Origin of the sequence: Pseudomonas koreensis (assembly GCF_025447595.1) — a bacterium.
Classification (GTDB): Bacteria; Pseudomonadota; Gammaproteobacteria; order Pseudomonadales; family Pseudomonadaceae; genus Aquipseudomonas; species Aquipseudomonas koreensis_H.
In genome coordinates this window covers 461,372-692,057 of the sequence record NZ_JAOEJU010000001.1, presented here as the reverse complement: position 1 = coordinate 692,057, position 230,686 = coordinate 461,372, and the positions used below count along the sequence as shown (strand labels likewise).

Below are 230,686 nucleotides of genomic sequence, written 5' to 3'. Positions count from 1 at the left end.
CCGGCATGGCCGCAGGCAATAGCGCCACGAGCAGGCCGATCCCCAGGGCCGGCATCGCCCAAAGCGCCAATGGCCGCAGCATTTGCAGGGCGTTGGCGATGATCCAGCCAAACAGCACGATGAAAGCCAGGGAGAGGCTGAACATCTCGGTGTTTTCGTAGATTTCCTTCGTCGCTTGCAGATAGAGCAGGGCTACCAGTGCGACGCTGGCAATCACAGTGTTGACCACGCCGTTCAGGCGCAGGACGCGGCCGTTACCCTGATCCCGCCATTTCACCACCGCGTGTCCCATCAACAGAGCGAGTGGCAGCAGGCACGGCATGATGTAAGTCGGCAGCTTGCCGCTGCTCAGGCTGAAAAACGCCAGTGGCAGGAGGAACCACAAGGCCAGGTAGGCGGTTTTTGCCTCGCGCCTCTCGCGCCAGGTGCGGATCAACGTGGAAGGCAGCAGAACCGCCCACGGCAGACTGGAGGCCACCAGCAACGGCAGGTAGAACCACCACGGGCGCGCATGTTGGGCATCATCACCGGCGGCAAATCGGCGAATGTGTTCGTGCCAGAAGAAAAACCGCCAGAAATCCGGTTCGCGGTAATGAATGGCCAGCGCCCACGGCAGACTCACAAGGGCGCAGACCGCCACGGCGACCGGCCCGTAACGCAACAACTCGCCGAAGCGCCGCTGCCAGATCATGTAGGGCAGGGCGATCAGCACCGGCAGCAGCAGCGCCAGAAACCCCTTGGTCATCAAGCCCATGCCGCAGGCCACGCCCAGCAGTGCCCAACTGCCCAACCGGGCGCGCGGGTTACGAGCGTCGATGGCAAACCACACGGCCACCAGACTCAGATTGACCCACAGGGTGAATTGCGGATCGAGATTGGCATACCCGGCCTGACCGGCAATCAGCCCGAAGCTCATGTACAGCAATGCGCAGGCGCTGCTGATTCGCGGGTTGTTCCACAGCCGGCGCGCCATCAAGTAAGTCAGCCAGACACTGGCGCCGGTGCTCAGCGCCGAAGCGATGCGAACGCCGAACAGGTTGTCGCCAAAAATCGCCTGACCGATCGCAATCATCCAGTACCCGGCGATCGGTTTTTCAAAGTAGCGAATGCCCATGAAATGCGGGGCCACCCAGTTGCCGCTCAGCAGCATTTCCTGGCTGATCTGGCCGTAGCGGGTTTCATCGGGGATCCACAGACCGTGGGTCATCAACGGCAGCAGATAAAACACTACAAAAGCCAGGACCAGGCCGGGGATGGCCCAGCGCTCTATCGCGGTGGCTGGCCGGGTTTGCTGGAAATGACCGGCAGCGTGTCGCAGCGGATTGTTTTCAGACGTCATGACAAAGCCTTGTGTCGTGCGAATGGAATAAATGTCTTATTAAAAATAAGCGAAGGCTGGTTCGGATTAGTTGATGTTGAAGTTTGTGCTCGTGATGTAAAAAGCCAGACAGACAATCAAGGGCGAACTGCAGGCCATGCGTCGGCATTCATGACGCCCAACACTTTCAATTGTCCCTTTTCATTGATGCGAACAAACAAGGTACTGCCATATTCAGCGCCGGCCGCGTGAGGGAAACCGGTCTGTTTTTCGAAGTCACTGATGCAACCACTGTGGGTGACCAGTACCAGATTGTGTTGTGCAACCTTGTGCGCGACCACGTCATCACGCAGCGTCGGACCACAGGTCGCCAGCCAGTCCTGGGTGCTCGCATCCTGGCCAAACATGAAATGCGCCGTTTGTGCGGTCCGGGTCAGCGGACTGCTCAACACTTGTGCCTGCTGCATGCCCAGATGCTCGAAACCCTTGCCAACCGCAGCCGCTGCCGTGCTGCCCACTCGGGTGATGCCGTCCGCCGGCCCAAGGCAAAGGTTGTCCGAGCGATCGCAACGTTCGGTGTGCCGTACCAATGCGACCACCTCACCGGCCTGCCAGGCCTTTGTCCATTCGGCGGTGATGGCTTTGTCGGCGTGTGCCAGATCGAGGGGAGACTTGGGCCACCAGACAAAGCCGCTGACCAGAGCCGCCGCCAGTACCGATCCCGTGATCGTCAACAGGGTGCGGGGGCGCCGCGCCCGGCGCTGTTTGTAAGTCGCTGCTAATTGCATGTGTCCTTCCACGGTCCGCCGATGAATATCGCCGGGATGAATGTCCGGCGATTTAATCAACTTCAAAAAATGCTTACTTGAATGCTGGCTGAACATTAAGTTTGAGCGCGTAGGGCGGCAGTGAAGAACTTGTGAAAAATTTGCCAGTCTGTGAAAAGTGCAACTAATCGGGTAATTGATAAATAAACTCAAATCCTCGTTTTGTTTCAAACGAGCCATACCCAATGTTGGCGTTTGCGGTGAAGCTTGAGGCGCCCGGCGCTGAAACAGTGAAAGCCTGAAGCTGTCCGGAACGTCTTGAACCCGTGGTGGAGTCGTCGAAACGAATGGATCTCAAGCAAAGCCTGACCAAACGGATCGTCATCGTGTTCGCCTTGATGAGTGCCTTCGTGGCCGGGGTGTTTGCGCTGGGAATCGTGGCCACTGTGCATGTGGTGGAACACCGTTTGACCACCACCACGTTGAGCGGCGGTCTGCACCGGTTGCTGGCGATGGATGACATCAGTCGCTGGAACCATCGGCCGGAGAAAAGTGAGCTGTTTTTCTTCGAGGGCGGGCCCGGTCCCATGGCGCTTGTCCCGTCGCTGGCGGCGCTGTCGCCGGGTTTTCAGGAAGTCATGTTCGACGGCGACGATTTCTTCGCCATGGTCGAGGTCGTGGGCGGCCGTAAGTATGTGTTGCTGCGCGACCAGGAAAGTCTCGAAAAGCGTGAGCGGTTGTTGTTCATTGTCGTGACCGTCGGGTTCACCCTCAGCATCCTGTTGGCAATCGTGCTCGGGCGGTTGCTTGCCCGGCGGGTCATGGCACCGGTCATTCGTCTGGCGCGCCAGGTCCGTCATCGCGATCAATTACTGGTGCTGGCGCCCCCATTGCACCCCGACTATGCGGCGGACGAGGTAGGGGAGCTGGCGCTTTCATTCGATCAGACACTGGGCCGTTTGCGTGAAACACTGAACCGCGAAAAGCTGTTCACCAGCGATGTCAGTCACGAATTGCGCACGCCGTTGATGGTGCTTGGCGGCTCGTGCGAATTACTGCTGGCCAATCCGTCGCTCGATGCCCGTTCTGCTGCACAGGTCAACCGCATCGCCCGGGCCAGCCATGAAATGCGCCAGTTGGTCGAGACGTTTCTCATGCTCGCCCGTGCGCAGGAAGACCGTGGCGGTGACATCTGCGTCACGCTCAACGATGTCGCGCAGGCGCAGAGCGAAATCTGGGGGCGGCTGGTGCGGGAAAAGGGGCTGGATTTTTTCTGTGACATCGAACCGGGTGGCGACGGGCGCTACAACCAGACTTTTCTGCAATCGGTGATGGGCAATCTGTTGCGTAACGCCTGGCATTACACCGATAGCGGTTTTGTCCGGTTGATCGTCAGGGAGGGCGGATTTGTCGTCGAAGACAGCGGCATCGGCATTCCCGAGGAGCGGCGCCAGGCGATGTTCCAGCCGTTCGTGCGCGGTGGTGAGCGTCGTGGCGAAGGGCTGGGTCTGGGGTTGTCCCTGGTGCAGCGAATTTGCACCCGCGAAGGCTGGCAGGTGGAACTCGTGACCCGAGAGCCCAACGGTTGTCGATTTACCGTTACGCTGAAACCTGCGAGTCAGGATGCCGGTGGGCAACCCCGCGAACTGCCGGCGGCCTGACTGATCATGGCGGCCAGGCGTCTGACGTTATTCTGCTGGGCTGTCACCAGATCATCGATGGTTGGCCCGGAGGGCGTCTGCAAGACGGACCGGCAGGCAACCAGACCCGTGTCGCCTGTGCCGGCCTGGCGCAAACGCCATTTGACGTCGATCAAGCCGTATTGGCCGGGAATGGAATCGAAACGTTGCACATCGATGCGTACCGAGGTTTTGTGCTGGCCGCCGGTATTGCTCAGCTGATCCGCCAGAGCACTGCGCAATTCATCGCCCAAGCTTGCGCCCCACCATTCTGTTTCAAGAATCGCCAGGCCGCTGTTGCCCTGGCGGATGACGATCTGCGGCCGGTCGACCTGCGGCGGTACGCTGATGCCTTCGATGGTGATCTCACCGGCAGACTTTCCGCCCGGCGGCTGCGCCGGGGTCAGCGTGTGGAAGCTGATCGGGTCGCTGCGGCAGGCACCCAACAGCAGGCATGCAGCGAGCACGGTGAACTTCAGCGGTAAAGCCATGGGACAGCTCCTGTGCTCAGTTGCGTGGCGGCCCTTTCAGATCCGACGGCGCGGCATTGTCGGGACGGCCACGAATCAGCGATTCAGGGTGGCGGCCCAGATAATCGGACAATTCACGTAAGGAACGTGACATGCGCCCGAGTTCGTCGAGGGTGCGGGTCAGTTGTTCGCGTTGCGGCGAATCTTCGGCCAGGGTCGAGCTGGCCGATTGCAGGGTCTTGCTCACGTCGGCGAGGGTGTTCTGTACGCCGGGCAGGGTCTTGGCGTTGAATTGGGTCAGGCCCTTGCGCAATTCCACGAGGTTGCTGTCGAGGTTGCCGGCGATACGTTCCACCGGCAACTTGTTGAGCTTGTCGATCATCGCTTCAAGCTTTTCCTGCAACTGTTCGAGACTGCCGGGGAGGGTCGGAATGGCAATCGGTCGGGCACTCGCATCGAACGGGACTTTCTCTGCCTTCGGAAAGAAATCCAGAGCGATGTACAACTGACCGGTCAACAGGTTGCCGCTGCGGGCCTGGGCGCGCAGGCCATTTTCAACGAAGGTGCCGATCAGGCGCACGGCCGCCGCTTCGTCCTCGGGATCATGCTTGAGCACCTTGAGCATTTTGATATGAGCCTGGCCCAGGCGCTGCGGATAAATCACGATCCCGACATTGACCGGGAAGCTGCGCTTTTTCTCGTCGAAATCCAGATTGACGCTGACCACACGACCGATTTCAACGCCGAGGAACTCCACCGGTGCATCGACCTTGAGGCCGCGCAAGGCCTGATCGAAGCGCAGGGCCAGGTATTGGGGTTTGCCGTTGGGCGGGGCGAGGGCGGCGACCTGATCGTCGAACAGATCGAAAGTCTTCTGCTCGGCGGCGGCCACGTCATTGGGGCTGTATTCCGGCGCACGGAAGGCGATGCCACCGACCAATAAGGTCGACAGCGACTCGGTCTTGACCGCAAAACCATTGGCGCCGACGTTGACATCGATCCCGCTGGCATTCCAGAACCGGGTGTTTTCGGTCACATAGGCATCATTGGGCGCATGGACGAAAATCTCGATGTCCACGCCTTTGCCGTCAGCATCCAGCGCATAGGCGACGACTTGTCCGACCGGAATCTTGCGGTAATAGACCGGGGAGCCGATGTCCAGTGACCCCAGATCCTGGGTGTGCAGTTTGAAGCGTTTGCCCGGTTCGCCGTAGGTGATCGGCGGAGGGTTTTCCAGGCCTGCGAAATGTTTGGAGCGGCTGTTGGACTGGCCGATGTCGGCGCCGACGTAGTCGCCGGAGAGCAGGGTGTCGATGCCTGACACGCCGCCGGCACCTATGCGCGGACGCACGACCCAGAATTGCGAATCCTTGCGGGTGAAGGTCTCGGCCTGTTTGGACAGTTTGATCGTGGCGTTGACGCTTTTCTGGTCGTCGCTCAACTCGACGTCCGTTACGTGGCCGATTACCACGTTGCGGTATTTGACTTCGGTCTTGTTGGCGGTCAGACCGCTGCCAGTCTTGAAGGTGACAACGATGGTCGGGCCTTCCTGCATCAGGTTGTGCACCACCAGCGAAATGCCCACCAGCACCGCGACGATCGGCACGATCCACACCAGCGAGATACTGAAACGCCGGGTCTTGATCGGCGCCTGGCCGGGTGTTCGCGGTTGATCGGCTGCTGACGACTCCATCCATGACCTCCAGGGTTTATTGGGCAACGAGCGTCAGGAACGCAAAAGCACCTCATCAATATAGAAGTGCTTCGCGATAGAGCAAATGTTGCGGCGTCAGCCGAGCATTTCCCGCAGGCGATACCAGAACATGCCCAGTGCCAGCAGCGGTGAGCGCAGCGCCGGGCCGCCGGGGAAGGTCATGTGCGGCACATTGCTGAACACGTCCATGCCTTGGCTGTGCCCGGCATGAATCGCTTCGCCCAGCAGTTTGGCGCACCAGTGGGTGACGTTCAGGCCGTGGCCGGAATAGCCTTGGGCGTAGAACACGTTCGGGTGTTGCTTGAGTCGACCGACCTGCGGGAAACGGTTGGCGGTGATGCCGATCTTGCCGCCCCACTGATAGTCGATGCGCACGTCCGCCAGTTGCGGGAAGACCTTGAGCATCTTCGGTCGCATATAAGCGGCGATGTCCGCCGGATCCCGTCCCGAATAATGGCAGGCGCCGCCGAACAGCAAGCGTCGGTCTGCCGAGAGCCGGTAATAATCGAGGCCGACTTTCTGGTCGCACAGCGCCAGATTCTGCGGAATCAGCTCGGCAGCGCGTTCCGCTGACAGCGGTTCGGTGGCGATGATGTAGCTGCCGGCGGGCAGTACTTTGCCACTCAGGCGTTGTTCGAGTTCGTCCAGGTGCGCATTGCAGCCGAGCACCAGGGTGCCGGCGCGTACGGTGCCGCTCTGGGTGCGCACTTGAACGGTCGGGCCGTGGATGATTTCCAGGACCGGGCTTTGTTCGAAAATTCTCACTCCGAGGGAGGCTGCCAGCCGCGCTTCGCCCTGGACCAGATCCAGCGGGTGCAGATGCCCCGAGCCCATGTCGATCAGGCCGCCCTTGTAGATGCCCGCGTTCACGACTTGCCGGCGCATATCTTCGGGTGCGACCAGCCGCGTTTCATGGCGGTAACCCAATTGCGCCAAACTGTCCTGCTCGGCTTTGAAGGCGTCGAACTGCGCTGGCGTGTTGGCCAGCTCGCAGAAGCCCCAGCGCAGGTCGCATTCGATAGCGTTGTCGGTGATGCGCTGGCGCACCAGCTCCACCGAGTCGATCCCGGCCCGGTGCAGGTAGCGCACGCCTTCGCTGCCGACATGTCGAGCGAAACCTTCCACGTCATGACCGATGCCGCGAATCAACTGACCGCCATTACGCCCGCTGGCGCCCCAGCCGATGCGACGGGCTTCGAGCAGGATCACCGAGAGCCCGCGCTGCGCCAGTTCAATGGCCGTGTTGACGCCGGTGAAGCCGCCGCCGATCACGCAGACATCGGCGATCAAGTCGCCATCCAGTTGCGGATACGGGCTGCTGGTCCGGGCCGAAGCCGCGTAGTAGGAGTGGGCGTGTTCCTGGGTGTACTGATTCATTTGTTCGACTTCACTTTGCTCCAGGAACGGGTCATCAGACGCATGATCGACTGGGGCGGGGTAGAGGAGATGTAGAGCTTGTCGAGGACTTCCTGGGACGGGTAGACCTCGGGGTTGTTGACCAACTCGGCATCCATGTATTGCTTGGCCGCCGGGTTCGGGTTGGCGTAACCGACCGAGGCGCTGACCTTGGCGATCACTTGCGGATCGAGCAGGTAATTGATGAAGGCGTGGGCTTCCTTGGTGTTGCCGGCGTCGGCGGGAATCGCCAGCAGGTCGAACCACAGGTTCGCGCCTTCCTTGGGAATCGAATAGGCGATGTTCACGCCGTTCTTGGCTTCCTTGGCGCGGTTGGCAGCCTGGAACACGTCGCCGGAATAACCAAAGGCCACGCAGATGTCGCCGTTGGCCAGGTCGGACACGTATTTCGAGGAATGGAAATAGGTGATGTATGGCCGGATGCTCAGCAGTTTCTCTTCGGCCTTCTTGTAGTCTTCGGGTTTCTCGCTGCGTGGGTCCATGCCCATGTAGTTGAGGATCGCCGGGAACACTTCGTCGGCCGAGTCCATCATCGACACACCGCATTGGGTGAGTTTCTTCAGGTTCTCCGGTTCGAACAGCACGGCCCAGGAATCGATGTGATCGATGCCCAGCACTTGCTTGACCTTGTCGACGTTGTAGCCGATGCCGTTGGTGCCCCACAGGTATGGCACCGAGTGCTCGTTGCCCGGATCGTTTTTCTCGAGCAGGGCGAGCAGTTTCGGGTCGAGGTTTTTCCAGTTCGGCAGTTGCGAGCGGTCCAGTTTGAGGAAAGCGCCGGCCTTTACCTGACGGGCGAGGAAGTGGTTGGACGGCACCACCACGTCATACCCGGTGCGGCCGGCGAGCAGTTTGCCTTCGAGGGTTTCGTTGGAGTCGAAGACGTCGTAGATCACCTTGATCCCGCTGGATGACTGGAAGTCGGCGAGGGTGGTTTCGCCGATGTAATCGGTCCAGTTGTAGACGCTGACCTGGGGTTGGGCGAGGGCACCGGCACTGCACGCCAGGGCCAAGGCTGCGGGGATCATGGATTTCAACAGACGCATATCGACACCTCTTCGAATTATTGGATTTCAGGTGATGGGTTGCTGCCCTTGTGGGAGCGAGCTTGCTCGCGAAAGCGGTGTGTCAGTCGCCATCTTCGATAACTGAACTGGCCCATTCGCGAGCAAGCTCGCTCCCACAGGGGGCAGTGAAGGTCTCAGACGCTCAGCAACAGGAACTCCCGCTCCCAGGAGCTGATCACGCGCTTGAAGTTTTCATGCTCGGCGCGTTTCACCGCGACGTAACCGCGCACGAACTTGCTGCCCAGGTATTGCGCGACGGTGTCGCACTCTTCCATTTGGGTCAGGGCTTCTTCGATGGTGATCGGCAGGCGCAGGTTGCGGCGCTCGTAGGCCCGGCCTTCGACGGCAGCGCTCGGTTCGATGCCTTCGACCATGCCGATGTAACCGCACAGCAGGCTCGCGGCGATGGCCAGATACGGGTTGGCGTCGGCGCCCGGCAGACGGTTCTCAACACGCATCGCCTCAGGCCCGGAGGTCGGCACCCGCAGGCCGACGGTGCGGTTTTCTTCGCCCCATTCGACGTTGACCGGTGCCGAAGTGTCCGGCAGGAAGCGGCGGAACGAGTTCACGTTCGGCGCGAACATCGGCAGCACTTTCGGAATGTATTTCTGCAGGCCGCCGATGTGATGGCGGAACAGATCGCTCATGCTGCCGTCGGCATTGGCGAAAATCGGCTGGCCGCTGGCGATCTCGACCACGCTCTGATGCAGGTGCATGGCGCTGCCGGGTTCGTCGCCGATCGGCTTGGCCATGAACGTCGCTGTCACGTTGTGCTTGAGCGCCGCTTCACGCAGGGTGCGCTTGAACACGGTGATCTGGTCGGCCAGATCGAGTGCGTCGCCGTGACGGAAGTTGATTTCCATCTGCGCCGGGCCGTCTTCGTGGATCAGCGTGTCCAGATCCAGACCTTGCAGTTCGCACCAGTCGTAGACGTCTTCGAACAGCGGATCGAACTCGTTGGCGGCGTCGATGGAGAACGACTGACGACCGCTTTCGGCACGACCGGAACGGCCCAGCGGTGCCTTCAATGGCAAGTCCGGGTCTTCGCAGCGCTGGGTCAGGTAGAACTCCATTTCCGGCGCCACGATCGGCTTCCAGCCTTTGTCGGTGTACAGCTGCAGGACTTTCTTCAGCACGTTGCGCGGCGACAGTTCGATCGGGTTGCCGAACTTGTCGAAAGTGTCGTGGATGACGATGGCGGTCGGCTCGATGGCCCACGGGATCACGTACACCGCGTCGCTCACCGGCTTGCAGACCATGTCGATGTCGGCCGGGTCGAGCAGGTCGTAGTAGATGTCGTCGTCGACAAAATCCCCGGTTACCGTTTGCAGCAGCACACTTTCCGGCAGGCGCATGCCTCGCTCATGCAGGAACTTGTTGGTCGGTGCGATCTTGCCGCGGGCGATGCCGGTCAGGTCGCTGACCACGCATTCCACTTCGGTAATCTTGTGATCTTTCAGCCATGTGAACAGCTGATCGAAAGGGGCATTCATAAAGACCTCGTCGTTGGTTTTGTTGACGCGGGGGAAGTGCGGTTTCATCTTGCGCAGGCTTCCCCTGTGGCGCGTTGACGACTATCTTGGGCGGGCCTTGTTGTTCCATCTATCCACTTTCAGCAGCACCAAAGCGCACCAAAAGAGTGCGCAAGGTCTCCCATGACGACGTGTAATCCGCTCCAGGTTCAAGCTTTCAACACCGCCGATGTCACTGAGCAAATCCGCGCCACACCGGGTTGGGTCCAGCATTACCAGCAGATGTCGCCGGGGCATTTCGCCGGGCAGATCCGCTATCTGGATTTGCAGGGCGTCGAGGTTTACGAAGAACAGATGAACACCCGGGTCGAACAGAATTTCAGCGCGCCATCGGGTGCTCTGGCGTTCTGTTTTGATCGCAGCGACAACGCGCTTTATCTGTTGAATGAAGAGAGCCGAAACATCTGGATCACTCCGGAGAACTACCAGGAAATTGCCGTGGTGTTCGGTCCGGATTTCGTCCAGCGCAACGGGCTGGACGTGGCCAGGCTGGAAGGTCTGTTCATGGCGCCGCTCAATGGCGCGCAGAACGGATTGTTCAGTCGCTGGTTAAGCTCGACTCTCACGAAGTTGTCGCAAACCCTTGATCAGCCAAGCAAAGAGGCGCTGACCCAGCAGTTGCTGGAGGACTGTTTGTTCATCCTCGACAACGCGAGCGTATGCCTGGATCGCGGTGGTCTGCAGCGCCGTGCCGAAGAGCGCACGACCCTCAAAAGAGTCGGGGAGTGGGCCGCGGATTCACCGGATGAAACCCTCAATTTGCTGGAGTTGTCGCGGGTTGCAGGCGTATCTCTGCGCCAGTTGCAGCAGACCTTCAAGGCGTACACGGGGATGTCACCGACCCATTGGCTGCGGTTGCGCAGGCTGAATAGTGCGCGGCGCGAATTGCTCAAACGTTCGCCTTCGGAGACTACAGTGGCGGAGGTCGCGATGAACTGGTCGTTCTGGCATTTGGGAAGGTTTTCAAGCAGTTATCGGGCGTTGTTCAAGGAGTTTCCGAGCGAAACCTTGAAGCGTTCGCGAAACTGAAGATGTGGGAGAAGAAGGGTTCGAGTGCATCTTCACGACGCGAATCTTGATGATGCTAAAAAGGTCTCAAGTCTGTCGAATTATGACTTGGACGGTCTTGGTAGGGGCGGCATAGGATTGCCGCCATCGGAGTTCATAACCAACTCCCCTTATCAGGAAAGCACTCAATGAACCTCAAATCCCTCATCGCCAATCCACTGGGCTTCGGCGCCGCACCACTGGGCAACATGTTCCGCAATGTGCCAGAGGCCGAGGTGCAAGCCACCGTCGACGCTGCCTGGGACAATGGTGTGCGTTACTTCGACACCGCGCCGTTCTACGGTGCCGGTCTCTCCGAATCGCGTCTGGGCAATGCTCTGGTCGGTCGTCCTCGCGACGAATACGTGCTTAGCACCAAGGTCGGCCGGATCATCCTCGACGAACTGGAAGACCCTGCCAGCCGTGAGCTGGGCGAGAAGAGCGGCCTGTTCGAGTACGGCAACCGTAACCGCATCGTCAACGACTACAGCGCCGACGCCACCCTGCGTTCCATCGAGGACAGCCTGCGCCGTCTGAAGACCGACCGCCTGGACATCGTCTGGATCCACGACATCGCCCAGGACTTTTACGGTGACGAGTGGCTGGAGCGTTTCGAAACCGCACGCAAAGGGGCGTTCCGTGTCCTCACCCGTCTGCGTGAAGAAGGCGTGATCAAGGCGTGGGGCCTGGGTGTGAACCGGGTCGAGCCGATCGAGCTGACCCTCGACCTGGACGAGCCGCGTCCCGATGGCTTCCTGCTCGCCGGCCGTTACTCGCTGCTGGATCACGACCGCGCTCTGCAACGTGTCATGCCGCAAGCGGTGGAGCAGGGCGTTGGCATCGTCGTCGGCGGACCTTACAGCTCTGGCGTCACTGCCGGTGGCGAGCACTTCGAGTACCAGAAAGCCACCCAGCCGGTACTGGAGAAGCTTGAGCGTATCCGCACGATCGCCCGTGCCCATGGTGTCGACGTCAAGGCTGCCGCCCTGCAATTCGCTCTGGCCCACCCGGCCGTGATTGCCGCAATCCCGGGCTCGACCCGTCCATTGCACGCCAACGAAGACCTTGCAGCGCTGAGCGCCGTCATCCCGGCCGCTTTCTGGAGCGACCTGCGTCAGCAAGGGCTGATCAACGCCCTGGCGCCTGTTCCTGCTGTTTGAAATGACTTGGCGGGGCCGCGTCGCGGCCCTGTCCTTAACGAATCATCGGGGTTGAACCCCAGGAGAAATATCATGGCAACTGCACAATCTTCCATCGACCTTCACATCGATGCCGACCGTGTCTGGCAACTGATTGGCGGCTTCGACGCGCTGCCTGACTGGCTGCCGTTCATTCCGCAAAGCGCCCTGAGCGAAGGTGGCCGCGTACGCACGCTCAAGAGCATCGACGGCGACACCATCATTGAACGTCTGCTGGACTTCAACGAAGCCGGGCGCAGCTACAGCTACACCATTCTTCAAGGTCCGGCGCCGGTTCGCGACTACCAGTCGACCCTGCGTGTGGTGTCGGTTGGCCAAGGGGCTCGCGTGGAATGGTCTGGCTCGTTTGTGCCGGTCGGTGTCAGCGATGCCGAAGCGACAGCGATGTTCACCACTATCTATCAGGATGGCCTGGCCGCCCTGAAGCAGGCACTGAAAGGTTGATCGATGACCTGGGGTCGCAGAGCGGCCCCAGGCCTCAACGCCAGCCTTGCATCCGAATCCGCCGTTAATCACGGCTTTTTTCATTTTCGAAGGCTTATACGCTGGACTTCAGACAACTCCGTTATTTCGTCGCCGTGGCTGAGTTCGAACACGTGGGCAAGGCGGCGGAACAACTGCACATCTCCCAGTCGCCGCTCAGTCGGCAGATTGCCCAGCTCGAAGAACGCCTGGGTCTGCAGCTGTTCGAACGCAGCCAGCAACGGCTGCGCATTACCTCTGACGGACGCACCTTCCTGCACGAGGCCAAGGCCCTGCTCAAACACGCCGAACGCCTGGAGTCACTCGGCCGCAGGCTGGGCAGGGGCGAGTCGGGCGGACTGTGCATCGGCTACGTCAACCACGCTATCCATGCCGGGGTGTTGCCCAAGGCATTGCGCTAGGTGCGGGAGGAACGACCGAACATTCATATCGCCCTGTACAACCTTTCGGCCCAGGAGCAATTCGAAGGCTTGCGTCAGCGCAGCCTCGATATCGCGCTGGTGTGCGAGCCGATACCGGAGGGTGATCCGGATCTGCTGGTCACGCCGGTATTCAAAGACCCGCTCTATCTCGCGCTACCTTCCGGGCACCCACTGGCGGACAAGGCGCAGATTAACCCCATCGACCTTCACGAGCAGGACTGGATCATGGTCGACGGACACGCGACGCCCAACCGACGTGAGCGTTTCATGGCCCGTTGCGTGGAAGCAGGATTTGCACCACGGATCCGGCTGGAGGCTGCCGAACCGTTAAGTGCGCTGGGACTGGTGTCCGCAGGCTTGGGGTTGGCGCTGATTCAGCAGAGCATTGGCGGCGACAGCACTCCAAACGTGGTGCTGCGCGAGTTGCCGTGGTTGCAGCAGAGCGTCGACCTTTGGGCGGCCTGGCACCGTGTCGATCTGCGTCCGATCGTGGGCGACTTTCGTCAGATCGTATTGGCGGGTGCGCAGGTTTAAGGACCGCAGTATTCAGACTTTTCGGGTCTGCTCAGCCAATGCCAGCACCTGTTCGCGGAAAATACCGACGATCGGGCGCAAGTCCACCTGGTGCCAGGCTGCCCACAACTGTACGCAGGGCCGGAACCAGTCAAGCTGACGCAAAACCACCGTCGCATCCGCACTGGCGGCCAGGCTGCTTTGGACCATGGCCAGCCCCAGTCCTGCGGACACCAGCCCCAGCACACTCAGCGGGTCGGTCGCTTCCAGCGACAGGCGCGGGGTGAAGCCGGCATCGGCGCAGCGCGCAATAAAATCATCGCGTTTGTTGATCTGGTCGGGTTGCCCACCGGTGATGATCCACTCCTGTTCATGCAGGTCGGCCGGCGTAAGTTCGGCCTTGGCTGCCAACGGATGTTCGGCGGGGATGGCCAGCAGCATGGGGTCGTCCAGCACGGGCAGGGCACGCAGCTCAGGATCGTTTTCGGGCGGGGGCTCACAGACCAGGGCGATGTCCAGGCTGCGCTGGCGCAGGCCTTCGAACTGCTCGCGCGGGGTCATGTTATAGAGGGCGATATGGATCTGCGGACGTTCGCCACGAATTGCCCGGACAGCGCCGGGCAGCACGCCGGCATGCACGGCGTGGTTGACGTAGCCGATGCACAGACCGCCTTCCTCACCACGGCCCAGGCGTTTGCCCAGCGACTCCAGTCGATCGGCATGCTTGAGCAGGGCGCGGGCTTCGGACAGGAAGGTGCGTCCGTCGACGGTCAGGAACAGCCGCTGGTTGCGCCGTTCGAACAGGGCCAGGCCGAGGTGATCCTCGAGTTGGGCGATCTGCCGGCTCAGGGGGGACTGGGAAATGTGTAGCTGCTCCGCCGCGCGGCCGACGTTTTCACATTCGGCGACGGCGACGAAGTAGCGCAATTGACGTAGATCTTGCATGGGACCTCCAGGGAACTGCTCCACGTTGTACTCGGGCGGTCCCGACTTGGCCAGTCTCGGTTCGAGCTTCTTTATTTTACGCAGCCATTCGCGGTGGGCATGGCGCACTCGCCAAACCATAAAAGCCCGCAGCGAGAGGGTTCGCTGCGGGCCGAGATCAGTCATAGAGCGGTCAGTGAATGGCAACCGGATTGATGTTGACTTGAGTCGAGCCAACATAAAGCGGCTGGCCGAGCACGAACAGGAACTCCCAGGCCTTGTCGTGCACCAGCGCACGGCTGTCGATCAGTTCCAGGTTGTAGATGCCGCGCTTGGCGAGCATGTACTGGTTGACCGGGAATTCGTCCTTGCCCTGTGGGTTCGGATAAACCTCGGAGGCCCAGGTGTCGCCGCCGAAAGCGACGATCCCCTGGTCTGCCAGCCACTGCGCTGCTTCCATGCCGATACCGGGTTCCACTTCCAGGAACTGCTGGTTGTCCTTGCCGATCAATTCCAGCCAGCCGGTGTTGAACAGCACCACATCACCCTTACGCAGCGTCAGGCCTTGCTTCTTCAACACTGCCTGGATATCGGCCACGCTGAACTCGGTGCCACCGGGCACGATGGCCTTGTTGTAATGGGCGGTCATGTCCAGCACCACGCCGCGGGTCACCATCGGCGGCACTTTCTCGACGCCGAGTCTGGTGACGCCATCAACCGTCACAAAGTCTGCCGCCTTGTTGCCGTTGTAGTACACGTTGTCGATGCCGATATGGCCGATCCCGTTGAGCTGGGTGCCAACGCCGGTCCAGGCGTTTACCAGTTCATCGTTGAAGGTGAATTTGTTCGGGCCCAGTGATTTTCCGGCCTGCTGCCCGACCTGCACGTTGTACAGACGGAAGCTGCGATGGCGGAATGCCGGAAGGTTCTTGTCCACGGGGACGGCCAGCGGATAAGTCTTGCCTGTCTTGACCAGGCCGACCGCCTGCTTGACGACATCCGGGGTCAACAGGTTGGCGGCGCCGATTTCATCGTTCGGACCATATGCGGACGGATACCAGTCCGCTGCGGAGGCGGCCTGTATGGCAAGTGGTAACAGGGCCGCGAGGGCAAGTTTTGAAAATGTCTTCATTGTGTATCTCCGGTATTTTTCAGCCGAGCAGATCTTGCGGTCGTGCGGGTTTAGCTCCGCGCGAGGGACGCAGACGTGCTGGCTAGAAAGGGTTTGTTGCGAGTGAGTGATCGACGTCGATCAGCTCTGACCACTTATCGGGGTATGGAAATGGGGCAATACGTATTCGGCGATCTCGCGAAGCGTCTCGTCGAGGGGGCGGCGGTTACGACGAAAATGCAGGCTTACATGATCGACACCAATGGCGCGCAACGCATGAAGTTCAGCGATAAGCGCATCGCGGCCTGAGCGAAAACCGAAGCGCCAGCGTTGCAAGGGAGCGTCGGGGCTTTCGTCCAGATCCACGTGGATGAAGGTGGCGTACGGTTTTGATCCCGCCACTGCGCGCCAGGCTGCTATGCGGCGCGCGTGGTCGCTGGGTGAGCCCGGATAGGCCAGACTTCCGTCCATGTGCTGGCCGATCCAGTCCGGACTCTGCTGAGCCAGGCCGGCCACGAGCAACGGCAGTGGCGATGAAAGCGCGGGCAGCACCGCCAGCCCGGAGGGCAGCCGCGACGTCGCGCCATTGCGCAGAAGCGCGACCTGCTCACGGAAGTTGTTGCCCCGGTTATCGAAATCGCGACCAAACAACGGGTATTCCACTGGCCGGTCACCACTGGCGACGCCGAGCAGCAAGCGGTTGCCACTTAAATGCTGCACGGTCGCTGCCGCTTTCAACGTCAGCAACGGTTCGCGGATCGGCAGCACCACCGCAGCGGTTCCGAGCAGGATGTCGCGGGTGATCCCGGCAAGGTAACCGAGATAGGAAAACACCTCGAACACCTGAGCGGCGTCACCGAAGGACGGGTCGTAGACCGGCACGTCGCGTATCCATAGGGCACGAAAGCCAAGATTGTCGGCGAGTCGTGCCAGATCGGCGTGACGCTGCAGATCCGGTTCGCCCGGAAGGCGACCGGATAGCTGGCGTGCGTGTTCTCCGGCTGGCGTCCAGTCGTTGTCGAGCGGAGCTTCGATGCCGATGCTGAATCCACCGGCGGTCAAACGGGCGAGTGCGGAGCACGAGGGCGAAGAAAGAGGCATGGTGCGATCCAGTGAGTGTTCAATGGTTCGCAGTCTGCGCAGTTTGGATGTGCAGATTAAGCCCTGTGTGAGCCAAATTAATTTGATTTAAAGTCAATAATGAAGACGAAATGCGGAGGAGGGGCGCCGCCGCTCTTTCCGCCGACAATTGGGGGGAGCATTGAGTAATTCACAGAATTATTTATAACTACGCTAAATGGTCGTTTAGTAGAGTTATTACAATAAGTATTGAAAATAGAGAGAAAATTCGATGATTAACCGCCCGTTACGCGCCCAGGATGTGATTTCAACACTGGACCTCGAACCTCACATTGAGGGTGGCTTTTTCCGCCGAACCTACCAGCCAGACCATCGGAACATGATTGAAACCGATGCAGGCCAACGTTATTTGATGACGTCCATTTATTACCTGCTGACTAAAGAGTCCCCAGTGGGCCAGTTTCATTTCAACCAGTCGGACATCCTGCATTATTTCCATCTGGGCGACGCCATCGAGTACAGCCTGATTCATGCCGACGGCTCGCAGCAGACATTCGTGATGGGTAACGACATTCTGGCTGGGCAACATTTGCAGTTGCACGTACCGGGCGGAATCTGGAAAGCGTCCAGGCTACGCGATGGTCCGAACGAATTCGGTTTGATCAGCGAAGCGGTTTCACCAGGATTTGATTTCGCAGATATGGAAATGGGGAATCGGCAGAAACTCACAGCGCAGTATCCGCAACATCGAGCGCTGATTGAAAAGCTGACGCGTGGCGAGGATTGAGAGCGGCACATTTCAAATAGAGAGATCTGTAGGCATCAAGGCTCAGACCATTTGAGAGCGACGCTGGAGATTGAAATGGTGTGCGCAATCCGGCTGGCTCCGTAATACTTTGTTACGTGTAATGTATATTATGTTAAATAATGTATCTGAGCGGAACTTCACCATCGGTCATCAGCCCCGAAAACCAGACTTTGCCTGAATTGACCGTTCGCCCTTGTGAACGTTGAAACAAAAACGGAATTCTGTCGCGTCACTGGAAACAGTCCCTTCCCAACGCCTTGCCCTAGACAGTTCATGTGCAACCTAAGCTACGTCCGGCCACTGTCGAATCCAGAACGGAATGCTAAGGGGCTTGGGGGGCATCTTTATCCTGTCTTGGCCTGTCGGAACCAAAACGGAAAAATGTTAAGACCTCCGTCTCTGCCGAACCTAACCTGCTGAAATATATGCCTTTCTTTAAAGCGCATTTTTACTCCAGCTAAGCGCTGTCAGAGCCAAATCGGATAAAAGATACGCTGCGCAATGCGTTTGTCTTCAAGGTTTCCCAAGCCTAGATGCTCAGCTACATTGGGCTGGTAGATGCTCCAATCGGTCTCATCAAGGACGTCATGGTGTTCCCAAGATCAATCCTCACCGACCACGGTGAAACCGCACACCGTACTGAAGCCAACGCTAACGACATCGAAGCCGATGGTCGTTTTGCAACCCAGTCGTCTCTGATATTCGGCTACCTAGACTCATTCCCGGCAAAGACACACGCAATCGAAACCTACGACCATTTTTGCCGGTACGTCGAAAGCCTTCCTCCCTACATGCGAAGCAAGCCTCGCATCGTGACCTTCCTGGAAAAGTTCGTCCTTTGGGCAATTTGCATTGCAAGGAAGCCACTGGCTGAATTCACGGCAGCAGATCTTAGGGCCTTCAGGGCGTTCTCCGCGCGGCCTCCCGAAACTTGGATGGGCATTCGGAGTGCGAGATTCGACATTAATGAAGGCACAGAGCGCCTTAACGAAGACTGGAAGCCATTCGTCCAACCAATAACAGACCCCGAATCTGGGTACGTCCTAAACCGATTTTTTAAGTTTTTGAGCTTGGACTTGGGTGTACAGCCCAAGCTGGCGAGCTGCGATTTGTATAGAGCTTCCCGAATGCCCTTCAGTGAGCAAGACGACTCCCAAACCCAGGCTTACCTTCAATACCTGGCCAACCTGACGCCGTCCAACAGTGTTTCTGAGCGTAGTTTGTTTGTATGCTCGGTCTGCTATCACCTGTCCCTCAGTTTCAAGGAGTGGCGCTCAGCGCGACTTCACTTTTCGATGTCGTGCTTCTCATCAATAGGCTCAGACGATCCACGCTTCATCATGCGAAGTCATCTGCGGGACTACAGCATCCCGATTCCCGAAGCCCTTGTAGACACGATAGCCAGATACAGGCACGGTCTGGGTATGAGCGCCATTCCATCAGCGGACGAAATCGATCCAATACTCACGGAGGCGTTGCTCAACAAGCTAATGTGGAAACTCCCCAAAATGCCAGGCATGCAGCGTTCGCCGAGTGAGTTGCTTGATCGAGCTGTGGGTTTCCGCGTCACTCGGCTCGATCAGCCAGCACCGATTCGCCCGTCACCCAGCGAAACGTCGCGCCAGTACCGGTTGGGATGGACGCGTAAGCAGCTATCGAAAGCACGCGGAGTCATTCATCATCAGGATACTGCGGATCTGAACACGGATTACCACAAACAGAATTGTCCGCCTCCATTATTTGGCATGCACAAGAGAGACGTACTAGTTTTTACGAAGCCACAGGCCCAAGCCTATGTGGAAAGCTTCTTTCCTAAAAAATGCTTCACCGTCGCGATAGACTCGCTTGAGGTAATTCGAGCGTATCGATCGTGCAGTGCGGATCGGTTAAAGCTAGTGGCTCTTGAAAAACTGCTTTTGTGGTCAATTTATGTTAAACAAAAAAGCCTTCATTCTTTGAGACCGCTTGATGGTCGGGAGTTTTACGAGTTTTGTCTTTCGCCGCCTGCTAGCTGGACGACTAGCTATGCCCAGGCAAGGCTGCATCTGGAAATTAAGAGCGTGATGCCAAATCCTAAGTGGGCTCCATTTGTCCGCATCTCCGGTGGCGATCACGACATGGTTGTCCGAGCAGCTCGCATCATAGACTGGTGCGATAACGTTTGTGATTCATTACTCAAGATCGAATCAATCAAGATAAACATTTTCTCTAGTTTGCTGGACTAGGGGGTTAGATGTTTAAACTACCCGAGTCTACTCAAGCACCGGAGCACGACCGCCCTCCTCAGCCCACCTGATTTCCTGATCCTTGAGTGCCCAAGAGCCGGCTGGCAAGGCCCATAAGATCAGAAGAGCTGTCTCTCCTGGCCACCCAGCCATGAGCCATAGGACGATAGGGCTCCGTCGCGGTACGACCTGATTGCGCAGGGGCAAATGCTCTGCGCCAAGCGATCGTCGAGCTGCCCCAGCTACTCTGCCTTGATCCGCTTACTCACCGAAGCCAACCTGCGCTTAACCCCAATTTTTGGATTCAAAGCCAGCGCTTCCTCATAGACCTGCAATGCTTTGGGGTACTGGCCCAACTGCTCGTATGCAAGCCCTTGGACTTTGAGCGCTGTGGGTTTCCAGGCAGGGTTTTCATCTGCGCCGAGCGAGCGGGCACGCTGCACCGCGATCAAGACTTCCAGGGTGCGCTCGTCCGTCAGGTCGCCCTCCCCCAAAATCTTTTCTGCAGCGAGGATGATGCGGTCGTAACGGGAAGAGCTGAGGTTGGCGTCGCCGAGCTGATCAGCATCCACGAATTGGCCATGAATGTCGTACCGGAAGCTGCCCATGTCCTTGAACAGCGCCACGAGTTCGCCCGTGCTCTCGTCCACTTCGTAGCTATCAGGCCATCCGGCCTTCGGGGTGGCACAGTACATTTCGACCCGATTGACCAGGTCAAACAGGAACACCTTATTGCCATGATCCGTCGGGCTGTTGGCGGTAGCGCAGAATGCGTATTTCCCATGCCTAGAAATGCCGCTGGTGAGAATATTGGCCGTGAGCTCTCTGGATAAGACCACAGAGCCACTGGGATCGTAAACGCTGAATGTCCCAGACAGGGTGCTGCCAAAATGCCAATCTTCCAGGCAAAACATGCCAGTGTCACTCACGTGTCCATTGTTTGGCCTGGGCATGCTCCCCTGGCATGAAACGGTACCGCTGTTCAGATCTGCAAGGACGTAGGCCCCTAATCCGGACTCCCTATGACCTCCGCGACCTGCTGATGGATCAGAATCTCGCCAGGCGATCGCCCACTTCTTGGATTTGGACAGTTGATAGACGCCTGAGAAATCCAGCGACTCGATTCGGAGAAAATGCTTGTCACGTCGGATCTGAGGGGTAGCCCGTAGCGCTGGCTGAGCGACTAGGGGTTGACGCTGAGCGGGCTGGTGCTTTGTTGCGGAATCGAATTTGACAGCCTTGGGCCTGTTGAACAGCCAGCTAAAAATGCCCATCTCCTACTCCTTTGGAAATTTGAGCGTGCTGGAATGCGGACGCACATTCCGAATAGTGTACTCGATGCTCAGCGCCTAGCCACACACGACCACAGCGGGAGCCATTACCCTGCCTCACCCAGCGTTGCTCAAAACCCCCTGTCCGAATGGCAGGGCAACATCAGCGCTACATCATCAAACGAGGTGGCCTCCAAACTGATCCGAACAACCCACACTTCCTTCTGGTGATTGTTGGTTTCGCGGGCTTTCGCCTCGATTAAACGCCCAGCAAAGCCCGGGCTTGTACTCTCCGGTGAGCTCACCATATGATCGAAAGAGCAGCTAACGGATGGGAGCAACCATTTTGCCAAACGTCTTTTTCTCTTACTGCCATGCCGACGAGGCGCTACGCGACCAACTGGAAAAGCAGCTGTCGATGCTCAAGCGCCAGCGGGTCATCGAGACTTGGCACGACCGCAGAATCGGCGCCGGTCAAGAAATCGATGCGGCCATTGACGATCACATCAACAGTGATGAAATCATTTTGTTGCTGGTTAGCCCCGACTTTATCGCCTCAGACTACTGCTACAACATCGAGATGGCCCGCGCGATGGAGCGCCATGCTGCTAAGGAAGCGATCGTCATTCCTGTAATTCTTCGCCCATGCGATTGGCACCATGCCCCGTTCGGCAAGCTGCTTGGCACGCCTCAAGACGGCAAGCCAGTGACGCTGTGGCCGAATCAGGACGAAGCATTCCTGCAAGTGGCAAAGGAGGTGCGTAAGGCCGCCGAGCGATGCAGCCTCAGCTCAACGGCGACATCCGTGCGATCTGACTGCGACGATTTTTCTATGGGTGCAGCGCCCTTCCCTTCGACACCGCCTGGCCCTAGATCAAGCAACCTGCGCATGGCTAAAAGCTATACCCAGCTGGACAAAGACCGCTTTCTGCTCGACAGCTTCGAGTACATCTCCCGTTATTTTGAGAATTCACTGACGGAGCTCCAGGCACGGAACGCAGGGTATGAAGGGGTCTTCCGTCGTGTAGATGCCAATCGCTTTGCTGCGAGTATCTACAAGGACGGTCACGACGTTGCGAAGGCAACTGTGTTCACCGGTGGCCAGCTAGGTGCGGGGATCTACTACAGCCATGGGGATTCGTTTGGCGGGGGCTCGTACAACGAGGCGCTAACGGTTGATACGGACGATCAATCTCTGTACCTGAAGACATTCGGTATGTCGTTTCATACTCGGCAAGACCAGAAGCTTTCTCAAGAAGGTGGTGCCGAAACTCTTTGGAGCCTGTTGATCGCACCGCTCCAACGCAATCGTTGAATCACTTATTCGCCAGGCCACAGTGCACTCTTCTCGCTTACCCCGCCACCAAAGCGTACGACCCACGTAGAAGGCCCATATCATGGAAGTAGTCCGGCTCGCTCACATCACATTTAACCGCCTCGGCTCAGCGAGTGGTGGCGGAGGTTTCCGTAGCCATCACCAGGTTAAGTTTTCTGCTGAGATGACAGAAACGGATCAATCGACTCTACGGCAATTGGTGATCGCGATAGCCGAAGCAAATGGTGAAGCGGCGGGAGCCTTGGAGAACCTGAACTATGAACGGGGCTACGCGGGAGAATGTGTATTCAACATCCAAGGCCCGAACACCTTTTACAGCACCGCTTATGCCGAATGTCACATCATCCATGCGTTGAAGGCCAATGGATGTTACTTCAAGCTTGAGGCGATCGATGACAGGGACATCATACCCTTTACCTATTCTGAGAAGCCAAGTTGAATCGCGTCACAGGCACAGTTACTCCGCAGAAGGATTCGGCGTCACCCTCGCCCACTCGGCCGAGGATTTCTTGGCCCGAGCTCTAGCCTGTTATTTATCAGCTGGCATACCCATGATCGATCTGCGTCAGCACTTCAATAACCCGATCTAAGCTTTCCTGATCTTTCACAAACTCCAGCGGAGTCATGCTATCGAAGAGGTTCGTGGGCGTCGACAGCCACACAGCTGCTCTGGCTTTGTCGCCGAACACCGTTTCAGCTTTTTGCCACACAAGATCGAAATTTTGCACAACCCCTCCGCACCATCGAATTCGCCATCACCGTGCGAGCCTGGCCAGACGTCAATCACGGTGGGGTTGCGCTCAGAACGAGCTCCGTGATTTCTGGCCTGGTCAACCTCATACCTGAGCGCTAATTTCATAAGAGTATCAATCCACTTTCCCCGAAGCGACCTCAATTAGACTGCAATGCTGTCGGTGTCGGTGCCGACCAAAATGATGGAGGTGGAATGACGCGCAAGCGTTGTCCAGGTCAGGTCGTCGTTCACAGCGGCTCCAACGACTGGAGCAGCTTTCTGATTTCCGAGTACTGATCCGCGCCCAAGATGTCATAGTCTCCGATGCTGCTGAGGCGGTAGACATCCCGCGCTTTCTTGATTCGGTCAAGCAGCGGCAAAATCTGGCTTGAGGCCAGTTCTAGGAAATCGTTTATGTCAGCCCGCGTGCGGGGGATCTTATAGCCCTTGGCAGCGCTGGCGATGATGACCTCAGCGTCGCGCAACTTCGCAATTCCACTGGATCTGATCTTCTGATCAGAAAGACCATGGAACCCCCTGTCCGCGAGGTGTTTGGCTATGTCACCCGTGGAGACATACTCATCGGCGACGAAATCACTCCTGAAGCGTAGGTAGTCCAGGATGCATACCTGAAGACGCTCATCCTCATCCAGGTGCTGTCCGACCTTGGATAGGAATTTATCGGCTTGCTTAAGGGCCTGTTGATGGACTCGGTGATCGGCCAGCGCTGATTCGTCCATAGGAGGCGGAATCAACGACTGGTAGCGCGGTGGCCATTCCAAAATGCCCAGCGTCCGGCTACGCAGGATGTTCCTGTAAGCCTCTACAACTTCGCCGCTAGCCTTACCTTCGTAGATGTGCGCGACACTACCCGCGAAGAAGTCCGCTACCTGGATCAAAACGTCGTCTTTACTGCTCTTGGTCTGAAACGCGGTGTCACGGAAAAGATCTCCCGAATAGCGTTCCGATACGTAGTCCCTCAGGCTGGCCTGAAACTCGGGGCCGCCATGCTCGTCCACGGTCATGTGCAGGTCGGGACAGTGATCAAAGAGCCGCGAGTACAGAAGGTTGTTCACGTGCTTGATGAAAGACTGCTTGAACTGCAGCCCCCCGTCCTGGTAGACCCGACGCTTGTCTACCACTGTGAAAAAGAGTTTGAGCGGTAGCTCCGCGAGATCAACGAGAATCCGCCGGCGCCGATCCGCGTCCTTGGCTCTGAGTTTGCTGGACTTGATCTCCCCTGACTGGAAGTGCCTCGCCCTGGCTAGGCCAGCAAGCTCGTAAGCTTTCGGCAAATCCGTTTCAGCGACGATGACGGAGCAGATTACAAAGAAGTCGGAGCTACCTGACTTCGAGGTATCGAGATCGTGATTACCCGACTCGTCTACAAATGCGAATGTCCTTCCCACGCACTCACTCCCACAGCCTGAGCGTATGGCGACGCCATAGCCGATTGCTGATTCTGGGCCAGCATCTGAAGGCGGCGCCCTCAACCCTGTCCTCTTTCAAGAGATAGCTTTATGCCACATGATGGGGCATGGTGCGAGAGCTGCTGGACTGCAGCTCCGGCCATTTTCCGCTCAGAACCCAACTCGGAGCCGATCACCGCTGTCCGCCTGGCTTGAGACTTCGCTGGGTACCAATGGTCTCGTACTCTTGGTCGGTGAGGGTATTGGCGACGGCGTCTTGCTTCATGGCAGCTCCGAACAATGATATAGGGAGTGGCTACATTTGATCCTACAGATGGCATTCACCCAGGTCTCTGGCATTTGGCGCAACCCTATGGGCCGCCTCCCCTGATAATCGAAAACCAGTCTGCGGTGCGGATACTGGGTCGATATGAGCGCAGACGTTCTCGATGCACAAATCGACTCTTGGGCCATCGAAGCGCTCAGCTCTTTCCTCAACATTGAACGTTTCCGCGCCGGCGGTACTCACGTACAACCTCGTGAGATCATCGACGCTGAGTGTATGGTGGTAGGTGGCCAATTGATGCCCTGATCAACTGATTCTCTGATGATCGCCTACAGCGAATCTCAATGCATCAGCCAGGGCTACGCCCGCACAAGCTTTTCTAGTTCGTCGCCCAACGGTACCCACACAGCAACCGCATCGTGTCCCATCGAAGACGAGGAGGCAGTCGCGGAGTTCGCCCGAGGCGGTATGGAAGACATGGATTTCGGAGCGCACAGCGGGATCGATGACGACGACCCGAGCTTGCAACCCCACGTGCATAAACTGCGGTGAGGGTGAAGACGATTGCCAGTGTGCGGAGTACGTGTTCGCTGGTGAAACAGGGGAATTTGAAGCCCGGTTTGCGACCAGTGCAGAGCTTGACACCCTCCTCTACGCAGTGTCCGGCGCTTACCGGCGCGACAGGTTAGTCTGAGCAAGTACCTCAGAGGAATTCAAGAGGGCGCGAATTCCTCCGCATTTTGGTTGCAAGCTACTACGAGATCGCTTCCGCAGCGTACTGATAGGAGCGGCAGCGTGCGACAGGGTCATAAATCCTGCAATCGATCATCACCTCATCGGCGCCCGTCTGCTTGATGAAGTCGGTGAGCAACTCCCCGATCGCTTCCTTGTCACCGATGGCTGACCATTCCAGCGTTCGCGCAAGGTCGCACCGGCGGATGTCGTTCAGACCAGCCAAGTACCCGTCGATCGGTTTGCTGAGCGGCCCAGGTCGGCCCATTTGCAACTGCGCAAACCAGTGCCTGTGCGACGCACTCGTCATCACTGCACGACAACACCATGAGATGCTAAATCACTGATCAAGGTCTTACGGCGCAGAATTTTCGGGAGTTTGAAAATATTCCTGTAGCTGTAAAAAAGGAACACAGGAATAAGCAGCAAACCAATACCGTACGTGGCTGTGCCAACAATCACACCTGCGGGTACTGCCGCCAACCCGTACACAATGCCCTTCAGGAAGGTCGATTTGGCAACGATTCGCATATGATCAAGGTCGTACTCAACCTTACCATTGCCCTTTTCAAATGCCACAAGCACGATTGATTTTTTTCCTAAATGCTTGAAGAACCAAGTTCGGGGGATATCAGTAGTCATCGCGCCATGTCTTTTGAGGTAGTTCAGCATCACAACCTCTTTGAAGTGGTGAGTATTTCCTTCCTCATCTTCGCATCGCACCATTGTAAAAAGCGCGTCAATATCTCCGCTCGCTTTCAGATTGAAATTCTTGACAATAACTGTAATTTTTTTGAGTTCCGACATGCCTTTCCTTAAATATTTGTGGAGCGTTATCTGCTGGAAGTTGGCTATATAAAAGTTTCGAGACAGGTAAGTGCGCCCTTAGTGCATGACATAGATTGCCAATCACCAAAGTTCAGATACTGATACAACTAGTCAGCCAGGCTGCCTCGTGGATCTCGCCCTCTGCCCCGCGCTGGTACTGCAGCACAGTGGCTTTAAGCGTCTCCAGCATCACGTTCCGGGAGCTCGGTGACGATGACATAGTGATCATCGCCGCTCCGGCTACGCACCAGCGTGAAGCCGCCGCGCTGCTCGACAGCGCGAACCGATGGAGTGACGACAGTCATGCCATCGCTAATCGTTCCTGACAGGTCTCCGTAGACAGTGGCCGCGTAGCGATCCCCCACCCGCGCTGCGTTTACTAAATAACCATCGACGGTCACGCCCCAACCTATGGCGCTCGCCCGTACAACCCCCGTTGGGAGTTCGATCAATTCACAGGCACTCACGCTGTTCTCCATACCTCATACAATTTCAATGATTTTGCCTGAGTCAAATCCGCAGACTTCACCTGGATAACCTCGTTGGTTCGACACCAGTCGGCACCCGCCCAATACGGTGTCGATGGAGTAATGGGTATGGCCGAACGCCCAGAAGTCGGCCTGCTCCACCAGAGAGTGCCATGTGTTGTAGTACGCGGCGCTGACATGCCCATCGTGCTCATCGCCCGCCACCTCAGCCAATGGGGCGTGGTGAGTGACAACGAATGTTTTCCCCGCGAATGGCCGGTTCAACTCCAGGCTAAGAAACTCCCGTGTCGCGTGGTTCTTGGCAATAAGGTCGGCCGGCCGGAGGCGCCGATAATTCGAGTCGGCTCTGATCATTTTGAAGTCGTTCATCACACGGCCGCAGGTCATGGATGCGGCGACCGTATCGCCCGTCGAAGAAAAATCCGTCCATGCGGTACCCACCAGGAATCTCACATTCCCGAAGACCCACGAGTCGTTTTCTAGCACGTGAACGTGAGGGGCCGCTGCCGCTCGCATCTTCTCGATTGTTCGATCGATATGCCCTTTGTAGCACTCATGATTTCCAGCGCAGTACACGACTGGAGCTTTGAAGGTCTCGTTTGCCCACAAAACCCCACGACTTTGGAGGCCGATATCACCAGCCAACACCACGAGGTCAGCCACCATCTCTGGTGGATGAAAAGGTGTGAACTCGACATGGAGGTCGGAGTAGAGAAGTATCTGCATGATGTTGATGCTCAGGGCCTTGCTGCCCGGCCACGGCTTGCCATGTCGAAATCTGGCTTGCTTTGCTTTAGGGCTGGATTTCGATTTGGACGTAAATTGAGGAAACCACTGGCTGGGCCGAAGGCTGGGTCTGGGCTCGCCGAGTGTAGAGCGTGGATGACTATAGGCATTTGTTTTATACAACGCAAATGCCGCATATCGTTCCGTTTACACAGGAACGCTTATGTCACTGCGCACCTCTTTCGCTGCTGCTCTGCAATTCCTTCGGATGCGCCAAGCTTCGTTGCAGCAGGAACTGGGCCAGGCTGCCGATCAATCGTATGTCAGTAGGCTGGAATCCGGCGCCCGATCGGTCACGCTCGAAGTGAGCGATGATCTTGCAAAAGCCCTCGGAGTAGACCCGCTTACGCTCCTCTTGCTGACCTACGCTTCAGAACGAGGCGAGACTCCCCAACAGGTTCTGGAGCACCTCAGAAAAGACCTAACCGTTTCGGGCTTGTTGACCAGCGAGATCCCTTCACAAGCCTCCAAAGCGCCTCATCCTATGGTTGCTGCGTCAGAAGAGCTGCGACCACAAATCAAAGCGCTCGCAGACCAAGGGCTGGGGCAGACGGAGATTGCCAAGCGACTGGGCATATCCAGGCATACGGTAATCAACCATCTGAAGAAGATGGGTTGATCGCTGAGAGAGCCGTAGCGCGAATCACCCGAGCGGACACGTTAAGGTCGCCAGGTCAGCAGCTCCTTGAACCCATCTCGGGGTTGCTGAGAGATAGCTCTACGTCTGCTGGAGATCTACGGTTTCTGGGTCGTGATGTGGGGTGACTGAGCCTGAGAATTGAAGAAACGGAGAAGCAGGGCCGGGTCGCACACTGTGACCGCGTTACCTATGCGCTTAGATATCTGTGCGAACGGCATCAACCATGTTTGGAGGACTGAGTGCAAGGTCAGGCATGCAAGGAGACCGGAGTTTCTCGCTGACGCGGGTCTTAAGCGGCGCCCCTTTTGGCGCCTACTGCATCCTGAGACTCAGTAGATATCATCCAGGGCTATTTGACGACTTACTATTGGACAGCAGCGATGGACACAAGATGATCCCTTGCATAGATGCGATGGTTGTTTCGGCTTGCTCAACGATTAAAGTGAAAGAGCTCTTGAAAATATCAGAACGGTTGCTACAGATACTTGCAGGCCACTGACAGAATCTGGATAAAAAAAGATCACAAAAATCACGGGCATGATTGAATTCCTTTCCCACTGGCCATGATGAGTATAATGTCGTACAGGAAAAATTGATTCGACGATGTTTTACGCTTGGCGGGCGCCCTCCCATCTGGCCTATACAAAGTGCTGATGTAGGAGCACATCGTTCTGTACTTTGACGTATCGAGTATTGGAGAACGCGTACGCGTGGCATGGCTACTAGGAAATTAACCCATATCCAGGTACCGCCATGTAAGCAGTCTAGGCAGATGGGGCCCAAAGGTAGCGAGATTTCGGTTAGCAAGCAAAACCTAGTATCCATGCAATCTGTCCTCCCCCATATCTCGATTCGCAAGCAGCAGGTCAACCGCACTTCACTTTTCAGTGGAGGCAATGAATCCCTCAATGAAGTGTTGAGTCCTAGTGGAGGCTATTAATGGATGCCTTTGCACAAGTCGGCGTGCGATGACTGCAGCATGGTCTGGCGAGAAGCCATTGCACGATGAGCCCAAGCTATAGGCATCAGCAAATCCAATCGCGCTGCCTATTGTGTCCAACAGAGCCTGAATCACGCTCAACTCATCCGGCGGCAAGACCTCGTAAAGCCAGCCGAGTATGAGTAGCGCGATCCTTCGGTGAGCGATACTGGCGATCAAAGGGCCGAGAGTGAACGTCTGTTGAAACACCGGAAGTTGAAGGTAAGCAGCGTCGTTACGCATGTAGCGATTTATGAGGCCGAACCTTGGATAGAGCATCAAGCAGATCAGAAATTTCGAGAATTCCCATTCCCCGGACTCGTGAGTGTTGTTGTTCAGCTCGCCCTGAATAGCCTTCAATTCAAAATTTTTGAGCATGTCCTGCACCAACTGCAAGGACTTGATAGAGCGTATTCCATCTTGAAACCGGGACGCTGAAAGATACCTCTCCTTGTGTACAACCTGCATCTGGAAAAATTTCATGGCCATGTTCAGTTTAGGCCCGAACACTTCTGCCGCATCGATTAACGGCAAATTATGACGGGTGCAAATCACTGTACCCACGGCGCACCAATAATTTAGCGAAGTAGGAATTTCGCACACACGAATTTGCTCAGTCAAACATTGATAGCAAAACGTGCGCCTGTAAAATCGCGGTATTAGCCAACTACTAGGCGGCTGAACAAGTTCTGCCCTGAGTTCACCACTCATGCGTACGGCCTCACACGCCGCATTCGCAAAGCTGGAGTTCGGCGAAAAATCCGGATCGAAATCAGCTGCCGGAGCCGAGGCCAACCACATTTTGCTGAGCTCCTCACGCCCAAGCGGCGTGTATATAGAAACCCTACTCTGCCTGTAAAGCCAGCATGATAGAAGTTCTCCGTCGATCGGTAAGCAATCGATGCAAACGGTCATCTACATTTTACCTTTGTAAAGGTACGCCGGGTGGAACAGCCGCAGTATTGTATCACCGAGATTTCCCTTGGTTTGGTGGTAGAGAGCTTCTAGGGATACATTTGCAAACTCCGCAAATGGGTGTCCAGTTAGTATCGATTCGAAAAAAACTTGGTATTCATTAAAATCTCGAAACCCCTTCAGGGTGAAAGTCTCAGCGAAGTGTAGCGAACAGCCCTGGAGATCAAGCAGGGCAGATGTGTCTGAATCCAGACCAGAAACAACTACATTGACTAATGGGAGCGCAATCAGAATGGATTTTACCTGTTGGATAGTACGACGCCTTGCGCTTTCATTGCCGAGAAATATGTCAATGTGATCGATAAAAATTGTCGAAATCTCTCTCAAGGTAAAAATCTCGATCACGAAATCAGGTATTTCATTTTTTCCTTGGAACTCCACATCAATATGTAGCTGATGGTAGAACTGACCAAGAATATCTAGCCCGGAAAGTTCAGGGTGATCTGCTATGGTAAATGTGGGCTTAGCCAGGCGTGACCTGATATATGCCATGCAGGTCGGTAAGCCGAAGCCTGGCTCGGATGAGACAAGGCAAAATGAACCCTCACGCGTCAACGCAGCCAAGACATCATTAGCGGTGGCATATTGTGACGGCGAGAGCATGATCATTTCTGCTTGGGCCTTCCGGGATTGTGGATTTTGAAGCCGTACTTCGCCGCTAGGGAATCGATGTTACTAAATTGATCTTGGTGAATGCGCTCAGCCCCCTGTTCGATAGCATCCATCGCGGTACACTTGAGGATCTTCACGATGTTATCCAGAATGCCATGTGAATTTGAGTATATAAGCGACCTCAGCTTAGGAGATGAGACATTAGATGCAAGTTTGAGCGGAAGATGAGTTTCATAAGTAGCAATGAAGTCTACAAAGTCTTGATCCTTTTTCCACTTTTGGAGTTCCCATTGCACAAACCGCCGATCCAGAACTCGATCAAGCGCGATGGCTTCGAGAGCTACAGAGTTGCCGAAAGCAATGACGCATAATTTGAGCTTTCCTTCTGCAAGGCTGCGCAGTAGCGATAAAATTACTTTCTTGTTGATGTTCCCTTCAAGCATCGCATCTGACAGCTCGTCGATAACGATCGCTCCAATTTCACCTGCTTCGATTTTCTTAAGGATGATGTCGATTCTGTTTGCAGCGGTTGTTCTCTTGCCGATGTGCACATGGAACTGCTCGCAAATCGCGTCGTGCAATTTGTACCTGTTAATATTTTCAGTCAGGGTAATGAAAACCATTTTTTTCCCTGACAGGTGACCCAGATCCTGAAGGCGGTGAAACAAGGCCGATTTCCCATCGCCGCCTTCGCCATAGATGAATATGCTTGACGCCTGTATCTGGTTTTCTGTATAGATCATGTGGTTCAAGCAGTTCATCAACGGCTTTAGACGAGGGGTATCGATCCAAATATCATGGCGGCAAATCTTGATCCGTTTTTCTGCTGGCAACTCGATTAGATGCCTTAAGTCTGCTTTCACATGACTGAGGTCGCTCATATCTCAAGTCTCCTTAGAGTCGATGATCAGCACTGGAACTAGCAGGTCTATCTCTTCGGGGTCTAAGATTATCCGTGGTTTGAAAATATCTTCTTCCTCCCAAGCATCTTCGCCGGTTTGAGCATAGACTTTACTTTCATCAATAGGGTATTCTTCGACGTCCTCTAGGTCGTCCGTCTCTAGGGAATGAGAGGCAGGAAGTGGTGGCGGTAGAGCTAAATGCTTCGGCGCACTCATGAAGGCCGTTTTCAGTGCCTCAGCCTCTTGAACAATTTCTTTCTGCCGATCCATCGCGCCGGGTGCGAAATCATCATCGATAGTCCCGCCTGCCTTGTTAATCAAAGCTGGCATACGCTTTGATAGTTGCTTGTGATTCGAGTAGGATTCCCAATGCGTAGACAGCCCGTCACGAGTGTATGAACAAGGAATTTTTAGGAATGCATGAGGAGTCTTCACCCAAATATAGTTAAGGTCGTGCTGCAAGTACTTCACATCCAGCTTTTGGCCAACATAGTCTTCCAAAGCATCACTTGCATACCTGCGGCCGGCGAAATTAATGCCATACGGGTGCACCTTATGGGAGAAAGAGGTTGGGCAAAAATCGATGAGAAACTTCTGTTCATCCTCCGTGGAAATAATTCTGGACAAGTCATACTTCCCTTGAGCTTTGTAGTGAGCGAAAGCTTGCCTTGGAGTACAACGAAGTGTGGCGTGAATTTTTCCATGGTAAACTGTAACTTCTTTCATCATCCACTCCGCACATTGTTTGAAGTCCATTGTGGCGTTTAACTCACTATCAAAACTTTGACGCTCCACCACGTTGCTCCCGGTCGAGCCCGGAAGGAAATGCACTCCAGTAGTCATGAACGAGCCAATTACACGCTCTATTATTCCGCCGTACCATTTTTTGCCGATGGGGCGATGATCCCACTCCATACCCCATTCTTTGCACTGCTGGATGAGGGCATCGCTCGTAAACTCTGCAGCATTGTCGGTAAAAATTACAAACGGGATGCCGTGAAACGGATACTCATCAGGATGAGTCAAAAAGCTAAACAAACTGCTTTGCTTTTTCATCACCGCAAACGCGAGGGCGGCGGCTACCGTACTTATACTCGGAGCTTCCATGCTTAGATAAAACCCCAGGATCACCCTCGACCTGTCACAAATGATCATGGTTATCCATGGTCGTCCGATGATGACGTCCCTGTTATACTCATCGACGAGTAATATATCCACTCGGGTATGATCCATTGACACACGACGCAACAAACCATCGATAATCAATTTTTTTGGCCTAAAGCCATACTTTTGATCGAACTGCTCCGCTGTAAGTTTCTTCCGGTCGCGGTCTTTCTCAGGTTTGTTAAGCAGGTATTTCCTTGCCGTATGACGACTCACCGGTTTTTCACCAGCAGTTTCACAATAATGGCGGGCCCACTTTAGCAATTCACTTATGGAAGCCTTTGCGCCTTTGTAGTGCTCTTCATAGGCCTTGCTGAGCGCTGCCACCTGTCCCGACGTCGCTCTACTCCCTCCTTTAGGTGTCCCCTTGTGTTGCCGAACTATATTTTTCCCGTTGCGATAATCTTCTAGCAACTTATAGAACTGAGATCTTTTCAACCCAAGGAGTTCCATGCCCCTCTTTACAGGCAGCCCTTGATCAATCTCCTCGAATACAGATATGCGCTCACTTGCGAGTTGCTCCTCCCGGTGATCAATCGTTCTGACCTGATACGGAATGGCTTCAGTGCTGGGTGGAACTCCAGACTCTTTCCAGTCTCTGGGGATTCCATCTTGAGAATTTTTTACTGGTGCCAACTGCACATTTTGTTCAAGCCTCCGGTTATCTTCCTCCAGATCATCATTACCCATATCCAATCCTAACTACTCTGTTGAACAACTGAATCACATGGCATTTGGGTGATCATAGCCGCCCAACTAATAGATGCAACCCCTACCCGGGAGACTGAAGAAAATGCGACTCGAAGGCAAAAATCGGTTTAGTTCAATATTGAACTTTCGAGACAGAACAATAAGCACACTAAGTTGACTATTGGAAACGTGTAAATTTCAATGAGTTAAACTCGCTCACGCCCTAGAACTGAGAACTTGGCTTTACAATATCTATATAAATCGAACTGGATTTTAATAACCGAAAAGCGATCAAGCCCACAAAATAATGTTATAAAAATATTTTCCGTGCGGGCTCCAATCGGGAATGGGTCGCCCGTACAGCCGGTATCATAAAGATGCGCGGCTGTGAGAATGCTGTATGAGCGTTAGCAAGGCAGGCCATGACCGCTTGAGGCAGAACACTTTGTGTCAACGGAGATATACCGGTCGATCGAGGCGAGTAGAAGTAGAAAGGAGAGCTATCCAGCCATACCGAAATCTGCCCGGACGGCCTGTACATTTCAATGACGGAAAAATGATAATATCCTTTTCATTGCCGGAAAAAAGATTTCTGTTTTCCGGTAATAGAGCGATATTTTCGCTAAGCACTTGAATTACTTAAGTATTTCTATTGTCCGTTTTATTTTCAACGTTCACAGCCCTTCCATTCGTTCTGCGCTCCATGTCGTGGATCTCGATGTCTGCCGGGACGCGTTTATTTCTGCATGGAGCGCAGGGTTTATGAGACTTCAGATCTGCGACAAGCCACCGTCAACCATCAGCTCCACGCCATTCACATATCTGGCGTCGTCCGAGGCCAGAAACAGTGCAGCGCTGGCGATTTCTTCCGGTTGTGCCATATAGCCCAATGGTGTGATTTTCTCGACGTGCTCGCGCAATGCGGCAATGTCGCGCTCACTCATCTTCAACCCGTTGTCCATCAGCGGTGTGCGGGTGAAGCCGGGGCTCAGCACGTTTGCGCGGATTTTGCGGTGCTTGAGTTCATTGGCCCACGTGCGTGCGAACGATCGCACCGCTGCCTTGGATGCGTTGTACAGGCTTAATCCCTCCATGCCGTTGCTGGAGCAGATCGAGGCGGTCAAGACGATGGACGAAGCGTCCCTCATCAAGGGAAGCAGCGTTTGAACAGTGAAAAAAACGCCTTTGACGTTCACATCGAACATTGCGTAGTAAGCCGCTTCGCTGGTCTCTCCGAGCGGATTTTTCACACAGATCCCGGCATTCGCGAACACGGCATCCAGTCGGTCGCCGCGCGTTTCGATGGTGGTTTTGAGCGCATCGAGATCGGCCTGACGGGAGACATCGGAAATCACCGCGACAGCCTTGTCGCCGAGTCGGGCAACTGCTGTCTCGAGTGAGTCCGCTGACCGACCCGTGATGTAAACGCGTTTGGCGCCCTCTGCGATCAAGGCTTTCGCGATGGAGAATCCGATACCCGTGGATCCGCCGGTCACGACGGCAACCTGATCGCTGAATTTACCTGACATATCTCACTCCTCGGTCGTAGTTGAAGGGTCGTCTGTAACGACCTCGCCCATGGTGAGCGTCATCGGAGCAGAGCGGCACTGACACGAATGAACATCGGCCGTGCAGTTTTGTAAGGCGAAAGCGTCAGCGTGAACCCCTAAATTGGATCTCGCGATGAGCCTCGCTTTTCTCTCGTCGTGAAACCTGATTTTTCACACAGGATGACTGTCATGTCTCGAATCGAAACCGAAGCGCCCTCGCCCCGGCGCTGGTTAATGTTTGCCATCTTGCTGGTCGGGGCGTTTCTGCCGCCGCTGGATTTTTTCATCGTCAATGTCGCGCTGCCCTCGATCCAGGAGGACCTGGGGACGGGGGCCTCTGCCGAGCAACTGGTGATTTCTTCCTATGCGACCCTCTATGCGGTGACGCTGATTACCGGCGGGCGACTCGGCGACCTGTACGGTCGCGGACGGATGTTCTTTCTTGGCCTGCTGGGTTTCGCGGCCGCGTCGCTGATGTGTGGCCTGGCGGTTTCGCCCTGGATCCTTATCCTCGGACGCGCTTTGCAGGGCGTGACCGCCGCCGTAATGGCTCCTCAGGCGCTCGCATCGGTACAGGCGATTTTTCCGGCGTCGGAAAGACCGTTGGCACTGAGTCTGTACGGGGCCGTGTTTGGACTGGCGTCGGTGATCGGTCAGGCGTTGGGCGGCGTTTTGATTGCGGTCGACGTGCTGGGCATGGGGTGGCGCGCGATATTCCTGGTCAATCTGCCGATCGCGTTGCTGGTCATTGTGTTTGGCATCCCTGTGCTCAAAGAAACCCGAGCGCTGCACGCGAGCAAGCTGGATCTGGTGGGCACGGCGTTGTCGATGCTCACGCTGACTGCCTTGGTCGTACCGTTGATTGAAGGCCGCGAAGCGGGATGGCCGCTATGGGCATGGCTATCGCTCGCCGCAAGCCCTGTGCTGGCAGTCCTGTTCTGGGGATACGAGAGCCGTTTGCACCGGGCCGGCGGGACTCCCATTCTCGCCCCGGCCGTACTCAAAGCCCCGGGCCTTGGCCGAGCGCTGCTGGTCGCGCTTTGCTTCTATGCAATCGGTGTGTTCTTTCTGATGTTTTCGATGTACCTGCAAGGCGCACTGCACATGACCGCACTGCATGCCGGGTTGATCTTCCTGCCGTTCGGCGCGGGATTTCTGGTCGGCCCGCTGTCGGTTCCTCTCCTCAGACGCGTGCTCGGGGGCTACGTGAATCCCGTGGGCATGGGGCTGGAGGTATTCGGATTGCTATGGCTGGGCTGGCTTGTGTCGGTGACACCGAGCACCCTCGCCCCGCCCTTCACTTCCCTGGCGGCCATCCTGTTTTTGATCGGTCTGGGGCAAGGGCTGGGCCTGCCGACATTGATGCGCATGGTCACGGGCCGGGTCGCGCCGGCGTATGCCGGGATGATCGCAGGCATCACCAGCGCAACGCTGCAAATCAGCACATCGTTGAGCGTCGCACTGATCGGCGGCGTCTTTTATACCTTGCTGGGAGATCAGGTAACGGCGGTCAGCATCACTCACGCCTTTGCCGTCTCGGTTCTGTGCATCGCCGTCTGCCTGGCCGTGGGGGCTGTGGTGAGCCTGACGTTAGCGCGTCAGCCTGTACAGGTACCGGAGGTGTCGGCTGTTCGCTCGACCTGAAGGCTTCATCTCTCTACCCCGAGCCGATCATGCTGGAGGCCAGGTCGGCCAGCGCGCGTAGCCGGTCCATCTGACGCATGTCCTGGTGATACCCCATCCAGATGTCCCGCCCTGGCGGTGGCTCGTCTTCATCCAGCAGGCGCAGTCCCGAAACGGAATCACCGAGGACGCGAGGCAATACCGCAACGCCGAGCCCCTTCGCGCACATCTGCGCCTGAACCGTACGGCTGCTGCTGGTGAACACGGTGCGGGCCAGCGGATAACGCTGCTGCAGCCATTGCACGTCCGGGTAATGAGCCTGAGCGATGTTCATGAGGATCAAGCCCAGGCCCTCACCGTTCGGGTGTGGTGCCGTGGCGTGCGAAGCGGCGTAGAGCCCGTACGACAGAGTGGTCAGTTTGCGGTGGACGATATCGGGTTCGGTAAAGGGCACGATCCGGAAGGCGATGTCGGCATCCCGACGGGCAAGGTCGAACAGCCGATGCCCGGCGATGACTTCGGGCACGATCAATGGATATCGCTGCACCAGTTCACTCAAGACCGGCGCCAGCACATGACAGGCGAACCAATCGGCTGAGGATATGCGCAACAGGCCTTCCGGTTGGTCGCCATGCCCCGCCAGTCGGCGCTCGATGGCCAGGGCGCTGTGCTCCATGTCTTGCGCCAGGCTGAGAATCCTCTCGCCACTGTCCGTGAGCACCAACCCTTGGGCGGTTCGCAGAAAAAAAGCTTGCCCACTGGTTTGTTCGAGCACCTGCAAACGCCGTCCGACCGTCGGGTGACTGACACCCAGCTGCCTGGCGGCACCGCCCAGCGAGCCGCTGCGGGCAATCGCCAGGAAGACCCGCATGTCACTCCAGTCCATGCATGACACCATCCGCCCGCGCCCCTGCCTTAACGGCAATGATCATCGAATTTGCCCGGACAATCTGCGCCCTCATTCGCCCGTCGCCACTATATCTGCCGGTTGTTCCGCGCAGCGACAGCAGTGGTGGTCGGCGATTCAGCCAGTGAAACGAACTGTCGAGTCGCACCATCAAGCGCATCAATGCACCCCGCCTCGATGTCGTAAACCCAGCCATGCAGGTTCAAGCGTCCCTGCTCCAACGCCAGTGCCACCGATGGGTGCGTACGCAGATTCGCCAGTTGCGCGATCACGTTTTCGCGAACGAGACCATCGAGCTTGTCGTCAGGCGTGTCGAACTCATGCGCCGCGTTGATCGCTTTCGCGGCGTCCGCGTGGCGTAGCCAGTTAGCGACCGCCGGCAGGTGATCCAGGCACGTGCAGCGCGAGATCGCGCCCATCGCGCCGCAGTCCGAGTGGCCGCAGATCACGATGTCCTGTACGCCGAGCACTGCAACCGCATATTCGACGGTAGCCGAAACGCCACCGGGTTCAGGGCCATACGACGGCACGATATTGCCGGCGTTACGAATTACGAACAGTTCACCCGGCTCGCGTTGCGTCAGGAGTTCTGGCACGACACGACTGTCCGAGCAGGTCACAAATAACGCTTTCGGATTTTGTGCCGTCGCCAACTGCTTGAAAAGCTCGACGCGTTGCGGATAAACCTCGCGCTGAAAGCGCAAAAAGCCGTCAATGATGTCACGCATGGAGTTCTCCAGACCCTGATGCTGAAAGATGACGCGAGCACTCGATAAACCCTCGCGCCGGTGTGGCCGTGATTATCGCAGACGTTGCTTGTCGTGGCTTCACTCGATCAATGATGCGCCTTTTGTTTCTCTACGCAGAGCGAACATCTGGGCTATCACGCCTACCACCAGCACGAGCGCTATCAGACCGAGAACGCCTTTAAGCAATGGCGAATTCGGATCAGTCACGATGGGGTGGCCATCCGGAACCCGGCGCAATGTTTCCGAGACGGCCGGAACCATCAGGAAAAAGGCGGTCAAGCTCAACAGAATCGTTTCAAGGTACACCCCTGCCCGCCCCAGCCACTGAACGAATCCAATTCCGTAACCGGCGAGAAGCAATACGAGGGTTATGCCACCGATCACCGGGCTGACCGGCTGATGAGCCACCAAAAACACCGTGCAACTGCCGATCAGCATAAAAATGAAATACGCAAGCCCCGCCCGCGACCGAGGTACGATGCGCCCGTCTTTGATGAACATGTAAGCGGCCAGCGGAATGGCTGGCAGGCTACCCAGTGTGTGTACCCAGCCAAGGGCAGAGATCCCGAACATGCTGTGGTTCCTTATGTTATCGGATGATGTGTTAAATACAGTCCGCGCTCCGGAAAGCTGATTGATCGCTTCGAAGCGTTTTGATTTACGGGCTCAGACTATTAAAGGAATGACCGTACCGACATGACCGATTCACTGGAATACTTGACCATTCTTCCGGAAATGAAATTGGAGGGGCTGGCCACGGGGGATCTGCTGTCGCAGGTATTGGCCAATATCCGCTTGACGGGGGATCGCTTCTACCCGGTAACACTTGCCCAGGGCGAACGCCTGAAACTGGATGCAAAAAGCTCACACATCTGCGTCCTGAAACTGGGCAAGGTCCACATCGAAGGTGCCGACAGCCAGACCGTCAACATCGAACAGGGAGACGTGCTTCTGCTACCCCACGCCCAGTCATCGATGGAGATCACGGCCGCCCAAGGACCCGTAACCGTCATCCTTTGCCGCTTCTGGTTCGATGCCAACAGTTTCCAGGCGATGCTGTTTGCCCTGCCATGGCTGATTCATATCAAGCGGATTGAAGCGGCGGCCTGGGCGGAAAACATTCTGCATTTCATGCAGATTGAATCCAATGACACACAGCCAGGCGGCGCCTTGATGATTTCGCGCCTGATTGACCTCATCGTCATTCGCATCCTCCGTACCTGGGTTCAACAGGGCATGGCCTCGGGTTGGCTCGGTGGCTTGTCTGACGAACGTATCGCCCGAACCCTGAGAGCCATACACGAAAAGCCGGGGAAGCAGTGGCGGATCGATGCACTTGCGACGGTCGCCGGGATGTCACGCTCCAGTTTCTGCGAGCGATTCAGCGCATTGGTCGGACGTTCCCCGCTGCGTTACCAGAACGAATGGCGACTGGGACTGGCAAAGTCGATGCTGGCAAAAAAGGACAGCCGCATAGGCGAAGTGGGGTTCGCAATAGGCTATGAGTCCGAGGCTGCTTTCAGTCGCGCCTACAAAAGTCATTTCGGCCGTTCGCCGCGAGACGATAAAAATCAGGACTGAGCATACGCTGGCGGTCCTTGTCAGGCTGTCACGTTCGACTCGACAAGATGAACTTCAGTGGCACTGCGACCCGCCAGCCAGGCAAGCACAGACGCGGCGACCAACACGGCGGCGCTAAGCTCGAATGTCGCTTTGTAACCGCTCTGATCAAATGCCAGACCGCCAATGATTGCGCCGCCTGCGATAGCCAGCTGGACGATGGCCACAAGCAAGCCACCACCGGCTTCAGCATCATCCGGGAGCGTGCGGGCCAGCCATGTCCACCATCCCACCGGGGCGGCAGTTGCCACGAGTCCCCATAGTCCGAGCAGCGCTGCGGTCAGCATCGCTGACTCACCGAAATTAACTAACGCCAGCGCGATGGCCGCCATGATCAGCGGGATGATGGTCAATGTGCGGTAAAGACCGCCACCGATAAATCTTTCAATCAGAAAGGTGCCGATAAAACCTGCAAGTCCGAGCCCCAGCAGCATGAAAGACAATGTTGAAACACTGACGCCGGTGACCCCTTCAAGAAACGGGCGCAGGTAAGTGAACAGCATGAACTGGCCCATGAAAAATACGCTGACGGCGACCATGCCCAGTGCCACTGGCCATTGCTTCATCAGCCGCAATACGTTGCCATTACCGGCCTGGCGCTCGGCCTTGAAGGTCGGAAGGCTGATCAGCAGCCACACGGCCGCAAGTACCGCCACCGGAACCACACAGAAAAATGCGCCACGCCAGCCGATCAACGAGCCCAGAAAACTGCCCGCCGGCGCCGCAATCACTGTTGCCAGAGCATTGCCACCGTTGACGATGGCCAGCGCGCGGGAAACCTGCTCAGGCGGCACCAGACGCATTGCAGTCGCCGCCGACAATGACCAGAAGCCCCCAATTGCAATCCCGATCAGCGCACGCCCAATCATGAATGACGGGTAGCCCGGCGCGATCGCGACGACCGTACCGGAGACGATCATCAGCAAGGTCAGGCCCAGCAGCAATGTCTTGCGTTCGATGCGAGCAGCGACCGATGCAATCAGCAGGCTGGTAATCAATGCAAAGGCACCGGACACGGAAATACCCTGCCCCGCCTGGCCTTCCGTGATGTGCAGGTCTGTCGCAATCGGTGTCAGCAAGCTGACGGGCATGAATTCTGATGCGACCAACGCGAATGCGGCCAAAGACATGGCCAGCACCGCGCTCCAGCCGCCTGTTCTTTTAGAGGGATCTGTAGACGGAAAAGTCATGGGAACTACCTGTGGTGCGAAAAAACGTGTGGGTGTGATGCGCAAGGGAAAGCTGTTTGTGGCCCGGGCGGGTACTTCCCCTGTAACAGATAGACACATTCTCCCGGTCAATCCGGTGCTTCCCTAGCGCATTCCTCTTGAATGCTTGCCTGATCCTCTGAGGATGCAGGGAGATGGATAGGAAACGTCTGGTCAGCGGATTAGAGTTTGGTCAACAGGAGCGACCATCAATGATCCCTACTCCCCTGCCCCATAAATTGGCATCGAATATCGACCCGCGCGTGAGCGCACCGGGCGACTTCGAGACAGCCATTCCCGGCCTGTCGCTGTTTCGTCGCGACCAGCCAGCGCCGCCCTCCGTGTGCATGGTCGAACCGAGCCTGATTCTCGTGGGCCGTGGGGAAAAGCGCCTGTGGGTCGGTGGTGAGGGCTACAGCTACGACCCCTCGCGATTTCTGGTCACGTCGCTGGATTTGCCCGCCAACTCCGAAGTGATGCTTGCCAGTCCCGAACAGCCCTGTGTCGGCCTCGTCCTGAAGCTGGATGTCAGCGTGCTTGCTGAAGTCATCACCAAGAGCGGCCTGCCCGCCAGGCGCCATCAAACAATGGGTACAGGCGCGGGCATTGGCAGCATGTCGTCCGCCCTGGAGGGAGCGCTCGATCGCCTGCTCGCATTGCTCGATGAGCCCGAGGCGATCCCGGTCCTGGCGCCGTTGATTCTGCGGGAGATCCACTATCGGCTGCTCCATACCGACCAAGGTTCCCGCCTGCGGCAGATCACTGCCGTCGATGGCCAGGGCTATCGCATCGCCAAAGCCATCGATTGGCTCAAGGTCAATTACACCGAAGCACTGCGCATCGACGATCTGGCAGCGCGGGTGCAGATGAGCGCTCCCACCTTTCACCATCATTTCCGCCAGCTCACCGGCATGAGCCCGTTGCAGTACCAGAAATGGTTGCGGCTCAACGAAGCACGGCGGCTGATGCTGGTCGAGCGCCTCGACGTATCGCGGGCGGCATTTGCCGTCGGCTATGAAAGTCCTTCGCAGTTCAGCCGCGAATATGGACGCCTGTTCGGCACCGCGCCGAGTCGTGACATCGCCCTTCTGCGCGGACATCCGTTCGAGGCAGAAGCGCTCGGCACCGTAGCCAATTGAACAAACAACAGCTTCACCGGTGATGCACCTCGCAGCGTGTCACCGCTCATAACAATGCACGTCAACCGATGATCAAGCGGGTGAACCATGGAACTACGAATCAACCAGAAGACCTATCAGGTCGATGCCGACGCCGATACGCCCTTGCTGTGGGTGATCCGCGATGACCTGGGCATGACCGGCACCAAGTACGGCTGCGGACTGGCGCAGTGCGGCGCCTGTTCGGTGCTGGTGGACGGCAATGTGGTGCGTTCGTGCGTCACGCCGGTAGCCGGCGTGGTTGGCCGTGAGGTCACCACCATTGAAGCCATCGAGACCGATGACGTGGGCAAACGGGTCGTAGAAACCTGGGTCGATCTGCAGGTCGCCCAGTGCGGTTATTGCCAGTCCGGGCAGGTCATGGCTGCGACGGCATTGCTCAAGCAGAACCCCAAACCGAGTGATGCGCAGATCGAGGCGGCGATGGTCAATCTGTGCCGCTGCGGCACTTACAACGCCATTCATGCCGCCGTGCATGAACTTGCCGGCAAGGGAGACGCCTGATGAACGTGCGTATCGACCCTTCTCTGGAGGCATCAGCGCTGGCTCTGCATGATCCGGTCAACCTCTCGCGCAGACGTTTTCTGACGGGGACTGCCGTCGGTGCGCTGGTCCTAGGCTTCGGTCTGCCGCTGGGTGCAACGCGCGTGCAGGCCGCCGCTGCGGCGACGGCCGAGCGTGGTACGCAGGTTCCGGCGTTTCTCGAGATCCGCCCGGACAACCGCGTGCGTCTGCTCTGCCCGTTCATGGAAGGCGGACAAGGGACGTTCACCGCGATGGCACAGATTGTCGGTGAGGAACTGGACGCCGACCCCGCGACCTTCCTGGTCGAAGCCGCGCCGCCCGGCGAGGCCTATGTGGTCATGGAGAACGGCATGCGCATCACCGGCGGCAGCATGTCGGTGCGCATGAGTTACCCGGTCATGCGCCGCCTCGGCGCCCTCGCCCGCGCCATGCTATTGCAGGCGGGCGCGCAGCAACTTGGCGTGCCGGTGGGCGAGTTGAGCACCGAGCCTGGCAAGGTCTTACATGCCAAGTCGGGCCGCTCACTGGCCTACGGTAAACTGGCCGAGCATGCGATGGACCTGCCGGTTCCCGATCCAGCCTCTGTGCAACTACGTGACCCGAGTCAGTTCCGCTGGATCGGCAAACCGGTGAAGCGCGTCGATGCTTATGACAAGTCCACGGGCAAGGCGCTCTACAGCATCGATCTGAAGGTCGACGGCATGCTCCATGCCGCCGTTCAACATGCCCCGCGCCTGGGGATGACGGTGGGCAACCTGCGCAACGAAGACCAGGTCAAGGCGATGAAAGGCGTGCATTCCGTGCATCGTCTGCTGGGTGCCGTGGCGGTGGTCGCCGAACGCTGGTGGCACGCCAAACGTGCAGTCGAGGCGGTTCAGGTCGACTGGCAAGAACCAACGGCCGACAGCAAAGTGCGGCCGATGCCCACCGACTTTTCCAGCGATGGTTGGCTCAAGCGCCTCGCTGAAGATAAAAGCCCCGCAAAAGATGATGAGCATGAAGGCGACGTGGCTTCGATTCTCAGGGCGAGCAAGACGCGGATCGACGCCACTTACCACAACCAATACCTGAACCACGGTCAGTTGGAACCCCCATCAGCACTGGCCCGATTCAACCCGGACGGCTCGCTGGAAGTCTGGTTGCCCAATCAGGCGCCGGACATGTTCCGTGCCGACATCGCCAGGCGCACCGGGCTGGATCCGTCGCGCATCACTTTGCATTCACCGCTGCTGGGTGGGTTCTTCGGCCGGCATTTCCTTTACGACTCGGCCAACCCCTATCCTCAAGCCATCGCTTTGGCGAAAGCGGTTGGCCGCCCGGTCAAACTGATCTGGAGTCGAGAGGAAGAATTCCTGCGCGACGTGCTCCGTCCGGTTGCGGCAGTCAATTTCCGCGCCGCACTGGACAGCGACGGCTGGCCGCTGGCAATCGAAGCAATCAGTGCCACCGAAGGTCCGACCGAGGCCCTCGCCGGCAAGCAGGGAGAAAAACTCGACCCCACCGCGCTTGAAGGGTTGTCCGGCAAATCCTACGCAATCCCCAACAAGCGGATTGCGCAGATCTATGTCAAAGGTCCGGCCATGCTCGGTTACTGGCGTTCGGTAGGCAATTCCCTCAACGACTTTTTCTATGAATCGTTCCTTGATGAACTGGCGGACAAGGGCGGCAAAGACCCGTTCGACCTGCGCCTGCATTTGCTGCGCGACAACAAACGTCTGACCACATTGCTGCAGGCCGTGGGTGAACTGTCGGGCGGCTGGAAGCGCGGGCCGTTTACCGCAGACGACGGCAGCCGGCGTGCGCGAGGCGTGGCGATGGCTTCGCCGTTCGGTACACAGACGGCCGTGATCGCCGAGGTGTCCATCGAGAATGGCCAGGTCAAGGTGCATGACATCTGGCAGGCGATTGACCCGGGCAGCATCGTCAACCCGGCGATCGTCGAAGCTCAGGTCAATGGCGCCGTGGCCTTGGGGTTGTCGCAGACTTTGGTGGAAGAAGCCGTGTGGATTGATGGCAAACCCCGGGCACGCAACTACGACCTGTATCCGATTCTGCCGCCTGCGCGGATGGCACGGGTCCACGTACGGGTCGTCGAGAGCGGGGAAAAAATGGGCGGCATCGGTGAACCGCCGTTGCCGGCCGTAGCGCCTGCGGTCGCCAATGCGGTGGCAGCGCTGACGGGCCAGCGGGTTCGCAGCCTGCCCATGAGCCGACACACCTTTACCTGATCAGCGCCGGAGCGTTCATGAATAACAGCCGATTCGCAAGAACCGCTGGCTGGCTGGCCGTGCCGTGCCTGGTCGCGGCAGGCCTGCTGGCCTGGTATGTCACACGCGAGCCCGCCTCGCCTTTTGAGAGCAATCCGGTTGCCGTGGCCGACATCGCCCCGGCGTTGGTCACCCGTGGCGAATACGTCGCCAGACTCAGCGATTGCGTGGCTTGTCACAGCGTGCCGGGCGGCGCGCCGTTCGCCGGTGGCCTGGAAATGGCCACACCGCTGGGCACGATCCACGCGACCAATATCACCCCGGACACGGAAACCGGCATCGGCCACTACAGTCTGGCGGACTTCGACCGGGCCGTGCGCCATGGCGTGGCACCCGACAGTCGCCGTTTATATCCGGCGATGCCCTACCCGTCCTACGCCAAGCTCAGTGACGATGATGTGCGTGCGCTGTATGCGTTCTTCATGAAAGGCGTGGCGCCGGTCAAACAGCCGAACATCCCGAGCGGGATTCCGTGGCCGCTGAACCTTCGCTGGCCGATTGCATTGTGGAACGGCGTATTCGTAGACGCGGAACCTTATGCAGCCAAACCGTCGCAGGATGAAGTGTGGAATCGTGGTGCGTACCTTGTTCAGGGTGCCGCGCACTGCGGCAGTTGCCATACCCCTCGCGGCCTGGCGTTCAACGAGAAAGCACTGGACGAGTCCGGTACACCGTTCCTCGCCGGTGCCTTGCTCGATGGCTGGTATGCACCGAGCCTGCGCGATGATCACAACACCGGGCTGGGCCGCTGGAGCGAGGCGGAAATCGTGCAGTTCCTCAAAACCGGTCGCAACCGACACGCGGTGGTCTACGGATCGATGACCGAAGCGTTCAACAACTCCACGCAGTTCATGAGCGATGACGATCTGACGGCCATTGCCCGTTACCTGAAGTCGCTGCCTGGCGATCGCCAACGCGACGGGCAGCCTTGGCAGTATCAAGCGGTTTCGGCGGCGGAACGTCTGGACTCGCCCGGTGCTCATACCTACGTGACGCGCTGTGCTTCGTGCCACGGTCTGGACGGCAAGGGCCAATCAGAATGGATGCCGCCGCTGGCGGGCGCGACGTCTGCGCTGGCCAAGGAAAGCGCCTCGGCAATCAACATCACCCTCAATGGTTCGCAGCGCGTCGTGGCGGCCGGTGTGCCCGATGCCTATCGCATGCCGGCATTCCGTGAACAGTTGTCGGATCAGGAAATAGCCGAAGTGCTGACTTTCATGCGCAGCACCTGGGGCAATCAGGGCACCGCTGTCGATGCGCAGGCAGTGAGCAAGCTGCGTGAACACACGGGGCCGGCCAGCAGCAGCCCGATCATCCTGCAGATGCGTTAAGAGGAAAGCCTGATGGAAAGCATCGACTTGCTGGTCCTGCGCACGGCGCGGGACTGGCTCGCTGCCGGAGAACGTGTGCTGATCGCCACAGTGGCTCGCACCTGGGGTTCTTCACCCCGCCCAACCGGATCGATGATGGCCTTGCGTAACGACGGTCGCGTGGTGGGCAGCGTTTCCGGCGGCTGCATCGAGGACGATCTGATCCATCGCTACACGACCGCCCATGGCGGAAGCGGTCTGCAGGACAGCGCGCCACAAGTGGTGCGCTACGGCGTCAGTGCCGATGAGGCGCATCGCTTTGGCTTGCCGTGCGGTGGCACGCTTGAGCTGATTCTCGAATTCAACCCGGACCGGGAATCGCTCGACGAGCTGCTGGTGCAACTGGACGCCGGGCAACTGGTTCGCCGTCGCCTCATGTTGGCGACCGGTCGGGTCACGCTCGAAGCCACCGCCACACCGGAGCAATTCAGTTTCGACGGCACGCAGATGCTCAACACCTTGGGGCCAGGTTATCGAATGCTCATGATCGGTGCCGGCGCGCTGGCCGAGTATCTGGCCACCATGGCGTTGTTCAATGGATTCAAGGTAGTGGTTTGCGATCCACGGCCCGAGTACATCGAGACCTGGGCGGTAGACGGTGTAGAGCGAATCGTCGGCATGCCCGATGATGTTGTGCGCGACTTCGCAGTCGATCTGCGCACTTGCATCGTGGCCCTGAGTCATGACCCCAAACTCGACGATCTGGCACTGCTCGAAGCCTTGCATGGCCCGGCGTTTTACATCGGTGCCATTGGCTCGCGCCGCAACAGCCAGCTGCGCCGCGAACGCCTGATCGAGCACTTTGGTGAGACCGAGGCGACGCTTGAGCGATTGCACGGTCCGATCGGCCTGTATATCGGCAGCAAGACGCCTGCGGAAATCGCGGTCAGCGTGATGGCCGAAATTCTTGCGGCCAAAAATGGCACCCGTCTACCTGAAGCGTTTTCCATCACCAAGGCCAAAGCGCTCGTGGATTGAGCGCTGCTTCTGCACCACTTTGCTGATCACACCTGTCAAAAATCCCATCCCTCCTGACAGAAAAGCGACTTCCCCGCCGTCTCACCAATCCCCGCCACTCCTCGGGCATGCGCTCGTCCCCGCTCATGCGCGCCATTGAGCAGCAAACTACACTTCATGCTGAATTAGTGATTTAACTAGGTAGTTACCTAACTATATAATGCCCTCCTCATTTCAACGGGACATTCAACGTGAAGCAGAGTCAACGCCTCTCGGGCATATCAAAATTCATTCTGGTGGGGTTGGGCGTGATCATCGCCCTCCTCGGCCTGGCGCTTGCTGCTGGCGGCGTGAAATTGGTCAGCCTGGGAGGCTCCTGGTACTTCCTGGTGGGTGGTCTGGTGATGGCCGTTTCCGGTCTGCTGATCGCTCGTATCAAGCCTGCCGGTGCGTGGTTGTTCGCAGCCTTTCTGGTAGGGACGGCGATCTGGGCGGTGAGCGATGCCGGGCTGGTGTTCTGGCCGGTCTTCTCGCGCCTGTTCATGTTCAGCGCCGTCGGCCTCGTGGTCGCGCTGGTCTACCCGATGCTCAAACGCGCCAATGGCGGCGTCGTGGGTCGTGGTGCCTACGGTGTTGCCGCTGTTATGGCGGTTGGACTGGCGGTGGCTGCCGGCAACATGTTCGTCGCGCACCCGACCGTCGCCCCTACCGGCACCGGACCAGGCCTGACGCCGGTCGAGCCGGAAAAGGCGCAGAAAGACTGGGCTCACTACGGTAATACCGAAGGCGGCAGCCGCTTCGCCGCGCTGGACCAGATCAATCGCACCAACGTCGACAAATTGAAAGTCGCCTGGACCTACCACACCGGCGACATCGCCGAGAGCGACGGCAACGGCGCCGAAGACCAGTTGACCCCGCTACAGATCGGCAACAAAGTCTTCATCTGCACCCCGCACAACAGCTTGATCGCACTGGATGCCGACACCGGTAAAGAACTCTGGAAAAACGCGATCAACGCCCAGTCCAAAGTCTGGCAGCGCTGCCGTGGCATGGCGTATTTCGACGCCAGCGCTGCTGTCGCCAAACCGGCCAGCTCGCCAGTGACCGAAACCCCGGCCGCTCCTGCTGTCAACTGCACGCGCCGCCTGCTGACCAACACCATCGACGCCCGCCTGATCGCAGTCGATGCCGACACCGGCGAGTTCTGCCAGGGTTTCGGCAACAACGGCCAGGTCGATCTGAAGGCCGGTCTGGGTGATGTCCCGGACAGCTACTATCAACTGTCCTCCGCGCCGCTGATGGCCGGCACCACCGTGGTGGTTGGCGGTCGTGTGGCCGACAACGTGCAGACCGACATGCCGGGCGGCGTGATCCGTGGTTTCGACGTAATGACCGGTGCGATGCGCTGGGCATTCGACCCGGGCAATCCGCAGGATAAACAGGCGCCGGCCGATGGCAAAACCTATGTTCGCAGCACGCCGAACAGTTGGGCACCGATGTCCTACGACCCGGCAACCAACACGATCTTCCTGCCGATGGGCAGTTCGTCCACCGACATCTATGGTGTCGAGCGCAGCAAACTGGACCACACCTACGGCGCTTCGATCCTGGCGTTGGACGCCAACAGCGGCGAAGAAAAGTGGGTCTACCAGACCGTGCACAACGACCTCTGGGACTTCGACCTGCCGATGCAGCCAAGCCTGATCGACTTCACCAAGGACGGTAAAACCGTTCCAGCCGTGGTCATCGGCACCAAGGCCGGGCAGATTTACGTGCTCGACCGCGCCACCGGCAAACCACTGACCGAGGTTAAAGAAGTACCGGTCAAGGCGTCGAACATTCCGAACGAACCCTACTCCCCTACCCAGCCGAAATCGGTCGGCATGCCGCAGATCGGTGCTCAGCACCTGACTGAATCCGACATGTGGGGCGCCACGCCGTATGACCAGTTGCTGTGCCGGATCGATTTCAAGTCGATGCGTTACGACGGTCTGTACACCGCGCCGGGTACTGACAAGTCCTTGAGCTTCCCGGGTTCGCTGGGCGGCATGAACTGGGGCAGCATCTCGACTGACCCGGTGCACGGTTTCATCTTCGTCAATGACATGCGCCTGGGCCTGTGGATTCAGATGATCCCGTCGCAGAACAAAGGCCAGGCAACTTCTGGCGGTGAAGCGTTGAACACCGGCATGGGCGCCGTTCCGCTGAAAGGCACGCCTTACGCGGTGAACAAGAACCGCTTCCTGTCGGTTGCCGGCATTCCGTGCCAGGCCCCACCGTTCGGTACGCTGACTGCCATCGACATGAAAACCCAGAAAGTCGCCTGGCAAGTTCCGGTCGGTACGGTTGAAGACACCGGCCCGTTGGGCATCCGCATGCACCTGCCGATCAAGATCGGTCTGCCGACCCTCGGCGGCACCTTGTCGACCCAGGGCGGCTTGATCTTCATCGCCGGCACCCAGGACTTCTATCTGCGCGCGTTCAACAGCGGCAACGGTGAGGAAGTCTGGAAAGCGCGTCTGCCAGTTGGCAGCCAGGGCGGTCCGATGACCTATGTGTCGCCGAAAACCGGCAAGCAATACGTGGTCATCACCGCCGGTGGCGCTCGTCAATCGACCGACCGTGGCGACTACGTGATGGCGTATGCCCTGCCGTAAACCGCAGCGCCCTCCTTCACTTCACTTGTGCGCGGCACCTTCGGGTGTCGCGTTGTTTCATGTCCTTCGCTCTGGATTTGCGCAATGTCATTGGCTGTTCGCTTTTCTCACGCCGGGGTCTTCACCGGCATGCTGTTCGGTCTCACCTGCGGCTCTGCTCTACCCGCTCTCGCCGATACCGATTCGAACGTATTCACCCGCAACACGCTGACCGGCGATTGGGGCGGACTGCGCCACCAACTCGATGAAGACGGCATCAAATTCACCGGCGATTACACCGGCGAAACCGCCTACAACGCCGACGGTGGCCTGCACCGCTCGGCCCGCTACTCGCAAAACATCAAACTCGGTGCGCAATTCGATCTGAGCAAAATCTATGGCGTGGACAATGCTGGCAAGATCCAGCTGAGCATCAACGACCGTCGTGGCAACAGCGCGTCCGAAGATCTGGTGGGCAACCGTCTACCAATCCAGGAAAACTACGGTGGCCTCTACACACGCCTGACTGAACTGAGTTACGAACGAACGCTGTTCACTCCGGCACTGAACGTCAAACTCGGCTACATGGCCATGGGCAACGACCTCGGCGGGCTGGACAGCGGTATTCTCTGCAACTTCATGAACGCCGGATTCTGCGGCCACCCGCTGAACATGTCCGGCGGTAGCGGCTGGACCAACTACCCCAACGCTCATTTGGGTGTGCGGGTGAAATATGACTTGTCGCCGGAATGGCAACTGCGCGTCGCCGCGTTCAATGTCGACCCTGAAAGCAACGGCAATTCCAGCCGCGCCTGGCACCTGGGCCCGAAACACACGACGGGCACCGTGGTGCCGGTCGAACTGGTCTACAAACGCGCAGGCACCCTGCCCGGCGAATACAAGCTCGGCTACTACTACGACAGCTCCGACGTGAAACGCATCGGCAGTGACAAAGAAGTGTCCGGGCGTGGCGGCCATTACCTGTTGATCGACCAGGCCGTATGGGCCTCGCCGTCTTCCGAAGGCCGCAGCTTGCATGCGTTCGGTCAATACTCGGCAGCCAGTGAAGCCGCTTCGCCGTTCAGCAAGTGGTACGGCACCGGCCTGGTTTTGTACAAACCATTCGAAGGTCGTCCTCGTGACACTGTCGCGCTGGGCTACGGTCGAGCGGTGCCGAACCCACGTAGTCGCGATGTGCAACAGGACGCCGCGCTGGCCAACGGTGCAGCGTTTCCGAATCTGGACAGCGCCGAGCAGCTGATCGAACTCGGTTATGGTTATCAGGCCACTCCTTGGCTGACGCTGCGACCCAACCTGCAATACATCATTGAGCCGGGAGCGTTTTCCGGTCAGGACATCGACAACGCCTTGGTGGTCGGGTTGCAGGTGAAGGCTGCGCTCTGACGTCAGCGTTTGCCGATCAGCGATCAAACAAATAAAGCACCCTCGGGTGCTTTTTTTGTTCTTCGCGGGTTATGTCAGACAAACTTCGTTAAGTATTGAATGCAAAAGAATTTTTATTAACTTTCCTGACCGGTCAGCCAATAGTTATCGCAAAAATTATCTGCATGGCTGCGGTTCAACTACTTCATTCGGCCATTACTTTCTTATATGCTCCGCGCCCCTAATAGCCCCTGGCCACTTATCTTGGGAATGCGGCGCTCTCTTGAATAGAAAAGCTTTGCGGCACCCTGCCGTGTCTCGTCCGGAGATCCTCCGGTACAGCTCCTGACACCGATTACTTTCAGCACGATCATGAACTGCCAGCCAGAGACTTTCCGGCTGAATACCTACCCTCGCCAACCCTTCCCCATCTGTCCGGGACAGAGGAGGATTTTTTGCTGCGCAAGTTTGCACCGCCTCACGGTTTGAGAACGATCCTGACAACAGCACTGGTCTTTCAGTGTGCAACATTAGTCCTCAGCTTCTGGTTAGCGACCAGCAACCAATCCAGCATCGGAAACCTTTCAAGTGTGGCCGTCGACCAGGTCGATGCGGTGGCGGAAACCGTTCAGCACTTGATGGAGGCCCGGCTCTCCCTGTCACGCGCCAACACCCGAATCGCTCTGTTCAATACCGTTCCGCAGGACATGGTGCAACATGCCCGCATGGAATTGATCCTGGCGAACGAGTCGTTCGACCGGTTTCTCACCCGCACCCGAGTGGACGAAGAAAACCATGTCCGGGTCCAGGCGTTAAAAGACGTTTATTCACGATACGTCAACGTGCTCAATCGATTGGTTCAGTACACCGGCGCCGGTGATGTGCAATGGGCACTTGCCCAGCCGGTACAGGAGATTCAAGAGCAACTTCTGCAGGAACAGAAGAACTTCATCAAGTACGGTCATAACATCAGCCAGACTTCGCTTCAGTCCATGGGTGACCGATTCAAGATATACATCGCGGCGGCGGCGATGATACTTCTGCTGGTGTTGGCCACGACGTTCTTCCTGCTGTACGTGATCAAGAAAGTAGAGAAAAGCCGACTGCTGAAAATTGCCGTCAACCGGACGGATAGCGCCATCATCGTCACGGATTCAAACAGCGTCATTACCTACGTCAACGAAGGTTTTGTGCGCATGCTGGGTTATGAAACAGCCGATCTGGTGGGCAAGAAGCCAGACCAGGTGTTTTACGGCCGTCATACGGATACGCAAACGGTTCTCTCGTTCAGAAGCAGTATCCAGAAGGGAGAAAGTCACACCACGGAGTTACTGGTCTACAACAAATCAAAACAACCGCTGTGGGTTCGCGTGGTCGCCAATCCGGTACTCGACCCTCAAGGTGTCCAGCAGGACGTCGTTGCCATCGTGACGGACATCACCGAAGCCAAGATGAATGACGAGTTGCAGTTCAAGGTGCTCAGTGCCATGGCCCGTGAAGAACCTCTGGGCGATGTCATGCAGTTGTTATGTCTGGAAATCGGCCGTATCGCGCCGGAAATCGGTGTTTCCATACGGCAATTTGATGAGCGCGGTTGCCTTCCGCTGATTGCCGAATTCAACTTGCCGGACGGTCTGCTTCAGTCGTTGGAAAGTCTTGCCGAGCGTTCCATCCTGCAAAAAATGGATGCCAAAGAAAGCATCATGCTTAACTTCACCGACCCTGGGTCTTACGACGGCGAATGCGTTGATCCGCATCTTTCGCAGTCGCTGGGTTTCACGGCTGGCTGGGTCAACACCATTCGCTCCAACAACGGGCGGACTCTCGGCACGTTCACTTTTTACTACCGCGAAAACCACCTTCCGGCCGCGCAACATCAACGGCTGCTGCAAACCAGTCTGAAGCTCTGCGCACTGGCGCTGGAGCGGGACAGTTTTATCCACGATATCGAACGGCTGGCCTATTACGACAGCCTGACCCTGCTGCCCAATCGACGGCTGTTGATGATGAAAGCCAACACGATGATCGCCAATGCCCAGCGTTCGCAATCATCCCTGGCTGTGTTGTTCATCGACATCAACAAGTTCAAACAGATCAATGATTCACTCGGGCATGCTGCCGGGGATCTGCTGTTGTCTGAAATCGCCAGAAGGCTTCAGTCTTCCGTGAGGGGCAATGATGTTGTCAGCCGTCTTTCGGGGGACGAGTTCGTCATTATTCTGTCCCCTTCCAGTGCCGAACAGGCGATTGCCTTTTCGGAACGCATGCTCAGCCAGCTCTCGGAGCCGATGATGTTGGCCGATGTCAGCGTGTCGCCTTCAGCCAGCATTGGCATCGGCATTTACCCGGACCACGGCAATGATATTCAGGCGTTGCTGTTGCACGCCGACCAGGCGATGTACAAGGCCAAGTCCGCAGGTCGCCAGTCTATCGAAGTGTTTGATCCGGTGGTGGTTGATTCAACCGACGACGAACTGACCCTGAGCATGGCCCTCAAGCAGGCCCTGGAGTCCGATCAGCTGACGCTGCATTACCAGCCCCAACTGATGCTCGACGGCAACCAGCTGTTTGGTGTCGAGGCGCTGGCCCGCTGGTCTCATCCGGAGTTGGGAAACATCCCGCCCAACCGTTTCATCCCGTTGGTGCGTGACACACGAATGATGCCCAGACTCAATCAATGGGTGCTCATCGAAGCGTGCCGGCAAATGGCGCAATGGCGCGACGCCGGGGTCGATGTGCCGCAGATTTCGGTCAACATTTTCCCCGTCGCCTTTCGCGACCGGGCCATTGTCGAACTCATCGAAACGCTGTTGGCACAGTACAGGCTCCCGCCCTCCTGCCTGACCCTGGAAGTCACCGAGGACTTCATTCTCGACGCCACCGACACGGTCATCTCGGTGATCAGCGAAGTCCGTCAATCCGGTGTCAGCCTGTCCATCGACGACTTTGGAACCGGCTATTCCAGCCTGAGTTATCTGCTGCGACTGCCCGTCAATGCCATCAAGCTCGACAAAAGCTTCATCGACGATCTGGAAACCAGCGAAAGTGCCCGGACACTGGCCCAATCAATTGCGGGGATCTGCAAGAGCCTGCAACTGAACATCGTCGCCGAAGGGGTTGAAAGCGCCGGGCAACGGGACATTCTTCGAGCGTTGGGTTACCCGATAGCCCAAGGCGATGTGTTCTCCCGTCCTTTGGCCCCGGAGGATCTGGCGCAATGGGTGAGTGAGCGATCACGCTGAAACGAACCAGGCCTGCAAACGAAAAAAGCACCCGAAGGTGCTTTTTTTGTGCGTGCCGCCAGCGGAATCAACCCGCGAAGTTGGCCCGCGCTGCGTGCAGTTTCTTGTAGCTCTCGATCAGGCGCAGGTGCCGATCCAGCCCTTCCAGCTTCATGCTGGTCGGCGTCAGACCGTAGAAGCGCACGCTGCCGTTGACCGAGCCGATCGCTGCATCCATGCGTTCGTCGCCGAACATGCGGCGGAAGTTGGCTTCGTAATCTTCCAGCTCCAGATCTTCGTCCAGTTCCATTTCCAGCACGACGTTGACCGCTTGATAGAACAAGCCGCGCTCGACGGTGTTGTCGTTGTATTGCAGGAAGGCTTCGACCAGATCCTTGGCCTGCTCGTACTTCTGCAAGGCGAGGTAGATCTGCAAGCGCAGTTCGAGAATGGTCAACTTGCCCCATGGGGTGTTGTCGTCGAACTCGATGCCGATCAGCGTGGTGATGTCGGTGTAATCGTCCAGCTCGCTGTGTTCCAGGCCTTTGGCGAGATTGCGCAGGCCGACTTTGCTCAGGTTGTGCAGATTGAGGATGTCGGCACGGAATTGCAGCGCTTTGTTGGTGTTGTCCCAGATCAGGTCTTCTACCGGGTAGATCTCCGAATAGTCCGGCACCAGAATGCGGCAAGCCTTGGCGCCGATGTGCTCGTAGACCGCCATGTAGACTTCCTTGCCCATGTCCTCAAGGATGCCGAACAGCGTCGCGGCCTCTTCGGCGTTGGAGTTTTCGCCATTGCCGGAGAAGTCCCACTCGACGAATTCGAAGTCGGCCCTGGCGCTGAAGAAACGCCACGACACCACGCCGCTGGAATCGATGAAGTGCTCGACGAAGTTGTTCGGCTCGGTGACGGCCTGACCCGAGAAGGTCGGTTGCGGCAGATCGTTGAGGCCTTCAAAGCTGCGGCCCTGCAGCAACTCGGTGAGGCTGCGTTCCAGCGCCACTTCGAAGCTCGGGTGCGCGCCGAACGAGGCGAACACGCCGCCGGTGCGCGGGTTCATCAGCGTCACGCACATCACCGGGAATTCACCGCCCAGCGACGCGTCCTTGACCAGCACCGGGAAGCCCTGCTCTTCCAGCGCCTTGATCCCGGCGAGGATGCCCGGGTATTTCGCCAGCACCTCTTGCGGCACATCCGGCAGAGCCATTTCGCCTTCGAGGATTTCGCGTTTGACCGCCCGCTCGAAGATTTCCGACAGGCACTGCACCTGCGCCTCGGCCAGAGTGTTGCCGGCGCTCATGCCGTTGCTGAGAAACAGGTTTTCGATCAGGTTGGACGGGAAATACACGACTTCGTTGTCCGACTGACGCACGAACGGCAGCGAGCAGATGCCACGCTGGGTGTTGCCGGAGTTGGTGTCGAACAGGTGCGAGCCGCGCAGTTCGCCGTCGCGGTTGTAAATGCCCAGGCAATATTCGTCGAGGATTTCTGTTGGCAATTCATCTTTGGCGCCGGGTTTGAACCAGCGCTCGTCCGGGTAATGCACGAACTCGGCATTGGCGATCTCTTCGCCCCAGAACTGATCGTTGTAGAAGAAGTTGCAGTTCAGTCGCTCGATGAACTCGCCCAGCGCCGAGGCCAGCGCGCCCTCTTTGGTCGCGCCCTTGCCGTTGGTGAAGCACATCGGCGACTGCGCATCGCGGATGTGCAGCGACCAGACGTTGGGCACGATATTGCGCCACGAAGCGATTTCGATCTTCATGCCCAGGTCGGCCAGAATCCCCGACATGTTGGCGATGGTCTGTTCCAGCGGCAGGTCTTTACCGGCAATGCAGGTGCCCGCGCCGGACGTGGAAGCCGGCATCAGCAAGGCCTGGGCATCGGCGTCGAGGTTCTCGACTTCCTCGATCACGAACTCTGGCCCGGCCTGCACCACCTTCTTCACCGTGCAACGGTCAATCGAGCGCAGGATGCCCTGGCGATCCTTCTCGGAGATGTCCGCCGGCAGCTCGACCTGGATCTTGAAGATCTGGTTGTAGCGGTTTTCCGGATCGACAATGTTGTTCTGCGACAGACGAATGTTTTCGGTCGGGATATTGCGGGTACTGCAGTACAACTTTACGAAGTAAGCCGCGCACAAGGCCGACGACGTCAGGAAATAGTCGAACGGACCCGGTGCAGAGCCATCGCCCTTGTAACGGATCGGTTGGTCGGCCACCACCGTGAAGTCATCGAACTTGGCTTCGAGTCGGAGGTTGTCGAGAAAATTGACCTTGATTTCCATGCGGGTTACCAGAATAGCGCTAAACGAATTGGCCGCCATTATCCGGCTTTTGCGCGTGAAGTCTTGTGGTTTCGAGCAAAGGGCGCTGACCGGTTCAAGGGGGTAATGGTGCCCGGACAGCGCAGTCCCCCCGCTCCTTGCCGGTCATCATTCGGCTGCATCAGCCACGTTTGAGCGCGGCTACATACGATTGGCTCAAATCGGTGGCCCAGCCATCGAGCACTTTCTTGACGTTATCCGCCGTCAGCACCTGCTTGTCGTTTTCCAGCGGTACTCCCCTGCCCTTGCGAACGACCTCTGCGACGACCTCACCGGTCGCGCCGTCTTCGAACGACACTTCAGTGGTGATCTCGCTGTCCTGGTCGCGAATGCCGGTGGTGGTACTCACCCCGGCCGCCACCAGTGTGACCGGCAGCCATTCGTAAAACCGCAAGCCCTGGGTACTGGTGGCGACCCGCGTGATGGCCGGCTTCACGATCAGCGTGTTCGGACCGGGTCTGGAGGCCAGCGTTACGACCTTGCCCAGTTCGAGTCTGAGCGCCGCGTCGTAGTATCCGGTCACGCCCGCCAGGGTGCTCTGGGGAATTCGTCCAGAGGGCTGCAGCTTCGGATAATACTGGCTCGGCTCAATGTAGACGCGGGTGTACCGGGCCCTGGCCAGGTTCGGGCTGATCCAGCTCGATACCGTCTGCCCCGAAGGCGTCTGCTGCTCCTTCAATAAGCTGTAATTCTTCAAGAAACCGGAATGCATCTCGGGAGAAACCTTTTTGCTGCTGCACGCCGACAGGCTGACGGTGGCGGCGAACAATAGCGCCAGTGAGCGATTGCGACTCATCAGTACGTTCCTTAGGCGCTGGATAGCGCCGATGTGCTCATGCACGTGCGCGGATAGACGGGGTATTTTCTGAACACTCGATACGCAACTGGCCGTGAGTGATGATCCAGTGGATGAGTTCGGTCGTTGGAATCGTGTTGATGTACTCGACCCAATGAGCGCCGCTGGGGCTGTAACGCTCGAAGTAGCGGCGCAGGACGAGCTGGCTCTGATCGAGCGCCAGCCCCAGGCACGTTTCCTGAAAAAGGATGGGTGTTTCCTTACCCGGTGCGGTCGTGCTTTGGGTCAGGATCAATGGGCGCACGGCGCCGTGGTCTCGAGTGGTATAGCTGCTGTACATGTCCTTCATGTGAGCCCCCTTGGATGGAATGTCCGCAGAGTGCCGCAGGTTTTTTGCCCGACGATGTCCGGCTGATGTCAGCCATGAACAAATGTTGCTTGATTGAAATAAATGACCCCGACGTCGAAATGGTTTTAGATGCGCCTTTTTTGGGTTCATGGATCCTGCAAACGTGAACAGACTGTTGGTCGTCGATGACGACGTGGAAATCCTTTCCCTGCTGAAGAAGTTCTTCGTTCAGCATGCCTATGAGGTCGAAGTGGCCGCCCATGGCGAGGCCATGTGGGCGGCCATTGCCCGGGTGCGCCCGGACACGATCATTCTCGACGTGATGTTGCCCGGCGAGAGTGGCCTGAGCCTGTGTCAGAAAATCAGGGCGCAGACAGGGATTCCGATCATCATGCTGACCGCGATGGCTGAACTGAGTGACCGCATCGTCGGCCTGGAACTCGGCGCGGACGACTACCTCACCAAGCCCTTCGCGCCTCAGGAATTGCTGGCCCGGGTGCGGGCCCTGCAACGTCGCGCAGGCCAGCAGAACAGTTCCGGTGGCGAGCACTCGCGGCCGATCCTGACCTTCGCCGGCTGGCACCTGGATATCACCTGCCGGGAGCTGCGCTCGCCCGACGGCGTGATGATCCCGATGTCCGGTGGGGAATTCGATCTCTTGGTGGTGTTTCTGGAACATCCCCAGCGCATTCTGACCCGCGAGCAATTGATCGACCTGACCCGTGGCCAGGGCCACGATGCGTTTGATCGCAGCATCGACGTGCAGGTCAGCCGCTTGCGGCGCAAGATCGAACCCGACAGCAAGCGCCCGGACCTGATTCGCACCGTGCGCAACGGGGGCTATATGTTCACGGCCAAGGTCGGTCGCTCATGATTGGCCGGATCCTGCGACGCGACACCCTCAGCCGGCGTATCGCCTTGACGATTCTCGCGGCCATGCTGGCGTCGCTGAGCCTCAATGCCTTGTTCGTGCAGGTGGCGGGGATCTGGGCCCGTCCGCCCATCGAGCGCACCGGTTTGCTGGAGCAGATCGCAGCCACCACGCGGGTGATCGAGGCCGCGCCCGCTGAACTGCGTGCGCAATTGGCGACGGCGGCCAGCAGCCCGGCGCTTGACGTGGTCTGGCACGCCCGGCGCATCGACTTCCATTTGCCCGGCGACGGCTCGCCGGTCGAGACCGCAAAGGTGCCCGCGCTCCGACAATTGCTCGGCGATGAGCGTGAAATCGAAGTGTTCAATCCTGACGACTGGCCGCAAGGCAATGCCAACGCCCATTACGTAGCCCTCGTACCGCTGATCGACGGCAGCTGGCTGTCGTTCACCCCGCCCGAACGTAGTTGGGGCTTGAGCATGAACGCCCGGATCGCGGTGATCGTTGCGCTGGGGCTGGTCGCTACGCTGCTGGTCGCCTGGATTGCCACCCGCCAACTGGCGCATCCATTGCAGCGGTTTGCCAGCGCCGCGCGGCGTTTTGGCGGCGATCTGAAGGCTCCACCCATCGAAATCGAAGGCCCGCATGAAATTCGTCAGGCGATCATCGCCTTCAACGCGATGCAGGCGCAGATCCAGCACTTCATCGGTGAGCGCACGCACATGCTGGCCTCCATCTCCCATGATTTGCGGGCGCCGCTGACCCGGATGCGCTTGCGTAGCGAGTTCATGGAAGATCTGGATCATCAGCACAAACTGATTCGCGACATCGAAGAGATGCAATCGATGATCAACGCTGCCCTGGCGTTTTTCCGCGAAGACACACAACCCGAGCCGTCAACCGCGTTCGATCTGTCGGAGTTGCTGCAGACCATCATCGATGACTACCGCGACCAGCACATCGAGATCGGCTTCACAGGGCCGGCGCACCTGGTCTATTACGGCCGTCCGCTGGGCATCAAACGCGTGATCGTCAATCTGCTGGAAAACGCCGTGAAGTATGGCCAGCGCCCCTGTACCACGCTGAGTAGCGACGCCCACTCGATCTGCATCGAAGTCAGCGACGAGGGACCGGGCATTCCCGAAGAGGCACTGGAGCGGGTATTCGATCCCTTCCTGCGCCTCGAAACCTCGCGAAATCGCGAGACCGGCGGTGTCGGGCTCGGTCTCTCGTCTGCACGTGCGATTACGCGTGAACAGGGTGGAGACCTGACGCTGAGCAATCGCAAAGGCTCAGGTTTGATCGCACGCATCGAACTGCCTCGGGACACGGACAGGAACTGACGCCGCAAATTTGCCGAATCCCTGCACGCTTCTATTCTCATCTGAATTCGAATCGTCCCGGAGTCGGCCTCATGCCTGTCACGAACGTTTGTCGTCTCGAATCAAAGCCTGTGGCGCGCTCGCCAGTGCGCGCCGGCATGACGCTCCTGGGCCTTGCCGGTCTGCTCACCACAAGCCTTTCGGCCCAGGCCGGCGGGATCATGATTTACGAGGCGGGACACGAAGGCACAGGGCTGGCGAACGCCGGGTCTGCGGTACTGGCCACCGATCCCAGCGTGCTGATGACCAACCCGGCGGGCATCAGCCAGTTGGCCGGGACACAGGTCAACTTCAATGCTCAGGTGATCCTCGGTGACCTGACGTTTTCGCGCGACAGCAACAACACCTTCGGTGGCAACGAGGGCGGCAACGCCCTGAAGTATCTGCCGGGCAGCAGCTTTTTCATCAGCCATCAACTCGACGAGCGCTCCTCGGTCGGCTTCGGCATGTACGGAAACTTCGGCCTGGCGCTGGATTATGACGATGACTGGGCCGGGCGTTACTTCACCCAGGAATCGGCGATCATCGGCGTTTCGTTCCAGCCCACCTATGCCTACCGGATTACCGATGATCTTTCGGTCGGCATCGGCCCGCGTTTCATGCTGGGTTATTTCCGCACCGAAGTGGCGGTCAACAACAATGTCCTCGGGCTGGGCAACGCCGAGGACGGTCAGTTGCGCTACAAGGACACCGACTGGGGCACCGGCGTCAACGTCGGTCTGCTCTACAACCTGAACGAGCGGACGAAGCTCGGGCTTGCCTACACCAGCCGCATCAAGCTTGAGTTCGAAGACAAACCGGACCTGAAGAACATCACCAACCCCCTGCTCCGCCTGGCGCTTAACCGTCTCGATGCCGATCAGTTGAGCATTGATATGAATGTGCCGCAGACCGTCACCGCCAGCCTGTCCTATCAGCTCGATCCGCAGTGGACATTGCTGGGCAGCCTCGGCTGGCAGGACTGGAGCGATTTCGGCAAGGTAGGCGTTGAAATCGACACTGATACCGCCTCCACTTCCAGAACCGCCGACCGCCAATACAAGGACACCTGGCATGTCTCGCTGGGTGCGCAAAATCAGATCAGCCCCAAACTGCGCTGGAATGTCGGTGTTGCGTATGACTCGTCCGCGGTCGATGACAAGGACCGCACCGTCGACAACCCGATGAACGAGTCATGGCGCCTGGCGACCGGTTTCAACTACGCCCTGCAGGAAGACCTCGACGTTCACATGAGTTACACCCTGATCTGGCTGGGCGACATGGAGGTGCAGCAGACCAAGGCGCGTTCCGGCGGTTCGGTCTCGGGCGAATACGCGAATGCTGCGCTGCATGTGATTGGTGGCGGTCTGGTCTGGCGTTTTTAGGGCCAGATGCCTGTCAGGGTTCCTTGGGCTCCTGCGCCGGCGCCTGAAACCATTTGTCCTTCGGTACACGCTTTTCTTCTTCGGGGTCGCCCAGATAATGCGGCGACATGATCTGTACGCCGTATTCGTTGAACACATCCTGAATATTGGCGTGCAACATGCTCAGCAGCACTGCGCGGGGGCGAGGCTGACTCGGAATGGCTTGCGCCACCAGACGATATTCGGGATAGAAATCCGACAGCGCAGTCTGGAACACCTGAGCGGGCGGGTCTTCGAGCACGCCGGGCGTGCGCCGTGCGGCTTCCAGCAACATCGCCTCGACCTGCCGCCAGGGCGTGTCGTAACCGATGGTCACCACCGTGTCGACCACGTAACCCGGCCCCTGCACTGTGCGTGAATAGTTCTTGGTGACGGTGCCGGTAATCATCGAATTGGGCAGTGTCAGCACCTCCCCCAATCCCGTGCGGATGCTGGTGGTGAACATGCCGAGTTCCGTCACTGTGCCTTCGTATTCGCCGATACGCACGAACTCGCCGGGGCGCAGGGTTCGGGTGTAGGTCAGGATCAGACCGGCGGCGGCCTGCCCGACTACGCTGGTGGCGCCCAGGGAAATCATCAGGCCGATCAGTACCGAAAGCCCTTTGAAGGCATCCGTACCGGCTCCCGGCAGATACGGATAAGCCATCGCCAGGGCAAACAGCCAGATGGCCAGCGACGTCAGGCGTTGGGTCGGTTGCAGGGTTTCCTGGTTCAGCCAGTTGAACGTGCCCGGTGTCGCCATGCGCCTGAGCATCCGGCGGCTGAACGCCGTGGCGCCTCGGGCAATGAAAAAGATCGCCAGCGCCACGCCCAGCCCCGGTATGGCGCCGATGATGGCTTGCAGCAGATAACCCGCTACCTCGAACAGGTAATTGTTGAGGCTTTCTCCCCACGGTCGCGTGTAGGGAAAACACGACAGGACAAAACCCAGCCACTCATACGTCAGCAACAGAATCACCAGCCAGCGCAACAACCAGAGCACCCGGATCACCAGCGGATACAGGTAGTTGGCGTCCATCACCGGAATCGGCCCGACTTTCAGCGCTCGGGTGTGCCGCTGCATCAACTCCGGCAGTCGTTTGAGCCAGCGACGCTGCAGCCAGGCAATACCCCACAGCAACACGACGTAAATGGCGGTTGCAATGGCTGCAGCGCCGAGCGCACGCAACATCAGATGCAGGCTTCGCGCTTCGCGGGTTTCCGCAACCACTTGCCGCAGCTTTTCCGCTGCGCCCTCTGCGGCCAGCGATACCGAGGCGTAATCGAGGCTGTCGACGTCATCGGGGGAAACGATAAAGGCGCGCTTGCTGCCCAGCAGGACAAGGTAGTTGTCTTGCATCGGGGCAACGGTTACGGCGGGATCGTTCGACTCGTCCAGCGCTTCGGCAATGACGGCTTTGGCCCGTTTGACCCGCGATGCGGGTGCTTCGCCCAACAGCGTGGCGCGGAACACCTGAATGGTGCGGTTGGCGACCTTCAGTTCGGCCGTCTCCCCCACCGGTCTGGCGTTGTCCTCGGCCCATGAAGCACTCGCCAAAAGCACACTGAAAACGATCATCAACCACGCAGGCAACCGGCTCCGCATGTGTCAGTTCCTTACGTCGGGGGGATACAGATCGCAGCGTAGTTCAGCGCCCAAGGGTTGTCAGATCTGGCCGTTCAGCCGATAGCCGCCGGATTCGTGACGCAAAACACACCGGCGCAGCGGACGAAACGGTTTTTGCCGCCTACGCTGGTTTGGGGACAAAAAGTTCCGGGGGCAGTGCGTCGGCGCCAGCCGGCCAAGGGGAAAAGATGCGTGCGCAGGCAACCGTTACGTTTGCAGTGGTGTCGCTGATCGGGTCGTCGCAAGCCACTTTGGCATGGGCCGACGACTCTGCCGAACTGGCAAAACAGGCGCTCAATCCCGTCGCCGCCATGTACAGCCTGCCCATCCAGTACAACTGGGATCAAAAAATGGGGCCCAGTGGCGAGGGCATGCACAGCGTCACCAATATTCAACCGGTGTTGCCGTTTACCCTGAACGAAGACTGGAACCTGATTTCCCGCACCATCCTGCCGGTGATCGACCAGCACGGACTGGCACCCGGTGGTGTTGCCGACAAGTCCGGTGTGGGCGATGTCACCCAGAGCTTTTTCTTTTCCCCCAAACAGCCGACACACAGCGGCTGGATTCTCGGTGCCGGCCCTGCCCTGTTGATTCCCACCGGCAGTGATGAATTGCTGAGCAGCGAGCAATGGGCGCTGGGACCAACGGTGGTGGCGCTCAAACAATCCAATGGCTGGACACGCGGCATCCTGGCCAATCATCTCTGGGGACTGGAAGGCAGTCCGGCGGATGACAAGGAAAAGGTCAACCAGACTTTCCTCCAGCCGTTCTTCTCGTACACCAACCACCAATTCACCACTTATGGCATCAACACCGAGTCGACCTACAACTGGCAATCACGGGAATGGTCGGTGCCGATCAACCTGACCGTCACCCAGTTGCTGAAAATCGACGGCCACCCGCTGACGGTTCAGGCCGGCCCGCGTTACTGGGCTGATACCGCGAAGGATGGCCCACAAGGCTGGGGCTTTCGTGTGGCGGTCACCTTTCTGTTCCCTCGATAACGGCGCGTCGCCCCAAGGAGCTGGCCAGTGCTGAGTCAATTGCCCATCCACAGTGAAACGGCACCGAGGCGAATTGTCATCGCCTGCTTTGTCGCGTTTTTTGTGGTGACCGTGGTCCTCGCCGCCCGGCAATACTGGGTGCTGTATGAGCGTGAACTGGAAACTCGTCAACACAGCCTTCAACTGCAAGCCATCGCCATCGATACTGCCATTTCGACCCACAAGAAACAGTTGCTGACGTTGCGCAATTCGGCCGAGCGCATCCTGCTAAACGAACACAATGACCCACCGGGGGCACACCCTCCCCCGGCTTTTCAAGCGATTGCGACAGAGCAAGGGCACTCCTTGCTGGGTTTGTCGGTTCCGCCCGACGATGCACCGGTCAGGGCGCTGGATGACGCCGGAGTGCTGTCGATTCCCGGCCTGATCCGCGAGCACCGTCAGTTTTCCGAAGACACCCGGATGGCGCTGATCATGAGTCAAATCCTGCCGGAGGTGCATCAGATCAACGTTGATCTGACGAACATCTTCTTCCTGTCCACCTCAGGGCTGGTCGTGGCCTATCCGGCGATCCGGGACGATCAGATCGAAACTGCACTGCAACAGTTCGCCGCCTCGAAAGTGATGAGTGAGGCCCCGAAACAGCCGGAGGATTTCGAGACCGCCGTGCGTGTCGTCAAGGAAGGCCTGGTCCCCGGCGGTACGCAATTGTCCCTGAGTACCCCGGTGGTGGTGAATGGCATTCTTCGTGGTGCCATCGTCTTTGTCGTGCCCCAGCAACGACTCCAGCAATACATGATCAAGACCACGCCCTCCGATGCCCTGCACGCATTGCTCGACGAACACGGGACGCTGATTGCCTCCAGCGAGCCAGACTTTACGGCGGCAGACGAGGATGGATTGCAGACCCTGACGGCAACCCCTGCTGCACTTTCCATGGCGACGTTGTTTCAGAAGCGTTCCGGGGTCATCACCACAGAGTCCGGCCTGTTGCTCTATCAACAGTTGCCGAACTCGCGCCTGATGCTGGTCAACCTGTTGTCCGGGGCGACCCTGCGTTGGTCCGTGATCGCCCAGTTCAGCACTGTGTTCTTCTTTGTGTGGGCGTTGCTCGGGATGTTGATGGTCATGACCCTGGTGATTGTCGACCGCCTGCTCAAGGGACAGATCGCGCTGAATGCCCAACTGCGAGATCTGGGACTTCGGGACCCGTTGACTCAACTGGCCAACCGCCGCCGCTTGACATCCGATGTCGGGGCGTTGATCGCTGGTTCTGATGCGACACAGCCGATTTCACTGCTGATGTTCGACATCGACAAATTCAAGAGCATCAATGATCGCTGGGGCCATTCGGCCGGCGACGAAGTGCTCAAGCATCTGGCAACCGTGTGTCGAGCGTCCGTGCGGGCGCAGGATCTGGTTTCGCGCTACGGCGGTGAAGAGTTCTGCATCCTGCTGCCCGGCATGAGCCTGGCCGAGGCCACCCGTCGCGCCGAATCATTGCGTCAGACCATTGCCGAGTCGGTGTGCGTTCTGGACGACAGCGTCTTGCTGGCCACGGCGCCTTCCAAAGAGGTGCGCCTGACGGTTTCGATCGGTGTGGCCGAGTTCCACGCCGATCACTGCACGGGCCTTGAGAGCCTGGTCGCCACCGCCGACCGACGCCTGTATGCCGCCAAGCACAATGGCAGGAATCAAGTGATCTGCACGGATAACACCCTGGCAGCCGCAGCTCCGGGGTAGCGAAGTCGTAAAGAACCAGCAGGCAATAACGGTGCTTCGGTCGAATGTGAAGACCGCAGCGTTTCCATTGAGTCGTAAGGAATCACGCCAATGAATCCAGCAATGAAACTGCTTTCGTCCGCCATGCTCATGGCATCCCTGACTTCGGTGCCGCTTGTGCAGGCCGCGCAGGAAACCTCATCCCCGTCGCCGGTCACGCTGCCAGCGTCGGGTGTGCTGATGCATCCCGAGTACGTCAAAGCCATTGCGCGCATGGCCTACCTGTGGGGTTGGCCGATGATCAACATGATCAATCGCAATGACACCATCACCAGGGCGCCTCATCCAGGACTGCTCGGCGGCATTCTGCCGGTGGCACCGCTCGGTCAGTTGGGCATGCTGCATGACTACATCACCCCCGACGAAACGTTTGTCACGTGCCCGAACCAGGACGTGGTCTACGGCCTTGGCTTTTTCTCTCTCGATGAGGAACCGGTGATCGCCCAGGTGCCTGATTTCGGCGACCGTTTCTGGGTTTACTCGATCTACGATCAGCGGACCGATCAAGTGGGTGAACTGGGCAAGGCCTATGCCAGCAAGCCTGGTTTCTATCTGTTGGTGGGGCCCAACTGGAAAGGCGAAAAACCCGAGGGTGTTGAGGCGATCATCCGCAGTCCGACGGCGCTGACGAATGCCATCCCGCGCATTTTCATGGATGACACCAAAGAAGACCGCGCAGCCATTCAGGAAAAACTCAATCAGGTCGCCTTCTACCCGCTCAAGGATTTCGACGGGAAGATGAAAACCATCGACTGGAAAAACACTCCGGACATTCCGAATCCCAACGCCGGCAAGGCCAGCGGCGGCGAAACCAAATGGGTGATTCCGGAGAAGTTCTTCGATCAATTCCCGAGGGTGCTGGAGACAGTTCCGCCACTGCCGGGCGAAGAGGCGCTTTATGGTCAGTTCCGCCTGTTGATGGAGGCCGCCGAAAAAGATCCCGCCATCAAGAAACTGCTGGTGCAGACCGCCATCGACAGCGAGAAAGAAATCATCAAGCCGTTTTTCGAGTGGAAGCACAATGGCCGGCCAGCCGGCAACGGCTGGAACCGCTCGACCAACAACGCACAGTTCGGCGTTGACTACTTCAACCGGACCGGCACCGCCAAGTCGAACATGTTCGACAACCGCCCGACCGAGACCCAGTACTTCTACACGGACTTCGACAATCAGGGCGCGCAACTCAACGGCAATCACAGCTACGAGGTGACGTTTGCCGCCGGCCAGGAACCTCCGGTGAATGGCTTCTGGTCGCTGACCCTGTACAACGAAAAACACCTTTTCAGTGCCAACAAGCTCAATCGCTACTCGTTGGGCACCAAGAACAAGGACCTCAAGCGCAATGCCGATGGTTCGCTGACGCTCTACGTCGGTCCCGTTTCGCCGGGCAAGGACAAGGAAACCAACTGGCTGCCGTCACCCAAGGAGTCGATCTCGCTGTACATCCGCGCCTATTGGGGCAAAGAGGCGATTCTGGACGGTAGCTGGCAGCCGCCGGTGATCAAGAAAATCAAGTAAAGCCCAGAGGTTCCAGCCGTCTGCGGACGGCTGGAATGAATGCCATTCACACCAGAATCGTCCGGTCTTTGAGGCAAACATCATGATCCTTCATCGCATACGCACGGCAACCGCCGCCTGTCTGATCGGCAGCACAACGCTGCTCGCCCTGCCCGCCTTCGCTGCCGAACCGGCTGCGCCTCCGCTGCTCAAACAAATCAACAACGGCAACTGGCTGCCAAATGACGAAGCGGAAAAACTGCGCGACGAGCTCTATTACCAGAACGCCATACACGCCTACATCGCCATGCTGCCGGCGCTGAACACCATCGGCCTGCGTGATGGTTCGCAAGCCGCCTTTGGTAAGGGGTACAACGTTCTTCCGATCTGGAAGGACCGCATGGACAGTCGCGCCTGGGTGCCGACGCCCAATGCCGACGTCATTTACTCAATGAGCTATCTGGATCTGAAAGAAACCGGCCCGCTTGTGGTGGCCGCACCACCCAACGTGATCGGGATGTTCACCGATTTCTTCCAGCGCACCCTCACCGACGTCGGCGCCATCGGCCCGGACAGGGCTCGTGGCGGCCTTTATCTGCTGCTGCCACCCGACTACGACGGTGAAATTCCCAAAGGCTACTTTGCGTTCAAGTCACCCACCTACAACGTGTTCCTGTTCTTTCGCACCATCATGAAACCCGGTGACAAAGGCCCGGATCCGAAGCCGGCAGTGCAGACCGCCGAGCGAACCCGCGTCTATCCGTTGTGGGCGATGGAGAAAGACGTCAAACCGATGGAATTCCCCAATGCCAGTGGCAAGCATCTCGACATGATGTATCCCGTCGACAACAGCTATTGGGACAAACTCAAGGCGTTCGTCGATTACGAACCGGTCTCGGCGATCGACCCTTCCGACCGCGGCGGGTTGGCGGCCATCGGCATCATCAAGGGGCAGCCGTTCAACCCAACGGACAAACAGAAAGCGTTGCTCAAGCAAGCGGTCGAGACCGCGCCGAAAATGATCCTCGCCCAGCGTCAGCTTGGTCGGCCGGATGAGCGCACTCGCTACTACAAGGATCGTCAGTACCTGAACACTTGGGCGGGCGGCACTGCCGACTGGCAACAGGAAAGTTATCGGGACGTCAGCCAGCGAGCGGCGTATTTCCAGATCGCTTACTCCTCGGCCCCGGCCATGGTGATGCGTACGCTTGATCAGGGCTCGAAATACCCGTTTGCCACTCGTGATGCCGACGGCGACTTCCTCGATGGCGGCAAACAATACAAATTGCACCTGCCGCCAAACCCGCCGGCCAAGCTGTTCTGGGCGGTTACGGCCTACAACATCACCGACGGCACCATGCCGGAAACACCGCAGTTGCTGCCGTCGATCAATGGCTTCAACAAGGTGAAAACCAATAGCGACGGATCCATCGACATCTACTTCGGGCCGAACAAGTCGGCCAATGTCGACGATTCCAATTTCATCCAGACAATCAGCGGCCGCAACTTCCTGGCGGCGGTGCGCCTGTATGGCACTGGCGTCGAGTTCTACGACCAGACCTGGAAACCGGATGATGTGGTGAAGGTGAAATAGGCCCGTGAACAAAGACCGCCCTGTGTCCTTATGGCGGTCTTTGTTTATTCCTCCTCGTAGAGCACCTTCACTCGACCGGCCCTGGCGGCTTTCAACAACACGTCATGATCGCGCACGGTCTGGTCGGCATACCGCAGGGCAAAGGTTCCCAGTGCTTCATCGAATGCCTCGCCCTTGCCCAGATAACCGGTAATGGTCGCCGCATCGCCTGATTTGGCGTGGGCGCGAGCCAGCGTCAGGCCGCAGAAGTCGGCGTAACGCTCCAGTTGGGTCGCGTTGATGTTTTCCAGCGGCACCGACAGTTTCATGTCGCGCAATTGCCTGACAAAGAAGTCGTAGCCGGCAGGTCCACGCGCCCAGCCCAGGAATATGTCGCTGGACGATTGCATCAGGCGCTGCCCCATCACTACACGCTGCCCCTGATTGTCGTAACGGCACCTGCCGGCGTAGGGTTCGAGCACGGATTGGCAGGACTCCTTGAACTGGAGAATCAGCGGGTGATTTTCCTCGGAGAACAGCAAGGCGATGTAGCAACGCGTTCCGACACTGCCGATACCCACGACTTTGAGTGCCGCATCCACCAGCCGATAACGATCGAGCAGCACCTTGCGTTCATCGGACAGGCTCTGACGGTAGGCCGCCAGTCCCTTGCGCACACGCTCCATGAAATGCGGCTCCGGCACATGCTGGATCACCGGCGGCTGGTCGACGATTCGCGGTTGCCCGGCCACTTGCTCGGCAATTTTCGGGAAGACGCTTTCCATCACCCGTTCGCGAGCCCGGTCGAACAATTGCTGGCGGAACTTGCGGGTTTTTTCATCGGGTGACTCGTCCAGCAACGTCTGTGCATCGAGCCGGGAGTACCAGACCTCCAGCGGGCTCATTTTCGAGTAGGCCCGCAGATGTTCGCGATACGCTCGAGTGCAGGCGACGGCGATTTCCCGGGCGCGGGCATCGGCAGCGCCGCCGTCTCGTGCAGCGACCGCAAAACTGGCCGCGAGCCGTTTGATGTCCCACTCCCAGGGCGCAGGCAGGGTTTCGTCAAAGTCGTTGAGGTCGAAGATCAGATTGCGCTCAGGCGTCGCGAACAGCCCGAAGTTGAGCAAATGGCAGTCGCCGCAAGCCTGCACCGACACGCCGATGTTCGGCCCTTTGGCCAAATCATGCGCCATCAGGGCAGCAGAACCGCGCAGAAAGGTGAACGGGCTGCGCAACATTCGGCCATAGCGGATAGGCACCAGCTCGCTCAACCGGTCACGGTTGGACTTGCCAAGAATGGCGATCACGTCCCGCTGTCGCCCCGGCGATTTCCATTCGGCATGGGATTCGCGGGGAATCTGTTTGCGAAGCTGCTTTCCGCGGGCCATACGCTCCTCCCGGGAACGGAACACCGGGCTGGACTCTGCGGTAGCGGCTTTCTTGCGCGACGGTTTCTTCTGGGAAGTCATGATGTGGTTGTCACCCCTGAGCGGGAAATGATCTGAACGCTGCTCCTACAATCTAGATCAACTCCCCCGATTCAACCTGTGCCGTAGCATGACTTTCAGAGGTCGTTCGGAACGGGCAACTCAGCACATCAGCTCAATCGTGAAGGGATCAATCTGCGCCAACATCCGGCTACTTTTCGCCATAGCCGGTCCATGACACATGAAAGGTTTTCCGCAGCCGCGATTTACGCTGGCTTTATTGCTGTGCGGCATGGCCGACGCGGCTCTCGCCAGTGGTTTTCTCGATGACGCCAAAGGCGAAGTGCTCAGCCGCAACTTCTACCTGAGCAACGACTATCGCTCGCCATCACCTGCGGGAAAGAACTACAAACAGGAGTGGGCTCAAGGGTTTATCGGTACTTTCGCATCCGGTTTCACGGAGGGAACAGTTGGATTCGGGCTTGATGCCCACGCGTTTTATGGCCTGAAACTCGACGGCGGCAAGGGCCATTCCGGCACGGGGCTGCTGCCGGTAGACAGCGATGGTCGCAGCGAGAGCAACTACTCCAGCGCCGGCGCAGCGCTGAAACTCAAGACGTCGAAAACCACCGTCGCCTTCGGTGAAATGACCGTGGAAACCCCGGTGTTCGATACCTCCGACAAGCGCCTGCAACCCGAATACGCCACCGGTTTTCTGCTCGACAGCCATGAAATCGACAACGCGCGCCTGGTGGCCGGGCGTTTCACCGCGTTCAAGAATCAGGACAGCTCATCCGGCAAAGGCGACTTTCAGGGTTACGGCGCCAGCACCGAAGGTGAAAACATCAGTTTCATCGGTACCGATCTGTTCAGTGACCGTCCCGTGGGTGGCGCACTCTACGCCTCCGACCTGAGCGACACCTGGCGCCAGTACTATGCGAACCTGCACTTCAAGCAGTCCGGACTGTTCCTCGACGCCAATGTCTATCACACCCGCGATACCGGCCAGGCACTGGCGGGCGAGATCGATAACACGGCGTTCAGCCTCTCGGGCAAATACACCTTCGGTGCCCACGCGGTGATGCTCGGCTGGCAGCGCATCAATGGCGACACACCTTTCGATTTCGTCGGGGGCGATTCGATCTACCTTGCCAACTCGATCAAATACGCGGACTTCAACGGCGCCCATGAGCGCTCATGGCAAGCGCGTTACGATCTGGATCTGGGCGCGTTCGGCATTCCTGGCCTGAATTTCATGACTCGCTACGTCGCCGGCAGCCACATCGATGGCACTCATGCGCCCAAGGGCGGAGCCTACAACCCGTTCGATGCCGACAGCGGTGACTATCAGCCGCAACAAGGCGACGGTGGCAAACATTGGGAACGCGATATCGATCTGCGTTACATCGTCCAGTCCGGTGCCGCCAAGGACCTTTCGGTGCAGTTGTCCCACGTCTCGCACCGGGCCAACAGCGCTCAGGCCGGTGATGACATCGACCGGATCTACGTGGTGATTCAGTACCCGCTGGGGTTTTGACCGTTCAACAGGGCGTCATCGGCATACAGCGTTTTGTGGAGAAAACACTACGCTGTCATGACTGACAGTCGTCTTGTCACTGCCTGGTGTTTCAGTCATCTGCCGGGAGTCTGAACAATGAACCCTCATTTTCGCCGTGAAGGTATTGAATATCCTCGACCATCCTTTCCGTTTGAGGTTTACGCCCGCTTCGATCATGTAGAAGCCAGCGCCAATTCACAGAATGTGATGCTGGCCTTCGATCTTGTCGACAAAGCCTGGTTGGACGGTCAGGGACAGAGCGACCCTTTGTTTCATCCCGACAGTGCCCGATCCAGAAAAGCCTGGGATGACTGGAAGCGAAAAGGATTGTGGAGCACGCGCAATCCTTTTGATTCGATGCCGATGTACAGGCTTGAACTTGAATTACCTGCCACTCAGGGCTTTTTCGGCGAGAGTGCCTTCAACACACAGAAAGCGTTCTCGATGCGCAGTGCTGCCGGTGAACTGGAGCGCAAGTGGTTTGAACTCTGTATCTCCAGCCATCATCAGCGAGATAGCGAGCCAGCCAGTCTGTATCCAGGTCTGTTTGCTGCTCCCCTCACGGTTTTTGTCCAGGGAAAAATGCCGTCGAGGCAAAGGGGTGAAGCACTGTCTGCCATTTTTTCCCTCGATCACTTGCCGTCGATATCCACCGCCGATCTGGAAGCCGAACTGGCGGGGAAATCTGCCGATCTGCTGGCGGTATACGACGTAGGCCAGGGCAATGCCAATGCACTCTTGTCGACGGTGAAATATGGTGCGCCAGGCGTACCGACGCTGTATTACGATCTTGGCGCCGGTGTATACCGAAACCGGCGTACCACTCCGAAGTCGCTGGTGTTCTGTTTCAGCGAAAAACCGACGATCCTGCTGTCCCATTGGGACGCCGATCACTGGGGAGGCGCTTACGCGTCCATGATCAAAAGCGCCTACCCCGCGTTGAAACGCAAGTGGATCGCACCCCATCAGCCTGTTGGCCCGGTACATATCGCTTTCGCCCACGACGTTCTGGCAAACGGTGGCACATTTTTTACTTATTCCATCAAGGCGGATGTAGGTTCTATTCCGTTAGCCCAGGGAAGGAACGCCAGATTCACCTTGGGCGACGGCCCCGACCGCAATGGCACCGGTCTTGTGTTGACAGTCGAGGAGCCGGATCATGCGCCCCGCAGGTGCTGGCTGCTGACCGGCGACTGCGATTACCTTTACTTCGACAGTAAACTGAATCCTTACCCTCCCGTGGGATTGGTCGCTCCTCATCATGGCGCGGATCTGGATCCTGCCTCTGTTGTCCCGAAGCCACCGGATAACGTCATTTACAAGCGACTGGCCTACTCCTTCGGTCGTGATAACCGACACGGCCAGAACAACGTTCAGCACCCGACTTCCAAAGGAATGTCCGCGCACAACAGCGCCGACTGGGATCATCAATACTGGGATCCGTTGAACCCGGGTGAGCCCTCCCCGGGGGGTGATGTTCTGGCGACTTGTGAACATACCCCGGGGAATTTCCGGGGCGGAGCCTTGATCGGGTGGGATGCACAACCTGCCATCGCCAACGCCCCGTGCCAAGGTAAAAACTGCGGCGTACCGCTGACCCAGAGCTAGTGGGCGAATCCCCGGCAGGGTCATCGCTCGAAGCAAAACTGGCGGAAGGCAGCCGGAGTCGAACCTGCCCGGGAACGGATGCCGTCCCCAACCGGGTTTGAAGCCCGGCCGCGCCACCGGGCGCGATTGCCTTCCTTGAACTCAATCTGCGCCGGGACTGGCCAGCGCATTGTCGAAACGGATCTGTCGGCTGTTGCCCACACGCCGGGTCAGGCCGAGACGGTCGAAGTATTCGAGGAACTGAATACTGCGTTTGCGTCCCAAGCCTAGCGCATCGCGGAACGCTGTCACTTCGATCTGCCGATTTTCTTCGGCCAGACGCAACAGCACGGCTGCCATTTGCCGCAGCGTGATGTCGGTGACAAACAAGTCACGCACCACCTGATGCATCACGCCCAGCCGCGCCAACTTGCGCAACAGCAGCCTGACGGTAGCGTCGTCCTGACCGACAACGCTTGCAACGTCGCGCACCCACGGCGGATCGAACCCCGCCTGTTCGAACAGCGGTTGCAGCGCTTGCCAGAGGATTTCGTCATCGGCATTCAGGCGCACCTGATGGTCGGGCAAATGCAGCCACGGGCCGCTGGCGATGAGTTGGCCGGCGCCGCGTAGTTCTTCCAGCAGACTGATGTACGTCGAGCGCTCGATGCTCAACCCGCTGAAACGCCGCAACCGGTCACGATCCGGGCCCATCTGGTCGGGTTCCAGCTCATGGAAACGCGCCAATTGCTCCAGCAGCGTGAACTTGAGCATGCCCCAGCGCTGGGCATTGAACAGCACCGGCCCCTGGCGGGTTTCGATCAGCCGAACGTTTTCCGGCAGTCGCCAGTCCTCACGCAGGCGATTGAACTGACGCTCAATACGCTGCGGATCGAGGCCGCTTTCACTGTGCTCGAGTAAGGTCGGCAAGGCCTGTTCGAGATCGGAGCTGATGGCCAGCGCCCGCAACTGCGCCAGCCGCTCCGGGCTGCGGCGATGACGCGCCGGGGCGAACGGGTCGAGTACGCGGCCACCACCGAGGGTCCGTTGGGCACTGGGATCGCGCAGAATCAGACAATCGCCCTTGACGCCATGCACCGGCATGTTTGTCAGCAATTGCGCGAGCATTCGCTCGCCGGGTGCCAGGCTGGGGCCTTCCAGCAAGGCGACGCGGGCGATGACATCCTGCGTCCCCAAGTGCAGATGCACGGGCTGGAAATGTCCGAACGTTCGCTCGCCCGGTAACAGCCGGAATTCGATGTCCAGTCGTTGGGTCGGTGCGTGCAGCCATTCGGCCAACAGCCATTGACCGCGATGGATCTGTTTGGGGTCCAGGCGTTCGGCGCTAATGTTCAACGCCACGCGCTGGCCGGCGAACGCCTGCTCGGCCGTCTGGTTTTGCGCATGCAGGCCTCTGACCCGTACGGACTTGCCCGAGGGTTCCAGGCTCAGCTTGTCCCCTACCCTGACCGAGCCGGACAACGCCGTGCCCGTCACCACAAGCCCGGCGCCGGCGACCGTGAATGCCCGGTCGATCGCCAGGCGAAAACCGCCTTCGCGACTGCGTGCCTGCACCTCGCCTTGCGCATGCAGCAAAGCCTGCCGCAGTGCGTCGATACCCTCGCCCGTCACGCTGGAAACCGCCATCAGTGGCGCGCCCGCGTAAGGTCCCGATGCCAGCAGAACTTCAACCTGCCGGTGAACCTCCTCCACCCTGCCCGGCTCGACCCGATCGCATTTGGTGATCGCCACCAGCGCCCGTGGGATGCCCAGCAGTTCGACTATCGCCAGATGCTCGCGGGTTTGCGGCATCACGCCGTCATCGGCCGCCACCACCAGCAACACCAGATCGATGCCATGCGCACCGGCAAGCATGTTGTGGGTGAACTTCTCGTGGCCCGGTACGTCGATGAAACCGGTAAGCCCCGCACCGGGCGCCAGTTCCGCGTATAGATAACCAAGGTCGATGGTCATGCCCCGTTCGCGCTCCTGCGGACGGCGATCGCCGGTTTGCCCGGTCAGGGCCTGGAGCAGCGAAGTCTTGCCGTGATCGATGTGCCCGGCCGTGCCGACAATCATGTCTGCAATTGCCCGAGCTGGGCGAGCCACGCGGACTCGTCGTCGAGTTGCCGCAGATCCAGCCACAGCGCGTCATCGTCGATGCGCCCAAGCACCGGAATCGGCAGTGCGCGCAAGGCACTTTCCAGATTGAGCAGGCAACGTCCACGCAGGCGTTTCGATACCTGCGGGCGCAGGCAAAGCGCTGCGCTCGGCAGGCGCGCTACAGGCTGGCTGCCGCTGCCGATCATGCCCAATGCCGGTACGGCGCTGACAACCCAGGCATCGCCCAACACCCTGGACAAGGCCGGTTGCAGGCGTTCGGCCTGGGCCAGAATATCGGCCTGCGGCCGGGTCAGCAGGCGCAGGCTCGGCAACCGTTCGGCCAGCCGGTCCGGATCGCGATACAGGCCAAGCACCGCTTCCAGCGCGGCCAGCGTCAACTTGTCGACCCGCAATGCCCGTTTCAGCGGGTTCTTCTTGATCTTCGCAATCAAGTCCTTGCGCCCGACAATCACCCCGGCCTGTGGCCCGCCGAGCAGCTTGTCGCCACTGAACGTGACGATGTCGGCGCCATCGAGCAGCGCCTGACGCACCGTCGGCTCCGCCGGCAACCCCCAGCGCGTCAGGTCGAGCAGACTGCCGCTGCCGAGGTCTTCGAGCAGCGGCAAGCCATGACGATGGGCGAGTTCGGCCAGTTCCGATGTCGGCACACGTGCAGTAAATCCTTCGATGCTGTAGTTGCTCGCATGCACGCGCATGATCAAACCGCTGCGCGGGCTGATTGCAGCCTCGTAATCGCGGGCATGGGTGCGGTTGGTGGTGCCGACTTCATGTAGGCGCACGCCAGCGCGGGCCATGATGTCGGGGATACGGAAGGCGCCGCCGATTTCGATCAGCTCGCCTCGGGAAATGATCCCTTCCTTGCGCGCACCGAGGCTGTTGAGGGTCAGCAGCACGGCAGCGGCATTGTTATTGACCACGGTCACGGCTTCAGCGCCGGTCAGTTCGCGGATCAAGCCTTGGATCAGGTCATCGCGGTCGCCGCGTTTGCCGCTGGCCAGGTCGAACTCCAGATTCAGCGGGTAACGTGCCGCGAGTTGCACGGCTTCGATGGCTTCATCGGGCAACAAGGCGCGACCGAGATTGGTGTGCAGCACGGTGCCGGTCAGGTTGAACACCCGGCGCACGTGGCTGCGCTGCTGCATTGCCAAACGCTCGCTGACCCGGCCGGCGAGCACATCAGGACTGATTTCAATGGCGCTGAATGGTCTTTCCAGCAGGTTCGCGCGCAACTCCTCCAGCAACTGGCGCAAGCACGCGAGCAGTGCTTCTCGCCCATAGCGTTCGGCGAGCGGCTGGCAGGCCGGGGCACGCAATAAGCTGTCGATGGAGGGTAACTGCCGGGCAACACTTACGGACATCAGGCACTCCAGAAAAACAGATGGTCACCGGCCCTCGATTCGAAGGCTCGCCCGTTGATGGTAGACCACAGGCCTGAAACCCTGATGCAGACGTTCGTTTACCCCCTCAATATTTGATGTCGCGGGCCGTACGTCGATTGTCTTGTTTGGTGCTGCGTTTGTCCTGGCGGCACTCGACGTTGCTTTTGTCGCTGCCGCGTCGGCACACATCCTTGGTCTGCCGCGCATCGGAGCGCCCCTCCTGACGGACATCCCGGGCTTCACGGCGACGTTCACCGCGTTCGGTCGAGTCAACGACCGGCGAAGCGAACTGCGCACCCGTCGCGATCAACAGCATGGCTAACATCATCAGGCTGCGTTTGCGGTTCATGAGCGTACTCCTCTGTCAGAAGTCGAACATGTGCGGATCGATACCTGCTGCTGCCCACTTATTCATCACCCGGCGCGAGCAGCAGATTTGGCGCCAGACGCTGATAACCGTCCTGAGCCAGTCGCATGTCCAGCAGCAGGCTGCTCAAATCCGCCGACAACGCCTCACCGTCCGCATCGTTTTCCAGGTAAAGCAATTTCAGATAGCTGTTACAGCTCGGGCAGACCTCCGCTCGCAACGGCGCCTGATTGGCGGCATGACGATCATCCTCAAGGCTCAGATACTCAAGTCCTTTGCTTTGCTCGCAGTACACGCACTTGACCCGCACCACATGCCATTCGCAGGCGCACAGCGAACACGCCAGATAACGCAGGCCGTTGTGCTTGCCGCGATGGCGGATCACCCCGGCCATGGCCGGCGAGCCACAGGCCGGGCACTGGCTGAGACTGTCGCCGGGTGTCAGTTGCAGGCTCGGTGCGCTGAGCAGCCAGTGACTCCACGCCGCTTGCAACGCCGCCCCGAGAAACGGCACCAGCGCCGCCGGCACCAGCGAGTACTGGCCGCTGACCAGCGCCACGGCCCAGGCCCGCAACTGGCCGGGGCTGGCGATGCGCAGTGTGGTCACGGCTTCGACCACCGCCGGTTGCTCGGGAGCGAGATAACGCTGGAGCAACGCCTCCAGATAAAGCTGCCAGGTGTCCTCGCGTATCAGGGTGTCGGCGGCGAACGGCGGCATGCCGTGTTGTCGGCAGACTTCCAGGCGCTGTTCATCAAGCGGCGCGGTCGAGGGCGGATCATCGAGAATCTGCTGCTGGACATGGCACAACCCGGCGATCAAATGCAGGTAATCGGCCAGCGGATGCCCGTCGGCCAAATGCTCCAGACGCTGGGCCCGCAGTGTGAACAGGTTATGCGGCGGCAGGTGCAGAAACGGCGGTGAACTGGCCGCCGCTTCGATTTCTCCGGGTTCAAGAATGGTTGGCAAATCTCAGCCCTTTTTCGTGACCGGTCGCTCTGGCGGATCTTTGCTCTCCACCTCGCGATACCAGAGTGCATGGTGTTTTCTGGCCCAGGCGCGGCTGACCCAGCCGTGCATCATCGCGTCCACCGAGCCCTTGATCCAGATCCCGGCGTAGATGTGCACGATGATGCTCAGGATCAGCACAAACCCCGCCAGTGCGTGCAGCAACATGGCCCAGCGGATCGTGGTGATGCCGAAGTAATGACTGAAATACGCGCGCCAGATCACCAGTCCCGTGAACAGCAATCCGAGCATGCACAGCAGTAAAGTCCAGAACAGCAGCTTTTGCCCGGCGTTGTATTTGCCCACCGCCGGCACGGTCTCCTCGTCGTTGACCAGCACCCGGTCGATGCGTCGCAGCCATTTCCAGTCGTTGTCGATAAAGAAGTTCGAGCGCCAGAAGCGAAACACCAGGCCAACGAAGAACACGAACATCAGCACGCCCATGAACGGGTGCAGGATTCGCGTCCACGGCCCGCCACCAAACAGGTTTGTCAGCCAGAACATCGACGGATGAAACAGCGCCAGTCCCGACAGCCCGGCCATGAAGAACAGAATCGCCACCAGCCAGTGATTGGTGCGCTGATTGGCGGTGTAGCGCAGGATCGTCTTGTTGCTCATGGCCGGCCCTCCCCGCGTGGGTCGAAGGTGTGCACCGCCGGATCGACGACGTGCACCGAGGTGTCGGGCGGTTCGGGATGTTCATCTTCCTCGACCCGGTTCGGGCCGATCCGCACGTAATGGAAGAACCCGGCCAACACTGCCGCGCCCATGGCCAGCAGGCCAAGCGGTTTGCTGATGCCTTTCCACAGACCCACCAGCGGGCTGATTGCCGGACTTTCCGGCAGGCCGGCGTAGATCTTCGGCGTGTCCGCGTGGTGCAGCACGTACATGACGTGGGTGCCGCCGACGCCTTCAGGGTCGTAGAGACCGGCGTTGTCGAAGCCACGGCTTTTCAGATCGACAATGCGTTCGGCGGCGTGGGTCTTCATGTCGTCCTTGGTGCCGAACACGATGGCCCCGGTCGGGCAGGTTTTCACACAGGCCGGCTCCAGCCCCACCGCCACCCGGTCCGAACACAGGGTGCATTTGTAGGCCTTGTGATCCTTCTGCGAAATGCGCGGAATGTTGAACGGGCAACCGGTGATGCAATAACCACAACCGATGCAGTGATCCTGATCAAAATCGACGATGCCGTTGGCGTGTTTGATGATCGCCCCCGGGCTCGGGCACGCCGCCAGGCAACCGGGCTCGGCGCAGTGCATGCAGCCATCCTTGCGGATCAGCCATTCGAGGTTGCCGGCGTCGGTTTCGTGCTCGGTGAAGCGCATCAGCGTCCACGAATCGGCGCTCAGGTCCTGCGGGTTGTCATAGGTGCCGTGGTTGTGGCCGACCTCGTCGCGCAATTCGTTCCATTCCGAGCACGCGACCTGGCAGGCCTTGCAGCCGATGCATTTGGTGGTGTCGATCAGCTTGGCGACTTCCTCCTGATTGCGCACCGAGGGTGCCGGGGTCGTGGTGGCCGAGCGGGCAATGATGTCTTGGCTGGCCATTTATAGTTTCTCCACGTTGACCAGGAATGACTTGGATTCCGGGGTCTGTGTATTGCCATCGCCGAGGAACGGCACCAGGGTGTTGGTCAGGTAACCGTGACGCGTCAGGCCGGTGAAACCCCAGTGCAACGGAATGCCGATCTGGTGCACCACCTGATTGTTGACCTGCAACGGCCGGATCCTTTTGGTCACCACCGCCACCGCTTCAATGAACCCGCGCTTGCTGCTGACCCGCACCCGGTCGCCGGCCACGATGCCCTTCTCTTTGGCCAGCACTTCGCCGATTTCCACGAACTGCTCGGGCTGGGCAATCGCGTTCAACTTGCAGTGCTTGCTCCAGAAGTGGAAATGCTCGGTCAGCCGGTAGCTGGTGGCGGCGTATGGGTAATCCTTGGCCACGCCGAGGCTGTCCCACACCGAATCGAAGATCCGCGCCGCCGGGTTGCTGGTGGCTTTCTTGTTGTCCGGGTGCAGCGGGTTGATGCCGATCGGCGTTTCGAACGGCTCGTAATGCTCGGGGAATGGCCCTTCGTTCATCTTGTCGACGGCGAAGAACCGCGCCACGCCTTCGGGGTTCATGATGAACGGGTTCATCCCGGCTTCCGGCGGCATGTCGGCCTTGTAGTCCGGCACATCGGTGCCGCCCCAGGCCTTGCCGTTCCACCACACCAGGCGTTTTTTCGGATCCCAGGGTTTGCCGGCGACGTCCGCCGAAGCACGGTTGTACAGAATGCGCCGGTTGGCCGGCCAGGCCCACGCCCAGCCCTGATGCTGGTGCATGCCGTAAGGGTCGTTGTTGTCGCGGCGGGCCATCTGGTTGCCGGCTTCGGTCCAGCTGCCACAGAAAATCCAGCAGCCGGACGCGGTGCTGCCGTCATCCTTGAGCTGAGCGAACCCGGCCAGTTGCGAATTGCCCTTGATCGCCGCGCCAGTGGCGTCGGTGAAATCGGTGGTGGCGTAGCCGTTGACCTCTTTGGCGATCTCTTCCGGCGAGGGTTCCTCGGCGATCTTGTACGGCCACGACAGTTTCAACAGCGGATCGGCGAATTTGCCGCCCTCGGCCTGATAGCGCTCACGCAGGCGCAGGAACAGTGCGCTCATGATCTGCACGTCGGTACGCGACTCGCCGGGGCCGTCGGCGCCTTTCCAGTGCCATTGCAGCCAGCGGCTGCTGTTGACCAGCGAGCCGTCCTCTTCGGCAAAGCACGTCGTTGGCAGACGAATCACTTCGGTCTGGATGTCGGCGCTCTTCACATCGTTGAACGGCCCGACATGTTCCCAGAACTGCGAGGTTTCGGTGGCCAGCGGGTCCATCACCACCAGCCATTTGAGCTTGGCCAGTGCCGCCATCACCCTGTTTTTGTCCGGTAGCGCGGCAATCGGGTTGAAGCCCTGGCACATGTAGCCGTTAACCTTGCCCTGCCCCATCAGATCGAACACCTTGAGGATGTCGTAGTTGGGGATGTCGAGTTTCGGCAGGTAGTTGTAGGCCCACTGGTTCTCGGCGGTGGCATTGGCGCCGTACCAGGCTTTCATCAGGCTGACGTGGAACTTGCTGTAGTTCTGCCAGTAGGACAATTGCCCCGGCCGCAGCGGAACCTGCGTGCGTTTCTTGATGTAGGCGTTGTAGTCCTGCTCCATGTCGGTGGGCAGGGTCAGGTAACCCGGCAGCGCGTTGGACAGCAGGCCGAGGTCGGTCAGGCCCTGAATGTTAGAGTGCCCGCGCAAGGCATTGACCCCGCCGCCGGGCATGCCGACGTTGCCCAACAACAGTTGCACCATCGCCGCGCTGCGAATGATCTGCGAGCCGATCGAGTGCTGGGTCCAGCCCAGCGCATAGAGAATGGTCATGGTCTTGCCCGGGGTCGAGCAAGTGGCGATCTCCTCCCAGATTTTCTGCATGGCATCGACCGGCATGCCGCAGATCTGGCTCGCCAGGTCGATGTTGTAGCGGCTGTAATGCTGCTTCATCAGCTGATAGACGCAACGCGGGTCCTGCAGGGTCGGGTCGACTTTGACGAAGCCGTCCTCGCCCAGTTCGTAACCCCAGGTGGATTTGTCGGTGTAGCTGCGCTTGGCCGCGTCGTAACCGGTGAACAATCCGTCCTCGAAGCCGAACCCGGCTTTGACGATGAACGACACGTCGGTGTAATTGCGCACGTATTCGTGCTGGATCTTGTCCTCGGTCAGCAGGTAATTGATCAGCCCGCCCATGAACGCGATGTCGCTGCCGGTGCGAATCGGCGCGTAGTAATCGGCCACGGACGCGGTCCGGGTAAACCTCGGATCGACCACAATCAGCCGCGCGGCATTGTGCGCCTTGGCTTCGGTCACCCATTTGAAGCCACAAGGGTGGGCTTCTGCTGCGTTGCCACCCATCACCAGGATCAGATTCGCGTTGGCGATATCGGTCCAGGTGTTGGTCATGGCTCCACGGCCGTACGTCGGGGCAAGACTTGCCACCGTCGGGCCGTGTCAGACACGCGCCTGGTTATCGAACCCCAGCATGCCCAGACTGCGAACCACCTTGTGGGTGATGTAGCCCGCTTCGTTGGACGCTGCCGACGCTGCGAGAAAACCGGTGGTCAGCCAGCGATTCACCGTCTGCCCTTGGGCGTTCTGCTCGACGAAATTGGCGTCGCGGTCGGCCTTCATCAGGTCGGCGACGCGGTCGAGTGCTTCGTCCCAGCTGATCCGGGTCCATTCGCTGCTGCCGGGTTTGCGCACCTGCGGGTACTGCAAGCGGCCGGGGCTGTGAATGAAGTCCAAAAGGCCCGCGCCTTTCGGGCACAAAGTGCCGCGGTTGACCGGGTGGTCGGCGTCGCCCTCGATATGAATGATGTTTTGCGCAACGTTCTTCGCGGCATCGCCCTGGCTGTACATGATCAAGCCGCAACCGACCGAGCAATACGGGCAGGTGTTGCGGGTTTCATGGGTGTGGGCAAGCTTGAAGTGGCGCACCTGCTCGGCGAAGGCCAGCGTCGGGGCCATGCCCAACGCGCCCAGGCTAGAGCCTGCAAGGCCGATACCGGCGACCTTGAAGAACTGACGACGGCTGAGATCCATCGTGCACTCCTGATCAGGTGGACCCGGTACTTGTGCCGGGTTTGTTCTGGACAATCACGGTTGCGGCAGACGAGTGCCGACCTTTTCACTGTAGACAACGCCCCCGCCGCCTGTGTGAAAACCGACCGTCGGCCGTTTGTCGGATCACCACCTCCCTGTGGGAGCGAGCTTGCTCGCGAAAAGCGGTGTGTCATTCAAGCCTGACCAGACGCATTCGCGAGCAAGCTCGCTCCCACAGGTTTTGTGTGCTCCTTAAAGGGCATCGGTTTATCATCGCGGGCACGACCCATCTCCGCCTTCAGAGACCACGCATGACTTTCGATTTTGATCAGGTATTCGACCGCCACGACACCGGCAGCACCAAGTGGAGCCGCTACCCGGCCGACGTGCTGCCAATGTGGGTCGCTGACATGGATTTCGCCGCGCCGCCGGTGGTCATCGAGGCACTGCAACAACGCCTGCTGCACCCGCTGGTGGGCTACAGCGTGGCCCAGGACAATCTGCGCGAGGCCATCGTCGCCGACCTCTGGAACAAGTTCGCCTGGCGGGTCAAACCGCAAGAGCTGATCTTCCTGCCGGGCGTGGAATCGGGTTTCAACATGGCGCTCAAAGCGCTGGTGCAACCGCAGCAGAACGTCGTGGTGCAGACCCCGAACTATCCGCCTCTGCGCCATGCGCCAGGCCATTGGGGCTTGAACAAGGTTGAGCTGGAATTCAACGCACAGGCCGACGGCACCTACGCCACCCCGCTGGACGCACTGCGTGAATCCCTGACCGGTGGTGGCGCCCTGCTCCTGAGCAACCCGCACAACCCGATCGGCAAGGTCTTCGGCCGTGAAGAACTGCAAGCGGTGGCGGACATCTGCGTGGCGCAGGACGCCTGGATCATCTCCGACGAGATCCACGCCGAGCTGTGCTACGACGGCCGCGTGCACATTCCGACCGCCTCCCTGAGCCCGGAAATCGCCCGCCGCACCATCACCCTGATGTCGGCGAGCAAGGCCTACAACATCGCCGGCCTCAAGACTTCGTTCATGATCATTCAGGACGCTGCCCTGCGCGAGCGCGTCAACCATGCCCGTTGCGGCATGGTTGACAGCGTGAACCCGCTGGGCATGGAAGCCACCCGCGTGGCTTACAGCGAGGCCGGTCCATGGCTTGAAGCGCTGAAGCAATATCTGCAAGCCAACCGTGACTGGCTGGTGGACGCGGTGCGCAGCCGCTTGCCCGGCGTGACCATCAATGTGCCGCAAGGCACGTACCTGGCCTGGCTCGACTGCTCGGCGCTGGATCTGGACGACCCGCAGAAATTCTTCCTGGACCACGCCCGCGTCGGCCTCAGCCCGGGTCTGGACTTCGGCGATCAGAGCCAACAGTTTGTACGCCTGAACTTCGGTTGCCCGCGTTCGCTGTTGGAAGAAGGCATTGCGCGGATGGAGCGCAGTCTGGCCGAACGCAAGGCCTGACCCCGCCGTGATCTGAATGCAGGGGCTGTTCCAGAGAGCGCCTGCAGGAAAAAGTGAACCGGCGCACCAGACACGTCTCAATACATTCAAGGCCCCAAACGGGTCGCGAGAGTGAGGACGGGCCGGCAACCATGACATTTATCATCTGGGTGGCAGTGCTCGGCGCCGTGCTGCTGACTCTCGCTCTCACGTCCTCGTACCTGCGCTGGATGCCGGTAACGACGTCGGCGGTCTGCCTGTTGCTGGGTATCGGCATCGGCCCGGTCGGGCTCGATCTGCTGGAATTGCCTCTGGATAAAGCCTCCAAGTGGATGGAACACCTGACCGAAGTCGCGGTGCTGTTTTCCCTGTTCGTCTGCGGTTTGAAACTGCGCTTGCCGATGCGCGACAAGCGCTGGCGGATCGCTTTCGGGCTGGCCGGCCCGGTGATGGTACTGACGATCATTGGCGTGTGCCTGTTCCTGCATTTTGGCTTGAATCTGAATTGGGGACCTTCGCTGCTGATCGGGGCGATTCTGGCGCCCACCGACCCGGTGCTCGCGGCACTGGTGCAAGTCAACGATGCGCGGGACGTCGACAGCGTGCGTTTCGGCCTGTCCGGCGAGGCCGGGCTCAATGACGGGATTGCCTTTCCTTTTGTGATCCTCGGCCTGTTGCTGCTGAACGGTGACGGCTTTGCCGCCGAGTGGCCCGACTGGGTGCTGCGCAGCCTGTTCTGGGCCGTGCCCGCCGGATTGCTCTGCGGTTACTGGATGGGCCGTGGCATCGGCCGCCTGACTCTGTCAATGCGCATCCGCAACGATGACAGCACCCTCAGCCCCAACGACTATCTGGCGCTGGCGTTGATCGCGCTGGCCTACGTGGTGGCCGAATCCATCGGTGGCTACGGGTTCCTGTCGGTTTTCGCCGCTGGCCTGGGTTTGCGGCAGGAGGAAGTGAAGTCCACCGGTGCCCATCAGCCACCCGCCGAGCATCTGGTGCAGCCGGTGGTCGGCCATCAGAACGTCGAGCCGCAGCACGCCGTGCATGGCAATACCGAACGGCTGGAAGACAGTCAGGTGGCTGCCGGCATCATGATGGGCGATATGCTCGCGTTCGGCAGTCTGGTCGAACGGGCGATGGAGGTGTTTCTGGTCACCTTGCTTGGCGTGGTGCTGGTCAGTCACTGGGACTGGCGGGCGCCGCTGGTCAGTGTGGTGCTGTTCTGCTGCATTCGCCCCGCCTGCGTGGCATTAATACCGTGGGGATCGCTGCTCTCGGGACGTCAACGAATACTGATCGGCTGGTTCGGCATTCGCGGCATCGGCAGCCTGTTCTACCTCTTCTACGCGTTGAACCATGGGCTGGCCGACAGCGTGGCCACGCTTTGCACGGACCTGACCTTGTCGGTAGTGGCGTTGAGTATCCTGCTGCACGGTGTCAGTACCCAGCCGATTCTTGCCCGCTATGAACGACGCAAGAAACCGCAAACCTGAATTCACTTCATCGCTTGGGCAATGATCTCCACCAGATGAGCCTGGGTGAACGGCTTCGACAATCGAGGCAGCCCCGCGGCAAATCCTTCGATACGTTCCGTATATCCGGTGGCGATGATGATCGGCAGATCCGGTTTGAGCAGGCGCACTGCCTGCGCCAACTGCGCGCCGCTCATCTGCGGCATGGCCATGTCGGTGATCATCAGGTCGACGACTTCCCCTTGATCGAACAGCGTCAGCGCCTGAGCGCCCGAAGTTGCGCTGATCACCCGGTGACCGAGGTCCTCCAGCAACAGGACGGTACTGGTGCGCACCAGATTGTCGTCATCCACCACCAGTACGCTGAGTCTCGGCACCTTCGCTGCGGTTTCGTTCGGGCTGAAGGATTTGGCGGCAGCACCCTCGACGGCGACCGGTAGCCAGAGTTCAGCCGTGGTGCCCTTGCCTTTGCCGCTTTTCAGAATGAATCGCCCACCCAGTTGCTCGACGAAACCATGCACCATCGACAAACCCAGGCCAGTACCTTTGCCCACGCCTTTGGTGGTGAAGAACGGATCGGTCGCCGACGCCAGCGTCGCATCATCCATGCCTTCGCCTGTATCGGTCACCCTGAGACGGACATAACGTCCGGCCGCCAGCCTTGCATCGCATTGTTCAAGTATGATCTCGGGTTCGGCACTGATGACGACACTGCCGCCATCCGGCATGGCATCACGTGCGTTGGTTGCCAGATTGAGCACTGCGAGCTCCAACTGGTTGCTGTCGGCCAGCACCGCCTCCAGCCCCTCGGGAAACTGCGTTTCGATGCGAATACCGGGCCCCAGTGAGCTGCGCAAAAGTCCGGTGATGCCTTGCACCAGTTTCGGGATGTCAACCGCTTCGGTCTTGAGTTCCTGACGCCGGGCGAAGGCCAGCATGCGCTGGGTCAGTGACACGCCTCTGAGGGCGCCCTGGGTAGCGTTTTCCAGCAGTCGGCTGACTTTCGGGTCGTCACCGATACGTTTTCGCACGATTTCCAGATTGCCGAGGATCACCGTCAGCAAGTTGTTGAAGTCGTGGGCGATCCCGCCGCTGAGTTGACCGATAGCCTGCATCTTCTGCGCCTGGAACAGCGCTTCACGGGTTTTCTCCAGTGCCTGTTGCGCCTCGGTCGCTTCGGTGACGTCCCGGGTGATCTTGGCGAAACCGAGCAAGGTGCCGGTGTCGCCGCGGATGGCGTCGACCACCACATGCGCCAGGAACCGCGTACCGTCCTTGCGCAGGCGCCAGCTCCTGTTTTCGAAGCGCCCTTCGCGCACAGCCGTTTCCAGTGACCGTTGCGGTTCGCCAGCTTCACGGTCTTCCGGGGTATAAAACATCGAGAAGTGCCGGCCGATTACTTCTTCCGGTGCATAACCCTTGATTCTCTGGGCGCCGGGGTTCCAGTTGGTCACCCGGCCTTCCGGGCTGAGCATGTAGATCGCATAGTCCGTGACGCCCTGCACCAGCAGGCGAAATTGTTGTTCGCTCTGCTTGAGGGTTTCTTCGGCCATCTTGCGATCGGTCAGGTCGCGGGTGATCTTGGCGAACCCGAGCAATTGCCCGTCGGGGCTGTGGATCGGGTCGATCACCACGTGACACCAGAAATGCGTGCCGTCCTTGCGCACCCGCCAGCCTTCACCTTCGAAGCGGCCCTCGCGGATTGCCGTATCCAGGGCGCGGCGTGGCATCCCGGCTGCACGGTCTTCGTCGGTGTAAAACCGGGAAAAGTGTTCGCCGATAATTTCCGCTTCTTCGTAACCTTTGAAGCGTTTGGCGCCGGAGTTCCAGCTGATGATGATGCCCTCGGGATCGATCATGTAGATCGCGTAATCGACCACCGCATCGACCAACAATCGAAAGCGCATGTCTTCTGTTGCAGCGGACTTCTTGTTCTCGCTCATCAGGCTTGGCTCAAAACAGGTTTTCAATGACTGGAGTATGCGTCAAACCGGCGGTTTGGAAAGCTGATCTGTGAGATCGGGTTGCCACCAGCGCGGCAACAATTGCCTGATACGGCTTTCGGCAAAGCGATCATCGATCAGCATCACCACGCCGCGATCCTGCTGCGTGCGGATCACTCGCCCGGCAGCCTGCACCACTTTCTGCACGCCGGGGAACAGGTAGGTGTAGTCGTAACCGGCACCGAAGATCGCGGCCATGCGCCGCTTCATCTGTTCATTGACCGGGTTGAGCTGGGCCAGCCCGAGGGTGGCGATAAACGCGCCGATCAGCCGTGCGCCCGGCAGGTCGATGCCTTCACCGAACGCGCCGCCGAGCACGGCAAAGCCGACGCCCTGGCTGTGGGCGGTAAATTGATCGAGAAAGTCCTGCCGCGCGCCTTCGGTCATGCCCCGGGATTGCTGCCAACGGGTGATGTGCGGGTGCCGCTCGGCCAGCAACTGCGCGACCTGTTGCAGGTAATCGAAACTGCTGAAGAACGCCAGATAATTGCCCGGCCGCTCGCTGAACTGGCGGGCGATCAGCTCGACAATCGGTTCCAGTGATGCCTGACGGTGCGTGAAACGGGTGGAAATCCGGCTGACGATCTGCACCTGCAATTGCTCGGCGCTGAACGGCGACTCGACATCGATCCACACTGTGTCAGCCGGCGTGCCAAGCAAATCCGCGTAATAGTGGCGCGGGCTGAGAGTTGCAGAAAACAGCACGCTGCTGCGCGCCGCCTTCAGACGCGGGCCGATGAACGCCGCCGGCACCACGTTGCGCAGGCACAGTTGCGATAGCGGGCGTTTGCGTTCGAGGTCACGTTTGCTGATGTCGAACAGGTAATGCGCGTCGAACAGTTCCGCCACCCGGCCGAATTGCAGCATCTCGAAGTAGAAATTCTGCAACGCGCTGTCGAGCCCTTGCGGGTGATCGTTGAGGTAGTCGCCGATGCTCGCCGTGCAGGAAGAGAGCGCCTGCAACAGTTTTTCCGGCGCCTTGTCGTAGGCCTGATACGGCGCCAACTGGTCATTGTGCAGGGCGTTCCATTCGCGGTTGACCCGCTGCAACGACTTCTTCAAGGCCTCGGGCGCGGTTTTGCGCACGCTGACTAGTGTCGCCTGATCGAGGGTGGCGCTGTACATCTGCCGACCGCGTTCGACCAGGTTATGCGACTCGTCCACCAACGCCACAACGTTCCATTGATTGAACTGGGCCAGACCGAACAGCAGCGCGCTGAAATCGAAGTAATAGTTGTAGTCCGCCACCACCACATCGGCCCAGCGGGCCATTTCCTGGCTCAGGTAATACGGACATACCCCGTGCTGCGCCGCGACGTCACGCAGTGCGGCTTGATCCAGCAGACGCAATCGGCTGGCAGCCTCACGGGCGGCGGGCAAGCGGTCGTAAAAACCTTGGGCCAGCGGGCAGGATTCGCCGTGGCAAGCCTTGTCCGGGTGTTCGCAGGCCTTGTCCCGGGCGACCATTTCCAATACCCGTAGCGGCAAGGTTTCGCTGTGATCGAACAGCACTTGCGCCGCATCCAGCGCCAGTTTGCGTCCGGGTGTCTTGGCGGTGAGGAAGTAGACCTTGTCCAGTTGCTGTGGCGCCAACGCCTTGAGCATCGGAAACAGTGTGCCGAGGGTCTTGCCGATCCCGGTCGGGGCCTGGGCCATCAGGCAGCGGCCGGTGCTGACGGCCTTGAACACCGATTCGGCGAGGTGACGCTGGCCGGGGCGAAAGGCAGCATGGGGAAAACCCAGCTGCTGCGCCGCCCGGTTGCGCGCTTCGCGGTGAGCCATTTCCTGTTCGGCCCACGCGAGGAACAAACCGCACTGTTGTTCGAAGAACTGCCGCAGCGCATCGGCGCTGAACGCTTCGACCAGACAGGTTTCCTTTTCCGTGACGATGTCGAAGTACACCAGCGCCAGATTGATCTGCTCAAGCTGCAATCGACAGCACATCAACCAGCCGTAGATTTTCGCCTGGGCCCAATGCAGTGATCGGTGATTGGCCGGTTGCTTGCTCAGGTCGCCACGGTAGGTTTTGACTTCTTCCAGGCAGTTCTGCGTCGGGTCGTAGCCGTCGGCCCTGCCCTTGACCTTCAATGGCCCGAATGCGCCCTCCAGCGCCACTTCGCTCTGGTACGCATCGTTGCGTCGGGATGCCACGGTGCGATGCCCGGCAATCCCCTCCAGCGCGGTCGGTGACGGGGTGAAGCGCAAGTCGAGGTCACCGGTTTTCGCGGTGAACTCGCACAGCGCCCGCACCGCGATGCTGTAGCTCAAGTGCCCTGCTCCGCCCATTGCACGTAACACACGGCGACCGGCATGCGGTGCGTGTGGCAGAACTCCAGCCAGCGCAATTGATTGTCCTGCAAGCGATCGCCGGGGCCTTTGACTTCGATCATCCGGTAGGTCTTGTGCTGCGGCCAGAACTGGATCAGGTCGGGCATGCCGGCGCGATTGGCCTTGATGTCCAGCAGCAGACGGCTGAACCAGTGCTTGAGGTGTTCGGCCGGCAGACAGGCCAGCGCCTGATCCAACAGCTCTTCATTGAGCGCGCCCCAGAACACGAACGGCGACTGCACGCCCCATTTGGCGGCGAACCGCGCGCGGATAGTGTCGGCATAACGACCATCGTCGAGTTCCGCCAGACAGGCCTGAAACAGTTCGGCGCGACGGGGCTGGAAGTCCTCGTTGAGCAGATCCACTGGTCCGCGCTGGAACGGGTGAAAGAATGCGCCCGGCAACGGCGCGAAGATCGCCGGCCAGCACAGCAGGCCGAACAATGAATTGATCAGGCTGTTTTCCACGTAATGCACCGGGCCCGTTTCTTCGTGCAGGTGCGCCTGAACGTGATATTCCACCGACAACGCCGGATCGAGACGCGGCAGGTGCAGATCCAGACGCTCCACCATCCCCGGCGCGGTGCGCTTGATCGGTGGCCCGCCGAGCTTGCGCCGCAAGCGCGGCAACATCCGTTGCAGGCCCTGCTGTTCGGTGGCAGTTTCCGGCGCCTGCTCGGCAATGACCGCCAGCTCCAGAGCCAACGCATATTCGGTGCTGCGCTCCAGCACACGGATCATCCGCAATCGCGCGCCGGGATAGGCGCAGTCGCGATAGATCTTCAGGGCCAGGGCGAATTCGCCGATGCGCTCGCAGTATTGGCCGATCTGGAACAACAGCTTGCCGCGCCGGCGTTGCAGCCACGGGTTATCGAACTGCAGCGCCGCGACCTGTTCGACAATTGGCTCCAGCGGCTCGCCGGCTTCGAAATACAGCTGGCAATCGTGCAGAAACAGGCAGGCATCGACGTCGGCGCGGCTGCGCAAGCCCCGGGAATCGGCGCTGAATTCGACTTTTTCGTAGGTGAATATGCCGAGGTCCGCGAGCACGAACTCCGACCAGTCCTGATAGAGGTTGCCGAAGAACATCAGGCGAAAACGGTCGCACAGGTCCTTCAGCGTCAGGCTGAACAGCCGATCCACCAGCGTTGGGCACCATTGCTGAAAACTGCGGGGCTCGGGGAATTGTTCGTGCAACAGCGGCAGCCAGTCGACTTTCCTGCCTTTGGGCTGGTCGATGGCCGGGCCGAAGGCTTGCAGGATCTCAGCCTTGAGCAACACCTCGAACAGATCCGTCATCGACAACGGCGCCTGTTCATCGAGCCAGCCATGCTCCAGCAGCGGTTGCGCCGCCTCGGCGATGTGGCCGATTTCCGGATAATTCAGCTTGCCGGCACGAAAATGCACGCCCTTGCGCATCACCATCCGCACCAGCAACCCCTGGGATCCGCGCGGCAGTGCCTTGAAGTCGCGGATGAAGGCGTGCTCCGCTTCGCTCATCACGTCGGCGTAGCGAAGCTCAAGCCAATCAAGCACCTGGCGAAAGTTGTTGAGGTAATAGAACGGATCGTCGAGGGGATTGGCAGTCACGGTGATTTCGGGGCCATGGCAAGCGAGTACTGGTTATGCGTACAGATACCAGCCTGCCCCGGCGGGCGCAAACGGAAAAAGATCAGTGGCACCGTCAATGCGGATTTTTTCAGGTGGCCATCGAACTTTTCCGGGCGTAATGGCACCAACCGCGATAGAGGCCGACAATGGTCGAAATGAACAGGAATGCTGCTTATGAAAATCAAGACTCTCGGGATCCCGTTGGCTGTTGCGGCCCTGCTGACCCTGGCCGGTTGCTCGACCCCGACGGTGGTCACCCTGCAGAACGGCACCCAGTACCTGACCGAAGACATGCCCGATACCAAAAACGAGGACGGCTTCTACGAGTTCAAGGATATTTCCGGCGCCAAGATCCGTGTACGTGCCGATGAAGTGGCCACGGTGCGTAAAGAAGACTGACGGTTACCCGATCAAAAAAGGCTGCGTTCCTGTTGGAGCGCAGCCTTTTTTGCTTTTGTCAGCGGGGTAATGCCATGCCCGGGAGTGAGCCGTCGCAACTGAAGGGACGCTCGCCCCGGCGAACCAGCTCTTCCTGCAATCGCTGGCACCGCTGGCGTTCCTGCTGCGCCATGCGGTCGATGCTCAGATTGCCGGTCATTTCCGGCTCATTGTTTTCGCCGATACGAACAGTCACGAACGGTTGTTCGGGCTGGATATGAAAGCGGCTTTTCTCTTCAACGGGTTTGACGTCATCACTTTCGGCCGGCTTTGGCAGTTCATCGGTGGTGACGCCATAACGGCTCAGAATCGAGCTGTGAGGCAGATCGGCCCAGGCTTTGGCCGACAGCAGCGCCAGTCCCGCGATACCGATAAACCTCTTGAAACCTTTCACGTGTGAATCTCCTGTACTCGTTGGCGACCCTTACATGACGAACGTTGCCGTCATGGCTTTAGGCCGCATTTCCTGTTGGTGCAGGGATTGGAGTCAGGGAGTGGCTGGTGAGTCACGTTCGATACTGCGTTATCGTTCAATCGCGAGCAGGCTCGCTCCCACAAAAGACCAGTACCAGGTCAAATGTGGGAGTGAGCCTGCTCGCGATGGTGCCCTTGAAGGCGCCCCAAGCATCAGGCGATCACGATCCCGTCGGCACTCAGGCTGTTCAACGAAACCCCGACCAGCGTTACCGAATCAGCGCCGAATTTCAGCACCGTATCCTGTCCCACCGCCGTGGCATGGGCGCGGAAGTCGTCGTTGGGCAATACGCCCTGCACGCCGAGGAACACCAGTTTGTCGTTCGCGGTGTAACCCACCACGCGATCCTGGCCGAATGCGCCGCTGAACAGGAAGGTATCCGCCCCGCCGCCCGACTCCATCAGATCATTGCCGGCACCGCCGACGAACACGTCGTTGCCAGCCCCACCGATCAGATGATCGTTGCCGTCCAGTCCGAACAACCAGTCACCGCTGGCCTTGGCCTTGAGGGTGTCGGCGCCGCCGGTGCCCTTCACGCTCGATTCGTATTGAGTGACGTTGTTGCCGACCTTCAGGCCGGTCGCGGTGACGCTGTGGGTCACGTCGTCCTTGAAAAGGCCCCAGAGAAAGCCCGGCTCCTTGGTGACGATGCTGCCGATGTCGCGGGTGATGCTGATCCCGCCGTTGGCATCGCGGATGTACAGGTTGCCGGCGCCGTCGTTGGCGAAGTCGAAGGTATTGACCGACTTCTGCAACTCCAGGGTGTTGTTGCCCGAGCCACCAAGCAGGATGTTGTAACCCCCGCCGTCGCGGAACGTGTCGTTGCCGGCGCGGCCCTCCAGATAATCGTTGCCGTTGCCGCCCTGGATCAGGTCATTGGCGTCACTGCCGATGATGAAGGTGCTGCCCTTATGGGTTTCAGCGTTGCGGTTCAGGTCCTGCACCCAGGTGTTGGCCCGCGCCGGATCCGACAGGTTGGCGACGATGATCGTCGAGTCCTTGCTGGTCAGGTCGTAGAACTTCGACTCGATCACCCGGTTCATGCCGTCGCCGTAGGCGGTCGGCAGGTGCGAGATCCAGGTCGGAATGTTGACGATCGAGAACGGCAGCACGTTCCACGCCGCCGAGGCGTAGTGGTCGTTGAAACTGACGATGTTGTCGGTCGCCGATTCCTTGGGCGCGTCGTGTACGCCGAGCGAGGCGCCGGTGAAGGTCGAGCCGTCGAGGGCGCGGAACACCGGATCGTTTTCGTAGCCGACGTTGAGCACCTTGTCGGTGCTGCTCTGGGTCGGCGAGGCGTAGGCGATGTAGTTGGAATCCTGGAAGAACCCGCCCCATTTGCTGGTGCTCAGGTCCGCCATGCTGTTGACCGCCAGCCCGCCGAGGCTGTGGCCGCTGAACAGCACGTCCTTGCCGGTGAGGCCGTTGGCCTTGGCGAACGCCACCACATCGTTCATCAGGTTGCCGAATGCCTCGCCGACGTAGTTCTTGGCGTAATCCTTGGGCCCGAACGCGGCGAGCAAGTCGTTGATCACATCACCGATGGAGTCGCCGATCAGGATTTCCCGCGGGCCGCTGGTGCCGCGAAAGGCGATACCGATTTCCGTGAGATGTCCCTGAGCGTCGTACTTGCCGAGGATTTCCACTTGGGCGCTGGTGTAGCCGGCCTTTTCACCGAAGAAGGTGCCGCGGGCATCGGTCTTGCCCTCGTAACCCAGTTGCGAGGCGGTGATCGGGGTCCAGCCAGCTTTTTTCACCGCGTCGAGTGCGGCTTTTTCCGAATCGGGGTTCCACGGAATGCCGGGGATCACCCCCTGGGAATCCGTACCGCCGATCAGCGCGGTCACCAGCGTGGCCGGCAAGCCGAGGCCGAAGCCGTTGTGCTGATAACCGACGGCAAAGCCGTTATCGAGGTTGTGGTAGGAATACAGCGTAATGGCCATGGCGTCGCTGAACAGCGCCTTGGAATCCGCCGTACCGAAATTCTTGTAGTCATACACACCCATTGCTGTTGCCTCTCTCTTTGTTGGAATTGTTCAGAGATAGCTCACAACCAGAACGCCCCTCCCGAGGCGCCCCGGAGCATTTACTACACAGTCACAATGTGGGAGCGACGGTGCGACGATTCGACTTGCTCGCGATAGCGGTCTTTCAGTTACCGGTCGGGCGACTGACACGCCCTCTTTCGCGAGCAAGCTCGCTCCCACAAGGTCTGTCAGGCGAAGACGAAACTCGAATCCGACAGGTTAGCCACACCCACCCCGACCAGCGTCACGGCAAAATCGCCAATCTTCAGCACGGTATCGCTTCCGGACTGCGACGCGTGTTGCTTGTAGTCGTAACCCTGCCCCGCGCCTTCGACGCCCATGAACACCAGTTTGTCGCTGCCCTGGTAGCCATTGATCGCGTCAAAACCAAAGGCGCCGCTGAACAGGAAGGTGTTGTTGCCGCCCACCGCGCTCATCACGTCGTTGCCGGCGCCACCGACGAAGGTCACGTGCGCCTTGTCGCTTTGCAGGTGATCGTTGCCGCCCAGGCCGAACAGCCAGTCACCGTCGGCGGTGGCTTTGAGGGTGTCGCCCATGGCGCCGCCGCTGAGCGAATGGTTGTACTGGGTCAGTTCGGCACCGTTGGCCAGGCCTTTGGCGGTAACGGACCAGGTGATTTCCTTGCTGCCCCACCACGAACCCGACTCCTTGCTCACCAGCGCGCCGATGTCGCGGGTTATGCTGATGCCGCCGTAGGCGTCACGCACGTACAGCGTGCCGTCGCCGTCATTGGCGAAACTGAAGTTCTGCAGCGGTTTTTGCAGCTCGAAGGTGTTGTGGCCCTGGCCACCGAGCAGGATGTTGTAGCCGCCGTCGTCACGGAAACGGTCATCGCCGCCCAGGCCTTCGAGGAAGTCGTTGCCCGCCCCGCCCTTGAGCCAGTCACCACTGTCGGTGCCGATGATGAACGTGCTGCCGGTGTGCGGTTCGCCGCTGCGGCCCAGATCCTCGACCCAGGTCTTGCCCCGCGACGCTTCCTCAAGGTTGGAGACGATGATCGTCGAGTCCTTGTGCGTCAGGCCGTAGAACTTCGACGCGATCACCCGATTCAGGCCGTCGGCATACCCCAGCGAGCTGTGGGCCGACCAGTTCAGCGGATTGGCGATGCTGAACGGCACCAGGTTCTGCGCAGTGGATGCGTAGTTGTCGTTGAAGTTGACGATGTTGTCGGTGGTCGAGTCGTGCGGCTTGTCGTGCTTGCCCATCGACGCGGTACTGAACGTGGTGCCGTCGAGCACGCGGAACACCGGGTCGTTCTCGTAACCGATGTTCAGCACGTTGGTGCCGGTGCTGCTCTGGGTCGGCGAGGCGAACGAAATGTAGTTGGCGTCTTTGAAGAACCCGCCCCAGTTGCTCGCGCTCAACTCCGCCACGCTGTTGACCCCGAGACCGCCGAGGCTGTGGCCGCTGACCAGCACGTCCTTGGCCGCGATGCCGTGGGCGACCGCGAAAGCCGCCACCGATTTGAGCAGGTTGTCGAAAGCGTTTTTCGCGTACTGGGTGGCGTAATCCGTCGGGCCGATGGCGGCCAGCAGATTATTTTTCATGTCGCCGAAGGTGTCGCTGTAACCCAGCCCGCCGGTGCCCCGGAAGGCCACGCCGATGCCGATCAGCTTGCCTGCGGCGTCGTACTTGCCGAGCACTTCGGCTTCGGCGCTGGTGAAACCGTCCTTCTCGCCGAAGAACGTGCCCTGGGCCCCGACCTTGCCCTGATAGCCCAGCGCCGTGGCGCCGATCGGCTTCCAGCCGGTGCCGGGCAAGGCCTGCCCGGTCGGCGTGTAGGCATACAGCGTCAGGGCGATGGCATCGCTGTACAGCGCTTTGCCGTCGGCATTTTTGTAATCGAACAATCCCATGTTGTGCTCTCTCTTCCTTTCAAAAACGGCAGTTCTCGAAAGAACTGCCGCTACCCCTTAGAACTGCCAGTCCAGCGTCAGGCCCACACCGTGGTCCTTTTCGTTGGAGCCGATCAGCCCGTTGTAGTCCAGGTTGACCCGGACATCGCGATTCAGCGCCAGCCCGGCGCGTACGCCGACCACCGCTGCATCTCGATCCATCGACACACTTTGCACCGTGAACGCACTGTTGCCATTGGCGAAGGCCAAGTGACTGTCGGCATCCACGCTACTCAGGTTGTGCTGCCAGCCCAGGCTTGCGCCCAGTTCCAGCTGGTGCTTCTCCGACAGGGCAAACGTGCGCTTGGCCCGCACACCGAGGGTCGACGACACCACGTCGCGGTTGTCTTCGCCGCCCTTCAGTGCGGCGGCATCACCCTTCTCGGTGAAGCTGTCGCTGTTGAGGTGCACGTAGGCCAGGTTGGCGAACGGCTCCAGGTTCATCGGTTGCAGGCCCAGGTCGTAGGCCGCTTCGGTGAACAGTTGCGCGGTGGTCGCATCGCGCTTGGTCTTCTGTTTGCCGCTGACGCCACCGAACTGCAAGTCGCGTTTGACGTCAATGCGATGCCAGCTGTAGGCCGCACCGGCGGTCAGACGCAGCGCATCGATCTGATGTCCCAGGTATGCACCCAAGTGATAGCTATCGACCGACGCGGACGAATGTGTACCCTCGCCCATGCTCAACGAACTGTCGCTATAACCGGTAACGAAACCCAGACGGGTATCTTCAGCGATCAAGCCGTCGACACCGGCCAGCAGACCACCGATGGAGCTGGTGGAATCGGCGTATTTGGACCCTCCATCGCTCTTGCCCCATGAACCCAGTACTTTGAGCCAGGCGTTGCTGCGGTCATCGGTCGGCGCGCCGGCATCGAACAGATCGCGTTCGCGCAGACGTTCGCCCACGGCATCGCGCAGGTAGCGGCTGTCGTTGATCAGCAGTGTGCCGATGGCCGGGTGAATCTCGCCGGACAGTTGCTGGAACGCGTCCTGCGCAGCGGCCGCCGACGGCGACAGCAACAGGGTTTCGAACAACGCATTGCCGGCGCCGAGGCGTTCGGCGGCAGCACCGACTGCGCGCTGGTTCGGCGTCAGGCCGACGCTGGCGAACGAAGCGCCATTACGGCCGACGTCCAGTTGCACACCGCTCGCCGAGTACGCCAGGGTGCCACCGAGGAACGCGTAGTCGGGCAACACTTGGCCGAACTGCCCTTCAATGCCGCCCGCTGCCTGCAAGATGTTGAACTGGGTGCCGAGCAGGCTCTTCACTTCGCCGGTGGTCAACAGCGTCGGGCTGTTTTCCAGGGACATGGTTACGGTTGCACCTTCGATCACCGCTTTGCCGCCGGCGACGATCCGGTCGCTGCTGGTCGGCGACACTTCTACCGCATAGGTCGAACCTGGCGCGAAGGTCACGTCACCCGCCACGTTCAAGGTGCCGATGGAATTGCCCGGCGCCACAGTACCGCCGCTGTTGGCGGTCAGCGCAGCGATCCGGCCGTTACCGCCGAGGATGCCGCCGTCATTGACCGTGACCGCCGATTGCAGTGAGCCGTTGATTGCCAGTCGCCCCTGATTCACCAAGGTCGGGCCGCTGTAGGTGTTGTTGCCGGTCAGCACCAGAGTGCCGATGCCTTGTTTGGTCAGACCACCATGGCCGGAAATATCGTTGCGCCAGGTGTCGAGCCCGCAGGTGATGTCGTTGCACACACGCTCCGTGGGCTTGCCCGCATCGATGATCGCGCCGATGCCCGGCAGATCGGCCACGAACTGGCCGGAACCGTAGGCGCCCTGGATGCGGAATTCTTCGGGGATGTCCTGCTCGGTGACGAACATCGCCGGGCCGTCGATGCCCTTGCGCAGGTTGATCATGCCCCAGCCGTACAGGGCGTCGATGCCCGGTGCGCCGAGGTCGGTGGCCGTGGTGCGCAATACGCTGGCGACCTGATCGCCGGACATGTACGGGAAGCGCTCCATCAGCACCGCCATGGAACCGGCCACATGCGGCGCGGCCATCGAGGTGCCGTTGTAGTTCTTGTAGCCGGTGGTCAGGTTGTCGGCGTTGGTGCCTTCAATGATCGAGCTGAAGATTTTCGTACCCGGTGCCGAGACGCAAAAACTTGCGGTGTATCCGCAGCGCGAAGAGAACGTACTCATGATGTACGGATTGGCATTGGCCAGATCCGGGTTCTTTTGCAGGGCGGCGACGGTGATCCAGTTCGGTGCGATGTCCGGGACGAAGTAACCGAGGCCGGCGATGGCGTCCGGGTTGTTCAGGTTGTAGTCGTTGCCCGCCGCGAAAATCGTCACGATCCCGCTGCGCGCGGCGGCGATTGCACCGTCGTAGGCGCCGCCGGGTTTGGTGCCGAGCAGTGTGCGGATCTCGTTGAACTGCAGTTGCGCGTCATTGACGGTGAAGTGCGGGTACGCCGGATTACGGCCGCCGAGGTCGAAACGGTCGGTGATGCCGATGCCCCAACTGTTGTTGATGATCCGCGCGCCGCTGGCGATCAGCGCATCCCAGCCGGCCTTGTACACCGCGCCGTCGTTGCCGCGCACGATGCCGTCTTCCGGGCCCGGGTCGCCGTTGTCGGCGCTGATGATCTGCGCGCCGAACGCCACACCGTGCATCGGTCCACCGTCACGGCTGCCGGCGGCGATACCGCCGACGTGGGTGCCGTGGGCGCCGAGCTTGCCGTCGGAACCGACCGAGGGCGAACCGTCATAGCGAAACGCGTCCCCGGCTTTGACCGGGATGTACGGGTCGGTGTATTCGCGGATCCCCGAGGTCACCAAAGTGATGACCTTGTTGTTGCCGGAAAACTCCGGGTGCGCGGCGTAGACCGGCTGGTCGAAGATCCCCAGTTTCACGCCTTTACCGGTGTAACCGGCGGCGTAGGCATGATCGGCACCGATGGCGCCCAGGCCCCAGTCGGCCTGGAATTCGGCGCTGCGCCAACTGCCCGGATCCCCTGCCCGACCGCTTTCGACGTAGGGCGCGGCGTGTGCGCTGCCCCAGGTGGCCAGTGCGCAAAGCAACGCGAGGTTTAGAGTTTTCAGGCGAAAGCATCCACCCGATTGCGCGGGGGTGTTGTTGTTTTTCATCCAGCGACCTTCCTTAGTGATGTTGCACAAAATCCGTGTGTTTAGAACTGCCAGTTCAGGCTCAGGCCCACGCCATGCTGTTTCTCGCGGCTGGCCAGTTGTCCGGTGTAATCGAGGTTCACCCGCACGTCGCGGGTCAGTGCCAGGCTGGCCTGCACGCCGACCAGCGCGGCGTCGCGCACCAGTGGCGAGCTTTCGACCGTGTACGGCGCGCTGCCGCTGGCAAAACGCAAATGCTGTTCGGAGTCAATGTCGGTCAGGCTGTGCTGCCAGCCCAGATGCCCGCTCACATCGAGCTTCTGCGCGGACGACAGATCGAAGGTCTTGATCGCTCGCACGCCGAGGGTGCCGAGCACCGCGTCACGCTGATCGTTACCACTTTTAAGCGCAGCGGCGTCGCCCTTTTCGGTGAATCCGTCGGTGTCGAGGTGTACGTAAGCCAGGTTGGCGAACGGCTCCAGGGCCAGCGGTTGCAGGTTCAGCCGATAGGCCGCCTCGCCGAATACCTGAGTGGTGGCGGCATCGACCTTGGCTTTTTGCTTGGCGCTGACGTTGCCGTACTGCAAGTCGCGTTTCACATCGGCGCGATGCCAGCTGTAGGCCGCGCCGGTGCTCAGGCGCCAGGCGCCGAAGTCATGACCGGCGTAGGCGCCGAGGTGATAGCTGTCGACCTTGGCCGAGGAATGCGTGCCCGAGCCCATGCTCAGCGAGCTGTCGCTGTAACCGGTGACCAGACCGATGCGGGTCTGCTCGTCCAGCGCTCCGTCGACACCGGCCAGCAGGCCGTCAATCGACGTGCTGTATCCAGCGGTGTCGTGGCGCGAGTCGGTTGTACCCCAGGCGCCGAGGGCTTTGATCCAGCCATTGCTTTGCGTGGCATTCGAGTCATGCAGGCGTTCGCCGATGGCGTCGCGTAGTTGCCGGCTGTCGTTGATCAGCACGGAGCCGAGGGCCGGGTAAATTTCACCGCTCAACTGTTGAAAGGCTTGTTGCGCATCACTGGCGGTGGCCGACAACAGCAGGCTTTCGTAAACCGAATTGCCCGCGCCCAGACCTTCGACGGCAGTGGCCACGGAGCGCTGATTCGGGGTCTGGCCGATGCTGGCGAACGATGTCGCGTTGCGCTCGACATTCAAGCCGATGCCGTTACCGCTGTAGGCCAGGCTGCCACCGATGAACAGGTAGTCCGGCAGCACCGCACCAAATCGCCCCTGAATGCCACCCGCCGCTTGCAGAATGTTGTATTGCTGGCCGAGCAGGCTTCTGGCTTCGGTGGTGCTGAGCAGCGTCGGACTGTTTTCCAGCGACAGGCTGACAGTGGCGCCGTTGATGGACGCCGTGCCGCCGGCGACGATGCGGTCGCTGCTGGTGGGAGACAATTCCACGGCGTAGGTCGAACCCGGCGCGAAGGTTACGTCACCGGCGACGTTCAACGTGCCGATGGAATTGCCCGGCGCCACGCGACCGCCGCTGTTGGCGGTCAGTGCGCCGATCCGCCCGGAGCCGCCGAGGGCACCGCCGTCGTTGACGGTCACGGCCGAGGTCAGCGAACCGTTCACCGTCAGCAGACCGCCATTGACCGTTGTTGGCCCGCGATAGCTGTTATTACCGGTCAGAACCAGTCGCCCGTCGCCGGACTTGATCAGACTGCCCTGATACACCCGACCGGCCGCTGCTGCATCGCGAGCCATGCCCACGGCGTAATCGGTCTGATCCTGTTGGCTGGCGCCGACCGGCACGCCGTTCTGCCAGCCTTTGCTTTGCAGGGTTTGCTGCCAGGCGCTGTGTTCGGCGAGATCCTCGCTCTGGCGCTGGATCAGGGCTTTGTCGCTGATGTCGTTGCTCCAGACATCGTTCTGCCCGGCCGCCAGATTAGCGTCGAACGCCCCGAGCAATTGCCCCGGCCCGCGCATCGCCCGGTACAGGTTGGCCACGCCCCAGCCGACTCGCTCGGTCGGCGCGTCGGTCACCGAACCGTCGAGTTGAGTGGCGGTGGTCAGCAGCACTTCGAGAGCCTGCTGATTGTTCATGTACGGATAGCGTTCCATCACCAGTGCCAGTGCGCCGGTGGCGTGCGGCGCGGCCATCGAGGTGCCGGACTTGATCGCATATCCGCCGTCGGGAATGGTGCTGTCGATCTTCGCCCCCGGCGTGGTGATGCACCAGTATTTGGCGAGGCCGCACTGGTTGTACTTCTGCTGATTGCTTTGATCCAGTCCGGAAACCGCCAGCCAATGGCCTTCCAGATCAGGCTGGAAGTACGGCAGCGCCGAGCGCACGCTGGCATTCGGGTAGCCGCTGTTGCCGGCGCTGAACACGTTGATCACGCCACGACGGGAAACGTCCGCCGCCGCATCCAGCCAGGTGCCCTTGTTCCAGTGCTGGGCGTAAGCGGCGTGCAGATCCGCCAGGGTTCGATAGCTGACATCCGGCGGCTGGCTGCCCCAGCTGTTGTTGATCGCCCGCACACCGGCATCGGCCAGGGCGTCGTACACCGCTTTGAAGTAGCGCGGGTCGGGGTTGGGGCCGAACAGGAAACTGTCGTTCTTGTTGGTGTTACCGACGTAGATCTGCGCGTTGTACGCCACGCCATGCATGCCGCTGCCATCGCGGGACGCGCCCATGGTGCCGACCACGTGGGTGCCATGGGAGTCGTTGTTCGGGTTGAGGGTGCCGTTGACGTTGAACAGCGAGCCGTCGAGGTAGCTGCCGCTGGCCAGTACCGAGTGATAACGGTCACGGGCGAACTCGGGATGGGCGGCGTCGAAGCCGGAATCCAGTGCGCCGATCTTCACGCCCTGGCCGGTGATGCCGGCGGCATAGGCCTGATCGGCCTGCATCCGGCCCAGTCCCCAGTCACGCAGGAATTCGGCGCTGTGCCAACTGGCCGGATCGCCGGGCTGTCCGGATTCGAGGTATCGGGCCTGGGCCTGGGCTGCAGAAATCACAAGCAGCAGGGTGCCGACCGAAATCGGCTTGATGCGTACGTCCATGTTCACCACTCGTTTTTGTTGTTTTGAGTTGAAGCTGTTTGCGTTGAAACTACGGTGTTATTGCGTCCGTGGGCCTTGTCCGAAGGCTTCATCCACCCGCGCCAGATCCTGCTCGCTCAAGGTGCCCGCGTAGTAATGCAACTTGGTCCAGGCCATGAGGTAGTCATAGCGTGCCTGGGCCAGATCGCGGCGGGTGGTAAATAGTTGTTGCTCGGCGTTCAGTGCGTCGAGATTGGTTCGCTCGCCTCCGAGAATGCTTTGCTTGGTCGACACCACCAGCGCTTCGGCCGAGGCCAGCGCCTTTTGATAGGCGCGCAATTTGCTGACCCCGGACAGGCATGCGCTGAACTGGCGGCGCAGTTCGATCAGCGTCTCGCGGGTCTTGCCGTCCAGCTCGTATTCAGCCTGCTCCATGGTACGACTGGCCTGACGGGTCGAGGCCGACACGCCGCCGCCGGCATACAACGGCACGCTGACTTCGAAACCGATGGTGTTGGTTTCGTAACGCTGGTTGTAGGTGTTGCCGCTTTCCGACTCGTTCTGGCGCATCGTGGCGTAAGCGCTGACTTTCGGCAGGTGCCCGGCGCGGTTGCGCTCGACTTCGTACCGCGCCACTTCCACAGCCTGACGCTGGGATGCGAGGTTCGGGTTGTTGCTGACCGCCAGTTCGTGCCAGGTGTCGTAATTGGCCGGCATCAAGGCGAATGTCTGGAAGTTCTGATCCAGCGGCGCCAGATCACTGATGTCCATCGCCGGCACGCCTACCAATGCGCCCAGCTCCCGGAGAGCGGCGTCCTGCTCGTCGCGGGCTTCGATTTCCTCGGCGGTCGCCAGTTCATAACGCGACTCGGCTTCGAGGATGTCGGTGCGAGTGCCCTCGCCTTGGCGGAACATGTGCTCGTTCTGCTGGAACTGCTGCTCGTACGCCTTCTTCTTGGCCTGCGCGATGTCGATCTGATCCTGGGCAAACAAGGCCTTGGTGTAGTTATCCAGTACGCGAACCAGCAGTTCCTGGCTCTTGCCGCGAAAGTTCTCGTCGGCAAACAGTGACTGGGCCACACCCTTGCGATACGCCGCGTAGGCTTCGTAGTCGAGCAACGGTTGTTGCAGGGTCAGGCTCGAACCGTAGCTGCTGTAGTTACGGTCATCGGTGCGGTTGCGCGCGCGTTCGTCGAGGGACGTGGCTTTCGACGAGTTGCGGCCCTTGTTGTAGTTGTAACCCAGTTTTGGCAGCAACCCGGCGCGGCCGATGGCACGGTTTTCAAGGCCTGCATCGCGCTCCTTGATCGCGCCAAGGAACACCGGGTCATTGCGCAACGCCTGCTCGTAGATCTCGAACGGCCCCATGGCCGCCATTGCACTGTTGCCCGCGAGCAGCGCGAACGCTGCCGCCAGCATGGAAAGCTTATTCATACAGCCGAACATCCTTATTCTTCGGTCAACGCGGAACCGGCGCGGTCGAGCAGCGGCTTGAACAGGTAGTTGAGGAGTGAACGTTCGCCAGTGCGCACGAACATTTCCGCCGGCATGCCGGGCTTGATCACCAGACCGTTGAGCTTTTCCATGGCCTGATCGCTGACGCTGCTGCGCAACACGTAGTACGGCACGCCGGTTTTCTCGTCGACCATCTGGTCTGCGGAAATCAGGCTGACTTCGCCGGGCACCCGTGGCGTCTTGCTCTGGTTGAACGCGGTGAACAGGATGTCGACCGGCAGGTGCGTGCCGACCTTGTCGATCAGGTTGATCGGCAGGTGCCCTTCGACTTCCAGGCGTGTGCCTTGGGGGACGATTTCCAGCAGGGTTTCGCCCTGACGCACCACAGCGCCTTCGGTGTGTACGCCGAGGTTGACCGCCACGCCGTCGGCGGTGGCGAGGATTTCGCTGTGTTGCAGGTCGAAACCGGCGGAGGTCAGTTGCTCGGACAGCGTGACGCTTTTCAGTTGCGCGTCGGCCAACTGGGTGCGGACTTCCTTCTGGTATTCCTCACCGTGCTGTTGCAGCTTCAGGCGCGACTCAAGAATGCCCTGCTCCACCCGGCCACTTTCGCCGGTGTTTTCGGCCAGTTGCTGCTGAACCTGCGACAGCTGACGCTGGTATTCCATCAAGCGGTTGCGCGGGATGTAGCCGTTGTCGGCCAGCGGTTGCAGGTTGCTCAACTGCTGTTGCAGCGAGTCGGCCTGGGCGTTGAGGTCGGTACGGGCGCGACGCATGCCCGCCAGTTGCGCGGTGGCACCTTCGATGCTGGCACGCAGGGCGGCCTGCTCGCGGGAGAACGCTTCGCGGCGGCTGCTGAACAATTGCCGCTGGCCCTCAAGCACCAGTGCCAGGCGCGGATCGGCGTTGTCGCTCAGTTCTGCCGGAAAGGTCACTTGCTTGAGGTTGTCACGCTCGGCCTGCCAGCGCGCCAGGCTGGCCCAGGCCATGCGGTATTGCGCCTGCAGCGATTGCACGTCGGCGGCGACCTGGGTCTGGTCGAGGCGGAACAGCGGCTGGCCCTGCTTCACGATTTCGCCTTCACGCACCAGAATCCGGCTGACCACGCCGCTGCTCATCGACTGCACGGCTTTGCGCTTGCCTGACACCACGACGGTGCCTTGTACCGGAATGCCTTGATCCAGCGGCGCCAATGCTGCCCAGGTGAAGAAACTGCCGGCACCGACCAGCGCCAGAATCCAGCCCATGCGGGCGAAGAATTTGGCGTCTCGCTCCGGGCGTTCGGTGATGTAGGCGTGTTCCATCGTCGCTTCGTTTTGCGTGTTCATGTTCGCGCTGCTCATACACCCGAATTCCTTGTCGTCGGCTGATACTGGCGGCTCATGCTGAGCCCGGCCGGTGCTGGCGCAGGTTTTTCATTTTGTTGTGGCGGGTTGCCGGGCTGATTGCCGGTCTGATTGCCGGACAGTGCCTTGAGCACATCGTGGCTCGGGCCGAAGGCTTGCAGCCGACCGTCGTTGAGTACCAGCAGCTTGTCGGCCTGGGCCAGTACCGAAGAACGGTGGGTCACCAGCACCACGGTGGTGCCTTGGGCCTTGAGCTGCACGATGGCACTGGACAACGCGGCTTCGCCGACGGTGTCGAGGTTGGAGTTCGGCTCGTCCAGCACCACCAGGCTCGGATTGCCGTACAGCGCACGGGCCAGAGCCACGCGCTGTTTCTGGCCGCCGGACAGACCGCTGCCGTCCTCGCCCAGTTGCGTGTCGTAGCCTTGCGGCATACGCAGGATCAGTTCATGCACGCCGGCCTGTTGCGCAGCGGCCACGACCTTTTGCGGATCGGCTTCGCTGAAGCGAGCGATGTTCTCGGCGATGCTGCCGCTGAACAATTCGATGTCTTGCGGCAGATAGCCGATGTACGGGCCGAGCTGATCGCGGTTCCAGCGATGGATGTCGGCGCCGTCCAGGCGCACTGTGCCGCCGAGGGCCGGCCATACGCCGACCAGCACGCGCGCCAGTGTTGATTTGCCGGAGCCGGAAGCACCGAGCACACCCAGCACTTCACCGGCCGCCAGGTTGAAATTGACCATGTGCAGGGTCGCGGCACGCTGCCCCGGAGGACCGGCGCTGACCTGTTCAAAAGTGATCTGGCCTTTCGGCGCCGGCAGCGCCATGGCGTCATCGCTCGGCGGGAAGGCTTGCAGCAGCGCATCGAGGCGGCGGTAAGCCAGCTTCGCCCCGCTCCACTGCTTCCACACGGCAATCAACTGGTCGATCGGGCTCAGTACCCGCCCCATCAGGATGGAACCTGCGATCATCATCCCGGCGGTCATGTCACCCTTGATCACCAGCAGTGCGCCAAGGCCCAGCACCAGCGATTGCAGGCACAGGCGCAGGGTCTTGCTCAGCGAGCTGATCACTGCGCCGGTGTCGCTGGCCTGATTCTGCAGGCCGAGGAAGCTTGAATGCACCTGGAACCAACGCTTGCGCAAGGCGCCGAGCATGCCCATGGCTTGAATGGTTTCAGCGTTGTGCAGGTGGCTGGTGGCCAATTGGCTGGATTTCTGCGAGTAACCCGCAGCTTCGCCCAGCGGCTTTTTGGTCATGTATTCGTTCAGGCACGCCAGTGCGATCAGCAGCAGTGCACCCGCCGTGGCGAGCACGCCGAGCCAGACATTGAACAGGTAAATCACGAACAGATAAACCGGGAACCACGGCGCATCGAAGAACGCGAACAGCGCAGGCCCGGTGACGAATTGGCGAATGTGGGTCAGATCGCCCAGGGACTGCCCGGCGTTGCCCTCACCCTTGAACAGGTTGCGCTCGAACGCTGCCTGATAGACCCGCAGATTGAAACGGCGCTCCAGCTGGCTGCCGATGCGGATCACGATAAAGCTGCGCACCACTTCGAGCAGCCCGATGAAGGCGAAGAAACCAACGACCATTAGCGACAGCATCGCCAGGGTGGTTTCGTTCTGCGAAGACAGCACCCGGTCATAGACCTGCAGCATATATATGGAGGGCACCAGCATCAGCACATTGATCAGTGCGGTAAAACAGCCGACGCTGATCAGAATGCTTTTATAGTCACCCAAAGCCTTGAACAAGGGAGCGGTGGCTGGGGCCTTCGCCATCTTCATTGATTATTCCTGAAATGATATTTCCCGCCCTGCTTGGCGAGACGTCAAATTAATTGTCCGCCTTGAACGCGGGACATACACCGACAGTACTTGCTTACACTTCAATAACAACTTCGGTGATTAAAATCGGCCTCCGCGTTATTGCACTGCCGCTTATAACTGTAACGGGGTGCTTTATATTTAAACCGTCTGTCGGTTTTGGTCATCAAGGCTGTTGTGCAGCACGCTTGAGTGTAATCACCAGGCCCGACTTCAAAGTACTCAGATAAAGCCCATCACGTTGTCGGCTGAAAAACTGGATTCTTGAGCCTTCCTTGCCGGTGATCGACAGACCGTCCGGATCGGGAAACCAGCCGATGGCAGCGTCCTGCAACCACGCGCTCAGACAATCGGCGCCTTTGCCCAGCGTCTGATTGGCCTCGAGATCGATCTGGCAGGTGTTCGACGGCTTGTCCTGAATCGCTTGCGCTTCGGGGCTGTCACTGCGGGCACTCAAAGTCGCTTGCCACTGCCCGGCAAATACCGATGGATCTTCAAGTCTCAGGCTGCTTGCCATGGTTGTTTCTCCAGAAATCATCATCAGCATCGGCAACAGATACGCCGCCGCTCTGCGGGTAAAAGCGAGTTGGATCATAGGAAATTTCACTCCGGCGCGTAGCCTTGCTTACCGGCCATGGCGATGCAAGTGAAGAAAGCGGCGCATCACGCGCCGCTTTCCCGGTTCACATCACGCCACGATGTCGCTGAGCGCTGCCTGGCCAACGGTGCTGACCTGGAAATCAGCCACGCCGTGCCCGGAGAAGTCCACCGACAACAGGCTGTTGCCACCTGAAGACGTCAGAACCGCATCACCCGCCGCACCGGTGAAGGCGCTGACGAAGTGCAGTCCGGCACCCTTGGTGATACCGGTCAGGTCGATTTTGTCCAGACCGCTGACGAAATCGAGGATCTGATCGATCGCACCCGGCTTGGAGTCAGAGCTGGCCGCGAACACAAAAATGTCCGAACCCGCGCCGCCCCACAGTTTGTCGGCACCACCGGCGCCGTAAAGGATGTCGTTACCGGCGCCGCCCTTGAGCTCGTTGGCAACGTTGTTGCCAATCAGCAGGTCGTTGCCCGAACCGCCAATCGCGTTCTCGATGGTGACGCCCTTGGCGATGGACACGTTGCCCACCAGGCCGCCAACGTCGGAGAACGAGGCTTCATTGAGGTTGATCTTCTGGTTCTGGGTGAAACCCGAGAAGTCGAAGGTGTCCTTGCCGCCGGCATCCCACACCGAAAACACCAGCTTGTCGGCCGACGACGAGGCGCTGAGGAAATCGCGACCGGCGTTGGAGTTGAAGCCGTAGGTGGTGTCACCGGTACGGGTGGTCATGTTGGCGCCGTAGAGCTTCTGGATCGCTGCAATGTCATCCATCAGGGGACCGGAGGAATAGGCTTCCACCCCGCCCTTGCTGAAGTTCTGGCTGGTATTGCTTTCGCTCCAGTAGCTCATGACGCTGTAGCCGCGGGTGTCTTGCCCGTAGGTGGCGTCATTGTAGGTCGGGTTGCCGTTGCCGGCGTTGTAGTCGCCCGGGTGCGCCAGGCCAAGGGTGTGGCCGATTTCGTGGGTCAGGGTCTGACGACCGTAGTTGTTCAGATCCGGGGTCTTGTTCTGCGTGTAACCGCTGTTGATCAAGTACCACGAAGTGCCGTCGTAACCCGGACCGGTACCCGGCAGGTAGGCGAACGCAGCTGCGCCGTCCACGCCACCGCTGTAGTTGGCAAAGGTCATGTGGCCGTCACCGCCGGTGGCTTTCTCGGTAAAAGTGACGTTGGCCACATCGGCCCAGGATTGCATGGCGAGCACGGCCTGGGTTTTCTGTTGAGTACTGAACTGACTGAACCCGGTGATCCCGTGCTTGTTCATCGTGCTGGACGATACCGAAGTCAGGAACGTGTAGGTGAGTTCGATCTTGCCGCTGCCATCCTTGTCCTGGTAGGCAGCGCCGTCGCGCAGCAACTGGGTTGCGGCCTGGTCGACGGAAAAGGAGGGTTTGCCATTGACCGTGAGGTTGCCGCCACGATCGTATTGGTGGCTGAAGCTATTGATCTGGTTATACGCCGTGCTGGTCGCTGCCAGAGGTTGCGGCGCCGCGCCCAGCTGGAAAGCCTGTTCGGCGGTATCAACAGCATTAGCTTTTACTTTCGACATAAACACACTTCCTTGTTTAGCAATGGAACAGTTTTTGTCCGATAGCGACAACCTCTGGCGAGATTGTCCTATCACTCGCCCAATGAAGGCGTAAGAAACCTGACACAATTTGAAATCTAACGTCTAGCGTTTTTTTGAGATCAAATTGAACTGCTCCGGGAAACTCCCGTAAACAAAGCGTGTGCCGCCGAAAGAAGTTTGTAAGTTTGGTGAACTTGCCTAATTGTCTGACGATTTCTTATTTAAATATTAAATATCGGTAAGTTGTTTTTTGTTAGCAGCGTCTCACTTTGCTGCACTTTATCAGTGCAATGCCAGTGGTTTGATATCAAGTTGATTCAACAGTACATATTCAGGCGAGGGCTGTACCGCCCTCGCCTGTTTTCTTCAGCTGCCAGTACGAATCTTGTTCCACACCCGCGTCCGTATCCGGTCGATGTTCAGCGGCATCGCTTCCAGCGCGAACAGCTTGCCCATCATTTCCGGGCTCGGATAAACCTTGGTGTCGTTCTTGATCGCCGGGTCGATCAGGCTGTCGGCCTGTTCGTTGCCATTGGCGTAATGCACATAGTTGCTGATGCCGGCCATGACGTCGGGCTGCAGCAGGTAGTTCATGAACGCGTAGCCGGCCTTCTCGTCCGGCGCGTCCGCGGGCATGGCGACCATGTCGAACCAGATCGCGGCGCCTTCCTTGGGAATTTCGTAGCCGATTTCGATGCCGTTCTTCGCTTCTTTGGCGCGGTTTTCCGCTTGCAGGATGTCGCCGGAGAAACCGACCGCCACGCAAATATCGCCATTGGCCAGATCGCTGGTGTACTTCGAGGAATGGAAGTAGCTGACATACTGCCGCACTTTCATCAGCAGCGCTTCAGCTTTCTTGTAGTCCTCGGGGTTCTTGCTGTGGTGCGGCAGCCCCAGGTAATTGAGCGCCGCCGGCAGCAGTTCCGGGCCGTTGTCGAGGATCGCCACGCCGCATTTCTGCAGTTTTTCCATGTATTCGGGTTTGAAGATCAGATCCCAGGAATCCACCGGCGCGTTGTCACCCAGTACGGCCTTGACCTTGGCGACGTTGTAGCCGATGCCGGTGCTGCCCCACAGGTATGGAAAGCCGTGTTCGTTGCCCGGATCGTTGGTCTGCAAGGCCTTGAGCAACACCGGATTGAGGTTCTTCCAGTTCGGCAACTGGCTCTTGTCGAGTTTCTTCAGCGCCCCGCCCTCGATCTGCCGCGCCATGAAGTGGTTGGACGGAAACACCACGTCGTAACCGGATTTACCGGTCATCAGCTTGCCGTCGAGGGTTTCGTTGCTGTCGTAGACGTCATAGGTGACGCCAATGCCGCTGGCCTTTTCGAAGTTCTTGGCGGTGTCCGGCGCGATGTAGTCGGACCAGTTGTAAACCTTGACCGTATCCGCAGCCTGAGCGAAGGAAGCGGCGAGCATCAAGGGTGCGAGCGCGAGGGTCTTTCGGATCATGGATCGATTCCTGTATTGGCTATTGTTGTTGGCAGGCAATCAAAAGGATCAAAGCGTCAGAAAATCAGGACATAGGTCTTGCGCACGGTTTCCTCGATGTCCCAGATCCCGAGCGTGTTGGCCGGCAACATCAGTGCGTCGCCACCTTGTATATGCAGGGTTTCGCCGCCGCCGTCCGGGGTGAACGTGCAGCGACCGGAAATGAAATGGCAGAACTCCTGAGCGGTGATCTGCCGACGCCAGCGACCGGGCGTGCATTCCCAGACGCCGGTTTCGACGCCGTCGTCGCGTTCGACGCTGGTGGTCGAGGCAATCGCCACCGGTGTGCCGAGCGGCACGGCCACCGGGTTGGACTCATCCAGTTGCAACGTGGCGGTGTTCTTGAATTGGGTGATGCTCATGGCGTTACCTGTCTCGTAGTAAACAACGTTTAGTGCATGAAACCTTCCATGAACCCGGCCACCTGGCTGGCAAGCTTGCGCCGCCAGGGCGCTGTCGCCGGATTGGCCAGGGTCTGGTCTTCGTGGACGAAGCTTTTGATGATCGCGTTGTAACCGAGCCAGCGGCACGGTTCCGGCTCCCAGGCTCGCAGCGCGTGGATTCCGCCGTCGGGCAGCACCCACGGCTGATGTGTCAGCTCGGTATCGCGCTCGAGAATCAGATCGGCCAGTGTGCGACCGCCCAGATTGGAAGCGCCGACACCCTCCCCGCCATAGCCGCCGGACAGCGCGATGCCGTTGGCCCGGTCGCAGAGCATGTGCGGTTTGAAATGCCGGGACATGCCGAGGTTGCCGCCCCAGGCGTGGGTAATCTGTACGTTTTTCAATTGCGGGAAGAGTTCGCCGAACAAATAGCGGCGCAGCTCGACTTCATCGCGGGTCAGGTCGAAGTTGTGGCGCAGCTTGCCGGCGAACTGATAACCGCCACGGGCACCGAAGATCAGCCGATTGTCGGCGCTGCGTTGGCCGTAAGTGACCTGACGACTGAATTCACTGAAAGCCTGGCCTCGGCTCAGGCCGATTGCGTCCCAGGTTGCGGCGGACAACGGCTCGGTGGCAACGATCAGGCTCTGCACCGGTAATTGATAACGGCCCAGCGGAGGCAGCGTGACGGAATAGCCTTCGATGGCCGGGACGATCCAGCGGCTGCGCACGCTGGCCTTGTCAGTACGCAGACTTGCGGCCTGCCAATGGGTCACCGGGCTGTTTTCGTAGATCTTCACCCCCATGCTTTCAACGGTTCGCGCCAGGCCGCGCACCAGTTTTGCCGGGTGAATGGTCGCCACGTGCGGGGCGAAGATGCCGCCGTAAGGCTTGGCGATGCGCAGCTGCTGCGCCAGTTGTTCGGGGCTGAGCCAGCGGTAATCGTCGTCGGTCAGGCCCTGGGCGTGGAGTTTCTTCAGGTAGTCGCGAAGACTGGCTTCCTGCTCGGGATAGCGCGCGGCGCAGTACAGCACCCCGCCTTTACGGTAATCGCAGTCGATGCCTTCGCGTTCGAGGACACTCGCCACTTCATCCGGAATATCGTGCAAAAGATCGTAAGAAGCGCGGCGCTGTTGCGGTGACAGGCCGGCCAGCAGGCGATCTTCGCCCAGCAGATTGCCCATCAGCCAGCCGCCGTTGCGGCCGGACGCACCGAACCCGGCGGTTTGCGCCTCGATGATGGCAATGCTCAGACTCGGCGCCTGTTGTTTCAGGTAGTACGCAGTCCACAGCCCCGTGTAACCGGCGCCAATGATCGCCACATCGACGTCCAGATCCTGCGCAAGCGGCGGGCGCGCGGTCAGCGGCTCGTCGAGTTGATCCATCCACAAACTGATAGTGCGCCACGCCGGCATGCAAGACTCCGCCAATCCAGGTTTCGATGGCGTCGATCCTAGAGGCAGAACTCAGGGATTGTCTTGCGCGCGTGTCCGCAAAGAAATTTGCTTCGCGTAGGCCTTGGGCGACTGGCCGGTATGCTGGCGAAAGCAGCTGTAGAACGCCGACAGCGAATTGAAACCGGCGGCGAAGGCCAGTTCGTCGATGCGCAGCGGCGGCGTGGCGTTGTCCAGCGACTGCAATAGATGTTGCAGACGCGCCTGATTGACGTAGCGGTAGAAACTTTGCCCCAGCACCTGATTCAGCAAATAGGAAATCTGATTGCGGCTGTACCCGCACTCCTTCGCCACCCGTTGCAGGTCGAGTTCGGGGTCGAGATAAGGCTGCTGACGCTGAAAATACTGCTGCAAGTCATCGGCCATGAAGCTCAACTGGCGCGGCGACAGGCCCAGACGGCTCACCGCCGGACGCTGGCTGGCTGCGGACTGGCTGTCGGCCTGCTCGCGCACCAGCGAAGCATATTCATTGACCCGCCAGATCTGCCCGTCCTTGACCGTGATCGCTTCGCTGGAGCGAAACGACACCAGCCCGTTGCCGCCGCGCAACGTCACTTCGTATTGAATGAAGGCGGTGTTGCCATCGATGCGGATGCGGTCGCAATGCTCCAGCGCTTCATCGGACTCGCGGGGCATGCTGACCCGGACGTACTCGCGCAGTTCGTCGAGGCCGAGCACGCGGTTCTGGAAGAAATCGTTGTACTGGATGTCCGGGTGGTACAGCGCCATCACGCCATCCAGGTCCCGGTGTTTCCAGCACAGGTGATAGCGCATGACCGTTTCGGCCGTGGCCCTCGTCTGTTCCGGGCCATCATCATCGGCGTGCATAAGGGACTCTTGGAAAAAGAACCGAGCTTGCCCAACTTCTGGCGCTGCATCAACAACCCGGGCGTAATGGCATTTTGGCGACGATTGGCGTGGAGCGTGACTTACATCAAAAAAATCCGCGCAATCGCTAAATGAACTGAAAATTCTCACAGGAATTTCACATCCAGATGCTACTTTTAAAAGCAGTCATCGGTTGAGCCAATGAAGGCTCTTCCCACCTACCATGAGCAAACGGAAGCGCTCGATGAAGAAGGCGGGCAACACATGAATAAAGGGTCAAGCAAGGTCACGTTCCCCAATGCCTGCCAGCTGATGCGCTGGCATTTTCATCCCATGGGTTTCGAGGCGACCATGGATGCGCCGGGCAGTCTGGTCGCGCGCCTGTTCGATCGGGCCAGCGGCGAAACCCTGATCGCGATCGCCGGCATTCCCTGTGCCACGGTGATGAACGCGGCGGATGTGGAGCGAATAATCGAAGCTGTTGAGGACGAACTGGAGGCTTTTATTCCTCCGGAGTCTCTCAAGAGTTACGCGTAACTACCTGATTTCAAATAAAAAGCCCGCCTTGTGCGGGCTTTTTTATGAGCGGTGGATTCAGGCTGTTTTCTTTTCAGGCCGATGATCGACAAAGAACGGTTTGCCTTTGGCAACCCGGTCCGAAGCCCGAGGCATGTTGACCGCCTGAGTGTCTTGCGGCTCGACGTACCAGTAGCAATGACTGACTGCGCGAGTGATACCGACGTAGGCCAGGCGCAGGATTTCGTCTTTCTGCGCGCTGTCGTACGGTTCGCTGTCGCCGGCCTTGCCCAGCCCGGCCATGCGATACACCTGATTCTTGTACGGCGAACTGGTCAGGTGCTGGCAATCGCCCAGCAGAAAAACCGCGTCGGCCTGCAGACCTTTGGCGCTGTGATAGGTCAGTTGTTTCAGGCGTCGGGAGTCGTACGGCAAGCTCGAATCTACATTAACAACAGACTGAATATGCTGCTCTATCAATAACTTATCGCTACTTTTTCGATAGAGCATCAGGATTGAATCACCCTTTCGATAGTGTTCCGCCAAGCGCTGGCCGAGCGCCTGATCATCGCGCTCCAGTACGTTGACCGGTTGCAACGGTCTCTCCTCGCCGCTGGCCTTGGCCTTCTTGCCCGGGATCGCCGGTGCTGCACGAACGATGTGCTCCGCCGCGTCGATGATGTGCTGATGGCTGCGATAGTTGTCGCTGAGCATTACCCGGGTCGTGCTCGGCGACGGGAATTCCTTGTTGAACTCCATGAAGTAGCTCGGCGAACTACCGCGCCAGCCGTAGATCGATTGCCAGTCATCGCCTACGCAAAGCAGCGAGGATCGCTGCGCGCCTCGTCCGACGTGCATGGCTGGGCCGCGACTGCGGATCTCCGCAAGACTGGCGCGAATCCACGAGACGATCTGCGGCGAAACGTCCTGAAACTCATCGATCATCAGGTGCGACATCGGCCGCAGCAATTCATCGCTGAGCAGTTTGAAGTTTTCCGGTGAGTGCTCGCTGAACAGTGCAAACATGCGGTTGTAGGTCATGACCGGTGGCTTCTGATCGAGCAAATGGTCTTCCAGCGCTCGCCAGAACAGGCTCAAGGCCTCAAAGAAAAACCGGTCCGGATCGTCCTTGGCGAAACTCATGCGGCCAACGGCATCCGGCACGTCCAGGCCCAGGTTCTCGATAAAACCGGCGGCGGCGACAAAACAGTCCAGCAACGGCGCGGACGCCAGCTCGCCTTTGACCTTGTAATCGAAGCCGGGACCTGCGCTGACATCACCTGCAAGTGTGGCCAATAATCGTTTTGATGACTCGTAACAATCCAGCCAAATCAATGGCTTACGACAGAAAGCTTGAAACAGGGTGCGCTTGACTGCCCACTCTGCACGCACTGTCAGCTTGGCGTTGGGACGGCAGACCTGCGGGTTTTCCCGAGGGTCGAAACCCAATACAACCCAGGCATCCAGGCTCGGAATGTAGCCGTGGCAATGGAATGACGCGCCGTTGATTTCGAATGTCTGACGGCTGGGTTCGATGCCCTTGATCGGCCAGGCGCCGGCGCCGAGCCACATGTCCTCGATCATGTCGCACAGCTCTTCATCGCGACGAGCCGCCAGTTCCGTTACAGCGACGCGCTTTTGCACGTCCGGGTGATCGCGCTCCAGCTCCTTGAGCTGCAAGGCATGCCGGGACAGCGGCTGGATCAGTTGCGCAAAGCGCGGGTCTTCTTTGTAGAGACGGTGGTAACAGGCGTTGAGCTGCTGGCGTTGCGCGTCGTTGATGCGCAGATCGAAAGGATTGCTGTCGACGTCTTCATCACCGGACTGTGCGCGGTGGCTGAGGTTTTCGAATGCCTGCAAGCGCTCGAATCCCGGCAGGCTGCGGACCATCGGCAAAATGCGCGAGTGAAAGGTGCGAACCAGATCCTTTGCGTCTTTCTGACTCAGTGCTCGTCCCCACAACGCGAACAGTTCAACCAGTTTGTTGATGAAGTCCTTGCGCGACTCGCGGGTAAAGGTCACCACGGTCATCGAATCAAGCTCAAAGCCCAGGTAGTGAGTCAACAACAGGATTCGCAGTACCAGCGTGGTCGACTTACCGGCTCCGGCGCCGGCAATCACCGAGGTTGACGGGGTATCGCTGAAAATCATCTTCCATTGCGCCACGCTCGGCTGGGCGTGGGCTGGCAGCAGACGAGCGACATCCCCTTTCATGCGCTTCTTCAGTTCTGCACTGAGCGGCAGGCGCCAGTCGTCGAACAGATGATTGTCGATACCCGGCGGGCGATGCTCGGTATTGCGGCTGTCGCGGATCAACAAGACCTGACGACCCTCCTCCAGCCCGTCAGCCTTGCCTTCCTTGTACCCGTAATCCACACCGGCGGTGTGCCCGCTGCGAAAGCCGTCGGCCTGGCCGTGCAGCCACGAGGCCCGGTGCTGGGCGCGGAGTTGCGTCAGGCCGTGCCCAAGAAAACGCGCCGCCAGGCGTTTGAACCAGGGCATCTCGGCCAGGGGACGAAGTTCGGGAGGAAGATCGGGGGTGTGTTGCGCCACGCTGACGGACTCCGGATGTGAGGCTGTTAAGGGCTATGGTGTCTGCATTTGCTTTTTTGTTCTAGCGAAATGCTTACAGGTCATTGGTTTAGGTGATGAAGTGAAGGTGGGATGAGATGGTTTCGAGGTGTTTTCGCATCAATAAATTCGATATTAATGCCGCACTTTTTACGCTTTTTATCGATGATTGACTGATAGATGATGCTCGCCATCAATCACCGGTCTCGCTTCGTGGCCCAGGCATTACGCCCCATGACGAACCCTTTAAGGAGACGATCATGCTTGAACTCAGACCTTTCAGCTCGCTGGGCGGCGCCCATCATGGCTGGTTGGATGCCCATCACCATTTTTCGTTCGCCGAGTACTACGATCCGCAACGCATGAGCTGGGGCAACCTGCGCGTGTGGAACGACGACATCATTGCCGCCGGCACGGGCTTCCCTACTCACCCGCACCGCGACATGGAAATCATCACTTACGTGCGTGAAGGTGCGATCAGCCACCAGGACAATCTGGGCAATAAGGGCCGCACCGAAGCGGGCGACGTACAAGTGATGAGCGCCGGCACCGGGATCGCCCACAGCGAATACAACCTGGAAGCCACGGACACCAAGATTTTCCAGATCTGGATTTTGCCGACTGAAACCGGTGCACCGCCGTCCTGGGGCGCCAAACCGTTCCCGAAAGGCGACCGCGAAGGTTTCGTGACCCTCGCCAGCGGCAAGGACGGTGACGATCAAAGCCTGCGCATCCGCGCCGACGCACGCTTGGTGGCGGCCAATATCAAGGCCGGAGAAACCGCTGAATATCGCCTTGATGCCGGGCGCCGGGCTTATCTGGTTCCGGCTACGGGTGTCATTGAAGTCAACGGTTTGCGTGCACAAGCTCGAGACGGTGTGGCGGTGGCTCATGAACAGGTGTTGACCGTCACGGCGCTGGAAGACAGCGAGATCGTGTTGGTGGATCTGGCCTGATTGACATAAATGGCGGGCACAAAAAAGGGCGACCTCAGGGTCGCCCTTTTCCGTTGCCTGGATTTATTTAGTGCTGATGGCACCGTCTACCAGGGTTTGCGCTTCGGCCACCAGTTGCTTGAGGTGGTCGTCACCGATGAAGCTTTCGGCGTAGATCTTGTAGATGTCTTCGGTACCCGACGGGCGCGCGGCGAACCAGCCGTTCTCGGTCATCACTTTCAGACCGCCGATGGCCTGATCGTTGCCCGGCGCATGGCTGAGAATGCTCTGGATCTTCTCGCCCGCCAGCTCGGTCGACGTGACCTGCTCCGGCGACAGCTTGCTCAGCAGAGCTTTCTGCTCAGGATTGGCCTTGGCGTCGACACGCACCGAGAACGGCTCGCCCAGCTCATCAGTCAGAGCACGGTAGGCCTGGCTCGGGTCGCGGCCGGTACGGGCAGTCATTTCAGCGGCCAACAGGGCTGGAATCAGGCCGTCCTTGTCGGTGCTCCAGACGCCGCCGTCCTTGCGCAGGAACGAGGCGCCGGCGCTTTCTTCGCCGCCAAAACCCAGCGAGCCGTCGAACAGACCATCGGCAAACCATTTGAAGCCGACCGGCACTTCGTACAGGCGACGGCCCAGACGCTTGGCCACGCGATCGATCAGACCGCTGCTGACCACGGTTTTACCCACGGCTGCGTCGGCACGCCATTGCGGACGGTTCTGGAACAGGTAGTCGATCGACACCGCCAGGTAGTTGTTCGGTGCCAGCAGGCCGCCGGACGGTGTGACGATGCCGTGGCGGTCGTGATCCGGGTCGCAGGCGAAGGCCACGTCAAAGCGTTCCTTCAGACCGATCAGGCCTTGCATGGCATGGCTGGACGATGGGTCCATGCGAATCTGCCCGTCCCAGTCGACGGTCATGAAGCGGAACGTCGAATCGACTTCCTTGTTCACCACGTCCAAGTCCAGACGATAGTGCTCGGCAATCGCCGACCAGTAGCGCACCCCTGCTCCGCCCAGCGGATCGACGCCCAGGCGCAGTTTGGCGCCGCGAATGGCATCGAAGTCGATGACGTTGATCAGGTCGGCCACGTAGGTGTTGACGTAGTCGTGACGGTGGGTGGTTTCGGCCTTGAGCGCTTGCTCGTAGCTGATGCGTTTGACGCCGGCCAATTTGTTGGCCAGCAGTTCGTTGGCCTTGGCTTCGATCCACTTGGTGATGTGGGTGTCTGCCGGGCCGCCATTGGTTGGGTTGTACTTGTAGCCGCCGCTTTGAGGCGGGTTGTGCGACGGGGTGATGACGATGCCATCGGCCAGGCCGCTGGTGCGACCACGGTTGTAGCAAAGAATGGCGTGGGAGACTGCCGGGGTCGGGGTGTATTCATCACCTTCGGCGATCATCACGGTCACGCCGTTGGCCGCCAGCACTTCCAGGGCACTGGCCCCGGCCGGGGTCGACAACGCATGTGTGTCGATGCCGACGAACAGCGGCCCGGTGATGCCCTGCGCCTCGCGATACAGGCAGATCGCCTGACTGATGGCCAGAACGTGCCATTCGTTGAAACTCAAATCAAAGGAACTACCCCGATGCCCGGAGGTGCCGAACGCCACGCGCTGGGTAGAAACCGAGGCGTCGGGTTGACCGGTGTAGTACGCCGTTACCAGTCGCGGGATATCGACCAACAATTCTGCCGGTGCCGGTTTGCCCGCAAAAGGACTGAGTGTCATGCAAAACCTCTAAATTAGAGTGGTTCAGGAAATTACAGCGGAGTTTACTGGCAGTTAGACCGGAGCGCGACGGGATCTATCCGGTGCAAAGGACGTGTTTGTACACATCCGTTCGCGGAGCCAGCCGCAACGCGTCCCCGAGCAGTCCGACAAGTATTAACAACTCGTCCTCCGCCCCTCCGGTCGCGTCAAGACGCAGGCTCTGAGCGTGCAGCCCCTGAATACTGAACAACTCCCCAGGTGCAATCAATACGTTTTGTTTCAGCAGTCGTTGAAACACCGCATCCATCGCTATCGGGTGCCGGGAGTGCAGCCAGATCGTTCCGCCGCCCTGCGGCTCGACAACCTGCAGCATGTCACCCAGTCGACCACGTATGAGCTCAATCCAGGGCATGCGCCGCTCCCTGAGCTGGTGCCTGAGTACGCCCAGATGCTGGTCGACTCGCCCACTGGCATGCAGACGCGCAATGGCTTTCTGCCGGATCGGCGAGAGCCGGAATGAGCGCAGCAGGAATTGACGCTGCAGATCATCGCGCCATTGCCGCGAAAGTACAAAACCGTAGGGAGCCTCGACGCCGATGTATTTTTCGAATGTTGAAAACACCAATAAACGATCCGGGTCCAGCAGCTCGCGCAGTGGTCGATCCTCCATGTCGTCCAGCAACTCGCCATGACAATCGTTTTCCAGGACCCAGGTACCATGGCTCAAGAGCAATTGCGCTATCGCATGGCGATTGTCCCGGGGAAACCGACTGCCATGGGGCATGCGCAATTTCGAGGACAGCAGGATCAGCCGGACAGGCTCGGTCGTGAGCAAGGCTTCGAGTCTGTCTGTATCAAATGCACCGTCAGGTTGCACCGCCAGCTCTATCACGCGTACGTCGACAGACTGAAACAGGCGCAGGACCGCCCAGTCGCAGGGGGATTCGATCAACACGGTTGTCTGGCGCAGCCCGAGTACAGCGATCAGGATTTCCAGTACCCCTCTCATGTCTGCACCGATATAAACATCCTCGGCATGCCAGCAATGTGTGGCGGATGAGGTATAGCGGGCGGCAAGCAAAGTGCGCAGTTCAAGCTCTCCACAAGGCTGGGCCGGTGCTTGCAGGTGACGTGGATACTGGCGCAGCAACTCTCTTTCAAGCATCAACAGCGGGCGATCCAGAGGCTGGATCGAAGCCGGGTCATCCGCGCTCAATACCCGCATGCCAGAGCACCTGGCGTTGACATAGACGGTTTCCAGCAGATCGCCGCCACGCCCCGGCGACGAGAACGTTGAACTCGCTTTCGCGAAATATCCCGACTTGGCCACTGAGTAGACCCGGCCTTCTTTTTCCAGCAAGGCATACGCGTACTGAATGGTCGAGACCGAGACGTTCAGCCGTTCGGCAAGCTGTCTCAATGACGGCAGACGAATGGCCCCCTGGTTGCCCGGCTCATTGATCAATTGGGTCAGGTAACGATAGACCGCCTGATAGGCAAAGTCGGTTTCTCGCGAAACATTCATGAGGCAGCGCCCACATCATGCTTCCCGTGATCGGGCGATACGATCACCTTCAGCCTTCCGCCGAACGGTCACCCAGGGAGACCTCGTGAGCAGGCTGCTGCGCGGTCGCCACCGGCTTGTCCATCCGGATGCTGCCCATTACGTATAAACGGCTGATCAACCGGGCGGGCAGCCCGCTGACATCGGTCATCCATTGCAAGACCTGCTCCGGTGCATGCAGTCCCTGCATGGCTCGGTGCAAGTCCGGCATTGCGACCAGCATGCCCGGGTGGCAGGTTCGCAAAAACCGCTCAAGCCCGGCACCACCATCGATGAACGGGGCGAACAACAGACACGTCAGTTGTGGCTCATTGAGGCCGAAGTTTCTTTGCAGAGATGAGATTGCCATCGACCTGTGCTCGGCATAATCGGACAGATTGCCGAACGTCGCGAGAAAACGTTCGCAGAGCTGCTCGGGCATGCCTCTGCGACGCATCGTTGCCAGGCAGCTCTGCAGGTACTCCGACACACCGCCCTCAAAGCTGTGCCCCTCTGTATGGCTGGCCTGAAGGCCGCTCAGGTAGGCACCGACCAGGGGATCGGCGCATTCGCCAGTTCGGGCTTCGAACATCAGATCGTCGGCCTGGAAGCCGAGGAAGTCGCTGAGCAACGGCCACCGCTCCTCCATCTTGCCGACCACTACGTCGTCGATGCCGATGTAGCTGGTCCGCCGACAGGCTTCGAAGTCTCCAAGCGGACGCCATGCTGCCAGTTCCGATTCGGGGTAGAGCTCGCGGTAAAAATCACCGCCCATGCTGTCGATCAAACCGAACAGTTCGCCGAATCCGCCGGCCGTTCTTGGTAAAGCGCCAATGTCTGCCTTGCGCGCCGCTCGATCCAGACCTTCGATGAATTGCTCCTGATGACGAACGCTTTCACTGCCGATCAGCGCATCGACCCCCTTGCTCCAGCGTGCGATCTGACCGTAGAACTCGGCCGTGGCCAGATACAGGTCATCCCACAGCATCAGACTTTCATCCCATCCGCGACGATGCCCCAGCATCAGCAGATTCAGGCGACCACACTCGCGACCTTCGTCGCTGATACACGCCTGATGGTTGAAGGGAAGCACCTCGCGATGATCCACCATCAGAAGCTCTACCCGAGGATCGTCATACAGAAACAACGCACCGAAACTGCGATGCATGTTTTGCAATGCCGAAGCCGGGGCGCCACTCCAGCGCAGGGTGGCGACCCGCAACTGGAAGGTGCCCGGCGCACGTCCAGCGATGCTCAATTGCGCCGCACGCAACAGCGCCAGGTTGTAGCAGCAGTCGCGCGTGCCGGACTGGATCACCAGAACCTTGAATTCTGCGATGCGGTCCATGCCGCCGGCAGCAACCGCCAATCGCTGGATCAACAGTTGCAGCGCCGTACGCTCGGCACGGGAAAAGAAACTCAGCAGGCGCTGTAATACTTGCTGGTAGACATAATTCATTGCCTGATCATGGATCGTGCTCATCAGTACTTCACTCGATATCAAAGGTTTCATATCGCGCAGCCACGAATAGCGGATGCACAATCATTCTTCATTAATTAATAGACGCTGAATGCTAACACTTAAGCTTTTGTAGTTATTTGAAACAGTTGAGCTCGGTATATTCACGACGGCCGGCCTCGGCATCGCAAACCCTTATCGCTACAGGGTTTTCCGCGAAAGCTTCTATACCTAGGAAACTTCTTACAGAGTCCTGCGCAAGATAAGCACAAGAAAAAAAGAAGGGATTACGCAGCAGGCCTACAAACATTAAACAGAAGTTTGATGTTCGACGGTAAACAGCGAGAAGGTCGGATGCCGGGTAAATAGAATGCACAGCCATAGCTCATTCCTTGAGATGAAAGTAGTCATTCAATTATCAGGATCTGGATGGCGATTAGAAGATACAGATCGAGAGTAAATACCAGTTCAGTTGCTGAACTTCCCCAGGCGACACACCCGGGGTTTCTCGATATCTGAAAGATTTTACGCACAAGAGTCCGTGGGGCCACGGACTCTGATCGGAAGGGGTCAGGCAGGTTCGATTTGCAGGGCAACCCGCTCGCGGCATGGGCATTCGTCCATGTAGCGGTGTGCTTCCACAAACTCGTTGAACGGGAACACCCGGGTCTTGAGCGGCAGCAGCACACGATCGGCGGTGAGCTGATTGATATCGCGCAACGCTCGCTGCAAGGCGACATGATCCTGAATGATGCCCAGCTCCGGTTTGCCGGTGAAGTTGCCGATGCAATGCACGAAGAACTGAATGTTCTTCTGGAACGCTGCGCAGGCCGGGAATGGCGTCTGGTTGCCGCCCTGCAGGCCGTACAGCACCAGGCTGCCACGCGGTGCCAGCACATCGCCGAGCAGCGACATCTGTGGCCCGCCGAGACCGTCGAACACCACGTCGACACCGCGGTTGTCGGTAATCTTGTTGATCCGCATCAACAGGTCTTCTTCTTCGGTGACGATCACTTTCTCGGCACCGAGAGACAGCAGGTACTCACGTTCCTCCGCCGTCTTGGTAGCAGCAATCACCCGAACACCCAACGCTTTGCCCAACTGGACGAAGGACGGGCCGGCGCAGTGGCTGGCGTCGGTCACCAGGGCGAACTGCCCGGGTTTGACCCGTGCCAGATCAACGTAACCGAAATAGGCGATCAACAGCGGCGTGTAATGCACGCTGGCTTCAATCGGGCTGAGCACGTCCGGATAACGGGTCAGCGCGGTACGCGGCAGAACGATCAGTTCGCCGTAGACCGGGTAATCATTGGGGCTCTCGGCCGGGAAGCTGGCCACCTTGTCGCCCACGGCCAGATCTTCGACGCCGTCGCCGATCGCAGTGACCACGCCGGCCATTTCATGGCCCAGGCCTGAAGGCAGACGTGCCTGGGACGACGCCAGGTTCTGGCGCCAGAGCGTGTCGTACCAGCTGATGCCGATTGCCTCGACACGCACCTGCACTTCGCCAGGACCTGGCTGAGCGGCCGCATGCTCTTCGCATTTGAGCACCTCGGCCGGACCAAACTTGTGAAAACGGATCGTGCGGGACATCGCAAACCTCGTCAAAGTAACCTCTAATGCCCTGAACTCTATCTGGGCTTTCCAGCCAAGACTATCAGTGGCTATTAATAGTCGACATGCCTGTCATTGATTCCGCAGCATGGTCAGCATTGAGAAAATCCATGAAAAAACTGCTGCCGCCTTCTCAGTAAAGCTGAATTACCCGGTGCAGACTACCAGCCTTTCCCCGTAAGATTCATGCCGGCCATTGTTCTCATATGGTCGCTCTCGTCAAGCTTGATGACTCTGCCAGGACTCCAGATGAATCGTAATGACCTGCGTCGTGTCGACCTCAACCTGTTGATCGTGTTCGAAACGCTGATGCACGAGCGCAGCGTGACCCGTGCGGCGGAAAAGCTGTTTCTCGGCCAGCCGGCGATCAGCGCGGCGCTTTCACGCCTGCGCGGCCTGTTCGACGACCCTTTGTTTGTGCGCACCGGGCGCAGCATGGAGCCTTCCGCCCGTGCGGTGGAAATCTTCGCCCTGCTCTCCCCGGCCCTCGACTCGATTTCGACCGCCGTCAGCCGTGCGGCCGAATTTGATCCGGCGACCAGCACCTCGGTATTTCGCATCGGTCTGTCGGACGACGTCGAATTCGCATTGCTGCCAATGCTGCTCAAACGCCTGCGCGCCGAAGCGCCCGGCATCGTGCTGGTGGTGCGCCGCGTCAACTACATCCTGATGCCCGGCCTGCTCGCTTCCGGCGAAATCTCCATCGGCGTCAGTTACACCACCGACCTGCCGGCCAACGCCAAACGCAAGGTCCTGCGCCGCAGCGCACCCAAATTACTGCGCGCCGATACTGTGCCGGGGCCGTTGAGCCTGGACGATTACTGCGCCCGACCGCATGCGCTGGTGTCGTTTGCGGGAGACCTCAGTGGCTTCATTGATGAAGAACTGGAGAAACTCGGACGCAAACGCCATGTGGTGCTGGCCGTGCCGCAGTTCAACGGCTTGAGCACGTTGCTGGCCGGGACGGACATCGTGGCGACCGTTCCTGACTACACGGCTGATGCGCTGACGGCTGCGGGTGGGGTCCGAGCAGAGGATCCGCCGTTGCCTACTCGTACGTTTGAACTGCACATGGCCTGGCGTGGTTCGCAGGATAACGATCCAGGGGAACGGTGGTTGCGGTCGCGGATTCAGATGTTTTTTGGGGATCCGGACAGTCTTCAGTAGCGCAAGACCTGATTTTCCCGGCGTGGGATGAGGATACTGGCAAAGTGCCTAATGACAAATCCGGTAATAAAGTTTAATTTACCGCCGCCCCGACCGATGGAGGGTCGGGCATTCGCACTCAGTTAAGGAAAACGATGGCAATGGTCTATTGTCGTGCTTGCGCCAAGGAGCTTCACGAAACGGCGCTCACTTGCCCCCAATGCGGGGCCGCCCAACAGGCCTCCGTGCCGCAAACGCAAACGCAAGCCGAAATGCCTTGGCTGGCCATCGTTTCGTTGATCCTCGGAATTATCAGCGCACTCACCCTGTTTGATGATTCCGAATGGGACAGGGACGCGATTGTCGGTGTGGGTATTCTCAGCATCGCGGGCCTCACTTGCGGCATTGTCTGCATCAACCAAAAACATCCAGGAAGAAACCTCGCGATCGCCGGCATTATTCTGTCCGGTCTTACTGCGTTCGTTGTGTCCTGCCTATCGATTGAATAATTTTAGGGAAAAAATATGAGCATGGTTTTCTGCCGCGGTTGCGCGAAGGAAATAAGCACCCTGGCCTTGGCTTGTCCGCAGTGCGGGGCGCCTCAGGCGGCCCAACAGGCCCAACCGACCTATGCAAGCGGGCCGGCCATCACGACGGGTAACCCATACGTCGAAGCACTGAAGAATTTCGCGGAATTCAAAGGGCGCGCCACCCGCCGTGAATACTGGATGTTTATTCTGATCAACATGGGTATCTGCATTGTCATCGGTGTTCTCGATGCGATGCTCAATACCAAGGGCGTCCTTTACAACCTTTACAGCCTGGTGATGTTGTTGCCGAGCATCGCGGTAGGTGTACGTCGCATGCACGACACTGACCGCAGCGGCTGGTGGTTGCTGTTGCCGATCGTCAACCTGGTGTTTCTGGTGCAAGACAGCCAGCCAGGTCCGAACCGCTTCGGCCCGAACCGCAAAGGCATCAACTGAGTCAGCCTGCACTATGTTGATCGAGACGGCCGCCATGGCCGTCTCTTTGTTTTCGCGACCAACATTTAAACGTCTGAATTCTTGCTCGCCGTGCAACACAGCTTTGTCATCAGCCCAATTGATAGCCCCCTAACGAAAGGTGCATGCTAGAGGGCTTGGCTCGGCCTTATATCATTCCGAATGATAGTTACCTTCGTGTCATTCGATTCGTTTGCTATCGACCCGCCGAGCATCATCCGCCCATCTTCAATAAATTGGCGGATGCATCCATGGAACAATCACTCAAACATTTGCGCTTCCCGTTGGCCATGTTGGCCGTGCTGGTGATGAGCGCCTGCGGCAAGACTCCGGAAACCGCCGCCACCATGCCTGCTGCCAAAGTCAGCGTGGCCAAGGTGCTGGAACAACCAGTCAACGAGTGGGACGAATTCACCGGGCGCCTCGAGGCGCCGGAAACCGTTGAAATCCGTCCGCGGGTCTCCGGCCAGATCGACGAAGTCGCCTTCACCGAAGGCGCGCTGGTCAAGAAAGGCGACCTGCTGTTCCAGATCGACCCGCGTCCGTTCCAGGCCGAGGTCCGCCGCCTCGAAGCCCTGGTCGCCCAATCCCGCGCCAATGCCACTCGCAGTGAAAACGAAGCTGGTCGTGGCGAACGCCTGCGTGCCAGCAACGCCATCTCCGCCGAGCTGGCCGACTCGCGTACCAGCGCTGCACAAGAAGCCCGTGCTGCTGTCGGCGCGCTGCAAGCGCAACTGGATCTGGCCAAACTGAACCTGAGCTTCACCCGCGTCACCGCGCCAATCAGCGGCCGCGTCAGCCGTGCCGAGATCACCGCCGGTAACCTGGTGACCGCCGACACCACTCCGCTGACCAGCGTTGTGTCCACCGACAAGGTCTACGCCTACTTCGACGCCGACGAGCGCGTGTTCCTCAAATACACCCAACTCGCCCGTCAAGGTCAGCGCGGTGCAACCACTCCGGTGTACATGGGCCTGTCCAATGAAGACGGCAACCCGCACCTGGGCCAGATGAACTTCGTCGACAACCAGGTCAACCCGAAGACCGGCACCATTCGTGGTCGCGCCGTGTTCGACAACAGCGACGGCACCTACACCCCGGGTCTGTATGCACGCCTGAAACTGGTCGGCAGCGGCACCTACAACGCCATGCTGATCAACGATGAAGCGGTCGGTACCGACCTCGGCAAGAAGTTCGTGCTGGTGATGGATGGCGACAACAAGACCGCCTACCGCGCCGTCGAACTCGGTCCGAAGATCGAAGGCCTGCGCATCGTGCGCAGCGGCCTGAACAAGGACGACACGATCATCGTCAAGGGTCTGCAACGGGTTCGTCCTGGCTCCCCGGTTTCGCCTGAAGTGATCCCGATGGCCAGCGAGCAAACCATTGCCGCTCTCGCTCAACAACGACAAGCGCTGGAAGCCAGCAACCTGCCCAAAGTCGCACCTGCCAAAGGCGCGCCGGGTTCGGTTGTGAAACTGGCTGCTGCGACCCCACGCGGTTAAGGGACGACAACTCCGATGAATTTTTCCCAATTCTTCATTTCACGGCCGATCTTCGCAGCGGTGCTGTCGCTGTTGATCCTGATCGCCGGTGCGATTTCGCTGTTCCAGTTGCCGATCAGCGAATACCCGGAAGTCGTGCCACCGACCGTGGTGGTGCGTGCCAACTTCCCGGGCGCCAACCCAAAAGTCATCGGTGAAACCGTGGCGGCTCCGCTGGAGCAAGCCATCACCGGCGTCGAGAACATGCTGTACATGTCCTCGCAATCCACCGCTGACGGCAAGATCACCCTGACCATCACCTTCGCTCTGGGCACCGACCTGGACAACGCGCAGGTGCAGGTGCAGAACCGCGTAACGCGGACCGAGCCGAAGCTTCCGGAAGAAGTGACGCGCATCGGTATCACCGTCGACAAGGCTTCGCCCGACCTGACCATGGTTGTGCACTTGACCTCGCCGGACAAACGCTACGACATGCTGTACCTGTCCAACTACGCAATCCTCAACATCAAGGACGAGCTCGCTCGCCTCGGTGGTGTGGGTGACGTGCAGCTGTTCGGTATGGGCGACTACTCGCTGCGTGTATGGCTCGACCCGAACAAGACCGCTTCGCGCAATCTGACCGCGACCGATGTGGTGACCGCGATTCGTGAGCAGAACCGTCAGGTGGCCGCCGGCCAACTGGGCGCGCCCCCTGCCCCGAATGCCCAGAGCTTCCAGCTGTCGGTCAACACTCAGGGCCGCCTGGTCTCCGAGGAAGAGTTCGAGAACATCATCATTCGCGCAGGCGACAACGGTGAAATCACTCGTCTGAAGGACATCGCCCGCGTTGAACTGGGTTCCAGCCAGTACGCCCTGCGTTCGTTGCTGAACAACCAGCCAGCCGTAGCGATCCCGATCTTCCAGCGCCCTGGTTCCAACGCCATCGAAATCTCGAACGAAGTTCGCGGCAAGATGGAAGAACTGAAGAAAAGCTTCCCGCAAGGCATGGACTACAGCATCGTCTATGACCCGACTATCTTCGTGCGCGGCTCCATCGAGGCGGTAGTTCACACTCTCTTCGAAGCACTGATTCTCGTGGTTCTGGTGGTGATCCTGTTCCTGCAGACCTGGCGCGCCTCGATCATTCCGTTGGTGGCGGTGCCGGTATCGTTGATCGGTACGTTTGCGGTGATGCATCTGTTCGGCTTCTCGCTCAACGCCCTGTCACTGTTCGGTCTGGTACTGGCGATCGGTATCGTGGTGGACGACGCCATCGTGGTGGTGGAGAACGTCGAGCGGAACATTGAACTGGGACTCAATCCCTTCGATGCGACCAAAAAGGCCATGGGTGAAGTGACCGGCCCGATCATTGCCACGGCGCTGGTGCTGTGTGCGGTGTTCGTACCGGCTGCATTCATCTCGGGCCTCACCGGTCAGTTTTACAAGCAGTTCGCACTGACCATCGCGATCTCGACCGTGATCTCGGCCTTCAACTCGCTGACTCTGTCGCCAGCATTGGCCGCTGTGTTGCTTAAAGGTCATGACGCGCCGAAAGACCGCTTCTCGCGAGTGCTGGACAAGATCTTCGGTGGCTGGCTGTTCCGCCCGTTCAACCGTTTCTTCGACCGTGCCAGTCATGGCTACGTCGGCACGGTGCGCCGGGTCATCCGTGGCAGCGGCATCGCTATCTTCCTGTACGCAGGCCTGATGGTGCTGACCTTCTTCGGTTTCTCCAGCACCCCGACCGGTTTCGTACCCGGCCAGGACAAGCAATACCTGGTGGCCTTCGCGCAACTGCCGGACGCCGCGAGCCTGGACCGTACCGAAGACGTGATCAAGCGCATGTCCGACCTGGCACTGAAACAGCCAGGCGTGGAAAGCGCCGTAGCGTTCCCGGGCCTGTCGATCAACGGTTTCACCAACAGCCCGAACGCCGGCATCGTGTTCGTGACCCTGAAACCGTTCGACGAGCGTAAAGATCCGAGCATGTCCGCCGGTGCGATTGCCGGAGCCTTGAACGGCCAGTACGCCGGGATCCAGGAAGCCTACATGGCGATCTTCCCGCCACCGCCGGTACAAGGCCTGGGCACCATCGGTGGTTTCCGCCTGCAAATCGAAGACCGGGGCAACCTGGGCTACGAAGAGCTGTACAAGGAAACCATGAACATTATTGCCAAGAGCCATAACGTTCCGGAACTGGCCAACCTGTTCACCAGCTACACCGTGAACGTGCCGCAGGTCGATGCCGCCATCGACCGGGAAAAAGCCAAGACCCACGGCGTGGCCGTCAGCGACATCTTCGACACCCTGCAGATCTACCTGGGTTCGCTGTATGCCAACGACTTCAACCGCTTCGGTCGTACCTATCAGGTCAACGTTCAGGCTGAACAGCAGTTCCGTCTCGAATCCGATCAGATCGGCCAGCTGAAAGTACGCAACAACAAAGGCGAAATGATCCCGCTGGCGACCTTCATCAAGGTCAGCGACACCTCGGGCCCGGATCGCGTGATGCACTACAACGGCTTCATCACCGCTGAAATCAACGGTGCGGCAGCCCCCGGCTACAGCTCCGGCCAGGCCGAAAAAGCCATCGAGAAACTGCTCAAGGATGAACTTCCGAACGGCATGACCTACGAGTGGACCGACCTGACCTACCAGCAGATTCTGTCCGGCAACACTGCGCTGTTCGTGTTCCCGCTCTGCGTACTGCTGGCGTTCCTGGTGCTCGCGGCTCAATACGAAAGCTGGAGCCTGCCACTGGCGGTGATCCTGATCGTACCGATGACCCTGCTGTCGGCCATCACCGGTGTGATCATCTCTGGCGGTGACAACAACATCTTCACCCAGATCGGCTTGATCGTACTGGTGGGCCTGGCCTGTAAGAACGCGATTCTGATCGTCGAGTTCGCCAAGGATAAACAGCAAGAAGGCCTCGATCCGCTGGCCGCTGTACTGGAAGCCTGCCGACTGCGTCTGCGGCCGATCCTGATGACCTCGTTCGCGTTCATCATGGGTGTGGTGCCACTGGTGTTCTCCAGCGGTGCCGGTGCCGAGATGCGTCATGCCATGGGTGTGGCGGTGTTCTCCGGGATGCTCGGTGTGACCTTCTTCGGTCTGCTGCTGACCCCCGTGTTCTATGTGCTGATCCGCAACTTCGTGGAGCGCAGCGAAGCGCGCAAAGCGGCCAAGGCGCAAAATCTTCAAAAGCCACTGGAGGCGCACCAATGAGTCTGAAAGTCTTCCTGCCGAGCCTGCTGGTGCTGGCCCTGAGTGCCTGCGCCGTCGGCCCTGACTACAAGACCCCGACGACGGAGGCGGCGAACATTACGTCCGCCACCGACGGCGCCGCCGGCCAGAAGAACTTCGACCGTTCGAAATTCGAAGGCATCTGGTGGCAGCAGTTCGACGATCCGACCCTCAACCAGTTGGTGACCCAATCGCTGCAAGGCAACCGTGAACTGCGCGTGGCATTCGCCCGCTGGAAAGCCGCCCGGGCGATCCGCGACGATGTCAGCAACGATGCGATGCCAACCATCACCAGTCGCGCCAGCAGCGATCTGGCCAAGGGGCAGATCCCGGGCCAGACCACCCAACGAGTCAATAGCGAACGCTACGACCTGGGTCTGGACATGGCCTGGGAGCTGGACCTGTTCGGACGCATCCAGCGCAATCTGGAAGCCAGCGACGCCGACCAGCAAGCAGCCGAAGCCGATCTGTACCAACTGCAAGTCACCATGATTGCCGAACTCGTGGACGCTTACGGTCAACTGCGTGGCGCCCAGCTGCGGGAAAAGATCGCCCTGGCCAACCTGAACAACCAGCAGGAGTCGCGCAAGATCACCATCAGCCTGCGTGACGCCGGCGTTGGCGATCAACTCGATGTTGAACGGGCCGATGCCCGTCTGGCGTCGGTAGAAGCCAGCGTGCCGCAGTTGCAGGCAGAACAGGCCCGGCAGAAAAACCGCATCGCCACCCTGCTGGGTGAACGTCCGGACAAACTGACCGTCGACCTGAGCCCGAAAGATCTGCCGGCGATTGCCAAGGCTTTGCCGATCGGTGATCCGGGCGAACTGCTGCAACGTCGTCCGGACATCCTCAGTGCCGAACGCAAGCTGGCTTCGGCCACGGCACGTATCGGCGTGGCCAAGGCCGATCTGTTCCCTCGGGTCAGCCTCAGTGGCTTCCTCGGCTGGACGGCCGGGCGTGGTTCGCAGATCGGTTCTTCGGCGGCCAATGCCTGGGCGCTGGGCCCGAGCATCACCTGGGCGGCGTTCGACCTTGGCAGCGTGCGGGCCCGTCTGCGCGGCGCCGACGCCGATGCCGAAGGCGCGCTGGCAACCTACGAGCAGCAAGTATTGCTGGCGCTGGAAGAGTCGGAAAACGCCTTCAGTGATTATGGCAAACGTCAGCAACGTTTGATCTCGCTGATCCGTCAAAGCGAATCGAGCCGCAAGGCTGCCGACCTCGCCGAGATTCGCTACCGCGAAGGCACCACCGATTTCCTGGTGTTGCTCGACGCCCAGCGTGAACGTTTGAACGCCGAAGACAGCCAGGCCCAGGCCGAAGTGGATCTGTATCGCGGCATCGTCGCGATCTACAAGGCCCTTGGCGGCGGCTGGCAGCCGGAGACGGTGGCCAGCAAGTAACAGTTTTTAAAGAGCTCCTTTGGTTGGCCGCAACCAACCAAATTTTTTGCCCCGCGTATCATTCGGTCGCGGGGCTTTTTTGTACCTGTCTTTCATGGTTTTCCAGCACTGTGACCGTCGCCGTGGTGCCTGCCCTCAACCGGTTTTTGCCGGCGTAATCGGGGTCGATACCAATCCGCACCGGTACCCGCTGCGCCAGCTTTACCCAGGTGTAGCTGGGGTTGATGTTGGCCAGCAATCGGCTGCCCGGGGCGTTTTCCCGGTCAGCAATGGCGAAAGCGATGCTTTGCACGGTGCCTCCGAATTTTTCCCCGCTCATCAATTCGATCCGCACCCGATCACCCTCCTCGATCCGTGGCAGTTTGGTTTCCTCGAAATAACCACTGACATAGAACGAGTCGCTGTCGACCAGTGCCAACAAAGCACCGCCAGCCACCGCGTAATCTCCCTGACGGGTCAACAGGTTGGTGACATAACCGCTGACCGGGGACTCGACACGGGTGCGCTGCAAGTCCAGCTCGGCCTGTGTCAGCGCAGCAATAGCCAATTGCACGTTGGCTTCGGCCAGACCGAGATTGGCCTGATTGCGTAGCAGGTCGGCCTGAGCCACCGCCACGTCGGTGCTGGACTTCTCCCATTCCTCGCCGGAAATCGCGAAACCCTGCTTGAGCGTACGCCTGCGGCGCTCCTCGCTTTCGCGCTGTTTGAGCAATGCCTCGCTCGCCACAATCGCGGCTTGCGACTGCCCGAGCGTGGCCCTGGACACTTCCACCGAACGCTTCGCGTGTTCCACCGCGAGGCTGTAGCGAGCCGGATCGATTTCCATCAGCAACTGGCCCTTGTCGACATGCTGATTGTCTTGAACCGCCAGACTGACGATACGCCCCGAGACATCCGCCGAAAGCGTCACTACATCCGCCCTCACCCGTGCATCCCGTGTCCATGGTGCACGGGTGTAATGCTCCCACGCGAACCAGCCGAGCACGATTGCCAGCAGCACCACCGCCAATGTCGTCAATCGAGTGAGCAACGTCTTCAAGGTTTCAGGCTCCCATCAGCAGAATCAGTGTGGCGCATACGCAGGCGTACAGGGCGCCTTCGAACAGAGCCTCGTGCCAGACGAAACGCAGGACGCCAAGCCGGCGCAAAACCCAGTCGAGCAGCAGAAAAACCGGTATGGCCAGCAACAAGGCCTGGGCGATGGGAGGCAGGTAAACGCCGCCGATTTCGAAATCAATGGGCAAGGACTTGCTCTCCTTCAGAACTGTCGGGCTGCAGATGCTCGCCATGTCGCTCCAGAAACGACACCACGATCAGCAATGCCACACGCATGCGAAACACCGACCACAAGTGTTCATGGGTAGCGACATGCAAGGCATCCAGCTCATCGCCGAGCGCATGCAGCGTAGTCAGCAATGGTGTCAGGCGCACGTCCGGACGGCCGGCGACGAAACGGCCGGTCTGACGCAGTGCCGTTGACAGTTGTCGACCGAAAGCGTCCGTCAGCAATGTGTTGTTCTGTGCCTGTTGCCTCAGCTGGTGCATGGCCACGCCCAACGCCACACAGGCAAGACTGATTTCATACAGGCGCTGCATGTCCCGCTCATTGGCGGCCGGCAATACGCCCAGCATTGAGGTCAGGCGATCGACCATGCGGCTTTCGAAGGCGAACTGCTGTTCGTCGGTAGCCGGGCTCTTGATCAGTTCATAGACCTGCTCCCGCGCCTCGTTATAAAAACGCCTGATTCGCAACGCCGGGCGGAACGGAAAGATAAAGGCGTAAACGATCAGGGCCAGCATTGCTGCACTGACGTAGGCTCCGGCAAATTCAAACCATTGAATGGCTGTGTTCTGCCCGGTGCCGACATTCTGCGGACCGAGCATCAGGAAACTCGACAGCCCCAGACCCATGCCGATACCGGCGGTGGCCGGGCTGGACAGTCCGACTGCGATCACATACAGCAAAGGCGCCAGCAACAAGGCGAGCAATTCGAAGTCACTGATCGCCGGCACCAGCATGAACTGATAGAAAGCCGAAACCACTAACGCCAGTCCCAGTCCACGGGCATAGCTCTGCGCGGCGATCAAGGGACGCGGAAACGTCGCCATCAACGAACACAGGATCCCCACCAGAATCATCCCGCCCCGCGCGCCGTCCCAGGCGGTTTCGATCCAGATCAGCCCGGCCACCAACAGTGCGCTGAAGGCGCGGATGGCGTTCATCGTCGCGAGGGTGAAATCCAGATGCAGGGGACTCGACTGGCCGCGAAACATGCAGCTGGCCTCGCGGCCCTCCTGTATTGCGTCGCTCAGTTCGAGGATCTGTTCGAGTTGCTGCAACAGGCGAGCCTGCTCCCAGCGCAGCGCCCATGCCAGCGAACGCAGGGTCGCGCTCATGTCTTCCGTAAGTTGTTCGGCCTTGTAGGCGAGCGCTTCGAACTGCTGTTGCAGCGTAACGAACCGTTGTCGCTGCTCGCTCGGTAACGAACGTCCTTGCCGGGCGAGTTGGTCGAGCAGCGCCAGCTCTTCGGCGCGCAATTGCTGGATGTCGAGCGGTAGATCGCCTTCCCAGCGCGCGGTGAGCAACTCTCGCTGGTGGCGTAATGCGGTCAGACGCGAGGTCAGCAACATCAGTTGATTGCCCAGCAACAGCACCAGATTGTTGGCACTACGCAGACGCGGAGCATCGAAGTACAGGTGCCGGCGCAGGCCTTCAAGCGCGCTGATCTCCCCCAGCAGCTGCATCTGCCGGCGCTGAAAGTCGGCTTCGCTTTCTTCGGTTCGAAGCACGGCGGCGGAGTGGGTGGCGGCCAGTCTGATGACTTGATCGACCTTAGCGAAATAATTACGGGAAACAGCCTCCGGGCGCGCCGTCAACAGGCTGACCACGCACACGCACGCCACCGCCAGCAAGGTTTCGGTGACCCGGGTCACGGCCAGCAGAAAGGTGCCGTCCTGATCCGGAATCGCCAGCAGCGCCACCACCACGGCGGTATACCCACTGAGCACGAACGCCTGGGAACTGGTGTAGCGCAACAACGTGCCGCCGGCCGTGCACAACGCCAGCCACAGCGCCAGGGTCGTGATGAATGGCAACGGCGCCTGGGGAAAAATCGCCATCAGCAGCACCGCCACTACCGCGCCAAGGGTCGTCCCGATGATTTGCCCGAAACTGCGGGCCAACGCCATCCCGGCCAGTGGCTGGCTGATGATCACCACGGCCATGATCGACCATTTCGGCTGATCGAGATCGAACAGGAACGCCAGGTACAACGTCAGCAATCCGGCGGCAATAGTGCGCAAGCCAAACAGCAGCACTGCCTGGCTGGGGTGGATCACCGCCTTGAAATAAATAAGCAGGGATTGCATGGAAAGCCTCGTCGAAACAACTTCTGCAAGCGTAGACACTGCATGGAGGGCATGACGGTAAACAGGGTCGACACAAGCTGTAGGTCGATTCAACGCCTGTAGTAGGCCATATCGGGCAGAGGGTTTGACTCACGGCGCGAGCTGACAGAAGCTTGCGACCTCCGCTACAAAACGAAAGTTTCGGAAATTCGCATGCCTCAGTCTCGCCGCTATTTGCTCATCAGCCTCGGCCTTGTGCTGGTCCTCTTCGTGGCATGGCTGTCCTTGCGCAACACCGCGCCCGTCGTACCGGAAGCGATCAAACACGGTTACAGCGAAGCACTGGCCGCCGCTCGTGCCGGCCAGCCGGGTGCTGCAAGGGTTTTGTATCAACAACTGGGGCGTCCGGACCTGTCGGTCAAACGGCGCGTCTGGCTGCATGCCGAACTGCCCAACTACCCGAGCCCGCAAGCCCTGAAGCTGGCGGACGCCGACCTGCAAAACGAATCGCCGGACGTCCGGCTGGCGGCGATCAAAAGCGTGACCGGCCTGGTGCCGGGCGGTCAGCGCAGTCTGCTGCTGGGCCCGTTGCTTGACGATGAGGATCAGAACGTACGCTTTGCCGCGATCAACGCCCTGCTCGGCTTGTCTCCGGATCAACTGGGTCTGTATTTCGCCCCGTTGCAGCAAGGCATCGACGTGTGGGAGCAAGCGCTCAAGAGCCAGCCGGAAAGCGCCGCCAATTACGTGCAACTGGCGCGCCTGTATCTGCACAACGCCGAACTCAGGCAAGCGCAAGAAGCGCTGGATCAGACCCTACGCCTGGACCCCGGCAACCTGCCGGCGCTGGTGATGCAGATCGAAGTACTCGATCGCCAGGGGCAGAGCGACGCCGCCCGGCAATTGCTCGCCCGACAATTGAAAGCCCAGCCCGATTCGGCTTATCTGCAACATGCCCTGGGCCTCTGGCTGCTGCACCACGATCAACGCGAGTACGCCTTGCTCGGGTTGTCCAAAGCCGTTGAGCTCGAGCCTGACAATAAGGACTACCGCTACGACCTTGCCACCACCCTGCACAGCGCCGAAGAACTCGAAGCGGCGCAGAAGCAGTTGCAGGAAATCGTCCAGCGACACCCGGCTGATCGCAAGGCGCGGGTGCTGCTGATCAATTACTGGAAAGAAAGCGGTCAGCTGCAGAACGTACAGATCCTGCTGGCCCAGCTCGAACAGATGAATCCCGACGATCCCTCCCTTCAGCAAGGTCTCTAGCGGCCTTCTCGACACATCCCGCAAGAAAATCGGAACCGCCGTCTCGGCAAAGGGTCAAGTCATCAGGCAGTGCCAAACGGCGTCCGGCGCCCGCTGCCTCGTTTCCCCTAGTCATGAGAGGGCATTTTTTGTCTACATCGAACGCGTTGAACAGTGCAAAAGCCGCCACCGGCATCGAAGGACTGGACGATATCCTGGCCGGTGGCTTGTCCCGCAGTCACGTTTTTTTGCTGGAGGGCGAGCCCGGAACCGGTAAAACCACAGTCGCGTTGCATTTTTTGCTGGCCGGCGCCCGCGCCGGCGAACGTTCGTTGTACATCACCCTGTCCGAAACCGAGCGTGAATTGCGCCAGGGTGCGGCATCCCACGGTTGGGAACTGAACGAAAACATCGAGATTTTCGAGCTGACTCCGCCGGAAAGCCTGCTCAACGCCGAGCATCAGCAGAGCCTGTTGTACTCCTCGGACCTCGAGCTGGGTGAAGCAACCAAGCAGATTTTCGAAGTGGTCGAGCGCTTCAAACCCACCCGGGTCGTGCTCGACAGCCTGTCGGAGATCCGCCTGCTGGCGCAAAGCTCCCTGCGCTACCGTCGACAGATTCTGGCGATCAAGCATTACTTTGTGCGCTACGACGCTACCGTATTGCTGCTGGATGACCTGACCACCGAATCCCTCGACAAGACCGTTCACAGTGTCGCTCACGGCGTGATTCGTCTCGAAGAACTGACCCCCAACTATGGCGCTGAGCGCCGGCGGGTGCGAGTGATCAAGTACCGAGGGCAGAAATACCGGGGCGGCTTCCACGACTTCACCATCATGGGCGATGGCGTACACGTCTTCCCGCGTCTGGTGGCGGCGGAGCACCGGGGCGATTACCCACGCCTGCAACTGTCCAGCGGCATCAAGGAAATGGACGCCTTGCTCGGTGGCGGCATCGAGACCGGCTCCAGCACCCTGATTCTGGGCCCGGCGGGGACAGGCAAATCCTTGATCACCATGATTTTCGCCGCAGCAGCCGTGGCCCGTGGTGAAAAAGCCGCCCTGTTCATTTTCGACGAAGAACTGGGGCTGCTGTTCGAACGCATGAAAAACATCGGTATCGATCTCAAGGCCCTGCAGGCCACGGGCAATCTGCTGATCGAACAGGTGGACGCCGCTGAACTGTCGCCCGGCGAGTTCTCCCACCGGGTGCGACGCTGTGTTGATGAAGGTGACATCAAGACCGTGGTGATCGACAGCATCAACGGTTATCAGGCGGCGATGCCGGAAGAAAACGCGCTGGTACTGCACATGCACGAACTGTTGCTGTACCTGAACCGCAAGGGCGCCGCCACGTTCATGACCGTCGCCCAGCACGGGCTGGTCGGCGACATGCAGGCCCCGGTCGACATCACTTATCTTGCCGACACGGTGATTCTGCTGCGCTACTTTGAAGCGGTCGGCAAGGTTCGGCGGGCGATTTCGATCATCAAGAAGCGTACCGGCAGCCACGAATCAACCATTCGCGAATACCGCATTTCCACGCAAGGCATGACCATCGGTGAACCGCTGGAAGCCTTCCAGGGCGTGCTGCGCGGCGTCCCTACCTACCTCGGCGCGAGCAATCCGCTGCTCAAGGATGACAACTTGTGACCGTCACCGTACCCCTGTCGGAACGCGCGCTGATCCTGGCGCCGCTTGGGCGCGACAGTCAGGTTGCGTTGATGATCCTCAACGAGGCCGGTTACGGTGGCCTGATCACGCCCGATCTGGCCACCCTGTGCAGCGAACTTGAGCCCGGCGCCGGTTTGTTGCTGATCGCTGCCGAGGCCCTTAATGGTCCGGAACTCGAACGCCTGCTGCTGTATCTGGAGCAACAACCGGCGTGGTCTGACTTGCCAATCGTTTTGCTCACCCATCACGGCGGATCCGAACAAGGCCCTTCGTCGCGGCTCAGCAAACTGTTGGGCAACGTGACGTTTCTCGAGCGCCCTTTTCACCCCGCGACGCTGGTCAGCCTGATCTCCACCGCCCTGCGCGGGCGACGACGACAGTACGAGGCCCGCGACCGCCTGATCGACCTGAGTGAAAGCGAACGGCGCCTGCAATCGACCCTGGAAACCCTCGAGCAACAAGTCGAAGAGCGCACTGCTCAGCTTCGGCACAACGAGGAAGCCCTGCGCCAGTCGCAGAAGATGGAAGCGGTTGGCCAGCTCACCGGCGGCATCGCCCACGACTTCAACAACATGCTGACCGGCATTATCGGTAGCCTGGAATTGCTGCGCCGGCGACTGGCCCGAGGCCGCACCGATGACCTCGACAGCCTGATCGATCTCGGAGTGACTTCCGCCAACCGCGCCGCCGGCTTGACCCATCGTCTGCTGGCGTTTTCCCGTCGTCAGTCGCTGGACTCCAAAGCTGTACAGATGAACGATCTGGTGCAGTCGATGGGCGAACTGCTGCAACGCAGCCTCAACGAAAGCATTCGGCTGGACATGCGCCTGCACGAACAATTGTGGGTCGCTGAGGCTGACCCCAATCAACTGGAAAGCGCCCTGCTCAACCTGGTGATCAACGCACGCGACGCGATGCCAGACGGCGGCAATCTGTTGGTCGAGACGGGCAATCAAGTGCTGGATCGAGACTACACCGCGACCTATAGCAATCTTGAACCCGGTGATTACGTCGTATTGAGCGTGACAGACAATGGCTGCGGCATGCCGGAAAGCGTGATCAATCGCGCGTTCGACCCGTTTTTCACTACCAAACCGATTGGTCAGGGCACCGGGCTGGGCCTGTCCATGATCTACGGTTTCAGCAAGCAATCCGGTGGTCATGTGTCGATCGACAGCAAGATCGATCAGGGCACCACGGTCAAACTCTATCTACCGCGATTCCAGGGCGAATCACTGCCTCACGCACCCACTGACGCGGAACAGGCGCCGGACGCCGTGGAAGGCGAAACCGTACTGATCGTCGAAGACGACCCGGCCGTGCGCGTGCTGGTCAGTGCAGTATTGAGTGAATTGGGTTACGGGTTTGTCGAAGCCGCCGATGCTGACGGCGCCGTGCCCATTCTTGACTCGGCTCAGCGCATTGATCTGTTGATCAGCGACGTCGGCCTGCCAGGCATGAACGGACGGCAACTGGCGGAGATCGGCCGGCAATACCGGCCTGACTTGAAGGTCCTGTTCATCACAGGTTATGCCGAACACGCCGCCGTTCGTGGCGGCTTTCTCGATCCCGGCATGCAGATGATCACCAAGCCGTTCACCTTCGACCTGTTGACGGCCAAGGTGCGGGAGATGATCAAGAACTGAGGCGGTTGACGCCTCAGGCCAGCAGTTCCTGAATCTTTTCCTGCAACACATCCAGATCGAACGGTTTTTCCAGGATTGGCGCCCGGCGCGTGATCGGGCTGCCGGTTTCGCGTATTTCCTGTGGGTAGCCGCTGATGAAGATCACTTTCAGATCAGGGCGCAATTTGACGGCAGGTTCGGCGATCTGCACGCCGGAGATCCCGCCAGGCAAGCGAAAATCAGTAATCAACATATCCAGATGCGGCTTGCTCGCCAGAATCTCGAACGCCTGCTCGCCGTTTTCGGCCTGCAATACGCGATAGCCCTGGCCTGACAAATAATCGGTCAGGACCATCAGGATCACCGGTTCGTCCTCGACGACGAGTACTACATCTTGTGCATCTACGCTCATGGGAAGCCTTTGTTCGGTCAATAGCTGCTGATACGACCGTGTGGTCACTCAGAGGTTGCGTTTGTTTTGCCGTTTTCCTGGAGCGGCAGACAAACGCGAAACAGGGCGCCCTCGTTGATCCTGCTTTCGACGACGATGGAACCGCCATGGGCGGCGACGATCTGCTCGGAAATGAACAGACCCAGTCCGAGGCCGGCCACTACCGTCTTGGCGGAGACCCGTTCGAACTGCTGAAAAATGCGTTTCTGGTTCTCCTCGCTGATGCCGATGCCCTGGTCCTGAACTTCGACCCGTGCTTCATCGCCTTCGCGATAGACCCTTACCTGGATCGGACTTTTGCCGCCATAACGCAACGCGTTGGTCAGCAGGTTCGACACGACTTGCTCGATGCGGAATTCGTCCCACTGCCCTTCCACCGGCTCGGTTGCCGTAAAGGTCACTTCTGTCTCGGCCGCTTCGATCTGCTGCGCGAAGTTCTCCAGCAGAGTGCCGACCAGTTGCGCAAGATCGAAGCGACTCGGCCGGATCGACAGTTTGCCGGTGCGGATCCGAGATACGTCGAGCATGTCCTCGATCAGGCGGATCAGGCTTTTGATCTGGCGCTCGTCGCGATCCACCATGGCGTGCATCTTGTCGAGGGTGAACGCGGCGGCGTTGTCCCGGGCCAGATGCATCTTGCGCAGTTGGGTCTCGAGGATAAGGCCGTTGAGCGGCGTACGCACTTCGTGGGCGACGATCGACATGAAATCGTCACGCATGCGCACCGCCTGCTCCAGTTCTCCCTGGGTGCTTTGCAGTTGCTGCAACAGCGCTTCCTGTTCGCGACGGCTCTGCTCCAGGGCTTCGACCTGCTGTTTCATTGCCTTGCTCTGGCGGTAGAGGTCGACGAAGACATTGACCTTGCTCTTCACCGCATGGATATCCAGCGGTTTGTGCAGGAAATCCACCGCACCGCTTTCATAGCCCTTGAACGCATAATTCAGTTCACGGCCGGCAGCGCTGACGAAGATGATCGGGATGTTCTTGGTTTTCTCGGTGCCGCGCATCAACTCGGCGAGCTCGAAGCCGTTCATGCCGGGCATCTGCACGTCGAGAATGGCCATGGCGAACTCGTGCTGCAGTAACAGCGACAACGCTTCGTCAGCCGATAGCGCCTTGTAGACAGTTCGGTCTTCGCGCTTGATCAGCGCTTCGAGAGCCAACAGGTTCTCCGGCAGATCGTCGACGATCAGCAGTTTGGCTTGAATATTACTCAGCATGCGATTCGTTCCAGCTCGACCAGCAGACGGCTGATGCCGTGGATGGGAAGTATGTAATCCGGTTGATGAGTCTTCAGGGCGGCCCGAGGCATGGTTGCCACCTGAGCGTCCTCGGGGTCCTGAACGATGGTCAGTCCGCCGTGACGTTTGACCTGCGCCAGCCCCCTCGCACCATCGTGGTTGGCGCCGGTCAGCAGAACGCCAGCCAACGCCGGGCCATAAACATCGGCGGCGGATTCGAACAGGTAATCGATCGAGGGACGCGAGTGATGAATGCGGTCCTCAAGACTCAGAGACAGACTGCGATCCTGTTCCACCGACAAGTGATACCCCGGCGTCGCGAAATACACCGTGCCCGGGCTGATGTCCTGTTTGTCGACAGCTTCAGCAACGGGCAACACCAGGCGACGGGCGAACACATCGGCGAGCTGGCTGCGCCGCTCCTCCGGCAAGTGCAGCACGACGATGATCGGCAGCCTGAATCCGGCGGGCAGCGAACCGAGCATCGCCAGCAGCGCCTCGACGCCACCGGCGGAAGCCCCGACCACAATCGCCTCGATCCGAGGCAAATCCGCTGCGTTGTTCATGATTTGCGATAAATCCGTTCTTGTTTCACCAAGGGCTCGAACTGGTCGGCGTAGCTGGAAAAATCCAGCGTTTCCTTACTGCCCAGGACCAGGAATCCACGATGACACAACGATTCATGGAACAACCCAAACGCTCGATCCTGAAGTTTTTTGTTGAAGTAAATCAACACGTTACGACATGAAATCAATTGAGTTTCGGAGAATACACTATCGGTCGCCAGGCTGTGATCGGCGAAGGTCACGTTTTCACACAGGCTCTTGTCGAAAATCGCGTAGCCGTATGCTGCAGTGTAGTAATCGGCGAACGAACGCTGGCCGCCAGCCTGCTGATAGTTCGCGGTGTAGGCACGCACATTCTCCATCGAAAAGATCCCCTGCTTGGCCTTGTCCAGCGAGCGCGGGTTGATGTCGGTGGCGTAGATGATCGTGCGGTCGAGCAGACCCTCTTCACGCAGCAGGATCGCCATCGAGTAGACCTCTTCGCCGGTGCTGCATCCCGCGATCCAGATCTTGATCGAAGGATACGTTTTGAGCAGTGGTACCACCTCTTGGCGGATTGCCAGGAAATGCGATGGATCGCGGAACATCTCGCTGACCGGGATCGTCAGCAGTTGCAGCAATTGCATGAACGCGGTCGGATCGTGCAGGACTTTCTCCTGCAAGGCCGAGATGGTCGCACACTCGAACTGACTCAACGCGTGCTGCACCCGGCGCTTGATCGAAGCGCCGGAGTAATCGCGAAAGTCATAGCTGTACTTGAGGTAAATCGCCTCGATCAGCAAGCGCAATTCGATTTCGCTGTTTCGTTCTACGGAATAACGGCTTTCCACTAAATGCGTTCCATCTTCGGCAACCACACACGAATCAGCGAGAACAGGCGATCCAGGTCGATGGGCTTGGCCAGGTAATCATTGGCGCCCGCCTGCAGGCAGCGCTCCTGATCGTCCTTCATGGCCTTGGCCGTCACCGCGATGATCGGCAGCTTGCGCCAGCGCGGATCCTTGCGGATTTCCATGGTGGCTTCGAAGCCATCCATTTCCGGCATCATCACGTCCATCAGCACCAGGTCGATGTCCTCGACTTCATTCAGTTTTTCAATCGCTTCACGACCGTTACGGCCGATCACCACGACTGCACCCTTGGTTTCCAGCGCGCTGGTCAGGGCGAAGATGTTGCGCACATCGTCGTCCACCAGCAGCACTTTGCGACCCTCGAAGACCTTGTCGCGGCTGCGCGCGGTCTTGAGCATCTTCTGCCGTTCATGGGACAACTGCGATTCGACTTTGTGCAGAAAGAGTGTGACCTCGTCCAGCAGACGCTCCGGCGAGCGTGCGCCCTTGATGATGATCGACCGCGAATACTTGCGAAGATCCGCCTCTTCGTCGCGGGTCAGGTTGCGTCCGGTGTAGACGATGACCGGCGGGAACGAGCAGATGTCCTCGGTGGACATGCGCTTGAGCAGATCGTTGCCGAGCATGTCCGGCAGCTTCAGGTCGATGACCATGCAATCGAAAATCGTCGTGCGCAGCAGCTCCAGCGCGTCTTGCGCCAGACCGACGGCGGTGATTTCGATGTCATCGTCGCCGATCAGGCGGGCAATGCTTTCCCGTTGCAGATCGTCGTCCTCGACCAGCAACACGCGTTTGACCTTCTGGGTCAGCTTGGCTTCGAGGCGGGCGAACACGTCCTTGAGCTCTTCGCGCGTGGTCGGTTTGACCGCATAGCCAATGGCGCCCATGTGCATCGCGGCTTCGACGCGGTCTTCCACGGAAATCACGTGCACCGGAATGTGCCGGGTTTCGGCGTGCTCTTTCAGGCGTTGCAGAACGGTCAGCCCCGAGTGATCCGGCAGGCGCATGTCCAGCAGGATCGCGTCCGGCACGAACTCTTTTGCCAGGTCGTATCCTTCGTCGGCGCCATGGGCGACCAGGCACTGGTAACCCAGCTCATGGGCCAGGTCATAGAGGATATGGGCGAAATTAGGCTCGTCTTCCACCACCAGAATGCAGCGGGTATTGAACGGCGCCTTGTTGCGGTCATCGTTGAAGCGCGGGATGTCGGCAGGCGCCAGAGGCGAAACCGCTGCGACAGGTGCAATGACCGGCGCGGACGCCGGCGGGCTGAAGGTCAACGGCGCTACCGGCGCGTCACCCGGTTCGCGGTATTGCTGCGGCAACACCAGGGTGAAGGCACTGCCCTGCCCTGGCGCGCTGCTGACGCTGATCGAACCACCCAGCAACGTCGCCAGATCCCGGGAAATCGACAGGCCCAGACCGGTACCACCGTATTTGCGGTTGGTGGTGCCGTCGGCCTGGCGGAAGGCTTCGAAAATGCTTTCCTGCTGATCCGCCGCGATGCCGATCCCCGAGTCGCGCACAATGAAGGCAATGCGGTCGTCCGGCTGGCCGGCGATGGTCAGGCTGACCGTGCCGTGCTCGGTGAATTTCACGGCGTTGGACAGCAGGTTCTTGATCACTTGCTCCAGACGTTGGCGGTCGGTGAACAGGGTGATCGGTGCATCGGGCTGCAACTCGACGTTGAAGGTCAGCTTCTTGTCCGCCGCCAGCGGTTCGAACACGCTGCGCAGGCCGTCGGCCAACCGCGCGACGCTGGTGTTCTCCGGCACCACTTCGAGTTTGCCGGCTTCCACCTTGGAAATGTCGAGAATGTCGTTGATCAGGTTGAGCAGATCGTTGCCGGCGGAGTAGATCGACTCGGCAAACTTGACCTGCTCGGCGCTAAGGTTTTCCTGCGGGTTTTCCGCCAGCAGCTTGGCCAGGATCAGCGAACTGTTCAGCGGGGTGCGCAGTTCGTGGGACATGTTGGCGAGGAACTCGGATTTGTATTTGCTCGAACGCTGCAACTCTTCGGCGCGCTCTTCGAGCTGTACCTGGGCCTGATTGAGCTCGGTGTTCTTCTGATCCATGGCATCGCGCTGCTCGGCCAGGGTCTGGGCCTGCTCGGCCAGTTGCTCGTTGGTCTGCTCCAGTTCGACCTGCTGGGTTTCCAGATGCGCCTGGGATTCCTTGAGGATCCGCGACTGTTCTTCCAGTTCTTCGTTGGCGGTTTTCAGCTCTTCCTGCTGCACCTGCAATTCTTCGTTGAGTTGCTGGGTCTCGGCCAGCACTTCCTGCAAGCGCTGACGATAACGCGCCGCTTCAATGGAGGTGCCGATGTTGCCGGCGATCAGTTCCAGCAACGCGACATCACGGTCAGTGAGCGGCCGCAGGAAACCGAGCTCGATCACACCGTTGACCCGGTCGTCATCGCTGGTTGGCACCACGAGCACGCTGCGTGGCAAGCCTTCGCCGAGCCCGGAGCTGACCTTGAAGTAGTCGGACGGCACCGAGTCGAGACGAATGAGATGCGCCTGCTGGGCGACCTGCCCGACAATGCCCTCATCGCTGTAAATCGATTGTTGCAGTTCTTCCTGATCGCGGGAGAAACCGTAGCTCGCCACACGTTTCAAGCCACCGTGTTCTTCGCGGACATACAGCGCGGCGACTGCGCTACCGAGGTAACGGGCGCAAAATTGCAGAATATTGCGCCCCAGCAGATTCAGCGTCAGTTGCCCCAGCACCTGCTCCGCCAGTTGGGTCTGCCCGGTGCGTAGCCACGCTTGCTGTTCCAGTCGCTGGGCGCTGGCCTCTTGCGCCGCCAGCGTTGCGCCGTAACTCTGGGACAGATTGACCAGATCACGCCGGCCAATATAGGCCAGCAAACCACTGATACCGGCGATGAACAGCAGATACAGGCTGATGCTCCAGATCGTCGTGCGCCGGACATCTTCATTGCGGGTAGTGCGCAACAGTTGCTCAGTCTCGATCACGTCCTCGAACTGCTTGCGGATTTCGTCGGTCAGGCGTTTGCCACGCCCGGCCTTCACTGCTGCCTTGTAATCGCCGCTGGCACGTTGCAGGTCGATCATCGACTGCGCGTAGGTCGCCCATTCGGTCTGCAAGGCTTGAAGACGGCGCAAGCGGTCGGTCTGCACCGGGTTATCGGCAGTCAGTTCAAGCAAGGTGTTGAGTGCTACGGCAATCCGCGGCTTGGCGGTTTCATATGGATCCAGAAAGTGCTCGTCGCCACTGAGCAGAAACCCGCGCATGCCGGTTTCCAGATCGACTGTGAGTTTCACCGCCTCATTGGCGTTATTGATCACCCGGTCGGTGTGCTCAACCCACTGGATCACCGATAGCAGATAGCTGATCAGCGAGGCGAAGAACACGGCACTGATCGCGCCCACACCCAGAGGCAGGCTGATATTGCGACTCAGAAGTTTGCGAAACCGTTGCTCATCAACCGAAGACGGAGAGGACATGTGGCAGCCTTGTCGAACTGTTGAAAACCAGGGAGTTTGCCCCAAAACGGCGGCATGGATCCATTTTTCTCACAGCTTTAGCACTGTTTTCCCACATTTGCCTGCGAAGGATCTCAAGCCAACGGTTATCCTTGCCCGCCCGTATGCGCCTATGCTTTTTTGTATCCATTCGGGAACTTGTGGCTATGCGCCACTTACTCATGCAAGAGCCCGGCAATTTCGATCGACCGGCGCCATAAAAATTCACCCTTGAGAGCCGCCATCATGTCCAGCACAGAGTCCACCATCCTTGTAGTCGAAGACGACGCCATCGTGCGCATGCTGATCGTCGATGTGCTGGAGGAACTGGAGTTCAAGGTTCTGGAAGCGGACGGCAGTGAGCAGGCGCTCGAAATCCTCAAGGATGTGAATCAGCACATCGACCTGATGATGACCGACGTCGGCCTGCCGATCATGGATGGCCGCCAGTTAGCTACCGAGGCGCGTAACTTGCGGTCCGCTTTGCCGATTCTGTTTGCCAGCGGTTATGCCGAGACCATTGAAGTTCCCGCAGATATGCATGTAATCGGCAAACCGTTTTCCATCGATCAATTGCGCGACAAGGTCAAAGCGGTTCTGGGTCAGTAGGCTTGTTGCGAATCAGTCTGACTCAGGCACGGCGCTGAGAAAAACGGATCAAACCGTGTGCGATATGTTCTAATTCGCGCGCTTTTTTTTCGTCTCCCCTCGTTCCAGGAATCGTTTTTCATGAGTCAGCCCGCAACCAAAGTCCTCGTCATTGGTTACGTCTGGCCCGAGCCTCGCTCATCCGCTGCCAGCGGGCATGTCATGCAGATTCTCGACACATTCCTGCGACACGGCTGGCAAATCACCTTTGCCAGCCCTGCCGGCGTCGGTGAACACCCAGCCGATCTTGGCGCGTTGGGTATCAGCACCGTGCCGATCGAGCTGAACAACAGCAGTTTCGACTCGTTCATCAGTGAACTGAAGCCGGATATCGTACTGTTCGACCAGTTCATGATCGAAGAACAGTTTGGCTGGCGCGTGGAGAAACACTGTCCCGACGCGTTGCGCGTTCTGGAGACTTCCGACCTGCAAAGCCTGCGGCATGCCCGGCATCAGCGTTTAAAGGATCGCCTCAAACTCAGCGATGACGCCAACGACTTCGATCAGCTGTTTGCTCCGGCGCTGGCCGAAGAGTTCGAGCTGATGGCTGACACCGACCTGGCCAGGCGCGAGATCGCCGCACTTTACCGCTGCGATCTGAACCTGATGATCTCGCCGGTGGAAATCGAGTTGCTGGTGCAGCAATTCAAGTTGCCGCCCGAACTGCTGCACTGGTGCCCGTTGATGGTCGAACCGGCCCGCATCCCGCCGAAAACATTCGAAGAGCGCGCGAACTTCCTCAGCATCGGCAATTTCCGCCATGCACCAAACTGGGATGCCGTTTTGTGGATGAAAACGACCCTCTGGCCTCTCGTCCGCGAACAGCTCCCCAAAGCCCAGTTGCATATTTATGGCGCCTACACGCCACCCAAGGCAGCGGCCTTGCACAATGCCGCACAAGGTTTTCACATCATGAACTGGGCGCCAGACGCGTTGCAGGTCATGTCTGACGCCCGGGTCTGCCTGGCACCGCTGCGTTTCGGTGCCGGGATCAAGGGCAAGCTGGTCGATGCCATGATCTGTGGCACGCCCAGCGTTACAACGCCGATCGGTGCCGAGGGTATGCACGCAGATCATCCCTGGCCGGGAGCTGTCACTCAGACGGCACAAGCGTTCGCCGATGCAGCGGTTCAACTCTATAAGGACGAAGCTCTTTGGCAAACAGCTCAAGCTCAGGGAAACAGACTCTTGCGCGAGCGCTATCAACACGCACTTCATGGGCCGGCCCTGATTGAGAAAATAGAATATTGCCGCAAACATCAGGCACAACTTAGAAAAAACAATTTTATTGGCAGCATGTTGCGCCACCACTCACACAAGAGCACCCAATATATGGCGCAGTGGATCGAGGCAAAAAATCAGAACAAGTAACAATCCTGGAGGGTTATAAAAACAATCATCAACAATTTATATAAACTCTCCGCTTGGCAAAATAGAAAAGCGAGCGCTATAACCATCCTGCAAGTGTCATCCCGAACAACTAACGGTGATGACTAATTTTTATAATCATGCAGGATGCATACATGAGCACTCATAATTGGATGGGGACAACGCCCGCCATTGATACGTTGACCATTAATGAACTAACGTTGCCCGGCACACACAACGCGGGCAGTGACTGGCGCGCTGACTACCCTTTTTTTGGCCCTCCAAGGCATTGGCTGGCATGCCAGCACGATACCTTCTACGCCCAACTGCATCGGGGTTCCAGAGCCCTTGATATTCGCCTGGCCCATGAAGCCAGTGCCGAAGGCCCCAAACGATTCGTCGCTCACCATAACGGGCATCGAAACTCTCGGACATTGGCGCAACTGGTCAACGACGTAGAGTTATTCCTGCAGAAAAATCCAGAAGAGTTTATTGTTCTCGACTTTCACAGTCTGGACGGCAACGACTTCGACTATGATTATTTCAACAAAATGATCAGCAACTTTCTGGGTCATCGTCTGATCCCACGCAACAACGCCCCCATGAACCTGCGCGAACTGAAACATGCCAGCACGCAACAGCGAGTGTTTGCCGCCGCCGCATCACACCAGAAACTTGATTACAACATTTTCCATGGGTATATCAGCCATAAGTGGACTGGCAATGGAATCACCTCGCCCGGCGAGTTAAGGGAGTTCATCGGCAGTGTCCTGCAAAACCCGCCAGACACCTGGCGCCCGTGGTCCTTGTCCGCCACCAGCTATACCGCACTGGGCGGCCCTGTTGATATCCATGCAGAGTTGAACGAATGGTTCGACCTGGATAAAAGTGACTGGGCATTGAAGTGCAACATCATCAATGTCGACTTCATTGAGGAATCGAACCTGGTGGAGTTCTGCCGAATTGCCAATTTGATGAAGGCGCGCCAACGCGCTATGGAAACTGGCGCTACCGGTTGAGAAAAAGGCATGATCACCGGGCGATTACAATAAAAGTGCCCCGTCATGACCCGAACAGCCCGCGTGACCGACCCCTCTTACGAGCTGATGGATGACCACAACGGGTTATCCATCATCTACCGTCAGCATGGTTTCCCCTGCCCGCTGGTCCGCTGGCATTTTCACAAGGAATACGAACTGCACCTGATCGTGGCCAGTTCGGGCAAGGTGTTCATCGGCGACTACATCGGCAACTTCTACCCGCAAACCCTGTTTCTCACCGGCCCTAATCTGCCGCACAACTGGATCAGCCAGGTGGCGGAAGACGAAGTCGTCGAAAAGCGCGACATGCTGGTCAATTTCACCGATGAGTTGTTCGAAAGCGGTCATCAGGTGTTCGCCGAGCTCAAGACTTTGGCGCCCTTGCTGGAACGTGCGCAGTACGGTATTGAATTCCGTTCGCCGCAAACGATTCGTCAGGCCATGACCCTGATGCAACGCATCGCCGATTCAAGCGGCATCACCCGTCTCGGGCATTTTTTCATCCTGATGGAGCTGTTGGCGGCCTGCGACGACTACCAATTGCTTTCAGGCGCAACCACCCCGCAACTGGCCGATGAGCACAATATTGACCGAACCAACCGCGCGGTGGATTACATCTTCGCCCACTACGCGCGCGAGTTGCCGCTAGAGGAAGTCGCCGAATACCTGGGCATGAAGCCTACTTATTTCAGCCGCGTGTTCAAGCAGGCCACCGGGCGCAACTTCATCGAGTTCGTCAATCGCCTGCGCATCAGCAAATCCTGCGAGCTGTTGGCGGATGGCGACAAGCCGGTGACCGATGTGTGTTTTGAGTCGGGCTTCAACAATATTTCCAATTTCAATCGGCGCTTTCAGCAACTCAAAGGCATGACGCCTTCGCATTATCGGCGACTGGTCGTGCAGCGCCTGACCGAACAAAACCACGGCTGACCGGGCAAAACCTGTACGGTTTCATGCCTGCCGCCCTTCTGAAATGCCCTTCCCTCCGTTTACCTCGCGATTCCAGAGTGCAAAAAAGTATCGATTCAAGTGCTAGGGATGATTTGTCAGCCCTGCGTTAGAAGGCTGTAATCAGCGCACATTCTTCCCCCGCCGGAAGAACACAAAAACAATAACTGTCCTTCTGTCCCCACCGGGTGCAGAAAAGGAGTGCACGATGCAACCCACTGCAAAAGCTCTGCTGGCCCTCACCTGCATGACCCTCAGCAGCGTCAGCCTTGGCGCCCAGACCCTGACCATCGCCACCGTCAACAACAGCGACATGATCCGCATGCAAAAGCTCTCGAAGACTTTCGAGACCGAGCATCCGGATATCAAGTTGAACTGGGTGGTGCTCGAAGAAAACGTCCTGCGCCAGCGCCTGACCACCGACATCGCCACTCAGGGCGGGCAGTTCGACGTGTTGACCATCGGCATGTACGAAGCCGCTCTCTGGGGTGCAAAAGGCTGGCTCGAGCCGATGAAGGATCTGCCGGCCAATTACGCCCTCGACGATGTGTTCCCGTCGGTGCGCGAAGGCCTGTCGGTCAAGGGTTCGCTGTACGCCCTGCCGTTCTACGCCGAAAGCTCGATCACCTATTACCGCACCGATCTGTTCAAGGAAGCCGGCCTGACTATGCCGGAGCGTCCGACCTGGGAACAGATCGCCGGCTTCGCCGAAAAGCTCACCCACAAGGACAAGGAGCAGTACGGCATCTGCCTGCGCGGAAAGGCCGGCTGGGGTGAAAATATCGCGCTGATTACCACCGTGGCCAACGCCTACGGCGCGCGCTGGTTCGATGAGCAGTGGAAACCGGAATTCAACGGTCCGGAGTGGAAAAACGCGCTGAATTTCTACGTCGAAACCATGAAGAAATCCGGCCCACCGGGCGCCTCCAGCAACGGTTTCAACGAAAACCTCGCTCTGTTCAACAGCGGCAAATGCGCAATGTGGGTCGATGCCAGCGTCGCCGGTTCGTTTGTCACCGACAAGACCCAGAGCAAGGTCGCTGATCACGTCGGCTTCACTTACGCGCCGCATCAGGTCACCGACAAAGGCTCGGCGTGGCTGTACTCGTGGGCGCTGGCGATCCCGACCAGCTCCAAGGCCAAGGATGCTGCCAAAGAGTTCAGCGCATGGGCCACCTCCAAGGAGTACGGCGAACTGGTCGCCAAGACCGACGGCATCGCCAACGTACCGCCGGGCACCCGCGCCTCGACCTACAGCGACGCGTACATGAGCGCCGCGCCGTTTGCCAAGGTCACGCTGGAATCGCTGAAAGCGGCTGATCCGAGCAAACCGTCCCTCAAACCTGTGCCGTATATCGGCATCCAGCTGGTGACCATTCCTGAATTCCAGGGCGTGGGCACCCAGGTCGGCAAGCTGTTCTCGGCGGCGCTGATCGGCCAGACCACGGTCGACCAGGCGTTGACCGCTGCCCAGCAAACCACCGAACGCGAGATGAAGCGCGCGGGTTACCCGAAGTAACTCGCAAAGCTCGCTCCCACAGGGGATCTCCATAGGTCTGTATGACTCGGTTGTGATCACCATGAATACTTCAACTGCCAAAGCCCACATCGACCTGTCGCAGCCCCGGCGCAAAAGCCGCGTGGCCAATCCCGGCTGGTTTCTGGTCAGCCCTTCGGTAGCCCTGTTGCTGCTGTGGATGATCGTGCCGCTGGGCATGACCGTCTATTTCTCGATGATCCGCTACAACCTGCTCGACCCGGGCACCAACGAATTCGTCGGGCTGGAAAACTTCACCTACTTCCTGACCGACTCCGGCTTCATGCCCGGCGCCACCAACACGTTGCTGCTGGTAGGCAGCGTGCTGCTGATCAGCGTGGTGTTCGGCGTATTGATCAGTGCGCTGCTGGAGGCCAGCGAGTTCTTCGGTCGCGGCATCGTGCGAGTGATGCTGATTTCGCCGTTCTTCATCATGCCCACGGTCGGTGCGCTGATCTGGAAGAACCTGATTTTCCACCCGGTGTCCGGGATCCTAGCCTACATCTGGAAACTGTTCGGCGCGCAACCGGTGGACTGGCTCGCTCACTACCCGCTGCTGTCGATCATCATCATTGTCTCGTGGCAATGGCTGCCCTTCGCGATCTTGATCCTGATGACCGCCATGCAGTCCCTCGACCAGGAACAGAAAGAAGCCGCCCGCCTCGACGGCGCCGGCCCTGTCGCGATCTTCTGGCACCTGACCCTGCCGCACCTGGCACGCCCGATTGCCGTGGTGGTGATGATCGAAACCATCTTCCTGCTGTCGGTGTTCGCCGAAATCTTCACCACCACCAACGGTGGCCCCGGCTATGCGTCGACCAACCTTGCCTACCTGATCTACAACCAGGCGCTGGTGCAGTTCGACGTCGGCATGGCCTCGGCCGGCGGCCTGATCGCCGTGGTCATCGCCAACATCGCCGCGATCATTCTGGTGCGGATGATCGGCAAAAACCTGACTGACAAAGCCTGAGGCCTGCCATGACTCTCCAACAATCCCGCCGGCTGCAAAGCCTGCTGCTCGGCACGCTGGCCTGGGCCATCGCGATCATCATTTTCTTCCCGATCTTCTGGATGGTGCTGACCAGTTTCAAGACCGAAATCGACGCCTTCGCCACGCCGCCGCAGTTCATCTTCACGCCGACGCTGGAGAACTACCTGCACATCAACGAGCGCAGCGACTACTTCAGCTTCGCCTGGAACTCGGTGGTCATTTCCTTCAGCGCCACGGCTCTTTGCCTGCTGATCGCGGTGCCGGCGGCCTACTCGATGGCGTTCTACGAAACCCAGCGCACCAAAGGCACGCTGCTGTGGATGCTCTCCACCAAGATGCTGCCGCCGGTGGGCGTGCTGATGCCGATCTACCTGCTGGCCAAGAGTTTCGGCCTGCTCGACACGCGCATCGCACTGATCGTGATCTACACGCTGATCAACCTGCCGATCGTGGTCTGGATGGTTTACACCTACTTCAAAGACATCCCCAAAGACATCCTCGAAGCCGCCCGCCTCGACGGCGCCACCCTCGCCCAGGAAATGCTCCGCGTACTGTTGCCGATCGCCAAGGGCGGTCTGGCCTCGACCGTGCTGCTGTCGCTGATCCTGTGCTGGAACGAGGCGTTCTGGTCGCTGAACCTGACCTCGTCCAAAGCCGCGCCACTGACCGCACTGATCGCCTCCTACTCAAGCCCCGAAGGCTTGTTCTGGGCCAAGTTGTCGGCTGTCTCGACCCTGGCCTGCGCGCCGATCCTGATCTTTGGCTGGATCAGCCAGAAACAACTGGTGCGCGGCCTGTCGTTCGGCGCCGTCAAATGAATGCCCCTGTGGGAGCGAGCCTGCTCGCGATAGCGGTGTGTCTTGCAACAATGATGTCGACTGACACGGCCCCATCGCGAGCAGGCTCACTCCTACAGAAAAGCCCATCCGGTTCAACTGAATAAAAATTGTGGAGGCCCATCACCATGGCCAACCTGAAAATCAAGAATCTGCAAAAAGGCTTTGAAGGTTTTTCCATCATCAAGGGCATCGACCTTGAGGTGAACGACAAGGAATTCGTGGTGTTCGTCGGCCCGTCGGGCTGCGGCAAATCCACCCTGCTGAGACTGATCGCAGGCCTTGAAGAAGTCAGCGGCGGCACCATCGAACTGGACGGGCGCGACATCACCGAAGTCAGTCCGGCCAAGCGCGATCTGGCGATGGTGTTCCAGACCTACGCCTTGTACCCGCACATGACGGTGAAGAAAAACATGTCGTTCGCCCTCGACCTCGCCGGCGTACCGAAAGCCGAAGTTGAGAAAAAAGTCGGCGAAGCGGCGCGCATTCTCGAACTCGGGCCGATGCTCGAGCGCAAACCGAAGCAGTTGTCCGGCGGCCAGCGTCAACGCGTGGCCATCGGCCGGGCGATCGTGCGCAACCCGAAAATTTTCCTGTTCGACGAACCGCTGTCCAACCTCGACGCCGCCCTGCGAGTGCAGATGCGCCTGGAGTTGCTGCGCCTGCACAAAGACTTGAAAGCAACCATGATCTACGTGACCCACGATCAGGTCGAAGCCATGACCATGGCCGACAAAGTCGTGGTGCTCAATGGCGGGAAGATCGAGCAGGTCGGCTCGCCGCTGGAGCTGTATCACAACCCCGCCAATCTGTTCGTCGCCGGTTTCCTCGGCACGCCAAAAATGGGCTTCCTAAAAGGCAAGATCGCCCGGATCGATGGCGCGAGCTGCGAAGTCTCGCTGGACGCCGGCACCCGCATCACCCTGCCGTTCAATGCGGCGAACCTGAGCGTCGGCAGCGCCGTGACCCTGGGCATTCGTCCGGAACATCTGGAACTGGCGCAAGCGGGCGACTGCACCCTGCAAGTCACCGCCGACGTCAGCGAACGTCTGGGCAGCGACACCTTCTGCCACGTCAAGACCAACGCCGGCGAAGCCCTGACCATGCGCGTGCGCGGTGATCTGGCGAGCCGTTACGGCGAACAACTGAACCTGCACCTGGACGCTGCCCACTGCCATCTGTTCGATGCCGACGGCGTGGCGCTGACCCGCCCGCTGCGCGCGGCCGCCTGATTTCGAGACTGACCCGATGAAACTGAACAAGCAAAACCTCAACCGCCTGGCCGCCGAAGTGAAACTGCCGGCCTACAGCCTCAGCGACACACGCCAGGGCATCGCTCACATTGGCGTCGGCGGCTTCCATCGCGCGCATCAGGCGTATTACACCGATGCGCTGATGAACACCGGCGAAGCGCTGGACTGGGCGATTTGCGGCGTCGGCCTGCGCGCCGAAGACCGCCGTGCCCGTGACGATCTCAAGGAGCAGGACTACCTGTTCACCCTGTTCGAACTCGGCGACAGCGACGACACCGAAGTCCGCGTCATCGGCGCGATCCGCGACATGCTGCTGGCCGAGGACAGTGCCCAGGTGCTGATCGACAAACTCGCCGATCCGCAGATCCGCATCGTTTCGCTGACCATCACCGAGGGCGGTTATTGCATCGATGACAGCAACGGCGAGTTCATGGCGCACCTGCCGCAGATTCAGCACGACCTGACGTACCCGCAACAGCCGAAAACCGTGTTCGGTTTCCTCTGTGCGGCGCTGGCCAGACGGCGTTCGGCGGGCATTCCGGCGTTTACCGTGATGTCCTGCGATAACCTGCCGCACAACGGCGCGGTTACCCGCAAGGCGCTGCTGGCCTTCACCGCGTTGCTGGATCCGGACCTGCGCGACTGGATCGACGCCAACGTCAGCTTCCCCAACGCCATGGTCGACCGCATCACACCGATGACCAGCACCGCGCATCGCCTGCAACTGGCGGACAAACACGCCGTCGACGACGCCTGGCCGGTGGTCTGCGAACCCTTCGTGCAATGGGTACTGGAAGACAAGTTCGTCAACGGCCGCCCGGCCTGGGAAAAGGTCGGCGTGCAGTTCACCGACGATGTTTCGCCCTATGAAGAAATGAAGATCAAACTGCTCAACGGCAGCCATCTGGCGCTGACTTATCTGGGCTTTTTGAAGGGTTACCGCTTCGTTCACGAGACCATGAACGACCCGCTGTTCGTGCGCTACATGCGCGCCTATATGGATCTGGACGTGACCCCGCAATTGTCGCCGGTGCCGGGGATCGACCTGACCGAGTACAAGGACACCCTGGTGGCGCGGTTCTCCAATCAGGCGATAGCCGATCAGCTGGAGCGTGTTTGCTCGGATGGGTCGTCGAAGTTTCCCAAGTTCACCATTCCGACGATCAATCGGCTGATTGCCGATGGGCGCGAGACCAAACGGGCAGCGCTGGTGGTGGCGGCCTGGGCGCTGTACTTGAAGGGTGTGGACGAGAATGGCGACACTTACTCGATTCCGGATCCTCGGGCGGCGTTCTGTCAGGCGTTGGTAGCGGAAGATGCCTTGATCACTGAACGGTTGCTGGGGGTCGAGGAGATTTTCGGGGTGGCGATACCGCGCTCGAAGGAGTTTGTGGCGGCGTTTGAATGGTGTCTGAACGGCTTGCGCGAAGAAGGCGTGACTCGCACCCTCGAACACCTGTTGACCTGATCGTTCCCACGCTCTGCGTGGGAATGCAGCCCGGGACGCTCCGCGTCCCTCGATCTGTGTGGAGCGCACATGACAACACAGCAACTGTTCCTCGGCATCGACTGCGGCACCCAAGGCACCAAAGCCATCATCCTCGACGCCACCAGCGGTCAGGTGTTGGGCCAGGGCGCCGCCGCCCACACGATGATCAGCGGCGCCAACGGGCGTCGCGAGCAAGACACCGCGCAATGGCTGGAAGCCTTCGCCCTCGCCACCCGCCGCGCTTTATTGGCGGCAAATGTCGACGGCCAGTCGATCCTCGGCATCGGCGTTTCCGGCCAGCAACACGGGCTGGTGCTGCTCGACGACCAAGGCCAGGTCTTGCGCCCGGCCAAGCTCTGGTGCGACACCGAAACTACGCCTGAAAACGACCGCCTGCTGACTCACCTGGGCGGTGAACAAGGCTCGCTGGAACGCCTCGGCGTGGTCATCGCGCCGGGCTACACCGTGTCGAAACTGCTGTGGACCAAGGAACAGCATCCGCAGGTGTTCTCGCAAATCGCACGCATCCTTCTGCCCCACGACTACCTGAATTTCTGGCTCACCGGGCGCTCCTGCAGCGAATACGGCGATGCGTCCGGCACCGGTTATTTCAACGTGCGCACCCGCGAATGGGATTTGCAGTTGCTGCGCGACATCGACGCCAGTGGTCGTCTGCAATCCGCGCTGCCGGAACTGATCGACGCCCATCAAACAGTCGGCACAATCCTGCCGGCAATCGCCGAACAACTGGGGATCAACCCCAACGCGCTGGTGTCCAGCGGTGGCGGCGACAACATGATGGGCGCCATTGGCACCGGCAATATTCAACCGGGCGCAATCACCATGAGCCTCGGCTCTTCCGGCACGGTGTACGCCTACGCCGAAGCGCCGAAGGTCAGCCCGGACGCATCGGTCGCGACCTTCTGCTCCTCCAGCGGCGGCTGGCTGCCGTTGATCTGCACCATGAACCTGACCAACGCCACCGGCGCGATCCGCGAACTGTTCGATCTCGATCTCGACGCTTTCAATACCTTGGTGGCCCAGGCCCCGATTGGCGCAGAAGGCGTGAGCATGTTGCCGTTCCTCAACGGCGAACGCGTGCCTCCCCTGCCCCACGCCACCGGCAGCCTGCACGGCCTGACGATCGATAACCTGACGCAAGCCAATCTGTGCCGCGCCGCCGTCGAGGGCACCACCTTCGGCCTGCGTTATGGACTGGATCTGCTACGCCAGAATGGTTTACAAAGCCGCAGCATTTGCCTGATCGGCGGCGGATCGAAAAGTGCGGTGTGGCGCCAGATCGTCGCCGACATCATGAACACCCCGGTGATCTGCACCGAGCAAAGCGAAGCCGCTGCGCTGGGCGCGGCGATTCAGGCGGCGTGGTGCAAGTCGTGGTCGAACGGCCACGAAGACACCCTGGCCGATCTGTGCCAGCGCTGCGTGAAGCTCGACCTGAACAGTGAAACCCTGCCGGTTGCCGCGAACGTCGCAGCCTTCCAGCAGGCCTATGAACGCTATCGACTGCATGTCGCAACCTTATAAAGAGCAAACAACTATGTACCTGGTGTGTGGCGAAGCGCTGTTCGATTTCTTCAGCGAAGACGATGCCGGCGGGCAGGCGTCGAAAGTCAATTTCAAGGCGATTGCCGGTGGCTCGCCGTTCAACGTGGCGGTGGGCCTGCGCCGACTGGGCGTGGATTCGGCTCTTTTCGGCGGGCTGTCCACCGACTACCTCGGCCGGCGTTTGCAGCAGGTGCTGCAGGATGAAGGCGTACGCCCGGACTATCTGGTGGATTTCGCCGCGCCGACCACGTTGGCGATGGTCGCAGTGGGCGCCAATGGCTCGCCGCATTACAGCTTCCGCGGCGAAGGCTGCGCCGACCGCCAATTGAGCCTGGCGCATCTGCCATCGCTGGGCCCTGAAGTGCGCGGTTTGCACTTCGGTTCCTTCTCGCTGGTGGTGCAGCCGATTGCCGACACCTTGCTTGCGCTGGTGCAGCGTGAAAGCGGCAAACGCCTGATCAGCCTCGACCCGAACGTACGCCTCAACCCCGAGCCGAACATCGACCTGTGGCGCGAACGAATCGCTACGCTGGTGCCGTTGGCGGACTTGATCAAGGTCAGCGACGAAGACTTGAGCCTGCTGTATCCCGAGCAGGATCCGGCGCGCGTCATCGAAGGCTGGTTGCAGCATCGTTGCCAGGTGGTGTTCCTGACCCGTGGCGGTGAAGGCGCGACGGTATTCAGCCGTGCTCATGGCTCATGGTCATTGCCGGCAAGTCCGGTGAAGATTGCCGATACCGTCGGCGCCGGCGATACCTTCCAGGCCGCGTTGATCACCTGGCTGACCGAGCATGAGCTGGATTCGGTGGACGGCGTTCAGCACCTGAGCCGTGAACAGATCGACGGCATGCTCAGGTTTGCCGTACAGGCGGCTGCCCTGACGTGCAGCAAGACAGGTCCGGATTTGCCTTATCGCCACCAGTTGACCTGACCGCGTAGACTGTCGCCCTTTTTTGCACGACGGGATGACGGCTTTTGAATTCGCGGCGCACGGTTGGACTGTTGGTATTGGCGGCACTGTTGACCGGTTGCGGAACATCGCCACCGCGTTCGCCGGAAAACCTCTGCGAGATTTTCCGGGAAAAAAGTGATTGGTACGACGCGGCGCAAGTCACGCAAAAGCGCTGGGGCGTACCGATCGAGGTGCCGTTCGCGATCATGTATCAGGAGTCCGGCTACCGCTACGACGCCAAGACGCCGCGCAAATACCTGTTGTGGGTGATCCCGTGGGGCCGGGTTTCGACGGCGTCGGGTTATGCGCAGGCCAAGGATGAGGTCTGGTCCGACTACCAGAAAAGCACCGGCCGATATGGCGCCGATCGCGAAGACTTCGATGACGCCATCGACTTTGTCGGCTGGTACATGGACAAGACCACCTCGATCAACGGCGTGTACAAGTACGACGCCTACAACCAGTACCTCAACTACCACGAAGGCTGGGGCGGTTTTCGGCAGAAGACCTATGCCAGCAAAGCGTGGCTGATGCCCACTGCGCGCAAGGTGCAGAACCGCTCGGACATGTACGGCCAGCAATATGCGGCGTGCAAGGATGATCTGAATCGCGGGTTCTGGAGCCGGTTCTGGCATTGGCTCTGACCCTCAGTGCTCTTACGGACGCATTCGCGAGCAAGCTCGCTCCCACAGGGATTTAGGGTGACCACAATTTAGTGAGCACCCGGGGAAACCTGTGGGAGCGAGCTTGCTCGCGATGGCGTCAGCTCAGACACCGCCAACCTATGGGTTACAACACCGAAAAGTTGTAACTCACGATCAACCGGGTCTCATCCACATCCCGGGCGAACTTCTCGTAGTTGGTGCGGTAAGTCGCATTACGCAACCGCAGGCTGACGTCCTTGAACGTGCCGGTCTGAATCACGTACTTCAGCTCGCTGTCACGTTCCCACTCTTTGCCTTCCTGATCGCTGCCCGGCACCTTGATGTGATCGCCGTTCACGTAGCGGGTCAGGAAACTCAGGCCGTTGATGCCGATCGCCTTGAAGTCATAGTCATAACGCAGCTGCCAGGAACGCTCCTGCGCGGCGGCGAAGTCGTTGACCTGCACGTAGTTCACCAGGTACGGGTTGCTGCCATCCAGATACGGCATCGAGTTGTCGCCGTTCATGCGCTGCCAGCCGGCACTGAAGGTATGACCACTGATGCCGTAGGACAGCATGCCGCTCAACGCCCGGTTGTCGATGGAACCGGCTTTCGCATCACCGCTGTCGGCGCTTTTCAGCAAACGCAGATCGGCTTTCAGCACGCCGTCACCCAGCGGCTGATTGGCCAGCAGACCCACGAAGTGCTGGCGATAGATATCTTCCAGTTCGGCATAGTGATATTGCGCGGTCAGGCGATCGTTGATCTTGTAGTCGAAGCCGTACATGTCGAAATGATCGGCAGTGGTGTTGCAGGCATAGCGCTTGTTCTTGCAGTGCACACGGATGTCTTGCGAATCGGTCGAATCCCGGGCGGTGTACTTGTCCAGACGCGCGGCCATGAAGGTCAGATCCTTCACCTCTTTGGAGGTCAGCATCGCGCCGTTGAACATGGTCGGCAGCAGACGACCGTCGTTGTACTTGAGCAACGGCAGATCCGGCAGCAGCGCGCCGTATTTCAGCACCGTATCCGAGACTTTCACCTTGGCGGTCAGGCCCATTTTCGCGTACTGACCTTTCGAACCGCGCGGGCTCTCACCGCTGGACGGCAGCAGGCCGCTGTTGCTTCGATCCGGGCTGGAATCGAGCTGAAAACCCGCCATGCCCAGCGCATCGATACCAAAACCGACCGTGCCTTCGGTGTAGCCCGATTGCAGATTGAGAATGAAGCCCTGCGCCGACTCTTCGCGCTTGGACGCGCCCTGATCACTGGAGGTGTGCCCGTCACGGAAATCGCGGTTGAAGTACACCGTGCGCGACTCGATCTTCGCCGTGGTGTCTTCGAAAAAGCCGCTGGCCTGGACCTGCGCGGTAAAACCGGCGCACAGCACGAACGCTCCGAAGCCAAGCGACTGGCGCGGGGTGATGAGGGGAAATGGGGGACGCATTGAAAACTCCAACAGAACAACGATTGCGCAGAGGCGCAAACAACCAGAAATAGCTCCCGTCCCGGATCGATAAAGAACCGGGAGGCAGTGAACACGCGGGGTGAGCGGCAATGATGGCAGATGGCTTTGACGTGCTACAGGCGACTTTAGTCTGAAACTGACTGGTTGTTCCGACCCGCGTGCGGTCTACAGGATTTTTCGATTGTGCGCTTCTGGCGAATCCCGCTACATTTGCATCCTGCTTATTCACGGATGGAATTCAAAGCATGCTGGACGCTAATGCCATTCACATCAGCTTCTCCATTGAAGGCGCTTCCGCCGATCTGCAAGTCCTCAGTTTCACCGGTCGCGAAGCCCTCAACGAACCGTTCCGTTTCGACATCGAACTGGTCAGCGCCCGTCCCGACCTCAATCTTGAAGAACTCCTGCACAAGCCCGGCTGCCTGACCTTCGGCGCCACTGGCGAGGGCAAGATTCATGGTCTGGTGTATCGCATCGAGCAAGGTGATTCCGGCAAGACCCTGACCCGTTACAGCCTGAGCCTGGTGCCGCAACTGGCCTACCTGCGGCACAACCATGACCAGCAGATTTTCCAGCAACTGACGGTGCCGAAGATCATCGCCCAGGTGCTCGAAGATCGCGGGATCCTGGCCAATGCCTACAGCTTCCAGCTCGGTGCCGAGTATCCGGAACGCGATTACTGCGTGCAGTACGATGAATCCGACCTGCATTTCATCCAGCGCCTGTGCGAAGAGGAAGGCATTCACTTCCACTTCCAGCACAGCAGCGGCGGCCACAAGCTGGTGTTCGGCGACGACCAGACCGTGTTCCGCAAACTGAAACCGGTCAACTACCAGCAAGACTCCGGCATGACCGCCGACAAACCAGTGATCAAGCGCTTCAACCTGCGCCTGGAAACCCGCACCAGCCGGGTCAGCCGCCGCGACTACGATTTCGAGAAACCGAAAATCCTGCCCGAAGGTGCCGTCAAATCCGAGTTCATGCCGGACCTGGAGGATTACGACTACCCCGGCCGTTTCACCACACGCGAGCGCGGCAAGTTCCTGTCGACCCGCGCGCTGGAACGCCATCGCAGCGACTACAAACTCGCTGAAGGCAAAGGTGACGAGCCGACGCTGACGACCGGCCATTTCCTCACATTGGCCGAACACCCCCGCGCCGAATGGAACGACCTGTGGCTGTTGCTCGAAATCTTCCACGAAGGCAAACAGCCGCAAGTGCTGGGCGAAAACGTCACCAGCGACGTTACCGACAACAAGAGCGATTTCCACCAGGGCTACCGCAACAGCTTCGTGGCCACCCCGTGGGACGCCCACTATCGCCCTGCTCTCGAACACCCGAAACCGAAAGTCCTCGGCAGCCAGACCGCCATCGTCACCGGCCCCGCCGGCGAAGAGATCCACTGCGACCAGTACGGCCGCGTGAAGGTGCAATTCCACTGGGACCGCGAAGGCCAGGCCGACGACAAGACCACTTGCTGGCTGCGCGTCGCCAGCGGCTGGGCCGGCGCAGCCTACGGCGGCATCGCCATCCCACGCATCGGCATGGAAGTGCTGGTGACCTTTCTCGAAGGCGACCCCGACCAGCCATTGGTTACCGGCTGCCTGTACCACAAGGAAAACGTCGTCCCCTACGACCTGCCGGCGAACAAGACCCGCAGCACCTTCAAGACCCTGAGCTCCCCGGGCGGCAAGGGCTACAACGAGTTCCGCATCGAAGACAAGAAAGGTGTGGAGCAGATCTACATCCACGCCCAGCGCGACTGGGACGAGAACATCGAGCACGACCAGAAGATTCGCGTCGGCAATGAACGGCATGACACGGTCGAAGCCAATGTTTTAAGTGAATTCAAGGTCGAGGAACACCGTATCACTCACCTGGACCGCAAGAGCGAAATGCGCGCCAACGATCACCTGACCGTAGGCGTGACCCAGCACGTGAAGGTCGGCACCGGTCAGTTCGTGGAAGCGGGCACGGAGATTCATTACCACGCTGGAGAAAAAGTGGTGATCGAAGGCGGGATGGAACTCACTGCCAAGGCTGGCGGGAGTTTCGTCAAGGTCGATGCGGGTGGCGTGACCATCAGCGGTGCGGAAGTGAAAGCCAACAGCGGTGGTGCGCGGGGGGCGGGAACCGGGATCGGGATCGGGATTCTCACCCCTCTGATTCCTGTGGCAGCCGCCATGGGGAGCGTCGGGCAATTGCTGGAGCGCAAGATCGTCCCCGAGAAGTCCGAACATGATCTGGACTTCCTTGTCACCAGTCAGGATACCGGGCGACCGCTCAAGAACTTCCCGTATGTCATCAGGACCGCCTTCCGGCAAAAGCATCGTTGGACGCACCAATGAAGAAGGCAAGACTGCAAAGATTTCGAGCACGGAAGCAGAAATGGCAGTGATCGAAGTCTTTGATGACATTCCACCGATCACCCCAGGATGGGACGACTGAAATGGCCAAGAACAAGCCACTGACCACCGCTCAGAAACCTCTCACTCCGAAAGCGGACACAGCCTCGGCCAAAGTTGCCGTGGAAGACAACAAACGATTGAAGGAAATACGGAAACTGGTAGAAGCCAACAACCAATCGAAAATCGACACCAACACAGTGATTTGCCAGATCTACATGGAGTCGCACTTCGATCCTGAAGCCGGTCGTGGAAAACACTCCGCCCGGGGGCTCATGCAAATGCAGGAGCCGGCGGTCAAGCAAGTCTATAAATACCGAAAGAAAAAGGAACTGGGTCGCATGCCAAACCAGGCCCAGACGGATGAGGCGTTCAGCGCCGGAGCGGCTTTTTACGCATCCCCCCTTATCTGGGACGAAGCCCAGAACATCAGGATCGGTACTGAGTACATGCAATACTGGCTGGATATTTCGAGTTCTACCGAGGAGGCGTACAAAAAGTACCGCGGCAAATCGAACGGCGTTTACTACCGGAAAATCAGTGAGTGCGCCAGAAAGCTGGACGCCAACCCAAACATCGATGGATGTGCTCAGGGATACATTGAAATGAAAAAGCTGTGGTTCCCTTTCATCCTCGCACTTGCCTGTCATCCCGCTTTTGCAGACGTTAAAAAAGACCTTCTGGACTGTCCACTTTCGGACGGATCGACGGTTTCCCTGCTGTCCACCTCCAGCGAGGACGGACAACGACTTTTCGTCAAGATCAACAGCCAGACCGAAACGGCTTTCACCGACATGCCCGATTCGGATTTTGTTGGCGAAGTCGCCATGACAAAGTGCGCCGGCTCCGGTCTGATCTACGCCCTGAACTATGGATCTCCGTATTTGAAAGGCGCCGTTTTACGCAAGAATCCAGACAGCGGAATCCTGGAGCGCATTGATTTTGCCGAGAAGGCCCTTCCGGTCTTTCTTTACCTGAGTGCTCGACAAATGCGCCTGGTCATCCCCAACGAAGGTTATGAAATCCCTGAAAAATTCATCGTCTACGACTACATCAGCCCAAAAGGCCAGCCGGGAGAACCCGAAGGGATGAACGCGATGCCCGACAAAAAAGGCTTTGAAGTCATCGAGCTGAAATGACCGGACAGTCGCAAAAGCCTCGTATCCATTGACGAAACCGCCCGTTCTAGGGGAAAACCCTACGCCCCTGACGGGCATTTGCGGGTTGTACGAGCCCGGCTAATCCTGCACCATCCGTCTCTTGCTTATTCAATGGACGGAAATCTAGGCATGCTGGACGCCAACGCTACCCACATTACCCTCACGCTCGAAGGCGCTTCCGCCGACCTGCAAGTCCTCAGCTTCACCGGTCGCGAAGCCCTCAACGAACCGTTCCGTTTCGACCTCGAACTGGTCAGCGCCCGCCCCGACCTCAATCTTGAAGAACTCCTGCACAAGCCCGGCTGCCTGACTTTCGGCGCCACTGGCGAGGGCAAGATTCATGGTCTGGTGTATCGCATCGAGCAAGGTGATTCCGGCAAGACCCTGACCCGTTACAGCCTGAGCCTGGTGCCGCAACTGGCCTACCTGCGGCACAACCATGACCAGCAGATTTTCCAGCAACTGACGGTGCCGAAGATCATCGCCCAGGTGCTCGAAGATCGCGGGATCCTGGCCAATGCCTACAGCTTCCAGCTCGGTGCCGAGTATCCGGAACGCGATTACTGCGTGCAGTACGATGAATCCGACCTGCATTTCATCCAGCGCCTGTGCGAAGAGGAAGGCATTCACTTCCACTTCCAGCACAGCAGCGGCGGCCACAAGCTGGTGTTCGGCGACGACCAGACCGTGTTCCGCAAACTGAAACCGGTCAACTACCAGCAAGACTCCGGCATGACCGCCGACAAACCAGTGATCAAGCGCTTCAACCTGCGCCTGGAAACCCGCACCAGCCGGGTCAGCCGCCGCGACTACGATTTCGAGAAACCGAAAATCCTGCCCGAAGGTGCCGTCAAATCCGAGTTCATGCCGGACCTGGAGGATTACGACTACCCCGGCCGTTTCACCACACGCGAGCGCGGCAAGTTCCTGTCGACCCGCGCGCTGGAACGCCATCGCAGCGACTACAAACTCGCTGAAGGCAAAGGTGACGAGCCGACGCTGACGACCGGCCATTTCCTCACATTGGCCGAACACCCCCGCGCCGAATGGAACGACCTGTGGCTGTTGCTCGAAATCTTCCACGAAGGCAAACAGCCGCAAGTGCTGGGCGAAAACGTCACCAGCGACGTTACCGACAACAAGAGCGATTTCCACCAGGGCTACCGCAACAGCTTCGTGGCCACCCCGTGGGACGCCCACTATCGCCCTGCTCTCGAACACCCGAAACCGAAAGTCCTCGGCAGCCAGACCGCCATCGTCACCGGCCCCGCCGGCGAAGAGATCCACTGCGACCAGTACGGCCGCGTGAAGGTGCAATTCCACTGGGACCGCGAAGGCCAGGCCGACGACAAGACCACTTGCTGGCTGCGCGTCGCCAGCGGCTGGGCCGGCGCAGCCTACGGCGGCATCGCCATCCCACGCATCGGCATGGAAGTGCTGGTGACCTTTCTCGAAGGCGACCCCGACCAGCCATTGGTTACCGGCTGCCTGTACCACAAGGAAAACGTCGTCCCCTACGACCTGCCGGCGAACAAGACCCGCAGCACCTTCAAGACCCTGAGCTCCCCGGGCGGCAAGGGCTACAACGAGTTCCGCATCGAAGACAAGAAAGGTGTGGAGCAGATCTACATCCACGCCCAGCGCGACTGGGACGAGAACATCGAGCACGACCAGAAGATTCGCGTCGGCAATGAACGGCATGACACGGTCGAAGCCAATGTTTTAAGTGAATTCAAGGTCGAGGAACACCGTATCACTCACCTGGACCGCAAGAGCGAAATGCGCGCCAACGATCACCTGACCGTAGGCGTGACCCAGCACGTGAAGGTCGGCACCGGTCAGTTCGTGGAAGCGGGCACGGAGATTCACTACCACGCGGGTGACAAAGTGGTGATCGAAGGCGGCATGGAACTGACGGCCAAGGCTGGCGGCAGTTTCGTCAAGGTCGATGCCGGTGGCGTGACCATCAGCGGTGCGGAGGTGAAGGCCAACACCGGCGGTGCGCCGGGTGCCGGCACCGGGATCGCGATTCTACCGCCGTTGATACCACTCATTGCAGATCAGGCCAGAGCTGGAAGCGTGCTTAAAGCGAAAGTGATAGAAGACCGTTTTGACGAACAACTAAAATTCGTGACAAAACTTGGTAAGCCCGTCAAATCCGTCAAGACAGCACTGATTATCCCTTCAGAAACAGCACCGCAAATATCAAAGAGCGATGCTGAAGGGCTTCACCCAAGAGTGCAAACAGATTCCAAGGAGCCTGTGAAGGCTCACCTTGTATGGGACGAGCTGTCTGTTCCGTCTGGTGCCGATGATTATGAAGCGAGCCGGAACAAATGAGCACGCCACCGATTACTACATTCACCACCAACGACAAAAAATGTTCTGTACATGAAGTTGTCCTTGGTTGCGAAAAATTGTGGGCCATGGGGCAAGAAGAAGCTATACGACGCCTAAGCAAACAACGATCCTCAAGCTCAGGAAAGTACGAGCTGATCTCTGACTTCAGTGCACGGGCCGCTAGAATTGCGGCTGCTTATGCCGGCTTCTACCTCGAATCTGGCGAAGATGGAAAACCAGAACTAAAAGGCCGATTCTACTGGATGGGTTTGGCCGCTTTTGCAAGCAAGCAAGTTAAGTGTGGGCTAGACTTTATTCCCAATGACCCTTATCTCGCGCTTACCCCGCCAATCGTACAGCCTCCCTTGCGAATTGGAAAAAACTCCCTAGGGAAAGGGAATTTCTGGCTATTTCAAGATATTTTTGTTTGGCATTGGTTTTACGCAAAATATAAAGATCAGTTTGATGAGTGCGCTCCAGAGCGCAACGCGCGGAGCTGTGAAGGCCAGATAAAAACCAACATCGACAGCTTGCCTTGGGCAGATGACGCGCTGCCAATATTAAACAACCTGGCTGTAACCAGTGACGTTATTAAAGGTTTTAAAGCAATAAAATCAACCGAGGAGCTTTCTCAGGGACCCGCAAGAAGAAATGCCCAACTTACCTCATTGTTGGCCATCGCCGACCACGAACAACGTCGGATCCTGCAACCATTGATTTATGAAAGCACACCATTTAGAGCAACATTAAAAATGCAAGCTGGTTTCGAGTGGGCACCATTTGTACCGGTACGAGTCGCTGCGTTAAGTACTGCTTGCGATGTTGAGAATCCAGAGCTCAGAGTCCAGATGTCGGAAGGCGATCTCTACGACGAAACAGATCGAATGGAATTTATCGGGTCCATCGCCAAGCAATACCACAAGCTCATGGGAGAACGAGAAAGCTACATGGAAGGCCAAATCAAGACGATTGCCACCTGGTCAAATGCCAAATGAAATTTTTATGGGTGTTTTTTTCTGGCCTGTTACTTGCTGCTTGCAACGATGGTGATTCCAACATGACAAATGTACAAAACCACATTGAAATAGAGCTGCACGACAAAATAGAAACTACTGTACAAAGCACCCCGTTAAAAATCTCTCAAGAGTGCATGAGTGAACTAGATCTCTGCTGGTACAAATTTAAAAAATCGGCAAATGAAAAAGATCTACCTACGGCAACAATAAAAAACTCAAACACCTCACTTGCAATTGAAAATGTTACAAGCATCACGATGGTGATAGACAAAAAAATCGGCGACACCATTGAAAATCTTGATATCACAGTGAGAGGACTCCCTGACAACAGCCCGCACGAAAAACAAAAAGACTTTATTTATGACCTGCTAAAAAAAATACAATCAGCTGGCTGGAAACACTATTTCTATCCAGGGGACCCTAGGATTTCCGGGTCTCAGATAGGAAAAATTCCTTCACCAGACAACGTATTGGGGCACTTGGCTTCCAGCCATCCTTGGCTGGATCCGGACTACGAGCTTGACATTGATCGCTGGCTGAAAGTTGAATCATTTTACAATTGGTATTTTTACAATGATGGCGTCTATCTGACTTTTAAAGCCTGGCGCCGTGATTCCAAAGACACCCCGGACAAGGCGGGAACATATTTATTATCGATGGAGTTCCTGAGCGAGCGCGACTTCTGGTCTTCAGGTTTTACCAAAGATGAAGAAAAGGCAAGATGGAAAGAGCTGTTGCCTACTCAATTAAAGCGAGACCATGATGCGCGTATTGCTGCTGAAAACAATGCCCGTGCTGCAGGGATAGAAATCGATGAAAACTATAAAGATCCTGTTATAAAAGCAATTCAGTGAAATAGGCGTATGCACTGACCAACGAAAACCGTGGTGGATTTTCTTTGAAGTACCTGCGACTACACATCTTTGTTTCCTTTCTTGTGGCGTGCTCGACTACTCATGGTGCTTCTCTGCCCTATGAGGCTTGGCGATTGGGTTTCTCTGCGCCCAACTATATGGAAGTGTGGATCGAAACAGCCGATGTAATTGATATTCAAGGACAGGTGTACCGACGGGCCATGAGCGGCGTTGCTGCAATTCAGACTCCTACTCATAACTCTGGGGATCCAAAAGGCTGGCCGAATAAGCCGGGCTGGGGAAAGGGAAAGTACGTAACAGGCGCAGACCTCCCAAAAAAAATCTACGTCCGATGGCAGTCCTTGGTTGAACCTCAAACCTATCAAGTCGGAATTGACATCCCTGAGTCGGCTAGAGAAATCATGCGAAAAGGGGAGAAAGCCTACTGCGCTGCCGATGGGAAATGGATTACAGATTATCGAGAAGCTTTGGTCATCGGACTTGCTCCAGGTGGCGTTGCAAAACTCTGGGCTCTCGGTCCATGCCTGCCCCCCATTGAAATTACTCGTGTTCAAGCTGAAATTGATCCACGTGGCCCTTACGAAGGAGCATCCGGAGGAAAGCATCGCCCACTTTCCGCAGTGTCGAAAGCCTATGTAGAGAAATTTGGCGTGCCATATGGCTCTTGGTAATTCAACAGGGAGGAGTATCGTCCGACTCCTCCTCCATCCTTTACCGATACTTTAAACCGGCGCCTGCCAGTTCAACATTTTCTGCTGCGCAACCTGCAGCAAATCGCTGCCATCCTGCGTCAGCAGGTACAGCGCATGGGTGATGTGGGGAATGTCCTGGACGTCGGCGTGTTTGAAGCACAGGCAGTGCAGGGTTTCGAGCAGGTCGGCTGCGGCGCGGATGCGTTGCACGGCGGCTTCGACGAGGTCTTTCGGGTTGGCTTGAGTGTCGATGACCAGCGGTGCGCTGTCGGTGACGCCGCTGTTGAGCGGAAGATATCGGGCGGAGCTTGATTTCAGGATTGGCATTGGAATTACTCAAGGCAGCTTGAAAGTAACCGCCAGCACCGTGACCAAACGATGGGGAGGCGGACTGTGTACAGGCTTGGTCAACCGAGAACCACCTGACTCGGCTCGCCCGAAGGCGACCCTGCACACAGCCGCCACAGCAATGCACTCCACGGACACGAATGTCCGTCGGGGCGAATAATGGCACACATGCACAGGTGATTACGTTAGGTGACCAAACCTGAGTCGCTGATTTTGCAGCGACGCCAAACCATAACCGCCCCACTCCAGCCCCCGAAAGCAGACAAGGCATCCACCCTTGTAGGAATCCGCCGAGACGCCCCCGCGAAACAATCCCCGCCCAGACAGCCGGCGTTCAGCCCGGTTAACCATCGCTTAACGCCGCGGTCAAAAACTCTACTGAACCGCACACCCTCAGCCCTTGGCTGACGCCGAGTGCGGCAGGTTTGGCTGGCAATCCGCCGAGCTCAATTTCCGTCGCACCGGAGTCCATCATGAACATTCGTCCGTTCCTGCTCACCACCGCCCTCGCCTGCACCGCGTTTGCCGGGCTGGCCCAGGCCAATGACACGTCCGCCAACGCCAAGGCTGTGCCCTATGAATACGGCATGCCGCTGCACGTCAGCAAAGTGATCTCGATGACCGAGCCGCAGACGCAGCAATGCAAGGTCATTACTGCTGACATGAAGTACCTCGACAACGCCGGCAAACCCGAAGAAATCAGTTACCGGAAATTGTCTGACGCCTGCAACTTCCAGAACTGACAGAAAGCTCTGATTTGCGGCCTTGCGGTAGGCGAGCACGGGTTCCGAAGGGTATGCTCGGGGCCCTCCTCACTGCCGCAAGGATTCGCCATGCAGTTGTCGTTTCGCACGCTCTCGACCCTCACCTTCTGCCTGTGTTTTCTGCTTTCCCTGGCATGGGGGCTGGCGCCACAGGTGTTGCTGGCGATCTGGAGCATCGAGTATTCGGAAGCAGCCGGATTCGTCGCACGGCGCAGTGCGGTGCTGTTTGCGGCGTTGGGGGTGATGTTCTACCTGGTACGCAACGCGCCAGTGTCGATCGCGCGCAATGCCCTGAGCAACGGCTTTATCGTCGGCTGTTTTGGCCTGGCGGTGCTGGGGTTTGCTGAATGGCTCAACGGCCACGCCGGCCCCGGGATTCTGCTCGCGGTGCTGGTCGAGTTCGCGCTGGGCCTTGGCTTCTTGCAGGCCCGGCGCGTGACGGTCGAACTGGGTGAAACAGTCGGTTAGACGACTCGGGATCGCGGCACTGAATGGGTTGCCGTATGTTGCGCAAGATCCGAGCGCAACCCGGCGATCAGGCCGTTGATTTCGCGACAGCTGTTCAAGTGACTGGCATCGATGCCACTCACCAGCAGCTCAACTTGATCGGTCTGGTGATCGCCATACACCTTGACGGTCATCGACAGATCCGGGGACAGCGTGCACTGGCAGCGTTTCGGTAGAAAGCTGCTTTCTATGATGTTGCGGAGTTCCAAGGCAGACAGAAACATGGCGAAACCTCTCCTTACTGTGAGACTGCCAATCAACTATTCACGTTGACCGTTGCCACATCTCCCCACGGGTGTATCCCCGCTGAATCCCTGGGTGTGACAAGCGGCTGTACTGCGAAATGCCCATTGGAGTGTAGGCGCCCAAACTCGGTGCGCCGCACCAAATCAACGCATAAAACGTGCCTTTCATCGGGTCGCTTTCACCTCCTTGAAAATCAATGGTTTGGCAAAAAGACAGGCCACTGGCCAGTTGCAAAATGCAAGATTTGATCGTGCTGCCCCTGCAATTTGCATGCGTCTGGCGGTTTGCATTCATCGCCTCTGACAGTGAGAATGCCCGTCAACCAACGTACACCCGCCAGGAGGCTTCAATGGGAAATTTCACTGTTTACGCGACCGCCGGCCTGATGCTCGCCAGCCTGTCCACCCTCACCCACGCCGCCAAACTTGAAGACACCGCGCCCTATCCGAAGGCCGAAGCGGGCTTCACTCGCCAGGTCATCCACCTGCCGCAACAAGCCCAGGAAGAAAATTTCAAAGTCGAAATCCTCGCCGGCAAGACCCTCGAAGTCGACTGCAACCGCCAGCGCCTGGGCGGCACCCTCGAAGAGAAAAACCTCGAAGGCTGGGGCTATCCGTTCTACCGCCTGGAAAAAGTCAGCGGCCCGATGAGCACGCTGATGGCCTGCCCGCCCGGCATCCAGAAAAAACGCGCGTTCGTACCGGTAATCGGTGACGGCTTCACCGTGCGCTACAACAGCAAGCTGCCGATCGTGGTTTACGCACCGCAGGACGTTGAAGTGCGCTTCCGCATCTGGTCGGCTTCGGACAAGGTCGGCGTGGCAATACCCGAATAATCTGCAAAGGAGCTGCAGCCTTGATTACCTGCCACGTCAGATACGTGATTGATCCCTACCAGTTGGACGCATTCGAAGCCTACGCCAAGACCTGGCTTGGCATCGTCGAACGGCTGGGCGGAACGCATCACGGCTACTTCCTGCCCTCGGAAGGCGCGAGCAATATCGCGTATTGCCTGTTCAGTTTTCCGTCGCTGGCGGATTACGAAAGCTATCGCCACATTGCACTGACCGACCCGGAAAGCACCGCGTTGGTGGCGGACCTGATGGAGAAGAAGTTCATCATCAGCTACGAGCGCAGCTTCCTGCGCCCGCTGCTGCCCTGAACATCCTTAGGCCACGTCGCCGGCCGCCGCTCGCTCGGCGACGTGACGCAAGCTGTCAAAGTTGATATTGGCGCCGGAATCGATGGCGATCAGCGTCTGATTCCGTGCGCCGGTCTGCGCCACGTACTTTTTGATGCCCGCAACCGCCAACGCGCCGGAAGGCTCGGTGATCGAGCGGGTATCGTCGTAGATGTTCTTGATCGCCGCGCAGAGCTCGTCGTTGCTGACGGTGATGACCTCATCCACGCAGAAACGGCAAACCTCAAACCCGTAGGCGCCTATCTGCGCCACCGCCACGCCATCGGCGAAAGTGCCCACGTTGGGCAGCACCACTCGCTCATCCGCTTGCATGGCAGCCTTCAGGCAGGCCGAGTGCTCCGACTCGACGCCGATGATCCGCACCTCCGGCCGCAGGTATTTCACGTACGCCGCGATGCCCGCGATCAACCCGCCACCGCCCACCGGGACGAAGATCGCATCCAGTGCGCCTTGGTGCTCGCGCAGGATTTCCATCGCGACCGTGCCTTGACCAGCAATCACGTCAGGATCGTCGAACGGCGAAACGAACGTCCGTCCGGTCTGCTCGGATAGTTGCAGGGCGTGGGCCAGGGCAAACGGAAAGCTTTCGCCATGCAGCAGCGCTTCAGCCCCACGACTGCTGACACCCAGCACTTTCAGCTCCGGGGTGGTTGCCGGCATGACAATGGTCGCAGAAATACCCAGCTCCCGAGCTGCCAGCGCTACGCCTTGCGCATGATTGCCCGCCGAGGCCGTGATTACGCCACGGGCCTTCTGCGCATCGCTCAACTGCACCAGTTTGTTGTAGGCACCACGGATCTTGAAGGAGAACGTCGGTTGCAGGTCTTCGCGCTTGAGCAGAATCCGGTTGCCCAGCGCCTCGGACAGCGCCGACGCCGGTTGCAGCGGCGTGCGCACCGCCAGTTCATACACCGGCGCGGCGAGGATCTTTTTCACGTACTGCTCAAGCAGGGCTTGCTGGACGGGGCTGTAGCGCATGGTCGTCTCCTGACGTTTGATTCAGAACCCCGGAGACAGAAAATGAAAACCCGCCTCTAGGGCGGGTTGGGTGCTGCAGTCGTGAGCTAGCCCGCCAAATGAGGAATGGCGGTAATAATGCTTGGCTGGCAGCGCAGTACGGTGGAAGTCATGGCCCCGAAATTAGCTCGGGCGCTGCGGGCAAGTCAATGGCGAATTTTGCGGCGGGTCTGTAGGCTGGCCTTTCGCTCATCTGCCCAAGGAAGGAATACCTGATGTCCATCGCCCTGCCCCTCACCGCGTTGATTGCCTTCAGCGGCTACACCGTTAGCGTGATGCTACAAGCCGAACAGTCGCTGATCGACTTCGGCATCAGCCTGATGTCGCGCCCAGACACCGCGCAAGTGGTGATCGATCTCTATCTGCTGGCAACCCTGGCCGGCATCTGGATGTACAAGGACGCGCGCAAGCGTGGGCAGTCGGGCTGGTCGGTGGTGCCGTATCTGTTGCTGACGGCGGTGTTTGTGTCGGTCGGGCCGTTGTTGTACCTGGTGGTCCGAGGGTTTCAAGAGCGCAGGAAAGTATTGGCTGCCCGACCAGCGAGTTGATCCGGATCATCAGGCGTTGTTGGGAATACTATCGCGAGCAAGAACGCTCCCACAGGGAAATGCATTCCAAATGTGGGAGCGAGCCTGCTCGCGATGGCGCCCGCAAGAACGCCAGAATCATTTCGCCAGACGCCTGAGCCCGAACAGCATCCCGCCCGCCCCCAGCAGCATTGCCGCCAAAAACAACGGGTACGACACCCACCACGGCGTCCCGGCGGTCATCATGCTGAATTCCGACATGCCGCCAATGCTCGCAATCAGGTTGAGCGGCAGGAACACCACGTTGATCAGCGTCAGTTTGCGCAGCAGGTTGTTCATGCTGTTGTTCATCAGGTTGCCCCTGGCATCGATCAGCCCGGAGAACACCGTCGAATAGATTTCCGCCTGCTTGTAGCACTGGTTGTTTTCGATGATCAGGTCGTCAATCAGGCCGATCGCTTCGCTGCCGAAATGCTGTTTTTCCGCGTGATTGCGCAGCCGCGTGAGTACCGCGCCGTTGCTGTGCAGGGCGTTGATGTAATAGATCAGGCTTTCGCTGAGGTTGAACATCTGCACCAGATGCTGGTTCTGCATCGAGGCGTTGAACTTCTGCTGCAACTCCCGGGCGACCAGTTTGATCACCTTGAGATGCCCGAGGTAGTGATGGATGTTGTTGAACAGCAGATCCAGCAACACATCCAGCGGTGTGTTCAATGGCTGACGTGTACCGACACCGTGCAGCGGCGTGTCGTCCGTGGCGATGACCAGCAACTGACCCGGTGAGAACAGCAAACCGCAGGACGACACTTCGAACGCCAAGCTGCCGCCGCCGGAATAGTTTTCCGGGCGTTTCCAGATCAGAAACAGGTGATCGGGGTGAAACTCGATCCGCGACACCTCGTCCGGGTCCAGCGCCGAGGCCAGCGCGTGCTCATCGAGTTTGAAATGACTGTAGAGCAAATCGCGCTCGGCAGCGTCCGGGTCGCTGAACAACATCACCTCGGCGTCCAGTCGCTCGACCCGCAGCAACCCACCGTGATTCAGTGCAAAGCTGTTGATCATCGGCCGGTCACCAGGCCTGGCCGCGGCGCTTGAGTTCGAGGCGCCGCACGAACTCTTCCAGCACCAGCGAATACAGATCGTCCTGCAGGTAGGCGTCTTCGATGCCGGCGTCGAGGTTCGGGTTGTCGTTGACCTCGATCACCACCACTTTGTCGCCGGCCTGTTTCAAATCGACGCCGTACAGTCCGTCGCCTATCAGGTTGGCGGTCTTCACCGCCAGGTCCACCACTGCGCGCGGCGCTTCGTGGATTGCCAGCGTGCGGCATTCGCCGTTGACGTCCTGGCCCTTGGCCTTGTGGTTGTAGATCTGCCAATGGCCCTTGGACATGAAGTACTGGCAGGCGAAGATCGGTTTGCGGTTGAGCACGCCGATGCGCCAGTCGTACTCGGTGTAGAAGAATTCCTGGGCCAGCAACAGCACCGAATGTTCGAACAGTTCAGCGGTGGCTTCGAGCAAAGCCTCTTGGCTCTCGACCTTGATCACGCCACGGGAGAAACAGCCATCCGGGATCTTCAGCACCAATGGAAAACCGAGACGTTCGCCGACGCGCTCGAAGTCTTCGGGTCGCTCCTTGTAGAGGATTTCCGTGGCCGGCATGCCCAGTTGATGGCTGTTGAGCAGGTCGGCGAGGTAAACCTTGTTGGTGCAGCGCAGGATCGATGTCGGGTCATCCATCACCACCAGGCCTTCGCTTTCGGCCTTCTTGGCGAAGCGGTAAGTGTGGTTGTCGACGCTGGTGGTCTCGCGAATCAGCAAACCGTCGTACTCGGCCAGCCTTGCGTAATCCTTGCGTTCTATCAGCTCGACATCGATGCCCATGCCCTTGCCGACCCGCACAAAGTTTTCCAGCGCGCGGGCGTTGGACGGCGGCAACGCCTCCTGCGGATCGTGCAGGATCGCCAGGTCATAACGTGCCACTTGCGGCGAACGCGGAACGCGCCAGATCTTGCGACTGAAGCCGTCCAGGGCATTGGCGAACTGATCTTCCTGATCGTCGCGCAACTTGTGCAGGGCGCCGGACTTTATACCTTCGATATGCCAGCCGTTAGTTCGACGGAATTCAACTAATAGAATCGGACAAGGAAACACTTCAAACAACTGTCGGGCCAGATCCTGTAACGGCTCGATATGGGTTCTGCCGAAATAAAGTGTCAGCGTAAAACCTTCGGTGTCGCTGTAGAGATGATGACTGAGGGCTTTTTCCAGGGTTTTATCCAGGTCGTCCAACGCCAGGCCGTAAAGGGATTTTCGCGTCAGTTCGCTGATGGTGCGCACCGACGGAATCACCTTGTGCCCTCGGGCTTCAGCCAGCAGCGAGCAGTAGTAGCCGTGGCCCAGGTACTTGTAGCTGCGGCACAGATTGATCACCTGCACCCGTTTTCCCGGCTCGTTGTCCGGCGGTTGTTCGAGATATTCCTGGGCCGTCAGGATGTCTTCGCTGGGAAAGTACGAGGCCCAGTCTTCCTTGCGTTCGACGATGATCAACACTTGACTGGAAGTTCTGATCCGAGGTTTTAAATAAGTTGCCGGTGGCAAACTTTGACTGGATACTTCGCGCCAATGACCCTGTACCGCTGACATAGAAATTGATCCGTTGGAGAACAAGACCTTTTCTATTAAGCACGAAGTTTTTCGAAAGTCCCGTTTCGTTACGCAACTTTTACGGTGGTCATATGAATGCTGTTTTTCGCCTGGCGGTCGTTGATGATTTGCCAGCGTTGCTTACGCTGGAGATGCACTGTTTCACCACGGACCGGCTCACCCGCCGCAGTTTCCAATGGATGATCACCCGGGCCCACGGGCAATTGTGGGTGGCCGAGTGCGAGGGCCAGCTGGCAGGTTATGCGCTGGTGCTGTTTCATCGCGGCACTTCGCTGGCCCGGCTGTATTCCATTGCGATTGCCCCCGAAGCGCGCGGCGGTGGTCTGGGCAAACAATTGCTGCAACGGATCGAGACCTGCGCGCTTGAGCACGACTGCGCCTACTTGCGACTGGAAGTGCGCACCGACAATCCGGCCGCCATCGCTCTGTACGAACGCAACGGCTACCGGCGCTTTGCGCTGATCCATGACTACTACGAAGATCACGCCGACGCGCTGCGTCTGGAGAAACGCATTCTCCAGCACCGCGATTCGCGCAACATCAAGGACCCCTATTACCGACAAACCACCGATTTCACCTGCGGCCCGGCCTGCCTGCTGATGGCCATGGGGGCGTTGCAGGCCGATCGTTTGCTGGAGCGGCGCGAGGAATTGCAGTTGTGGCGCGAAGCAACCACGGTGTTCATGACGGCCGGCCACGGCGGTTGCAGCCCGCAGGGCCTGGCACTGGCGGCCTGGCGCCGGGGTTTCAAAGTGCGTTTGCAACTGAGCATGTCCGGGCCGCTATTTCTCGACGGCGTGCGCGATGCGCATAAAAAAGACGTCATGCGCCTGGTCCATGACGAGTTCATGGCGCAACTGAGCGACACCGATGTCGATCAATCCATTGGCGTAACGATGGACTTAGCCGCACTTCTGGCCGGCGGTGGCCAGCCTCTGGTGCTGATCAGCAGCTATCGACTGACCCGTTCCAAGTCGCCGCACTGGGTGATCGTCACCGACTGCGATGAAGACTTCGTCTACCTGCACGACCCTGATGTCGATCACAGCCAGCATCGCCAGCCCATGGACTGCCAGCACGTGCCGGTCAGCCATGGGGAGTTCGACAAGATGTGCCGCTTCGGCCGTGGCAAGTTACGGGCGGCGGTGGTGCTTTACGCTCGCTCACCCGCGTGAAGGGTTCATTTGAGTCCGATCTTGTACAGCGAGCCGTCGGACTCATCGGTCAGCACATACAGGTAACCGTCCGGCCCCTGGCGCACATCACGGATCCGCTGTTTCAACTCACCCAGCAAGCGTTCTTCATGTACCACTTTGTCGCCGTCGAACTGCAAGCGGATCAGTTCCTGCGTCACCAGCGCACCGATGAACACGTTGTGCTGCCACGGTTTGAAGCGATCGGCATCGTAGAAAGCCATGCCGGTGACACCAGGGGATTTTTCCCAGACATGGTGTGGCCCTACCGTGCCTTCGGCGGTCTTGCCCTTGGCTTCCGGGATCGGTTGCATGGAGTAGTTGATGCCGTGGGTCGCCAGCGGCCAGCCGTAGTTCTTGCCGCGCTCGATGATGTTCACCTCATCGCCACCGCGCGGGCCGTGCTCGTTTTCCCACACGGTTCCGGTCCAGGGATTGAGTGCCGCGCCCTGAGGATTGCGGTGGCCGTAGGACCAGATCTCCGGACGTACGCCGGACTGGCCGACAAAGGGGTTGTCATCGGGCACCTTGCCGTCGGGGTAGATCCGCACGACCTTGCCTTGCAGCTTGTCCAGATCCTGCGCGGTCGGGCGGTCGTTGTTTTCGCCCAGGGTGATGAACAGATAACCGTCCCGGTCGAACACCAGTCGGGAACCGAAGTGGTTACCGACCGACAGCTTCGGTTCCTGACGGAAAATCACGTTGAAGTCCTTCAGGGTTTTCAGGTCATCCGACAGACGCCCGCGCCCTACCGCCGTCCCGGCCTTGCCACCCGCACCGCCGCCTTCGGCGTAGGACAGGTACACGAGGCGGTCCTGTTTGAAATCCGGTGACAACGCCACATCGAGCAATCCGCCCTGCCCCTTGGCCCAGACGTCCGGCACACCGGTGATCGGTGCAGACAGTTTGCCGTCAGCACCTACCACGCGCAGGTTGCCGGGGCGCTCGGTCACCAACATGCCCTGACGATCCGGCAGGAAAGCCAAGGCCCATGGGTGTTCGAGGCCTTGGGTAATCGTTGTGACTTCAAGAGTGCCCTGCTCGCTTTGCAGTTCTTTGGGAGCGGCGGCGAATACCGGGGAACAGATCAGAGCACTGGCACACAGGCCGGCCAGAAGGGTTTTACGCAACATGCACGATTCCTTTTGTTCGTTTGAGGGGCTGGATGCCATTCAACGGTTGCTTCCGCTGTCACGGACTGGAGGATTGGGGATGAAGGTGGGTGGCGTGCTCGGGACGGAGCGCAGCGGCTGGCTATTGCCGATGCCGCGGTTTTCCAGGGTCGGCGGCCGTGGCACGGGCACCGTATTCGGCCCGCGAACAGGCGGAGCGCTGGGCTGGGTGCCCTGCATGCTGTTGGGGTTCGCCCGGCGTATCGGGCTGTTGTAGGGATTGTTGCTGTTGCCGGTCGGACTTTGTGCCAGCAACGGGAATGAAGACGACATCGGGACATCGGCGTGAACCAGCCCGCCACTCAAGGCCAGCAAAGCGATGCCAAACAGAAAACGGTTCATGGACGGCCTCTCTCGATGCACGTGGGTTGGAGCCTTCGAGTCCACGCTACGCCGAGGGTTCGGATTTGTTAACCCGTTCCCGATAAACAAGATGTAACACGACTTGACCGTCAGCAACTTCCGGAAACTTTCACGCCCGGCTGCAGGTCACCCGAACATCACTCGGAGAACGGCACCATGGCTCGGGCAATCTGGAAAGGCGCAATCAGTTTCGGTCTCGTACACATTCCAGTGGCACTGGTGTCGGCAACATCCTCGCAGGGTGTGGATTTCGACTGGCTCGACAGCCGCAGCATGGATCCCGTTGGCTATAAACGGGTAAACAAAGTAACCGGCAAGGAAGTCACCAAAGAGCACATCGTCAAAGGCGTGCAGTTCGAAAAGGGCCGCTATGTAGTGCTCAGCGAGGAAGAAATCCGGTCGGCGCACCCGGTTTCGACGCAGACCATCGACATCTTTGCCTTCGTCGACAGCGAACAGATCCCGCTGCAGAACATCGATACGCCGTATTACCTGGCTCCGGACAAGCGCGGTGGCAAGGTCTACGCCTTGCTGCGTGAAACCCTGAGCAAAACCCAAAAGGTCGCCCTTGCCCGTGTGGTTTTACACACGCGCCAATACCTGGCGGCGCTTATGCCACTGGAGTCGGCGCTGGTGCTGGTGAAGCTGCGCTGGCCGCAGGAAGTGCGAAGCCTCGATGAGCTGGCGCTGGGCAGCGAAGTCACCAAGCCGCAGTTGGCCAAGGGCGAACTGGACATGGCCAAGCGGCTGGTGGAAGACATGACGGCAGACTGGACGCCCGAAGACTACAACGACGAGTTCGAAAACAAGATCATGGCGCTGGTGGACAAGAAGGCCCATGAAGGCAAGATCGAAGATGTCGAGACCGTTGATGGCGAAGAAGAGCGCAAATCGGCCGATGTTATCGACCTGACCGAACTGCTCAAGCGCAGTCTCGGCGGCAAGGCGCCGGCGAAACCTGCGAAGAAGACCGCCAGCAAGACAACACCGGCGAAGAAGACCCAAAAAGCGTCGTGAAAGTGAAATCGGGCGACTGCCTTTCAACAGTCGCCCGATTCATCAGATCAGAATGAAGATCGCCAGCAAACCGCCGAAGATCGCCCACTTCTCCATGTAATAGAGCTTGCGATTACGCTTTTTCAGCTCTTTGCCGCGCAGGCGAATTTTGTAGATCTTGGTAAACAAGCGGTTGATACCACCAGTGCGGTCGCCGGCATCGTTCGGCGCACCCGCTGCCGACATCACAGTGCGGCTGAACCAACCGTTGAACGCTGCTGCCCAGCGATACTTCATCGGCCGTTCGACGTCACAGAACAGAATGATGCGATTCTGATCGGTGGTGTTTTCCGCGTAGTGAATGAAGGTCTCGTCGAACATCACGGCTTCGCCATTACGCCAGTGATAGTTCTCGCCATCGACGTTGATGTAGCAACCGGCATCGTTCGGCGTTTCCAGGCCCAGGTGATAGCGGTAGGAACCGGCATACGGATCGCGGTGACGCACCAGTTTAGAGCCGGGTGGCAATTCAGCGAACATCGCGGCCTTGATCGAACCGATGCTCTGCACCAGTTCAGTAGTGCGCGGGCACAGTTGCAGCGCCGACGGGTGGCTGTCGCCGTACCACTTCAGGTAGAAACGCTTCCAGCCGGTTTTGAAGAACGAGTTGAAACCGACGTCGTCGTACTGATTCGAGCGCTTGATCTCGCCGGCGCGCAGCAGGTTGCGGCCTTCTTCGCGGATTTCTTCCCAGTGCGTCTGCAACGGACTCAGATCGGGGAAGTCCTTCGGATCCAGGTAAGGCGTGTTGGGCTTCTTCGAGAACAGATAGAGGAAGCAGTTGATCGGCGCCAGAAACGTCGAGTGATCGCTCAATTGACGACCGAGTTTGTGGCGCACGCGACCGCGCAGGTGAACGTATGCAATGGAAATGACATATACAGCGGCAATGATGAGTTTCACGGAAATCGTCACACGTCAGAAGTGAACAAACTGCGCGCCTTTAGGGCTGTGGCCCAAGGTCTGTGGCAGTGGTCTGAAATCAAAAAGCGTCCCGGTGGCGCATCCTTGAGCCCATGCCGTACAAGGCATTGGGTGAATGGATGGCATTTTAGCCACAGTTTGTAACCAATAGTGAACCTTCATCTGTGAAAAACTGTCCCGCGATTGCACCAATCGGCAATCCGGGTGTCACTGCCCTATCGTTTAAAGAGCCAGACCAGTACAATCGCCGCCAAACTTTACGCGCCCCCTTGGTTGATGACGGGAATTGCCCCGCCTCAGCGCACTTCGACTCGGGCCAAGCGCTCCGGCCGCACCTCGCTTCTCAGAATGCTTCGCAGGAAAAACCTTTGATTTCTACAGCTAACATCACCATGCAGTTCGGCGCCAAGCCGCTGTTTGAAAACGTTTCGGTCAAATTCAACAACGGCAACCGTTATGGCCTGATCGGCGCCAACGGTTGCGGCAAGTCGACCTTCATGAAGATCCTCGGCGGCGACCTCGAGCCGTCCGGTGGCCAGGTCATGCTGGAGCCGAACGTACGCCTGGGTAAATTGCGCCAGGATCAGTTCGCCTACGAAGAATTCACCGTGATCGACACCGTGATCATGGGTCACGAAGAGCTGTGGAAGGTCAAGGCCGAGCGCGATCGCATCTACTCGCTGCCGGAAATGAGCGAAGAAGACGGCATGGCCGTGGCCGAGCTGGAAACCGAGTTCGCCGAGATGGACGGCTACACCGCCGAATCCCGCGCCGGTGAACTGCTGCTGGGTCTGGGCATTCCGCTGGAACAGCATTTCGGCCCTATGACCGAAGTCGCGCCGGGCTGGAAGCTGCGTGTTCTTTTGGCTCAGGCACTGTTCTCCGATCCGGAAGTGCTGCTGCTCGACGAACCGACCAACCACCTGGACATCAACACCATCCGCTGGCTGGAAACGATTCTGACGGCGCGTAACAGCACCATGATCATCATTTCCCACGACCGTCACTTCCTGAACAGTGTCTGCACCCACATGGCCGACCTGGACTACGGCGAGCTGCGTCTGTTCCCTGGCAACTACGACGAGTACATGACCGCGGCGACCCAGTCCCGCGAGCAACTGCTGTCGGACAACGCCAAGAAGAAAGCGCAGATTGCCGAACTGCAGACGTTCGTCAGCCGCTTCTCGGCCAACGCCTCGAAAGCCAAGCAGGCCACTTCCCGCGCCAAGCAGATCGACAAGATCCAGCTGGCCGAGGTCAAGCCATCGAGCCGCGTGAGCCCGTTCATCCGCTTCGAGCAGACCAAAAAGCTGCACCGTCAGGCCGTGACCATCGAGCACATGTCCAAGGGCTTCGACGGCAAGACCCTGTTCAAGAACTTCAGCTTCACCGTTGAAGCCGGCGAGCGCGTAGCGATCATCGGCCCGAACGGTATCGGCAAGACCACCCTGCTGCGCACGCTGATGGGTGAACTGACCCCGGACGCGGGTTCGGTGAAGTGGACCGAAAGCGCGGAGCTGGGCTACTACGCTCAGGACCACGCCCACGACTTCGAAGACGATGTGAGCCTGTTCGACTGGATGGGTCAGTGGACTCAGGGCGAGCAAGTGATCCGTGGCACCCTCGGTCGCATGCTGTTCTCCAACGACGAGATCCTCAAGTCGGTGAAGGTGATTTCCGGTGGTGAACAAGGTCGCATGCTGTTCGGCAAGCTGATCCTGCAAAAGCCGAACGTACTGGTGATGGACGAACCGACCAACCACCTGGACATGGAATCGATCGAGGCGCTGAACCTGGCGCTGGAAAACTACCCGGGCACGCTGATCTTCGTCAGCCACGACCGTGAGTTCGTATCGTCCCTGGCCACCCGCATCATCGAGCTGAGCCCGAACGGCGTGACCGACTTCAGCGGCACCTACGACGATTACCTGCGCAGCCAAGGCGTGGTGTTCTGAGTCGAGCGGTAAACAGAAAGCCCTGTCCTTGTGACAGGGCTTTTGCATTTCAGACTCAACATTTGCGTTGAGCTCAATACCTTCGCGAGCAAGCTCGCTCCCACAGGTTGAATGCATTTCAGTGTGGGAGCGAGCTTGCTCGCGAAAGCGGCATTGGGGGCGCCGTCAATGGCGAGGGAAAATAGTTAGCCTGCTTTCTTTTATTTCAGCGCCAAGCCATGATGCGGACTCTCCCACCGCCGCCCGCGAACGAGTCCTCATGTCTGCGCAGCAAAAGCCTCCCCAAAGCTCCATGGCGATCACCCTGCAAATCATTTCCATCGTGTTCTATACCTTTATCGCCTTCCTCTGCATCGGCCTGCCGATTGCGGTGCTGCCTGGCTACGTGCACGAACAATTGGGTTTCAGCGCCGTCATTGCGGGGTTGGTGATCGGTTCGCAATACCTGGCGACCCTGCTCAGCCGCCCCATGGCCGGACGCATGTCGGACACCGTCGGCACTAAGCGGGCGATTGTTTATGGGTTACTGGGGATCGTGCTCAGCGGATTGCTGACGCTCGTGTCCACGCTGCTGCAAGCCTACCCGCTGACGAGCCTGATCATTCTGGTCGCCGGGCGTTTGCTGCTAGGGATCGCGCAGGGTTTGATCGGCGTCGGCACCATCAGTTGGTGCATGGGCCAGGTGGGCACCGAACATACCGCGCGGTCCATTGGCTGGAACGGCATCGCGTCCTATGGCGCCATTGCCATCGGCGCACCGCTGGGGGTGTTGATGGTGGCCGATTACGGCTTCACCAGTCTGGGAATCGCCTTGTCGGTGCTGGCGACCGGTGCGTTGCTGCTGATCCGCAACAAACCCTCGGTGCCGGTCATACGTGGGGAGCGCCTGCCGTTCTGGGCGGTGTTCGGGCGAATTGCGCCCTTCGGCGCCAGTTTGACCCTGGCCTCGATCGGCTACGGCACGCTCACTACATTCATCACCCTGTATTACCTCAATCGCGGCTGGAGCGGCGCGGCGTACTGCCTGACCGTGTTCGGCGTGTGTTTCATCGTGTCGCGGCTGATGTTTATCTCGGCAATCGCACGGTTTGGTGGTTTCACTTCAGCCATCGCCTGCATGATCATCGAAACCGTCGGGCTTGTCCTGTTGTGGCTGGCGCCCTCGACCGCGTTTGCGTTGATTGGAGCGGGACTCGCGGGGTTCGGCCTGTCGTTGGTGTATCCGGCACTGGGCGTTGAAGCGATCAAACAAGTACCGAGTTCCAGCCGTGGCGCCGGACTGGGTGCTTATGCCGTGTTTTTCGATCTGGCGCTGGCGATTGCCGGGCCGTTGATGGGGGCGGTGGCGCTGAATCTGGGCTATTCGTGGATTTTCTTCAGTGCGGCCGTGCTGTCGGTGACCGGACTGGGATTGACCTTGCTGCTCAAGCGTCGGGCAAAAAACTGAGCTTTATCACTGTGGGAGCGAGCTTGCTCGCGATGGCGGTCTGTCCGTCAAAACCTCTCGACTGACCTGACGCTATCGCGAGCAAGCTCGCTCCCACAAAGAGATACGCAACTTACTGATCTGCGGTCTGCATTCCCGCGCGGGTCGGCCTGCCCAAGGCATGGGAAAAGAACCGCCCGGCCTCGGAAATCAGGTTGCGGTGGATGTCTTCGCGGTCGACGCCATCGGCATCGGTGCACAGCGCCGGCATGGCGAGGATCTGCTCTTCGGTGCACGGCGCCATGAACACGAAGTGCCCTGCCCCGGCCAGCAGTTTGAAGTCCGGCGCAGTCGGCAGTTTGCGCGCCAACGCAGCGGCGTTTTTATCGAAAGCCACCAGTTTGTCGCCGTCGCCACTGTAGAGCAGCACCGGCACATGCACATCGGCCAGGGTGTGGCGGCCGAATTTCAGGCTCAACGGCGCCATCAGCAACAAGGCATGCACTCGCGGATCGGCGACAGGCTGTAAGTCATCGCGGTCGACGATCAGTTCGCCCTGTGTGTTGCAGGCATCGCGGTCATCCGGACGTTCCTGGCAGTAACGGCGCAAACGATTCAGATCAGGCTGTGCGCCGGACAGAATCAGCGCGGTTTCCCCCCCGGCCGAATAACCGATCACCCCGACCTGATCGGCATTCACGAACGGTGCGAGCATGCGATCGCCCAGCGTCGCGGTGATGGCTTCGGAAATCTGGATCGGCCGTCCGTAGAGGTTGCTCAATGTACCGAGGCGGCTGTGATCTTTGGAGTTGTCGCCCGGATGAATCACCGCCACCACCACAAAGCCCTTGCGTGCCAATGACGTCGCCAGATCGTGGAGGGCCAGCGGCGTGCCGGTATTGCCGTGGGACAGCATCAGCATCGGGAAGCGGCCAATGGCGACCTTGGTGTCTTGGCCTGCCTCGACCGAATATCCTTCGAGCAGGCTCATGTGTTCGCGGTCGCTGGAGGGATAGAACGCGATGGCGCGCATCGGTTGCAGATCCAGTGGATCGAGGAACGTCATCTCGTGATAGCCGACGCTCCAGCGCGGGTGTTGCCCAGGCGCAGCGTGCACTGAATTCAGGCTGCCGAGCAGGCAAATCAGTAACGCTGCACAAAGACGCATCATGGGATGCCCCACCCTGTTGTTACTCAATCGAAAGATCCGTTGTGTTCGACGCCCGAAACTCCGTGGTTCGGTGATCCGGCGCGGCGTTGCACTCAGACGTTGATCATCAGACTGCATAACCCGGGCCAGATTATGTAACAGTCAGAAACAAAAAACTCCGTATCTGGCCCTTGCAGAACCAGAATACAGAGTTTTTTTTCGATTGCCTGAACAGAAGCTGTTCTTTACGCAAGCCTTACGCGGCGGCGAACAGTTGCTCACTGATCTTGGTGTGAGCGGCGCTCATGGCGTTGTTGCGAACTTCTTCACCGTAGGCCAGACCTTCGGCGCGAACGATTTCGATGTCAGTGATGCCGAGGAAGCCGAAGACCAGTTTCAGGTATTCCTCGTGAGCTACGCCCGAAGCCTGACCGGCATGAATGCCGCCAGCGGTGGAAACGATCACCACTTTCTTGCCACCGCACAGGCCTTCAGGGCCGGCTTCGGTGTAACGGAAAGTCTGACCGGCGACGGCGATGCGGTCGATCCATGCTTTAAGCTGGGTCGGAACGGTGAAGTTGTACATCGGTGCAGCGACGACGATGGCGTCGGCAGCGATGAATTCGGCCAGGGTGGTGGCGCTCAGTTCGGCTTCGTGCTGTTGTGCGGCGTTGCGCAGTTCAGCGGTGGTGCCGGCGGCCACCAGGGTGGTCGACGAGAAGTGGCTGATGGCGTCGGCGGCCAGGTCACGGTAGGTCACGACAGCACTTGGCTCGGCGGCTTGCCAGGCTTTGGTGACCTGACTGCTCAACTGACGGGAAGCAGAGTTGTCGCCCAGAATGCTCGAATCGATGTGCAGCAGTTTCATGTGGAATCTCCTGGAATGAATCGCCGGTGGCGACGGAATGGAGACAATCCTACCGACGAATCCAATAGCTGATTAGCCGGTAACAATGCGATAGTTCGTCCCACTGATAGAACAGTTGGATTTCCTTATGCAAGACCTCAACGATCTCTACTATTTCGCCAAAGTGGTCGAGGCCGGCGGATTCGCCGCTGCCGGGCGACTGCTGGGCATCCCCAAATCACGCCTGTCGCGACGGATTGCCGAGCTGGAGGAGCGCCTCCGCGCACGCCTGCTGCAACGCACCACCCGCCAGTTGAAGCTGACCGCCGTTGGCGAGCGTTATCTGCGGCACTGCCAGGCCATGTTGCTGGAAGCGGAAATGGCCGATGAAGCGGTGGCCAGCATGTCCAGTGAACCCCGTGGACGACTGCGGGTTTCCAGCCCGACGGGGCTGGCCCATGAAATGTTGCCGGTGGTGATCAGCAACTTCCTCGACAAGTACCCGCAGGTACAACTGGAGGTCACCCTGATCAATCGTCGGGTGGATCTGATCACCGAGGGCATCGATGTGGCGCTGCGGGTACGCGAACATGGCGATGAAGACCCGATGCTGGTGACCCGTCGTTTGCGTCAGGCGCAAATGGTGGTGGTGGCGAGTCCTTCCTTTATAGAGGGCGTCGAGATCAATCACCCCCAAGACCTGAAAAACCTGCCGGTGCTCGGCGCACTGGAGGCTGATCGCATGGTCCACGTGCGTCTGCTCGATCAGACTGGAAAAAGTTGCGATCTGGCGCTGGAGGCCCGGCTGGGGATCGACGATTTCATTGTGCGCAAAGCCTGTGTGCTGGCGGGTCAGGGCTTCACGCTGCTGCCGATGATGTATTGCGAAGCGGAGCTAGCCAACGGCACGCTGGTTCAGTTGCTGCCTGAGTGGTCATTGCCCGGCGGCTGGCTGCAAGCGGTGTACCCGCACCGGCGCGGAGTGATGCCGGCGGTGCGCGCATGGATCGACCACCTCGTCGAATCGTTCAATGCCTGTGGAGAGCGGCTGTTATGAAGCAAGGAAAGATGAGCGAGAAGGATGTTGCGGAGTTCTGCCTGGCCTTGCCCGGTGCCCGGGAAGATTACAAATGGGGTGGCGTGCGGGTGTTTTCGATTGCCGGCAACAAGATGTTCGCCTTGCAGGGATTGCGCGGTGATTCGCTGGCATTCAAGGTCGACAAGGATCTGTTTCTCGGTCATTGCGACCGGCCGGGCATTCACCCGGCGCCGTATCTGGCCAGAGCGCAATGGATCATCATGCACCCGCCCTACCCGCTGGGCGCCGAGGAACTTCAGGGGCTGCTGCAACGTTCTCACCAATTGGTGGTGAGCAAGTTGCCCAAGCGCACTCAGATCGGGTTGCTGCTTTAGAACAATGCCAGCAGGTTCGAACCGAGGAACAGCTGATCGATCCAGAATATCTGGTGCAGCGCCACGATCATCCAGAACAGAATCTGGAACGACACCTTGCGCGTCTTGTGCCGGAACACCTGCTGGGCGATCAACGCGCCCGGCCAGCCACCGGCCAGTTCGACCGCGTGCAAGATGTTTTCCGGCGTACGCCAAGCGTCGGCGCGCGCCTTGCGTTTGTCCGCCCAGTACAGAAAAAACGCCAGTACGCTGACCAGCCCGTAAGCCGTCAGCGGTACCAGGGAAATCCCGCGCAGCCACATCGATAGTGAGCCGAACAACGGCAACGCGCAGACGATCAGCAGTACCACCAACTTCAGTTTCAGGTTCTGAATACTGCCGCCGCCGGGCCCTCGCTCCGGGCGACGTGCGCGGGAATCACTCATGGTTTGGCCGCCGACCAGTCCACCCAGCCGAACTGCCAGGTCGCCAGAATCACCAGACCGAAGACGATCCGGTACCAGGCAAACGCCGCATAGCTGTGACTGCCGATGAACTTGAGCAAGCCGCGCACCGCGATCATGGCGAAGATGAACGCCGTGACAAAACCGATGGCAAACACCGGGAAGTCAGCCGGAACGAACAGATTGCGGTACTTGTAGCCCGAATACACCGCCGCACCGACCATGGTCGGCATCGCCAGGAAGAACGAAAACTCGGTGGCTGTCTTGCGGGACAGACCGAAGAGCAGGCCGCCGATGATGGTCGAGCCGGAGCGCGAGGTGCCGGGGATCATGGCCAGGCATTGGGCAAAGCCGATCTTCAGGGCATCTGTCCAGCGAATCTCGTCAACCGTTTCGGCATGCACTTCATGTTGGCGCTGTTCGGCCCACAACATGATGATCCCGCCCACCACCAGCGCGGCCGCAACGGTGATCGGGTTGAACAGGTATTCATGAATCAGATCCGCGAAGATCACGCCCAGCACCACGGCGGGCAGGAACGCGATCAGCAGATTGGCGGTAAAACGCCGAGCACTCGGCTGGGTCGGCAAGCCGATGACCACGTCGAGAATCTTGCGGCGAAACTCCCAGACCACCGCGAGAATCGCGCCGAGCTGAATGATGATGTTGAACGCCATGGCCCGCTCGCCTCCGAATTCGAGCAAGTCGGCAACAATGATCTGGTGTCCGGTACTGGAAATGGGCAAAAACTCCGTCAGCCCCTCTACAACTCCTAGAATCAATGCCTGCAAGGCGGTCCAAAGATCCATCAATCCCCCAGAGAGCGATGCACGGCGGCATGCTCCGATAGTATTTTTTACGTTCACTGCGCTCAGCGTAGCTGGTTGAAGCTGTACCGATTCCGCGCGCACAGGATCCACACGAAACAGTCAAAATTCCGTGAAAAATCAATTTGGATTCAGGTTTTCACGCGCGGCGCCGAAATCCTAACAGACAAGCCGTAATAGCGCTGCCGCGTTATACGACTTGGGTCGCGTATGCCCGGTCACCGAAACGTGATTGGATGCTGGCGGTGGTTTATTACAAGAAAAAGAATCCGGAGTGACAGCGTTATGAACAGCTTGCGCAGTGTGTCGATCAGCCGACGCTTGTGGCTCATCTTGATTGTGGCAGTGGTCATGCTGCTGACGTTGGGCGTGTTGATGCTCAAGCAGATCCACGATGACCTTTACCACGCCAAAGCCCAGAAAACCCAGCATGTGGTACAGACCGCCAGCGGTTTGCTGACTTACTACCAGGGCCTCGAAGCGGCAGGCACCCTGACTCGCGATGTGGCGCAGAAACAGGCGCTGACCGCGATCCGTGGCCTGCGCTATGACCAGAACGACTACTTCTGGATCAATGACCTCACGCCCGTGATGGTCATGCACCCGACCAACCCGAAACTTGAAGGCCAGAACCTCTCGGCGATTCGCGACCCGGACGGTTTCGCAGTGTTCAACGAGATGGTCGCCATCGCGAAAGCCAAAGGCGCCGGCATGGTCGATTACCGTTGGCCCAAGCCCGGTGCCAGTGAGCCCGTGGCCAAGACCTCTTACGTGAAACTGTTCGAGCCGTGGGGCTGGGTGATCGGTTCGGGCGTGTATGTCGATGACGTGCAGGCCGAGTTCCAGGGGCAGGTGATCAAGGCGTCGGTGGTCGGGCTGGTCATCGCGGTGATCATGGCGCTGCTGGTAATTCTGATTGCCCGCAGCATCGTCCGCCCGTTGCAGGAAACCGTGAATGCCATGGCCAACATCGCCAGCGGCGAAAGCGATCTGACCCGTAGCCTCGACACCCATGGTCAGGACGAAGTGACCCAACTGGCGCACCATTTCAACGCCTTCACTGCCAAACTGCGCCGGGTGATCGGCGATTTGCAGGTGTCTGCCAGCGCACTGGGCCAATCGTCCAGCGAGCTGGGCAACGATGCGACTCAGGCCCAGCAACGCAGCCAACAGCAATCGCAGCAAATGGAACTGGTAGCGACCGCCGTCAACGAAGTGACTTACGGCGTGCAGGATGTGGCGAAAAACGCCGAGCACGCCGCCAGCGAAATGCGCGACGCCGAAGCCCAGGCCCAACAAGGCCAGATCAATATCGACGGCAGTCTGCAACAGATCGACAAGCTGTCCGGCACCATCGACCAGGCCGTCGAAGTGATCCGCACGCTCGCAACCGAGAGCACGCAGATCGGCAGCGTGCTGGAAGTGATTCGGTCGATTGCCGAACAGACCAACCTGCTCGCGCTCAACGCAGCCATTGAAGCGGCCCGCGCCGGTGAACAGGGACGTGGTTTTGCGGTGGTCGCCGATGAGGTCCGCCTGCTCGCGCAGCGTACGCAGAAGTCCACGGCGGAAATCCAGACGATGATCGAACGCCTGCAAAACCATTCCGAAGCCGCCGTGAAAGTGATCGGCGACAGCAGCAAGGCTTCGCAACTGACCATTGAGCAGGCCGGCCTGGCCAGTGCCAGCCTGAACGCCATCGGCCAGGCACTGCGCAACCTCAATGGCCTGAACGCCTCGATTGCCAGCGCAACGCTGCAACAGGCGCATGTGGTCGAAGACATCAATCAGAACGTCACCCAGGCGGCCGGTTTGTCCCACAGCACCGCGCTGGCAGCCGAACAGTCGAGCGTGGCCAGTGTGAAGCTGGGCCAGCTCAGCGAGCAACTGAACGGCTTGCTGCGCCAATTCCGCGTCTGACTCCCCATAACCGGTGGGAACTCGTTTCCCACCGGTTTTTCGGTACAATCCGCTCCCTTCCCCACTCCCCCAAGGATCCTGCATGTCCGGGCTCGAACTGTTTGCCGCCGCCCTCGGTGTGATCGCCGTGTGGCTCACGGTCAAACAGAATCCGTGGTGCTGGCCGATCGGGCTGGTCATGGTGTCGCTCTACACCTGGGTCTTCTTCGAGGTGAAGCTGTATTCGGACATGTTGCTGCAGGTCGTTTATGCCGGGCTGCAAGTCTATGGCTGGTGGCAATGGACACGGGCCGGAACGATGCATGACGGACGCGAAGTGAGCCGGCTCGACACCCGCTCGATCTTGCAGGGACTGACCATCGGCGCCATCGGCAGTTTGTTGCTGGGTGCCGCCATGGCGCACTGGACGGACGCTGCTCAACCCTGGCTGGATGCAGCGCTGACGGGTTTCAGTCTGGTCGCGCAATTCTGGATGGCCCATAAACGCCTGCAATGCTGGGCACTGTGGTTCGTACTGGATGTGATCTTCGTCGGTCTGTTCCTTTATAAGGAGCTGTACCTCACTGCTGCGCTGTACGCCCTGTTTACCCTGATCGCGGTGCAAGGCTGGCGCGAATGGCGTGCCGATCCGGCGCTGCAACGATGAAAGTGATTGTCCTGACCGGCCCCGAATCCACGGGCAAGAGCTGGCTGGCGGCCGCAATTCAACAGCAGTTCGGTGGTTTGCGGGTGGACGAATATGTGCGCTGGTTCATCGAGCAGAACCCTCGGGATACGTGCCTGGCCGACATCCCCGAAATCGCTCGCGGCCAGTTACGGTGGGAAGACGCTGCTCGCGCGCAGCAACCGCGACTGCTGATTCTCGATACCCATTTATTGAGCAACATCCTGTGGAGCCAGACCCTGTTTGGCGACTGCCCGCCCTGGCTGGAAACCGAGCTGCTGGCGCGTCGTTACGACCTGCACCTGCTGCTCTCCCCCGAGCAGATCGAGTGGACGGACGATGGTCAGCGGTGCCAGCCCGACTTGAGTGAACGACGCTCGTTCTATAACGCCACTCGAGCCTGGCTGGAAACCCATGGCCAACCCTTGCAGATCATTCAGGGCAACTGGGGCGAACGCCATCAGCAAGCCTTCGATGCGGTTCGCGTCCTGCTGGCGGACTGACCCGGTTTTCGGGGTGCCTGACCCGGTGTTTCACCCTGAATTGGGGCAAAAGTGTCCATTCCTGAAACACTCCCGCGGGTGCAAAGTGCCCGTCTCAAGGCTCTTCATCCCTTTGTCATCCGACTTGTTACTCAATTGAAACACTCCCCTGCAAACCCTTGTTCCAGAGCATTGCAATGGCTTCAGGGCTTTGCAGGAGCCGCTATCTGTTTCAGCATTGAAACAACATCTGTATCAACACTGCGCCCAATCTCCCCAACCGATTGAAATCAAAGGTTTTTTAAAAAGCGGCACAGCTTTCGCTCTCTCCTTCACAACGCTGACCACAGGCCCAGCCCACTGAAGAAGGAATTGCCGCCGTGGGGAATATAAACAAAGCCTTTACCTGCCTTCTGCTGATCGGATCAGCCGCCAGCACATTCCTCAGTTTCAACGTTCAGGCCGAAGGCAATGGCGTGATCGTGCTCAATCGTGACGTCCAGCCGATCCCGATAGGCCGCAGTGGCGGCAAAGACCCCTACCCGACCACCGTCAACGCCAACCCTTCGGGCCGAATCGATCAAGCGATGACCAGCACCGAACTCAACGATGGTGAATTTGCCAGTGTAGCCAGCGGGTCTTCGATTCGCGGCAGCATCACCACCCCGACTTCAAACATCCCCGGCATGAACACCGTGACCAACCCGAATGGTCTGCCTGGCATGGGAGGCGGACACGGCGGCGGTGCCGGCGGCTCGATCTCCAATACCGTCAACCGGGCCATGAGCTCCGGCCTGGCTCCTCTGACCCGCATGGCTGGAGGCCAATAAATGAATCGCTCTCTGCTCTTGCTCGCCCTCCTCGGCTGCACCAGCGCAATGGCCGACCCGAGTTCCGTGAACAACGCAAACATTCAGGAAACCGGCATCCAGTATCGCGGCAACTACAACGTCAACCAGGCGGCCGGCGACCAGATGCAACAGACCAACACCAAAGCGATCGCCATTGGCACCAATGCCAGCGCGACCACCCGTGTCATCCAGCACATCGACACGCCCGCCGACCGCACTGGTAATGCCAGCGCCACCATTGGCGGCAACTCTTTCACAAATGGCAACGGGATCCTGGGCGTGAACCAGGGCGCCGGGGCCAATAACCAGATGGCCAACGTTACGCGCGTCAGCATCAGTGCTGCCCCGCAGAGCGTTGACGATAGCGCCCTTTCCCAACAGAACGTGGCGTTGTTACCGAGCTCAGGAGCAACTGGCACCTCACCCGGCAGTCGCCAGGTCACGACAAGTGATCAGGCCTTCACCGGCAGCCGAGGGGTGATCCAGGTGAACCAGAGTGCCGGGGTGGGGAACCGAATGGCTAACACCCTGAGCATCCGGGTCGCAGACTGACCCAAACAAGAAGCAGTGCAATTAGAAAGTACCAACACTTAACCAACTAATAAGCACGACGGAGAAACACCATGAAACCTACAATGGCCCTCAAACCACTGGTTTTCGCACTCGCAGCAGTGATGGCAATCGCAGCACAGGCAGGCGGTCGTGATGATGACAATCACGGTCATGGTAACGGGCACGGCAATGGTCATGGCAACCATGAACCAAAAGGCCCAACCCTGGAACAACTGCTGCAAATCGGTGCTGGCGCCGGGGCTGCAGTGCTCGACACTCAAAACAGCTCTGGCAACCTGGTCGGCAACCAAGGCACCAAAAACGATGCCTCCGTCCGCGACTCGGCCAACGGCACCAACGGCAACGTTGGCATGAACAACACCGCCGGCGATGGCAACCAGCAAGACAACGCCGCGGCTCTGGCAACTGCCGACGAAAGCTTCATCTTCGGCTCTGCGGTGTCTGTTTCCAGCGCGACTCAGGTCAACACCAACAACGCTGTTGCGAACTACTCCACCACCAACAACGCCAACCTCAACAACGTGGGTAACGGCGGTTCCGGCAACATTGGCGTGAACAACAGTGCCGGCAACTTCAACCAACAGAAAAACAACCTGGCAATTGCTGTATCGGGTGGTCGTGTAGCTAACGCCGCTGCTGCTGCGAACCAAAGCTCCACTGGCCTGACTGTGTCCAACTACGGCACTCAAACCTACAAGAAAGATACCCTCACCGGCACTTTCGCCGGGGCTGGCGCGTTCTACGCGAAAGGCACTGCAAAAATCGAAGACGACGATCACGGTCATGGCGGATATGGCAATAACGACAGAGGCCATGGCGGCGACAAAGATCAAAAAGCCAAATTCGAAGCAGTGGGTGTCTTTGGCCTGGCAGGTGTGACCACTCAACAAGTGATGACCCCTGATGGCTGGAAAAACCCTGTGACCAACAACGCTTCTATCTCCAATGTTGGTAACAACTTCTCGGGTAACGCTGGTTACAACAACGCCGCTGGTGTTGGCAACCAACAAAGCAACTCGCTGTCCATCGCCGCAGGTTGCAAAGCCTGCATGTAATCGCGATCGAAACGAAAGCCCCGGAAACGGGGCTTTTCCTCAGTCCGAAAAGGCGTATCGATCATGCGTAAGACTGCCCTCCTCGCGTTGCTTTGCATCTCTGGCCTGACCCAGGCCGCTCAGATGCCCGTCGCTGCCCTGCCGGGTGGCACGCTCGTTTATAAAGACGTGCAAAGTATTCGTGAGCGCAAGTTCGCTGACATCGTTCAACAGAAAACCGATTTCAGCTGCGGTGCCGCCGCACTGGCTACGGTTTTGCGCCAGGCCTATTGGCTCGACGTCGATGAAGAGCACGTCATCAAAGGCATGCTGGTCAATGCAGACCAGGACCTTGTTCGCACTCAAGGTTTCTCCATGCTGGACATGAAGCGCTACATAGAAAGCATCGGCATGCGCGCCAGAGGTTACAAGATTCCCCGGGAAAAACTCGACGCGGTCACTATCCCGGTGGTGGTACTGATGGAAATTCGCGGCTACAAGCATTTCGTGGTGCTGCAGCGGGCGGACAAGGATTGGGTTTACATCGGAGACCCGGTTTTAGGACACAAACGCTACGCCCATGATGACTTTGTCAAAGGTTGGAACGGCATTGTCTTTGCCATCGTCGGCCCCGGATACGACAAGGCCAACGCCTTGCGCAGTCCTCCGGTCCCGCTGACGGCCAAAAACAAGCTGGATGCTTTCAACCCGGTCAAAGATGCTGAATTGATGGACTTCGGGTTCATACAGAGCGACTTCTTTTAATCGCCGATTATAAAGAGTGGGGCTGGATGTCCCGGGAGCAGCAGATGAAAACCTCATACTGGCTGGCCGCCGCCTGCCTGGCAGCGAGCGCATCGGGCTATGCCAATGCAGGATTCAAACCCATAGAAATCAAGGACCAGGAGCTCGCCGAGCTGCGCGGTCGCTATGTCATGCCGGGCCGGATCATCAGTTTCGGTATCGTCATGAGCAGTACCTGGCGCAATGCCAGTGGAGACATGATCGGGGCTGCCGCCTCGATGCAACTCCAGGCAGCAACGGTCAAACCCGAATTCTACGTCTCGACCATCAAGGAACACGGCAATGGCAGTACCCCGGAACTGGGGACTGGCAATGTCATTGGTGGCGCGGCCCTGAACACCTCGCAAGGCGTCACGCAAAGCGTACGCGCGGCGGGCGACAGCAATACCGCTTACAACAACGTTGCGATCAACGTCAAAGAGGCCAGTCAGGCACCCGCCCTGGTGCCTGCCCAAGGGCAAGCCTTGACAGCCGGCCAGACCATCACCGGCAGCAACGCCGCCGGCAATGTTGCCGTCTCCGCCACCGGCGGAGGTGTTCAAATGGCCATCCAGGCCAGCGGCAACCAGGGCACGGCTTTGCAACAGGTCGCTCAGAGCGGGCTGCTGCAGAACACTCGGTTGCTGGGCAATGCAAACGTAGTCAACAACCTGACACAACTCAACGTTGTCCTGAACAATAACGGCAGAAGTGCCGGTGCACTGGACTGCAACCTGACTCAACTCGGGGCACTACGAAATATCGGATATTGAACTACGCTGAGTCTCGATCATTGGGCTTAAAGGGACGGCTTATTCATGTATCGATCAGTATCACTGCGTGCCGCTGTATGTTTGAGTACTCTTCTACCCGCGGCGATGCTGCAAGCAGCACCCGATGCGGATGTCGAGGCCCTGAAACAGGAACTTCTGGAGCTTAAACAACGATACGAAGTGCAACAAAAGGCCCTGGCGGTCCTCGAACAGCGGGTCCGCCAGGTTGAAGATCAACCCGCCTCTCCTCCCCCAAAACGCCTGGCCAAATCGCCTTCCGACATGAAAGGCAACCGGGTAGCCAATGGCACGGGGGCTGCAGCAGCGTCGGGGGGCGCCGCCGGGGGTGGCGGCGCATCCTATGGCCAATCGCTGGCCGATGACTCACAACCGGCACAGAGCGTGTCCAACCTGTACGACGAGGCCAGTGGCTTCTTTGGCGGCGGCAAATTCAGCTTTGAAACCGGCGTGACCTATTCACGCTATGACACCCGCCAGCTGATTCTCAACGGCTTCCTCGCACTGGACTCGATCTTCCTGGGCAACATCAACCTCGACCGGATCAAGGCCGACACCTGGACCCTCGACCTGACGGGACGCTACAACTTCGACAACCGCTGGCAGTTCGACCTGAACGTACCGGTGGTGTACCGCGAATCGACGTATCAGTCCGGCGGCGGCAATGGTGGCGCCTCCAACGTCACCACCGAACAGGATGTTTCTCGCGACCCGACCATTGGCGACGTCAACTTCGGTATCGCCTACAAGTTCATGGACGAATCGGTCAATACGCCGGACGCCGTGGTGTCCTTGCGGGTCAAGGCACCTACGGGCAAAGACCCTTTCGGTATCAAGTTGCGCCAGACCGATGCCAACTCGAACCTGTTCGTGCCTGACACCCTGCCTACCGGCAACGGCGTCTGGTCGATCACCCCGGGGATCTCGCTGGTCAAGACGTTTGACCCGGCGGTCTTGTTCGGCAGCTTGTCCTACACCCACAACTTCGAGGAGTCGTTCGACGACATCAGTTCGACCGTCAACCAGAAAAACCCGGGCAAGGTACGCATTGGCGACAGCTTCCAGATCGGTGCGGGCGTGGCCTTCGCACTGAACGAGAAGATGAGTATGTCGTTCTCCGTCTCTGACCTGGTGCAACGCAAGAGCAAGCTGAAACAGGATGGCGGGGATTGGGAATCGGTGGTGTCCAGCGACGCCAACGCCGGTTACTTCAACGTCGGGATGACCATCGCGGCCACCGACAACCTGACCATCGTGCCCAACCTGTCCATCGGCATGACGGACGATGCCCCGGACTTTTCCTTCAGCCTGAAATTCCCGTACTACTTCTAAACCGCGACACAATCAACGCAACATCATGAAAAGACCCGCTGCGACTTGCATCGCAGCGGGTCTTTTCAGCTTCCTGCCCTCAGGAAGCGCCGCGCCCTAGCGGATCTGGTGCTTGTGCAGCAAACGGTAGAAAGTCGGCCGGGAAACCCCCAGCACTTTGGCAGCGACGCTGAGATTGTCGCTGTGCCGGTTCAACACATCGCAAAGCGCCTGGCGTTCGGCACGGGTCTTGTAGTCTTCGAGGGTGCCCATCGGTGCCGCAATCGACTGCTGGCTGATCAGCCCCAAGTCACGGGCCTCGATCTGCCGCCCTTCGGCCAGCACCAGGCCCCGGCGCACGCGGTTGGCCAGTTCGCGGACATTGCCCGGCCAATCGTGCTTGCCCATGGCGATCAGCGCATCTTCACTGAAACTGCGCGGGCGACGGCCGGTTTCGTGGCTGTAGAAATGGGAAAAATGGTTGGCCAGCATCGACAGATCGCCATGGCGCTCGCGTAATGGCGCTGTCACCACCTGAAGCACATTGAGCCGGTAGTACAAGTCTTCACGAAAGCGTTTTTTCTCGATGGCGGCTTCCAGATCGACGTGGGTTGCCGCCAACACCCGCACATCCACCGGGATCGGTTGGCTGCCGCCGACCCGTTCGATGTGTTTTTCCTGAAGGAAGCGCAACAGATTGGCTTGCAGCTCCAGCGGCAGATCGCCGATCTCATCGAGAAACAAGGTGCCGCCGTTGGCTGCCTCGATACGCCCGACCTTGCGCTGATGGGCGCCGGTGAACGCGCCTTTTTCATGGCCGAACAGCTCGGACTGGATCAAGTGCTCGGGAATGGCCCCGCAATTGATCGCTACAAACGGTTTGCTGTGGCGTTGCGACTGCCGATGCAGGGTTCTTGCGACCAACTCCTTGCCGGTGCCGCTTTCGCCCCGGATCAGCACGGGAGACTCGGTAGGAGCCAGTTTGCTCAGTAGTTTGCGCAATTCCCGAATCGGTTTGCTGTCGCCGAGCAGTTCGTGCTCCGGCTGGTCGACGTGGATTGTGCCCTGACCACGCAGGCGCGCCATGCCGAACGCGCGACCAAGGGTGACCTGCACCCGCGACACGTCGAACGGCAAGGTATGAAAATCGAAAAACCATTCGCAGACAAAATCGCCAACGTTCTGCAATCGCAGCACTTCCTGATTCAGCACAGCGATCCATTCGGTGCCGCTGCGGCTGATCAGCTCTTTGACGGCTTCGGGACGTTCGAGGTGAAAAGGCTGTAAACGCAACAAGCCGACATCGCAGGAACGATCGGCGGCATTTTCCAGGCTGCAACTGTCAACATCCCACCCTACGGCACGTAAACCGGGCAGTAATCGGTGACAGTCATCACAGGGGTCGACTACCAATAGTCGTCGTAACGCAGGCGCTTCACTCATGACTGTTCCTTGGCGCCAAATTATGGGAAATGATTGCAAAAACAGTCGTTTGGCAGGCCTGGCTGTAACATTAGCAAGAATTTGACGGTGCCTTGTATCAATTGCTTATAGATGTACAACTGAACCAGTTATAAGAATCGTGTTTATTAGTCAGCTATCTAATTATTTCTTTCAGCAGGCTTTCAAAAACAGTCTGAAGACTGACGTTATGAAAGAAAGTCGAAATTTATTCAAATCCGTTGTGACCTGCTGGCGGGTTGCGTGCATCAGTACAAGTAACTGGCCGAACGGTAAGCCCAACCGACGGCACATCACTTGATTGGGCATTAAAGAGAGAAGACCCCATGACCGCCCCGCTCCGTATCAACGAAGCTCTTTTGATTGCCAACCGCGCATTTAAACCTTTTCAATGCGTCGCCTGGGCCCCACAAGACGGCAATGGCGAATTGAGCCTGACCGTAATTGACCGTACCAACTCCCAGATCGGTCGCACCCAGATCCCAAGCAGCGCCTACTCCGATCCGACGCAACTTGAACATCTGTTGCAACAAGCCCGCGCCGAACTGAGCGAAGAAGGCTACGCGCTGCAATCCTGGTCGATGCCACACTGATATTTGCGGGCAATGCGGATGACGCTCAAGTCATCCGCCCTCTTCTGTTAGTTGCGAACTTTTTTCCAACTTCAGTCTTTTTGTACAACTTTCCTCGATACTTTCGCGCCTGAATACTTGTCAGGCTTGCGACTGGTTCAAAAAGACACTGTTCTGGCACAGTGCGACCCTCCACCTGTTAGTTCTGTCAGTTGTACTTGTGCGTATTCAGGGATTGAATGTTTCGCTCATGCAGTTACCCGTTCCGTTTCCCGGAAATCGGTCGACTCGCAAGGAGAAGCATGCATGTCATCCCAGATCGCTATAGCGCTGCCGGCGCTAGCGAATAACCCCGGACAACTCGACAAGACCTTTTCCAGCAACGGTGTGGCGCAGGTTTACTTCGCTGGCAGTACGTCCAGCCTGACCCAGAGCGTGGCGCTCGATGCGCAAGGCCGGATTCTGGTTGCCGCCAAGGTGGGCACTGCTCAAGGCAGCCGTTTCGGGCTGGCCCGCCTGCTCGAGGACGGCTCGGCGGATCTGGGTTTCGGTTTTCAGGGCAGCGTGATCGGCCGGTTCGCCACCGGTTTCGAAGCCACCGGCAGCAAGGTTCAGGTCTTGCCCGATGGACGAATTCTGCTGGCGGGCCTGCACTATGAATCGGAACACCGCACCCTGCCCGCCCTGGCGCTTTTCGATGCTCAGGGCCGACCTGACCCGGATTTTGGTGACAACGGCCGGCAAATTGTCGACCTGCCCGGCGACCTTTCCATGGGCACCCGCGACGCCTGGCTACCGCCAGGCGTTCCTGGCGCCGAAGCCTGCGATGTCGCGGTGCAACCGGACGGACATATCCTGCTGATCGCCAACCATCACTTCGAACTGGCCGATCACGTTGGCATGCTGATTCGCCTCAGACCCGATGGCGGCCTTGACCCATCTTTCAACGGCCGCGGCTTCGTCATGGTTCGCCACTTGCTGCTCAATACCTGGCTCAGTGGTCTGCTGCTGCAACGAGACGGAAGAGTCGTGGTAGCCGGCTCAATCGACTTTCCTCAGGAAGGCCTGCTCGCCCGCTACCTGCCGGACGGGCGGCTCGACGAACGTTTTGCGGTGGACGGTTTCCTGGCTTTCAAAGTCCAGGGGCACAGTGCCTTGGTCAATCAAGTCATCGGATCGGCAGAGCATCTGCATTGTTTTGGCAGCAGTCGCGATCCGATTCAGTGCATGGTGCAGTCTGTTCATGGCAACGGTCGCCCCGACCTGCACTGCAATGGTGGTCAGCCACACCTGCTGGAAATCGGCCCCAGCGGCTGCCAGTGGAGCGCGGCGCAATTGATGCCGGACGGGCGCATCACGGCGGTCGGCGCGACGATCGGCGGAGTTGAAGCCGACTTTATCGTCGCCCGCTATCTGGCCAACGGCAGCCTTGACCGAAGCTTCGGTTCCGGAAATGGCTGGTTGCGTACGCGGCTGGGCCGCAGCCTCGATACCGCCACTTCAGTGGCGATACAAACGGATGGCGAAATTCTGGTGGGCGGTTATTCGCTGGATGGCAACTACCGCGCCGTGGTCGCGCGTTATCTGAATCACTGATGCGAATGTTCCTGCACTTGATCTTGCCCATCGCTTACGGCAACTTGCGCGCTTCTTAAAACAAGGAGCAACCGATGTCCGGTTCGATGGCCCAGGCGTTCGCGCACAATTTTCTCGGGCATTCGCCCCGCTGGTACAAGGCGTGCATTGTCGGGTTCCTGATTCTCAACGCGCTGGTGCTATGGACCATCGGCCCGGTCGCTGCCGGCTGGCTGCTGGTGATCGAATTCATTTTCACCCTGGCCATGGCGCTCAAGTGCTACCCGCTGATGCCCGGCGGCTTGCTGCTGATCGAAGCGCTGCTGCTGAAAATGACCACGCCCCAGGCCCTGTACGAAGAGTTGCAGCACAACTTTCCGGTGATTCTGCTGCTGATGTTCATGGTCGCCGGCATCTACTTCATGAAAGACCTGCTGCTGTTCCTGTTCTCGCGTCTGTTGCTGGGCGTGCGTTCAAAGGCACTGCTGGCCCTGATGTTCTGCTTTTTGTCGGCGTTTCTCTCGGCGTTTCTTGACGCACTGACCGTGACCGCAGTGATCATCAGCGCCGCCGTAGGCTTCTATTCGGTTTACCACCGGGTGGCCTCCGGCAACGATCCGCGCCAGGACAGTGAGTTCAGCGACGACCAGCATTTGCCGCAATTGCATCACGAAGACCTGGAACAGTTTCGCTCCTTCCTGCGCAGCCTGTTGATGCACGGCGCTGTCGGCACGGCATTGGGCGGCGTCTGCACCTTGGTCGGTGAACCACAGAACCTGCTGATCGGCCATGAAATGGGTTGGCATTTTGCGGAGTTTTTCCAGAAGGTCGCACCGGTTTCGTTGCCGGTTCTGGTCGCGGGACTGGTGACCTGCCTGCTGCTGGAGAAACTGCGCTGGTTCGGTTACGGCACGCTGCTGCCGGATAACGTACGTGCCGTGCTGGCCAACTACGCGGCCGAAGACAACGCCGAACGCACACCACGCCAACGCGCCGCGCTGCTGGTGCAGGGCGCTGCGGCGCTGATCCTGATTGCCGGGCTGGCTTTCCATATCGCGGAAGTCGGCCTGATCGGTCTGATGGTGATCGTCCTGATCACTGCGTTCACGGGTATCACCGACGAGCACCGTCTGGGCAACGCATTCAAGGATGCGATGCCATTCACTTCGCTGCTGGTGGTGTTCTTCGCCGTGGTGGCGGTGATTCATGACCAGCAACTGTTCGCTCCGCTGATCCAGTGGGTGCTGACGCTGCCGGCCGATCAGCAGCCGGGGATGCTGTTCATCGCCAATGGATTATTGTCGGCGATCAGCGACAACGTGTTCGTCGCCACGATCTACATCACCGAAGTGAAACAGGCGTTCCTGTCCGGGCACATGAGCCGCGAGCATTTCGAGACGCTGGCGATTGCGATCAACACCGGCACCAACCTGCCAAGCGTGGCGACGCCCAATGGTCAGGCAGCGTTTCTGTTTCTGTTGACGTCGGCGATTGCGCCGCTGGTGCGCTTGTCCTACGGGCGGATGGTATGGATGGCGCTGCCTTACACCGTAGTGATGGGATTGCTCGGCTGGTACGCCGTAAGTTACTGGCTGTAGAAACAACAACGGGAGCCTTGGGGCTCCCGTTTTTTATGCCTCGATCAGCGCGGCAAGATGTACTTTTCGATCGCTTGCGCCACACCATCCTCGGTGTTTCGCCCGGTCACCACGTCGGCCTGACGCTTCACCGCGTCCTCGGCCTGCCCCATGGCGATCGACAACCCGGCAACATGGAACATCGCCGGATCATTGCCGCCATCGCCAATCGCAGCGGTCTGCGCCAGCGGCACACCCAGATGCTCGGCCAGCGTTGCCAGCGCCGTCCCCTTGTTGGCCTCCACCGCCGTCACGTCCAGATACACCGGCTGCGAGCGTGACACCTGCGCCTGTCCTTCAACCTTCGGCAGCAAACGCGCCTCCAGTTCGATCAGCAGTTGAGTGTTGTTGCTGGTGGCCACGATCTTGTCGATACGCTCCAGATACGGCTCGAAGCTCTCCACCACCACCGGCGGATAACCCAGCCCGTGCTGCTCGCGCGGCACCATCGGCCCGTGCGGATCCTTGAGCAGCCAGTCGCCACCGCTGAACACCCAGATTTCGACGTCCGGCTGATCGGCGAACAGTGCCAGTGCGGTCAGCGCTGCCGTGGCCGGCAGATAATGAGCAACCAGAATGCTGCCGTCCGGATTGACGATCGTCCCGCCATTGAACGCCGCTGTCGGCAGATCAACACCCAAGGCTTCGATCTGCTGCAGCATGGCTTTGGGTGGACGCCCGGTGGCGAGGCTAAACAACACGCCTGCCTCGCGTAGCGCACCAACCGCATCAATCGTGCGCTGGCTCAGGCTGTGATCGGGCAGCAACAACGTGCCGTCCATGTCACTCAGCAAAAAACGGATCGGCTCGCTCATCCGAGACCATGCCAGACGCGACCATCGCGAGTCAGCAGATCATCGGCAGCTTTCGGCCCGTCTTCGCCTGCGACATAAGCCTGCACACTCGCGTCCTGTTGCCAGGCGTCGAGGAACGGCTGCACCGCACGCCAGCCGTTCTCGATGTTGTCAGCGCGCTGGAACAGCGTCTGGTCACCGGTCAGGCAGTCGTAGATCAGGGTTTCATAGCCGGTGGACGGCTGCATTTCGAAAAAATCCTTGTAGGCGAACCCCAGCTCGATATTGGCCATGTTCAGCGCCGGCCCCGGCCGTTTGGCCAGCAGGTCAAACCACATGCCTTCGTTGGGCTGGATCTGGATACGCAGGTAGGTCGGCTGCAATTCGTCGACTTCGGTATCCCGGAACTGCGCATACGGCGCCGGTTTGAAGCAGATGACGATCTCGGTGTCGCGCACGCTCATGCGCTTGCCGGTGCGCAGGTAGAACGGCACGCCGACCCAGCGCCAGTTGTCGATCATCACTTTCAGCGCCACGTAGGTTTCCGTGGTGCTTTCGGGCGAGACGTTGTTCTCACCGCGATATCCGACCACCGGTTTGCCAGCGACTTCACCGGCGCTGTACTGACCGCGCACCGAGTTTTCCCGTGCTTCTTCGGTGGTCCAGGGCCGGATCGCACCGACTACTTTGGCCTTCTCGCCCCGCACCGCATCGGCGCCAAACGCGGCCGGCGGCTCCATCGCGACCATGGCCAGCAACTGGAACAGGTGATTGGGCACCATGTCCCGCAGGGCGCCGGTGTGTTCGTAGAAACTGCCACGGGTTTCGACGCCGACGGTTTCGGCGGCGGTGATCTGCACGTGGTCGATGTAGTGATTGTTCCAGAACGCTTCGAACAGGCTGTTGGAGAACCGGCTGACCAGAATGTTCTGCACGGTTTCCTTGCCCAGATAGTGATCGATCCGGTAGATCTGCTTTTCCGACATGACCTTGAGCAGGCAGGCGTTCAACGCCTCGGCGGTCTGCAGGTCCGAGCCGAACGGTTTTTCGATCACCACCCTTCTGAAGGCTTCCGGGGTTTCTTCGAGTAGCCCGGCGCTGCCGAGACGGCGCACCACTTCGCTGAAGAAACGTGGCGCGGTGGCCAGGTAGAACACCGCATTGCCGGTGCCGCTGTCGGCGATTTTCGCCGCCAGGGCTGAATAAGTGCTGTCGTCCAGGAAGTCGCCCTGGACGTAGCTGATACCTTTGGCGAGCTTGGCCCACAAGGCCGGATCAAGGATCTGATCGCCCTTGCCGACTTTCGCCGCCACTTCAGTGCGGATGAAGTCTTCGAGCTTTTGCGCGAAGGCTTCATCGGTAATGGCGTTGTGGTCAACGCCGACGATCCGCAGGCCATCATCCAGCAGGCCGTCGCGACTCAGGTTGTACAGCGCCGGCATGAGCAGGCGCTTGACCAGATCACCGTGGGCACCGAACAAAAACAGCGTGGTCGGTGGTGCGGGTTCTGCCTTGGATTTCCTGCGGATCGTATGGGTCATTTCTTCGGTGTCTCCACGTGGCCGCCGAAGCCGAAGCGCTGGGCCGAAAGAATCTTGTCGCCGAAAGTGCCCTGGCCGCGCGAGCGGTAGCGCGAGAACAGCGAGTTGGACAGCACCGGTACCGGTACCTTTTGTTCCATGGCTGCTTCGATGGTCCATTGACCTTCGCCGCTGTCGGCCACGGAGCCGGAGAAACCGTCGAGTTTCGGGTCGACCGCCAGGGCATCGGCGGTCAGATCGAGCAGCCACGACGACACCACGCTGCCACGACGCCAGACTTCGGCGATGTCGGCCACGTTCAGGTCGAAACGCTGATCTTCCGGCAGAAGCTCGCTGGACTTGGTCTTGAGGATGTCGAAGCCTTCGGCGAAGGCCGCCATCATCCCGTACTCGATACCGTTGTGGATCATCTTCACGAAGTGACCGGCACCGGCGGGACCTGCATGGATGTAGCCGTGTTCGGCGCGATGATCATCGGACTTGCGGTCCTTGGTGCGCGGGATGTCGCCCATGCCCGGCGCCAGAGCGGCGAACAGCGGGTCCAGACGCTTAACGGTCTCCGCATCGCCGCCGATCATCATGCAGTAACCGCGCTCCAGGCCCCAGACGCCGCCGGAGGTGCCGACGTCGATGTAGTGCAGGCCTTTCTCGGCCAGGGTCTTGGCCCGGCGGATGTCGTCCTTATAGTTGGTGTTGCCGCCATCGATGATGGTGTCGCCCGCCTCGAGCAGCGTGCTCAGGGTTTCGATGGTGTCTTCGGTCGGTGCGCCGGCCGGCAGCATGACCCACACGGCACGCGGCTTGGCCAGACCTGCGACCAGCGCAGGCAGATCGGCGACGCCGGTAGAGCCCTCGGCGGCCAGGGTGTCGACAAAGGCGGTATTGCGGTCGTAAACAACGGTGGTGTGACCGTTGAGCATCAGACGCCGTGCAATATTGCCGCCCATGCGGCCCAGTCCAATAATCCCGAGTTGCATGTGCTGATGCTCCTTACTACAAATAAAGGTGTGTCAAAGGTATAGCCCAACGTGGCTGATGGAGGTTAGTCCAGAGCGTTGGCATGAAGTTTCCGGGCATTGTGCCCGATCCAGACTGATAACGTCGGGAAACGTGCCGAAGACACAACGACCATGAAAAATAAAAAAGTTCCATTCACGAGCAAAAGAAACCAGAATTGGCGCCGATAGCAGGTCAAGGCTCGAAATCGGGGCTGATCTGCAGTTGAGACACGCCATTTGCGAGGTGAGCAATGGGCACAGTACACACAGCAATGCCGCCACAAACCCTGTACGTCACGATCCGTCGCGATGAACTGCGTCAATTGAAAGACGAACGCGATCAGCTCAAGCAGGAACTCGCTCAATTGCGTCTGCTGACCCAGGGTGTTCAACCGCAACCCTTGCCACGCGTACAGCGTTCGCCAAGCGCCTGATATCCCCTGCCCGATTCGGGAGCGGCCCCTGCTGTTCCCGACATGCTGCACCCCCGGCCTTTTCCGGCAACTAACAAAGTTTTCACATTCGCTTGTTGATACTCCCGCGCTTTCCCGTCGTGCGTGTTTGCGCGCGGCCTCCGTTCGTCGGCTTTCATGCGCTCGTTCATGAAGTAATCCGGCGGTGGATGTGACGATTGAGCTGGAGTGCTGAATGGCAGTGTTCAAACGCAGCAATACGCCTGCGACAGGTTTCGACTGGGCCGGCTTCATCTGGCTGTTCGTTTTCTTCTGGTATTTTTCCGGCATTACGCAACTGCTGATCCAGCTGACCGGCACTTCGGGCTTTACCGGATTTCGCCAGGCCTTCGTGATGAGCGCCGTGTGGCTGGCGCCGATGCTGCTGTTTCCTAAACGCACCCGATTGCTCGCCGCGCTGATCGGTGTGGTGCTGTGGGCCTGCTCGATGGCCAGCCTGGGTTACTTCTTCATCTATCAGCAGGAATTCTCCCAGAGCGTCATCTTCATCATGTTCGAGTCGAACGTGTCCGAAGCCGGCGAGTACATGACCCAGTACTTCGCTTGGTGGATGATCCCGGCGTTCCTCGCACACACCGCGTTCGCGTATTTCCTGTGGACCCGCCTGCGCCCGGTTTACATGCCCCGTGGCCGTGCGTTCGTCGCCGCCATGGCGATTCTGGTGGCCGTGGTTGGTTATCCGCTGGTCAAACAGACGATGCGTACCGGCAGTTTCGCCGGGGGCTTCGAAAAATTCGAAACCCGCATCGAACCCGCCGTGCCATGGCAGATGGCGGTGGCCTATCACCGCTACCTCGACACACTCAGTGAAATGCAGGGCATGTTGCACAGCGCAAGCAAGATCCCGCCACTGCACAACCTCAAGGACGCGGGCGCCAATCAGCCTGCGACCCTGGTGCTGGTGATCGGCGAATCCACCAACCGCCAGCGCATGAGCCTCTACGGTTACCCGCGTAAAACCACGCCGGAGCTGGACAAGCTCAAGGATCAGCTGTCGGTGTTCGACAACGTCATCACCCCGCGCCCGTACACCATTGAAGCGCTGCAACAGGTGTTGACCTTCGCTGACGAAGAAAACCCGGATCTGTACCTGTCCACGCCGTCGCTGGTCAGCATGATGAAACAGGCCGGCTACAAGACCTTCTGGATTACCAACCAGCAGACCATGACCAAGCGCAACACCATGCTCACGACCTTTTCCGAACAGGCCGACGAGCAGGTGTACCTGAACAACAACCGCAACCAGAACGCCGCCCAGTACGACGGTGACGTGATCGAGCCGTTCAACAAAGCGCTGGCCGACGCGGCGCCGCGCAAACTGATCGTCGTGCATCTGCTCGGCACGCACATGAGCTACCAGTACCGTTATCCGCCGAGCTTTGACAAGTTTCAGGATCGCAACGGTGTTCCGGCCGGCGTGCGTGACGACCAGGTGCCGACCTACAACAGCTACGACAACGCAGTGCTGTACAACGATTTCGTGGTCTCGAGCCTGATCAAGGACTACGCCAAATCCGATCCGAACGGTTTCCTGCTGTACCTCTCCGATCACGGTGAAGACGTGTTCGACTCGGTGGGCCACAGCACGTTGGGCCGTAACGAAAACAAGCCGACCGCACCGATGTATACCATTCCGTTCATGGCCTGGGCCTCGCCGAAGTGGCGTGAAACCCACGACTGGAGCTTCGCCGGGGATCTGAGCCGGCCGTACAGCAGCTCGCAGCTGATCCACACCTGGGCGGACCTGGCCGGTTTGAGCTTCGATGAACTCGACCGCACCAAGAGTCTGGTCAGCGACAGCTTCAAACCGCGTCCGCTATTGATCGGCAACCCCTATGAACGCGAACAGCGAGCGCTGATCGACTTCAGCCTGATGAAACCCAAGAAACCCGCCGGCACGGCCCCAGAGGTGGTGCAGCAATAACCAGAAAAAGGGCCGGAAACGGCCCTTTTTTTCATCTCGATGCAACACCTTTAAATGACAATATTTCTCGTTTGTTACTAAATCCCGTGGCCACGCTTCGTCTTTGAACCAAAGGAATTTTCCCCTCGAAGACAAGGAGTCGGCTGCGATGTTCGCGCCCATTACCCGTTCCATGACCCTCACGCTGGGCCTGTGCAGTGTTGCATTCAGCCCGGATCTGCTGGCTGAAACCGACACAGAAAAACAGTCATCCCCCGCCGCGCCGGCACTGGAGCTGGCGTCTACCAGCGTCACCGCCCAGGGCCTTGGCAACACCACCGAAAACACCGGGTCCTACACCACCGGGGCGATGAGTACTGCCACCCGGCTGAAGCTGTCGATCAAGGAAACCCCGCAATCGGTGTCCGTGGTCACCCGTCAACAGATGGATGATTTCAAGCTCGGTACATTGTCCGAGGCCATGAGCCAGACCACCGGTGTCGTGGTGCAGCACAACGACTCGGACCGGGTCAGCTATTCCTCCCGTGGTTACCCGATCAACAATTTCCAGATCGACGGGATGCTCAACACCTTCCAGTACATGAAGTCCGACTCGGACACCATCATCTACGACCGCATCGAAGTGGTTCGCGGTGCGACGGGGCTCACTACCGGCGCAGGCGACCCGTCGGCGACCATCAACATGGTGCGCAAACGTCCGACCGCACAATGGCAGGCGCAGGCGGGTGCCAGCGGCGGCAGCTATGACGACTACTACAGCTATGTCGATGTCGGCGGCCCGCTGGCCTTCGACGGACGCCTGCGCGGGCGCAGCGTGCTGGCCTACCGTGACCAGGGATCGTTTCGCGACAAATACGCCCTGCAACGGGAAGTCGGCTACGGCATCCTCGAAGCGGATCTGACCGACTCCACGGTACTGGCGGTCGGTTACGACTATCAGGACAAACAGGTGCAAGGCTCCTCCTGGGGCACCTTGCCGTACTGGAACGCCGATGGCAGCAAGGCAAGCCTGGGACGTTCGACCAACATGGCGACGTCCTGGAGCTCGTGGCCGCTGCGGGACAAGACCGCGTTCGCCACCCTCGACCAGGCCCTGGCGGGCGACTGGCACTTGAAAGCCGCCTACACCCACCGCAAGAGCGACACCGACGGCAAGGTCTACTACGCCGGCGCCGGTTTTCCCGAGCCCGATCGTAGCGGCATGACCGCCTACACCTCGCACATGATCGGCCCGCAACGGATGAAGGCGTACGACCTCAACCTGTCCGGCCCTTACTCGTTGCTGGGGCGTGAGCATCAGATGATGATCGGTTATGGCGAAGCCGAACGCAGCTCCAGCTCGCCCTACACGATTGACGGGACAATCCCGCGCGGTTACAGCACGATTCGTGACTGGAAGTACATGGGCGATATCGCTAAATTCCCCGACACCGTGACCGGACTTACCGGCTCGAAAGACAGCACACGACAAAAGGCCGGCTACCTGGCCACCCGCCTGAGCCTGACCGACGAGTTGCACGCGGTACTCGGCACCCGCTACGGCAGCTGGAAAGCGTCGAAGACGGCCAACACCTTTGACGACAACCTTCAGCTGGAAAGCGTCGATGCCAGCCGTCAGCAGCACAACGACATGTGGACGCCCTACGCCGGCCTGCTGTACGACCTGACGCCGGAATACACCGTTTACGCCAGTTACACCGATATCTTCAAACCGCAGACCTACCGCGACGCCAATCGCAAATTCATTGAGCCGATCGTCGGCAGCAACTATGAAATCGGGCTCAAGGGCGGTCTGCTGGACGAACGCCTGAATCTGGCCACGGCCATTTTCTGGAGTAAACAGGACAACGTCGCCGAAGTGGATGATTCAGTCCCGCCGGATCCGGTGACCCAGGAAGAGTTCTACAAATCCGGTGGCAAGGGCAACAAGGTCAATGGTTTCGAAGCCGAGGTTTCGGGCGAACTCCTCGAAGGATGGAACATGACCGCCGGCTACACCTACACCCACTCGCTCAATGGCGAAAAACACCGCAGCAATACCAACCAGCCGTTGAACCTGTTCCGTCTCTCCACCACGTATCGCCTGCCGGGCAACTGGAGTGCGCTGACCGTGGGCGGCGCAGCGAACTGGCAGAGCGACATTTACGGCAACTCGAATCGCCCGGTCGGACGCGGTGCCAACGGCCGGATCATCACCGAGCGCGCTCGAATCAGTCAGGACGCCTACACGGTGGTCAAGCTGATGTCGCGTTACGAGTTCGACAAGCACCTGTCGGCGTCCCTCAACGTCGACAACCTGTTCGACAAGAAGTATTACGACAACGTCGGCTTCTACAACGGCGTGTTCTGGGGCGATCCACGCACCGTCACGCTGAGCCTCGACTGGAAACTCTGACGCCCTTCCCTTGCGACCTGCACGCGCCATCGCGCGTGCAGCGTTCGTCCGATACGCCGTGGAAACACTTGGTAAAACCTAAACTGAACGAGCGTTAACCCCTTGTTAATGCCCTCGGTCGACACTGCGCCCCGAGGCTTAGATTCATGGACGAACGGCTCCGACATTTTTCGTAGGAGGCACCATGAAAACCACGACTGCAATCCTTGCCGGTCTACTCACCCTCGCATCCGCCAGCGCATTCGCCGAAGGCGGCGCCGAGCGCATGAGACATTACTGGGCGAACTTCCCGGTCCACTCCGCACAGAGCCAGCAGGCTGAGGCAAAGATCAACGAACTCAAGGTTCCGGACGACCAGACCGCCCAGGTCACCGAGTCCTATCGCCCTTGAGCGAACGCTTTACCGATGGACCTGCGATGGCTCCGCTCTGGCCCCGCAGATGACAGTTGGGCGCCCTTTCCGGGCGCCTTTTTTATGCCTGCAAATCCTTGATCCAGAACAGCATGCGCCCGTGACCCGGATCGAACATGCCCGGCGCGAAGCCGAATTTGGCGTAGGAATTTTGCGCCACAGCGTTGCCTTCGAGCACTTCCAGAGTGATCTTGCAGCAACCGCGCTGACGGGCGATGTCCTCGACCTTGCGCAGCATCTTCTGACTCAACCCCAAGCCGCGAAACTTCGTCACCACGGACACGTCGTGCACGTTGACCAGCGGCTTGCAGGCAAACGTGGAAAAACCTTCAAAGCAGTTCACCAGCCCTGCCGGTTCACCACCGACAAACGCCAGGACGCTGAACGCATGGGGCCGCTTGGCCAATTCTGCAGGCAGTTGCTGCAACAGTTCGGGGGCAATTGGATGGCCGCCCCCCATCGGGTCTTCGGCGTAGTGATTGAGCACCACACCGATGGCCTCGGCATGCACCGGGTTGGTGAAACTGGCTTGAAGCACAAGAATTTCTGCGGAATCCATTTCCTTCCTCGATCGCACGGGGCCCCGGCGCGTTTGATACGCACTGATAGGCTCGACGACCTTAGCGCGAGGCAGGTCCCGGCGACAACCCGGCGCTTTCAGTGACCCCATATGAGCTCTTCGGTCCAGCCCAGTTCGGCGAAATCCTCGGCTCGCAACCCGGACTCGCCGGCACAGAAAAACTCGTCCAGTTGCGGCGGTTTCACTGAGGTACCGCTGAGCATCGCGTGGACCTGGCCACGGTGGTGGATCTGGTGTTCAAAGAGGTGCGAAATCATCCGCAGACGGCTGTCGTGCTGCGGCGTGTCGCGGGCGATGGTGACGATGCGCCCCAGTTCGGCATCGCGCAATTGCTCGCAATAGGCGATCAAGCGGCGGTCGACATGTGCCTGCTCACGGCGCAAGGCATGCGCTTCGGTGAAGGGCTCGTCAGCGTTGAAAAACACGTAGCAATCGGGATGCGGTTCGTCACCGCGCAACTCGCGTTCCAGCGCGTCGACGTAGAACCAGTCGCAGGTGAGGATGTGATTGAGGGTCAGGCGAATGCTCGGGAAGAAACTGACCCGTGGCGCGGCCAGCTGCGCGTCATCGAGCTGGCTCCAGGCCTTGGCCAGTCGATGGTTGGTCCAGGCGTTCTGGTAGGCCATGGTCAGCAAATGGTGGGACAGTGGCTGAGTCATGTCGCGCCCTCCGTGTTTCAGGTTTCGGCGAAGCGTTGCAGCTGCATCTCCTGCAAGCGGCTGAGGGTCCGGCGGAACGGGAATTCCAGGTAGCCCTCGGTGTACAGCGCGTCCATCGGCACTTCGGCCTCGATGTACAGCGGCACCTTGCGGTCGTAGCACTCGTCGACCAGCGCGATAAAGCGGCGCACACCGTCGTCGTGCACCGACAGTTGCGGTAATTCGCGATCGCCGGCCACCACCCGCTCCGCGCCATCCTCGGTGCCACGGGCGATCCGCCCTTCGCGTTTTTTCGCGCTGAGGTTCGGCACCTCGCTCAACAGGATAGCCCGATAGGTGTCGCACAGCGCGATGAAATCCATGGCAGCGAACGGTTGCTCGCACAGGTCGGCGTAACGGCACCACAGCACCGAATCGCTGGCCTGCACCACATTGAGGGCGCGGTAACCGACCGGCACCGGTTCGGCACTGACGGTTTGCCCGGCAGCCAATGCGTCGAACACCTGGCTCAGCGCGCTCCCCTGCCCCGGAGATGCAACCCAATAGCGTTGCTCGATGGCGCCGGGATGCAAACGGTGATCTTCCGCACCATTCACCGCGACCACTTGCATGTGCTGTTTGATCGCGGTGATTGCCGGCAGGAAGCGATCGCGATTGAAGCCGTCGGCATACAGCTGATCCGGCGGCAGGTTGGAGGTGCAGACCACCACCACGCCTTCATCGAACATCACCTGAAACAGCCGCCCGAGAATGATCGCGTCACCGATGTCATTAACGAACAACTCGTCGAAACACAGCACCCGCACCTCGGCCGCCAGTTCACGGGCCAACGCTCGTAATGGATCGGCGATCCCGGTCAACTGAAAGGAGCGCTGGTGTACCCAGCCCATGAAGTGATGAAAGTGTTGTCGCCGCGCCGGCACCCGCAGACTTTGATGAAACTGGTCCATCAGCCAGGTCTTGCCGCGTCCGACCGGGCCCCACAGGTAAACGCCAGTGACCGAACGGGCACCGGCGTGCAGGGCTTCATGGCATTTTTGCAAGGCCCAGACCGCGTGTTCCTGGGCTTCATCCTGGATGAAGCCCTTGTGGTCGACGGCGTATTGCCAGGCGCTCAGGGGGGAGTCGAAAGTCATGCGCGGCAGTATGCCACGATGGCTACAGGGAAATATCCAGTCGAGCGATTTTGCCCTGTTCGTTGAGCCGGAACGTGTAGCGCAGCTCCAGCGGGCTGCCGGGAAACGTTCCGGAGATCAGCCCTTGCACCAGCACTTTGCCGGTGCGCTGCTGGACGCCGAGCACTTCGACCCGTGGCTGATAGCGCTGGGCGGTGTCTTGCATCCAGTTGGCGATGGCCTGCGGGCCGACCTGATGATGACCTTCGTCGAACACATGGGCATCCTCGGCAAAAAAACTGCCGACCCGGGACGTATCGCGAGCATTGGCGGCGTTGATGTACTCAACGATGGCCGGGGCGAGTATCGAGGTGGGATGGAACATGATTACAGCTCCTTTTTTCGGGTTCTGTCGCCATCCTAGAACAGCCCTGCGTCAGTTCCTGTCAGGAGTGAAACGTCCGTTTTCGTCCAGTTGCATCTGCCGCTGCCAGGTGCGCAACAGGTCGCTGCGCCGCCCCGGATAGCGCTCGCCCTGCAGGCTGGCGGCGGCAATCCGGTCGGTGCGAAAGGTGCGATAGGCGCCGCGCAACTCACACCACGCCACAATGATCCGCACCTCATTGAGAAAGCCCAGCGCCAGCGGCCAGATCAAGCGCTGGCTTTGCACCTGCTGCGCATCGGCGTAATCGATGTGCAGCTTGGCCTGATCGCGGATCGCGTGACGGAAAACGTTCAATGGCACCGCGTTTTGCGGAAAGCCGTAACCCGGCGGCCCGGGCATGACGGTCGGATTGCGCAGCGCTTCCTGGGCCTGCGGGTCCAGCACTGCCGCGATTTTCGCCAACGCGTCGGCGGCGGCTTTGCTCAGGACCTCGTCACCGCGCTGATCGACATAACGCAGGCCCAGCACGATGGCTTCGGTCTCATCAGCGTTGAGCATCAGCGGTGGCAGAAACAGACCACTGCGCAGCACATAACCGATACCCGCCTCACCATGGATTGGCGCCCCGAGTGCGGTCAGTTCGGCGATATCGCGATAGAGCGTGCGCTCGGAGATTTCCAGCTCGGACGCCAGCGTCGCGGCGGTCACCGGGCGTTTCTTGCCGCGCAGCACTTGCAGCAGGGTCAACAGTCGAGTGGTTCGCGACACGGTGTGCGGCTCCGGGCAAAAATTTGCCGGAGCTTAGCAGAGCCTGGTGTCAGAACATGACAGGAGCAATGTGGGAGCGAGCCTGCTCGCGAAAGCGGTGTGACAGGCAACGATGATGTCGGCTGAACGGACGCCTTGCGAGCAGACTCGCTCCCACGGGTTATGTTGTGGCTGGCTACCTATCAACTTTGTGGCGTGCGGCGTACAGGCAAAGCATCTCCATGGCCAGGGTTGCCGCCGCCAGCGACGTCACGTCTGCATGGTCATAGGCCGGCGCCACTTCCACCACGTCCATGCCCACCAGATTGATCCCGCGCAGGCCGCCAAGGATCTCCAGCGCCTGCACCGTGCTTAGGCCCCCGCACACCGGGGTGCCGGTGCCCGGCGCGAAGGCCGGATCCAGGCAATCGATGTCGAATGTCAGGTACACCGGGTTGTCGCCGACCCGCGCGCGAATGGCCTCGACGATCGCTTCGCAGCCACGCCGATGAACCTGCCGCGCGTCCAGCACCTGAAAGCCCTGATGATCATCATTGGTGGTGCGCAAACCGATCTGCACCGAACGCGCCGGATCCACCAGCCCTTCCCGCGCCGCGTGCCAGAACATGGTGCCGTGATCGACCCGCTTGCCGCCCTCGTCCGGCCAGGTGTCGCTGTGGGCATCGAAGTGGATCAGCGACAGCGTGCCGTGCTTGCGCGCATGGGCCTTGAGCAGCGGATAACTGATGAAGTGGTCGCCGCCAAAGGTGAGCATCGCGCTGCCGGAGCTGAGGATGTGCTCGGCGTGGGCCTCGATACTTTCCGGGATGGTGTGCGGCGAGCCGTAATCGAAGTCGCAATCGCCGTAATCGATCACCGCCAGATGATCGAACGGGTCAAACGCCCATGGCCAGTGCCGTTCCCAGGCAATCCCGGTGGACGCCGCACGAATCCCGCGCGGCCCGAAACGTGCGCCCGGACGGTTGCTGGTGGCGGTGTCGAACGGCACACCGCTGACCGCCACATCCACGCCGCGCAGGTCGCGGCTGTAGCGCCGGCGCATGAAACTGGTGATCCCGGCGTAGGTGCTTTCGGCTGCGGTGCCGAAAAGGCTGTCACGGGTCAGGGCCTGATCGTTTTGCATGGGCACGTCCATCGATGTGTTCCTGTTGTTATGAAGGGCTATTGGCGGCTACGGAAAGTGGTCCACAAGCGTGTGCGCTGGCGCATGTCCTTGAGGCTCATGCTGTGATCGGCGTACAGCCGCTCGCGCACGTCGGGTTTCGGGTAAATGTCCGGATCGTTGCGCACCGCCTCATCCACCAACGGTGTGGCGGCCTGGTTGGCGGTGGCGAAGAACAGCGTGTTGGTCAGCGCCGCCACGGATTCGGGGCGCAACATGAATTCGATGAAGGTGCGTGCGGCTTCCGGGTGCGGCGCGTCTTTCGGGATGGCGAGGTTGTCCTGCCACACCAGCGTGCCTTCCTTGGGAATCCGGTAAGCGACCTCAAACGGCTTGTTGGCCTTGCGTGCCTGATCGGCGGCCATGCTCGCGTCACCGTTGTAGGTCAGCGCCAGGCAGACGCTGCCGTTGGCCAGATCGTTGATCTGCCGGCCGGTGGCGACATACAGCACCGAGGGCTGCAACTTCTGCAACAAGGCTTCAGCGGCGGCCAGATCGGTCTTGTCGGTGCTGTAGGGATCTTTACCGAGATAGTGCAGCGCGAGGCCGATCACTTCCTGCGGTGAATCGAGAATGGCGATTCCGCAATCCTTGAGCTTGCTGGCGTATTCGGGCTTGAACAGCAGATCAAGACTGTTGAGCGGCACATCCGGCAGCCGCTGTTTGACTGCCTCGACGTTCATGCCCAGCCCCAGCGTGCCCCAGGTGTAAGGCACGCCGTAGCGGTTGCCGGGGTCGACCGCCGCCAGTTTTTCCAGCAGATCCGGATCGAGATTGGCGTAGCCCTTGAGCCCTTCGTGGGGGATTTCCTTGAGCGCTCCAGCCGCCAGACCACGGGCCAGCACGCTGGACGACGGCACCACCACGTCGTAACCGCTGCCGCCGGTGAGCAATTTGGTTTCCAGCACCTCGGACGTATCGAACGTGTCGTAGCGCACGTGGATGCCGGTTTCCTTTTCGAAGCGCTGCAAGGTTTCAGGCGCCACGTAATCGGCCCAGCTGTAGAGATTGAGCGTTTTCTCTTCGGCCTGGGTGGCGATGGAAACGCTAAGCAACAAAGCGGGCAAACACAGCTTGAAGACGGGAGCCATGACGAACACCTGACCGAAGGAAGTGGTGGCAGGATGCGCCGTCGGATACATTCGAAAAATATCAAGTTTGTTAACCTGACTTTAACCCGGAGTAATGTGATGCTCGGTCAGCTCCACGATGTCGATCTTCAGCTTCTCCGGCTTTTTCTCGGCGTGGTCGAATCCAACGGTTTCAGCGCCGCGCAGGGTGAGCTGGGTCTGAGCCAGTCGAGCATCAGCCAGCAGATGGCCAAGCTTGAGACGCGTCTCGGCTATCGGGTGTGCAACCGTGGCAAGGGCGGTTTCGGCCTCACTCCCAAAGGCGAGCAACTGCTGATTGCCGCTCGCAGCCTGTTTGATTCGATCGAAACCTTCCGCCATCAATCCAACGGCGTCGCCGGGCGCCTGATCGGTGAGGTGCGGCTGGGTCTGTCGGAGGCGGTCGATCAATCGGTGCTGCAACGGGTGGCGGATGCGATCCGGCGGTTTCGCGAGCGGGACGAATCGGTACGCATCGAGCTGATCAGCGCCATGCCCGGCGAAATGGAGCGCCTGCTGCTGCAACAGCGGCTGGACTTGGCCATCGGTTATTTCTCCCAGGTGCAGAGCGCGTTCGACTACCGCGAGCTGTTCAGCGAAACCCAGCATCTGTATTGCGCGCCCGGCCATCCGCTGTTCACCAACGATGCCCCCGATGAAGCGGCGTTGCAGGCGTGTGACCGGGTCGATCACCCCTATCGCTTCCTGCGCAGTGACGAGCCGTTTCAGGGCAAGGTCTGCTCGGCGCGCTCGGAACAGGTCGAAGGCACCCTCGCCTTCATTCTGTCCGGCAAGCACGTCGGATATCTGCCCAACCATTACGCCCGCCAATGGCAAGACAAGGGCCTGTTGCGACCGGTTCGCGAAGGGGAGTTGAGTTTTGACGTGGCATTCCATCTGGCCCGGCATCGGGCGCAGGTGCCGGGAGATGCACAGAAAGCCTTTGAGCAGGATTTGCTCTGCGCCTTTGGTCGAACCTGACCTTTTGGGCAGTTTTAATGCGTTGCCCTCGCCCCTCGCTTACGGCATCCTGCGCACCCATTTTCCGACCCGGCCCCGCATTGCGGCACGCACACCACCATGACCGTCTCTGAAAAAGCCCCGCGCAACAACGATCTGATCTACGGCCTCAACGACCGTCCGCACTTCACCGCAACGGTGTTTGCCGCCCTGCAACACGTGCTGGCCAGCTTCGTCGGCATCATCACCCCGACCCTGATCATGGGCGGCGCCCTCGGTCTGCAAAGCGAAATTCCGTACCTGATCAGCATGGCGCTGTTCGTTTCCGGCCTCGGCACTTTCGTCCAGGCCAAGCGCTTCGGCCCGGTCGGTTCGGGGCTGCTGTGCCTGCAAGGCACCAGTTTTTCCTTTATCAGCGTGATTCTCAGCGCCGGTTTCATGGTCAAGGCCCGGGGCGGCGGCACCGATGAGATCCTGTCGACGATCTTCGGCGTGTGCTTCTTTGCCGCGTTCATCGAAGTGGTGTTGAGCCAGTTCATCGGCAAATTGCGCATGCTGATCACCCCGGTGGTGACCGGCACCATCATCACCCTGATGGGCCTGTCGCTGATCAAAGTGGCAATGACCGACATTGCCGGCGGCTTCGGTGCGGCGGATCTGGGCGCAGCCAGCCATGTATTTCTGGCGGCGCTGGTGCTCGGCACCATCGTGGTGCTGAACCGGGTCGACGTGCCGTTCCTGCGTCTGGGCGCGATCGTCATCGGCCTGACCCTCGGCTACGTGGTCGCGTGGCTGATGGGCACCGTGGACTTCGCCAACCTGCCCGAAGTGCCGGTGGTCAGCGTGCCGGTACCGTTCAAGTACGGTTTCAACTTCGACTGGGTGGCGTTCGTGCCGGTGGCGGTGATTTTCCTGGTGTCGCCGCTGGAAGCTGCCGGTGACCTGACCGCCAACTCGATGATTTCCCGGCAACCGGTGAAAGGCCCGCTGTACATCCGCCGGATCAAGTCCGGTCTGCTCGCCGATGGCCTCAACTCGGCCATGGCCGCTGTATTCAACAGCATGCCGATGGTGACCTTCGCCCAGAACAACGGGGTGATTCAGCTCACCGGCGTGGCCAGCCGTTACGTGGCGTTTTTCATCGCTGGTCTGTTGGTGCTGCTGGGGCTGTTCCCGATGATCGGCGCGGTACTGCAACTGATGCCGAAACCAGTGCTCGGCGGCGCAGAGTTGGTGATGTTCGGCACCGTGGCCGTGGCCGGGATCAAGATCCTCGCCGAGGCCGGCCTGCATCGGCGCAACATGCTGATCGTGGCGATTTCCGTGGGCATGGGCCTAGGCATTGCCGCCGTGCCGGAAGTGCTGCGCGAACTGCCGCAGGCGCTGCGCAACATCTTCGAATCGCCGATCACCGTCGGCGCGCTGTGTGCCATCGTGCTGAATATCTTCCTGCCGGAAGAGTTCATCGAACTGGAAGAAGATGACTTCGACCCGGAAGCCTCTATCCTTCAGGTCATGGAAAACCCCGACCTGCCGGCCAAAGCTGAACCCGCAACCAAGGCCGCTGTCGCACAGTTGAACCGTTGATCCTGTCCGCTCCATGAAAAAGGGCTGATACCGGCAACGGTTCAGCCCTTTTTCAATGAGAGAGCATCAATGCGCCGTCTCCAAGCCGTCATCCTGTCCCTGTTTCTGCTCTCCCTCAGCGCCTGCGCGCTGTTTCCCAACCGCGACCCGGTGAACATCAACGTGGTCGGCCTCGAACCCCTGCCGAGCCAGGATCTGGAAGTGCGCTTCGCGATCAAGCTGCGGGTGCAGAACCCCAACGAAACGCCCATCGACTACAACGGCATCGCGCTCGATCTGGAGGTCAACGGTCACTCGCTGGCGTCGGGTGTGAGCGATCAGACCGGCTCGATTCCACGGTTTTCCGAAACCATTGTCAGCGTGCCGGTGAGCATTTCCGCGTTCTCGGTTCTGCGCCAGACATTGGGCCTGAGCCAGACGCAAACCCTCGACAACCTGCCCTATGTGCTGCGCGGCAAACTGGCCGGCGGGTTGTTCGGCACGATGCGGTTTGTCGATACTGGCAAGCTGAGCCTGCCCAGGGCCAGTGCTGCCACCTGGTAATCCACCAAAGCCATTGTGGGAGCGAGCTTGCTCGCGAAAGGGCCGTGTCAGTTGACTTAAAGGGGGGCTGATACATCGCCTTCGCGAGCAAGCTCGCTCCCACAGGGTTATGTGTGAAAACGCACACCCGGTTTGGCCCGCTCGTCGACGCTCAACTCGAACACATCCGGCCGTGCATAGTGGCCGACCACGTCGTAGTCGTAGCGGGCGCGCACCAGTTCTTCGGTGTCGATTTCGGCGGTGAGCAGCCCGGCCTCGCCGCGCAACGGCCCGGCCAATACGTCGCCCATCGGCCCGACGATCACGCTGCCGCCGGCAATCAGCGGTCGATTCCCCGGCCAGTTGGCGATCTCCACACCCAACTCATTCGGCGAGGCCTGCACCTGACAGGCGCTGACCACAAAGCAGCGCCCTTCATGGGCGATGTGGCGCATGCTCACCTGCCACATCTCTCGCTCGTCCACAGTCGGCGCACACCAGACCTCAATACCTTTGGCGTACATCGCCGTGCGCATCAGCGGCATCATGTTTTCCCAGCAGATCACCGCGCCGAGCTTGCCGACCTGAGTGTCGAGCACCGGCAGCGTCGAACCGTCGCCCTTGCCCCAGATCAGCCGTTCGGTGCCGGTCGGCATCAGTTTGCGGTGCTTGGCTACCAGACCTGCCTGTGGGTCGAAATACAGCGCGGTGCAATGCAAGGTGCTGCCGGCGCGTTCGATCACGCCGATCACCAGGTTGGCCCCGGTGCGCGCCGACAGACCGGCCAGCGCTTCGGTTTCCGCGCCCGGCACGTCGATGGCGTTGGCGAAATAACGGGCGTAGGCCTCGCGGCCTTCCGGCAAGCGGTAACCCAGTTGCGTGCCGAAGCCCTCGCCTTTCGGGTAACCGCCGAGCAACGCTTCGGGCATCACCACCAGCGCGGCGGCGGACTCGATGATCGCGGTTTCCCAGCTCAGGATCTGTTCCAGGGTTTCAGCCTTGCCACCGGGCAAGGCGCCGATCTGCAGGGCGGCAACGATTGATTTAGGCATGGCGGTCACTCCGTGAAGTTCAGGTGTTGCTCATTCTCCGGCGCCACGGGATCATGAATAAAGACCGATCCACTGCTGAATGATATGAGCCAAATGAATATCGCGACCGTCGACCTCAACCTGCTGAAAGTCTTCGAAGCCCTGCATGAAGAGTCCAGCGCCAGCCGCGCGGCATTGCGTCTGGGCGTGACCCAGTCGGCGGTCAGCGCAGCGTTGCGGCGGTTGCGCGAGGTGTATGGCGATCAATTGTTCGTGCGCACCGGTCGGGGGCTGGCGCCGACGCTCAAGGCCAATCAGTTAAAACCGGTGGTCAGCGATGCGCTGAACAAGTGCCGGCAAAGCCTGGCCATGGTCGACCCGACTGCCAATCACTACGACGGACGCTCGGTCACCGTGGGACTCTCGGATGACTTCGAGATCGCTTACGGCCGCCGGCTGATCGAGGAAATCGCCCGCCGCGCACCGAAACTGCGGCTGATTTTCCGCCAGACCCACAGCCAGATCGTCGCCCGGGCGCTGATGGAGCGCAGCATCGATCTGGCAATCACCGCCGGCGGATTTGCCGAGCGACTGCTCAGCCGTCAGGTGTTGGGTGAAGGGGGTTACGCGTGTCTGGTGGATCCGGCGAGCCTTGCGCCCGGCCAACAGCAGATTGATCTGGAGGAATTCGTCACCCGTGAGCACCTGCTGGTGTCGTCGGGTGGTTTTATCGGGATCACCGATGAAGGGCTGGCGGCGCTGGGCCGCAGTCGCCGGGTCTGCGCCTCGACCACGCATTTCGCAGCGTTGCCGCACCTGCTCAAGGGCAGCGATGCGGTGGCGACCATTCCGACCCACGCGGCGCAGGCCATTGCCTCAATGAGCGGGCTGGCGTTGCTGCCCTGCCCGCTGGCGCTGCCGCGTTACCCGATCGAGCTGGGCTGGCGCACCAGCACCCAGATCGATCCGGTGGTGCTGACGGTGCGCGAAGCGATTGGCGCCAGTTTCAAGGCCGGGTGATTACTTGTTGGCCGCCATCAGGCGATTGACTTCACTGCGCACCATGTTGGCAAACTCCGGCGGCGACATGCCGTCCAGTTCGGCGCGCACGAACTCGGCCCATTTGCCCTTGCGCTTGGAGCGCTCGCCGAACAACCGCGCGGCTTCGCCCTTGGCTTTGCCCAGATTGTTCTGCCAGAGTTCGAACAGTCGGGATTTTTCATCTTCCAGCGCGGCGCGCTCTGCGAGGGATTTGTCGGCCAGATTGAAACTCATCGGGAATTACCTGCTGCATGAAATGGCGACATCTTACACGCTGCACGGAAACCTCTGACGCTGGTTTTTGATCCGGATGGAAAATCGCTGCAACTTTTCAAGTCGCGCCACACTCCATTGTTCACTGTCCATTCACCAGCAAGGAGTCAACCAATGGCCCGTAAAACCGCCGTGCAAGCCGCCGAAGACCAAATCAAGGATCAAGCGTTCAGTGAACTTCAGGCGCTGATCGAAGAGTCGGACAAACTATTGAAAAGCAGTGCCTCACTGGTCGGCGAGGAAGCGGAAACCCTGCGCGGGCAGATCGCCCTGAAGTTGCAGCAGGCACTGGATTCGGTGTCCAGCGTGCGCGATCGCACCAAACCGGCAGTCGATGCCACCGAAAGCTACATTGGCGGTCACCCGTGGCAGACCGTGGCGATCTCCGCCGGTTTTGGTCTGGTGGTGGGGTTGTTGCTCGGTCGGCGTTAAGCACGTGCAAAAAAGGCGAGCCGATGGCTCGCCTTTTTCATGTCTGTGAAAGTCACTGTCCGGCCAGTTCTCGCAACTGCGCCAAGGTCTGTTCGTCCAGCGCGATGCCTTCGTCCGAAGACTTGGCCCGCTGCAAATGCCGACGATCTCCCGGCAGACGCTTGAGTCCGACACCGTGCATCTGCCGCACCAGCTCCTGACTGCGTTCGGCAAAACCCTGTCCGGCAGATTTGCTCGGGTCGATGACGATCAGCAACTGACCGGTCCAGGGAGTTTTCGCGCCTGGATGGTTCTTCCAGTCAAACTCAAACGAAAAATTGCCGCCCGTCAGAGCGGCCGCCAGCAGCTCGACCATCATCGACAGTGCCGAACCTTTGTGCCCGCCAAACGGCAGCAATGCACCGCCTTCAAGAATCGCCTTCGGATCGCAGGTCGGCTGACCGAGGCTGTCCACGCCCATGCCCGGCGGCAATTTCTCGCCTTTGCGCGCAGCAATCTGCACATCGCCATGGGCGATTGCACTGGTCGCCAGGTCGAACACGATGGGCGCTCCGTCGGCCCTTGGCGCGGCAAACGCGATCGGGTTGGTGCCGAACAGTGGCCGATCGGCACCGTGAGGTACCACGCAGGTCATGCTGTTGACCACACTCAATGCCACCAGTCCCTCTTCGGCGAAGGGTTCTACGTCCGGCCACAAGGCTGCGAAATGATGGGAATTGCGGATCGCCAACACCGCAATGCCGGCGCTGCGTGCCTTTTCCACCAGCAACGTACGCGCCGCTGCGAGCGCCGGCTGGGCAAACCCGTTACCTGCATCGACCCTTACAAACCCTGAGGCGACGTCTTCGACCTGCGGTACGGCTTGGCCGTTTACCCATCCGCTTTTGAGCGTCGAGACATAGCCGGGAATCCGGAACACCCCGTGGCTGTGCGCGCCATCGCGTTCGGCACCGGCGCAGTTGGCGGCCAGCGTACGGGCGACATCGGGCGAAGTGCCGTGGCGCTGAAAAATCGTTTCCAGAAGTCGTGTCAGGTCATCAAGGGATAGCGTGGTCGAAACAGCATGATCGTGTGGCGCAGACATCTGAAGCTCCAGAATAATTATTGGAGGGAACAACAGCGTACAAACAACTTGCGAGCCGATTAATCACGCCAGACCCGCCGTGTGTCAACCCTGCCTTGCCATGCATGCATACGCCTGTCTTTAACGTGCGGTATCTATGCGAGACCCGTCGACCGGCCACCCTTCCTAATCTCGAATCTCCTCCAACAACCTTTTGATTCGAGATCCTCTGATGCCCACGTCTTCTACACCCCTGCTGTTCCCCGAAGTGTTCGATGCACCCGGCTTGTGGCCGGCACTGGGTAAAAGCCATGGCCTGACGGAAAGGGATTTTCGATGGCTGGCCCATGCAAAACTGACCTTGGCCACCTTGCGCAAGGAGCAGATACCTTCGATGACGGCCGAGCGTATCCTGCTCAACGTCGCCGGGCTGCCGGCGATTCCCCTGCCCGGCAGTTTCATCCTCGGCGCCACCTCCGACGAGGATGGGCTGATTCTCTATACCCCCTATCACGGCCTGAAAAAGCATGAGAGTCGCGCCTCATTGAAAGCCGAGCTCGAGGAGCGTCTCAACGACGAGGGAGAACAGGAGGATCTGCTGGCGTTTCTCGCATTACCCCAGCGCAAGTCATTACTGGAGGGTGGAAGGATTTCGTTGTCGCTCGCATTCATCGACGGCGACATATTCGACGAACTGGGCGATGCGATCGAACGCACGAACTTCTTCAACGCACGGCTTCTGCATGAAGAACTCAGGCGATTGCCAACCCTTGGTGAAATGCTCCAGACCATTGTGAATGAGCTTCTCAAAACGCATTTCGGAACGTTGCAGCAGGGCCGAACACGCGTTGCCATCTACACGTCGACCGACAGCGCCGAGTCTGCGGGCGAAGTCGACGGGGACTGGGTCGGGTCCATGACCTTGACTGAAGCCGTTTTGCACCACTATCGCTATCAATGCTGGCCCGGTGGCCAATTACAAAAATATTCCAATCCCGACAGAAACCCCGAAGCCGGCGACCAGGAGCGCTGGGCAACCGCAGTCACGACGGCCTCAAGCAAACTGAAAACCTTGTTGTTTCAACAACTGGAGTTCTATTGGCAAGGGCCTTCGGCCGAGGGCCCGACACGCCGTACACTTTTCAGTCAGGTGATGAAGGAGCAAGCACGTGCCGACCTGATGCTCAAACGCGAAGCCACCATCATTGATGCGAAGCAATTCGAAACGCTGCATCAGTTGATACGGCCGGCCACCACTGCCGTGCGCCTTCCCGTCTATGAATGCGTGCGGCTGTGGGAGCACCCGGCCAACTATGCGGAATTGGCAGGTTCTCTGATGATCAGCGAGACCCGTGCTTTTCTTTACACCCCGGCTCAAGGTCTTCAGGTGCTGGAGAACGACGAAGATCTCAAACTCACTTTGCGCAGCAAATTCCTGGCGCGCGGGCATGAAGATGAGCTGTACGCACTGCTGAGCCTGGAGGAGCGCAGCCGGTTTCTCGGGTTCAATGAGCCCCAGGTATCGGGAGACCACATTGCTGGCGAGATCTTCGTCAGCCTGTTCGAAGCAATCATTACCAAACAGCGACAGAACATCGAATATGCCTTGCAGGTGTTCCGTCACAGTGATGGTGCGGTAAACCTGTCGGCGCTGTTCGACAAGGCCCTGGATATCCGCTCGATGGTCCATTCCCGGTTGGCGAATCTTGATGTCGAAGGACGCTGGAGTACCCGTCCGGTGATTACCGGCAACCAGAGCCCTTCGATGGTGCTGGCCGACAAGGCCGGCGCTGCAATCAAGACTTTTGCTGCAATCCAGGCGCCTCTGGTCGATGCCCTCGCCTCACAACCCCTGACGAACCCGGCCTTGCAGCGAACGTACCTGGAAGCATTGAAGCCAAACCTCGCCCATGCCTGGCTGGTCGGCGTGAACGCTGAAGCAAAACTGCGCGTAATGAACCGCTCGATGGATCACTCGCAACAGGCAATCGTCAACACCGTACTCGACGCCGACCGCTCGACCCGCAGTACACGTGCGCCTCTCAACGGATTTCGCCCCGACGCCTATACCCTCAGCGTGGAGTGCCCCGGACAGACCACACTGTTGCCGCTGGCCCATTGCATACTCATGACCGAACGCGGTGGCATCGATCCTCGACATTCCGGGCGCGCCATCTTGTGGACGCCCGCCTCAGGCCTGGAGGTGTTCGATAACGTCACCGTCGCCAGACGAGAGCTGACAGCGCGGCTGGGCGACAAAAACCGGCGCCTCGCGCTGCTGGAAAACCTTGGTCCCGGCCAATACCAGTTTCATCAGCGCTATGAGCCGGGCCCGCTCAGGCTGATCCAGGGCAACGTTCTGCATCATCTGATGCAATCGGGTATCGAGCACTTCCTGAACCGCTGCGAGCAGGTTCGTTCACGAGTCGAAGACCCGATCGCCCGGCGAAAGAGCCTTTCCGCCGTGGATCCCTCCCCGCTTTTCAGCCAGTTGCGATTGGCAACCGAACACGCGCAAGCCATTCGCCAACAGCAAGCGCTACCCGCCTGGCTGGGCAAGGCGCCGCTCGGCGAGCAGCAGTTGCAGATCGAACTGCTGGAGCAGTGGCGCCATAGTGTCGGCGACGCTGCAGATTACCTCAGTGGCGTGCCCTCGCTCGCCGGCTATGTCGCACAAACACTGAAATCGCTGATCGAAAGCCGGTACCCAGACAACCCTCTCGACCCTCATGAGATCGAAATAACGCCGAATCTGACACTGGCAGGCAAGGCTTGCAGTCTGGTGGACTTCGCGATGAACCATATCAACATTGCCCAGGATACCGGGTTCAAGATCACGTCCAGATCGGTTGCCGCACTGCCCGATGGATTGGGCCAAAAGCTTGTCACCCAACTTCTGACGTCGCTGGATATGCCGGTGTACATTCAAAAAGTGATCGATGCCCTCACCCGCCGCCCGGTAACGGGCCCCTCACCCAAAGAGTTGTTTGTGCGTCAGGTTCCCTGGCAATTGCTGCAACATGCTCACGCGTTGAAACTGCAACAGCACCTCAGCGAAACGGCTTTCGGTTACATTCGACAGATCCTCGACATGCCGGACGCCATTGCCCGTGCCGCGACCCGAGGCGCACACGCAATGGTCTGTCCTCTGTCGCTGATCAAGACCGTCGGGACTGCCGCGGTGAGTGCGCTCGGCCTTTACGTCATGGGGCCAGGCACCGGCAACAAAGGGCCGCGGGTGCTCTACTCACCCTATTCAACCCAGGTTTTCCACGAGTTCGAGGACGACAGGGAGTTGATTTCGGCGCTCAATACCCCGGGGACTCTGCAGGAACTGCTGATTCGGCGTTTGCCACAAGATCAACAGGCACTGTTTCGCAATTTGCTGCTGAGCACCGTCGGCGAAACGAGCGAGTTGACCCTCGAGACGCGAGCCATCAACAGCAACTTTCTGGAGTACATGTTTACCGACAACCTCGAGTTGCTGAAGCAATTGCTCAATGCCAGAACGCAAATCCACGGACAGTCGGATTGGGAGGCTGCCAAACATCTGTTCAGCCCACATTTCGAGCCGGTAACCGGGCTGTTTCAGGGAAAGGCCGGCTTCTTGCCTTTTCTCTGGCAGGCCTACGAAGACTTCAAGGACTCAGCTGAAGCGCTGCAAAACCATCACTGGACCCGCGCTCTGAAATCCTTTATCGAAGGCGCCGCTCAGATGGTCGAAACAGCACTGCTACCTGAGTTGGCCGTCGAGACCAGCGTGGAGGAAGAAGTGGCGCATGACACACTGATTGCCCCTGCACTGGAAGACATCGACCTGACGTCACCTCGACGTACCACTTTGCAGGCGTTCGAGGGAACGAACGTATCGCTCTCGGAACTTGAATACAGTTCCGTGAACGCTACTTACACGCAGCCATCGACTAACCGGTCCTATGCAGCCATTGCCGGCAAGGTTTACACGGTTGCCCAAAAGGAACACGGGTGGAGGCTGGAACGAGATGAGACCCAGGGCCCGGCGCTATTGAAGAAGGGCTCCACGCTGACATTGGCTCCGAGCCAGATCGTCCATTACGGTATGACCCAGTCGAGGATGAACACGCGCCCTACTTTCTCGCGCATACGCCAGACGATGATCAATATCGAAGCCCAGGGCATGAACGACATTCGCCGCAAGTACCCTGAACGCGCTCGCGTGCTGGTACACGCAATCGATCTCGCCCGTTTTTACGCGTTCAACTGCCTGCACAACCTTGCGTTGATCAACGGTGGTGCGGCACGCGGACGTGTTCATCTGTTCCTGGAAGACTTCTTTGACGTGAGTTCGATTACTGCCGACATCCTGAAAAAGATCGGAAAAACGATCATCCCGCTCTGCAATGCTCTGGTGGATGCGGATGATGACCTGATGCATACAGACCGTTTTGTGGTAGGTGCCAATCGGTTTTACGGCGATGTAATCGCGTTCGTGCTGAACGGCGACAATGAACGCAAAGTGCACTTCACCGAACACTTCTTCGATCAAAGACTGAGCGGATTCGAATCTTGTATGTCCCGACCGTTCGACATCAACGGCCACGCGCAGGCATCAACCATCATTCACGAATTCGCCCATCAATTCAGCAAAGCACTGGATATCGCAACGGTTCGTGCGCGAGAGCCTTTTTCGGACCTGGTATCGATTGATACGCCTCAGGGCACACTTTTGCACGATGAGCTCGAAAGTGACCAGCGCAAGGCCCTTTCGCTTCAAACGCCTTACGCCCAGTTGTTTTCAACGTGGAGTGCAACCCAAGGAAGATGGCTGAGTTTTGAGCTCGATCCCGAAAAGGCATTGGTGTCCGACGAAATCATGAAAGCCACCGGGACCGGAAATCTGCACGAAGCGCGCAATGCCTTTCGTGACCGGGTTTCTCCGCAGACCCGCATTGATGTCATTTTGCTGAACGCCGACTCTATCGCGCGCCTGGTCTGTGAAATCGGGCGACAGCTGGATCCCGTGCCGATTGCTTGAAACCGCAATGCGCAGGTTTCGACCTGCGCATTGCCTGAATAATCAGCCGGACTGCCTGAAACGCTCAGTCTTTCTGATCACGCAACACATTGCCCGATGCCCCATCGATGCGAAATTCATAGACGACACCGTCGGCCTTGCGCCCTTCCCCCTTCCAATAGCCGCTGTTATCGGCCTCGATTTCATACA

The 230,686-nt window shown here is 59.2% G+C and carries 190 protein-coding genes, 1 tRNA gene and 2 pseudogenes (2 of these 193 cut by a window edge); 95 read left to right on the top strand and 98 right to left on the bottom strand.

Features of this window, described 5'->3' with window-relative positions:
• Both arnT and N8H71_RS02940 read right to left on the bottom strand, forming a co-directional pair.
• Positions 1–1,339: the 5' portion of a lipid IV(A) 4-amino-4-deoxy-L-arabinosyltransferase gene (gene arnT, locus N8H71_RS02945; RefSeq protein WP_262192764.1), read on the bottom strand. Its footprint begins 383 nt before the window's first position; only the first 1,339 of its 1,722 coding nucleotides appear in the window; its start codon is at positions 1,337–1,339; its stop codon lies off the left edge, out of view.
• A gap of 116 nt (positions 1,340–1,455) precedes the next feature.
• Positions 1,456–2,106, bottom strand: a complete 651-nt coding sequence (locus N8H71_RS02940; RefSeq protein WP_262192959.1) for a histidine phosphatase family protein — start codon at positions 2,104–2,106, stop codon at positions 1,456–1,458.
• Between the two features lie 326 nt (positions 2,107–2,432).
• Here N8H71_RS02940 and N8H71_RS02935 point away from each other — a divergent pair, with 326 nt between their 5' ends.
• The gene (locus N8H71_RS02935) at positions 2,433–3,746 is read left to right on the top strand and encodes a sensor histidine kinase (RefSeq protein ID WP_262192762.1); all 1,314 of its coding nucleotides are present in this window, start codon (positions 2,433–2,435) and stop codon (positions 3,744–3,746) included.
• Here the strand turns inward: N8H71_RS02935 and N8H71_RS02930 are convergent.
• The 5 genes from N8H71_RS02930 to N8H71_RS02910 form a co-directional block, all read right to left on the bottom strand.
• Entirely contained in the window at positions 3,704–4,255 is a 552-nt protein-coding gene (locus N8H71_RS02930) for a PqiC family protein (RefSeq protein WP_262192761.1), read from the bottom strand. The genes N8H71_RS02935 and N8H71_RS02930 overlap by 43 nt on opposite strands.
• A 16-nt stretch (positions 4,256–4,271) precedes the next feature.
• A complete protein-coding gene (locus N8H71_RS02925; protein WP_262192760.1) occupies positions 4,272–5,927 on the bottom strand; it encodes an intermembrane transport protein PqiB in 1,656 nt (551 codons plus the stop codon).
• Positions 5,928–6,023: 96 nt separating this feature from the next.
• Positions 6,024–7,325 (bottom strand): NAD(P)/FAD-dependent oxidoreductase, encoded by a 1,302-nt coding sequence (locus N8H71_RS02920; RefSeq protein WP_262192759.1) that lies wholly within the window; start codon positions 7,323–7,325, stop codon positions 6,024–6,026.
• A complete protein-coding gene (locus tag N8H71_RS02915; protein WP_262192757.1) occupies positions 7,322–8,410 on the bottom strand; it encodes a polyamine ABC transporter substrate-binding protein in 1,089 nt (362 codons plus the stop codon). The genes N8H71_RS02920 and N8H71_RS02915 overlap by 4 nt, the downstream gene beginning before the upstream one ends.
• A 155-nt stretch (positions 8,411–8,565) precedes the next feature.
• Positions 8,566–9,924: a glutamine synthetase family protein gene (locus N8H71_RS02910; RefSeq protein WP_007951306.1), complete on the bottom strand. Its 1,359-nt coding sequence runs from the start codon at positions 9,922–9,924 to the stop codon at positions 8,566–8,568.
• 162 nt (positions 9,925–10,086) lie between these two features.
• Here N8H71_RS02910 and N8H71_RS02905 point away from each other — a divergent pair, with 162 nt between their 5' ends.
• The 4 genes and pseudogenes from N8H71_RS02905 (at position 10,087) to N8H71_RS02890 (ending at position 13,648) form a co-directional block, all read left to right on the top strand.
• Positions 10,087–10,992, top strand: coding sequence for a helix-turn-helix domain-containing protein (locus tag N8H71_RS02905; protein WP_262192756.1), 906 nt, complete (start codon positions 10,087–10,089; stop codon positions 10,990–10,992).
• A 167-nt stretch (positions 10,993–11,159) separates the two neighbouring features.
• Complete coding sequence (locus N8H71_RS02900) at positions 11,160–12,170, top strand: aldo/keto reductase (protein WP_262192754.1); 1,011 nt, start codon at positions 11,160–11,162, stop codon at positions 12,168–12,170.
• Between the two features lie 72 nt (positions 12,171–12,242).
• Complete coding sequence (locus tag N8H71_RS02895; protein WP_262192752.1) at positions 12,243–12,653, top strand: SRPBCC family protein; 411 nt, start codon at positions 12,243–12,245, stop codon at positions 12,651–12,653.
• 101 nt (positions 12,654–12,754) lie between these two features.
• Positions 12,755–13,648, top strand: a pseudogene (locus N8H71_RS02890) (LysR substrate-binding domain-containing protein).
• Positions 13,649–13,660: 12 nt separating this feature from the next.
• On the opposite strand, the gene N8H71_RS02885 reads toward N8H71_RS02890, so the two are convergent.
• The 3 genes from N8H71_RS02885 to N8H71_RS02875 form a co-directional block, all read right to left on the bottom strand.
• Entirely contained in the window at positions 13,661–14,572 is a 912-nt protein-coding gene (locus tag N8H71_RS02885; protein ID WP_262192750.1) for a LysR family transcriptional regulator, read from the bottom strand.
• A 172-nt stretch (positions 14,573–14,744) separates the two neighbouring features.
• A complete protein-coding gene (locus tag N8H71_RS02880) occupies positions 14,745–15,683 on the bottom strand; it encodes a cyclase family protein (protein ID WP_262192749.1) in 939 nt (312 codons plus the stop codon).
• Positions 15,684–15,803: 120 nt separating this feature from the next.
• Positions 15,804–16,763 (bottom strand): TIGR03571 family LLM class oxidoreductase, encoded by a 960-nt coding sequence (locus N8H71_RS02875; RefSeq protein ID WP_262192748.1) that lies wholly within the window; start codon positions 16,761–16,763, stop codon positions 15,804–15,806.
• A gap of 250 nt (positions 16,764–17,013) precedes the next feature.
• On the opposite strand from N8H71_RS02875, the gene N8H71_RS02870 reads away from it, so the two are divergent.
• Entirely contained in the window at positions 17,014–17,529 is a 516-nt protein-coding gene (locus tag N8H71_RS02870; RefSeq protein ID WP_262192747.1) for a cupin domain-containing protein, read from the top strand.
• A 554-nt stretch (positions 17,530–18,083) separates the two neighbouring features.
• Positions 18,084–19,775, top strand: coding sequence for a hypothetical protein (locus tag N8H71_RS02865; protein ID WP_262192745.1), 1,692 nt, complete (start codon positions 18,084–18,086; stop codon positions 19,773–19,775).
• A gap of 242 nt (positions 19,776–20,017) precedes the next feature.
• Here the strand turns inward: N8H71_RS02865 and N8H71_RS02860 are convergent, their stop codons facing one another.
• Complete coding sequence (locus N8H71_RS02860; RefSeq protein ID WP_262192743.1) at positions 20,018–21,049, bottom strand: tetratricopeptide repeat protein; 1,032 nt, start codon at positions 21,047–21,049, stop codon at positions 20,018–20,020.
• Positions 21,050–21,392: 343 nt separating this feature from the next.
• On the opposite strand from N8H71_RS02860, the gene N8H71_RS02855 reads away from it, so the two are divergent.
• Entirely contained in the window at positions 21,393–22,361 is a 969-nt protein-coding gene (locus N8H71_RS02855; RefSeq protein WP_414885856.1) for a toll/interleukin-1 receptor domain-containing protein, read from the top strand.
• Between the two features lie 82 nt (positions 22,362–22,443).
• The gene (locus N8H71_RS02850; RefSeq protein ID WP_262192740.1) at positions 22,444–22,821 is read left to right on the top strand and encodes a hypothetical protein; all 378 of its coding nucleotides are present in this window, start codon (positions 22,444–22,446) and stop codon (positions 22,819–22,821) included.
• Between the two features lie 97 nt (positions 22,822–22,918).
• Here N8H71_RS02850 and N8H71_RS02845 read toward each other — a convergent pair whose 3' ends face one another.
• Together N8H71_RS02845 and N8H71_RS02840 are read right to left on the bottom strand one after the other, a co-directional pair.
• Positions 22,919–23,110: an MbcA/ParS/Xre antitoxin family protein gene (locus tag N8H71_RS02845; protein WP_262192739.1), complete on the bottom strand. Its 192-nt coding sequence runs from the start codon at positions 23,108–23,110 to the stop codon at positions 22,919–22,921.
• 253 nt (positions 23,111–23,363) lie between these two features.
• Positions 23,364–24,524 (bottom strand): DUF3800 domain-containing protein, encoded by a 1,161-nt coding sequence (locus N8H71_RS02840; RefSeq protein ID WP_262192737.1) that lies wholly within the window; start codon positions 24,522–24,524, stop codon positions 23,364–23,366.
• 430 nt (positions 24,525–24,954) lie between these two features.
• Between N8H71_RS02840 and N8H71_RS02835 the strand changes: the two genes are divergently transcribed.
• The gene (locus N8H71_RS02835) at positions 24,955–25,116 is read left to right on the top strand and encodes a hypothetical protein (RefSeq protein ID WP_262192735.1); all 162 of its coding nucleotides are present in this window, start codon (positions 24,955–24,957) and stop codon (positions 25,114–25,116) included.
• A gap of 448 nt (positions 25,117–25,564) precedes the next feature.
• Here the strand turns inward: N8H71_RS02835 and N8H71_RS02830 are convergent, their stop codons facing one another.
• From N8H71_RS02830 to N8H71_RS02815, 4 genes are all read right to left on the bottom strand, one after another.
• The gene (locus N8H71_RS02830; RefSeq protein WP_262192734.1) at positions 25,565–25,768 is read right to left on the bottom strand and encodes a hypothetical protein; all 204 of its coding nucleotides are present in this window, start codon (positions 25,766–25,768) and stop codon (positions 25,565–25,567) included.
• An 83-nt stretch (positions 25,769–25,851) separates the two neighbouring features.
• Positions 25,852–26,349 carry a hypothetical protein gene (locus N8H71_RS02825; protein ID WP_262192733.1) on the bottom strand — a complete coding sequence of 166 codons (498 nt, stop codon included), beginning with the start codon at positions 26,347–26,349 and terminating at the stop codon, positions 25,852–25,854.
• 194 nt (positions 26,350–26,543) lie between these two features.
• Entirely contained in the window at positions 26,544–26,837 is a 294-nt protein-coding gene (locus N8H71_RS02820) for a hypothetical protein (protein ID WP_262192732.1), read from the bottom strand.
• 15 nt (positions 26,838–26,852) lie between these two features.
• Complete coding sequence (locus N8H71_RS02815) at positions 26,853–27,584, bottom strand: metallophosphoesterase (protein WP_262192731.1); 732 nt, start codon at positions 27,582–27,584, stop codon at positions 26,853–26,855.
• Between the two features lie 223 nt (positions 27,585–27,807).
• Between N8H71_RS02815 and N8H71_RS02810 the strand changes: the two genes are divergently transcribed.
• Positions 27,808–28,263 carry a helix-turn-helix domain-containing protein gene (locus N8H71_RS02810; RefSeq protein ID WP_262192730.1) on the top strand — a complete coding sequence of 152 codons (456 nt, stop codon included), beginning with the start codon at positions 27,808–27,810 and terminating at the stop codon, positions 28,261–28,263.
• Between the two features lie 898 nt (positions 28,264–29,161).
• Here the strand turns inward: N8H71_RS02810 and N8H71_RS02805 are convergent.
• From N8H71_RS02805 to N8H71_RS02785, 5 genes are all read right to left on the bottom strand, one after another.
• Complete coding sequence (locus N8H71_RS02805) at positions 29,162–30,064, bottom strand: hypothetical protein (RefSeq protein ID WP_262192728.1); 903 nt, start codon at positions 30,062–30,064, stop codon at positions 29,162–29,164.
• Positions 30,065–30,178: 114 nt separating this feature from the next.
• Positions 30,179–30,847, bottom strand: a complete 669-nt coding sequence (locus tag N8H71_RS02800; RefSeq protein ID WP_262192727.1) for a hypothetical protein — start codon at positions 30,845–30,847, stop codon at positions 30,179–30,181.
• Positions 30,844–31,731 carry a TniB family NTP-binding protein gene (locus N8H71_RS02795; RefSeq protein ID WP_262192726.1) on the bottom strand — a complete coding sequence of 296 codons (888 nt, stop codon included), beginning with the start codon at positions 31,729–31,731 and terminating at the stop codon, positions 30,844–30,846. Before N8H71_RS02795 ends, N8H71_RS02800 begins: the two co-directional genes overlap by 4 nt.
• A gap of 3 nt (positions 31,732–31,734) precedes the next feature.
• Positions 31,735–33,606, bottom strand: coding sequence for a Mu transposase C-terminal domain-containing protein (locus N8H71_RS02790; protein WP_262192725.1), 1,872 nt, complete (start codon positions 33,604–33,606; stop codon positions 31,735–31,737).
• 770 nt (positions 33,607–34,376) lie between these two features.
• Positions 34,377–35,135 carry an SDR family NAD(P)-dependent oxidoreductase gene (locus N8H71_RS02785; RefSeq protein ID WP_262192724.1) on the bottom strand — a complete coding sequence of 253 codons (759 nt, stop codon included), beginning with the start codon at positions 35,133–35,135 and terminating at the stop codon, positions 34,377–34,379.
• Positions 35,136–35,345: 210 nt separating this feature from the next.
• On the opposite strand from N8H71_RS02785, the gene N8H71_RS02780 reads away from it, so the two are divergent.
• The gene (locus tag N8H71_RS02780) at positions 35,346–36,800 is read left to right on the top strand and encodes an MFS transporter (RefSeq protein ID WP_262192723.1); all 1,455 of its coding nucleotides are present in this window, start codon (positions 35,346–35,348) and stop codon (positions 36,798–36,800) included.
• A 13-nt stretch (positions 36,801–36,813) separates the two neighbouring features.
• Here N8H71_RS02780 and N8H71_RS02775 read toward each other — a convergent pair whose 3' ends face one another.
• The 3 genes from N8H71_RS02775 to N8H71_RS02765 all read right to left on the bottom strand — a co-directional run bounded on the left by N8H71_RS02775 (position 36,814) and on the right by N8H71_RS02765 (position 39,008).
• Complete coding sequence (locus N8H71_RS02775; protein ID WP_262192722.1) at positions 36,814–37,665, bottom strand: LysR family transcriptional regulator; 852 nt, start codon at positions 37,663–37,665, stop codon at positions 36,814–36,816.
• 89 nt (positions 37,666–37,754) lie between these two features.
• A complete protein-coding gene (locus N8H71_RS02770) occupies positions 37,755–38,414 on the bottom strand; it encodes a carbonic anhydrase (protein ID WP_262192721.1) in 660 nt (219 codons plus the stop codon).
• A gap of 99 nt (positions 38,415–38,513) precedes the next feature.
• Entirely contained in the window at positions 38,514–39,008 is a 495-nt protein-coding gene (locus tag N8H71_RS02765; RefSeq protein ID WP_262192720.1) for a hypothetical protein, read from the bottom strand.
• A gap of 123 nt (positions 39,009–39,131) precedes the next feature.
• Here N8H71_RS02765 and N8H71_RS02760 point away from each other — a divergent pair, with 123 nt between their 5' ends.
• The gene (locus N8H71_RS02760; RefSeq protein ID WP_262192719.1) at positions 39,132–40,016 is read left to right on the top strand and encodes an AraC family transcriptional regulator; all 885 of its coding nucleotides are present in this window, start codon (positions 39,132–39,134) and stop codon (positions 40,014–40,016) included.
• A 20-nt stretch (positions 40,017–40,036) separates the two neighbouring features.
• On the opposite strand, the gene N8H71_RS02755 is transcribed toward N8H71_RS02760, so the two are convergent.
• Positions 40,037–41,245 carry an MFS transporter gene (locus N8H71_RS02755; RefSeq protein ID WP_262192718.1) on the bottom strand — a complete coding sequence of 403 codons (1,209 nt, stop codon included), beginning with the start codon at positions 41,243–41,245 and terminating at the stop codon, positions 40,037–40,039.
• 230 nt (positions 41,246–41,475) lie between these two features.
• On the opposite strand from N8H71_RS02755, the gene N8H71_RS02750 reads away from it, so the two are divergent.
• The 8 genes from N8H71_RS02750 (at position 41,476) to N8H71_RS02715 (ending at position 54,821) form a co-directional block, all read left to right on the top strand.
• Positions 41,476–42,402: an AraC family transcriptional regulator gene (locus N8H71_RS02750; protein ID WP_262192717.1), complete on the top strand. Its 927-nt coding sequence runs from the start codon at positions 41,476–41,478 to the stop codon at positions 42,400–42,402.
• Between the two features lie 87 nt (positions 42,403–42,489).
• On the top strand, positions 42,490–42,945 hold the full coding sequence (locus tag N8H71_RS02745; RefSeq protein ID WP_085687349.1) for a (2Fe-2S)-binding protein: 456 nt from the start codon (positions 42,490–42,492) through the stop codon (positions 42,943–42,945).
• Positions 42,945–45,194, top strand: a complete 2,250-nt coding sequence (locus N8H71_RS02740; protein ID WP_262192716.1) for a xanthine dehydrogenase family protein molybdopterin-binding subunit — start codon at positions 42,945–42,947, stop codon at positions 45,192–45,194. Before N8H71_RS02745 ends, N8H71_RS02740 begins: the two co-directional genes overlap by 1 nt.
• 17 nt (positions 45,195–45,211) lie before the next feature.
• Positions 45,212–46,564, top strand: a complete 1,353-nt coding sequence (locus tag N8H71_RS02735) for a c-type cytochrome (protein ID WP_262192715.1) — start codon at positions 45,212–45,214, stop codon at positions 46,562–46,564.
• Positions 46,565–46,576: 12 nt separating this feature from the next.
• Positions 46,577–47,581: an XdhC family protein gene (locus N8H71_RS02730; RefSeq protein ID WP_262192714.1), complete on the top strand. Its 1,005-nt coding sequence runs from the start codon at positions 46,577–46,579 to the stop codon at positions 47,579–47,581.
• A 230-nt stretch (positions 47,582–47,811) separates the two neighbouring features.
• Positions 47,812–50,217: a glucose/quinate/shikimate family membrane-bound PQQ-dependent dehydrogenase gene (locus tag N8H71_RS02725; protein WP_262192713.1), complete on the top strand. Its 2,406-nt coding sequence runs from the start codon at positions 47,812–47,814 to the stop codon at positions 50,215–50,217.
• An 84-nt stretch (positions 50,218–50,301) separates the two neighbouring features.
• Positions 50,302–51,600 carry a carbohydrate porin gene (locus tag N8H71_RS02720; protein ID WP_262192712.1) on the top strand — a complete coding sequence of 433 codons (1,299 nt, stop codon included), beginning with the start codon at positions 50,302–50,304 and terminating at the stop codon, positions 51,598–51,600.
• A gap of 434 nt (positions 51,601–52,034) precedes the next feature.
• Entirely contained in the window at positions 52,035–54,821 is a 2,787-nt protein-coding gene (locus tag N8H71_RS02715; protein WP_262192711.1) for an EAL domain-containing protein, read from the top strand.
• Positions 54,822–54,888: 67 nt separating this feature from the next.
• Here the strand turns inward: N8H71_RS02715 and N8H71_RS02710 are convergent, their stop codons facing one another.
• The 3 genes from N8H71_RS02710 to N8H71_RS02700 form a co-directional block, all read right to left on the bottom strand.
• Entirely contained in the window at positions 54,889–57,084 is a 2,196-nt protein-coding gene (locus tag N8H71_RS02710) for an OsmC domain/YcaO domain-containing protein (protein ID WP_262192710.1), read from the bottom strand.
• A gap of 160 nt (positions 57,085–57,244) precedes the next feature.
• On the bottom strand, positions 57,245–57,919 hold the full coding sequence (locus tag N8H71_RS02705; protein WP_262192709.1) for a DUF3313 domain-containing protein: 675 nt from the start codon (positions 57,917–57,919) through the stop codon (positions 57,245–57,247).
• A 37-nt stretch (positions 57,920–57,956) separates the two neighbouring features.
• Positions 57,957–58,268, bottom strand: coding sequence for a hypothetical protein (locus tag N8H71_RS02700; RefSeq protein ID WP_262192708.1), 312 nt, complete (start codon positions 58,266–58,268; stop codon positions 57,957–57,959).
• Between the two features lie 148 nt (positions 58,269–58,416).
• Between N8H71_RS02700 and N8H71_RS02695 the strand changes: the two genes are divergently transcribed.
• The 3 genes from N8H71_RS02695 to N8H71_RS02685 all read left to right on the top strand — a co-directional run bounded on the left by N8H71_RS02695 (position 58,417) and on the right by N8H71_RS02685 (position 61,885).
• A complete protein-coding gene (locus tag N8H71_RS02695) occupies positions 58,417–59,142 on the top strand; it encodes a response regulator (protein WP_262192707.1) in 726 nt (241 codons plus the stop codon).
• Positions 59,139–60,482 carry an ATP-binding protein gene (locus N8H71_RS02690; protein ID WP_262192706.1) on the top strand — a complete coding sequence of 448 codons (1,344 nt, stop codon included), beginning with the start codon at positions 59,139–59,141 and terminating at the stop codon, positions 60,480–60,482. The genes N8H71_RS02695 and N8H71_RS02690 overlap by 4 nt, the downstream gene beginning before the upstream one ends.
• Before the next feature lie 137 nt (positions 60,483–60,619).
• Complete coding sequence (locus N8H71_RS02685; protein WP_262192957.1) at positions 60,620–61,885, top strand: OmpP1/FadL family transporter; 1,266 nt, start codon at positions 60,620–60,622, stop codon at positions 61,883–61,885.
• A 13-nt stretch (positions 61,886–61,898) separates the two neighbouring features.
• Here N8H71_RS02685 and N8H71_RS02680 read toward each other — a convergent pair whose 3' ends face one another.
• Positions 61,899–63,509, bottom strand: a complete 1,611-nt coding sequence (locus N8H71_RS02680; protein WP_262192704.1) for a mechanosensitive ion channel family protein — start codon at positions 63,507–63,509, stop codon at positions 61,899–61,901.
• A 209-nt stretch (positions 63,510–63,718) separates the two neighbouring features.
• Here N8H71_RS02680 and N8H71_RS02675 point away from each other — a divergent pair, with 209 nt between their 5' ends.
• The 4 genes from N8H71_RS02675 to N8H71_RS02660 all read left to right on the top strand — a co-directional run bounded on the left by N8H71_RS02675 (position 63,719) and on the right by N8H71_RS02660 (position 69,410).
• Positions 63,719–64,537, top strand: a complete 819-nt coding sequence (locus N8H71_RS02675) for a transporter (protein WP_262192703.1) — start codon at positions 63,719–63,721, stop codon at positions 64,535–64,537.
• Between the two features lie 27 nt (positions 64,538–64,564).
• Complete coding sequence (locus tag N8H71_RS02670) at positions 64,565–66,280, top strand: diguanylate cyclase (protein ID WP_262192702.1); 1,716 nt, start codon at positions 64,565–64,567, stop codon at positions 66,278–66,280.
• A gap of 102 nt (positions 66,281–66,382) precedes the next feature.
• Positions 66,383–67,837, top strand: a complete 1,455-nt coding sequence (locus N8H71_RS02665) for a DUF1254 domain-containing protein (protein WP_262192700.1) — start codon at positions 66,383–66,385, stop codon at positions 67,835–67,837.
• An 82-nt stretch (positions 67,838–67,919) separates the two neighbouring features.
• Positions 67,920–69,410: a DUF1254 domain-containing protein gene (locus N8H71_RS02660; protein ID WP_262192699.1), complete on the top strand. Its 1,491-nt coding sequence runs from the start codon at positions 67,920–67,922 to the stop codon at positions 69,408–69,410.
• A 44-nt stretch (positions 69,411–69,454) separates the two neighbouring features.
• Here the strand turns inward: N8H71_RS02660 and N8H71_RS02655 are convergent, their stop codons facing one another.
• Positions 69,455–70,858, bottom strand: coding sequence for a DUF2252 domain-containing protein (locus N8H71_RS02655; RefSeq protein ID WP_262192698.1), 1,404 nt, complete (start codon positions 70,856–70,858; stop codon positions 69,455–69,457).
• Between the two features lie 199 nt (positions 70,859–71,057).
• Between N8H71_RS02655 and N8H71_RS02650 the strand changes: the two genes are divergently transcribed.
• Positions 71,058–72,353, top strand: coding sequence for an OprD family porin (locus tag N8H71_RS02650; protein WP_262192696.1), 1,296 nt, complete (start codon positions 71,058–71,060; stop codon positions 72,351–72,353).
• A 117-nt stretch (positions 72,354–72,470) separates the two neighbouring features.
• Positions 72,471–73,982, top strand: coding sequence for a hypothetical protein (locus N8H71_RS02645; RefSeq protein WP_262192695.1), 1,512 nt, complete (start codon positions 72,471–72,473; stop codon positions 73,980–73,982).
• A 39-nt stretch (positions 73,983–74,021) separates the two neighbouring features.
• On the opposite strand, the gene N8H71_RS02640 is transcribed toward N8H71_RS02645, so the two are convergent.
• The 8 genes from N8H71_RS02640 to fdnG form a co-directional block, all read right to left on the bottom strand.
• A tRNA-Sec gene (locus N8H71_RS02640) sits at positions 74,022–74,117 on the bottom strand.
• A gap of 6 nt (positions 74,118–74,123) precedes the next feature.
• The gene (gene selB / locus N8H71_RS02635) at positions 74,124–76,040 is read right to left on the bottom strand and encodes a selenocysteine-specific translation elongation factor (RefSeq protein WP_262192956.1); all 1,917 of its coding nucleotides are present in this window, start codon (positions 76,038–76,040) and stop codon (positions 74,124–74,126) included.
• Positions 76,037–77,443: an L-seryl-tRNA(Sec) selenium transferase gene (gene selA / locus N8H71_RS02630; protein WP_262192694.1), complete on the bottom strand. Its 1,407-nt coding sequence runs from the start codon at positions 77,441–77,443 to the stop codon at positions 76,037–76,039. The genes selB and selA overlap by 4 nt, the downstream gene beginning before the upstream one ends.
• Before the next feature lie 106 nt (positions 77,444–77,549).
• The gene (locus N8H71_RS02625) at positions 77,550–77,813 is read right to left on the bottom strand and encodes a hypothetical protein (protein ID WP_262192693.1); all 264 of its coding nucleotides are present in this window, start codon (positions 77,811–77,813) and stop codon (positions 77,550–77,552) included.
• A 58-nt stretch (positions 77,814–77,871) separates the two neighbouring features.
• A complete protein-coding gene (gene fdhE / locus N8H71_RS02620) occupies positions 77,872–78,798 on the bottom strand; it encodes a formate dehydrogenase accessory protein FdhE (RefSeq protein ID WP_262192692.1) in 927 nt (308 codons plus the stop codon).
• A 3-nt stretch (positions 78,799–78,801) separates the two neighbouring features.
• Positions 78,802–79,455: a formate dehydrogenase subunit gamma gene (locus N8H71_RS02615; protein ID WP_262192690.1), complete on the bottom strand. Its 654-nt coding sequence runs from the start codon at positions 79,453–79,455 to the stop codon at positions 78,802–78,804.
• Positions 79,452–80,387, bottom strand: a complete 936-nt coding sequence (fdxH, locus tag N8H71_RS02610; RefSeq protein WP_262192688.1) for a formate dehydrogenase subunit beta — start codon at positions 80,385–80,387, stop codon at positions 79,452–79,454. The genes N8H71_RS02615 and fdxH overlap by 4 nt, the downstream gene beginning before the upstream one ends.
• On the bottom strand, positions 80,388–83,453 hold the full coding sequence (gene fdnG, locus N8H71_RS02605) for a formate dehydrogenase-N subunit alpha (protein ID WP_262192686.1): 3,066 nt from the start codon (positions 83,451–83,453) through the stop codon (positions 80,388–80,390).
• A gap of 311 nt (positions 83,454–83,764) precedes the next feature.
• Here fdnG and N8H71_RS02600 point away from each other — a divergent pair, with 311 nt between their 5' ends.
• Positions 83,765–84,919 (top strand): MalY/PatB family protein, encoded by a 1,155-nt coding sequence (locus N8H71_RS02600; RefSeq protein WP_262192684.1) that lies wholly within the window; start codon positions 83,765–83,767, stop codon positions 84,917–84,919.
• Between the two features lie 131 nt (positions 84,920–85,050).
• On the top strand, positions 85,051–86,394 hold the full coding sequence (locus N8H71_RS02595; RefSeq protein ID WP_262192682.1) for a cation:proton antiporter: 1,344 nt from the start codon (positions 85,051–85,053) through the stop codon (positions 86,392–86,394).
• A gap of 2 nt (positions 86,395–86,396) precedes the next feature.
• Here the strand turns inward: N8H71_RS02595 and N8H71_RS02590 are convergent, their stop codons facing one another.
• Genes N8H71_RS02590 through N8H71_RS02580 form a run of 3 tightly spaced genes read right to left on the bottom strand, consistent with a single transcriptional unit; the run spans position 86,397 to position 92,293 of the window.
• Positions 86,397–88,316, bottom strand: coding sequence for a hybrid sensor histidine kinase/response regulator (locus tag N8H71_RS02590; protein WP_262192680.1), 1,920 nt, complete (start codon positions 88,314–88,316; stop codon positions 86,397–86,399).
• A gap of 42 nt (positions 88,317–88,358) precedes the next feature.
• Positions 88,359–90,644: an ATP-dependent DNA helicase gene (locus N8H71_RS02585; RefSeq protein ID WP_262192678.1), complete on the bottom strand. Its 2,286-nt coding sequence runs from the start codon at positions 90,642–90,644 to the stop codon at positions 88,359–88,361.
• Complete coding sequence (locus N8H71_RS02580) at positions 90,641–92,293, bottom strand: VRR-NUC domain-containing protein (protein ID WP_262192676.1); 1,653 nt, start codon at positions 92,291–92,293, stop codon at positions 90,641–90,643. The genes N8H71_RS02585 and N8H71_RS02580 overlap by 4 nt, the downstream gene beginning before the upstream one ends.
• Positions 92,294–92,488: 195 nt before the next feature.
• On the opposite strand from N8H71_RS02580, the gene N8H71_RS02575 reads away from it, so the two are divergent.
• Positions 92,489–92,713, top strand: a complete 225-nt coding sequence (locus N8H71_RS02575; protein WP_007951417.1) for a YgdI/YgdR family lipoprotein — start codon at positions 92,489–92,491, stop codon at positions 92,711–92,713.
• Between the two features lie 58 nt (positions 92,714–92,771).
• Here the strand turns inward: N8H71_RS02575 and N8H71_RS02570 are convergent, their stop codons facing one another.
• The 14 genes from N8H71_RS02570 to N8H71_RS02505 form a co-directional block, all read right to left on the bottom strand.
• Positions 92,772–93,146, bottom strand: coding sequence for a hypothetical protein (locus N8H71_RS02570; RefSeq protein WP_262192674.1), 375 nt, complete (start codon positions 93,144–93,146; stop codon positions 92,772–92,774).
• 233 nt (positions 93,147–93,379) lie between these two features.
• A complete protein-coding gene (locus N8H71_RS02565; protein ID WP_262192672.1) occupies positions 93,380–95,233 on the bottom strand; it encodes a polyurethane esterase in 1,854 nt (617 codons plus the stop codon).
• Positions 95,234–95,442: 209 nt separating this feature from the next.
• Positions 95,443–97,131 carry a polyurethane esterase gene (locus N8H71_RS02560; protein ID WP_262192671.1) on the bottom strand — a complete coding sequence of 563 codons (1,689 nt, stop codon included), beginning with the start codon at positions 97,129–97,131 and terminating at the stop codon, positions 95,443–95,445.
• 57 nt (positions 97,132–97,188) lie between these two features.
• Positions 97,189–100,275 (bottom strand): autotransporter serine protease, encoded by a 3,087-nt coding sequence (locus tag N8H71_RS02555; protein ID WP_262192670.1) that lies wholly within the window; start codon positions 100,273–100,275, stop codon positions 97,189–97,191.
• Positions 100,276–100,316: 41 nt separating this feature from the next.
• Positions 100,317–103,268, bottom strand: coding sequence for an autotransporter serine protease (locus N8H71_RS02550; protein ID WP_262192669.1), 2,952 nt, complete (start codon positions 103,266–103,268; stop codon positions 100,317–100,319).
• A 57-nt stretch (positions 103,269–103,325) separates the two neighbouring features.
• On the bottom strand, positions 103,326–104,693 hold the full coding sequence (locus tag N8H71_RS02545; protein ID WP_262192668.1) for a TolC family outer membrane protein: 1,368 nt from the start codon (positions 104,691–104,693) through the stop codon (positions 103,326–103,328).
• 2 nt (positions 104,694–104,695) lie between these two features.
• Positions 104,696–106,045, bottom strand: coding sequence for an HlyD family type I secretion periplasmic adaptor subunit (locus N8H71_RS02540; protein ID WP_262192667.1), 1,350 nt, complete (start codon positions 106,043–106,045; stop codon positions 104,696–104,698).
• Entirely contained in the window at positions 106,042–107,841 is a 1,800-nt protein-coding gene (locus N8H71_RS02535) for a type I secretion system permease/ATPase (RefSeq protein WP_262192666.1), read from the bottom strand. The genes N8H71_RS02540 and N8H71_RS02535 overlap by 4 nt, the downstream gene beginning before the upstream one ends.
• A gap of 205 nt (positions 107,842–108,046) precedes the next feature.
• Positions 108,047–108,475 (bottom strand): protease inhibitor Inh/omp19 family protein, encoded by a 429-nt coding sequence (locus N8H71_RS02530; protein WP_262192664.1) that lies wholly within the window; start codon positions 108,473–108,475, stop codon positions 108,047–108,049.
• Positions 108,476–108,568: 93 nt separating this feature from the next.
• Complete coding sequence (locus N8H71_RS02525) at positions 108,569–110,035, bottom strand: serralysin family metalloprotease (RefSeq protein ID WP_262192663.1); 1,467 nt, start codon at positions 110,033–110,035, stop codon at positions 108,569–108,571.
• Positions 110,036–110,422: 387 nt separating this feature from the next.
• On the bottom strand, positions 110,423–111,508 hold the full coding sequence (locus N8H71_RS02520) for a polyamine ABC transporter substrate-binding protein (RefSeq protein WP_262192661.1): 1,086 nt from the start codon (positions 111,506–111,508) through the stop codon (positions 110,423–110,425).
• Between the two features lie 56 nt (positions 111,509–111,564).
• The gene (locus N8H71_RS02515) at positions 111,565–111,909 is read right to left on the bottom strand and encodes a cupin domain-containing protein (RefSeq protein ID WP_262192659.1); all 345 of its coding nucleotides are present in this window, start codon (positions 111,907–111,909) and stop codon (positions 111,565–111,567) included.
• A 29-nt stretch (positions 111,910–111,938) separates the two neighbouring features.
• On the bottom strand, positions 111,939–113,345 hold the full coding sequence (locus N8H71_RS02510; protein ID WP_262192658.1) for an NAD(P)/FAD-dependent oxidoreductase: 1,407 nt from the start codon (positions 113,343–113,345) through the stop codon (positions 111,939–111,941).
• 51 nt (positions 113,346–113,396) lie between these two features.
• Entirely contained in the window at positions 113,397–114,212 is an 816-nt protein-coding gene (locus tag N8H71_RS02505; RefSeq protein ID WP_262192656.1) for a helix-turn-helix domain-containing protein, read from the bottom strand.
• A gap of 264 nt (positions 114,213–114,476) precedes the next feature.
• On the opposite strand from N8H71_RS02505, the gene N8H71_RS02500 reads away from it, so the two are divergent.
• Complete coding sequence (locus tag N8H71_RS02500) at positions 114,477–114,749, top strand: DUF1652 domain-containing protein (RefSeq protein WP_011334086.1); 273 nt, start codon at positions 114,477–114,479, stop codon at positions 114,747–114,749.
• 57 nt (positions 114,750–114,806) lie between these two features.
• Here N8H71_RS02500 and N8H71_RS02495 read toward each other — a convergent pair whose 3' ends face one another.
• Positions 114,807–117,281: a UvrD-helicase domain-containing protein gene (locus N8H71_RS02495; protein ID WP_262192655.1), complete on the bottom strand. Its 2,475-nt coding sequence runs from the start codon at positions 117,279–117,281 to the stop codon at positions 114,807–114,809.
• 278 nt (positions 117,282–117,559) lie between these two features.
• On the opposite strand from N8H71_RS02495, the gene N8H71_RS02490 reads away from it, so the two are divergent.
• Positions 117,560–118,255 (top strand): pirin family protein, encoded by a 696-nt coding sequence (locus N8H71_RS02490; protein ID WP_262192654.1) that lies wholly within the window; start codon positions 117,560–117,562, stop codon positions 118,253–118,255.
• A 63-nt stretch (positions 118,256–118,318) separates the two neighbouring features.
• Here N8H71_RS02490 and pgm read toward each other — a convergent pair whose 3' ends face one another.
• From pgm to N8H71_RS02470, 4 genes are all read right to left on the bottom strand, one after another.
• Positions 118,319–119,965: a phosphoglucomutase (alpha-D-glucose-1,6-bisphosphate-dependent) gene (gene pgm, locus N8H71_RS02485; RefSeq protein WP_262192653.1), complete on the bottom strand. Its 1,647-nt coding sequence runs from the start codon at positions 119,963–119,965 to the stop codon at positions 118,319–118,321.
• A 76-nt stretch (positions 119,966–120,041) separates the two neighbouring features.
• The gene (locus N8H71_RS02480; RefSeq protein ID WP_262192652.1) at positions 120,042–121,472 is read right to left on the bottom strand and encodes a PLP-dependent aminotransferase family protein; all 1,431 of its coding nucleotides are present in this window, start codon (positions 121,470–121,472) and stop codon (positions 120,042–120,044) included.
• 49 nt (positions 121,473–121,521) lie between these two features.
• Complete coding sequence (locus N8H71_RS02475; RefSeq protein WP_262192650.1) at positions 121,522–122,973, bottom strand: hypothetical protein; 1,452 nt, start codon at positions 122,971–122,973, stop codon at positions 121,522–121,524.
• A 546-nt stretch (positions 122,974–123,519) separates the two neighbouring features.
• Entirely contained in the window at positions 123,520–124,542 is a 1,023-nt protein-coding gene (locus N8H71_RS02470) for a zinc-dependent alcohol dehydrogenase family protein (protein WP_011334080.1), read from the bottom strand.
• Positions 124,543–124,812: 270 nt separating this feature from the next.
• Here N8H71_RS02470 and N8H71_RS02465 point away from each other — a divergent pair, with 270 nt between their 5' ends.
• From N8H71_RS02465 to N8H71_RS02440, 6 genes are all read left to right on the top strand, one after another.
• Positions 124,813–125,730, top strand: a complete 918-nt coding sequence (locus N8H71_RS02465) for a LysR family transcriptional regulator (RefSeq protein ID WP_262192649.1) — start codon at positions 124,813–124,815, stop codon at positions 125,728–125,730.
• 134 nt (positions 125,731–125,864) lie between these two features.
• On the top strand, positions 125,865–126,218 hold the full coding sequence (locus N8H71_RS02460; RefSeq protein WP_007954551.1) for a DUF4190 domain-containing protein: 354 nt from the start codon (positions 125,865–125,867) through the stop codon (positions 126,216–126,218).
• A 15-nt stretch (positions 126,219–126,233) separates the two neighbouring features.
• The gene (locus N8H71_RS02455; protein ID WP_262192648.1) at positions 126,234–126,695 is read left to right on the top strand and encodes a DUF805 domain-containing protein; all 462 of its coding nucleotides are present in this window, start codon (positions 126,234–126,236) and stop codon (positions 126,693–126,695) included.
• Positions 126,696–126,964: 269 nt separating this feature from the next.
• Positions 126,965–128,218, top strand: a complete 1,254-nt coding sequence (gene mexE / locus N8H71_RS02450; RefSeq protein ID WP_207982665.1) for a multidrug efflux RND transporter periplasmic adaptor subunit MexE — start codon at positions 126,965–126,967, stop codon at positions 128,216–128,218.
• Between the two features lie 15 nt (positions 128,219–128,233).
• Positions 128,234–131,425 carry an efflux RND transporter permease subunit gene (locus tag N8H71_RS02445; protein ID WP_262192647.1) on the top strand — a complete coding sequence of 1,064 codons (3,192 nt, stop codon included), beginning with the start codon at positions 128,234–128,236 and terminating at the stop codon, positions 131,423–131,425.
• A complete protein-coding gene (locus tag N8H71_RS02440) occupies positions 131,422–132,843 on the top strand; it encodes an efflux transporter outer membrane subunit (protein WP_262192645.1) in 1,422 nt (473 codons plus the stop codon). The genes N8H71_RS02445 and N8H71_RS02440 overlap by 4 nt, the downstream gene beginning before the upstream one ends.
• 58 nt (positions 132,844–132,901) lie before the next feature.
• Here N8H71_RS02440 and N8H71_RS02435 read toward each other — a convergent pair whose 3' ends face one another.
• From N8H71_RS02435 to N8H71_RS02425, 3 genes are read right to left on the bottom strand one after another with little or no spacing between them, the layout of a single operon-like run.
• Positions 132,902–133,882 (bottom strand): biotin/lipoyl-binding protein, encoded by a 981-nt coding sequence (locus N8H71_RS02435; RefSeq protein WP_262192644.1) that lies wholly within the window; start codon positions 133,880–133,882, stop codon positions 132,902–132,904.
• A 4-nt stretch (positions 133,883–133,886) separates the two neighbouring features.
• Entirely contained in the window at positions 133,887–134,087 is a 201-nt protein-coding gene (locus N8H71_RS02430) for a DUF1656 domain-containing protein (RefSeq protein WP_262192643.1), read from the bottom strand.
• Complete coding sequence (locus tag N8H71_RS02425; protein WP_262192642.1) at positions 134,077–136,212, bottom strand: FUSC family protein; 2,136 nt, start codon at positions 136,210–136,212, stop codon at positions 134,077–134,079. The genes N8H71_RS02430 and N8H71_RS02425 overlap by 11 nt, the downstream gene beginning before the upstream one ends.
• A gap of 192 nt (positions 136,213–136,404) precedes the next feature.
• Between N8H71_RS02425 and N8H71_RS02420 the strand changes: the two genes are divergently transcribed.
• From N8H71_RS02420 to N8H71_RS02410, 3 genes are all read left to right on the top strand, one after another.
• Positions 136,405–137,460: a tetratricopeptide repeat protein gene (locus N8H71_RS02420; RefSeq protein ID WP_262192641.1), complete on the top strand. Its 1,056-nt coding sequence runs from the start codon at positions 136,405–136,407 to the stop codon at positions 137,458–137,460.
• Positions 137,461–137,588: 128 nt separating this feature from the next.
• On the top strand, positions 137,589–139,091 hold the full coding sequence (locus N8H71_RS02415; protein ID WP_262192640.1) for an ATPase domain-containing protein: 1,503 nt from the start codon (positions 137,589–137,591) through the stop codon (positions 139,089–139,091).
• Positions 139,088–140,758, top strand: coding sequence for an ATP-binding protein (locus tag N8H71_RS02410; RefSeq protein WP_262192639.1), 1,671 nt, complete (start codon positions 139,088–139,090; stop codon positions 140,756–140,758). Before N8H71_RS02415 ends, N8H71_RS02410 begins: the two co-directional genes overlap by 4 nt.
• Before the next feature lie 13 nt (positions 140,759–140,771).
• On the opposite strand, the gene N8H71_RS02405 is transcribed toward N8H71_RS02410, so the two are convergent.
• From N8H71_RS02405 to N8H71_RS02385, 5 genes are read right to left on the bottom strand one after another with little or no spacing between them, the layout of a single operon-like run.
• Positions 140,772–141,149, bottom strand: coding sequence for a response regulator (locus N8H71_RS02405; protein ID WP_007954537.1), 378 nt, complete (start codon positions 141,147–141,149; stop codon positions 140,772–140,774).
• Between the two features lie 44 nt (positions 141,150–141,193).
• A complete protein-coding gene (locus N8H71_RS02400) occupies positions 141,194–142,408 on the bottom strand; it encodes a hybrid sensor histidine kinase/response regulator (RefSeq protein ID WP_262192637.1) in 1,215 nt (404 codons plus the stop codon).
• Entirely contained in the window at positions 142,402–142,995 is a 594-nt protein-coding gene (locus N8H71_RS02395) for a chemotaxis protein CheB (RefSeq protein WP_262192636.1), read from the bottom strand. Before N8H71_RS02395 ends, N8H71_RS02400 begins: the two co-directional genes overlap by 7 nt.
• On the bottom strand, positions 142,992–143,825 hold the full coding sequence (locus N8H71_RS02390) for a CheR family methyltransferase (protein ID WP_262192635.1): 834 nt from the start codon (positions 143,823–143,825) through the stop codon (positions 142,992–142,994). The genes N8H71_RS02395 and N8H71_RS02390 overlap by 4 nt, the downstream gene beginning before the upstream one ends.
• On the bottom strand, positions 143,825–147,316 hold the full coding sequence (locus tag N8H71_RS02385; protein WP_262192634.1) for a response regulator: 3,492 nt from the start codon (positions 147,314–147,316) through the stop codon (positions 143,825–143,827). The genes N8H71_RS02390 and N8H71_RS02385 overlap by 1 nt, the downstream gene beginning before the upstream one ends.
• Positions 147,317–147,580: 264 nt before the next feature.
• On the opposite strand from N8H71_RS02385, the gene N8H71_RS02380 reads away from it, so the two are divergent.
• The 12 genes from N8H71_RS02380 to N8H71_RS02325 all read left to right on the top strand — a co-directional run bounded on the left by N8H71_RS02380 (position 147,581) and on the right by N8H71_RS02325 (position 160,606).
• Positions 147,581–147,943, top strand: coding sequence for a response regulator (locus N8H71_RS02380; protein WP_262192633.1), 363 nt, complete (start codon positions 147,581–147,583; stop codon positions 147,941–147,943).
• Positions 147,944–148,063: 120 nt separating this feature from the next.
• A complete protein-coding gene (locus N8H71_RS02375) occupies positions 148,064–149,353 on the top strand; it encodes a glycosyltransferase family 4 protein (RefSeq protein WP_262192632.1) in 1,290 nt (429 codons plus the stop codon).
• Positions 149,354–149,505: 152 nt separating this feature from the next.
• Positions 149,506–150,369, top strand: coding sequence for a phospholipase (locus N8H71_RS02370; protein ID WP_262192630.1), 864 nt, complete (start codon positions 149,506–149,508; stop codon positions 150,367–150,369).
• Between the two features lie 45 nt (positions 150,370–150,414).
• Positions 150,415–151,320, top strand: a complete 906-nt coding sequence (locus N8H71_RS02365; protein ID WP_262192628.1) for an AraC family transcriptional regulator — start codon at positions 150,415–150,417, stop codon at positions 151,318–151,320.
• A gap of 226 nt (positions 151,321–151,546) precedes the next feature.
• A complete protein-coding gene (locus N8H71_RS02360; protein WP_262192627.1) occupies positions 151,547–152,857 on the top strand; it encodes an ABC transporter substrate-binding protein in 1,311 nt (436 codons plus the stop codon).
• A 61-nt stretch (positions 152,858–152,918) separates the two neighbouring features.
• Positions 152,919–153,845, top strand: coding sequence for a carbohydrate ABC transporter permease (locus tag N8H71_RS02355; protein WP_262192625.1), 927 nt, complete (start codon positions 152,919–152,921; stop codon positions 153,843–153,845).
• A gap of 8 nt (positions 153,846–153,853) precedes the next feature.
• Complete coding sequence (locus N8H71_RS02350) at positions 153,854–154,684, top strand: carbohydrate ABC transporter permease (protein WP_007957423.1); 831 nt, start codon at positions 153,854–153,856, stop codon at positions 154,682–154,684.
• A 146-nt stretch (positions 154,685–154,830) separates the two neighbouring features.
• Complete coding sequence (locus N8H71_RS02345; RefSeq protein WP_262192624.1) at positions 154,831–155,934, top strand: ABC transporter ATP-binding protein; 1,104 nt, start codon at positions 154,831–154,833, stop codon at positions 155,932–155,934.
• Positions 155,935–155,950: 16 nt separating this feature from the next.
• Entirely contained in the window at positions 155,951–157,423 is a 1,473-nt protein-coding gene (locus N8H71_RS02340; RefSeq protein WP_262192622.1) for a mannitol dehydrogenase family protein, read from the top strand.
• Positions 157,424–157,492: 69 nt separating this feature from the next.
• The gene (gene xylB, locus N8H71_RS02335; RefSeq protein WP_262192621.1) at positions 157,493–158,989 is read left to right on the top strand and encodes a xylulokinase; all 1,497 of its coding nucleotides are present in this window, start codon (positions 157,493–157,495) and stop codon (positions 158,987–158,989) included.
• Positions 158,990–159,002: 13 nt separating this feature from the next.
• Positions 159,003–159,941: a carbohydrate kinase family protein gene (locus tag N8H71_RS02330; RefSeq protein ID WP_262192619.1), complete on the top strand. Its 939-nt coding sequence runs from the start codon at positions 159,003–159,005 to the stop codon at positions 159,939–159,941.
• 44 nt (positions 159,942–159,985) lie between these two features.
• On the top strand, positions 159,986–160,606 hold the full coding sequence (locus N8H71_RS02325) for a hypothetical protein (protein ID WP_262192618.1): 621 nt from the start codon (positions 159,986–159,988) through the stop codon (positions 160,604–160,606).
• Positions 160,607–160,751: 145 nt separating this feature from the next.
• Here the strand turns inward: N8H71_RS02325 and N8H71_RS02320 are convergent, their stop codons facing one another.
• Positions 160,752–162,053, bottom strand: a complete 1,302-nt coding sequence (locus tag N8H71_RS02320; protein ID WP_262192616.1) for an OprD family porin — start codon at positions 162,051–162,053, stop codon at positions 160,752–160,754.
• Between the two features lie 266 nt (positions 162,054–162,319).
• Here N8H71_RS02320 and tssI point away from each other — a divergent pair, with 266 nt between their 5' ends.
• The 6 genes from tssI to N8H71_RS02290 all read left to right on the top strand — a co-directional run bounded on the left by tssI (position 162,320) and on the right by N8H71_RS02290 (position 170,541).
• Positions 162,320–164,422, top strand: coding sequence for a type VI secretion system tip protein VgrG (tssI, locus tag N8H71_RS02315; RefSeq protein WP_262192614.1), 2,103 nt, complete (start codon positions 162,320–162,322; stop codon positions 164,420–164,422).
• Positions 164,423–164,523: 101 nt separating this feature from the next.
• Positions 164,524–165,618 carry a hypothetical protein gene (locus tag N8H71_RS02310; RefSeq protein ID WP_262192612.1) on the top strand — a complete coding sequence of 365 codons (1,095 nt, stop codon included), beginning with the start codon at positions 164,524–164,526 and terminating at the stop codon, positions 165,616–165,618.
• A gap of 150 nt (positions 165,619–165,768) precedes the next feature.
• The gene (locus N8H71_RS02305) at positions 165,769–167,979 is read left to right on the top strand and encodes a type VI secretion system tip protein VgrG (protein WP_262192611.1); all 2,211 of its coding nucleotides are present in this window, start codon (positions 165,769–165,771) and stop codon (positions 167,977–167,979) included.
• Positions 167,976–168,974: a DUF2515 family protein gene (locus N8H71_RS02300; protein WP_262192610.1), complete on the top strand. Its 999-nt coding sequence runs from the start codon at positions 167,976–167,978 to the stop codon at positions 168,972–168,974. Before N8H71_RS02305 ends, N8H71_RS02300 begins: the two co-directional genes overlap by 4 nt.
• Complete coding sequence (locus tag N8H71_RS02295; RefSeq protein WP_262192609.1) at positions 168,971–169,849, top strand: hypothetical protein; 879 nt, start codon at positions 168,971–168,973, stop codon at positions 169,847–169,849. Before N8H71_RS02300 ends, N8H71_RS02295 begins: the two co-directional genes overlap by 4 nt.
• Before the next feature lie 53 nt (positions 169,850–169,902).
• On the top strand, positions 169,903–170,541 hold the full coding sequence (locus N8H71_RS02290; protein WP_279309509.1) for a DUF2931 family protein: 639 nt from the start codon (positions 169,903–169,905) through the stop codon (positions 170,539–170,541).
• Positions 170,542–170,592: 51 nt separating this feature from the next.
• Here N8H71_RS02290 and N8H71_RS02285 read toward each other — a convergent pair whose 3' ends face one another.
• Both N8H71_RS02285 and N8H71_RS02280 read right to left on the bottom strand, forming a co-directional pair.
• The gene (locus N8H71_RS02285) at positions 170,593–170,889 is read right to left on the bottom strand and encodes a hypothetical protein (protein WP_262192608.1); all 297 of its coding nucleotides are present in this window, start codon (positions 170,887–170,889) and stop codon (positions 170,593–170,595) included.
• Positions 170,890–171,253: 364 nt separating this feature from the next.
• Positions 171,254–171,391 carry a hypothetical protein gene (locus N8H71_RS02280; protein WP_262192606.1) on the bottom strand — a complete coding sequence of 46 codons (138 nt, stop codon included), beginning with the start codon at positions 171,389–171,391 and terminating at the stop codon, positions 171,254–171,256.
• Here N8H71_RS02280 and N8H71_RS02275 point away from each other — a divergent pair.
• Positions 171,384–171,653, top strand: a complete 270-nt coding sequence (locus N8H71_RS02275; RefSeq protein WP_262192604.1) for a DUF2790 domain-containing protein — start codon at positions 171,384–171,386, stop codon at positions 171,651–171,653. The two genes, N8H71_RS02280 and N8H71_RS02275, sit on opposite strands and share 8 nt — an antisense overlap.
• Positions 171,654–171,743: 90 nt before the next feature.
• Positions 171,744–172,142 carry a hypothetical protein gene (locus N8H71_RS02270; protein WP_262192602.1) on the top strand — a complete coding sequence of 133 codons (399 nt, stop codon included), beginning with the start codon at positions 171,744–171,746 and terminating at the stop codon, positions 172,140–172,142.
• Here the strand turns inward: N8H71_RS02270 and N8H71_RS02265 are convergent.
• Positions 172,139–172,405, bottom strand: coding sequence for a DUF1652 domain-containing protein (locus N8H71_RS02265; RefSeq protein WP_230730835.1), 267 nt, complete (start codon positions 172,403–172,405; stop codon positions 172,139–172,141). The two genes, N8H71_RS02270 and N8H71_RS02265, sit on opposite strands and share 4 nt — an antisense overlap.
• A gap of 371 nt (positions 172,406–172,776) precedes the next feature.
• Here N8H71_RS02265 and eco point away from each other — a divergent pair, with 371 nt between their 5' ends.
• Together eco and N8H71_RS02255 are read left to right on the top strand one after the other, a co-directional pair.
• Entirely contained in the window at positions 172,777–173,262 is a 486-nt protein-coding gene (gene eco / locus N8H71_RS02260; protein WP_262192601.1) for a serine protease inhibitor ecotin, read from the top strand.
• A gap of 20 nt (positions 173,263–173,282) precedes the next feature.
• Positions 173,283–173,588 carry an NIPSNAP family protein gene (locus N8H71_RS02255; protein WP_085709756.1) on the top strand — a complete coding sequence of 102 codons (306 nt, stop codon included), beginning with the start codon at positions 173,283–173,285 and terminating at the stop codon, positions 173,586–173,588.
• Between the two features lie 15 nt (positions 173,589–173,603).
• Here the strand turns inward: N8H71_RS02255 and ilvA are convergent.
• A pseudogene (ilvA, locus tag N8H71_RS02250) lies at positions 173,604–174,605 on the bottom strand (threonine ammonia-lyase, biosynthetic); the annotation flags it as partial.
• 251 nt (positions 174,606–174,856) lie between these two features.
• Here ilvA and N8H71_RS02245 point away from each other — a divergent pair.
• Positions 174,857–175,192 carry a DUF2834 domain-containing protein gene (locus tag N8H71_RS02245; protein WP_262192953.1) on the top strand — a complete coding sequence of 112 codons (336 nt, stop codon included), beginning with the start codon at positions 174,857–174,859 and terminating at the stop codon, positions 175,190–175,192.
• Positions 175,193–175,309: 117 nt separating this feature from the next.
• On the opposite strand, the gene N8H71_RS02240 is transcribed toward N8H71_RS02245, so the two are convergent.
• Positions 175,310–176,233: a magnesium transporter CorA family protein gene (locus N8H71_RS02240; RefSeq protein WP_262192600.1), complete on the bottom strand. Its 924-nt coding sequence runs from the start codon at positions 176,231–176,233 to the stop codon at positions 175,310–175,312.
• A gap of 7 nt (positions 176,234–176,240) precedes the next feature.
• Positions 176,241–177,815 carry a RimK family protein gene (locus tag N8H71_RS02235; protein ID WP_262192599.1) on the bottom strand — a complete coding sequence of 525 codons (1,575 nt, stop codon included), beginning with the start codon at positions 177,813–177,815 and terminating at the stop codon, positions 176,241–176,243.
• Between the two features lie 92 nt (positions 177,816–177,907).
• Here N8H71_RS02235 and rimI point away from each other — a divergent pair, with 92 nt between their 5' ends.
• Complete coding sequence (gene rimI / locus N8H71_RS02230; protein WP_262192598.1) at positions 177,908–179,011, top strand: ribosomal protein S18-alanine N-acetyltransferase; 1,104 nt, start codon at positions 177,908–177,910, stop codon at positions 179,009–179,011.
• Between the two features lie 5 nt (positions 179,012–179,016).
• Here rimI and N8H71_RS02225 read toward each other — a convergent pair whose 3' ends face one another.
• On the bottom strand, positions 179,017–180,162 hold the full coding sequence (locus tag N8H71_RS02225; protein ID WP_262192597.1) for a PQQ-dependent sugar dehydrogenase: 1,146 nt from the start codon (positions 180,160–180,162) through the stop codon (positions 179,017–179,019).
• Between the two features lie 39 nt (positions 180,163–180,201).
• On the bottom strand, positions 180,202–180,543 hold the full coding sequence (locus N8H71_RS02220) for a hypothetical protein (RefSeq protein ID WP_262192596.1): 342 nt from the start codon (positions 180,541–180,543) through the stop codon (positions 180,202–180,204).
• Between the two features lie 177 nt (positions 180,544–180,720).
• Between N8H71_RS02220 and N8H71_RS02215 the strand changes: the two genes are divergently transcribed.
• A complete protein-coding gene (locus N8H71_RS02215; protein WP_262192595.1) occupies positions 180,721–181,581 on the top strand; it encodes a Ku protein in 861 nt (286 codons plus the stop codon).
• A gap of 42 nt (positions 181,582–181,623) precedes the next feature.
• Here the strand turns inward: N8H71_RS02215 and lpxO are convergent, their stop codons facing one another.
• Positions 181,624–182,523 (bottom strand): lipid A hydroxylase LpxO, encoded by a 900-nt coding sequence (gene lpxO, locus N8H71_RS02210; RefSeq protein ID WP_262192594.1) that lies wholly within the window; start codon positions 182,521–182,523, stop codon positions 181,624–181,626.
• A gap of 389 nt (positions 182,524–182,912) precedes the next feature.
• On the opposite strand from lpxO, the gene N8H71_RS02205 reads away from it, so the two are divergent.
• Positions 182,913–184,499: an ABC-F family ATPase gene (locus tag N8H71_RS02205; protein ID WP_262192593.1), complete on the top strand. Its 1,587-nt coding sequence runs from the start codon at positions 182,913–182,915 to the stop codon at positions 184,497–184,499.
• 259 nt (positions 184,500–184,758) lie between these two features.
• Positions 184,759–185,946 carry an MFS transporter gene (locus N8H71_RS02200; RefSeq protein ID WP_262192591.1) on the top strand — a complete coding sequence of 396 codons (1,188 nt, stop codon included), beginning with the start codon at positions 184,759–184,761 and terminating at the stop codon, positions 185,944–185,946.
• A gap of 112 nt (positions 185,947–186,058) precedes the next feature.
• Here the strand turns inward: N8H71_RS02200 and N8H71_RS02195 are convergent, their stop codons facing one another.
• Positions 186,059–187,096 carry an alpha/beta hydrolase family protein gene (locus tag N8H71_RS02195; RefSeq protein ID WP_262192590.1) on the bottom strand — a complete coding sequence of 346 codons (1,038 nt, stop codon included), beginning with the start codon at positions 187,094–187,096 and terminating at the stop codon, positions 186,059–186,061.
• Positions 187,097–187,331: 235 nt separating this feature from the next.
• Positions 187,332–187,943 carry an FMN-dependent NADH-azoreductase gene (locus N8H71_RS02190; protein WP_262192589.1) on the bottom strand — a complete coding sequence of 204 codons (612 nt, stop codon included), beginning with the start codon at positions 187,941–187,943 and terminating at the stop codon, positions 187,332–187,334.
• Positions 187,944–188,070: 127 nt separating this feature from the next.
• Here N8H71_RS02190 and N8H71_RS02185 point away from each other — a divergent pair, with 127 nt between their 5' ends.
• Together N8H71_RS02185 and N8H71_RS02180 are read left to right on the top strand one after the other, a co-directional pair.
• Positions 188,071–188,979, top strand: a complete 909-nt coding sequence (locus N8H71_RS02185; RefSeq protein ID WP_262192588.1) for a LysR substrate-binding domain-containing protein — start codon at positions 188,071–188,073, stop codon at positions 188,977–188,979.
• Positions 188,976–189,335, top strand: coding sequence for an MmcQ/YjbR family DNA-binding protein (locus N8H71_RS02180; RefSeq protein ID WP_262192586.1), 360 nt, complete (start codon positions 188,976–188,978; stop codon positions 189,333–189,335). Before N8H71_RS02185 ends, N8H71_RS02180 begins: the two co-directional genes overlap by 4 nt.
• On the opposite strand, the gene N8H71_RS02175 is transcribed toward N8H71_RS02180, so the two are convergent.
• A complete protein-coding gene (locus N8H71_RS02175; protein WP_262192585.1) occupies positions 189,332–189,760 on the bottom strand; it encodes a DUF1294 domain-containing protein in 429 nt (142 codons plus the stop codon). The genes N8H71_RS02180 and N8H71_RS02175 overlap by 4 nt on opposite strands.
• Positions 189,757–190,587, bottom strand: coding sequence for an undecaprenyl-diphosphate phosphatase (locus N8H71_RS02170; RefSeq protein WP_262192584.1), 831 nt, complete (start codon positions 190,585–190,587; stop codon positions 189,757–189,759). The genes N8H71_RS02175 and N8H71_RS02170 overlap by 4 nt, the downstream gene beginning before the upstream one ends.
• 303 nt (positions 190,588–190,890) lie before the next feature.
• Here N8H71_RS02170 and N8H71_RS02165 point away from each other — a divergent pair, with 303 nt between their 5' ends.
• The 9 genes from N8H71_RS02165 (at position 190,891) to N8H71_RS02125 (ending at position 199,035) form a co-directional block, all read left to right on the top strand.
• Positions 190,891–192,525, top strand: coding sequence for a methyl-accepting chemotaxis protein (locus tag N8H71_RS02165; RefSeq protein WP_262192583.1), 1,635 nt, complete (start codon positions 190,891–190,893; stop codon positions 192,523–192,525).
• Positions 192,526–192,607: 82 nt separating this feature from the next.
• On the top strand, positions 192,608–193,171 hold the full coding sequence (gene pnuC / locus N8H71_RS02160) for a nicotinamide riboside transporter PnuC (RefSeq protein WP_262192582.1): 564 nt from the start codon (positions 192,608–192,610) through the stop codon (positions 193,169–193,171).
• Positions 193,168–193,692 (top strand): AAA family ATPase, encoded by a 525-nt coding sequence (locus N8H71_RS02155; RefSeq protein ID WP_262192580.1) that lies wholly within the window; start codon positions 193,168–193,170, stop codon positions 193,690–193,692. The genes pnuC and N8H71_RS02155 overlap by 4 nt, the downstream gene beginning before the upstream one ends.
• Positions 193,693–194,051: 359 nt before the next feature.
• On the top strand, positions 194,052–194,501 hold the full coding sequence (locus N8H71_RS02150) for a hypothetical protein (RefSeq protein ID WP_011334013.1): 450 nt from the start codon (positions 194,052–194,054) through the stop codon (positions 194,499–194,501).
• Complete coding sequence (locus tag N8H71_RS02145) at positions 194,502–195,074, top strand: adhesin (RefSeq protein ID WP_262192579.1); 573 nt, start codon at positions 194,502–194,504, stop codon at positions 195,072–195,074.
• 71 nt (positions 195,075–195,145) lie between these two features.
• Positions 195,146–196,150 (top strand): heme utilization protein, encoded by a 1,005-nt coding sequence (locus tag N8H71_RS02140; RefSeq protein WP_262192578.1) that lies wholly within the window; start codon positions 195,146–195,148, stop codon positions 196,148–196,150.
• A 63-nt stretch (positions 196,151–196,213) separates the two neighbouring features.
• Entirely contained in the window at positions 196,214–196,894 is a 681-nt protein-coding gene (locus N8H71_RS02135; RefSeq protein ID WP_262192577.1) for a C39 family peptidase, read from the top strand.
• A 44-nt stretch (positions 196,895–196,938) separates the two neighbouring features.
• A complete protein-coding gene (locus tag N8H71_RS02130) occupies positions 196,939–197,685 on the top strand; it encodes a hypothetical protein (RefSeq protein ID WP_262192576.1) in 747 nt (248 codons plus the stop codon).
• Positions 197,686–197,730: 45 nt separating this feature from the next.
• On the top strand, positions 197,731–199,035 hold the full coding sequence (locus tag N8H71_RS02125; RefSeq protein ID WP_085683765.1) for a transporter: 1,305 nt from the start codon (positions 197,731–197,733) through the stop codon (positions 199,033–199,035).
• Positions 199,036–199,131: 96 nt separating this feature from the next.
• Here the strand turns inward: N8H71_RS02125 and N8H71_RS02120 are convergent, their stop codons facing one another.
• Entirely contained in the window at positions 199,132–200,457 is a 1,326-nt protein-coding gene (locus N8H71_RS02120; protein ID WP_007957480.1) for a sigma-54 dependent transcriptional regulator, read from the bottom strand.
• Between the two features lie 344 nt (positions 200,458–200,801).
• Between N8H71_RS02120 and N8H71_RS02115 the strand changes: the two genes are divergently transcribed.
• From N8H71_RS02115 to nhaB, 3 genes are all read left to right on the top strand, one after another.
• Complete coding sequence (locus N8H71_RS02115; protein WP_262192575.1) at positions 200,802–201,068, top strand: hypothetical protein; 267 nt, start codon at positions 200,802–200,804, stop codon at positions 201,066–201,068.
• Positions 201,069–201,353: 285 nt separating this feature from the next.
• Positions 201,354–202,643 carry a hypothetical protein gene (locus tag N8H71_RS02110; protein ID WP_262192574.1) on the top strand — a complete coding sequence of 430 codons (1,290 nt, stop codon included), beginning with the start codon at positions 201,354–201,356 and terminating at the stop codon, positions 202,641–202,643.
• A gap of 74 nt (positions 202,644–202,717) precedes the next feature.
• On the top strand, positions 202,718–204,220 hold the full coding sequence (nhaB, locus tag N8H71_RS02105) for a sodium/proton antiporter NhaB (protein WP_262192572.1): 1,503 nt from the start codon (positions 202,718–202,720) through the stop codon (positions 204,218–204,220).
• Positions 204,221–204,264: 44 nt separating this feature from the next.
• Here nhaB and N8H71_RS02100 read toward each other — a convergent pair whose 3' ends face one another.
• Genes N8H71_RS02100 through gnd form a run of 3 tightly spaced genes read right to left on the bottom strand, consistent with a single transcriptional unit; the run spans position 204,265 to position 207,571 of the window.
• The gene (locus N8H71_RS02100; RefSeq protein ID WP_262192571.1) at positions 204,265–205,074 is read right to left on the bottom strand and encodes an HAD family hydrolase; all 810 of its coding nucleotides are present in this window, start codon (positions 205,072–205,074) and stop codon (positions 204,265–204,267) included.
• Complete coding sequence (gene zwf / locus N8H71_RS02095; protein ID WP_262192570.1) at positions 205,071–206,594, bottom strand: glucose-6-phosphate dehydrogenase; 1,524 nt, start codon at positions 206,592–206,594, stop codon at positions 205,071–205,073. The genes N8H71_RS02100 and zwf overlap by 4 nt, the downstream gene beginning before the upstream one ends.
• Complete coding sequence (gnd, locus tag N8H71_RS02090) at positions 206,591–207,571, bottom strand: phosphogluconate dehydrogenase (NAD(+)-dependent, decarboxylating) (RefSeq protein ID WP_221614707.1); 981 nt, start codon at positions 207,569–207,571, stop codon at positions 206,591–206,593. Before gnd ends, zwf begins: the two co-directional genes overlap by 4 nt.
• A 272-nt stretch (positions 207,572–207,843) precedes the next feature.
• On the opposite strand from gnd, the gene N8H71_RS02085 reads away from it, so the two are divergent.
• From N8H71_RS02085 to N8H71_RS02070, 4 genes are all read left to right on the top strand, one after another.
• Positions 207,844–208,026: a DUF6026 family protein gene (locus tag N8H71_RS02085; protein WP_262192568.1), complete on the top strand. Its 183-nt coding sequence runs from the start codon at positions 207,844–207,846 to the stop codon at positions 208,024–208,026.
• Between the two features lie 214 nt (positions 208,027–208,240).
• The gene (locus tag N8H71_RS02080; RefSeq protein WP_262192566.1) at positions 208,241–209,989 is read left to right on the top strand and encodes a phosphoethanolamine transferase CptA; all 1,749 of its coding nucleotides are present in this window, start codon (positions 208,241–208,243) and stop codon (positions 209,987–209,989) included.
• Positions 209,990–210,137: 148 nt separating this feature from the next.
• A complete protein-coding gene (locus N8H71_RS02075) occupies positions 210,138–212,384 on the top strand; it encodes a TonB-dependent siderophore receptor (RefSeq protein WP_262192564.1) in 2,247 nt (748 codons plus the stop codon).
• Between the two features lie 184 nt (positions 212,385–212,568).
• Positions 212,569–212,775, top strand: coding sequence for a hypothetical protein (locus N8H71_RS02070; protein ID WP_262192562.1), 207 nt, complete (start codon positions 212,569–212,571; stop codon positions 212,773–212,775).
• A gap of 82 nt (positions 212,776–212,857) precedes the next feature.
• On the opposite strand, the gene N8H71_RS02065 is transcribed toward N8H71_RS02070, so the two are convergent.
• The 7 genes from N8H71_RS02065 to N8H71_RS02035 all read right to left on the bottom strand — a co-directional run bounded on the left by N8H71_RS02065 (position 212,858) and on the right by N8H71_RS02035 (position 218,556).
• The gene (locus N8H71_RS02065) at positions 212,858–213,355 is read right to left on the bottom strand and encodes a GNAT family N-acetyltransferase (protein ID WP_262192561.1); all 498 of its coding nucleotides are present in this window, start codon (positions 213,353–213,355) and stop codon (positions 212,858–212,860) included.
• A gap of 98 nt (positions 213,356–213,453) precedes the next feature.
• A complete protein-coding gene (locus N8H71_RS02060; RefSeq protein WP_262192560.1) occupies positions 213,454–214,035 on the bottom strand; it encodes a DinB family protein in 582 nt (193 codons plus the stop codon).
• Between the two features lie 17 nt (positions 214,036–214,052).
• Positions 214,053–215,171: a cell division protein ZapE gene (zapE, locus tag N8H71_RS02055; protein WP_262192559.1), complete on the bottom strand. Its 1,119-nt coding sequence runs from the start codon at positions 215,169–215,171 to the stop codon at positions 214,053–214,055.
• A 22-nt stretch (positions 215,172–215,193) separates the two neighbouring features.
• Complete coding sequence (locus N8H71_RS02050; protein WP_007957516.1) at positions 215,194–215,535, bottom strand: nuclear transport factor 2 family protein; 342 nt, start codon at positions 215,533–215,535, stop codon at positions 215,194–215,196.
• A gap of 51 nt (positions 215,536–215,586) precedes the next feature.
• On the bottom strand, positions 215,587–216,303 hold the full coding sequence (locus N8H71_RS02045; RefSeq protein WP_115077845.1) for a helix-turn-helix transcriptional regulator: 717 nt from the start codon (positions 216,301–216,303) through the stop codon (positions 215,587–215,589).
• A gap of 175 nt (positions 216,304–216,478) precedes the next feature.
• A complete protein-coding gene (gene speB, locus N8H71_RS02040) occupies positions 216,479–217,438 on the bottom strand; it encodes an agmatinase (protein ID WP_262192558.1) in 960 nt (319 codons plus the stop codon).
• A gap of 26 nt (positions 217,439–217,464) precedes the next feature.
• Positions 217,465–218,556, bottom strand: a complete 1,092-nt coding sequence (locus N8H71_RS02035; protein ID WP_262192557.1) for a polyamine ABC transporter substrate-binding protein — start codon at positions 218,554–218,556, stop codon at positions 217,465–217,467.
• A gap of 99 nt (positions 218,557–218,655) precedes the next feature.
• Between N8H71_RS02035 and N8H71_RS02030 the strand changes: the two genes are divergently transcribed.
• The 3 genes from N8H71_RS02030 (at position 218,656) to N8H71_RS02020 (ending at position 221,664) form a co-directional block, all read left to right on the top strand.
• Positions 218,656–219,555 (top strand): LysR family transcriptional regulator, encoded by a 900-nt coding sequence (locus N8H71_RS02030; protein ID WP_262192556.1) that lies wholly within the window; start codon positions 218,656–218,658, stop codon positions 219,553–219,555.
• 99 nt (positions 219,556–219,654) lie between these two features.
• On the top strand, positions 219,655–221,121 hold the full coding sequence (locus tag N8H71_RS02025; RefSeq protein WP_011333989.1) for a nucleobase:cation symporter-2 family protein: 1,467 nt from the start codon (positions 219,655–219,657) through the stop codon (positions 221,119–221,121).
• A 69-nt stretch (positions 221,122–221,190) separates the two neighbouring features.
• Positions 221,191–221,664, top strand: a complete 474-nt coding sequence (locus N8H71_RS02020) for an LEA type 2 family protein (RefSeq protein ID WP_262192554.1) — start codon at positions 221,191–221,193, stop codon at positions 221,662–221,664.
• 107 nt (positions 221,665–221,771) lie between these two features.
• Here the strand turns inward: N8H71_RS02020 and N8H71_RS02015 are convergent, their stop codons facing one another.
• Complete coding sequence (locus N8H71_RS02015) at positions 221,772–222,695, bottom strand: carbon-nitrogen hydrolase family protein (protein ID WP_262192553.1); 924 nt, start codon at positions 222,693–222,695, stop codon at positions 221,772–221,774.
• A gap of 84 nt (positions 222,696–222,779) precedes the next feature.
• Here N8H71_RS02015 and N8H71_RS02010 point away from each other — a divergent pair, with 84 nt between their 5' ends.
• Positions 222,780–223,694 carry a LysR family transcriptional regulator gene (locus tag N8H71_RS02010; protein WP_262192551.1) on the top strand — a complete coding sequence of 305 codons (915 nt, stop codon included), beginning with the start codon at positions 222,780–222,782 and terminating at the stop codon, positions 223,692–223,694.
• Here the strand turns inward: N8H71_RS02010 and N8H71_RS02005 are convergent, their stop codons facing one another.
• Positions 223,695–223,949 carry a hypothetical protein gene (locus tag N8H71_RS02005; RefSeq protein ID WP_007957535.1) on the bottom strand — a complete coding sequence of 85 codons (255 nt, stop codon included), beginning with the start codon at positions 223,947–223,949 and terminating at the stop codon, positions 223,695–223,697.
• Positions 223,950–224,102: 153 nt separating this feature from the next.
• On the opposite strand from N8H71_RS02005, the gene N8H71_RS02000 reads away from it, so the two are divergent.
• Positions 224,103–224,420, top strand: coding sequence for a DUF883 family protein (locus N8H71_RS02000; RefSeq protein ID WP_085731107.1), 318 nt, complete (start codon positions 224,103–224,105; stop codon positions 224,418–224,420).
• Positions 224,421–224,472: 52 nt separating this feature from the next.
• On the opposite strand, the gene N8H71_RS01995 is transcribed toward N8H71_RS02000, so the two are convergent.
• Positions 224,473–225,504, bottom strand: coding sequence for an Ldh family oxidoreductase (locus N8H71_RS01995; RefSeq protein ID WP_262192546.1), 1,032 nt, complete (start codon positions 225,502–225,504; stop codon positions 224,473–224,475).
• Between the two features lie 211 nt (positions 225,505–225,715).
• Between N8H71_RS01995 and N8H71_RS01990 the strand changes: the two genes are divergently transcribed.
• Positions 225,716–230,497: a dermonecrotic toxin domain-containing protein gene (locus N8H71_RS01990; protein WP_262192545.1), complete on the top strand. Its 4,782-nt coding sequence runs from the start codon at positions 225,716–225,718 to the stop codon at positions 230,495–230,497.
• A gap of 64 nt (positions 230,498–230,561) precedes the next feature.
• Here N8H71_RS01990 and N8H71_RS01985 read toward each other — a convergent pair whose 3' ends face one another.
• Positions 230,562–230,686 carry the 3' portion of a PepSY domain-containing protein gene (locus N8H71_RS01985; protein WP_262192544.1) on the bottom strand. 145 nt of this gene lie beyond the right edge of the window, so only the last 125 of its 270 coding nucleotides appear in the window; the start codon falls outside the window, past its right edge; its stop codon occupies positions 230,562–230,564.

Excerpts from the sequence above, each read along its gene's own strand:
- N8H71_RS02005 (WP_007957535.1), bottom strand. The coding sequence starts at position 223,949 with ATGAGTTTCAATCTGGCCGACAAATCCCTCGCAGAGCGCGCCGCGCTG.
- N8H71_RS02445 (WP_262192647.1), top strand. The coding sequence starts at position 128,234 with ATGAATTTTTCCCAATTCTTCATTTCACGGCCGATCTTCGCAGCGGTG.
- N8H71_RS02295 (WP_262192609.1), top strand. The coding sequence starts at position 168,971 with ATGAAATTTTTATGGGTGTTTTTTTCTGGCCTGTTACTTGCTGCTTGC.
- N8H71_RS02810 (WP_262192730.1), top strand. The coding sequence starts at position 27,808 with ATGTCACTGCGCACCTCTTTCGCTGCTGCTCTGCAATTCCTTCGGATG.
- N8H71_RS02805 (WP_262192728.1), bottom strand. The coding sequence starts at position 30,064 with ATGTGGTTGGCCTCGGCTCCGGCAGCTGATTTCGATCCGGATTTTTCG.
- N8H71_RS02305 (WP_262192611.1), top strand. The coding sequence starts at position 165,769 with ATGCTGGACGCCAACGCTACCCACATTACCCTCACGCTCGAAGGCGCT.
- N8H71_RS02735 (WP_262192715.1), top strand. The coding sequence starts at position 45,212 with ATGAATAACAGCCGATTCGCAAGAACCGCTGGCTGGCTGGCCGTGCCG.
- N8H71_RS02540 (WP_262192667.1), bottom strand. The coding sequence starts at position 106,045 with ATGAGCAGCGCGAACATGAACACGCAAAACGAAGCGACGATGGAACAC.
- N8H71_RS02030 (WP_262192556.1), top strand. The coding sequence starts at position 218,656 with ATGCTCGGTCAGCTCCACGATGTCGATCTTCAGCTTCTCCGGCTTTTT.
- N8H71_RS02480 (WP_262192652.1), bottom strand. The coding sequence starts at position 121,472 with ATGAATGTTTCGCGAGAAACCGACTTTGCCTATCAGGCGGTCTATCGT.
- N8H71_RS02350 (WP_007957423.1), top strand. The coding sequence starts at position 153,854 with ATGACTCTCCAACAATCCCGCCGGCTGCAAAGCCTGCTGCTCGGCACG.
- N8H71_RS02560 (WP_262192671.1), bottom strand. The coding sequence starts at position 97,131 with ATGGGATTGTTCGATTACAAAAATGCCGACGGCAAAGCGCTGTACAGC.
- N8H71_RS02465 (WP_262192649.1), top strand. The coding sequence starts at position 124,813 with ATGAATCGTAATGACCTGCGTCGTGTCGACCTCAACCTGTTGATCGTG.
- N8H71_RS02800 (WP_262192727.1), bottom strand. The coding sequence starts at position 30,847 with ATGATCATGCTCTCGCCGTCACAATATGCCACCGCTAATGATGTCTTG.
- N8H71_RS02865 (WP_262192745.1), top strand. The coding sequence starts at position 18,084 with ATGCTCAGCTACATTGGGCTGGTAGATGCTCCAATCGGTCTCATCAAG.
- pnuC (WP_262192582.1), top strand. The coding sequence starts at position 192,608 with ATGTCCGGGCTCGAACTGTTTGCCGCCGCCCTCGGTGTGATCGCCGTG.
- N8H71_RS02080 (WP_262192566.1), top strand. The coding sequence starts at position 208,241 with ATGGCAGTGTTCAAACGCAGCAATACGCCTGCGACAGGTTTCGACTGG.
- N8H71_RS02400 (WP_262192637.1), bottom strand. The coding sequence starts at position 142,408 with ATGCTGAGTAATATTCAAGCCAAACTGCTGATCGTCGACGATCTGCCG.
- N8H71_RS02135 (WP_262192577.1), top strand. The coding sequence starts at position 196,214 with ATGCGTAAGACTGCCCTCCTCGCGTTGCTTTGCATCTCTGGCCTGACC.
- fdxH (WP_262192688.1), bottom strand. The coding sequence starts at position 80,387 with ATGGCCAGCCAAGACATCATTGCCCGCTCGGCCACCACGACCCCGGCA.
- N8H71_RS02550 (WP_262192669.1), bottom strand. The coding sequence starts at position 103,268 with ATGGACGTACGCATCAAGCCGATTTCGGTCGGCACCCTGCTGCTTGTG.
- zwf (WP_262192570.1), bottom strand. The coding sequence starts at position 206,594 with ATGACCCATACGATCCGCAGGAAATCCAAGGCAGAACCCGCACCACCG.
- N8H71_RS02520 (WP_262192661.1), bottom strand. The coding sequence starts at position 111,508 with ATGATCCGAAAGACCCTCGCGCTCGCACCCTTGATGCTCGCCGCTTCC.
- N8H71_RS02420 (WP_262192641.1), top strand. The coding sequence starts at position 136,405 with ATGCCTCAGTCTCGCCGCTATTTGCTCATCAGCCTCGGCCTTGTGCTG.
- N8H71_RS02775 (WP_262192722.1), bottom strand. The coding sequence starts at position 37,665 with ATGGACTGGAGTGACATGCGGGTCTTCCTGGCGATTGCCCGCAGCGGC.
- N8H71_RS02875 (WP_262192748.1), bottom strand. The coding sequence starts at position 16,763 with ATGCCTCTTTCTTCGCCCTCGTGCTCCGCACTCGCCCGTTTGACCGCC.
- N8H71_RS02655 (WP_262192698.1), bottom strand. The coding sequence starts at position 70,858 with ATGACTTCCCAGAAGAAACCGTCGCGCAAGAAAGCCGCTACCGCAGAG.
- N8H71_RS02920 (WP_262192759.1), bottom strand. The coding sequence starts at position 7,325 with ATGAATCAGTACACCCAGGAACACGCCCACTCCTACTACGCGGCTTCG.
- tssI (WP_262192614.1), top strand. The coding sequence starts at position 162,320 with ATGCTGGACGCTAATGCCATTCACATCAGCTTCTCCATTGAAGGCGCT.
- N8H71_RS02555 (WP_262192670.1), bottom strand. The coding sequence starts at position 100,275 with ATGAAAAACAACAACACCCCCGCGCAATCGGGTGGATGCTTTCGCCTG.
- N8H71_RS02185 (WP_262192588.1), top strand. The coding sequence starts at position 188,071 with ATGCAAGACCTCAACGATCTCTACTATTTCGCCAAAGTGGTCGAGGCC.
- N8H71_RS02510 (WP_262192658.1), bottom strand. The coding sequence starts at position 113,345 with ATGCCGGCGTGGCGCACTATCAGTTTGTGGATGGATCAACTCGACGAG.
- N8H71_RS02590 (WP_262192680.1), bottom strand. The coding sequence starts at position 88,316 with ATGAGCGAGAACAAGAAGTCCGCTGCAACAGAAGACATGCGCTTTCGA.
- N8H71_RS02360 (WP_262192627.1), top strand. The coding sequence starts at position 151,547 with ATGCAACCCACTGCAAAAGCTCTGCTGGCCCTCACCTGCATGACCCTC.
- N8H71_RS02700 (WP_262192708.1), bottom strand. The coding sequence starts at position 58,268 with ATGAAGGACATGTACAGCAGCTATACCACTCGAGACCACGGCGCCGTG.
- N8H71_RS02900 (WP_262192754.1), top strand. The coding sequence starts at position 11,160 with ATGAACCTCAAATCCCTCATCGCCAATCCACTGGGCTTCGGCGCCGCA.
- N8H71_RS02905 (WP_262192756.1), top strand. The coding sequence starts at position 10,087 with ATGACGACGTGTAATCCGCTCCAGGTTCAAGCTTTCAACACCGCCGAT.
- N8H71_RS02340 (WP_262192622.1), top strand. The coding sequence starts at position 155,951 with ATGAAACTGAACAAGCAAAACCTCAACCGCCTGGCCGCCGAAGTGAAA.
- N8H71_RS02760 (WP_262192719.1), top strand. The coding sequence starts at position 39,132 with ATGACCGATTCACTGGAATACTTGACCATTCTTCCGGAAATGAAATTG.
- N8H71_RS02440 (WP_262192645.1), top strand. The coding sequence starts at position 131,422 with ATGAGTCTGAAAGTCTTCCTGCCGAGCCTGCTGGTGCTGGCCCTGAGT.
- N8H71_RS02535 (WP_262192666.1), bottom strand. The coding sequence starts at position 107,841 with ATGAAGATGGCGAAGGCCCCAGCCACCGCTCCCTTGTTCAAGGCTTTG.
- N8H71_RS02675 (WP_262192703.1), top strand. The coding sequence starts at position 63,719 with ATGCGTGCGCAGGCAACCGTTACGTTTGCAGTGGTGTCGCTGATCGGG.
- N8H71_RS02685 (WP_262192957.1), top strand. The coding sequence starts at position 60,620 with ATGACGCTCCTGGGCCTTGCCGGTCTGCTCACCACAAGCCTTTCGGCC.
- N8H71_RS02270 (WP_262192602.1), top strand. The coding sequence starts at position 171,744 with ATGCAGTTGTCGTTTCGCACGCTCTCGACCCTCACCTTCTGCCTGTGT.
- N8H71_RS02935 (WP_262192762.1), top strand. The coding sequence starts at position 2,433 with ATGGATCTCAAGCAAAGCCTGACCAAACGGATCGTCATCGTGTTCGCC.
- N8H71_RS02770 (WP_262192721.1), bottom strand. The coding sequence starts at position 38,414 with ATGCGTGACATCATTGACGGCTTTTTGCGCTTTCAGCGCGAGGTTTAT.
- N8H71_RS02795 (WP_262192726.1), bottom strand. The coding sequence starts at position 31,731 with ATGAGCGACCTCAGTCATGTGAAAGCAGACTTAAGGCATCTAATCGAG.
- N8H71_RS02155 (WP_262192580.1), top strand. The coding sequence starts at position 193,168 with ATGAAAGTGATTGTCCTGACCGGCCCCGAATCCACGGGCAAGAGCTGG.
- N8H71_RS02085 (WP_262192568.1), top strand. The coding sequence starts at position 207,844 with ATGGGCACAGTACACACAGCAATGCCGCCACAAACCCTGTACGTCACG.
- N8H71_RS02755 (WP_262192718.1), bottom strand. The coding sequence starts at position 41,245 with ATGACTTTTCCGTCTACAGATCCCTCTAAAAGAACAGGCGGCTGGAGC.
- selA (WP_262192694.1), bottom strand. The coding sequence starts at position 77,443 with ATGTCCGTAAGTGTTGCCCGGCAGTTACCCTCCATCGACAGCTTATTG.
- N8H71_RS02895 (WP_262192752.1), top strand. The coding sequence starts at position 12,243 with ATGGCAACTGCACAATCTTCCATCGACCTTCACATCGATGCCGACCGT.
- N8H71_RS02720 (WP_262192712.1), top strand. The coding sequence starts at position 50,302 with ATGTCATTGGCTGTTCGCTTTTCTCACGCCGGGGTCTTCACCGGCATG.
- N8H71_RS02500 (WP_011334086.1), top strand. The coding sequence starts at position 114,477 with ATGAATAAAGGGTCAAGCAAGGTCACGTTCCCCAATGCCTGCCAGCTG.
- N8H71_RS02835 (WP_262192735.1), top strand. The coding sequence starts at position 24,955 with ATGAGCGCAGACGTTCTCGATGCACAAATCGACTCTTGGGCCATCGAA.
- N8H71_RS02885 (WP_262192750.1), bottom strand. The coding sequence starts at position 14,572 with ATGCAAGATCTACGTCAATTGCGCTACTTCGTCGCCGTCGCCGAATGT.
- N8H71_RS02170 (WP_262192584.1), bottom strand. The coding sequence starts at position 190,587 with ATGGATCTTTGGACCGCCTTGCAGGCATTGATTCTAGGAGTTGTAGAG.
- N8H71_RS02825 (WP_262192733.1), bottom strand. The coding sequence starts at position 26,349 with ATGTCGGAACTCAAAAAAATTACAGTTATTGTCAAGAATTTCAATCTG.
- N8H71_RS02780 (WP_262192723.1), top strand. The coding sequence starts at position 35,346 with ATGTCTCGAATCGAAACCGAAGCGCCCTCGCCCCGGCGCTGGTTAATG.
- N8H71_RS02130 (WP_262192576.1), top strand. The coding sequence starts at position 196,939 with ATGAAAACCTCATACTGGCTGGCCGCCGCCTGCCTGGCAGCGAGCGCA.
- N8H71_RS02910 (WP_007951306.1), bottom strand. The coding sequence starts at position 9,924 with ATGAATGCCCCTTTCGATCAGCTGTTCACATGGCTGAAAGATCACAAG.
- N8H71_RS02110 (WP_262192574.1), top strand. The coding sequence starts at position 201,354 with ATGTCATCCCAGATCGCTATAGCGCTGCCGGCGCTAGCGAATAACCCC.
- N8H71_RS02695 (WP_262192707.1), top strand. The coding sequence starts at position 58,417 with ATGGATCCTGCAAACGTGAACAGACTGTTGGTCGTCGATGACGACGTG.
- N8H71_RS02385 (WP_262192634.1), bottom strand. The coding sequence starts at position 147,316 with ATGTCCTCTCCGTCTTCGGTTGATGAGCAACGGTTTCGCAAACTTCTG.
- gnd (WP_221614707.1), bottom strand. The coding sequence starts at position 207,571 with ATGCAACTCGGGATTATTGGACTGGGCCGCATGGGCGGCAATATTGCA.
- N8H71_RS02785 (WP_262192724.1), bottom strand. The coding sequence starts at position 35,135 with ATGTCAGGTAAATTCAGCGATCAGGTTGCCGTCGTGACCGGCGGATCC.
- N8H71_RS02365 (WP_262192628.1), top strand. The coding sequence starts at position 150,415 with ATGACCCGAACAGCCCGCGTGACCGACCCCTCTTACGAGCTGATGGAT.
- eco (WP_262192601.1), top strand. The coding sequence starts at position 172,777 with ATGGGAAATTTCACTGTTTACGCGACCGCCGGCCTGATGCTCGCCAGC.
- N8H71_RS02020 (WP_262192554.1), top strand. The coding sequence starts at position 221,191 with ATGCGCCGTCTCCAAGCCGTCATCCTGTCCCTGTTTCTGCTCTCCCTC.
- N8H71_RS02490 (WP_262192654.1), top strand. The coding sequence starts at position 117,560 with ATGCTTGAACTCAGACCTTTCAGCTCGCTGGGCGGCGCCCATCATGGC.
- nhaB (WP_262192572.1), top strand. The coding sequence starts at position 202,718 with ATGTCCGGTTCGATGGCCCAGGCGTTCGCGCACAATTTTCTCGGGCAT.
- N8H71_RS02075 (WP_262192564.1), top strand. The coding sequence starts at position 210,138 with ATGTTCGCGCCCATTACCCGTTCCATGACCCTCACGCTGGGCCTGTGC.
- N8H71_RS02515 (WP_262192659.1), bottom strand. The coding sequence starts at position 111,909 with ATGAGCATCACCCAATTCAAGAACACCGCCACGTTGCAACTGGATGAG.
- N8H71_RS02215 (WP_262192595.1), top strand. The coding sequence starts at position 180,721 with ATGGCTCGGGCAATCTGGAAAGGCGCAATCAGTTTCGGTCTCGTACAC.
- N8H71_RS02525 (WP_262192663.1), bottom strand. The coding sequence starts at position 110,035 with ATGTCGAAAGTAAAAGCTAATGCTGTTGATACCGCCGAACAGGCTTTC.
- N8H71_RS02505 (WP_262192656.1), bottom strand. The coding sequence starts at position 114,212 with ATGCACGCCGATGATGATGGCCCGGAACAGACGAGGGCCACGGCCGAA.
- N8H71_RS02730 (WP_262192714.1), top strand. The coding sequence starts at position 46,577 with ATGGAAAGCATCGACTTGCTGGTCCTGCGCACGGCGCGGGACTGGCTC.
- N8H71_RS02225 (WP_262192597.1), bottom strand. The coding sequence starts at position 180,162 with ATGTTGCGTAAAACCCTTCTGGCCGGCCTGTGTGCCAGTGCTCTGATC.
- N8H71_RS02545 (WP_262192668.1), bottom strand. The coding sequence starts at position 104,693 with ATGTTCGGCTGTATGAATAAGCTTTCCATGCTGGCGGCAGCGTTCGCG.
- N8H71_RS02915 (WP_262192757.1), bottom strand. The coding sequence starts at position 8,410 with ATGCGTCTGTTGAAATCCATGATCCCCGCAGCCTTGGCCCTGGCGTGC.
- N8H71_RS02650 (WP_262192696.1), top strand. The coding sequence starts at position 71,058 with ATGAAAGGTTTTCCGCAGCCGCGATTTACGCTGGCTTTATTGCTGTGC.
- N8H71_RS02060 (WP_262192560.1), bottom strand. The coding sequence starts at position 214,035 with ATGACTCAGCCACTGTCCCACCATTTGCTGACCATGGCCTACCAGAAC.
- N8H71_RS02595 (WP_262192682.1), top strand. The coding sequence starts at position 85,051 with ATGACATTTATCATCTGGGTGGCAGTGCTCGGCGCCGTGCTGCTGACT.
- N8H71_RS02680 (WP_262192704.1), bottom strand. The coding sequence starts at position 63,509 with ATGCGGAGCCGGTTGCCTGCGTGGTTGATGATCGTTTTCAGTGTGCTT.
- N8H71_RS02145 (WP_262192579.1), top strand. The coding sequence starts at position 194,502 with ATGAATCGCTCTCTGCTCTTGCTCGCCCTCCTCGGCTGCACCAGCGCA.
- N8H71_RS02880 (WP_262192749.1), bottom strand. The coding sequence starts at position 15,683 with ATGAAGACATTTTCAAAACTTGCCCTCGCGGCCCTGTTACCACTTGCC.
- N8H71_RS02015 (WP_262192553.1), bottom strand. The coding sequence starts at position 222,695 with ATGCCTAAATCAATCGTTGCCGCCCTGCAGATCGGCGCCTTGCCCGGT.
- N8H71_RS02600 (WP_262192684.1), top strand. The coding sequence starts at position 83,765 with ATGACTTTCGATTTTGATCAGGTATTCGACCGCCACGACACCGGCAGC.
- selB (WP_262192956.1), bottom strand. The coding sequence starts at position 76,040 with ATGATTGTCGGCACGGCCGGGCACATCGATCACGGCAAGACTTCGCTG.
- N8H71_RS01995 (WP_262192546.1), bottom strand. The coding sequence starts at position 225,504 with ATGTCTGCGCCACACGATCATGCTGTTTCGACCACGCTATCCCTTGAT.
- N8H71_RS02690 (WP_262192706.1), top strand. The coding sequence starts at position 59,139 with ATGATTGGCCGGATCCTGCGACGCGACACCCTCAGCCGGCGTATCGCC.
- N8H71_RS02265 (WP_230730835.1), bottom strand. The coding sequence starts at position 172,405 with ATGTTTCTGTCTGCCTTGGAACTCCGCAACATCATAGAAAGCAGCTTT.
- N8H71_RS02710 (WP_262192710.1), bottom strand. The coding sequence starts at position 57,084 with ATGGAAATCAAGGTCAATTTTCTCGACAACCTCCGACTCGAAGCCAAG.
- N8H71_RS02235 (WP_262192599.1), bottom strand. The coding sequence starts at position 177,815 with ATGTCAGCGGTACAGGGTCATTGGCGCGAAGTATCCAGTCAAAGTTTG.
- N8H71_RS02320 (WP_262192616.1), bottom strand. The coding sequence starts at position 162,053 with ATGCGTCCCCCATTTCCCCTCATCACCCCGCGCCAGTCGCTTGGCTTC.
- N8H71_RS02645 (WP_262192695.1), top strand. The coding sequence starts at position 72,471 with ATGAACCCTCATTTTCGCCGTGAAGGTATTGAATATCCTCGACCATCC.
- N8H71_RS01990 (WP_262192545.1), top strand. The coding sequence starts at position 225,716 with ATGCCCACGTCTTCTACACCCCTGCTGTTCCCCGAAGTGTTCGATGCA.
- N8H71_RS02750 (WP_262192717.1), top strand. The coding sequence starts at position 41,476 with ATGATCCCTACTCCCCTGCCCCATAAATTGGCATCGAATATCGACCCG.
- N8H71_RS02280 (WP_262192606.1), bottom strand. The coding sequence starts at position 171,391 with ATGTTCATGATGGACTCCGGTGCGACGGAAATTGAGCTCGGCGGATTG.
- N8H71_RS02330 (WP_262192619.1), top strand. The coding sequence starts at position 159,003 with ATGTACCTGGTGTGTGGCGAAGCGCTGTTCGATTTCTTCAGCGAAGAC.
- N8H71_RS02345 (WP_262192624.1), top strand. The coding sequence starts at position 154,831 with ATGGCCAACCTGAAAATCAAGAATCTGCAAAAAGGCTTTGAAGGTTTT.
- N8H71_RS02175 (WP_262192585.1), bottom strand. The coding sequence starts at position 189,760 with ATGAGTGATTCCCGCGCACGTCGCCCGGAGCGAGGGCCCGGCGGCGGC.
- N8H71_RS02870 (WP_262192747.1), top strand. The coding sequence starts at position 17,014 with ATGATTAACCGCCCGTTACGCGCCCAGGATGTGATTTCAACACTGGAC.
- N8H71_RS02930 (WP_262192761.1), bottom strand. The coding sequence starts at position 4,255 with ATGGCTTTACCGCTGAAGTTCACCGTGCTCGCTGCATGCCTGCTGTTG.
- speB (WP_262192558.1), bottom strand. The coding sequence starts at position 217,438 with ATGGACGTGCCCATGCAAAACGATCAGGCCCTGACCCGTGACAGCCTT.
- pgm (WP_262192653.1), bottom strand. The coding sequence starts at position 119,965 with ATGACACTCAGTCCTTTTGCGGGCAAACCGGCACCGGCAGAATTGTTG.
- N8H71_RS02475 (WP_262192650.1), bottom strand. The coding sequence starts at position 122,973 with ATGAGCACGATCCATGATCAGGCAATGAATTATGTCTACCAGCAAGTA.
- N8H71_RS02625 (WP_262192693.1), bottom strand. The coding sequence starts at position 77,813 with ATGAACCGCAAACGCAGCCTGATGATGTTAGCCATGCTGTTGATCGCG.
- N8H71_RS02860 (WP_262192743.1), bottom strand. The coding sequence starts at position 21,049 with ATGGGCATTTTTAGCTGGCTGTTCAACAGGCCCAAGGCTGTCAAATTC.
- N8H71_RS02940 (WP_262192959.1), bottom strand. The coding sequence starts at position 2,106 with ATGCAATTAGCAGCGACTTACAAACAGCGCCGGGCGCGGCGCCCCCGC.
- N8H71_RS02165 (WP_262192583.1), top strand. The coding sequence starts at position 190,891 with ATGAACAGCTTGCGCAGTGTGTCGATCAGCCGACGCTTGTGGCTCATC.
- N8H71_RS02000 (WP_085731107.1), top strand. The coding sequence starts at position 224,103 with ATGGCCCGTAAAACCGCCGTGCAAGCCGCCGAAGACCAAATCAAGGAT.
- N8H71_RS02765 (WP_262192720.1), bottom strand. The coding sequence starts at position 39,008 with ATGTTCGGGATCTCTGCCCTTGGCTGGGTACACACACTGGGTAGCCTG.
- N8H71_RS02530 (WP_262192664.1), bottom strand. The coding sequence starts at position 108,475 with ATGATCCAACTCGCTTTTACCCGCAGAGCGGCGGCGTATCTGTTGCCG.
- N8H71_RS02100 (WP_262192571.1), bottom strand. The coding sequence starts at position 205,074 with ATGAGCGAGCCGATCCGTTTTTTGCTGAGTGACATGGACGGCACGTTG.
- N8H71_RS02850 (WP_262192740.1), top strand. The coding sequence starts at position 22,444 with ATGGAAGTAGTCCGGCTCGCTCACATCACATTTAACCGCCTCGGCTCA.
- N8H71_RS02460 (WP_007954551.1), top strand. The coding sequence starts at position 125,865 with ATGGCAATGGTCTATTGTCGTGCTTGCGCCAAGGAGCTTCACGAAACG.
- N8H71_RS02575 (WP_007951417.1), top strand. The coding sequence starts at position 92,489 with ATGAAAATCAAGACTCTCGGGATCCCGTTGGCTGTTGCGGCCCTGCTG.
- rimI (WP_262192598.1), top strand. The coding sequence starts at position 177,908 with ATGAATGCTGTTTTTCGCCTGGCGGTCGTTGATGATTTGCCAGCGTTG.
- N8H71_RS02190 (WP_262192589.1), bottom strand. The coding sequence starts at position 187,943 with ATGAAACTGCTGCACATCGATTCGAGCATTCTGGGCGACAACTCTGCT.
- N8H71_RS02310 (WP_262192612.1), top strand. The coding sequence starts at position 164,524 with ATGGCCAAGAACAAGCCACTGACCACCGCTCAGAAACCTCTCACTCCG.
- N8H71_RS02705 (WP_262192709.1), bottom strand. The coding sequence starts at position 57,919 with ATGAGTCGCAATCGCTCACTGGCGCTATTGTTCGCCGCCACCGTCAGC.
- N8H71_RS02180 (WP_262192586.1), top strand. The coding sequence starts at position 188,976 with ATGAAGCAAGGAAAGATGAGCGAGAAGGATGTTGCGGAGTTCTGCCTG.
- N8H71_RS02470 (WP_011334080.1), bottom strand. The coding sequence starts at position 124,542 with ATGTCCCGCACGATCCGTTTTCACAAGTTTGGTCCGGCCGAGGTGCTC.
- N8H71_RS02240 (WP_262192600.1), bottom strand. The coding sequence starts at position 176,233 with ATGATCAACAGCTTTGCACTGAATCACGGTGGGTTGCTGCGGGTCGAG.
- N8H71_RS02375 (WP_262192632.1), top strand. The coding sequence starts at position 148,064 with ATGAGTCAGCCCGCAACCAAAGTCCTCGTCATTGGTTACGTCTGGCCC.
- N8H71_RS02065 (WP_262192561.1), bottom strand. The coding sequence starts at position 213,355 with ATGGATTCCGCAGAAATTCTTGTGCTTCAAGCCAGTTTCACCAACCCG.
- N8H71_RS02070 (WP_262192562.1), top strand. The coding sequence starts at position 212,569 with ATGAAAACCACGACTGCAATCCTTGCCGGTCTACTCACCCTCGCATCC.
- N8H71_RS02395 (WP_262192636.1), bottom strand. The coding sequence starts at position 142,995 with ATGAACAACGCAGCGGATTTGCCTCGGATCGAGGCGATTGTGGTCGGG.
- N8H71_RS02665 (WP_262192700.1), top strand. The coding sequence starts at position 66,383 with ATGAAACTGCTTTCGTCCGCCATGCTCATGGCATCCCTGACTTCGGTG.
- N8H71_RS02200 (WP_262192591.1), top strand. The coding sequence starts at position 184,759 with ATGTCTGCGCAGCAAAAGCCTCCCCAAAGCTCCATGGCGATCACCCTG.
- N8H71_RS02815 (WP_262192731.1), bottom strand. The coding sequence starts at position 27,584 with ATGCAGATACTTCTCTACTCCGACCTCCATGTCGAGTTCACACCTTTT.
- N8H71_RS02355 (WP_262192625.1), top strand. The coding sequence starts at position 152,919 with ATGAATACTTCAACTGCCAAAGCCCACATCGACCTGTCGCAGCCCCGG.
- N8H71_RS02220 (WP_262192596.1), bottom strand. The coding sequence starts at position 180,543 with ATGAACCGTTTTCTGTTTGGCATCGCTTTGCTGGCCTTGAGTGGCGGG.
- xylB (WP_262192621.1), top strand. The coding sequence starts at position 157,493 with ATGACAACACAGCAACTGTTCCTCGGCATCGACTGCGGCACCCAAGGC.
- N8H71_RS02745 (WP_085687349.1), top strand. The coding sequence starts at position 42,490 with ATGGAACTACGAATCAACCAGAAGACCTATCAGGTCGATGCCGACGCC.
- N8H71_RS02925 (WP_262192760.1), bottom strand. The coding sequence starts at position 5,927 with ATGGAGTCGTCAGCAGCCGATCAACCGCGAACACCCGGCCAGGCGCCG.
- N8H71_RS02140 (WP_262192578.1), top strand. The coding sequence starts at position 195,146 with ATGAAACCTACAATGGCCCTCAAACCACTGGTTTTCGCACTCGCAGCA.
- N8H71_RS02380 (WP_262192633.1), top strand. The coding sequence starts at position 147,581 with ATGTCCAGCACAGAGTCCACCATCCTTGTAGTCGAAGACGACGCCATC.
- N8H71_RS02050 (WP_007957516.1), bottom strand. The coding sequence starts at position 215,535 with ATGTTCCATCCCACCTCGATACTCGCCCCGGCCATCGTTGAGTACATC.
- N8H71_RS02370 (WP_262192630.1), top strand. The coding sequence starts at position 149,506 with ATGAGCACTCATAATTGGATGGGGACAACGCCCGCCATTGATACGTTG.
- N8H71_RS02740 (WP_262192716.1), top strand. The coding sequence starts at position 42,945 with ATGAACGTGCGTATCGACCCTTCTCTGGAGGCATCAGCGCTGGCTCTG.
- zapE (WP_262192559.1), bottom strand. The coding sequence starts at position 215,171 with ATGACTTTCGACTCCCCCCTGAGCGCCTGGCAATACGCCGTCGACCAC.
- N8H71_RS02300 (WP_262192610.1), top strand. The coding sequence starts at position 167,976 with ATGAGCACGCCACCGATTACTACATTCACCACCAACGACAAAAAATGT.
- N8H71_RS02565 (WP_262192672.1), bottom strand. The coding sequence starts at position 95,233 with ATGGGTGTGTATGACTACAAGAATTTCGGTACGGCGGATTCCAAGGCG.
- N8H71_RS02125 (WP_085683765.1), top strand. The coding sequence starts at position 197,731 with ATGTATCGATCAGTATCACTGCGTGCCGCTGTATGTTTGAGTACTCTT.
- N8H71_RS02615 (WP_262192690.1), bottom strand. The coding sequence starts at position 79,455 with ATGAGCAACAAGACGATCCTGCGCTACACCGCCAATCAGCGCACCAAT.
- N8H71_RS02275 (WP_262192604.1), top strand. The coding sequence starts at position 171,384 with ATGAACATTCGTCCGTTCCTGCTCACCACCGCCCTCGCCTGCACCGCG.
- N8H71_RS02285 (WP_262192608.1), bottom strand. The coding sequence starts at position 170,889 with ATGCCAATCCTGAAATCAAGCTCCGCCCGATATCTTCCGCTCAACAGC.
- N8H71_RS02425 (WP_262192642.1), bottom strand. The coding sequence starts at position 136,212 with ATGCAATCCCTGCTTATTTATTTCAAGGCGGTGATCCACCCCAGCCAG.
- N8H71_RS02025 (WP_011333989.1), top strand. The coding sequence starts at position 219,655 with ATGACCGTCTCTGAAAAAGCCCCGCGCAACAACGATCTGATCTACGGC.
- N8H71_RS02405 (WP_007954537.1), bottom strand. The coding sequence starts at position 141,149 with ATGAGCGTAGATGCACAAGATGTAGTACTCGTCGTCGAGGACGAACCG.
- N8H71_RS02035 (WP_262192557.1), bottom strand. The coding sequence starts at position 218,556 with ATGGCTCCCGTCTTCAAGCTGTGTTTGCCCGCTTTGTTGCTTAGCGTT.
- mexE (WP_207982665.1), top strand. The coding sequence starts at position 126,965 with ATGGAACAATCACTCAAACATTTGCGCTTCCCGTTGGCCATGTTGGCC.
- N8H71_RS02195 (WP_262192590.1), bottom strand. The coding sequence starts at position 187,096 with ATGATGCGTCTTTGTGCAGCGTTACTGATTTGCCTGCTCGGCAGCCTG.
- N8H71_RS02455 (WP_262192648.1), top strand. The coding sequence starts at position 126,234 with ATGAGCATGGTTTTCTGCCGCGGTTGCGCGAAGGAAATAAGCACCCTG.
- N8H71_RS02120 (WP_007957480.1), bottom strand. The coding sequence starts at position 200,457 with ATGAGTGAAGCGCCTGCGTTACGACGACTATTGGTAGTCGACCCCTGT.
- N8H71_RS02115 (WP_262192575.1), top strand. The coding sequence starts at position 200,802 with ATGACCGCCCCGCTCCGTATCAACGAAGCTCTTTTGATTGCCAACCGC.
- N8H71_RS02790 (WP_262192725.1), bottom strand. The coding sequence starts at position 33,606 with ATGGGTAATGATGATCTGGAGGAAGATAACCGGAGGCTTGAACAAAAT.
- N8H71_RS02660 (WP_262192699.1), top strand. The coding sequence starts at position 67,920 with ATGATCCTTCATCGCATACGCACGGCAACCGCCGCCTGTCTGATCGGC.
- N8H71_RS02010 (WP_262192551.1), top strand. The coding sequence starts at position 222,780 with ATGAGCCAAATGAATATCGCGACCGTCGACCTCAACCTGCTGAAAGTC.